We start from the raw sequence: 230,686 nt of genomic DNA on the forward strand, positions 1-230,686 counted from the left end.
CAAGCCCGGAGATAGCTGGTTCTCCCCGAAAGCTATTTAGGTAGCGCCTCGTGAATGATTACTGGGGGTAGAGCACTGTTTCGGCTAGGGGGCTGTCATGGCTTACCAAACCGATGCAAACTCCGAATACCGGCTAATTGAATCACGGGAGACACACGGCGGGTGCTAACGTCCGTCGTGGAGAGGGAAACAACCCAGACCGCCAGCTAAGGTCCCCAAGTACTAGTTAAGTGGGAAACGATGTGGGAAGGCATAGACAGCCAGGAGGTTGGCTTAGAAGCAGCCACCCTTTAAAGAAAGCGTAATAGCTCACTGGTCGAGTCGGCCTGCGCGGAAGATGTAACGGGGCTAAAACTAGTCACCGAAGCTGCGGATGTGCGCGAAGGCGCACGTGGTAGGGGAGCGTTCTGTAGGCTGATGAAGGTGCATTGAGAAGTGTGCTGGAGGTATCAGAAGTGCGAATGCTGACATGAGTAACGATAATGTGGGTGAAAAGCCCACACGCCGGAAGTCCCAGGTTTCCTGCACGACGTTAATCGGAGCAGGGTGAGTCGGCCCCTAAGGCGAGGCTGAAGAGCGTAGTCGATGGGAACCAGGTTAATATTCCTGGACTTTTTATAAGTGGTGAAGTGGGGACGAAGAAGGCTAGGTGAGCCAGGCGTTGGTTGTCCTGGTACTTGCATGTAGGGGGGAAGACTTGGCAAATCCGGTTTTCCATAACTCTGAGGTGCGAAGTGGTTCTGACCTTTTGGTACAGAGAAGTCATTGATGCCCGGCTTCCAGGAAAAGCTGCTAGCCATAACTTATAGAGAACCGTACCGCAAACCGACACAGGTGGACAGGTAGAGAATACTAAGGCGCTTGAGAGAACTCGGGTGAAGGAACTAGGCAAAATGGTACCGTAACTTCGGGAGAAGGTACGCCCTTTCTGGTGATGGGATTTACTTTCAGAGCTGGAGAGGGCCGCAGAGACCAGGTGGCTGCGACTGTTTATTAAAAACACAGCACTCTGCAAATTCGTAAGAAGACGTATAGGGTGTGACGCCTGCCCGGTGCCGGAAGGTTAATTGATGGGGTTATCTTCGGAGAAGCTCTTGATCGAAGCCCCGGTAAACGGCGGCCGTAACTATAACGGTCCTAAGGTAGCGAAATTCCTTGTCGGGTAAGTTCCGACCTGCACGAATGGCGTAACGATGGCCACACTGTCTCCACCCGAGACTCAGTGAAATTGAAATCGCTGTGAAGATGCAGTGTACCCGCGGCTAGACGGAAAGACCCCGTGAACCTTTACTATAGTTTTGCACTGGACTTTGATGATGACTGTGTAGGATAGGTGGGAGGCTGTGAAGTGAGGACGCTAGTTCTCATGGAGCCGCCCTTGAAATACCACCCTGTTGTTATTGAGGTTCTAACTTGGTCCAGTAATCCTGGATGAGGACAGTGTATGATGGGTAGTTTGACTGGGGCGGTCTCCTCCCAAAGAGTAACGGAGGAGCACAAAGGTACCCTCGGTACGGTCGGACATCGTACCAAGAGTGTAAAGGCAAAAGGGTGCTTGACTGCGAGAGTGACGGCTCGAGCAGGAACGAAAGTTGGTCTTAGTGATCCGGTGGTTCTGAATGGAAGGGCCATCGCTCAACGGATAAAAGGTACTCCGGGGATAACAGGCTGATACCGCCCAAGAGTTCATATCGACGGCGGTGTTTGGCACCTCGATGTCGGCTCATCACATCCTGGGGCTGAAGCAGGTCCCAAGGGTATGGCTGTTCGCCATTTAAAGTGGTACGCGAGCTGGGTTTAGAACGTCGTGAGACAGTTCGGTCCCTATCTGCCGTGGGCGTAGGAAAATTGAGAGGAGCTGCTCCTAGTACGAGAGGACCGGAGTGGACGAACCTCTGGTGCACCGGTTGTCACGCCAGTGGCATGGCCGGGTAGCTAAGTTCGGACGGGATAACCGCTGAAAGCATCTAAGCGGGAAGCCTCCCTCAAGATGAGTTTTCCCATGAAGCCCGTTGAAGACTACGACGTTGATAGGCAAGGTGTGGAAGCGCAGTAATGCGTGAAGCTAACTTGTACTAATTGGCTGATTGTCTTGACCATATAATCTGAGTAACTTCAGAATATGATATTGATTTGTATACCTGATAAGTATCGTGTAAACTCTGACTCTTTACCAAACCTGTGGCTTAATAAAGCAATCAAAGCCTCAGGTAAACCAGTTTTCCTGGCGACTATAGCGATTTGGAACCACCTGATACCATCTCGAACTCAGAAGTGAAACATTTCCGCGCCAATGATAGTGTGAGGCTTCCTCATGCGAAAGTAGGTCATCGCCAGGGTTTTATTTTATAGTGTGGCATGTAAAGCCGACTAAATTAAAATAGGTTAGTTGTATACGCATAATATAAATTAAATAAGCGCTAACCTATCATATGTAAAGAATATGCTGGCGTAGCTCAGTTGGTAGAGCAACTGACTTGTAATCAGTAGGTCCCGGGTTCGATTCCTGGTGCCAGCACCATCTAAATAGGGCTAAACGTTGACTAAAAATGTTGACAATCCATTCATCTTAAAAGACAATAGCGTTCTTTTTGGAGGGGTTCCCGAGCGGTCAAAGGGATCAGACTGTAAATCTGACGGCTCAGCCTTCGAAGGTTCGAATCCTTCCCCCTCCACCAGTTAAGAGAGAAGTTAGAAAGCGGGTGTAGTTCAATGGTAGAACTTCAGCCTTCCAAGCTGATAGCGTGGGTTCGATTCCCATCACCCGCTCCAAAGTAGTGAATAGTATTTGCTTGTTGGTGTGAGTTAGCAAGCTGATATGAAAGCCCACATAGCTCAGGCGGTAGAGCACTTCCTTGGTAAGGAAGAGGTCGTTGGTTCGAGTCCAGTTGTGGGCACCATGTAATATAAATTAGCAAACGGGGAGACTTTCCGATGGCGAAGGAAAAATTTGAACGTAAGAAGCCGCACGTAAACGTGGGCACGATTGGTCACGTAGACCATGGTAAGACGACATTGACAGCAGCTATTACAACGATTATGGCGAAGAAATATGGTGGTACAGCGAAGGCGTACGATCAAATTGATGCTGCGCCAGAAGAAAGAGAGCGTGGGATTACTATTTCTACAGCACATGTTGAATACGAATCAGCGAGCAGACATTATGCACACGTAGACTGCCCGGGACATGCTGACTATGTTAAGAACATGATTACTGGTGCTGCGCAAATGGACGGAGCGATACTGGTTGTATCAGCAGCTGATGGTCCTATGCCACAAACGAGGGAACACATTCTATTGTCTCGCCAGGTAGGTGTTCCATATATTGTTGTGTTCATGAACAAAGCGGATATGGTTGATGACCCTGAGTTATTAGAGTTAGTGGAAATGGAAGTGCGAGATTTATTAAGCAGTTACGATTTCCCAGGGGATGACATACCTATTGTTGTTGGTTCAGCTTTGAAAGCATTGGAAGGTGAAGACAGTGATATAGGCGTTAAGGCTATTGAGAAATTGGTTGAAACAATGGATTCATACATTCCTGAGCCAGTTAGAAACATAGACAAGCCATTTTTGTTGCCGATTGAAGACGTATTTTCAATTTCTGGACGCGGAACAGTGGTAACTGGTCGTGTAGAGAGTGGAATTGTTAAAGTTGGTGAGGAAGTTGAAATTGTTGGAATAAGAGACACCCAAAAGACGACTTGTACGGGTGTTGAGATGTTCCGTAAATTACTTGATGAAGGTCGAGCTGGTGATAACGTTGGTGTGTTATTACGAGGTACGAAGCGAGATGAAGTGGAGCGTGGACAGGTATTGGCGAAGCCAGGAACCATCAAGCCACACACCAAGTTTGAAGCAGAAGTGTATGTATTATCCAAGGAAGAAGGCGGACGTCACACTCCATTCTTTAATGGATACCGTCCACAATTCTATTTCAGAACCACTGACGTGACAGGTACTTGTGACTTGCCATCAGGAGTTGAAATGGTAATGCCTGGAGATAATGTGCAATTAGTTGTTAGCTTGCATGCTCCGATTGCGATGGATGAAGGTTTAAGATTCGCAATTAGAGAGGGTGGCCGAACTGTTGGCGCCGGTGTAGTCGCTAAAATAATCGAGTAATAGAAAAAAGTACAAAAGTGGCATGAGCCTTATATACATGGCTCATGTCAATAAAATTTAGGCCAGTAGCTCAATTGGCAGAGTGGCGGTCTCCAAAACCGCAGGTTGGGGGTTCGATTCCCTCCTGGCCTGCCAACTACAAGTAAATATGAAAAGTTCAAACGAAAATCAAGGTAAGATGAAAGATATAATGTCCTGGCTAGCTATCATATTAGCTACGGCAGGAGCTTTTGTATGTACTTACTATTATACGTTCACAGGACCAATTCAATCGATAATATGGCTTGCTTGGCTTATTTTGATCCTTTTCTTGGGTTACTTAACAACAACAGGTAAAAGAGTCTTTGTGTTTGCGCAAGAAGCAAAAGTTGAATTATTAAAAGTGGTTTGGCCTACACGGCAAGAAACAATACAAACAACTACTATAGTAATGGTGATGGTTGGATTGACAGGATTTATACTCTGGGGAGTAGATTCAATCATGATGTGGGCAATTGCTAAGTTAACACATTTAGGGTGAATATGGTTGAGGAAAACAAAGCAAAACAGTGGTACGTTGTACATGCCTATTCAGGATATGAAAATTTTGTCATGCGCGAAATAACATCTCGTGCAAAACACCACAATTTACAAGATAAAATAGGCGAGGTAGTTGTACCTTCAGAAGAAGTTGTTGAAATGCGTTCAGGCCAAAAGCGTAAAAGTACCCGCAAATTTTTCCCAGGCTATGTACTCGTTCATATGGTAATGGATGATCAAACATGGCACATGGTTAGAGGCATACCCAGAGTTCTAGGCTTTATTGGAGGAACCAGCCAAACCCCGACTCCGATTTCTGATAAAGAAGCTCAGGCCATTATGCAACGAGTTGAAGATGGCGTAACTAAGCCAAGGCCAAAGATACTATTTGAGCCTGGAGAAGTAATCAGAGTGAAAGAAGGTCCATTTGTTGACTTTAATGGAGTTGTTGAAGAGGTCAATTATGAGAAAAACAGACTAAGAGTCGCCGTTCTTATTTTTGGACGCTCAACTCCAGTAGAACTTGAGTTCAGTCAAGTAGAAAAAACATAAATGATTTAGATAAGAATTTAAATTTAAAGGTTTTACAAAACCGGGGAGCTAGAACTTAATTGAAAATGCTAATTCAATAAAAGCTAGCGCATGACCCATAAGGAGTAATAATGGCAAAAAAAGTAGAAGCATATATTAAATTACAGATTCCTGCAGGAAAAGCAAATCCTAGCCCTCCAGTTGGACCTGCTTTAGGTCAACGTGGGGTAAATATTATGGAATTCTGTAAAGCATTCAATGCTGCGACACAGCAAATGGAACAAGGTCTGCCTATTCCAGTTGTTATCACTGTATATAGTGATCGTAGTTTTACCTTTATAACCAAGACCCCTCCAGCTTCAGTTCTTCTGAAAAAGGCTGCTGGTATTCAAAGCGGAAGTGGCACACCAAATACTAAAAAAGTAGCCAAACTGAATGTTAGTCAACTTGAAGAAATTGCTAAGGTCAAGAAACCTGATCTGACAGCGGCTGATCTAGCAGCGGCAGTAAGAAGTATTGCAGGTACAGCACGCAGCATGGGTATTGAAGTTGAAGGTTTGGAATAAGGGGTTACTATGTCAAAATTAACTAAGAAACAAAAGAAAATAGCGGAAGTTATTAAGCCAAATCAACTCTATACAGTTGCTGATGCTGTAGCTATTCTAAAGCAATTTGCATCAAAAAAATTTCGTGAGAGCCTTGATATCAGTATTAATTTAGGAGTTGATCCTCGTAAGTCGGATCAAGTAGTACGATCTTCCACCAATCTGCCAAAAGGTACAGGAAAAACAGTACGAGTTGCCGTTTTTGCCCAAGGTGATAATGCTGCTAAAGCAACTGCTGCAGGTGCCGATATAGTCGGGTTTGAAGATCTGGCTGATAAAATCAAAGCAGGCGAAATGAATTTTGATGTTGTTATTGCAACTCCAGATGCTATGAGAATCGTAGGTCAGCTCGGACAGATTTTGGGACCGAGGGGACTTATGCCCAATCCTAAGGTTGGAACAGTAACAACTAACGTGGAAGCAGCGGTTAATGATGCTAAATCAGGACAAGTAAGATATAGAACTGATAAAAATGGAATCATTCATTGTACTGTTGGAAAGGCAGATTTTGCTCCTGAAGATGTTCTTGAAAACGTAGTTGCGTTAATCAATGATCTGAAGAAGGCAAAGCCAGCATCCTCTAAAGGGCAATATCTGAAGAAAATATCTTTATCTACAACAATGGGACCTGGGTTACCTATTGATATTTCATCAATACCTGTGTAACATATCATCCCATTTTTAAGAATTCACGGCATAGATTAGGTTCCATGCCGTCGAAGACCGCAGGTGCCTAGGCTTAATTTCCTGCGCAGACGGTGAACCGGCTCCTTAATAAAGAGACGGCCACCATAACTGTCAAGTCCATGAGATTTGTACATATTAGGAGGTCAGTAACGTGACATTAAATTTAGCTGCAAAAAAAGCCGTTGTTGAAGAAGTGACTGCAGTCGCGTCAAAGGCTATTTCAGCAGTGGTTGCTGATTATCGTGGGTTAACTGTAAATCAAATGACGCAATTGCGTAGTGAAGCACGGAAATCCGGTGTTTATCTTCGTGTGGTGCGAAATACACTAACAAGAAGAGCGTTTAAAAACACTGAATTTGAATGCTTGAATGACTTACTTGTAGGTCCAGTATTTATTGCATTGTCACTGGAAGCACCAAGTGATGCTGCAAGGCTACTGAAAGATTACGCAAAAACATTTGAAAAACTTGAGATTAGAGCATTATCAGTTGGCGGGAAGGTATACAACGCAAATCAAATTGATGCCGTTGCGAGCTTGCCAACACGCGATGAGGCAATATCCAAGTTAATGTATGTGATGAAAGCGCCAATTGAGAAATTTGTTCGCACACTTGCAGAGCCACATGCCAAGTTGGCTAGAACTCTTGCTGCTGTAAAGGACAAGAAAGCAGGCAATCCCGCTTAATCATTATTTAATTTTAATTAGGAGCTAGTAATGGCTGTATCAAAAAACGAAATTTTAGAAACAATTTCTAACATGACAGTGATGGAAGTTGTTGAATTAATCGAGGCAATGGAAGAAAAATTTAATGTTTCTGCTGCCGCTGCTGCCGTAGCTGTTGCAGCACCCGCTGCAGGTGCTGGTGCCGCTGCTGCTGAAGAACAAACTGAGTTTACTGTTGTAATGACCAGCTTTGGTTCTAACAAGGTAAACGTAATCAAGGCAATTCGTGGTATAACTGGTCTGGGCTTGAAAGAAGCTAAAGACTTAGTAGAAGGTGCACCATCAACTGTTAAAGAAGGTGTATCAAAAGATGAAGCTGCCAGTATCAAGAAAGAGCTTGAAGAAGCTGGTGCTACAGTAGAAGTTAAATAATTAAAATATAGCAGTATTTAAGAACCCAGCCATGTTCACATGGCTGGGTTTACTCGTTTGAAAATCATCAATAATTTACAGAGGAACCACCATGGCAGTTGCAGAAGCTAAACCTCAATATTCGCATGCTGAGAAAAAACGATTTCGCAAAAGCTTTGGTAAGCAGACAGATATAATGCCAATACCGAATCTGCTTGAAATTCAACTTAAATCCTACAGGGATTTTCTTCAAACTGATACTAAATTAAGCGAACAACTGAATACGGGATTGCATGCTGCATTTTCTTCTGTATTTCCTATCGAAAGCTTTTCTGGCAATGCAAGACTTGAATACGTCGGATACAAGCTTGGAGAGCCTGCATTTGATGTTCGCGAATGCAAACTACGAGGGCTAACTTACTCAGCTCCTCTAAGAGTCAAGATCAGACTCGTTGTGCTTGATAAAGATGCAAGCGATGATCCTAAGCCTATAAAGGATATTAGAGAGCAAGATGTTTTTATGGGGGAAATTCCCCTAATGACCGACGTTGGTACGTTTGTGGTCAATGGAACTGAACGTGTTGTTGTTTCACAATTACATCGTTCGCCTGGAGTTATATTTGAACATGACAAGGGAAAAACTCACTCTTCAGGTAAATTGCTCTATTCCGCACGAATAATACCTTATCGTGGTTCATGGTTAGATTTTGAATTCGATCCTAAAGATTGCGTTTATGTACGTATTGACAGACGTCGAAAACTGCCAGTGACCATTTTGCTCAGAGCATTGGGCTACGAAGCAGAAGATATATTAAGCGAATTTTTTGAAACAACTCATTGTCATCTAAAAAATGGCGAATACCATATCGATTTAATTCCACAGCGTTTGCGTGGTGAAATCGCCTCATTCGACATTCATGTTCCTGAGACAGGAGAGCTTATCGTAGAGCAAGGTCGTCGAATTACTGCAAGACATATAAAGCAAATGGAAAAAAGCCAAATGCAGGATCTTGTGGTGCCAAGAGACTATTTAATTGGAAAAACATTAGCAAAAAATATTATTGATACCTCAACCGGTGAATTTCTGGCTCAAGCGAATGATGAGATAACGGAAGAGCTTTTAGATGCTATGGCTAACCATGGTATTTTACAAATTGATATGATCTATACTAATGATTTGGATCATGGTTCTTACATATCGGATACATTAAAAATTGATCCCACAGGGTCACAACTAGAAGCGCTCGTTGAAATTTACCGCATGATGCGCCCTGGAGAGCCTCCTACAAAAGAAGCTGCTGAGGCACTATTCAAAAATCTATTCTTTGTTGAAGAAAGATATGATCTATCTGCTGTTGGCAGAATGAAATTTAATCGTCGCGTAGGAATTAAGAGTGACGAAGGCCCAGGCACTTTAACGAAAGAAGATATTTTATCTGTCATTAAAACACTGATAGATATTCGAAACGGTATAGGGATGGTTGATGATATCGATCATCTAGGAAATCGTAGGGTAAGAAGTGTTGGCGAAATGACCGAAAATCAGTTTAGAGTAGGTCTTGTTCGAGTTGAACGTGCTGTTAAAGAGCGCTTAAGTTTGGTTGAATCTGAAAATCTGATGCCACAGGACTTAATTAACGCAAAACCAGTATCCGCCGCAATTAAAGAGTTTTTTGGATCCAGTCAGTTATCACAGTTTATGGATCAAGTGAATCCATTATCTGGTGTTACGCATAAAAGACGTGTATCAGCTCTTGGGCCAGGTGGTTTAACACGTGAGCGGGCTGGATTTGAAGTCCGTGACGTACATACAACACACTATGGTCGTGTGTGTCCAATTGAAACGCCTGAAGGACCAAATATTGGTCTAATCAATTCACTGTCAGTTTATGCAAGAACTAACGAATATGGATTTATTGAAACTCCTTGTCGAAAGGTCGTTAATGGGCGTGTGACAGATGAAGTTGAATACCTATCGGCTATTGAGGAAGTTGATCAATACATTGCACAATCCAATGTTGAGTTAGACGCACAAGGAAATATTCTTGCTGACTTAGTTCCTTGCAGACATCAAAATGAATTTTCACTGACTACTCCGGATAAAATTAACTACATGGATGTCTCGCCCAAGCAAATTGTGTCAGTTGCTGCTTCATTGATTCCGTTTTTAGAACACGATGACGCAAACAGAGCATTAATGGGTTCAAACATGCAACGACAGGCTGTACCAACCTTGCGTTCAGAAAAGCCCTTGGTTGGGACCGGTATGGAAAGAATCGTTGCATCTGATTCAGGAGTCTCAGTTGTTGCGAAGAGAGGTGGAGTTATTGATCTAGTTGATGCTTCTCGTATTGTTGTTCGAGTGAATGACGATGAAACAACAGCAGGGGAAACAGGGGTAGATATTTATAACTTAACCAAGTATTTCCGTTCTAACCAAGATACTTGTATCAATCAAAGACCGATAGTATCAACAGGTGATCGAATTCAACGAGGTGATGTCCTGGCTGATGGTCCATGTACAGATATGGGTGAATTGGCTCTTGGACAGAATCTACTGGTAGCGTTTATGCCTTGGAATGGTTATAACTTTGAGGATTCCATTCTTATATCTGAACGAATCGTTCATGACGACAGATTCACTACTATTCACATCGAAGAGTTAACATGTATAGCTCGAGATACCAAATTAGGTACAGAAGAAATTACAGCAGATATTCCCAATGTAGGCGAGTCTGCACTCTCCAATTTGGATGAATCTGGAGTTGTTTACATAGGTGCAGAAGTTAAAGCAGGTGATATTCTTGTGGGGAAAGTAACTCCTAAAGGAGAAACCCAACTAACTCCAGAAGAAAAACTGTTAAGAGCTATCTTTGGTGAAAAAGCTTCAGATGTTAAAGATTCATCTTTGAGAGTTCCATCAGGTATGAATGGAACAGTGATCGATGTACAAGTCTTTACCCGTGATGGACTTGAAAAGGATGCCCGTGCTAAAAGCATTGAAGAAGAGCATCTAGCTCGAGTTCGCAAGGATTTAATAGACGAACGGCGTATTCGTGAAGAAGATATCTATCATAGAGTTTCTCATTTGCTGTTGGATAAGGTGGCAACAGGCGGTCCTGGAAGCCTAAAGCCTGGATCTAAAATCACCCAGGATTACCTAGACAAAGTTGAAAGAGAAAAGTGGTTTGATATTCGTATAGAAGATGACGCAATTAGTCAGCAACTTGAACAATTATCCAAGCAACTGGAACTTTTAACAAAAGAAATGGAAAAGCGCTTTAATGACAGTAGAAAGAAAATTATCCAGGGAGACGATTTAGCTCCTGGTGTATTAAAAATTGTTAAAGTGTATTTGGCTGTTAAAAGAAGAATTCAGCCTGGAGATAAAATGGCAGGTCGTCATGGAAACAAGGGTGTGATCTCCATTGTTGTTCCAGTTGAAGATATGCCACATATGGAAGATGGAACGGCTGTAGATATCGTTCTTAATCCATTGGGCGTACCATCGCGAATGAATATTGGCCAGGTTCTTGAAACGCATCTGGGACTAGCTGCCAAAGGATTAGGAAGAAAGATTGCACAGATGCTTGATGAAAAGCAAACACCTGAAGCAATAAAAGCATACCTTGAGAAAATTTATAATCATGACGGAGTGCAGCGTGTTAATTTGAAATGCCTCAATGATGATGAATTAATGACACTGGCGGATAACCTGAGAGCTGGTGTGCCGATGGCAACCCCCGTCTTTGATGGTGCTACTGAGCAAGAAATCAAAAGTATGTTGCAGTTAGCAGATTTGCCAGCAGATGGTAAGACCGTGTTGATAGATGGCCGAACAGGTAATAAATTTGATAATCCGGTTACTGTAGGCTACATGTATATGTTGAAGTTAAACCATTTGGTTGATGACAAGATGCATGCTCGTTCAACTGGATCATACAGTTTGGTCACTCAACAGCCACTTGGCGGTAAAGCACAGTTTGGTGGTCAGCGTTTTGGTGAGATGGAAGTATGGGCATTAGAAGCATATGGTGCAGCATACACTTTACAAGAAATGTTAACCGTAAAATCAGATGACGTCGGAGGTCGAACAAAGATCTATAAAAATATAGTCGATGGAGATCATCGTATGGACCCAGGAATGCCTGAATCCTTCAATGTATTATTGAAGGAAATTAGAGCACTGGGAATTGATATCGAGTTGGAGCATGACTAACTCATCAGCGATACATACTGACTAACCATTTTTTGGAGGCATAGACTTGGCTACCCTAAGCAACGACCCAATGAAAAAAGCACCAGTAATGAGTGACTTACTTGGTATTCTTAAGCAACAAGGTCAAAGTGAAGAATTTGATGCAATAAAAATTGCACTGGCGTCACCTGAATTAATTCGATCATGGTCCTACGGCGAAGTTAAAAAACCTGAAACAATCAACTACAGGACATTTAAGCCTGAAAGAGATGGTTTGTTTTGTGCTAAAACTTTTGGTCCAGTTAAAGATTATGAGTGTTTGTGTGGAAAGTACAAGCGACTAAAGCATCGTGGTGTTATTTGCGAGAAGTGTGGGGTTGAATTGGCTCTTGCCAAAGTGAGACGAGAAAGAATGGGGCATATCGAACTCGCTAGCCCAGTCGCTCACATATGGTTCTTAAAATCCTTACCATCAAGAATTGGTTTGCTCCTCGATATGACACTAAGAGATATCGAAAGAGTACTCTATTTTGAAGCTTTTGTCGTTGTTGATCCTGGAATGACAGAACTTGAAAGAGGGCAACTACTTAACGACGAAGCCTATCTTGATGCGATGGAACAGTATGGTGATGAGTTTGACGCGCGTATGGGCGCAGAAGCAATTCGTGATTTATTGCGCCAAATTGATCTGGAAGATGAAATTAGAAATTTACGTGAAGAGCTTCCAACAACTAACTCTGAGACGAAGATTAAAAAAATCACCAAAAGACTCAAGTTATTAGAAGCTTTTTACGAGTCAGGAAATAAACCAGAATGGATGATCATGGATGTACTTCCAGTGCTTCCACCCGATTTGAGGCCATTGGTTCCGCTAGATGGTGGACGTTTTGCTACTTCAGACTTGAATGATTTATACAGGCGCGTCATTAATAGGAACAACCGACTAAAACGCCTGCTGGATCTAAATGCGCCAGACATTATCGTTCGTAACGAAAAACGAATGCTGCAAGAATCCGTAGATGCTTTACTTGATAACGGCAGAAGAGGTCGTGCCATCACTGGTACAAATAAGAGACCTCTTAAATCACTGGCAGATATGATTAAAGGTAAACAGGGTCGTTTCAGGCAAAACCTCTTAGGTAAGCGTGTCGACTACTCTGGACGTTCAGTTATTGTAGTTGGACCAACTTTAAAATTGCACCAATGCGGATTGCCTAAAAAAATGGCGTTGGAGTTATTCAAGCCATTTATATTTTCCAAATTGGAATTTAGAGGTTTGGCAACTACTATCAAAGCGGCCAAGAAAATGGTCGAAAGAGAAGAATCGGTGGTTTGGGATATATTAGATGATGTTATTAGAGAACATCCTATCCTTTTAAACCGTGCTCCTACCTTGCATAGATTAGGTATTCAAGCATTTGAGCCTGTTTTAATTGAAGGTAAAGCGATCCAGCTCCATCCTTTGGTATGTACAGCATACAACGCTGACTTCGATGGAGACCAAATGGCTGTGCACGTGCCCTTGACACTGGAAGCGCAGCTGGAAGCTCGTTCATTGATGATGTCTACAAACAATATATTATCTCCAGCCAGTGGTGAGCCAATTATTGTTCCCAGTCAGGACGTCGTCCTTGGGCTATACTATTTAACACGAGAAAAGGTTAATGCATTAGGCGAAGGAAAAATATATTCAAGTGCTCAGGAAGCGCAAAATTTCTATGAAGCAGGTCATTTGGATATCCATGCAAAAATTAAAATTCGTATGCCTAAAGAAGATGGTGAAACTGGATATCATTTGGTTGAGACAACAGTCGGACGCGCTATTTTAGCTGAGATTTTGCCTAAAGGAATGCCATTTGACTATATAAACCGTACAATGACAAAAAAGGTTATCTCAAAAGTAATAGACAGCTGTTACCGTAAATTCGGCTTGAAAGAAACAGTCATTTTTGCTGATCAGTTAATGTATACCGGGTTTAAATACGCCACACGATCTGGAGCATCCATAGGTATTGAAGACATGGAAATACCAGATGATAAGGCCAGTATTATTGAACACGCCGATAATGAAGTAAGAGAAATCGAGTCTCAATTCAGATCAGGTCTGGTAACGAATGGTGAACGATACAACAAGGTAATTGATATTTGGTCAAGAACTAATGAATTAGTTGCCAAATCAATGATGTCTAAAATTGCAACAGAAGAAGTCACTGATGCAAAAGGCAACAAAGTAAGACAAGAATCATTTAACCCAATTTTCATGATGGCTGATTCTGGAGCTAGAGGTTCTGCTGCTCAGATACGACAGCTTGCCGGGATGCGAGGTTTGATGGCAGCTCCAGATGGCTCAATCATTGAAACGCCTATCACTGCAAACTTCCGCGAAGGTTTGAATGTATTCCAGTACTTTATTTCTACACACGGAGCTCGTAAGGGTTTGGCAGATACGGCGTTAAAGACAGCAAACTCAGGGTATCTGACACGACGCTTGGTAGATGTTGCGCAGGATGTTGTTATTACCGAAGATGATTGTGGTACTGATACAGGTATTCTAATGCAACCACTGATTGAAGGTGGTGATATTGTTGAGCCTTTGCATGAACGCGTCCTTGGGCGGGTGGTTGCTTCAGATGTCTATATTCCTACTCAAACTGAACCAGTAGTCAAGGCTGGAACTTTACTGGATGAAGAATGGGTTGAAAAATTAGAGAAGCATGGGGTAGACCAGGTTATGGTCAGGTCACCAATCACTTGTCAAACAAGATTTGGTCTTTGCGCAAAATGCTATGGTAGAGATCTTGCTCGTGGGCATCTTGTCAACACAGGTGAAGCAGTTGGTATTATCGCAGCACAATCAATCGGTGAGCCAGGAACACAGTTAACCATGCGTACCTTCCACATTGGAGGTGCTGCATCAAGGGCAACAGCTGCGAATAATATTCAAATTAAAACGAAAGGGGTTATTCGGTTACATAATATAAAGACCGTAACTCATGAGAATAAAAACCTGGTGGCAGTTTCTCGCTCAGGTGAGGTAACTATTGTTGATGAGTTCGGACGAGAAAGAGAGCGATATAAAGTTCCTTATGGTGCAGTAATTTCAGCACAGGATAATTCTCCTGTTGAAGCTGGTCAGGTTATTGCAACGTGGGATCCCCATACGCATCCTGTTATTTCCGAAGTGTCAGGGCGTTTAAAGTTTGTTGATCTCATTGATGGCATTACAATGAATAGACAAACTGATGAATTAACTGGATTAAGCAATATTGTAATAATTGATGCCAAGCAACGGAGTGCAGCAGGTCGAGATTTGCGCCCAATGGTAAAATTAGTTACAGATGAAGGGGATGACATATATCTTGCTGGAACCAATGTCCCGGCACAATATTATCTACCTGTCGATGCCATTGTGAACTTTGAAGATGGAAGTCTGGTGGGAATAGGAGACGTTATTGCCCGTATTCCGCAGGAACGTTCTAAAACCCGAGATATTACCGGAGGTTTGCCCAGAGTAGCGGACTTATTTGAAGCCAGAAAACCAAAGGATTCTGCAGTAATGGCAGAAGTATCAGGATTGGTTAATTTTGGTAAAGAAACCAAAGGTAAGCGACGCTTGATTATCAATGTATCGGAAGATCAATGTCATGAAGAGCTTATTCCTAAATGGCGTCATATTTCAGTGTTTGAAGGCGAGCACGTAGAGCGTGGTGAAATCATCGCAGAGGGTGCACTTAACCCTCATGATATATTGCGCTTGTTAGGTGTTGGAGCGCTGGCTAATTACATTGTAAATGAGGTCCAGGACGTCTATCGTTTACAAGGTGTGAAAATTAATGATAAACACATTGAAGTAATTGTCAGACAAATGCTACGTAAGAGAGTTATTACTTTCGCTGGTGACTCAAAATTCCTCGTAGGAGAGCAAGTAGAAGAGAGTGCTATGCTTCAGGAAAATGATAAACTTCTGGCTGAAGGAAAGCAGATTGCGCGAGGTACTCCTATTTTACTAGGTATCACAAAAGCTTCATTAGCTACAGAATCGTTTATATCAGCCGCTTCATTCCAAGAGACAACCAGAGTCTTGACTGAAGCAGCAGTAAGCGGAAAAGTTGATGAATTGCGTGGTTTAAAAGAAAACGTGATGGTAGGTCGCCTAATTCCAGCAGGAACAGGTTATACTTATCATCAAAGCCGAAAGGCAAAAAGAGCAAGGGTTGCAGCAGGCGGAGACAGTTCAGCAACACACACAGTTACTGCAAGTGATGTTGAACACGCGTTGAGTGAAGCATTAAACGCGGATAATCATGAACATTAATCAGGATTCAAAAATGGCAGATTTAAGCTTGACAAATCTGCCGTACCTATATAGAATCCGGCCTCCTTATGCATTCAAAATATTCACAAGTGACAGATCGGAGTTAAGTACAAATGGCTACTATTAATCAGTTAGTAAGAAAGCCTCGTGTGGACGTAAAGAAGAAAAGCAACGTGCCAGCACTTGAGTCATGTCCACAAAGACGCGGTGTATGTACTCGTGTATACACTACTACACCAAAAAAACCTAACTCAGCTATGCGTAAGGTTGCACGTGTGCGCTTGACCAATGGATTTGAAGTAACATCCTATATTGGTGGTGAGGGTCATAATTTACAAGAGCACTCTGTTGTTTTAATTAGAGGTGGTCGTGTTAAGGATTTACCTGGTGTGCGCTATCATACAGTTCGAGGTAGCTTAGATACTTCAGGAGTGAACGACCGAAAACAAGGGCGTTCCAAGTATGGTACAAAAAAGCCAAAAGATAAAAAATAACCGATTGTAGGAAAATTGAGATGCCAAGAAGACGAGAAGTACCCAAACGAGAAATTTTACCTGATCCAAAACATCATAGTGAACTGCTTGCTAAGTTCATCAACGTTTTAATGGTTAGTGGTAAAAAATCAATTGCTGAAAAAATTACTTATGGTGCGCTGTCTGTTATGGAAGAGCGTGTCAAAAAAATTAAGAAAAATGAGGAAGATGGAAGTGAAACTGGCAGCAGCGGAAGTGCCGGTGCCGTACTTCGTTATTTTGAAGAGGCTTTAGATAACGTTCGCCCAAGTGTGGAAGTACGTTCACGCCGAGTTGGTGGCGCAACATACCAAGTTCCAGTAGAAGTTCGACATGATAGAAGCATAGCGCTTGGAATGCGGTGGATAGTTCAAGCTGCTCGCACACGTGGTGAAAAAGGTATGATGCTGCGTTTGGCAGGGGAACTGATGGACGCTTATGAAAATAAAGGGTCTGCAGTAAAGAAACGTGAAGATACACATAAAATGGCAAAAGCTAACCAAGCCTTTGCTCATTTTAGATGGAATTAAGAGAGAGATAAGCCGTGGCAACTCCATTAAAACTATATAGAAACATAGGCATTGCAGCCCACGTTGATGCTGGAAAAACAACAACTACAGAACGAGTATTGTACTATACCGGAATGTCTCATAAGATTGGTGAGGTACATGATGGTGCTGCAACTATGGACTGGATGGTCCAGGAGCAGGAACGTGGTATTACCATTACTTCTGCTGCAACAACTTGTTATTGGTCTGGTATGGACAAACAATTTGAATCCCATCGGATCAATATAATTGATACACCAGGACACGTAGACTTTATGATTGAAGTCGAACGCTCTTTACGTGTACTAGATGGAGCAGTTGTTGTATTTGATTCAGTTGCCGGCGTTGAACCTCAATCTGAAACAGTATGGCGTCAAGCCAATAAATATGGTGTTCCTCGTATCGTTTTTGTAAATAAAATGGATAGGATGGGTGCCAATTTCCTAAGAGTTGTTAGCCAGATTAAGCAACGATTAGGCTCTACTCCTGTTGTGTTACAATTACCAATTGGCGCAGAAGAAGAGTTCAAAGGTGTGATTGATCTCATTAAAATGAAGGCAATTCACTGGGATGAAGAAAATAAAGGTATGACATTTAAATATGTTGATATTCCTGCTGATTTAAAGTCAACCTGTGAAGAATACCGTGCACACATCATTGAAGCAGCAGCAGAATACTCTGAAGAGTTAATGGAAAAATATTTGGAAGGCGAAGAATTCACAGAGGCGGAAATTAAAAAGGCTCTTCGTCATCTGACAATCACAAATAAAGTTGTTCCTGTATTCTGTGGATCAGCCTTTAAGAATAAGGGTGTCCAAGCAGTACTCGATGGAGTAATAGAATATTTACCATCACCCACTGACATTCCTGATATTCAGGGAGTTGATGAGCATGGTGATGTAATCCATAGAAAAACCAGTTATGATGAACCATTCTCAGCGTTAGCGTTCAAAATTGCAACTGACCCATTTGTGGGTACGCTAACATATTTTAGAGCTTATTCTGGTATTCTTAAGAGTGGGGATACTGTCTACAACTCAGTTAAGGGTAAAAAAGAACGTATTGGCCGTTTGTTGCAGATGCACGCCAATTCACGTGAAGAAATTAAAGAAGTGCGAGCAGGGGACATAGCTGCTGCTGTTGGACTTAAAACAGTAACTACTGGTGACACCCTCTGTGATCAAGATAAAGTTGTAATATTAGAGAGAATGGATTTCCCAGATCCAGTTATTGCAGTTGCTGTTGAACCAAAAACTAAAGCGGATCAGGAAAAAATGGGAATTGCTTTAGGCAAGTTAGCCCAGGAAGACCCTTCTTTCAGAGTACATACTGATGAAGAGTCAGGCCAGACAATCATTCAAGGTATGGGTGAATTACACCTTGAAATTATTGTTGACCGCATGAAGAGAGAGTTCAATGTAGAAGCTAATGTTGGTAAACCTCAGGTTGCATACCGAGAGACACTCAAGCAAGCTGTTGAACAAGAGGGTAAGTTCGTAAGACAATCAGGTGGACGTGGTCAATATGGACATGTATGGTTGAAAATTGAACCACAAGAACCAGGAAAAGGTTATGAATTTATCAATGCTATCGTTGGTGGCGTCATTCCAAAAGAATATATCCCTGCAGTAGATAAAGGGATTCAAGAGCAAATGCAAAATGGTGTAATTGCTGGATATCCAGTGGTTGATGTTAAAGTTACACTGTTTGATGGTTCATTCCATGAAGTTGATTCAAGCGAAATGGCATTTAAAATTGCTGGGTCTCAATGCTTCAAGCAAGGTGCACTAAAGGCGAAACCGGTGCTTCTTGAGCCAATTATGAGTGTCGAAGTTGTTACACCCGAAGATTACATGGGCGATGTTATGGGTGATCTGAACAGACGCCGTGGTTTAGTTCAAGGTATGGAAGACTCGCCAGCAGGCAAAATAGTTAGAGCAGAGGTGCCACTTGCAGAGATGTTTGGTTATTCAACTGACTTACGTTCTGCTACACAAGGAAGAGCAACCTACACTATGGAGTTTTGTAAGTACGCAGAAGCACCAACAAATATTGCTGAAGCAATTATCAAGAAACAATAAAAGTTAACGAGGTTATTGAAATGGCGAAGGAAAAATTTGAACGTAAGAAGCCGCACGTAAACGTGGGCACGATTGGTCACGTAGACCATGGTAAGACGACATTGACAGCAGCTATTACAACGATTATGGCGAAGAAATATGGTGGTACAGCGAAGGCGTACGATCAAATTGATGCTGCGCCAGAAGAAAGAGAGCGTGGGATTACTATTTCTACAGCACATGTTGAATACGAATCAGCGAGCAGACATTATGCACACGTAGACTGCCCGGGACATGCTGACTATGTTAAGAACATGATTACTGGTGCTGCGCAAATGGACGGAGCGATACTGGTTGTATCAGCAGCTGATGGTCCTATGCCACAAACGAGGGAACACATTCTATTGTCTCGCCAGGTAGGTGTTCCATATATTGTTGTGTTCATGAACAAAGCGGATATGGTTGATGACCCTGAGTTATTAGAGTTAGTGGAAATGGAAGTGCGAGATTTATTAAGCAGTTACGATTTCCCAGGGGATGACATACCTATTGTTGTTGGTTCAGCTTTGAAAGCATTGGAAGGTGAAGACAGTGATATAGGTGTTAAGGCTATTGAGAAATTGGTTGAAACAATGGATTCATACATTCCTGAGCCAGTTAGAAACATAGACAAGCCATTTTTGTTGCCGATTGAAGACGTATTTTCAATTTCTGGACGCGGAACAGTGGTAACTGGTCGTGTAGAGAGTGGAATTGTTAAAGTTGGTGAGGAAGTTGAAATTGTTGGAATAAGAGACACCCAAAAGACGACTTGTACGGGTGTTGAGATGTTCCGTAAATTACTTGATGAAGGTCGAGCTGGTGATAACGTTGGTGTGTTATTACGAGGTACGAAGCGAGATGAAGTGGAGCGTGGACAGGTATTGGCGAAGCCAGGAACCATCAAGCCACACACCAAGTTTGAAGCAGAAGTGTATGTATTATCCAAGGAAGAAGGCGGACGTCACACTCCATTCTTTAATGGATACCGTCCACAATTCTATTTCAGAACCACTGACGTGACAGGTACTTGTGACTTGCCATCAGGAGTTGAAATGGTAATGCCTGGAGATAATGTGCAATTAGTTGTTAGCTTGCATGCTCCGATTGCGATGGATGAAGGTTTAAGATTCGCAATTAGAGAGGGTGGCCGAACTGTTGGCGCCGGTGTAGTCGCTAAAATAATCGAGTAAAAAAAATGAGTAGCAATCAAAATATTAAAATAAGATTAAAATCCTTTGATCATCGGTTGATTGATCTATCAACACGAGAAATCGTTGATACTGCGAAAAGAACTGGCGCACAAATACGTGGACCAATTCCTTTGCCTATCAGAAAAGAAAAATTTACTGTATTGACCTCACCGCATGTAAATAAAGATGCAAGAGATCAATATGAATTACGTACTCATAAACGCCTGGTCGTTATTGTTCATCCAACTGAAAAAACTGTAGATGCTTTAATGAAATTGGATTTGGCTGCCGGGGTTGATGTTCAGATAAGCCTTGATGACTAAATATAAAGGCAAAGGATATTAAAGAGGTGTTACAATGATGATCGGTTTATTAGGCCGTAAGATCGGTATGACGCGTGTCTTCACACCAGAAGGAGTTTCTGTTCCTGTTTCTGTTGTTGAGGTTCAGCCGAATCGCGTTTCTCAGGTAAAAACAGCAGCGAATGATGGTTATTCAGCTGTACAATTAACTGGTGGTACAAAGAAATCTAGCAAAGTGAGTAAGCCAGTGGCTGGGCATTTTGCTAAAGCACAAATCGATGCTGGTGATATGCAAGTAGAATTTCGTATAGATTCAGAAGATGCATTTACCCCGGGTCAAGTCATATCTGTTGCTGATGTATTCACTGCCGGACAATATGTTGATGTATCGGGTCTAACTAAAGGTAAAGGTTTCGCAGGAACTGTAAAACGACATAACTTTAGAACTCAAGATGCATCGCATGGTAACTCAAGATCACATAGAGTACCTGGTTCTATAGGACAAAACCAAACCCCTGGTCGTGTTTTTAAAGGGAAAAAAATGGCCGGTCACATGGGTAATGCTCGATGTACAATTCAAAGTCTGGAATTGGTAAAAGTTGACTCTGAAAGAAATTTATTGCTCATTAAAGGTGCAATTCCTGGTGCTCCAGGTTCTAGAGTAGAAATTAAGCCTGCAGTCAAAAAGCAAGCACGAGGTGAGTGATGGAAATTACTACAATAGATACAAAGTCAAAATTAAAGCTAAATAAAGAGATATTTGCTTATACATACAACGAAGGCTTGGTTCATCAAGCAGTAGTTACTTTCATGAACAATGCTCGAAGCGGTAATAGCGCTCAGAAAACTCGTTCTGAAGTTAGTGGTGGTGGTAAAAAGCCCTGGAACCAAAAAGGAACAGGTCGTGCGCGAGCAGGAACCATTCGCAGCCCATTATGGAGAAGTGGTGGAGTAACATTTGCATCTAAAAAAAGAGATTATTCACAAAAGCTTAATAAAAAAATGTACAAACGTGCATTACGTAGTATAATCTCCGAACTTTGCCGCACTGGGAACTTGGTGGTTGTTAGTGATTTCCAGTGTGATAATCACAAAACCAAGGATTTCCTCAAAAAAATGAATCAGATGGAAATAAGTAATGCTCTGATTATAATGAGTGAAGTTGGTGAAAATGAATACCTTGGTTCAAGAAACCTGATTGATTATGATATCTGTGATGTTACAACTATAGATCCTGTTTCCTTACTACGATTTGAAAAAGTTGTTGTTACAGAAGCTGCAATTAAAAAAATTGAGGAACAGTTACAATGAACGCTGAGAGATTGATGATGGTTCTTAGAGAACCACATACTTCTGAAAAGGCAACTGTCATGGCCGATAAGTTTAAACAGTTCACTTTCAAAGTACTGAAAAATGCGACTAAGACTGAAATTAAATTAGCAGTTGAACATATATTTAATGTAAAAGTTAAAAGTGTATCTGTTGTCAATGTGAAGGGTAAATCTAAACGCTTCAAACAAACCAGTGGGAAGCGAAGTGACTGGAAGAAGGCATTTGTCTCTCTTCATGCAGACCAAGATATTGACTTTACAGTTACTGAATAAGGCAGATAAAGATGGCACTATTAAAATCTAAACCGACTTCACCCGGAAAACGAGGTGAAATACGTGTTGTACATCACGATATCTATAAAGGTAAGCCACATGCTGCATTAGTTGAAAAACTAAAAAAAACAGGTGGAAGAAACAACCAAGGTCGTATAACTGTTAGACATATTGGTGGTGGACAACGTCAAAAATATCGAATTATAGACTTTAAACGCAATAAGGATGGTATATTAGGTCGTGTTGAGAGATTAGAATATGATCCAAATAGAACTGCCCTAATTGCACTGATATCCTACAAAGATGGTGAAAAGCGCTATATTATAGCACCATCAAATCTGGAAGTTGGAGCTACTATTCAAAGTGGAGCTGATTCACCAATTAGTGTAGGAAACTGTCTGCCACTAAAAAATATACCTGTAGGTACAACAATACATTGTGTTGAAATGAAGCCTGGTAAAGGTGCGCAAATGCTCAGAAGTGCTGGTTGCAGTGGCCAACTTGTTGCAAAAGAAGGTGTTTATGCAACTTTAAGATTACGTTCAGGAGAGATGCGCAAGATACATGTTTTATGCCGAGCTGTAATTGGTGAAGTAAGTAATAGCGAACACAACCTAAGAGCATTGGGTAAAGCTGGTGCCAAACGATGGAGAGGGATACGTCCCACTGTTCGTGGGGTCGCCATGAACCCAGTTGATCATCCACATGGTGGTGGTGAAGGACGAACATCAGGTGGACGTCATCCTGTATCTCCATGGGGATTGCCAACAAAAGGTTATAAAACTAGAAGCAATAAGCGTACTGACACATTTATTGTCAGAGGACGTAAGAAGAAATAATTAATATGAGGATATCAAGTGGCTCGTTCAATTAGAAAAGGTCCATTTATTGACCATCATTTGATCAGCAAGGTAGAAGCTGCAATCGAATCAAAATCAAAAAAGCCAATTAAAACTTGGTCTAGACGTTCTACAATCGTTCCTGAAATGATTGATTTAACAATTGCTGTGCATAACGGCAAAGACCACGTTCCTGTATTTATTACAGACAATATGGTTGGTCATAAATTAGGTGAGTTTGCCATGACTCGTACATTCAAGGGCCACTCTGGGGACAGAAAGGCTAAAGGTAAGTAAGAGGATATGATGGAAGTAACAGCTAAATTAAAAGGCGCTCCTTTATCCGCACAAAAGGGTAGATTAGTAGCCGATATGATACGTAATATGAATGTGTCTGGTGCGCTTGATGTCCTCAAGTTTACACCAAAAAAGGGTGCTAAATTAATGCTCAAATTATTAGAGTCAGCTATAGCAAATGCTGAAAATAATAATGGAGCTGATATTGATGATCTGAAAGTAGGCATGGTATGCGTTGATGAAGCAACAACTTTAAAACGTATTAGTCCCAGAGCTAAGGGTAGAGCAAATCGAATTTGCAAACGTACCTGCCATATAACTATTAAAGTGTCTGACGAGGAATAGCAATGGGACAAAAAGTAAACCCAATAGGTATACGCCTTGGAATAATTAAAGATTGGAACTCAAAATGGTTTGCAGGAAAGCGATATGCTGAGTTTTTAATTCAGGATATAAAACTACGTAACGATCTTAAAAAGAAATTGATGGCTGCAGCTGTTAGCAAGATACTTATTGAGCGACCAGCTAATAACGCTGTTGTAACTATCCTAACAGCAAGACCAGGTGTTATTATCGGCAAAAAGGGCGGAGGAATTGAAACACTTCGTAAAGAGATTTCCGATAACTTGGGTGTGCCAGTTCATTTGAATATTGAAGAAGTGAAAAAGCCTGAGTTGGATGCTACTTTGGTGGCTGAAGGTATTGCTCAGCAGTTAGAGCAACGTGTCATGTTCAGACGAGCTATGAAACGTGCTGTTACCTCTGCTCTGAAAGCTGGAGCAAAGGGTATTAAAATTTGTGTAAGTGGCCGATTGGGTGGTGCTGAAATTGCAAGAAGTGAATGGTACAGAGAGGGACGAGTGCCTTTACATACTTTTAGAGCTGATATTGATTATGGTACCGCTGAATCCAAGACTACCTACGGAATTATTGGCGTAAAAGTCTGGATCTTTAAGGGTGAAATTCTCCCGCAAAAGAAAAGATCAACTGAAAGCGCCCAGTGAGTGAGGATTAGAAATTATGTTACAACCAAAGCGTACTAAGTACCGAAAACAAATGAAGGGTCGCAATAGAGGTTTGGCTCTTCGTGGTAGTAAAATTAGTTTCGGTGAGTTTGGTCTAAAGGCTGTAGAGCGTGGACGTTTAACTGCTAGACAAATCGAAGCAGCGCGAAGGGCTATGACACGACATATTAAGCGTGGTGGTAAAATTTGGATTAGAGTATTTCCAGATAAACCAATCACACAAAAACCACTTGAAGTAAGACAAGGTAAGGGTAAGGGAAGTGTTGAGTATTGGGTAGCCCAGATACAACCAGGTAAGGTTTTATTTGAAATGGAAGGCGTTAGCAAAGAGCTTGCAATGGAAGCATTTGACCTTGCAAAAGCAAAACTTCCTTTCAAAGTGATGTTTGAAGAGCGGACGGTAATGTAATGAAAAAAATAGATGAATTGCGCAATATGTCAGTTGAGGAATTGCAAAATGAATTGCTTTCATTACGTAAAGATCAATTTAATTTACGAATGAAAAAAGCAAGTGGCTCACTAGATAAAACACATCTGATCACTATGGTGCGTAAGTCAGTGGCAAAAGTTAAAACAATCTTGACTGAAAAGGCAGGTAAGTGAAATGTCTACTAATAGTGAATCAAATGCCAGAACAATGATTGGAAAAGTAGTTAGCGACAAAATGGATAAAACTATTGTAGTTATGATTGAACGTACTGTGAAACATCCAAAGTATGGGAAAATCATGAAGCGAAGAACTAAACTACACGCACATGATGAAAATCAAGTTTGCCGAGTTGGTAATACCGTAAAAATCCGTGAGTCACGACCACTCTCTAAAACGAAAAGCTGGGTATTAGTCGAAGTAATTTCATAAGTAACTTAATTGTTTTACTTTTAAAACCCTAAAAGGCCTGATATAATCAGCAGCCTTTTTCTGGTCGAAATTAGATCTGGAGAGAAAAATGATCCAAATGCAGACAGTGCTTGAAGTAGCTGATAACAGCGGAGCACGTAAAGTAATGTGTATTAAAGTACTTGGTGGATCACACAGACGGTATGCCCGTGTAGGTGATGTAATTAAAGTAAGCGTAAAAGATGCTATACCAAGAAGTAAGGTAAAAAAGGGTGCTGTAATGAGAGCGGTAGTCGTTAGAACTGCTCAAGGTGTTCGAAGAGATGATGGTTCATTGATTCGATTTGATGATAATGCAGCAGTTCTTTTAAACAACCAAAACGAGCCAATAGGAACACGTATATTTGGCCCGGTTACACGCGAGTTAAGAGAAAGATTTATGAAGATAATTTCTCTTGCCGCAGAGGTATTGTAAGAAGGATTAGATATGAAACGTATTAAATCAGGCGATGAAGTAATTGTAATTGCCGGTAAAAGTAAAGGTCATATAGGTAAGGTTTTAAGGGTAATTGATGATGCCGTTGTAGTAGAAGGCGGAAATCTAATTAAAAAGCATATCAAGCCTAATCCACAAAAGCCTGAAAATAAGGGTGGTATTATAGCGCGTGAAGCTCCATTACACGTTTCAAATGTTGCTCACTATAATCCTGTTACAAAAAAGGCTGATAAGGTCGGCTTTAAATATCTTGAGAGTAATGGTGTTAGCAAAAAGGTTAGATATTATAAGTCTAACAATGAAATAATTGACCGTATATAGAGTTAGGTGATTGAAATGGCGAGACTTAAAGAATTTTATAAGAAAGACGTCGTCACTATGATGATGAAACGGTTCAACTATTCAAGTGTGATGGAAGTACCCAGGATTCTCAAAATAACTCTGAATATGGGAGTTGGAGAAGCTGTTGGTGACAAAAAAGTCATGAATCATGCGATTGAAGACATGACGCTGATTTCTGGTCAGAAACCCGTCGTTACAAAAGCTAGAAAATCAATAGCTGGTTTTAAAATAAGAGAGGGATGGCCAATTGGTTGTAAGGTAACGCTCAGACGTGAACGTATGTATGAGTTTCTAGATAGATTAATATCTATTACTTTACCTCGTGTAAGAGATTTTCGTGGTTTGAATCCAAAATCTTTTGATGGAACAGGAAACTACAGCATGGGAATACATGAGCAAATCGTGTTTCCAGAGATTGATTATGATAAAACAGACGGAATACGCGGTTTAGATATTTGTATTACAACAAGTGCTAAAACAAATGAAGAAGCTAAAGCTTTGTTAGAAGCATTTAATCTTCCACTGAAAGACAAAGATAGAAAATAAAAGGGTGAAATTGTGGCTAAAAAATCAATGCTGATGCGAGAGTCAAAGCGTGCGAAGCTGGTAGAAAAGTACAGACAACGCCGAAACGAGTTAAAACAATTGATTAAATCATCTGATGATTTCCAGGTAATAATGGAAAGTCAGGCAAAACTAGCAAAATTACCAGTTAATTCAAATCCTGTTCGCTATGTTACTCGATGCAAGCAATGTGGAAGACCACACGCAGTTTATCGCAAGTTTAATCTTTGCAGAATTTGTTTAAGACAACAGCTTATGGTGGGCAATATCCCTGGCGGTAGAAAATCAAGCTGGTAAACTATTTTATTGGAGAATAATTGTGAGTATGCATGATCCAATTGCTGATATGCTGACTAGAATTAGAAATGGTCAACAAGCTAAACATCAGCAAGTAACATTGGTTTCTTCTAAATTAAAAGAAGAAATAGCTCGAGTTTTAAAGGAAGAAGGATATATACAAGACTTTTTTATTGAAACATTACCAAATGGTCTGAAGTCAATTACTTTAAAGCTAAAGTACTATCATGGAAGACCGGTAATTGAATTTATTAAGCGCATTAGTCGTCCAGGTTTGAGAGTATATAAATCATATAAGGATTTGCATTCAATCCCTGGATTTGGTGTGGCTATTCTTTCTACGTCTAAAGGTATAATGACCCATGTATCAGCAAAAGTAAAAGGTGTTGGTGGCGAAGTCATTTGTGAAGTGGCTTAATACTTGCGAGGAATGATATGTCTAGAGTAGCAAAGGCCCCAGTAATTCATTCAGCAAATGTCGAAGTAACATTTGTTGATGGAGTAATAACTGTAAAAGGCCCCAAAGGAATATTAACTCAAAAAATTAATAAATTGGTTAATATTCAACATAGTAAGGAATCAAACAAATTAGAATTTTCACCTGCTTCTAATGATCCAATGGGATGGGCACAAGCTGGTACAGCTAGAGCCTTAGTTAGAAACATGGTTCAAGGAGTTACTGAGGGATATACAGTTACACTAGAATTGGTTGGTGTAGGATATAGAGCGCAATCTAAAGACAAGTCAATTAGTTTGTCATTAGGATACTCACATTCTATAGAGTATGATTTACCAAAAGGTGTAACCGTAGAGACTCCTAATAACACAACCATTTTGCTGAAGGGCGTTGATAAGCAAGTTCTTGGACAAATAGCTTCTGAAATTAGAGCATTTCGACCACCAGAGCCTTATAAAGGGAAAGGTGTGAAATATGCTGGAGAGCAGATTGTTCGTAAAGAAGCTAAGAAGAAATAAGGTGTTAACTATGAATAAGCAAAACGCACGACATAGACGTGGATTAAAAGCCAAAGCCTTAATACGCAAAACAGGCCGCTCAAGATTAGTTGTGTATCGAAGTGGTGTGCATATTTATTCTCAAATTGTCAAGTCAGATCAGCTTGGTGATAAGGTGTTGGTAGCTTCATCTACTATAGATAAAGAATTGAGATCCAGTTTGACTGGAAAAAGTAAAGTTGAACAAGCCAGTTTAGTTGGTCAACTATTGGGTAAGCGTGCTAAGGCTGCAGGCATTACACAGGTTGCATTTGACAGAGCAGGTTATAAATATCATGGCAGAGTTAAAGCACTTGCTGAAGGTGCACGCGAAGCCGGATTAGATTTTTAAGGAACGATTATGTCATTCGATGAATTACCCAAGTCAGATGGATACCAAGAAAAATTGGTATCGGTAACTCGTACGGCTAAAGTTGTAAAGGGTGGACGAGTTTTTGGTTTTGCTGTTTTAGTAGTTGTAGGTGACGGAAAGGGTAAAGTAGGTTTTGGACGAGGTAAGGCAAGAGAGGTTCCAATAGCAATTCAAAAAGCTATGGACCAAGCCAAGAAAAATATGGTTTACATTCCTCTTTCAGGTACTACAATATTCCACGAAATCACATGGAACTATGGAGCTTCCAAGGTGTTTATGAAGCCAGCAAGTGAAGGTACTGGAATTATTGCTGGAGGTGCTATGCGTGCCGTTTTGGAAGTATTGGGTGTGCAAAATATTCTTGCAAAAAGCATTGGTTCTACCAATCCAAGTAACATTGTTCGTGCCACTATTGGTGCATTGACACACATTGGTACGCCGGACTATGTAGCAGCCAAACGTGGAAAAACAGTTGAAGAAGTAATGGCAGGCTAATTATGGGAAAAAAAATTAAAATAACCTTGGTTAAAAGCACGATAGGTAGAAAACCAAAGCATGTTGCTATAGCCAAACAGCTGGGTTTAGGTAAAACAAATTCAAGTGTGGTTCATAGTGATACTCCTGCAATTCGTGGACTTGTAAATGAAATTAATTACCTGTTGTTGGTTGAGGAGAGTGCATAATGAATTTAAATACATTATCGCCAGATCCAGGTTCCAGACCCTCAAGAAGACGAGTGGGGAGAGGTATTGGTTCTGGATTAGGCAAAACTTGTGGCAAAGGTCATAAAGGTCAAAAATCAAGAGCAGGTGGTTACCACAAAATTAATTTTGAAGGTGGTCAAATGCCTATACAAAGACGATTACCCAAAATGGGTTTCAAGTCTAGAGTAGGTCGAACCATTGATGAGGTGAGTTTGGGTGAGCTTGCAAAATTGAATGATGAAGTAATTGATTTAGTTGCTTTACGTAAAGCAGGTTTAATTAATAACTCAATCAAAGATGTTAAAGTAATTTTATCTGGCGAGCTGACTGCAGCAATTAAGCTTAAGGGTTTAAGAGTCACTAAAGGAGCTCGTTCTGCTATTGAGAGTTTAGGCGGTAGTATAGAAGAGTGACTATGAAAAACCAAAAGCATAACGGTAGTAAGCCTCGTGGTGGATTAGCCGAACTAAAGTCAAGACTGATGTTTGTTGTTCTAGGCATATTAGTTTACCGATTAGGTGCTCATATACCTGTTCCAGGATTAGATCCTGCAAAATTAGCTAATTTTTTTAGTGAACAGCAAAACACTATATTTGGCTTGTTTAATATGTTTTCTGGTGGAGCCCTGTCTCGTGTAACAGTGTTTGCGATTGGTATTATGCCTTATATTTCTGCATCAATTATTATTCAACTGTTTTCTGTAGTTTCTCCCAAGCTGGAGCAACTAAAGAAAGAGGGTGAATCAGGTCGTAGAAAAATAAATCAATATACCAGATATTTAACATTGCTCTTGTCAATATTTCAGTCTATGGGTATGGCGAGATGGTTGGCTAGTCAGCAAATTGCTATGCAACCAGATTTCTCATTCTATTTTACTGCTGTTGTAACTTTAGTTACAGGCACTATGTTTTTAATGTGGTTGGGTGAGCAAATTACAGAAAAAGGTGTTGGTAATGGAATTTCCTTAATTATCTTTTCTGGAATTGTCTCTAGCATGCCAAATGCTATAGGATCTGTCCTCCAGCAAGTTAAGGAAGGTCAGATGCAAGCTCTTACACTAGTTATAATTGCAGCAGTAGTAATTGTAGTAACTGGTTTTGTTGTATTTATGGAGCGTGCTCAACGACGAATTCGTGTTAATTATGCACAGAGAACGCAAGGTAGAAAGGTATATGCAGCCCAAACGAGTCATTTACCATTAAAAATAAATATGTCAGGTGTGATTCCACCAATATTTGCATCTAGCATTATTTTATTACCAGCAACTTTAGCTCAATTTTTTTCACAAACTAAAGGGCTGGGATGGTTATCTGATGTTGGAATGGCACTATCACCAGGTCAACCCTTATATTTGATAGTGTATGCAGCAGCTATTTTGTTCTTTGCATTCTTTTATGCTGCCTTAGTGTTTAACCCTAAGGATACAGCAGATAACCTGAAAAAATCAGGAGCATATATTCCTGGAATTCGTCCAGGAGAGCAAACAACTAAATATATCGATTCAGTGATGACTCGTTTGACTTTAGTTGGAGCCATTTACTTGGTTTTAGTATGTTTGTTACCACAAATTTTAATGTATACCTGGCATGTTCCATTTTATTTTGGTGGTACTTCGTTGCTGATTATAGTTGTTGTTATTATGGATTTTGTAGCACAGGTACAAGCTCATTTAATGACTCAGCAATATGATTCTTTATTAAAAAAGGCGAATTTTAGAGGTACTAAGTTACCTGGTCTGCTATGATTTATCGGAGTTAGGAATGAAAGTAAGAGCATCAGTAAAGCGAATATGTCGCAATTGTAAAATAATAAAAAGAAGTGGCACTATACGAGTAATTTGTAAGGATGCCCGTCATAAACAAAAGCAAGGGTAATATCTGCTTGATTTTATTTTATTAAAATAGTATCCTTCTGTCCCTTTCGACAGAACAAATAACGTTCGGAGAAACTAATGGCTCGTATTGCAGGAGTTAATATACCTGATCATAAACATGTGGTAATCGCTTTAACAGCAATTTATGGTATTGGTAAAACAACATCATTGAAATTATGTAAAACAGTTGATATAGATCCTTCAGTTAAAGTTTCTCAATTATCAGATGCTCAGTTGGAATCTTTGAGAACTGAAATTGCGAAAATTACTGTAGAGGGTGATCTTCGACGTGTTGTAACAATGAACATAAAAAGACTAATGGATCTTGGTTGTTATAGAGGATTAAGACACAGGAGAGGATTGCCGTTGCGCGGACAGCGTACGAAAACTAATGCTCGTACCAGAAAAGGCCGTAGAAAAGGCACTAGTAGTTGATTTTTCATGTAGGAAAATAAAAGATGGCAATAACAAAGTCAAAGCAGCAAAAAACACGAAAAAAGGTAAAACGCGTAGTGTCTGATGGCATAGTACACATTCATGCATCTTTCAACAATACTATAGTTACCTTTACAGATAGACAAGGTAATGCATTATGCTGGGCAACATCTGGTGGATCTGGCTTCAGAGGTTCTAGAAAGAGTACTCCTTATGCTGCGCAAGTTGCAACTGAGCGAGCTGCTGCTGTTGCTAAAGAATATGGTATGAAATCTGTTGCAGTTTTTGTGCATGGTCCTGGTCCTGGTCGTGAATCTACTATTCGTGAATTAATAACCCAGGATTTTAAAATTGTTGAAATTACCGATGTAACTGGCATACCACATAATGGTTGTAAGCCACCTAAAAAACGTCGTGTATAAGACTCAGGAGTAATTAATGGCTAGATATCTTGGTCCTAAATGTAAATTATCACGACGCGAAGGTTGTGATTTATTACTTAAAAGTGGGGTTCGTGATCATAAATCCAAGTGTAAATCTGAAAAGTTACCTGGACAGCATGGTGATAAAAAACCTCGTTTAAATAGTTATGGAATTCAGCTTAGAGAGAAACAAAAGATTAGAAGGCTTTATGGGATTCTTGAAAAGCAATTCCGTAATTATTACAAAAAAGCGGCTAGACAAAAGGGCTCTACAGGTGAAAATTTAATGGCCCTATTGGAAAGACGTTTAGATAATGTTGTTTACCGTATGGGTTTTGCCAGTACACGTGCTGAAGCTAGACAACTAGTTGCACATAAGGCAATACTTGTAAATGATAAAGTAGTTAACGTACCTTCTTTTCTGGTTAATCCTGGGGATACTGTATCAGTTCGACAAAAGGCTAAAAACCAAGGACGTATCCAAGCTGCTTTAGCTTTATCTGAACAAAGAGCACCCTGTGATTGGATTACTGTAGATACTGGTTCTTTTAAAGGTACATTTTCTACAGCACCGACGTTAATGGATTTATCTTCAGACTACAACGTAAACCTTGTTGTAGAACTTTACTCTAAGTAAGCTCGGAGAGATAGCTGAATGTATACTGAAATCAATGAAATGTTGACGCCTAAGGTTCTCAAAGTACAGGCCGAGTCGCCCTATAAAGCTAGAATAGTTTTAGAACCTTTGGAGCGAGGTTTTGGTCACACCCTCGGCAATGCTTTGAGAAGAATCTTATTGTCATCCATGCCAGGAAGTGCCATTACTGAAGCTTCTATCGATGGTGTTTTGCATGAATATAGTACTATTGAAGGTGTTCAGGAAGATGTGGTTGATTTGTTGCTTAACCTAAAATCAGTTGCTATCAAATTGACTGTAGGAAACGAAGCGCAGATTACCTTAAATAAAGAAGGACCATGTCAAGTTACAGCTGGTGATATTCAGTTGACTCATGGTCAAGAAATTATTAATCCAGAACTTGTCATAGCCAATCTCAATGAAAAGGGTAAATTAAATATGACTCTTAAAGTTGAAAGAGGTATTGGCTTTCATAATACTGATGCATTTGTTCGCTATCATGATGATGAAATTGAGAAAAAGACGGTTGGAAAGTTAAAAATTGACAACAGTTTTTCTCCAGTGAAGAAAGTAGCTTATTTCGTCGACAGTGCACGTGTAGAAAACAGAACAGATTTAGATAAGCTTACTATTGAATTAGAAACTAACGGTACTATCGATGCTGAAGAGGCAATAAGAATATCTGCTAGTATACTACAAAGACAGCTTCATGCGTTTGTTGACATGAAATTTGAAGAATCACGTGCTGACAATAAAGAGCGTAATGATTTTGATCCTGTATTATTACGTTCAGTGGATGATTTGGAGTTGACTGTTCGATCAGCTAATTGTTTAAAAGCTGAAAACATTCATTATATAGGCGATTTGGTTCAAAGAACAGAAAGTGAATTATTGAAGACACCTAATCTTGGTAAGAAATCACTAACTGAAATTAAAGACGTTTTAGCGTCTCGATCATTATCGCTGGGTATGAAACTTGAGAATTGGCCGCCAGCAAGCCTTGGCGAGTAATATTTAGGAGTCTTTGTTATGCGTCACCGTAATTCCGGACGTAGTTTTAGCCGTACCAGTAGCCACCGTAAGGCTATGTTTTCTAATATGTGTTGTTCTTTGATTGAGCACGAGTTAATTAGAACCACTTTGCCAAAGGCAAAAGATTTACGTCGATATATCGAACCTTTGATTACTGTTAGTAAATCTGATTCAGTAGCATCACGTAGACGTGCTTTTGATATTTTGCGATCTAAATCAGCTGTAGGTAAATTATTTACTGATTTAGGACCACGTTTCGCAAAACGACCAGGTGGGTACATACGTATTATTAAATGCGGGTATAGGGATGGTGATAATGCACCTATGGCTATAGTTGAATTAATGGATAGACCTGTAAGCAGTGATGATACGGAAGAGTAAATTTTAGATTAATAACTATTAATGTATATTTTGAGCCCGCATTAACGCGGGCTTTTATTTGAATCATTTAAAACGGTATGTCATCATCTAATTCATCAAAAGCATCTTGTGCAGTAGATGTTGGAGTTGCTTGATTTTTTGTTGAAGCTTGTTGAGGGGTAGAGGTTCCCTGAAATGAAGGCATGTCGTCGTAATTAGTGGCACTACTTCCTTTGCTATCGAGCATTTGAATGTCAGACGCAACAATTTCAGTTGTATATCTATCTTGGCCCTGTTGATCTTGCCATTTTCTTGTTCTTAAGCTCCCTTCGACATATAGCTTGGAACCTTTGCGAATGTATTCTCCGGCTATTTCACCCAGACGATTAAAACAGACTACTCTGTGCCATTCAGTTCTATCTTGTTTTTCACCTGTCGTTTTGTCTTTCCATGTTTCACTGGTAGCAACTGAAAGTGTAGTAACAGCATTTCCGTTAGGCAAATACCTTACATCAGGATCTGCCCCTACATTACCAACAAGTATTACTTTATTTATTCCTCTTGCCATTGAAATCATCTCCTGTATGCGAAAGTTAGTTAGGTATTATACATAATTTGGCGGTTATTTCGTAGCAGCCCAAAGAGAAGGTGTTATTGGTAAATTGTAGACTGATGAAGAATTTTTTCAGCGCTTCCTGTGGAGTATTCCTCATTATCTACTCGAACATACAAGGTATTTTCATCTTTGGACAAAATAACTTCTTTAATGCCGGCTACCTTTAAAAGCTGATTGACTACCAATTTTGATTCTTCATTATTTGCTGTAAAAGGCAAAATAAGAGTAGAAAAATAAACATTAGATTTCATGCTTAGCGAAATGATGAACCATAGACAGCTCAGAATCATGTTAATTAGAAAAATAGCTTGGTTATCGTACCACTGATAAAGAATACCAGCTAAAGACCCACCAAAAAAAATTCCTAAAAATTGACTCGTTGAATAAATACCCATTGCTGTGCCTTTGCTCCCTGGACTTGCCAGCTTTGACACTAATGAAGGTAATGTTGCTTCAAGAACATTGAAGGAAACGAAATACACAAACATTAAAATACAAAACCAATACCAATTTTGTGATGCGAGTACCAGCAGACCTTGAGTAAAGGTAGTCAGCAGTACAGATATAACAAATACTGTTTTTAATCGTTTTTTTCTTTCTGAAATAATGATAAAGGGTACCATTAAAATAAATGAGAATAACATGAGTGGCAAATAGAAGTGCCATTGCTGATGTAAATGACCATTCTCAATTTGATATTTCAATAGCATGGGTATAGCAAAAAAAGTGGCTGTAAGAATAAAATGCTGACAAAAAATTCCAAAATTGAGGCGTTGTAAATGTTGATCTGTTACCACTGGTTTTATGAGAGATAAGCTGGGTTCACTATCTGCATGAAACTGCTCCTTTGAGGGATTGGGAATGATGAGATAAAGTATCATAATCCCTAGAACAGCTAAAGCTGCAGTGAGATAGAACACTCCTGATAATCCATAGTAGTGGGTAAGAGCAGGGCTAATTATCATTGCGAGGCTAAATGATGTTCCAATAGTTATCCCTACTATGGCCATTGCCTTTGTACGTTGTTCATCCAGGGTTAAATCAGCAAGCAAAGCAATTAACACGCTACCTATAGCTCCAGCACCCTGTAGTATTCTGGCAGTTATCATTCCAGCAATAGAATGAGTTACTGCTCCTAACAAGCTTCCTCCAGCGAATAGCAATAGACCTATGGCGATCATAGGTTTTCTGCCTAGTTTATCTGAAAGCATACCAAAAGGGATTTGTAGTAATCCTTGTGCCAATCCATAGCTTCCCAAAGCCAAGCCAATTAATGTTGGAGTAGCACCTTTAAGGTTAGTGGCATAAAGAGTGAATACAGGGATAAGTAAAAATAATCCCAGGAGACGAAAAGAGAATATTGCTGCTATAGGAAAAACAGTTTTGTTCCAAGAATACTTCATTCATTATAGGTCTAAATTATATCATGTGGAGATGGTACAAATTAAGTGCTTTGGAAACAAGATAAATTATGAAATTCCGCTTGATAGAGTCCCGATATTTCCATTGACAGCACAGCAGATTAGCGGTAGTTTGGTGGGATTTTATACTATAGGGTTATCGTATGAGTTCATTAGTTTTTTCAGGAAAGGTAGGATTGATAACGGGTGGTGCACGAGGAATTGGTAAAGCGACCGCATTAAAGTTAGCACAGTCAGGCTGCGATATTGCTATCGTGTATTATAATAGCTCTGATGAGGCTCAAAGTCTGGTCAATGAAATAACCGGCATGGGTAGAAAAGCAGTTGCCTTACAAGCCGATGTAGCAGATTGTCAATCTGTCAAAGAAATGTTCTCTCAATTTAGAGAACACTTTAAGCACTTAAATTTTCTAGTGAGCAATGCAGCGAGTGGAGTATTGAAACCTGCTTTGAAAATGTCGACCAAGCATTGGCGCTGGTGTTTGGAAACCAATGCTTTGGCTTTGAACCACTTGGTTACGGAAGGTCTTGCTCTAATGCCTAAAAACAGTCGAGTTATTGCACTATCCAGCTTAGGTGCATCAAGGGCGATTCCAAATTATGCTTTTATTGGTGCCTCTAAAGCAGCTCTGGAAGCATTGGTTCGTTCGCTAAGTTTGGAGCTGGCTAGTTATGGTATTACTGTGAATACTGTTTCTGCAGGTGTTGTTGATACGGATGCTTTAAAGCATTTTCCAAACAGAGAACAGTTACTGGATGAATATCAAGCTCATGCTTTGGCAGATAGAGCGTTAACACCTGAAGATGTGGCTAATGCTATCTATTTGCTTTGTTTGCCTGAAGCGGCCATGATTAATGCCCATACATTATATGTTGACGCAGGCTATAGTCAGGTTGGCTAGTAGATGATAAAAGTAAATTTTATGATATAATTTCAAGCTTTGCGAGCTTTGTTGGTTCAGAGGATAAAATATGAATGTAGCTGAAGTTTACCCTAAGGTTAGGGAAATTATTGCTGATGTATTAGTAATTGATGAAGAAGAAATTTCTTTAAACAGTAGTTTAATTGAGGATTTGGGTGCTGAGTCCATCGATTTTCTTGATTTGGTTTTTCAATTGGAAAAAGAATTCAAGATTAAAATCCCGAGAGGCCAGTTGGAAAAGAATGCTCGTGGTGATCTGGCTGAAGATGAGTTTGAGAAAGGTGGTATTTTAACAACCTCAGGATTACAGGCTTTAAAGAATTATTTGAGCGAAGTCCCTGCTGATCGATTTAAAGAGAATATGAAAGTTAACGAAATTCCTGTGTTGTTTACCGTAGAAACTTTTTGCAAGCTGGTTATTTCAGCTATAGCCCAGCAGCAAGCAACGGAAACTGTAGCCTGATGAGGTTCTTATTTGTTGATCGCATTGTACAATTATCCCCAGGAGAATGGATTAAAGGGATAAAGCATGTCACAAGAGATGATGCTTATTTAACCACTGATGATCATGGAAGGCTTTGCTTTATGCCTTCTTTGATTGGTGAAACATTGGGGCAATTGGCAGCGTGGAATGTGATGCAACATAATCATTTTACTGCAAGACCAGTCGCTGGCGTAGTATCAAGTGCCCGATTGTATCGACCTGCTTACGTCGGTGAAACGATATTGCTTGAATCAAATATTGATTCACTGGATGAAAAGGCAGTTCAATACCATAGCATTGCCAAAGTAGGTAATGATATTATTTTTACTATAGATGGAGCATTAGGCCCCATGCTGCCTATGACTGAATTTATTAGTACAGAGGTCATTAGACAGCAGTTTGCAGAAATATACCGGCCAGGTGACTGGTCTTCTGTGTTAGCTTTGAGTTCGCCTGTTTTAATAGAGGAAAACTGCTCTGATTGTGGAATGATAAATTCTTCCATGCAATTTGACAGAATCCTCGCCAGTCAACCAGGTATAAGCTTGATTGCTGAAAAAAGGATAACTCGTTCAGCATCTTATTTCCCGGATCATTTTCCTAAAAGACCTGTACTACCGATGACGGTACTTCTTGAATGTAAATTGAATTTGGCGAAAGAGTTTATAGCTAGAGCAAAATATGATAGAGCTTATCGAATCAGCGAATTACGTAAAATTAAAATGAATGAATTTGTTCATCCCGGAGATGTCGTAGTTTGCCAGGTCAAAGTGAAACAGCAAATGGATGATGAATTAATACTGTCTTATAGGTGTGAGGTTGATGGCAAGCGGGTATGTGTTGTCGACATAGTGCTTATCCCAAAAGGTAAATGAGGTTATGAAACGACGAGTTGCTATTACAGGTCTAGGGGTTGTTTCGCCTCTAGGAAATGATGTATCCACCACTTGGATGAATTTGATCGCTGGTCATTCTGGCATAGATAGTATCAAGCAGTTTGACGCCAGTGCTTTTCCTACCACTATTGCGGCTGAAGTAAAGAACTTTTCACCTGATACGTCTATTTCGGGAAAGCATACTCGATTTATCATGTCTTTTACTCATTTTGCTTTGGAAGCTGCACGCCAGGCATTTGAAGATGCTTCTATATTTCCTACCAAGCAAACATCTGATCGGTGGGGAATAGTAACAGGCAGTGGGATGATGACGGCCGAGTTTGAGTATTTAACGCGGTTTCAACAAGCTTGTGCCGCAGGCGGTGAAATTGATTGGGGAAAGCTGCAATCTAATAGCAGGGATTTCTATAATTTGGTTGATTTTGGTAAAACCACTTCAAACTCTGGTCTTTCCTTATTAATACAACAATATGGGATTACTGGTTATGCCTCTTCTGTCCATACGGCCTGCGCTTCAGGAGGCCAAGCCTTGGGATTGGCAATGCAGGTGATCCGTCGTGGCGAGGCAGATTTTATGTTGGCAGGTGGATTTGATTCCATGATTAATCCTTTGGGTTTGTCGAGCTTTTGTCTTTTGGGTGCCTTATCAACGTATAATGAGACTCCGCAAACGGCAAGTCGCCCCTTTGATGCGACACGCAATGGTTTTGTCCTGGGTGAAGGGGCTGCCTTTTTGATCCTTGAAGAATGGAGTAAGGCAAAAGCCCGTGGGGCAAAAATCTATGCTGAACTGGCCGGTGAGGGGAATTCTTTGAGCTCCTACCGAATAACTGATTCACATCCCAACGGTGATGGTGCTATTCAAGCGATTAAACGTGCGTTGGAGGATGCGGGTGTTCAACCACGGGATGTCGATTATATTAATGCGCATGGTACATCCACTAAAATGAATGATTTAAGTGAAACCAATGCAATCAAAGTTGTCTTTGGGGACAGGATCGCCAATTTACCAGTGAGCTCTACCAAAAGTCAAACGGGGCATTTAATCGCAGCTGCGGGAGCGCTTGAAGCGGTATTGTCAGTTAAATCCATAGAACAGGCGCAAGTCCCCAAAACAGCGAATTTAAAAACACCTGATCCGGAGTGTGATTTGGATTATGTTGTTGATGGTCCACGTGAAAAATCTTTAGGGGTAGTATTATCTAATTCGTTTGGTTTTGGAGGTTCTAATAGCTGCTTGTTATTTAAACATCCAGAATTCGAGGAGACAAAATAAATGAGTCAAGCGAATAGAGTATTTATTACTGGTCGCAGCGCTCTAACTGCCTCTGGTGCAACTGCTGATGAAACTTGGAATGCAATCATTTCAGGCCAGTGTGGAATAGATGAAATTAATTTTTGGGAATTATCTGAATGGTCGCATCGTTTGGGCGGAGAAATAAAAGATTTCCAACCTTCCAAGATGCTTCCTGATAGAAAATTAATAAAAGTTATTTCCCGTCAAGATATAATGGGAATCAATGCGGCAGTGCAAGCTGTTGAGCATAGTAAAATGATTGCTTACAGAGATAGCCTGGCAGATGCTGATTTATTTAATGAACAAACCGCTATTTATGTTGGTTCTCCAGGGAATAAATATTTTCAACAATATGACTTTATACCTTTGTTGGCTAAAACCCATGGAGATATGCGTAGCTTTGCAAATCAGTTGTTTGATGAAGTGCATCCTATGTGGTTATTGAGGATTTTACCTAATAATGTGCTTGCCTATACAGGTATTACCTATGGCTTTAAAGGTCCAAATCACAATGTAACAAATCATGCGGTAGGTGGTACACAAGCCATTTTGGAAGCGTATCATGCCATACGTAGCGGGCAGGCAGAACGTGCGGTTGTGGTTGCCTATGATATAGGCACAGAACCTCAAGGCTTATTTTATTATGAAAAATTGGGTGTGGTAAGTAATCGTCATTTAAAACCTTTTGATAAAGAGCATGACGGCACCATTCTTGCTGAAGGTGCCGCAGCCCTTGTATTGGAAAGTGAAGCCAGTGTGAAGTCCAGGGCTGCGACTTGTTATGGTGAGATAGTTGGTGGCTTATCCGCTTCTGAAGCAACAGGATTATTTTCTATTGAAGCAGATGGGCAACATTTGGCTTCATTGATGGGGCAGACATTAAGCACATCAGGAATAAACTCTGAGGAAATTGGACTAATAGTAACCCATGGAAATGGAAACAGTAAATCAGACGACAGTGAGGCTCTGGCTATCAAATCAGTATTCAAACAAGAAGAAGTTCCTGCGACTGCTTTTAAATGGTCCATGGGACATACTTTATGCGCCTCTGGAGTATTGGATGCGGTATTAACTACATATGCCCTTGAAACCAAATGCGTGCCGGGGATCGCTAATTTTCAACAAATTGCCCCGACGTGTGAAGGCTTATCAGTAAGTCGTGAGCATAGAGAGATAATATCTAATTCCTATGCCATGATGATCAACCGAGGGTTTGCCAGCATGAATGTATGTTTGGTGATCAAAGCTTGTGAATAATTTAGCTCAACAAATAGAAGCATTACCCATTACACTGGCGGGACGTTTTATTTATCGGTTTTTGCCATACAGGCGCCGGTTGATTTTTTCCAATATTAGCCAGGTTTATAATGATCAACTGAATGAATCTCAAAAAAAGCGCTTGGCAAAAGCGTATTACTCACATCTTGCAAAATCTTTAAAAGAAGCGCTGCAATTAAGATTCATGAGTGAAAAAAAATTACGAGCTCAGGTTGAAGTAATCGGCCATGAAAAAATGTTAGCTGTTGTGGCACAGAAAAAAGGAGTGTTAGTCGTTACCGGTCACTTTGGAAATTGGGAGTTTGCGCCCTTGGGAGGGGTATTAAACTTCAAGGAATTCAAAGGCCAATTTCATTTCATCAGGCGTACCTTGCGATTTAAGTTCATAGAACGCATTATGTTCAAAAATTACTATCAAGCTGGCCTAAATGTTATTCCTAAAAAAAATTCTCTGGAGCAGGTTTGTGTTGCGTTAGAACAAAATCATGCCGTAATCTTCGTATTGGATCAGCATGCATCCCTGGTGAACAGAGATGGGATAGCGGTAGAGTTTTTTGGAAAAAAAGCTGGCACCTACAGAAGCCTGGCGACGATATCTCGCCATACAGGAATTCCAGTTATACCTGCAGCCAGTTACAGATTACCTAATGGAAAGCATGTTTTGGAGTTTCATGACCCCATTCCCTGGAAAGATTATGACACTACACAAGAATCTTTATACCGAAATACCTTGGCCTATAATCAGGCTTTGGAAAAGATTATTCTGGCACATCCTGAGCAGTGGAATTGGATGCACAAACGCTGGAAACTTTCTTAAATGAATGGATTGTCTTCGGTTTCTTATTTATTCTTTGTCACAGAATGTTTTCTCCAGGCTCCTACTTAATCACAAATGACTTTTTATGGGGGCAAGTTATGTCAAATTTTTATGTTTTATTTTTTCGTTCGTCTCTTAATCGTTTGAGTACCAGAAATAACTTATTCGTTTCATCTTCTTTTGTGAAATGAAGGACAATGTTGTTGTCTTCAGCTCGAATCACTTCATAGCAAAGTTCCATAATGAAGTTATGGATTTGTAGTTTAAGCACTCCCTCTTTAGGAATATCAGTTTTCTGCTTAACTACTACAGCACCATTGGAAGAGATTTCAACAATTTCAATTGAATTATTGTCTAAGCTGGCATTTATTTCGCCATGGTTTTTTAGCCGAAAATATTTTCGCCTTTCGTCCATTGTTTAACCATAAGTTAAGTATGCTTTTTAATTTTAGGTCTATTATTCCTGATAGGTCAACCGGATGAGCGTGATATCTGCTAATTAAATAGGAAGGATCCAAATTTTAGAACGGTTGTTTGTTTCAGGTTATTATAAATCAATCCGGCTGTAGATGCGCAGCCGGAAGATTAATCAAGGTGAAATCATTGTTGATGTCGATTGGGGAGTGGATTTATTATTTGGATAAATAGCTGACATGATGTTGTTGCTAAAAAATACTCCCAAGTTGCCTAATGTGCTTTTTAGGCTAGTAGCTAACTCAGTTGCTGAATCCAGGATAGTTGCGCCTGGAGTTTGATTTGAAGAAACAGATTCACACTTATACGGATTTTGTTCGGGTAAAGAATGAGTAAATTCTTTGCTGATAGGGCTGAAATGAGCAGAGTCTTCATCGAATTCCTTGAGTAAAGATTCAACCTCATTGCGAGCTCCTTTCATTAGTTGCATTTCTAGCAAACGAAAACGATTCGCGATTAAAAGTTGCTGATTTTTTATAAGCCAGGCATCCAATGTTAAGTCATTTTTGCTTTCTAGTAACAGATAGTGAAATAAGCGATGGAGTTTTTGACGAATTTTAAGCTCGTTTTTTGGATTGGATTGCAATGAAAATATACTCAATGCTTCGATTAATTCATTAAGTTTTTGTTGGGTGTAACCTGATTTTATGTCATCGAGGATAATCGACAGATTTGTTTCAAGTTTGGTAGTGAAATATTTTCTTTGTTGAAGAAGAGGGGAGGTTTTTTTTTCGCTTGGCTTTATTGGCGAGTCAATTGCTGCAACAAAGGTAGGTGGGTTGGGGGAAAAAAAACCAGTCCAGCCATAATACCAACATCGTTTCAATCGTGAAATCAGTTGAGCGATAAATCCGGTATTTTCACCAAAACTTAACTCGATTTTTGCTTCAGTTAAAGCTTGAGTCGCTATACTGATAATTTCCTTGTGTTTATTTGGATTTAATTTTTTTAGAGCTCCCTCGCATAAATCAATAACTCTGGCATAGCTGTCTTCGCTAGCTTGTGCCCCAAAATGCCGGATAGTTCTTTTCGCATCATAGACAAATAAAGAAAAATTAATTTGCTCATCATGTAATTCAGGATAGTTTAGAAACGCTGTGAATATAGCCTCTCTAACAGAAGCTGATATATCGCTTAAAGACATGAGAACAATTAAATGATATATCGAACGCCGATGTATTTCAGTGCATCCTTCTTGAACATAGTAACTTAAATAATCATTGATGATTTTGGAAAGTACTTGCTTATCGCCTTTATAATGCATTAAAAAATAATCTATCGATTTCACTGTTCTCTTGTTTTTTATTAATTTATTAATTAAAGGATGTTCAGGAATATCATTGGTCGGTGTCATTACAGAGCTTTCGCTAATTTTGATGCCGCAGAAGATGCTGCTTAAAAGACTTTTTTCTTTTGATTTAGTTGGAATTTTTGGGGCTAGCTGGACCAGTTGTGTCATGCTCGTGATGTTTATGCGTGAATCATTATAAAATAAGCTCGAATCACCGGATTGTGCTGATGCTCGCAAGTAGTAATTGGTCAGATAGGCGATTTTATTATTTAACTCTTTAAACTCTTCCAGATTATTTAAACAAATCAGGAGTTGCATCGCTTGAGGTGAGAATTGGTAATTACGGTTTAATAATTTATAAACCAATAACTTGATGTAAGTTACATACGCGTCATGATGTTGGCCATAGAGATAGCGTTGAATAGCGGTAATTAGTCGTTTTTCTTCATTTTGGTTGATCAAAAGAGGATGAGTCGGATCAAATAATTCGAGATGTTCTACCATATTCATAATAATGGTTTCCTTTTTTGTGGAATCCATTTTATTAAGTTCGTCAACAACATGAACATCTACCAGGTTCATCAAATGGGCTAAAATAAAATGCGCATTTGGCCTGGATGAGTAATGATTTAGCCAATAGGCAATCATGTCAGGCTTTGGATATTTAAGTAGTATTTTTTCAACCTGTTTTTCTGACAACTGATGAAAATGAGGGATTGAACAGAGTAAAGTAACACATGCTTCAGGTTGTAGAAGTTCTATTTGTGCCACAGTCAAACAGCTCAGGTTTAATTGGTGGATTAGTGGATTAAGCCGAGGTGGTGAGTGAAATTCACTTTGATTTAAATGGGCTAGAAATGATTTTTCTTTTAAATTGTCCAGGTACTCCTTTTTGCTTAATAGACAGGTAATTAATAATGATTTAATCTGGCTATCCTGCGCTAAAGCAATTAATTCAAGTATTTGTTGGTAGTTAAATTTATTAGCGTTTAACGCATAGATAAAATCGAGCTGACTTTCTTTACTATTGTTGATGCTGGCTAAATAATCCTTATTTAAGATGGCTATTTTTAACAAATCAAAATTTAATAGTTCATTTCTTTTCATATGATTCTCCAGCCAGCTCCATGAGCCGAGTTTAATAATATCAGGTAAAGTCGTTTGATCAGGTGCAACTATAAGACAATGATTGCAAAGCCAATTGATTTGTGAGGTGGTGAAGTTTTCACGCTGAATCAATATTTTTTTGAGGGTGTAGGGGAGCAGCTTTTGCTCGACAATGTGTTTCAAAAGGAGGACTATCTCTGGGGACGATTGAAGTTGATCAGGATTTAATTGACTGAGCCATTTTATAAATATTTCCGTTTTAATCAGCGGATCATTAAGCGATAAAAATGATTTTAGAGCTTGCTCCCAGGAAAGAGTTTGATTTAGAGATGGTCTATTTAAATCTGCGATAAGTAATAAGCTGGCAAGAATATCATTTTTTGAGACAGGTTTATCAAAATCAACCACTTGATCCTCCTTGACCGAAATGTCAAAACTACTCTATCAACTTTAATACCCATTTCGTTCATGTTAAGCCACGGAATATAATATTCACAAATTCTCTCGATGGAATCTTTACAGGACTTAAGCAACCCCGAATCTTTGCGTAAAAACCAGTTTTTAATTCGGTCATTTAGTTTATCTAAACTCCCTCATTAAAAATATTTTTTGCCTTGACCTTAGCGTTTTTCCTAAGTCCTGTTTTATATTTGTGGATTAATTCAGAATAACTGTTTGAAAAAAAAATTCAATACTTGTTTTAATTTTGTGAATTTTGTTATGAAAGTAATGTACCCTCATACACAAAAGCAGCAGGTCCAGTTAATATAATGGGAGCAGTGGGACAAGGCCATTGGATGCACAAATCTCCTCCTGGCAAATGAACGGTGATTTTGTCTGACAGGTTGTAAAATAAACGTGCTATTGCTGCCGCAGCAACCGCACCACTACCACAAGCAATCGTTTCACCACAACCCCTTTCGTAGACACGTAAGTTGATTTTTTCATGATTAATAATTTGCATAAATCCAACGTTGACTTGCTCTGGGAATTGCGGGTGGAAACTAATCTGTTGTCCCAAACTGTTTACAGGGGCTGTATCTATATTTTCAACCAACAATACAGCATGAGGATTGCCTACACTTATCGCATGAAGATTCACTGTATTGCCGTTATTTAATTCAAGTGAATATTCTGGGGATTGGCGATCAGCAAGTAAAGGAATTTCACCTGGGGCTAGTCTGGGAACGCCCATATTGACACTCACGCTGTTATCCTCATTGATGATTAAATCCATGAGCGTAGTTTTAGTTGCTACTGTCAATTTATTTTTTGCTGTTAAACCATAATATCTGGCAAAAAGAGCTATGCATCGCGCCCCATTACCGCATTGACCTACTTCTTGCCCATCGGCGTTGAAGATTCGATAATTAAAATCAATTCCTTCGGTTTGACTGGATTCTATTAGTAAACATTGGTCAAACCCTATACCGGTATGGCGATTGGCTAGTTTTTGTATTTGCTCAACAGTGAGTTGAATAGATTGGTTGACTCCATCCAATACAATGAAGTCATTGCCTAAACCATGCATTTTGGTAAATTTTATTCCCATAGGATGTCTCTATTGATTGGTTGTTGTTTTCTTTTCTTGTTCAGGCAAATACAAAGGTCCTTTTTGCCCACAAGCTGACAAACACAAAGAAGTCAGGGTGACAACGATGAGTAATAATGCGAAATAAATGTGTCTCATAGGGTATTATTATAGAGTTAAATTTTAATTATATGAGATTTGCTTTGAAACTCAATGATTCATTCTTCTTGTTATTTTATATGTGAATATTTTGAGCTTGAGTAAGACAGGCAGATAGCTTATTCCGTATTTTGTGTCTTTCTTTAGTGAAGTAGTGCTTAGGTATGGCGTGTCTGAAAAGAGAGAAATCTATTATTGGATGCCTCGAGTATCTCTTCCAAAGAGTGTTGATTATCCATGAGCAATTGATGCAACACTTCAAGTTCCTTTTTAGGTAGTCTATTTGAACATTCAATAAAATAACTGTTTTTTCCATCTCTGTACCAGTATATGAAAATCGTATTTTGTGAAATGACACCTTTGCCAGGACTTCCATATAACCTGTTTGTATTGGAACCATGCAGATCAGTTCGGGGGGAATAAAAGCGATAATTTATTTGGTTGCGATTATGGCTTTGCTGGATTTGCTCAATGAACCCGCAGTCAGAAGCCAGTTTTCTTGCTAAAAACAAAATACTCATAAAACAGGACAACATACAAAATAAACATAATGATAAAGATTTATACAATAAAGTCAATAGGTATTAGAATTACCAGCGTCAATATGCCTATAAATTGTTCAATATATTTTTAAATGTTAAACTTGCGCTGCTCTATTGCATTGGCGATAATTTACGTTTTTGCGTGGAGAATTTGTTTTGAGCGTTTATATGAAGGAACCTTTAGAGAAAGCACAAGCTTGTGTCATATGGATGCATGGGTTGGGGGCTGATGCCTCTGATATGATGGGTTTAGCTGATCAGCTAACAATAGAAGATACCGCTTTAAGGCATGTATTTCTTGATGCTCCTCGAAGACCAGTGACTCTGAATGGAGGAATGGTTATGCCTGCGTGGTATGATATTTATGGATTAGGCTTTGTCGATGAAGAAGATAAGTTTGGCATTGAGCAATCTGAATTGTTAATACGCAAGGTGGTTGACGCTCAATATAATTGTGGCTTTAAACCGCATCAAATCTTTTTAGCTGGCTTTTCTCAAGGGGGAGCTATGGCATTGCACACGGCTCTTCATATGACCGAGCGATTATGCGGCGTTATTGCATTGTCCGCTTATTTGCCCTTGGCTAAGCATAATAAGCCGCAACTTGATAAGAATACTCCCATCTTTATGGGAGCAGGACAATTTGATCCTTTAGTTCTGCCAAAATGGACTCTACAGAGTAAGGATTGGCTCTTGGCTAATGGGTATAATGAAGTCTCTTTTCATCAATACCCTATGGAACATTCCATATGTTTTGAAGAAATTAAAGATCTTAGCCTTTGGCTTAATAAGCAGGTTCAAGGAGTTTTACAATGACAATAGTAAAAAGGTCAAGAACAGTACCTTATTCTTGTGAGCAAATGTATGGACTGGTTAATGATGTTGAACATTATTCCGAGTTTCTACCTTATTGTGCGGAAAGCAAAATACTTCATCGTGACAATGATGAAGTCCAGGCGACTTTAGTGATAGCAGCTGCTGGAATGAGTAAGTCATTCACTACTCGTAATCGATTGCAAACTAACAAAATGATTGAAATTCGTCTGGTTGATGGTCCTTTTAGTCATTTAGAGGGATTTTGGCGTTTTGATCAGGAAGAAAAAGGGTGCAGAATTTCTTTTGATTTGGAGTTTGAGTTTGCCGGGAAAATATTTTCCATGCTTCTTGGTCCTATATTTGATCAGATAACCGATAAAATGGTTGACGCATTTTGCGAAAGAGCCGAGGTCATTTATGGTAAAAGTTGAATTAGTCTATATAGCGAATTCTAAAAATTGCCTGCATTACAAAATGGATTTAAAACAGGGAGCTACAGTTGAAGAGGCACTCATTGAATCAAATATTTATTCAACTTGTCCTGAAACGAGAGAATTACCCGTAGGAGTATACGGGAAGCGGGTTTCTGTGGACCAGGTATTGAAAGAAGGAGATCGAATTGAGATTTATAGGCCATTGATACTCGACCCCAAAGAAAAACGCCGTAAATTAGCACAGTTTAAAAAATAGAGGCAAATTAGGCATTTTAATCTACACTGAACTCTTAAAAAACAATTTTCCCCTTGTCTAATCACTTAGGCAAGGGGGAGATATTAAATTACGGCTTATGTTCTATTTTTACTAAAGAACCTCTGGAAAAATATAACACAACATTACGAATTTCCAGGTTACCTTTGCCTCGTCGCCAGGTATAAGCATAATCCCACCTATCATTGTTGAATGTTGGACTCATTATGCTGGTACCCATTAAGATTGCAACGTCATTCTTACTCATGCCTGTTTTTAACCGGGCAATTTTGGATTGAGGCAACAAATTACCTTGCTGAGTAATGCGTCTTGAGAAGTCATATGATGCACATTGGGTTAAGGTTAATGTTAAAATGAAACAAATAAAAAAAGTCATTATTCGCATTTTTTTGCCTACCATGAAAAATTTCGCCATAATAACATGTCATTTATTGAAAGGCACCTGTCATCATGTGGAATTTGGTATTTGCCATTATTCGGCCAGACTAAGTTTTAAGGCCGCTAATGGTTTTTAGAGCATGAAAATTATTTTAGGCCTTGATGCTAATTATTAATCCAATTTTGCTGGAATAATGATCAAAGCTCGAAATTCGTTACAGTTAAGGAGCACAAGTGGAAGAGAGTCAACAGTTAAAAGACGCTGGATTAAAAATCACATTACCTCGTATCAAGGTATTGCAAATATTGGAGCAATCAAGAAACCATCATTTGAGTGCAGAAGCAGTCTATAAAGCCTTATTGGAATCGGGTGAGGATGTTGGTTTAGCTACTGTGTATAGAGTTCTTACTCAATTTGAAGCAGCGGGATTAGTATCGAGACATAATTTTGAAGGAGGACACTCGGTGTTTGAGTTGTCTCAGGGCGAACATCATGACCATCTTGTTTGTGTTAAGTGTGGGCGGGTAGAGGAATTTGTAGATGAAATAATAGAACAAAGACAAAAAGCAATTGCCGAACGTGCTCATTTTAAAATGACAGATCATGCGCTAAACATATATGGTATATGTCCGCAGTGTCAATGACTTTGATATTTTAACTGGATTGGCCTGTCACCTCACGGAATATTATAAGCGTATTTACTATATTCTTTTGCAGTGCTTTATCATTACAATAATCAGAGTGTTTTGGTAAAACGTTATTTTCTTTAAGGATTCATCACATGGAGTTTGATTATATTATTGTTAGTGATGGTAGCCCAGGATAGGCTTTTGCTTCCAGGTTAAGTGCCGATCCCATCAATAAATTATTGTTGCTGGAAGCGGAAGATAGCCTATTTCTGGAAATGCCAATCCGCTTGCAATGAGAATCGCAGAACAATTATCACACTATATTCTAATTCTTCGTGAGAGCCTCCTATTCTAAATGGAATTTGGGCGGTAAAGAGTAACACTGTAAACTAGTCTATACTTGAAATTATAATGAAGTTGCTTGGGTTTTGAATTAATTATGCATCAAAAGAAGCGGTCTTCATTGGAACTTGAAGACTTGTTGTAGTTATTTGAGGGATCCTTAAGAACTATTCCATTCAATATCCTGGCGGTGATGTGCTTGCTTTGGGTTTTATCTATACGAACGAGATTCCAATCAAACTGGTTATTATCTGGTTTTTCTCATTTTAATTTTAAGTGTGATTCGGTGGGTAACTAGTCGAATTATAATCAGTAAAGAGTTTTACATCACAAAAGGAAAGCAGTCTTTAATTGGTTTTTTACTGCTGGATTTTTTTATGGGATTGGCTTGGAGTTTGAGCTACTTTATTTTTTCCCCTTATTTAAATGACACCAGTGAGTTTATTTTTGTATTCATTTCTTAATCAATTTATCTTCCCGCCTATTATGCTTACGTATTGCCAATGAATTTCCCAATTATTGCCTACAATTTGTATTTATTTCAGTTTGATAAAATAATTTTTGCTGTCATGTATTCGCTTTTTTTGATCATAGTATTGTTGACAGTAAGATTAAACTCAAAATTACTTTCCAAAGTGAGGGCATTATCTATAACCGATTCATTGACTGGATTATTTAACCGTCGTCATTTTGATATGGTGTTCAGCAATGAACTAAGCAGAGCGAAACGTAATAAATATCCTATCAGCCTGGTTTTCATTGATATAGATAATTTCAAGTATATTAATGATACTTTTGGTCATTCTGCAGGTGACAGGTTTTTAATTCATGTGTCAAATATCCTGAAACAAACGTTACGGCGCTCAAGCGATAGCATGTTTCGGATTGGTGGCGATGAATATGCTGCCATTCTTATTAATATGCCACCAAATGAAGTAACAACAGTTTGTGTTTCAATGCAAGAGCAGTTTAATAAAAAAAATCAATATAAAAATGTGTCGTTAAGTATGGGGGTCATAAGCATCGACTCTATGAGGGTAGTTGATCAACAAAGTGCCATTACTGCAGCGGATAAAACTCTTTATCAAGCAAAAAAAGCAGGGAAAAATCAAATTAAATCTAAATCGTTAGGCTAGCAAGAATTGAGAGTCAATTAAAATTGTTGGATTTGATTACAGCAAGTATAAGATAAGAGAATACAATTTTATTTCTCTTATGTCAGAGATGGCCTCTGGATTAATTACTTTTAACGTGAGTTATGGATAAGATGCTCGTTATCTTGGATTGTTTGAGCCGAGGGGGCATTTATGATGCCTCGCGAAGCCTTGTATGAAATTTAATGATTCTTGCCGGGGCTTCGAGAAGATGCTCATGTATCTTCTCAGCCCAAACGGTCCCTGGATATCGATTGCTTTTTATATAATCGCTATCCATAACTCACGTTACTTTTATTCAATGTTGATAGAATAGGAGTAACTTCCAAAGCCATCATAGGTGGTATTGATGTAACGAAGACCATTGCAGGAAGCACTGACAACAGGATGATTCATAAATGGACCGTCATTAATATCAAGTACGCACCAATTGGCATTGTCATAAGCTACAGTGACATGAGCATAGCCTGCTCGACAATCAAAACCATCTCTGATTACAAAGCTACGTGGTCCAACGATTTGTAATACGACATCTGAGTCATTATAACCACTGACCACATAAATTCCAGGGTGAGTTTTGTCACCTAAATGAAAAAAATCCTTGTACCCACAGAATGATTCATTGGCGTAGGCGTTGACCATTAAAAGGCTACTTGCTGCCAGTACTGTCCATTTTTTCATACGAAAATACCTTCTTATTGTTATTCAGGAAATCGAATTATAGGGAATCGATGGCTATTAAACAATCATCTTGTTCTTTTGTTTTTGAAAAACCTGTTCTGCAAGTGATTTCTGGAAAGGGTAGGAAATATTTCCTGTTAAAGAGATGTTCAGTTACCTTGTTTCGATTGATCTAATCGGATACGCTGACCTGTAGAGATTGAGAATCTCCACAATATTTTGAAGGGATAGAAACATTAAGTATCAGGAGGAAAAATGTATTCATCATTATTTCTAAAGAAGGACTTGGGGCATTTGCCTGAAAAAGTTATTTTTCTTGATTTTGACGGCACCGTTGCTCTTCCTGCAAGGAAGGAAAATGGAGAATATGATGTTCAGCCTGATGGGTCAATTGGAGCTACCCACCTAAATAAAGAAAAATTTAGACGTTTAGTACAGTTTTCTATTCACACTGATATTCCTTTGTACTTTTTGAGCGGACGTCCTGATCTTCAATCTTGTGTCGATTTAATGACTGATTTTATTGCAAGCGTTGATGGCTTCCATTCTGGTATTGGCGGGTTTAAAAAGGATTCTCTGTTTTTTATCAGTAAAATGATAATTGAAGAGGGGAAACTTATTCGAAAGGAAATAACGACAAAGGCTCAGGTGATTCAATCCGTGCATCATGAAAAATACAGTTATTTACCTAAGGAATCGATTTTACTGGTCGATGACATTCAAGAATACCTCGACCCAGTGCGGGAACTGGGTTATAACACTTTGTTGGCAAATCCGGAGAGTTTGGAGCATTTTAATGAAGTAGAGGAATTTATTGGGGTAACATTACAAAAAACTATCGCATTCAACACCTAGACAAGGTTATGGTAAATTAAAAGATTAAATCAAATATTTTTATGCGGATGGCGCTAATTGGTTTAACTCAATTGTTCCATTATTTTCAACAGAAGAAACTGGGGTAATTGCCCTGGATTCACTAGAGATAGCTGACTCATTGCCAGCAAATAATCCAAATCGTTTGGTCAATTCATTGATTTTAGGCTGGGTTTTTACAGAGCTTTCCAAATTATTAAATAGTTTTCTTCTCTCCGGAGTGTACAGGCAAAGCGCTTCCAATAAGGATAAGATGCATTGTTTTAAATAGGTAAAGCTAAAATAGCTTTCCTGTTTGTAATCCATGATGATTCTTTCAAAATTAGGATTTTTAACATGGAATGATATTTGGTCTACACGCTCTTTTGGCGTAAGGGTTCCATCTTCACTGATATCAACCAGTTTATTAATGAGCTCTGTCTTTTTCGCCAGTGTCTCTTCGCTTTCAAATGTCGAATTATTTTGCTCGATGGCAGCGGTAGAAAGACTAAAGTAGTTTTTAAATTGAGCTAAAGCGACTCTTACTGCATCAAGATGATAATATTTCTCAAAATTATCTCTTTCAAAATTTTTAATTTTTTCCTTTAGCAAATTTTTTATAGTTAAATTAATATCTTCTGCGGATTTTGAGCGTTGAATAATACTTTCTTTGAAAGTCAGTAAATATTCTCTAAGTTTTGTGCGATATTCCTTGTCAGTGTATTGTAAACCTATATGACGGTTGCAGAAAGCATCTAATTGTTTATTAAATGATTCTGTAGTGTATTCTTCTATATAAAGGAGATCTTCTTGTTCCTGAGTCGATCGTAACTCTTTAAGATAAGTCAACTTTTCTCTGGCAGTATTTGCTTTCATAAGATAAGTGGCTTTTAAGCCTTCATAATGATGGTAGCTTGAGATAATGAGAGGCTTAATGAGCGTTAATTTAGGTTCATACTCTTTCAGCTCTGAATTTAAAAGAGTGTCTAATTCATAATCTTTAGGATCAGGATCTGTATTCTGGGGTAATCTCTTTTGTAGTTTTACCAATTTGTACAGAGCTTTTTTATAAGTTTCGATTAATTCATCATCAGTGGTTTTGCCACCTTTTGTTTTGATAATTTCATATAGCTTGATGATATGTTTATAATTTTTTTCTATTTTATCCAAATGTTGTGTTGCATTTTCGAGTTTTTTATTCGTTGTTTTTATTCTTTGATCTATTGGTGTTTTATCACATATCATTCGAATATGTGCTTTGGAATGCAGCGCTAAAGGATGTAACAGGCCTTTATAATATTCATCCGTTATTGTTTTTAATGGTCCTGAGATAGTGCCTGGTACCAATCCTAATTTATCTTCCCATGCGTCCGCTTCCATCAGCATGGGTGTAAAAATCTTGGAGCGGAATTGATCCAGATTATTCATTACGGCGTCATGTGATGTGCTAATAAACTCATTCAGTTTGTTCGTCATTTCTCTATAGAGAGAATACATGGCAGGCGTTTGTAAGAATAATTTGAAATAGGAGTTTGAACTTTTAATGATATTTTCTACAGTAACGGTTGCTTTTTTTGCCTTTAAGTGTAAGTCGTTGAGTTCTTCTGTCGTGAGATAGTTGGTATTTCTTAAACTTCTAATGTGTTTTGGCGAAATATAAAAAGCATTGAGTGTATACCAGAGAGCATTGTATTTAATATCCTGGTTATAAGGTACTTCTAAGGGGGATACCTGATACGCATCACTGTGTTCTTGTATTGTTGCAATAAGAGTTTGCGCTTTTTCCAGTAACTCGCTTGCTATGAGCTTAAAATGAGGATCAACAGCGAGTTTTAGCGCTAATTTCTTAATTTCATTAATGTGATCATATGCTTGTATTAAATGATAGACATAAATGCTTTCGTAACTTCTGGTGTCGAGTTTTTCCAGTTCAACAACAATCTTTTCAACATGATAGAGGCTATTGAATATGCGTTTTATCGCAACAACCTGTTCACTCTGGGCAAGTTCTTTGTTGTGATCTTGCAATTCAGGGTAAGGTATTCCATTGGGTTGTTGTTTTAATTGTGCCCTCATCGCATTATTAAAAAACGAAATGACTTGATTAAGCTCCGTTCTGAACTCATGTATGCATTTAGAGAAATTGGTATGTTTAATTAAATGATGGGCTCTGCTTTCCAGTTTTTCATCATGTTCAAGTTCGGTTGAGTTATTTTCACTGGCAAATTTTTCCTGGGCCCATTTTAAATATTGATTACTCTTTTTACCCCATTGTAAATCAATTTCTGTAAAATAAATTTGAAAATGTTCATCCAGTTTTTCAAACAGGTCAACTGCCGGAGCATCATAGGTGGATGACTCATTAGAAAAGGAATGGACCAAAAATTTGTCAAAACTTATTGCGGAAGCTCTGAGTTCAGGAGGTATCCCATCGATAAAATAAGGTTGAAATATATTATATAAATTACGGCAGCGAGTTTTGGTCTCTTTATCAAGATTATTTAAATGGAGAATCCTGCCTTCCGTTTCAGCGATTGTCTTGGTTTGCTTTTTTAATAAGGTAATAAATTCGTTATATGCTTTGCTGGCAACTCTGAATTTTTCACGTTTGTTTCTATACCATTGATAGAGGTCAAGAGCCTGTTCAGATGTTAAATCCTCAGGATTAACCAGTATATTATGTCCTTTCTCTGGCCTGAATTTTAGTTTGTCCGTAGCGCCATTAGCAGGGTTTAGTGCTTTTGTCTCATCTAGAAGAAAGACATTCGTTTTTTCACTATAAGGAAATAAAACCAGATTTGTTTGTTTGTGAACAGATTCGATAAGGTCTCTATTCAATTCGATATGAAATTGTTGAGTGGCTTTCTTTTTGCTAATTAAAGTTTGTAATGCTTCCTTTTGCGCTAAAACAAAACTGGCGTGATCGGCAGGAAGAGTGCCTCTTAACCAACGCCACGGCTTCTTTAAATAAGAAGACCAGGATTCCGGGCCCTGAAAACTATCGATCAACAAAATATTGAGATCAGGATCCACATCCATCATATAAGGACTGATTATTTTGTAATATGTAATCAGTTGGTTTTTAATTTCTTTCGGTAATTGATGTATGGGTTGCTTATTATAGGGGGGGGTGTCCAATATTTTGTAAAAATTATCCAGAGCTTCTTGCGCTTTTTGAATTTTAAAAAGGGCTTTGTTAGCTTCATCAATTCGTTGATATGTTCTTTCCAGTCTTAAAGCGAGAAAACGGGAGTCCTCTATACTGAGTAACTCTTCTCCTTTTTCTTTGAAATTGACGGGTTTGGATGCGTAATAAATTAAAAGTTGGTATAGAGGTTTGATTTTTTCCATTAACGGAATGGACAGTGTGCCAGGCTTCAGCATGGCATTGTCTTCAATTTTATCTACTAATCCAAATAAAGTAGGTAATACAACGTATTTTAATTGAGCCAAATTATCACGAATGACATCCTGGGATGAATCGCTGAAATGTCCCATTTGTTCAACAGAGCTTGTCGCCAATGTGATGATATTACGGATAATGTGAATGTATTTTAAAACTTTAAGGGATATAAAAAAGTCATTCCCTTTCAGATGTTCCAGGTCATTTAGTAATTTTAATGATGCGTTTTGTAATTCTTCCAGCTTTTCATTATTTAGGGTAGGCTCTTTTTCTTTGATTTGCGAAGAGTATTGTTGAATGTATTGAGTTAATTTTTCTATATAACCAGGTAATACGGCACTGAATTGAGTGAGGAATTGGTAATCCCAATCTCCTGTTCTCGGTTGCATTTGCTCTAAGGCAATGCCTGTAACTTCTCCTGCTTTATAGCTTATAGGAAAATCCTTCCAAGACTCTGCCAAACGCTTGGTGCATTCCTGGTGTTCACCAGCAAAAGCTTGTAATTTTCCAATGACAGGGAGAATAAGATCAATCTCTTCCTTGAACATTTCCTGCAAATCAACATCGAGGTTAGTGATTAGATAACCGGCTTGATAGGCCTGGTGAATCGTGTTGCTATAAAGTAATTTGAGATCGGGGATAGTTCGTTTGATGTTCCCTATGTCAATATTCTCTAAATCCAGAAAAGCTAAACGGGCATGGTAAAGGGCGTTAATGAGTTTCTTGATTTGAGAAATATTTTCCGGATCAAGATCAAAATTGGTGAATGGAACCCCGTCTTTATTCATTTTTTCCAAGTAGGGGGCCAGTCTGGGGTTGAAATGTCCACTTTTTAAAGTCGCAAGGATTTTTGAATTAATTTTTTCAATTAATTTAGAGAATTGGTTTTGCTTAAAGGATTCTAAAAGCTTGATCTTTTCTGAAATCATTTCAATATTAAAAAAATTAACTTGTGATATTATAAAGAAAAATACTTAAGCAAATATTAACACATGATCAGTGCTTGTAAAAACTCAATCTTTTTTGTAAAAAAATTTTTTAATTCAGCCACTTGGTTTTTTTAAATTGCAACTTGAAAAAAATGTTGTCGCTTACCTCTCTGATTTTTGATAAGCCTTAATCGTGTTTGATACGCTCAATGGCAGTGTATTTTTGAGTGCGTCCAGGCTGTGGTTGTGAAAGACAAGTTTTTGATTGACCTCCAGTTCAATGCCTATGTATTCATGATGACTGTATTTTTTACGCAAGGATGTAGTAAAGCCATCACTGATTCCTTTATAAGGATAATTCATACGTACTTTTAATTGGGGGTGGAGTATTTTGATTTCTTTTTGCCATTGTCTGGCCAAGATTTTTTCTGAATTACTCCGAGGGTCATATAGAAGGCCAATGTCAGTCATGCGAATGATGTTGTTCATTACAGGAGTAAAACTGTGTGTGGACAGATGCCAAACTTGCAGTCCTTGGCTAATCAGTTGGTGAATGTGGTCCATGACGCGATTGCGAAACGGCAAATAGAATTCATCCAGTATTTTTTTCTTTTTGTCCGATGATAAATTTTTTGTAATCTCAGAAAAACAATGGGGATGATTGATACTCCTATTGCAATCAACCAAGAGCCTTGTACAGGTGGCTTGAAACAAACTGCAAGGGTTGTTTTTATGAATCGATTGTGCAATTTCTAGCGCACCAAAATCAATGCCTCTATGAGATTCTAATATGTCTTTATGAGGTTCAAACAGGGTTTGATATTCATAGGGAACTGTATTGACAGCATGTTCACAACTGATTAGAAGGGCTATATTTTTCATTATATCAGGGGGTAAATTGTTCATTACGAAGCAAACAATGGGCTAATTGCGTATACACTTGTTTTAAAGAATCATGATTGACACAGGAGCTACAAGCCTTGAGGATTCTTTCACTCAAATTTCCCTGTTTTAAAATAAGTTCAAGAGCCAGTTGCTGTTTCCTATCCAGTTCATGACTAATTCTTTCGATCAATAGTGACCAGATGGTATTGACTGACATCCCTTGAAGGGGTAATTGCCATTGCTCCAGTAATCGTTTGTTATCGATATGACAACTTAATCCGTTTTTTATGGTTTCATCAAAAACGTATTTTAAACTCTTGGTGTCGCATGGATTATCAAGATAAAAATTCGAGGTGCTTTGCCAGTATTTTAAAATGGCATTGATTGCTTTTGCTATGGCAATGTCTGCTTCTACACATTCCTGGCTGTCAAGAATGCGAATTTCAATAGCCTTCATGTCAAACTTGGGAATTGCAGCACGAGAATTTAGCCATTGATATTGTAATATACCTTCGGGATCATAAGGGCTAATGTCTCGATACATGGGTTCGAGAATTTGTTCCTGGTATTCCCTTTCTGTTCTAATAAACTCAGGAATAATATCGCCGCTGATGGAGGGAATGCGTTGCTGATTGCGACTATAAAAGTACAAGCGAGAATCCAGTAATCCTGTAGCTTGGCCATCAAGGAATGGAGTACTTGCCGCAATGGCGGGTAATAAAGGTAAAATCAAGCGTGTGGCGTTATGCAATTGACAAAATTCTTCTTCATTGGAATAAGGCAGGTTGACATGCATACTTTGCAAGTTTGCCCAGCCATGTCCCTGGCAATTGAAAATTGAATTAAATTGATTATAGATATCATGGTTACCATGAGGCCAGCGAATTGTTTCAGTATTTGGGTCCATCCAGGGATGAGCGCCAGTAGGTAATAGCAATAAATTGTGTTGAGCAAGAAGGGGCTGGAGCTCTCTAATGGTTTTCTGGAAATGTTCAGCTACTGGAACATGTAGTGGTTTGGGACCATTATTTTTTAACTCAAGGACATGCAATACTAATTCATTGCTTATCGCAATGTCTCCTAATTCTATTTCATTAACCTGATGACCTGCCAAAGCCCTTAGAATAAGATCGCTTTTAGGTTGGACATTTAAACTCTCTTTATCCACCAGCATATATTCTATTTCAATCCCCAAGACAGAAAAAATAGGAAAATCAGACATAACCATGTTTCCTGCGAATTCGTTGTAAGAAGACACTCATGATCTGCTCATACAGATTTTGGCCTAGTATTTTATCTTCAAGGCCATGATCAATATTGGGATTATCGTTCACTTCTATAACGTAGTATTTATTGCCATGACTTTTTATATCGACACCATATAATCCGTCACCAATCAAACGTGTACTTTTCAGAGCTATTTTAATAATCTGCTCTGGCACTTCATGAAGGGGTAGTGTTTCACTATCCCCCTCTTTATTTTCTTCCTGGCAATGCCAATCATAGATTTGCCAGTGACCTTTTGCCATAAAATAGCGGCAGGCAAAAAGTGCTTTATTATCAAGGATGCCGATGCGCCAATCAAATTCAGTCGGTATAAACGGTTGAACCACTACCAAATCAGAATTTTTAAAAAACTGGTTAAGAGATTTTTGTAAAGATTTTTCATCATCTATTTTAACCACGCCATGAGAAAAGGCGCTGTCAGGTTTTTTTAAAACACAGGGGAATTCAATCTTGGGTAATTCCTTATCATATTTGCTGATGAATAAGGTGTCTGGCGTCATGATTTGATGACTGCTTAAGAGCTCTGCAAGATAAACTTTGTTGGAGCATTTAATTATAGATTGTGGGTCATCAATAACGACCAAATTCTCCTGGGCTGCGCGTCGTGACACGCGATAAGTATAATGATTAACGGAAGTAGTTGCTCTGATAAAAAGAGCGTCGTATTCAGCGATTGCTTTTGCTTCATTTTTATCTATGATGTCAACGTTTAATCCCAGTTCCTCACCACAAGAAACAAAAAGTTCAAGGGCTTTTTTATTGGATGGGGCATTGGGTTCGGAGGGGTCGACAAGAATGGCCAAATCATGAAATCGTTGTTTTTTACGCCATTGATGAACTCTCTTTTTTGATAAATAATTTTCAGCTGATTGGCGCATAAACTCCAGATGATGCTCTGGTACATCCGACAAAGACAAAGGAACTACCGTTTTAATTCGCCATTGCTTTTTCTTTTCCAGATAAAAGCGAATGAGTGGTAAAGGAAAAAGACCATGGAGTTGTTTTGCCAATGTTGCATATCGCTTTGCCAGATTTTGGCCAAAATAGAGGCTTAAAACAAATTCATTGCCTTTGATATCGTGGAGACTGTGTTGTATTTCTTCATGAGTATCCTGAGAGATCAGTTTGGATAAACTGACGTTTAAAACATCCTGAATACTGTGTACAGAGGGTAATGCTTTGTGATCACGGGCTTGTGCAAGTAAAGATACATAATAGCCAATCGATTGGTAATTATAAGATCGGCATAAGTTAATGACCCGAAATGATTTATTTTGATGATACTCATCCCCACTAAGATATTCCAAGGCATGTACTATCGGGGCAAGCTCACTTAAAAAAGACCAGCTATCCAGATCATCAGTAACAATAACTGTTTGCATTTATCACTCTTTAGGTTCAATTATGAGTAGATTCGCATCATAAGTTAGTACACCAAGCATTATAGAGTTAATCAAGCGATTGATACTTACTTTATAATAATTGTTATGAGACAGTGGGTTTTCTGCATGAGGGTCAGCAATAATTACAAGGCGTTTTTTTACGTCATAACCGCACAGTACAACAAAATGCCCACAAGGCTCACCACGAATATCATCGTAAACTGATTTGCCTTCCGGAGTAAAGTATTCTCTTGCACTGCGATAGAGATAAGTAGCACTTAAGCCAGTTAAAATGGGGATTTTCTTATTAAAATAATTTTTTAACAAGTCCACGTTCAGTGATTTGGAGCGAATTGTTCCTCCCAGTTTTAAGTAGTCTAAATAGGCCAGAGAAGCTTTGGTGATATAAGGGTCATTTTTGTATTTCATTTGAGCTTCAAGTTTATCCATCAAAAAGGAGTTATTGACTTCACCATTATGAAACCAGGTGAGGTCAAATATATTCAGGTTATAGATGTAAACAGTTGTTCTAAATCCATGAAGAAGGGCATGTTTTCCCAACATAGGTGTTAAGGTGCCTCCTGAAAGAGATTTGTCCACTCCTTGAATGATTTCGTTTAATGGCAAATCCAAACCGTAGTATAAATAAATGGCGTGTAAGCTGGTTGGTCCGCAAGTTTCGTCATCAGGTTGAGTTTGTATTATTAGGTCAATCATAGGCAAATCCTTGCGGTAAAAATAGCGCCATCATGATTTAAAATTAGACATGAGTGGCTTCTTTGTCAAATGGTGTAATCAATTCAATAATAAGTGATTTTAGAAGACTGATAATCATGTGATATTTAAGAAAATGAGATTGAAAAAACAATTTTCATTTGTAGGCTTAATATTTGTATAATAATCGAACGCTGTTATTTTATAACTTTTAAAGAGAGTTCAAGGATAAAATCAGCAATTTCTTCTGGATGGGTCAAATAATTGATATAAGCTTTGATATGAATTGGTTTATTAATTCGTTCACCGGATTTTTTTGATTCTTCTATCATTTTTTTAACTACATCCCCTTCTGTGCATATAAAATAAACATCGGATTCAGGTCTACGCAGAAACTGGGCTTGAAAAGATTTAAATGCCAGGGATACTTTACATTTCGCTTGTTTAGCATGATAAAAACCATGTAATCCTCCAGCTATATCCGCACCAACTGCCAAGGCACCAAAATACATGGAATGCAGATGATTGCGGCTGCGTCTTGTCAATGGCAGTCGCACAACAATTTCATTATCGGTAAGCTGAATTAACTTAGGCTTTAAATAACCAATCAAGGCTACTTTAAAGTGGCTAAAAAACCATAAAAAGAATTTAAATTGGGTTAATGGACTCATGTATTTTCCTGAATTTCCAAATTGGTAACGATTTTTTTGACGCCAGGTATCTCATTTACGCGTTTAATGATGGCAGCAATGGAGCGCGCACTTTTTACATGCCCAGACAAGGTGACCTCGCCATTCGTTGTGCTGGCATTGATTCCAACCAATGGTATTGATTCATCATCCAGAATTTTGGCTTTTAGAACAGCAGTTTCAACTTCTGCCGTGATGAAGGCATCTGTGAAAGCGGTATTGACTTTCTTTATGTGGAGCTCTTTGGCATGAACCGCCTTGACACCTTTCGTGTTTTTGGCGATCTGCAAGGCATCTATGAAAGCCTGTTTATCAGGAGCATAGCCACTTAGAGTCACGATTCCCTTTTCTGTGTCAATTGAAATTTTTAATGGATTCAAGTGCCTGCTTTCGGCAAACTTTGCAGTAATTTTGGCAGTAATCACTGAATCACTTACTTCTTGTTCTATTTCCCGTAGATTGCTGGCATAAAATGTACTTGTAACAAAAATTAATGCAGTAGCCAAAATAAAATGCATACACTTAGGCATGGTTGTGTCCTCCAGTTGTTGCTTTTATCAGGACTTACGAAAAACCCCAATCTCTTTGTTAAAAAATGTTTTTAATTAGGTCATTTAGTGTATCTAAACTCTCTCATTAAAAAAATTTTTTGCCTCGACCTTGGGGTTTTTCGTAAGTCCTGTTTATATTGAAGCAGAATTTAAAGCGAGAGTATACCTTTCATGTTGATGATTCCATGTGGTCATGGAGACAATCCATATTTCAGGTGATTCCTGTTTAATTTGTAATTATAATGCATTGAGCAATATACTTAAGCTTTGAACTATGTATGGAGAGCCTGCAGCCCCAGATCGTCCCAGGATGGTTAAGGTAAAAGTCAGTTTGGTATTCAGTTCATCAATGGCTACGGATTGTCTGATAATCCAATAACTCATACCCGAATAAAGACCTGTTGAGAGAATTTGGGTGTCGGGCAGTAAAACCGGATGAAGTGTTAGTTGTTTTTCGCGTATGCTTTGCATATTACCCCCTAAAAATCCGGTTATTCCACTCCAGGCATTAAGTGAGTAATTTTTGCGAACAGCGACAAAATCTTGTGGCTTTGAAGTATAGCTGACAGATAAAGTATCCATAAGGGTTTGTTGAGCCCATTGAATCACTCGGGTATTACCATTGATAGCATAGAGAGCAGATGAGTTGATTGAAAATACCACAATGAAAAGCAAGTTTTTTATTAGTGATTTCATATTAAAATCCCTATTTCGCATCATAGTGTGCAATTTGTTTTATTATTATAGCAGAGATATACTCATGTATTTTTTAAGTCAAATTAGCGAATTTTATGCATACCATCACCATTCGTGGCGCAAGAACCCATAATCTCAAGAACTTGGACCTGGAGCTTCCTCGAGATAAATTAATCGTAATAACCGGATTGTCTGGTTCTGGGAAGTCGTCTTTAGCCTTTGATACTCTCTATGCCGAAGGCCAGCGCCGTTACGTGGAATCTTTGTCTGCTTATGCTCGACAATTTTTGTCCATGATGGAAAAACCTGATGTTGATTCGATAGAGGGGCTCTCCCCGGCGATTTCTATAGAACAAAAGGCTACCTCTCATAATCCCCGATCCACGGTAGGCACCATTACCGAAATTTATGACTATTTGCGCTTGCTTTATGCCCGAGTCGGAGAGCCAAGGTGTCCTACCCACCACACCAGCTTGCATGCTCAGACCATTAGTCAAATGGTTGATCAGGTATTGGCTTTACCAGAAGACAGTAAAGTGATGATTCTGGCGCCTGTTATTCGTGAACGGAAGGGAGAGCATGTCCAGTTTTTGCAACAATTGCAAGCGCAAGGGTACGTACGTGCACGTATTGATGGAGAGCTTTATGAACTGGATTCTCCCCCTAAATTAGGATTGCGTACCAAGCACACTATTGAAGTAGTTATTGATCGCTTTAAAGTACGCCCTGATTTGGCTCAACGTTTGAGTGAATCTTTTGAAAATGCGCTCAATCTGGCAGATGGTCTTGTCATCGTTTCTTCAATGGATGGTCATTTCAATGAACTTTTATTTTCTTCAAGGTTTGCATGCTCTGAATGCGGTTACAGTTTAAGTGAACTTGAGCCAAGGCTTTTTTCATTTAACAATCCTGTCGGTGCATGTTCCTCATGTGATGGGCTTGGAGTGGATCAGTTTTTTGATCCGTCAAGAGTAGTCCACGATGCAACCGCCAGTTTGGCAGAAGGGGCAATCAGGGGATGGGATAGGAAAACCACGTATTATTTCAGCATGCTTGAGTCGCTTGCGAGGCACTATGGTTTTGATACCAGTACGCCTTTTTGTGATTTAAGTGAAGCAATGCAACAAATCGTTTTGTATGGTAGTGGTCGTGAAATAATCGAGTTTCAGTATCATAGGCCGCATGGAGGATACATGGTTAAGCGGCATAGTTTTGAGGGAATAATTCCTAACATGCAACGCCGCTATCGTGAATCAGATTCTGGTATGATAAGGGAGGAACTTGCCAAATACCTATCCTCACGCCCTTGCCAATCTTGCCAGGGAGCGAGATTGCGTGAAGAAGCTCGACATGTATTTATTGATAATAAAAATCTACCAGAAATCACCAGCTATTCTATTGAGCAAGCCTATCAGTTTTTTAAAGAGCTGAAGTTATCGGGGTATAGGGGTGAAATTGCAGCAAAAATCAATAAGGAAATTGTTGAGCGGCTGGGGTTTCTGGTGAATGTCGGGCTAGATTATTTGTCTTTGGCTCGAAGCGCGGAGACTCTATCTGGCGGAGAAGCTCAACGTATTCGCCTGGCTAGTCAAATAGGTTCAGGGCTTGTAGGGGTGATGTATATTTTGGATGAGCCTTCAATAGGGCTGCACCAACGTGACAATGACCGATTATTGAGTACTTTAATGCATTTACGCAACCAGGGAAACACTGTAATCGTTGTCGAACATGATGAAGATGCTATCCGAAGCGCTGATTTTGTTCTTGATATAGGGCCTGGGGCTGGAGTGCATGGTGGGGAAGTAGTTGCCAGCGGTTCTCCTGAAGAGGTAATGAACAATCCCGCATCTCTCACCGGCCAATATTTGTCTGGGAAAAAGGAAATAGAAATTCCCAAGGATCGAATTCCGGTTAACCATGATCGGATGATTCATTTAAAAGGCGTGTCTTGCAATAATTTACAAAATGTTGATGTCAGTATTCCTTTAGGTTTGTTGACTTGTATTACAGGTGTTTCTGGTTCAGGTAAATCCAGTTTGATTAATGATACTTTATATCCTATTGCTGCCAATGCACTAAACAGAGCCAGCTTAATGACTATAGGTGAGGTTAAGGACATTTCTGGACTGCATCTTTGTGACAAGGTTATTGACATCGACCAGAGTCCAATTGGCAGAACTCCGCGTTCCAATCCGGCAACTTATACTGGTTTATTTACTCATATCAGAGATTTATTCTCAGGGACTCCGGAATCAAGAGCACGAGGGTATCAACCTGGGCGCTTTAGTTTCAATGTAAAAGGTGGCCGGTGCGAAGCTTGTCAAGGTGATGGTCTTATCAAGGTTGAAATGCATTTTTTACCTGATATATACGTTTCTTGCGATGTATGCCAAGGCAAAAGATACAATAGGGAAACTTTGGAAATTCACTACAAAGGCAAAAATATTCATGAAGTGTTGGACATGACTGTCGAAGATGCGTGCGCTTTTTTTGCTGCCATTCCTGTTATTGCCAGAAAATGCCTAACATTAATGGATGTCGGTTTGTCTTATATAAAGCTTGGACAAAGTGCAACTACTCTCTCTGGAGGAGAAGCTCAAAGGATCAAGTTGGCCAGAGAATTATCAAAAAGGGATACCGGAAATACACTATATATTCTCGATGAGCCCACAACAGGATTACACTTTCATGACACGAAACAGTTATTAACTGTGTTGACTCGCTTGCGAGAGCAAGGAAATACCATTGTCATTATTGAACATAATTTGGATGTGATAAAAACGGCTGATTGGATCGTTGATCTTGGTCCTGAAGGAGGCAGTAAAGGGGGAAAGATTATTGCAACAGGAACACCCGAAATGGTTGCTGAAAACCCTCAATCTTTTACAGGTCAGTTTTTAAGACAAATTTTATCAAAATCAAATGAGCTTCTATTACAGAAATGCAAATAGTTCATTAATTATCAATTTGTCTTTATACTTGATGTGCTATCCAGGTTGTTTTTCAGGCAACCTGAATCTCTTTTTGTGACAAAAAACACGTTATCCAGTTGTTTCTTTTTTCTTATCTTAGCTGTTATTTTCTGAAATTTCGAGCTATAAATTAGGGAAGGAACCTTTCACAGGATAGGAAGATGAAAACATTTTTTATCGCAATTTTAATTATTATCGCACTCGCATTCGTTTGGGCAATTAGCATCTATAACACTCTAATCGGTTTGATAGAGGCAATTAATAACAACAAAAAACAAATAGATATTCAATTGGATAGGCGATTTAAAGTTTTTGAATCTCTGATCGAAGCAGTTAAAAAATACATGGATTACGAAAAAACAACATTAAAGGATGTCGTTGCTTTACGTAATCAGGCCCAGGCTGCTAAAGATGCGGGAGATGAGCAAGGTCGAATTGCTGCAGAAAATGGAATTTCAAAAATTGCATCCAATTTGAATTTGGTTTTTGAACAGTATCCTGATTTGAAAGCTAGCCAAAATGTCATGCAGTTACAAGAGGAAATTGTTAACACAGAAAACAAGTTAGCTTATGCGAAACAAGCTTATAATGATGGGATAGAACGTTATAACGCCAAGAAAAAATCATTTTTTGAATCCATGGTTGTGGCAATGTTTTCTTCTGCTTTGGATAAAGAATTTATCTATTGGGGGCTTCCAGAAGAGCAAATTCAAGCAAAAGAAAATTACACTGTGAAACTTTGAGCAATATACCATGGGGATTGCAGATTATCATGCCACAGCAGGAGATTGGCGTGCTCAATTGAGGCGAAATGAGAAAAAGACCCGAAGGGTGATTGCAGTCTTTTTTTTAGTTTATATCTTTGTGGGATTGATAGTCGATGCGTTTGTTTTACAAAGCATGTATCCTCATGCCTCGTTAGAAAATATTATCCATGCTTTAATCACTTTTAAAGTGGTGCCTTTTGCTACTTTATTAATGATCGCATTTGCAGGCATTTCCTTGTTAATTACTTATGCTCTTTATGACCGCATTATGTTATTGGGGACGGAGTATTATCAAATAACGCCAGAAACGGCTCGTAGCTTACAAGAAAAACAATTGTACAATGTTGTTGAAGAGATGAAAGTCGCATCAGGATTGCAATACATGCCTAAAGTTTACATTATCGAAGCCAATTACATGAATGCTTTTGCCAGTGGTTACAGTGAGAAATCGGCGATGGTCGCGATTACTCGTGGATTGATGGAAAAACTGGACAGGGCTGAAATGCAGGCTGTAATGGCTCATGAGTTAAGCCATATCAGACATCATGATATTAAATTGACTCTCATGGTTGCCGTGCTCAGTAATATTTTATTAATTGTCATTGATATCCTGTTTTATTCCGTAATTTACAAGCGAGACAGAAGAGGAGATAACCGCTTGTTAATGGTTATTATCATCTTAAGATATGTCTTACCTATTATTACTGTTTTACTAGCTCTCTTTTTAAGCCGAACCAGAGAATACATGGCTGACGCCGGTTGTGTCGAATTAATGAGAGATAATGAGCCTATGGCCAGGGCTTTGCTTAAAATTAATCAAGACCATGTTCAGAATGCGGAGCAATATGCAAAAGCTTATGGAGATACCCCTCATGAACAGGTAAGGCAAGCTTCCTATCTTTTTGATCCTTCTCACATTGACCCTGTAAAATCGCTAAATAATGCCTTTTCAACTCACCCTAGTATTGAACAGCGCCTGGAAGCATTGGGTTTTAAACGCAAATAGATCCGTTTTGCAGGGAATCCTGTTTTTTATTCGCGAAATCCCACCCCTTTTTTTAAAAGAATCATATTCCCTACTGTCAAAGCAATTAACATCAGGAAAATAATAATCATAGCCAGAGTAATACTAACTTCTTCCTGATCGATCATGGTGTGTCTTAAAGCGTTTACCATGTATAAAATTGGATTGAAAAGAGAGATTTTTTGCCAAAAGGGGGGCAGCATATTAATACTGTAAAAGACTCCTCCCAAGTAAGTAAGAGGGGTCAGGATAAAGGTGGGTATCAGCATGATGTCATCAAAATTTCGAGCGACCATGGCATTGGTAAATCCAGCCAGTGAGAATATGGCTGCAACAAGCACGACAACTAGAAGGGTCATTGGTAAATGATCTAATTCAACAGGCAGAAAAAAGGTAGAGATAACAAAAACCAGAATTGCGACGATCAATCCTCTCAGCACGCCTCCTATCACATAACCTAACAATAAAAGTCCATTATGCATGGGACTAATCAGCATTTCCTCTATACTTTTTTGAAATCTTACGCTGAATAGTGAATTAGAGACGTTTCCATAGGAATTAATAATAACGGACATCATAATTAATCCGGGTGCTATGAATTGTGAATAATCCACGCCCTCAATATCTCCAATACGAGGTCCAATTAAACTTCCAAAAATTAGAAAATATAACGTTGTGGTGATTACTGGCGGCAAAAATACTTGACTCGAAATGCGAAACATACGAACCACTTCACGTCTTACCAGGGTATAAAGGGCAATAAGTTGATATTTAAATCCCATTTTTAATCAGATCCATAAAAAGTTCTTCTAATCGGTTGGTTTTATTGCGCATGCTGTGAATCTTTATTCCCTGTTTTGTTAATACAGAGAATACTTCATTTAAACTGAAGTTATTGTCAACACGCAATTCAAAAGTAGTTGGATCAATCGGAGTCACATTGAACGGGTGTATATCCGGCAAATAATCAATAGGGTTTTCTGTGTTAAAGATAAAGGTTTGATGGCGTAAGGTTTGTAATAAGGCTTTCATTGAGGTATTTTTAATAATTTGACCTTTATCGATTATTGCGATGTTTTTACATAATTGTTCTGCTTCTTCCAGGTAATGAGTCGTCAGGATAATCGTTGTTCCTTCTGCATTAGTTCTCGCTAGAAAATCCCACATGCTGTGTCTTATTTCTATATCAACACCGGCGGTGGGTTCATCCAGAATCAGTAATTTGGGTTGATGAATCAGTGCTCTGGCAATCATAAGTCTTCTCTTCATTCCACCTGATAAATGCCGTACTATAGAACGTCTCTTGTCCCAAAGTCCTAGTTGTTCTAGCAAGGCTTCCGCTCTGGGGAAAGCCTTTTTTCTTGAAATGCCATAATAGCCAGCTTGATTCAGTAAAATTTGCTCGCAGTTTTCAAAAATATTCAGATTGACTTCTTGAGGGACAAGTCCCAGACAAGATTTGGCTTTTTCGGGATAAGCATCCAGGTCGAAGCCGTAAATTTTGATGTTTCCTGAAGTTTTATTGACTAAAGATGTGATTAAACCAATGGTAGTCGATTTGCCAGCGCCATTTGCTCCTAACAGGGCAAAAAAATCGCCGGTATTCACTGTTAAATCAATGCCTTTTAACGCTTCAACTCCATTCGAGTAGGTTTTTGAAAGTTGTTTAATTTCTAAGGCATGCATGATTTATTACTTAAGTAAAAAAGCTATTATACACCATAATTTTTATTCTACAGTAGACTATGGATTTTAATTCATCCCTCACTTCCAACGGGTTAATTCTGGGGATGAAGGAGGAGTTGACTCTGGCGATGAATCATCGGTATGAGGATATTTTCCTGTTACTGCATTTCTAATTTCCTCCATTTTAGCTAAGAGTGCCCTATATTCAGGAGGAACAGAAGTTAGCTTAACTAGAGATTTTTTTTTTCGACGGGAGTGGTATGTGGCTCATCTTTTGGGCGTTCCTTTCTTTCTTTAATTTTTGCATTTAACTCTTTTAAAAAACCATCGCCTGAAAAGAAACCTGAATTTTTTGCAGCAGGCTGGGTTGAATTTGGTTTGGGCATGGACGGTATTGTAACTTTTATAGACACATCTTCTTTAGGGGGTATATTGGGGGATAATGCTTGACCATCCGTATCATTGGGGGGGGGTGGAACTGGTCTTTTTTTCGGCTCTTGACTGATTGCAGGAGTAACTTCCTTGGATACAGAAGCGACAGAGCATGAATTTTCCTTTAGAAGTTCAGATTTATTTTCTGTAACAACTGGAATGGATAAGGAAGATACAGTTTCTATTTTGGGTTTGGCATTTGTGATTTCGCTTAGAGTTTGTATTAATTCTGTTAAAGCACTGAGTTGCTGCCGGGCATTGTTAATCTGTGGGTTAAGGTCTGCAAATGTTTTCTCTGCCCTGACTTGATCCTTTAGAAACTGATTTTGTGTGACTAAGCGCTCGTTTTCTTGCTTTGTTTGCTCAAGTTGTCTTTTTAAAGAATCAACTTCCGTAGCATTGGCCTTTTGAGCTAAAATAAACGCTTGTTGCGTCATGACCAGACTTTCTTTGAGCTCCCTTATTATCCGTTCGGATGGCGTGCCTTCTGGCCCGACTTTAATGTGCATCGAAGCCCCTATTGGGGTAAAACTGTTGGTTTCAGCATTGTATTTAGTAATAAATGAAATCCAACAATCGAGTAAGTAGGGATTGGTCTTTGCTGATAATAGTACTGTAGCATTAAGGTGCTCTATGATACTGACATCATGAAATGTTTCTGTGTTTGATTTAATAATTTCCAAAAGCTCATGGAAAAATTTGTTAATGACTTCATGGTTTTGTTCCTTTGCCCAATGATAAAATGAAGGGGTGCCATTGCGCGCATAATTATCAACAAATTCACTGAATAACTTAAGAAAGGCATTACTGATAGGCATGGTAATTAACTCCTGATCCATGGAATCATAGTGTTTCATTTAATATCAACTTAAATTAAAGTTCAATAGCTGTTGTGAAGTTAAAAAATAATTATTCATTTTTTTATAGAACAGCGTATAAAGTGCTACTGGGTTATTTTGGTCAGTTTATTGTCGGCCAGTACGGAGGTTGAGCGTGTTTTCATCCAGCCTGTCATACTGAAGCGCGTTCGCTGAGTTGGGTAGACTTCGTGCGGTAATTGACTATCAAAACAGACGAACCGATTCCCCAATGGAGAAATGTTTTGAATGAGCTCATCTTCAATATTGTAGAGTAACAATTCGCCACCAAATTCTTTTTGCCAAGTGTCATTCAAATAATAGACAAATGATATTTTCCTGGTTTTTGTACTTTCAAATTGATCAATGTGCTTTCTATAAAAGGTTCCAGGGAGATAAATTGCAAAATGAGTTTCAAATTCTGCTAAACCAAGATACATGGTTTGATTCAGAATATTGCCCAAAGAGATAAGTTTTTTTAAGTAAGCTTGAATGGGCGGATAAGGGGAGTCTGCATCTATCCAGAAAATTTGATCGCTTCTAATCTTGTCATTTTGCTGTGCTTGTAAGTTCTGGCCAATTTTGGCATTTCTGAATAAATTTTGCTGTTTTAATTCATAAGCCATGTTTCGTAAAGAGCAGTAGTGTGCCTCTTCCAGAAATTCATCAATGATATGAAAGCCTTGAGTACAAATATTATGGGCGATTAAGTCCGGATTAAACAACCTGTCTACACCAATCAGGCAAAGTGATAATGCATTGTACGCCAAGAATTATTTTTTGGAAATAATGAGGTAATGAATTCGATGATTACCTTGCAAATGTACTGGCATTAGGTGTGCCTTCCAGTATCCTTTGATATTCTTGCCATTTGGGCATGAATTGTGTCATGAGTGCATAAAATCGTTTGTTATGACTGGCTTCCAAAATATGCACCATTTCATGAACAAGAACGTATTCAAGGCACTCCAAAGGTTTTTTGATTAAATTAAGATTGAGCCAGATTCTTTGTGCGCGAGGATTACACGAACCCCAGCGGGTTTTCATTTTTTTTATACCCCATTGATTAATTTTGACTTTCATGATGGCTTCCCATTGTTGAATAAGCCTGGGAATGACAAGATTCATTTCTTTTCTATACCAGCGATCCAGAATGTTCTGCTTTTGCTGTGGAGTTAAATCGGGTTTTGTATAGCAATAAATTAATTCATTTTTGATCAGGATTTGAGAAGGGCCATAATGTTCTTCAACAATTAATAAATAACTTTTACCTTTGAATGGGATGGTTGCACCTGTTTGAAGCGATGGTTCACGATAAAAAGATCGTGCGCGAATTTGCTCGCATTGGGCACGAATCCATTTACTTTTTTCCTGCAGCTGTTGTTTTATTAGCTGTTCGCTGTATTTTAAAGGGACGCTCACTTTCACTAACCCATCGGGTGGATAAATTCTCAAATTTAAATTTTTAATGGGTTTTCTCAGTATTTCTATAGGAATGCCATCAATTTGAATGTGCATAGCAAAATATGCTTATTGATTTGTTTTAGATTATACAGAAGAAGTAATATTTATGATATTAATAGTTGAGTGCATTGAATAGCCACAAGCAGAAACTTCTGATTTTGAATAAGAAATTTGCTGGAAATAATAATATTCCTTTTCTTTTTCTCATTGTTTATTTTAAGTCATTGCTGCAATAATTTTAACGCTCGGCTCCTATACACGGGCTATCAATGTATTCACCATTGATATCCAAAACCATATTGACACTGGCGCGTTGATAGCGAGCCAGAATATCATATTGCTGCTTTGTGATATAGCCGTAAGAGCTTCCACAATACACTAGAGAGGAAGCGCCTGGACTGGGCTTAACCTGTACAGGAAGATCACAATCCCATCGAAACTTGGTTAAATCACAATTAGCCATGGCTGCAGCTGTTGGTAACAGGAATAATAATATACTCACTGCTAATTTATTTTTCATGGAATCCCCCGCCTGATTTGTCGTTTTACTTTAAGTATAGGATAACAATTGATGTGCGTATGTTGTTTAACATGAAATAATTTTTCACAAGATTTTTAGTATTGTTAATGTTATAAATTGAATAATCAGATTTTGGTAATGGATAACTATGCTTTCATCAACAAAGGAATATCTTCAAGCTTTACGTGATGGAAAATACCTTCTATTTCTGCAGTGGCCAAAATTTATTGCAGAATATTATGGTAAAAGCGACAAAAATCAAGAAGCTGATGAAATGGTGAGCTTGCTCATATTTGAATGGTTAAATAATGGCTTTTGTTTGGATGATATTAAAAAATTTGCTATTTTGTATGCCGTTCATGAAATGGAGTCCAGGCCTTTAAGAGAGGGATTATCCTATGCACTCACTACAATTTCTATCGCTCTTTTTCCCTGTATGGTGTATTTAACAAATAATCTGCAAGAGCATTATATTACTTCAAAAAAATTATCAAGTAAGGAAGTGCTCCAATTAATGACTATGAACAATGCTTATCTTGAGAAGCAACGGTTTGTCGAATTTTTAGGGCAAGAGCAAGATAAATTTTTTACTTGGGTTAAGGAAGCAGACTCTTCAGCGGTTTCTAAAGCGTTTGATCAAATTTATTCTGTAACCTATTTGAAATATTTAATTGAAGATTATCTTAGTTTATTAGAGTCTGCACACTTGCCAACTGATCAATTAAAATCTTCTCGCATCAGCTTGGTTGTTCGATTAGCCAAGTATCTCCATGAGCAAACCGAATTAACTCAAGATGTCCATGATGAAATAGCCGTGTATGTAAAAAAGCTATGGGAAATGCAGCCTGCTGAGTTCGAAGAGGAATTTTTAAAAAAAATTTCGCCGCTGCCGTTTATCGATAATACTGTACGAATATTAACGGGATTAAGCGCCAGATTTTTCAGTATATTACAACCTCCTTCCCCACCTTTGAATATCAATTCTGATACGGATAAGAATCCCAAAGTTTAATCTCACACGACTTGCTAATCTCTTCGTTAAGAATATTTTTTGCCTTGGTGCTTTTGTAAGTTCTGATCTATGTAATATCGATTTTTATAAACTTAATTCATCAGATGATTTTTGCTTCATGAGCGAGCAGATTTTTTTTATAAGAAATGGCGTTTGGATTTCCCATGTATCCTCCAAGATCATGCTTCCCTACTACTCTATGACAAGGAACAAATAAAGCCAGTGGGTTGCATTTACAGGCTTGTCCAACTGCTCTTGGACTACTTTGCAGTTTTGTAGCGAGTTCTCCATAGGTAACTGTTCTGCCAACGGGAATGACTAACAACGTATTCCAAACCTTTTGCTGGAAGAGGCTTCCCTGAGGTTTCAGAGGGAGCTGAAAACGGTGATGGGGATTGTCGAAGTAAGCCTTCAATTCACTGGCAATTAAATGGGCCAATTGGTTTTGGGCTGGAGCGCCAGATTTGTCTGTGAAGGACGCATTGAAAATAAAATGCTCATCATGGGCTACTTCCAAGTTACCCACAGGTGTATTAAAAATAGACATGAGGAGCATTTTACCATTCAAGAATTAATCGCCTTTCTTCCCAGATAATTTTTCTTTAATACGAGCAGCGCGACCGGCAAGATTTCTTAAGTAATATAATTTGGCACGACGAACGTCACCACGTCTTTTCACCGTAATACTATCAACAATAGGACTGTAGGTTTGGAAAACGCGCTCTACACCGACGTTATGGGAAATTTTACGTACAGTGAAAGCGGAGTTAAGTCCACGGTTACGCTTGGCAATCACAACGCCTTCAAATGCCTGTAAACGCTCACGGTTACCTTCAATAACTTTTACTTGGACCAGAACAGTATCGCCTGGGTTGAAATCAGGAATTTCTTTGCCTTGCATTTGTTCGGCATTAATTTGGTCAATAATATTAGTCATGGACTACTCCTCAAATTGGCTCATCCTCAGCAGGAATCGCCGTGTTCGCATTTAAACTCAGCAAGCAATTGCTTGTCTGTTTCACTTAATTGTACTTTCTCAAGTAAATCCGGGCGTTTGAGCCAGGTTTTACCCAGGGATTGTTTCCTACGCCAGCGTTCTATTTCTTTATGGTTTCCTCCTAATAAAACATCAGGTACATCCAGTCCATTTATAGTTGCTGGCCGAGTATAATGTGGGCAGTCCAGTAATCCATTCATAAATGAATCTTGTTCTGCTGAACCCAAATGCCCAAGGCTTCCAGGTATCAAGCGAATTATCGCATCAATAAATACCATTGCGGCCAATTCACCGCCACTTAATACAAAATCCCCTAGCGACCATTCTTCATCTACGTGGTGACTAATGATTCGCTCATCAATTCCTTCATATCTCCCTGCAACAAATAGCAAGGATTGTTTTTGGGCTGCTATTTGTTTTAAATCGTTCTGTCTAACTACCTTGCCTTGAGGGCTTAAGTAAATTGTTTTGCAGTTTTCCTTCATTTCACTGCGCGCATGCTTTATTGCAGCATGCAATGGCTCATACATCATGACCATTCCTGGTCCACCACCATAGGGCTTGTCATCCACTTGCTTATAAGGTCTTGATGACCAATCTCTAGGATTCCAGCAATCAATTTTAACCAAGCCTTGTTCAATAGCTCGGCCGGTTACCCCATAATGGATGCCTTGTATTATTTCAGGCAACAGGGTGATGACTCCAAGATGTAATGCCACTAAAAATTCATATCCCAATCAACAGTGATTACTTGCTGGCTTTCATCAACATTGATTACAAATTGTCCTGGAAGATAGGGAATTAAATGTCTTTTTTCACCTTCCACAACAAGTACATCATTCGAGCCAGTAGGCATGATTTCAACAACTTTTCCAAAAAGATCGCCTTTGGAGTTTATGACACTCATGCCAATCAGTTGATACCAGTAATACTCACCTGGTGCCAAAGCTGCAAGCTGTGATTCTTGCACACCAATATCTAAATTGGTTAATGCAGAGACTAATTCACGCTTCGGGTACCCTTCAATTTGAGCAATAATCGCTTTACTTCTTACTTCTATTGTCAATAACTTAAGGGGCTGCCACTGTTTATTTAAAAAAACGTGCCAGTCATTGTACCGCAAGATATTATCAGCAGGGTCTGTGAAGGAATGTACCGTGACAAAGCCTTTAATACCATGGGGTCGGCCAAAACGGCCGATGATAACCCAATTTGTCTTGTTATTCACTTTGGTTAAGCAGCTGTCTCTGATTTTTTGCTATGTTCTTTTAACAAGGCACTGACTCGATCAGATAACTGGGCCCCAACTTTTTGCCAGTGGGTCATTTTATCCATATCAATGTGAAGCTTTACTTCTTGTCCACGTGCTACAGGGTTAAAATAACCAATACGCTCAATGTAGTTTCCATCGCGACGTTTGCGGCTGTCAGTAACAACCATGTGATAAAAAGGACGCTTTTTAGCGCCAGCTCGTGATAAACGTATAACGACCATTATTTTCCTCTACTGTTAGAGTGGTTACATAAAAATGCCGTGTATTGTACGAAAATTACATCGACATGTGAAGTAATTCTTACGAATTATTTTAAATCATCTGGAAACATGCCTTTCAATCCGGCCATGCCACCAATTCCTCTCATCATTTTCTGCATTCCGCCTGGTTTGGTAAATTTTTTCATCATCTTTTGCATCTGTTCAAATTGTTTTAATAGTCTGTTGACATCCTGAATTTGAGTTCCAGAGCCTAAAGCTATGCGTTTTTTACGTGAGCCTACAATAATTTTGGGTATACGGCGTTCTTTGGGAGTCATAGAGTTAATGATTGCAATGGTTTGAGCCATCGCCTTGTCATTCACTTGCTGCATGGCTTGCTTTGGCAATTGCCCCACTCCGGGTAATTTGCTCATCATCCCGGAGATACCCCCCATATTGTTCATTTGCAATAATTGTTGTTTGAAATCCTCCAAGTCAAACCCTTTCCCTTTTTTTAATTTTTTGGCCAGTTTTTCGCTGGCTTGTTTGTCGGCTTTGCGCTCTACCTCTTCAATGAGAGTTAAAATATCTCCCATCCCCAATATTCTTGATGCAATCCGTTCAGGGTGAAAGGGTTCCAAGGCTTCTATTTTTTCACCACTCCCTATAAATTTTATAGGTTTCCCTGTGATTTGTTTGACAGATAGCGCCGCTCCTCCTCGAGCATCGCCGTCCGTTTTGGTCAAAATCACACCAGTCAGAGGGAGGGCTTCATGAAATGCTTTTGCAGTATTGGCAGCGTCTTGTCCTGTCATGCTGTCAACGACAAAAAGGGTTTCGATTGGATTGACTGCTTTATGCAAAGACTTGATTTCAGACATCATGTCTTCATCAACGTGCAGGCGCCCTGCTGTATCGAGAATGAGAACGTCAACATACTGTTTTCTGGCGCTTTCCAATGCCTTTTGAGCTATTTTTATTGGTTGCTCATTAGGGTCTGAATCAAAGAAGGCGACGTCAATTTGTTCGGCTAATACTTTCAGTTGGTGTATGGCGGCTGGTCTGTATACGTCAACGCTTGCCATCATGACTTTTTTATTTTCGGTTTCTTTCAAATAACGGGCGAGTTTTGCTGTACTCGTTGTTTTACCAGAACCTTGTAAGCCGGCCATTAAAAAGACAGCAGGCGGTTGGGTTTTGTAATCAAGTTCAACCCGCTCATTGCCCATGACGTGAATGAGTTCATCATGCACGATTTTAATGAATGCCTGATCGGGATTTAAACTGGTTAAGACTTCCTGCCCAAGAGACTTTTGCTTTACTTGCTCAATAAACTCTTTGATAACAGGCAAAGCCACGTCTGCTTCAATAAGAGACAGTCTTACTTCACGCAAGGCATGTTGGATATTGTCTTCCGTCAGGCGGCCTTGGCCTCGCAAATTTTTAAAGGTTCGGGTTAAGCGTTCGGTTAAATTATCAAACATAGTGAGTAGTACCCAAAAAATGACTACTATAACATAGAGAGTTAAAAGTATACCACAGAGAAGAGCGCATTAATGATTAGCTCTAATCGATAGCAGTGAATCAATCAGGGTTATCTTTATGATTTTGTAATTAGAGGCTGTAGAGTAATTTATTAGTTACTCTACAGTTTTTCAGGTTTTGGATAAATCACCATAAATTGTTAAGTAAACCAATAGAACGATCTTCACTATGGCTTATCAAACTATATCAATTAATGGAACCCATGCCCATCCATTCCGGTTTTCTTCTCATCATCGTGAGATCTGGATAAAGGTTTTGTTGTTGTTTTTGTTGAAGTAAGGAAAAATCCTACTCTTAGCCCTGCGAAAGTGGTTGGAGTATCTACTTCTTTTTCTTTCACAACAGGTTGCTTTTTAGTTGTGTGAACTGAAGGAGAGGATACAGGCAAAGGACTGGACAGAGTTGTTTCCAGTTTTGGCATATCTTCGGGGAGAGTATTGGCTTTATGGTAGGCTTCGATAAAGCTTACGTGTTCTTCAGACGAAATAAGAGAATGCTTTTCTAGTATTCCCAGAATATTTTCCAATTTAATCTCGTCAATAATCTTGTCAAATTGTGCATGATAATGGTTATCGTCCATGCTAAATTCATCTTGATGATACAAATCATGATCAGTGTCGTCACGATGTATAAAGCGATAGACACCAAGTTCATTCGAACGCATCATAAAAAATTTATCAACCTGTGCACTATTGCAATCCATTTGAGAAAACAACAGAACCATAAGAAGATCAAGCTCACTACGTATTTGAATAGGTTTTGGTAGCACAGATGATTTAGGGTAGACAGTCAATGTATCGTTATATAAACTGAGATTGACTTTTTTACACAAATGGGTAAATGCTTTAGGCATAAGGGACTCCAATGATTTTTTTTAAAAAAAAGTAATTGTCTATATTTTGGACCTGTAGTTTAAAACATCAACATTAAGGTTTTCTTAAGAAGAAATAAGAAGTGCTATCAACAAATTGCCATAACTAATCTGTTGCTTCGAGGATATTGGATTTTCTGTACAGCCAAGATATCGATTTGTATTGAATCGCCCCGTTTCCATACTGATACTTTCTGATGAGATAACAGTAATGCACAACCAACACGAAAATTAAAAAAATATAGAATAAGCCATTGATTTTAAAATTTTTCATAAACTCTCATAAAAACACTTCGATTAAAAATACATTATCTCTATTTTTCAATGTTTATTTTCAACAAGCATTTATCTCATCTTTTTATTTGCTAATAAAAAAACAATTTGCTTATTTTTCTTAATATTTTCTTAATGATTTTTAGTTATTATTTTGCACAGTTTGTATCTAGGTGTGGTGAAAGTTATGGCTAAAATAATCTTGGTGTATGCTAATTGTGTTAATTCAACTGCTAAAGGCGATTTTGCTCTGGCTGGGCAGATTGCCAAAGATTTAGTTAGAGAAAAAACTTCTGATGATATCGATGTGGTTTTAACCTCTACTTTGGATGGAATTGCAAGATTTGAAAGCCTTTATGGCAAAGCAGTTGATGGCCGTGTAATAATTGAAGGGACCAGCGTAGGCTTATGTGCCTTGGAATTATTTGAGTCGGTAGATAATGAAGTGGTGGCTTTCATTGAAGCAAACCGATGCAAATACGCACCAAGTGATATTCTAAAGCGAGTTCTCTCTCCTGACAGCAAATTTTTATTTATTGGAGCTGCTAACCAAAAGGCAATAGCAACAGGGGATAAATTTACTAAATCCTGGTTGTACATAAGCCATAAAGGTGATCAGCCTAATGTTTATGAGCATTTTGACGAAGACGATTCTCTAATACAAAGTGTAGGTTTAGGTGATGATCGATTAGGATTACCATCCTTGCCAAAAGTCGATGAATTACCGGAGATGAACTCCACACAATCACAAAAAATACCAAGCGGCGAGTATGGATTTATGTATCTTGCCGCTGTACATGGGATAGATGACGTTTATTTGATGAATCAATACATGTCTTTAACTGAGATGGGGCAATATGTTTTGGTGGGTGAATATGCCAAACAATCAAAAGAAGTTCAAATGGTTCTGCACAGTCTACAGTATAAAGGTAGTTCGGTATCACTAACGATGCCTCAGATTTTCTTCCATGATTCGGTCGATAATTGTTTAATGCGAAACATGGTTTCAAAGTCTTCTGGTCCTTTGGTTGTTTCCACAGGGGTTATGAGTTCTATTGAGGCGATGCAAGATGGTAAATTAACGTATTATCAGACAATGTCTAATAACACGCAATTCGTGGCTTCTTATTTGATTGCTGTGAAATCCATTTGCTCCAGTGATACAACGTTATTTGGGTCTATGCCGAAATTAATTATCGATTTGTCTAATTTGCTTTTCGCAGAAAAACCGTTGAAAGAAAGTCAAATGAAAGAAATTAAATCTCTCTTAGGTATGTCGTCAGTTACTAGTCGCTTGGGAGAAATGAATAAAAGAATCATTGCAAAAGCAAACGGGACTGTTGCTGGTGAGCTTTTAAGCTTTATTGGAAAACCTAAAACGACGCAATCACATAAACAATGCATCAGCGTTTGCATGTCTCTTCGCAAGAGTGGTGAAACTACGTCGCCTATTTTTGATCAAGCATTACGCAGAGCAGCAGCTTGGGGTCGCTTGTTTGAATTGAAGGTGTTGATTGCATCAATGTCAACTTCTGATTTAAATAAAAAAGATAAAACAGGTAATCAATACACAGCACTTCATTGGGCTGTGATGCAGGGGCATTTAGATTGTGCAAGATTATTAGTTAAATCTGGCGCCTCTGTCGATATTCAAGACAAGTCTGGTAAATCGCCTTTACACTATGCGATTAAAAGAGGAGATAAAGAAACCATTAAATTATTGGTTCAAGCAGGAGCTTCTTTGGAAATTATGGATGATTCAGGAGCAAAACCTTGTGATGGATCAGAGTCTTGGGTTCCTGAGTATATTAAATCCTGTTATGAGAAAAGTGGCCACAAATCTAGTAGCTTATTTTAAATTAATCTTAATGGCAGATTTATAGCCCTGAATTACCCGGAGATGAAATCCATGATCCGGGTAATTTTTTATTATTTATAAAGCGTGGATGATTTTATTTGCTTTTCTGGTATTACCCTGTTTTTTGAAGAAAATTTAACCTCGAACCCCCTCGACTTATTTTATGGGTTAATTTTATACTGAATTCATTATGGATAGCATCAGGTTCAAGGGATATGATTTATGTTTTAATTTGTATTATGCTAGTTTGCGGTTTGGTCGTGTATCAACTCATGCCCAAGCTCCTGTCGTATTCTACTTCTTTGATCTCCAAAAAACAGGACACCAGTGAATTAACACATGATGGTATTACGAATGTCTTAACACAATTAGGTCATCCCAAGTTTGAAGGAGTCTGTTATGGCTTCACTCTCAATTGGGCATTGGCGGTGGCTCAGGGTAAGGAATCTTTTTTTTACCGCCAATTGCACCATTTACGAACCCACCAGTTTGGTTTGCCTGAAACATTACAACAAATTAAAGAAAAGAAAGAAAGGAACCAATCATTAAGCAAAGATGAGAAGATCATTGAAACTTTGCCTCAGTTAGGAAAGAAAATTTGTATTGCTCAAGATCCCTTACAATATAAAGAGAAATACAAAAAGCTGGTATGGCAGCCTGATATTAATTCCATTTTGAAAGCCATAAATGCCGACTCTTCGGTTGCAAAGCACATTTTTTATAAGACGCATAGTTTTTTAAATCAGGATGAAGCAACAGAATATCTTGAATTATTAAAAAGAACAGGCATCAGAGAGGATGTTGCAGTAATTATCAGTACCGCGGATCACGCCATGGGATTTAAACTGGCTGGTAATGTCTGGCGGTTTATTAACATCAATGACTTATACCAACAAGACAAAAATAAACCTTACTTTGAGTTCTCGTCCCGAAACCTGGTTAAAGAGTTGTATCGTGTTTGTGCCGAAAACCTTCAGGGAAGTCGATTGACCGTGAATACCGATTTTGTTTCAGTTAATCCTGAAGAAAAACTGTCAAGAGCACTGCAGAATTTATTCCCTGTGTTTCCAGTCAGAACCAAAACTTCTTATCCTGAACGATTGGCTTTTTTTTCCATGGCAGCAACTCAGGGTGATATGAATTCTGTAAAAAAGTGTATTCATTCTGGATGGTCAATTTTTTCTCGACAACGACTTAGTGATGATTCACCTATCCTTACAGCCATCTATTTAGGAAGAAGAGACGTAGTACGTGCCATGCTGAGCACTTCTCGACATAGAGTTAACCAAAAGCGTAAAAGCGACTCTTCTACTTTGCTCCATATTGCCTGTCGGTATGGTGGTAGTGGTATAGTCGAAGATCTGTTGAACATACGTGGAATTAAAATCGATCCCCGAGACAGCAAGGGGAGAACGCCGCTCATGTACGCCTGTAAAAAATCTGTAGTGACGGAGGATAGAAAATTATTTAATTTGTTGTTTGCAAAAGGCGCTTCTCTTTCTATTAAAGATAATGACGGTTTGACCGCACTTGATCATGCTCTTAAAAATGAGCATACCCTTGCAATCCAAATGATCGAGGAGAGATTGGAAAAAGAAGCTTGTGCGCAGGAGAACTCAACCTCTCGTCGATTTAAATTTTCTGAGACAAAAGGTACTTTGTTCCAGAGAGGAGTGAAAACTATTTCTTATCAATCACAGCAACCTCGTTTTGGTATGAAATAGGAGAATAAAATTTGTCTTTTTAGCACTTCAAGCTTTTTGTCTCGATTTTGGGGTTTTGCTCCCTATTAGTAAACAAACCACTTAATGTGCATTAGAAAGATTCTTGTTATTAATTTTATATACAGAATACTGGTTTTTAATGACATAACATCATATGATGTTTTCGCATCGGACCTGTACTGAAATGAAAATTCTCAATGCCTGTTGGGTCAATTTTGTAGGTCAGTATACTAAGGGGTATATTTGGTTATTTTTTATTCGATTATTAAGGTTTCCTTAAGCTTATTTCTTTATAATAAACTTTTGATTCCAAATAGTCCTCACTGAAGGAATACAATGAGCAATAAAAAACATTCTCTCACTATATTTAGCTTGACTATGATTACCGTTGGCTCTGTAGACAGTATCCGTAACTTGCCAGCTACTGCATTATTTGGGAGTCAATTGATTTTTTATTTTATCCTGGGTGCCTTGTTCTTCCTTATCCCAACCGCATTGGTCTCGGCAGAGTTAGCTTCTGGGTGGGCCAGGCAGGGTGGCGTTTATATCTGGGTTAAGGAAGCTTTTGGGAAAAAATCAGGGTTTTTAGCCATTTGGTTGCAATGGATAGAAAATGTGATTTGGTATCCCACGATTCTATCGTTTGTTGCGGGAACAATAGGTTATCTTATTAACCCCTCTTTAACTACCAATCCTTATTTTCTTTGGGCAGTCATTGTCAGTTGCTTTTGGGGAGCAACCATTGTGAATTTGCGCGGTATGAAATCATCGGCCATGTTCAGTAATATTTGTTCTTTGGCAGGATTATTATTACCCATGTCTTTGATCATTGGTTTGGGTGCTGTTTGGATAGCTCAAGGTAACCCCTTGCAAATCAGTTTTGACATGCCCAGTATTGTTCCCCATTTATCGGATAAGGGCATGTGGGTTTCATTAACCGCCATCATATTGTCGTTTTGCGGGATAGAGATTGCTACGGTTCATGCTAATGATGTGAAGGATCCCCAGCATGCTTTCCCCAAAGCCCTGGTTTATTCTGTAGGGATCATTCTGAGTACTTTGATTTTAGGTTCATTAGCGATTGCGGTAGTACTCCCACAAAAGGATATCAATCTGGTTGCCGGAATTATGCAAGCCTTTTCTGCCTTTTTCCTTAAATATCACATGGATTGGATGATGCCTGTGGTAGCTGTGATGTTGGTTCTCGGAGGGCTTGGTGGTGTGAGTAATTGGATTATTGCCCCTACCAAAGGTTTATTAGTTGCCGCAGAAGAAGGGAATTTACCAGAGGTATTTCAACGGACTAATGGAAAAGGTGCTCCGGCCATGATGCTATACACCCAGGCAACCATAGTCACAGTATTATCGGCGCTATTCTTATTTATGCCCAGTGTCAATGGATCCTATTGGCTCTTAACAGCATTGGCGGCTCAATTATACATGCTGATGTATTTGATCATGTTTGTCGCAGCAATTAAATTGCGCATAAGCCAACCTTACCATCCCAGACCTTTTAAAATTCCAGGAGGTATGGCAGGAATGTTGTTTGTTGCAGGCATAGGCATCATTGGAGTGGTTACCACTTTAGCGGTTAGCTTTATTCCTCCAGAGGGGATTAATGTCGGCAGTGCAACACGCTATGAATTGACCTTGATTATTGGCTTGCTGCTCATGTGTGCTCCTCCTTTTATAGCCAGTTGGTTGCAAGCCAAAGAGGCGGATTTGGAACCTGCTGTATAATTTAACAAGACAGGTTAAGTTTAATAACCCCAGTTGTTTATGTAACTTTCAAAAGATGGGCTATATTGACGAATTGTTGGAAGAACTATCTGCACGATTGCCAGAGCTGGAATGGAAGATCAATGGATTGAGTTCTTCTATTTCAATTCATAATTTGCCCAAAGGCATATTTTCTTCCGTTATAGAATTTAATGGACCTGCCTGTATCAAGGAAATCCAGGATGATATTCACGCTTTACAGAAACATAAGGATGAGTCAATTGCATGTTTTTTGGCAGAGCGTATTCAGAAAAAAATTAATGTCCTGGTCGTATTATGCCAAATGGACAAAAAGAATAATAAACCTGAATCAAAAATTTCTTTTGATTTGACAACTCTTAGTACAAGACAACAATGGATTAAAACCATGGAAGAGAAGATCTGTGCCCTGGAGGAACAATATCAAGCCATGAGAAAAACTTTAGAGCAAATGAAGTCCTGCTCTAATCCTGCAACTATTTTGCATTTACAAACCGAATTAGGGAATGTTGAAAAAAGACTTACTCTGGCTAAGGAAACGCTCAATCGAGCAATATCCTGAAATCGCTACTTCTTAAATTAACGTTATCGATAGGGATTGTATAAGAATCAGGCGATATCCTCAGCATGGATGATTCAAGATAACGACCTGTCTTATACATTACTCACGTTAAATTAGGGAATATATCTTTTGCATCCCAATATTATGCTGTAAATTAGAGACGCTTGAAAAAATATAATAAGGAAAGGAGTAGAGCCTCATGTCAGACAAATTTTCACACATTACAAAAGATATCACTACGCAATTAGCCAAGTTTCGCAAAGAGATGCCAGAGTTAATGACTGGATTTTCTTCTTTGGCACAAGCTGCGACGAAAGATGGTGCACTGGATAAAAAAACCAAGGAATTAATCGCTATGGCGTTGGCCGTGGCTAAGCAATGCCCCGGATGCATAGGGTTTCATTCACAAACTTTAGTGAAACTGCAAGCGACAAGAGAGGAGTTACTGGAAACATTGGGTATGGCGGTTTATATGGGAGGCGGCCCTTCTCTAATGTATGCTGCAGAAGCATTGGAAGCTTTTGAGGAATTTAGCAAGTAATTATCAAGACGCTAAAGTTGCGCTTAATAAATACTAAAATCAATAAAAAACGAGCAAGGCAGAGTTTTTGCAAGCATTGACAAGGGAATTCACAGTGCTTGACGCTCTGCCCACTTTGCTTTGCCATGCTCACCCTAACAATTTTCAGAACATGTCGTCTGGCTTAAAGAAACGGATGTAGAAAAAATTCCGGGACTTTGTTGCTGTGGGGGCTATTGCGGCGATAACAGGGAAGCCACATGTTGAATTTGTTTCTCCTGAGGACTGGGTTCACAAGGGTATTTTTTGCTAAGCCCTAATAATGCCACTTGAGAAACGGTCATTTTATCTTTGTCGCTTTGTTGACTGGATATTTCTTTATAGGTTTGTTGAATGAGCTCGTTCATTACAAAAGAATTAAGTTGCACACCTTGTGGTAAGCAAAAGATAGGTTTCCCTTGTGTTTTCGCAGCTTCATTCGCCTGGATTAAAGTTTCAGCAATACTTTCACTGGTGATGGTAAGTACATGACGCGCCGATCTGGCCCATGCTTGAGCTTGAGGGTCTGCTTTCATTTCCATTTGCGGAATATTGTTAGCAATATTCATATAATTATTTATTGTATCGGCCTGTAAATATCCGCTGGCAAGAATTAAACTGATAAACAAAAGACGCATTTTAAATCCTCAAGATCCTTAATTATTATTTAGTAAATAATATTTGCTCGGGTTATCTGGACATTCGTGCGGTCCACATTCCAAGAATGTACTGATTCCATTGGCAAGAATCAAGATAAAAAATACCCATATCATTACTTTTGCCGACTTGCTTCGTACTTTATAATCGGGCATGAAGCCCTTATCAAGGATTAGAGCCCCAGCAATTAATAAGATAATGACTAAAAATATGATTGCTGACCAAGTATAAAGATGCAAACCAAAAATGAGGCCGCCATAACCAGGATCACCTGGTGTTAAATGAATATACATTTGCCGAACTGAGATAGACAGCCCTAAAAGAGTTGCCAAAAGCATCAGCCCGTAATGTGAAGCTCTAATACCCAGCATTAAATTCATAACAAAACAGAGACCTACTGCAATAAAGCAAATTCTTTGCAAAATGCATATTGGGCAGGGTAGTTCATAAAAGATGAATTGATCCAGGAAGGCCAAGATCAAAAGGCAACAAATTATCAATAACCCCGAAGTATTGCCGAAAAGATGCCATTGCATTTGTTTATTCATAGGTTCACCAGATGGCTGTGATAATTGAAGCTGATTAGTATAAGAAGCAAACTGAAAAGAAATTGGAGTATTATCGTTTTATTGGGTTTAAATATAATTTGTAATCCTATTATGAAATAAAATAAAAACAGAACTATCATCATGATGATCACCATCCCTTTTGAGGGCTACAACAAAAGTATAGATAGTATATTGAGCAATTTCGAAATTTTATTGTAAGAGAGTAGCCCCTCCTGCCTGGAACGGTGGTATTGGTTTACGGTCAATTGATGCTCGCTGGGAGATTTTTTCTCGTTGTTTGTCGTCTCGTGGATTAGGGGGAATTTCCTGTAGGTGGCTGAAATGACTATTTAAAAATATCTCATTATCTCAGCCATTACCCTATCTCTTGAGGTGAATTTATTAAAAGCCAAAAGCTAAATTCCATGTGGCTGAATCAATCCCAATTTGAAGGCAATAAATAAAAACACAAATAAAGATAATGAAATTGCAATGCGCACGGTGAGCGCTTTGACTGTGCGCTTTGATTTATCAGTGTCCTTGACCAGGTAAAAGAGCCCGCTCGCTAATGAGGCCACAATAAGAATCATGACAAAGATGATGAAGATTTTAGTGAACATTTGTTATACTCCTGACATTGCTAGCTTCAGGGGAATGTTAGCTAACCAAATGAGTAGTTGATAAAAGATGCCTAGTTTAACCTGTTTTAATTTTCGTTTCACCTCAAATTGGCCAATGCTTATTCTTACGGCCGTTTGCTTTTTTTTATTCATTAGCCTTGGATTTTGGCAAATACACAGAGCCGATGAAAAAACTGCAATGATAACTGCACAACAAGCGCTGGCAAAGCAGGAGCCCATAATTTGGCAGCCAGGGCAAAAATTGCCAGAGCAATATCAACGAATCAGCATTGAAGGAGCTTTTCTGCCAAAGTTATTTTTGCTTGACAATCAACATTACCAACATCAATTTGGTTATGACGTTGTTTCTCCTATGCTTCTTGATGATGACTCCATCGTTATGGTGGATAGAGGTTGGGTTTCTGGAGACATTACTCGACGCACTTTTCCTAATGTTCAGACTCCCAACGGCAAATTTAAACTATTTGGCATGGTTTATTTTCCAAGTAAAAAACAATGGGTATTAGGGCCAAGTTTTGAAGAAAAAGAGAATAAGGTGACTCTTCTTGAACTCATTGATGAAGAAATACTGAAACAACTTTTGCAAAAAAAGGTCTATCCGTTTATTATTCGCCTCGACAAGAATGAGCTTTTTGGTTTTGTACGTGAATGGGAGATAGTATCCATGCCCCCGCAAAGGCACTTTGCTTATGCAATACAGTGGTTTGCCATGGCATTGGTTATTCTGATTATATTCGTGATTTTTAATTTGAAGAAAAATGAAAAAACCATATAAATACATGACATTATTACTCTTGGTAGTGATTTTTGCTGCACCAGGAATAACCGCTTATTTGTTCTATAAACATCCTTCCTGGCTTGGAACCTCTAAAGTAAATAAAGGAATTTTACTTTCTCCACCGATCGCTCTCAAACCGTTAGATAGCAGTGCAAAATGGCGCATTATCTATTGGAATCCTAATGGTTGTGACAAGACTTGTCTTAAGCAGCTTAATATGTTGGGAAGAGTCCGCCTTTCTTTTGGGAGAAAATTATATCAGGTGGATGAATGGTTGCTTCTAAGCAACAAAGATTCATTGATCGCAGAGGAATTAAAACCCATTTTAAAAGAGCAAGATATCCATGTTGCTGCCTTATCATTAACTGAAATGTCTAAATTGTCGACTTTATATCCTGAAGCTAAAATTTTTATAGCAAACCCGGATAATTACCTCATACTGAGCTATCAACCAGGATGTAACCCAGGTGATATATATAAAGATTTGAAACTTTTACTCAATACAACTGAAATTAAGAGCGGATAAATTGATGTCTAATAGTTCAATACGATTAGCAGCGACTCTCGCTGTTTTTTTGGCTTTTTTTGTCGTTATGTTAGGAGCTTATACTCGTTTAACTGATGCGGGCTTAGGCTGCCCGGATTGGCCAGGTTGTTATGGCCGCATGGTTCTTCCAGGAGCAGATAAAGGTTTGCAAGAAGCTCAATCACAATATCCGGACCTTCCTATTGAATCCAAGAAAGCCTGGACCGAAATGGCTCATCGCTATGCGGCAGGAACGTTAGCCCTGTTGATTTTTTTCATTGCTTTCCAGGTATGGTTCAAGCGTTGTCAGGATCAAGATTTGCCTTGGCATCTTCCCTTGGCTTTATTTATGCTGGTGGTATTTCAGGCGGCATTGGGAATGTGGACTGTTACTTTAAAATTACTGCCTGTAGTTGTCATGGGACATTTGCTGGGAGGTATGTTAATCGTAGCCTGTTTATGCCGTTTTCGTTTGCAGATAGCCCAGCTAAAGGGTCAAAATTTACCTGAATGGCGACCTTGGTTGCGTTTGGGAATTGTTATCATTTTATTGCAAATTGCTTTGGGTGGTTGGGTAAGTGCCAATTATGCAGGTATTTCGTGTATTGGTTTTCCATTATGTAACGGAGTCTGGTTTCCTGAATTGCATTTTACAAAAGGATTTAATTTATTTTCTACGATAGGCGCCAATTACCAAGGCGGTGTTCTTGAGAGTGAAGTTAGGGCCAGCATTCAATTTATTCATAGAATAGGGGCTATATTGACTGCCACTTATCTACTGGCTCTGTCATTAATAATCGTATTCAAAACGCATTCAATTTATTTAAGAGCAACTGCTATTATCATGGCTATGTTAGTATTGCTTCAATTCACTTTAGGGATAATGAATGTGATTCATCTGTTACCACTCAAGGTTGCGGTCGCTCATAATGGTGTAGCCGCATTATTATTAGCGGTGGCATTTTGTTCTTTGCATTTTACACAAGATAGGGAGGTTAGCCATGCGTACTGAATACGCAGCTCGACTTCCTGTAGATTGGCGTGATTACGTGGAATTGTGTAAGCCACGCGTCGTGTTGCTCATGCTACTCACTGTCATTGTAGGAATGTATTTAGCAGCTCCTGGCTGGGTAAGCTTGCGCTTAATCGCTTTTACTTTACTTGGCATAGGACTGTGCGCTGGCAGCGCTGCTGCAATCAACCATTTGGTAGACAGGCATATTGATTCGATTATGGCCAGAACAAAAAAGAGACCGGTCGCTTATGGGCGCGTGTCAGTAAAGCAAGCCTTATGGTTCGCGGTCATTATCGGGCTAATGGGATTAAGTCTTCTTATCCTGTTTGTGAACCAATTAACAGCATTACTTACCTTTGTAACACTCATTGGTTATGCTGGTGTTTACACAGGGTATTTAAAACGAGCTACTTCGCAGAATATTGTTATCGGGGGCCTAGCCGGAGCTGCGCCTCCCTTATTGGGGTGGACTGCGGTTACTGACCAATTGGATCCTCAGGCCTTGTTATTAGTATTGATTATATTCACATGGACACCTCCTCATTTTTGGGCTTTGGCAATTTATCGATATAAAGAATATCAAGATGCTGAAATTCCTATGTTACCTGTGACACACGGTATTCAATTCACTAAATTAAATATTTATCTCTATACGGTTTTATTGCTGGTAGTCAGTCTTTTGCCTTTTGTTGTAAGTATGAGCGGCTGGATTTATTTGCTAGGTGCTTTGGTTTTGGGCATCAGGTTTTTGGTTTGGGCACATAAATTGTATTTTACTGATAAACCAGTCGTTGCTATGCAAACATTCCGATTTTCTATTCTGTACCTAATGCTGTTGTTTGTCTTTTTATTAGTAGATCACTATTTTTAAGGGGTTAGAATGAACATAAAGATAAAAGGGGGCGCTGTAACAATCACTGTATTGGCCTTGGTCAGTTTATTGGCTGGTATTTATATCTCTCAGAATTTTCATTTTAAAAAGAAGATCAATGTGGCGGATTTTCACGGGACTTATCTTGAAAATCCAAGAACAGTCAATAATTTTAGCTTAACAGGCACAGATCAGAAAGTTTTTGATAACTCAAGTCTGCAAGGTCGATGGACTTTAGTATTTTTTGGATTTACCAATTGTGGTTATCTATGCCCGACTACCATGGCAGAACTTGGAAAAATGTATCGAATTCTGGAAAAGAAAGGGGTGAAAAATTTACCTCAAGTTGTGATGATATCTATTGATCCCCAAAGAGACAGTCTTGATAAATTGGGTAGTTATGTCACTTCTTTCCATAAATCATTTTATGGTGCAAGAGGAGAAGAGGATTCAATTAAATCAATGACCCATGAAATGGGCATTGCTTACGCAAAAATAAACAGTAAAGAGAGTTCGGAGCCTGAAAATTATGATATACAACATAGTGGGGCCGTAATGCTATTTAATCCTCAAGGTGAGTTAAATGCATTTTTTACAACACCACATCATGCGGATCTCTTAGCTAAGGATTATGTCTTATTGGTATCTTAACCTGTAATTCGATATTTTACCTCTACAGGAGCAATAGCTAAGCAGACTTGTTTTATTTATGTCAAAGAAATCTATCTAGGATGCATTAGTTAATTAATTGACTGTTGCATGAATTCAAAAATTACTCTCCTGTTGGGTATGGCAGGGAGGATAATTTGTGATTTTTAATCTAGGCTTTAAGTAAGGATTGTTGACATTTCATTTATCTTGGCTTAAAACCCGCGATTTTCTATCGCTCGGCTGCTTTTGTCATTTCAGAGCAGCTCTGTTGTGATGCTTAAAACTTGCGTTATTTAATAGAAAATTAGGGAAAATGGTTTGGATTGTTCAGATTGAAGTATGAAATTACTGAGGAAAGTTTAATTCATGAAAATTGCGATATTGGCAACTAACCCCCATTTGTATTCTCATAAGCGTTTAAAGGCGGAGGCTGAGGCTGCGGGGCATGAGGTTAAAATTATTAACCCTTTATATTGTTATATGAACGTGGCTGCTTCTAATCCTAAGGTACATTATCGAGGTGGGGCACCTTTACCGCATTTTGATGCCGTTATTCCTAGAATTGGCGCATCCATTACCTATTATGGTACGGCAGTATTGCGTCATATGGAAACAATGGGCATGTACACTCTTAATGAATCTATAGCTATATCACGATCCAGGGATAAATTTCGCTCTTTGCAATTGCTGGCACGTAAAGGAATTCCTATGCCGTTAACCAGTTTTGCCCAGTCTCCTGATGATACTGAAGATTTGATTCATATGGTTGGTGGGGCTCCTCTGGTCATAAAATTATTAGAAGGAACACAAGGCAAAGGAGTCATTCTTGCTGACAGTCATCAATCAGCTGTGAGTATTATCAATGCTTTTAAAGAAATGCATGCCAATATTTTGGTCCAGGAATTCATTGAAGAATCCCGAGGTACGGATATACGTTGTTTTGTCATAGGAGAAAAAGTAGTTGCCGCAGTTAAACGGCAGGCCAAGGATGGGGAGTTTCGCGCAAATGTTCATCAAGGAGGAAAAGCAGTAAAAGTCAAACTTTCCCCGCAAGAACGGGCAATTGCTGTTAGTGCCGCAAAAACAATGGGATTAAGAGTTGCCGGAGTGGATCTGATTCGCTCAAATCATGGCCCATTAGTGCTAGAAATTAACTCTTCTCCAGGTCTTGAAGGTATAGAAAAAGCAACTAATATTAATTTGGCAGGAAAAATCATTGAATACATTGAGAAAAAAGCGAAGCCAATTAGTTCCAATCATAGATTTCATGGATAATTTCTAATGGGCTCCTGATTTGGAGTCACTTTTGCCAATTAGCCAATCCGCATTGACTTCCAGTTCCTGAGCTAATGTTTTTAATACGGCTTCATCAGGGCTTGTAATTCCATTAAGCAAAGCTTCTGCTTTAAATTTTGGAATTTTGATGAGTTTGGAAAGTATCTCAATTCGCTCTGCTGTGGCCTCAGGGACTCCAATATTATCCAGTTCTTTATTCAGTCGTTCTGAAAATCTCTTGTTAAGCATGAGTGGCTCCTAATCAAAGGGATTTTTTACTAACGTGTACTTATTTCATATAGCATAAAAATGAAGTTTTGCAATTTTTAGACAAAAATCGCTAATTTTGATAATGTTGCAGTTCATAAAGCGGATTTCCAAGTGCTTTTTTTAATCCTTTTTTATCCTCTACCGCTTTTAATTCACTTCAATTGATTTGAATGATTAAACAGGTGATGTACCTGATAGAATGAGCGAAAAAAATCAATTTTGATTGACGCTTGATTCCAGTGATGTAAAATCGATGCAATTTCAGGGACATAGTTATTGTAATTTTGGGATGATATATGCTCTTAAAAGCAGAATCGAAGTATCCTTGTGATTTAATTTTGTTTGGTACGCTGGGTGACTTGTCTTGTCGAAAATTGTTGCCCGCATTATATCAACTAGAACTGGCTAATTTACTTCACGAAAAAACAAGAATTATTGGGTGTGCCCGAGAAGAGCTTGATTTTTCTGCTTATGTTGACTTGATTAAAAATAAAATTCAGCAATTTTTATTTGATGAAATTGATGAAGCAGTCTGGTTACGTTTTATAAAGAAACTGGCTTATTGCAAGCTTGATCTGAATCAATCAGATGATTATCAAAAATTAACGGACTATGTTAACCCTTCTGAGCGAGTGGTTATTTCTTACTTGGCAATTCCTCCAAGCCTTTATTCTCAAACTTGCCGCAGTCTTGCTCGCCTTAATCTAACACAGAAACCATCGCGAGTTGTTTTGGAAAAACCTATTGGCCATGATTTGCCTTCTTCTGTAGCAACCAACGAACAAGTGGCTTGTTTTTTTGCTGAAGATCAGATTTATCGAATTGATCATTACCTGGGTAAAGAAACCGTCTTGAATTTATTAGTGCTTCGCTTTGCTAATTCCATATTTTCAACCAATTGGGATAATCGCGTTATTGATCGAGTTGAAATTTCTGTTGCCGAAGAAATCGGTGTTGAAGGCCGTTGGGAATATTATGATAAGTCGGGCCAAGTCAGGGACATGCTGCAAAATCATTTGTTACAAATATTATCTTTAGTTGCGATGGAACCCCCCTTAAGCCTTTCAGCAGAAAGCATCAGAAGCGAAAAATTAAAAGTACTGAAATCTTTGCGTTTTATTAACAAGTCCAATGTTCATGATCATACAGTACGAGCCCAATATGTGGCCAATACTTTAGCAAATGGTAAAAAAATACCTGGTTATTTGGAAGAGGTGGGTGCTAATCAGGCATCTACAACAGAAACTTTTGTTGCTATCAAAGCCTATGTTGACAATTGGCGATGGTCTGGTGTTCCATTCTATATGCTTACTGGCAAAAGATTACCCAAAAAGCAAAGCGAAGTGGTTATTTATTTTAAACCACAGCCTTATAATATCTTTCATCCCTTAAATGAAGAATTGTACCCTAATCAGTTAATTATTCGCTTACAACCCGATGAAGGGGTGGAGGTGAGGATAATGAATAAAATTCCGGGTCTTGGTGAGCGTATGATGTTGCATGATTCCAAGTTGGATTTAAATTTCCATCATAGTTTTAAAACGCAAAGGATTGCTGATGCCTATGAGAGATTATTGCTAGAGGTCATGTTAGGTAATCAGTATCTTTTTGTAAGCCGAGAAGAAATTGAACAGGCTTGGCAATGGATTGACAGTATTGTATCGGCATGGGAAGAAGATAATATTCCGCTGTATACCTATCCAGCTTGTACATGGGGGCCAAAGGAAGTCATACGCTTATTTAATGGGCAAGCACATGTTTGGGGTGATCACAATGCAGTTTCATAATTTTAGGGATGCCAAACAGTTGATTCATGACATGGTGGAAAAATTAAGAACTATTCTATCAGATGCAATCAAACGAAGAGGGCAAGCCTTTTTGGTGGTTTCTGGCGGTAGAACCCCTATCGATTTGTTCAAGGAATTGGCTTTAGCCGACTTGCCTTGGGAAAAAGTAGTGATCACTTTGACCGATGAACGTTGTGTCAACCTTTTTGATCCACATCGTAACGAGCTGCTGGTACGTGAATTTTTACTGCAAGAGAAGGCAAAAAAAGCCAAATTTATCAGCTTGTTTGATGAAAAAGAGGATCCATTAGGTCATTTGAATGAGGTGAATAGCCAAATTGATTCTCTACCAATGTTTGATGCAGTAGTTTTAGGAATGGGGGAAGACGGCCATACTGCTTCTTTATTTCCATGCAGTGATGAGTTAAGTGCAGGATTAGATGATAAAGCAAATGCGGTGCTTATTGTGAAGCCTAGAACAGCTTCATTCCAGAGGGTTAGCTTATCGAAAAGGCGATTATTAAACAGCAGTACTATTTTTTTACATTTAGTAGGTCAAAGAAAACGGGTTGTTCTGGAGCAGGCAATGGCAACTAACAACCCGGAGATCCTGCCAATCTGCGCTATTTTAAATGCCCCAGATGCCAATGTTCAGGTGATGTATGCTCCAAGCGATGAGGAAAAAGAATGCATCCTGTAATAAATCAAGTGACAGAAAATATCCAAAATCGTAGCGCTGCTAGAAGAGCGGCTTATCTGAATCAAATCGATAAGGCTCGTACTAAAGGCCCACAACGAAGTATTCTGCATTGTGGGAATTTGGCACATGGCTTCGCTGCTTGTGCCAAACAGGACAAGGCTATTTTGAGAGGTAATGCAAAAGCCAATATTGCCATTGTTTCTGCTTATAACGATATGTTATCGGCGCATCAACCGTATGCTGTTTTCCCTGATTTGATTAAGGAAGCGATCTCTGCTGCAGGAGGAGTTGCGCAATTTGCCGGGGGCGTCCCAGCCATGTGCGATGGGATTACTCAGGGACAACCGGGGATGGAATTAAGTTTACTCAGCCGGGATGTGATCGCTTTATCGACTGCTGTTGCTTTGTCACATAACATGTTTGATGGAGGGCTCCTCTTAGGTATTTGCGATAAAATAGTCCCTGGATTATTAATGGCTGCGCTGGCATTTGGCCATCTGCCTTTTATTTTTGTACCCGCGGGGCCCATGCCTTCTGGTATCTCCAATCAGGAAAAAGCAAGAATTCGTCAATTGTACGCAGCAGGTCAAGTCGACAAAAATGCCTTATTGGATGTGGAAGCAGCCTCCTATCATACGGCTGGAACATGCACATTTTATGGTACGGCCAATTCAAATCAATTAGTTATTGAACTGATGGGGTTGCAGCTCCCAGGCTCTTCCTTCGTGAATCCTAATACCCCGTTGCGCAATGAATTAACCAAAGCAGCAGCATATCAGATTTTGTCATTAACAGATTTAAATTCTGATTATATGCCAATAGGGCAGATGCTTGATGTGAAAAATATTGTAAACGGTATTATCGGATTATTGGCTTCAGGGGGATCGACCAATCATACCATGCACCTTGTCGCGATAGCGGCTATGGCAGGGTATTGGGTAAATTGGGATGATTTTGCACAATTGTCGGCAATTATTCCATTAATTGCTCGAATTTATCCTAATGGTCAAGCAGACATCAATCATTTTCAAAGAGCTGGAGGCATGGCTTATTTTGTTAAAACCTTGCTAGAGGCTGATTTACTTCATCCTGATGTCAACACAGTCGTGGGTTTTGGACTGGATAAATATACGCAGCAGCCGCAATTGATTGACAATCGAGTGGTTTGGGTTAATGGTCCTGACAGCTCAAGCAATAATGAAGTATTAACCTCTGCTACCGATCCATTTAAACCTCAGGGTGGTTTGCAGGTTTTAAGTGGCAATCTTGGCAGAGCAATTATTAAGACATCCAGTCTTTATGATGAGCATTATGTGATAGAAGCTCCCGCAGTCGTTTGCTCAAGCCAAGAGGAATTTGAACATCTATTCAATCAAGGTTTGCTTAATAAAAATTGTGTGGTGGTAGTTCGTTTTCAAGGCCCAAAAGCATGTGGAATGCCAGAATTACATCAATTAACGCCAAAACTTGGTGTGCTAATGGATAAAGGGTTTCATGTGGCATTGGTTACTGATGGTCGAATGTCTGGCGCATCGGGCAAGGTTCCCGCTGCAATTCACGTTACCCCGGAAGCGGTTGATGGGGGCGGGATTGCTAAAATTGAAACGGGCGATATGATTTTGATCGATTGTGAAAGAGGAATACTTCAATTATTAGTTTCTGATGAAGAGTTAGCAGGCCGTTCTCCAGTAGCTATCGAAGGGTATTCCTCTGTTCTAGGCATGGGACGAGAGTTGTTTGGTAATTTAAGATTACATTTTACTGGTGCAGAACAGGGGGCATGTAGTCTATTTAAAGGAAATGAATTTTTTTATGATGCCTCATGATTTAGCGCAGTATGCGATTGTTGCGGACATAGGCGGTACTTTTGCTCGTTTCAGTAGAGTTAATCTTGTCAATTTGCAGATGGATAAAATTGAAATTTCTCCTTGTGCCGAGTTTATTAGTCTTGAGTCCGCGCTATTAACTTATAAAAACCGGCATTCTTTGCAAGAAATAAAACATATTGCGATAGCGATTGCGTGTCCAGTCATCGATGATTTGGTTTCTATGACGAATTGTCATTGGCAATTTTCAATAACAGAGTTAAAACAGAGACTTGGTCTTGAAGTTCTGGAAGTCATGAATGATTTTACTGCGATTGCGATGAGTTTACCTGTATTATCGACTCAGGATCTGGTGCAGATTGGTAATGGTTACCTGGATGCCAGTAAAGTGAGAGTGGTGTTAGGCGCAGGAACCGGTTTGGGTGTTGCTTATTTAATTCCTCATCAACATCACTATAGTGCTTTTGCAGGGGAAGGGGGGCATGCTGATTGGGGAGCAAAAACTGAGCAGGAGTGGTTTATCTATCGTTATTTGAAAAGTAAATACTCCCATGTATCTTATGAGCGATTGCTGTCTGGACAAGGACTGGAAAATTTATATCAAGCTTTAGCCGCGTATCATAGTAAAAAAGTTGAATTTTTGTCAGCAGCACAAATTATATCTTTGGCATTAAATCAGGAATGTTTCATAGCTCATAAGGCAGTAGCCCAATTTTTTTCAAGTTTGGGATCGTTTGCTGGTGATTTAGCATTAACTTATGGAGCTTTTGGTGGTGTTTATATTGCAGGAGGGATTATGCCGCGTTTACTCTCTTTGGTACACCAAAGCGACTTTAGAATCCAATTTGAAGACAAAGGACGATTTAGTGATTTTAATGCCTTAATTCCTACTTATGTCATTGCAGCCGCTCAACCAGGTATTTTAGGCGCGAGCGTCAGTTTAAAACAAATATTGACAGGAGCTTCTCATGTCCTTTTCTGAATGGAAAACACAACCAGGCGCGGTATTTGCTGCATCTCCGGTTATTCCAGTCATTGTAATCAAAGAGTTAGAGGATGCGTTACCTTTGGCCGAGGCTTTATTTGCCGGAGGAATTCATGTTCTTGAAGTGACATTAAGAACACCAGTGGCAATAAAAGCACTGGAATTATTGATCAATACGTTTCCAGATGAATTAATCGGTGCCGGAACTGTGATTACCCCTGGCCAGTTTCATGATGTGGTAGCAGCAGGAGCTCGATTTGCCATTAGCCCTGGCCAAACAAGGGAATTATTAATAGCAGGACAGAAAAGTGAAATTCCTCTCATTCCAGGTGTAGCAAGTGTCTCTGAATTAATGGAAGGTTTGGGGATGGGATATAACCATTTTAAATTTTTTCCTGCGGCAGCGGCTGGAGGTATCCCTATGTTGAAAGCGATATCGGGCGTATTCCCCCAAGTTAAATTTTGTCCAACAGGCGGAATTAATTCCAAAAATTATGAGGAGTATCTTTGCTTGCCAAATGTAGCTTGCGTTGGAGGGTCCTGGATTGTACCGGAAGAGGCTATCAAGAATCATAACTGGTCTTTAATTACAGAGTTATGTATGGCGGTGAGTTCTCAGAAGCGAGAACTTTGCTCGCAGAATTAATCTATTCGGGTTGAAAAAGCGTTTTTATGTGATGTAAGGGATAGTGCCAGCTAAAACAGTTCATTGTGTAGAGTAGAGACAGAGGAAAAGAATTTAAATCAAGGAGTGAAAAATGGCTTGGATTGTCGCAATAATTGGGTCAATTGCCGGTTTTTTATTTGGTTACGATGAGGGAATAATAGCAGGTTCTCTTGGACTGGTAAAAAATCATTTTAATCTGAATGCAACCCACATTGGCGTTATGGCTTCTGCTTTACCTTTTGGGGCATTGTTTGGTTCGCTGTTGATTGGTGCATTCATGGCATCAAAGTGCGTAAAACGTTTCGGCAGACGTTCTTTATTATCCTTTGCCGGTTTTTTGTTCTTTGTTGGAGCCCTGGGTGCCGGTTTTGCTGAAACCGTTTCAGTGTTGATTTTATCTCGGTTAATTTTAGGTTTGGCCATTGGAATGGCTTCAGTTTTAACTCCATTATACCTGGCTGAAACAGCAGCCGTGCAATCACGTGGCGCAGTGGTTGCAATTTATCAACTTGCATTGACTGTGGGTATTGTTTGTTCTTATTCGGTCAATTATTTATTGATAGAGCAGCAAGCGTGGCGTGCAATGTTTGCTTCAAGTGCTATCCCTGCCTTGTTATTGACCCTGGGGATTTTGTTTATGCCAGAGTCTCCCAGGTGGTTATGCAGCGTTGGACGTCATGGTGCAGCAGCAAACTCCTTAAGAAAATTGAGAGGCAAACAATCAGTTGAGCAAGAGTTAAAAGATATTGAAGCCACACTGGCGAACGAACCAAAACAAGGCAACTGGCTACTTCTATTCCAAAAGCCCTTGTTGCCTGTGTTGATGTTAGGAACAATATTATTTTGTTTACAACAATTAAGCGGTATCAATGTGGTAATTTATTTTGCACCAGAAATATTCAAGAATTTAGGCTTGGGCAGCACGACTGGACAAATATTAGCGACAATGGGGATTGGGTTAGTTAATTTACTGGTTACTATTATTGCCATTTTGTATGTCGATAAGCTAGGGCGACGCAAATTACTGTTACTGGGTTTTGCAGGAACCAGTTTGAGCTTGTTTGCATTATCGCTATTTTCATTAAATCATGTTGCCTGGCTATCTTATTTATCCGTTATTTGCTTAATGGTTTATATTTTTTCTTTTGCAATCAGCGTGGGCCCTATCCCCCACATTGCTATGGCAGAAATTTTTCCTCTTCATGTCCGTGGTGCCGGTATGGGGATGTCATCCATGAGTAATTGGTTGTTTAATACGATAGTTATTTTTAGTTTTCCTGTTCTGCATCAAATGTTTGGTATAGAAATGACTTTCGTTCTGTACGCGGTAATCTGTTTCTTGGGGTTCATTTATGCTTATATTTATATGCCTGAAACCAGGAATATTAGTTTAGAGCAAATAGAAACTTATATAATGAGTGGCAAGCCATTACGGTTTTTAGGTAGAGAGGATGAAGAGGTTAATGCTGTGTCAACTAAATCAGAATCTTCTTTGCTGGCTTCAACAAATTGATATAAATTTTCCTCTGATGCCCGTGTTATCTTTGACTGACACGGGCCACAAATTCTATTCTTTATCGCATTACCCTATCGTATAAAATCCTAATAGGTATTCCAGCCCGTAGTTTTTATTCTATTTTCCAATTGTTCTCTTAAATGAATAGCTCGCAAGACGGAAACGTAACTCCAGGTCAAGGATGTCGCTCCTTGCTGAACTCCGGTATTCAAATTAATTTGTTCACTTAAATTCAGATCAGGGCCATATTGTTTTATCAGCCTTAGGTAATTGTCCCCTTTCTTTAGATAGTTCTGTATATGAAGTTTATTAATGCTGTTCGGGGACAGATTATGAGCCATGGTAAAATAATATTCAGCCATCGTAGCGGTTAAGATAAACCAGGGGTTCCCTATGCTGTTTGTTTGGTAGCCATCATAAGTATCGCCGGGATAACGACCAAACAATATTGCTCCAGAACGGTTTTTATTAATAGGAAACATCAAATTAAATTGCTCATGCAAAGCCTTTGCAGTATTTTGCACAAAGGTGTGATGTGGGGCAAAAACACCTTCTTTTTGTGGGTTAATTAAAATACCCAACATGACGGACGAATCAAGCTCTAGTGTTTTTTGAGGACCGGGGTGAGGTAATAATGTGGCTTGAATTATTTTATTCTGATGGTCCAAATGCTGTTTCAGTCGACTGTTAATTAAGTTGGCTTGCATTTCATAAAAAACAGCAGCTTGTCTGTCATGAAGTTGGTGAGCTAAAATGGCGCCATCGGTCAGCGCTTTTTGTTGTGCCATAGCCGTGAAAAAATGATGGCCATAAACCTCTTCCCACAGGTCAAAATTTGCATCTTGCCAATGATGTGCGATGTATTCCAAATCCATCTTGATAGTGCCCATGGATTGTGGGTCCATGGTGTTGTTATAAAGATGTGATTTAACATAATCTATTTCATTATGATCGAGAAGCTGTTGCGCAAAACGAATTAAAACAGATGCTCTGAGTGCCGGACCATCATTTTGTGGCCGTCCCCATTCCCCATCAAAAGGATTGCCATTGATATAAAATTTGGGTTCACCCAATATATCCTGGCCAGCAATGGGATCCGCTTGATGCTGTATTTTTTCTGTCCATGAAACGTATTCTAATAAAAGTTTTTTATATCGAGCAGATTGGCTGGCTTCATACCATGTTTCAACCAATCCCATGGCAATGGCTGAGTCTCGAATCCAGTCATAATAATAATTGGGGTTGTATTGCGAGGGTGAGGCTACGATGGCTCCATTGGTTTGAAAGTTATTTAAAAAATGTTTTTTTAATATTTGAACCTCTTCATGGGTAAATACTGAAGCCATAGTTTGAGAGACAAAAAAAATCATTAAGAAAAAGATCCTTTTCAACATAATCTCCTGATAGTAGTTAGTTTTAAAAAAGAAGGTCGCCATAGTACAGGAAATGAGTTTTTCAGACCATAGTCTTTAGGGCGGGTTATTGTAAAATGTGTTTAACATCAATTACTTTTTGCCTTGACCCTGGTTTTTTGCAAGTCCTTACTCAAAGCTTTCTCAGATTAAGCCCTGTCTTTGATAAGGTGATTGTCTTCAATGGATTGATACTCAAGAAGATCTCCGGGTTGACAATGCAAGTAAGCACAAATAGCTTCAAGGGTTGCAAAACGTATTGCTTTGGCTTTACCATTTTTTAAAATGGATAAGTTAGCTTCAGTAATGCCTATAGCTTCAGCTAAATCTCTAAGTCGACACTTTCTTTTTGCCATCATCACGTCCAAATTAACAATAATTGACATCGATTGAAACTCCTTAAACAAGCGGGATATAAACTGATTGAGACTGCGTAAGAAAATCTCTTGATGTCCTTACGCTGAAGTTCACATTAAATGGTTAACAAGGCATCCGTTTTTAATTTATGTGCTTCCTTAATAATCCAAGAGGCAATCAAAATGATAAAAGCGGTAATTAACGTGGACAGGTTCGCTGTTCCCAAGGTGATGCTTGCGATACGTTGACCAGATGGATTGGTAAAAGTCAGAGCTGCGGTTATCAAAGGTTGATAAAGCAATTGTATAAGTTCACCTGAGATCAGGTAAATACTGATATTCTTAATCAGTCGAATGTTTTCTTCTTCAAATAAATAGCCATGTTCATACAAGCGAAACAGCTTTGCCAATTGATGACAAATTAGAACATTAATGGATAAGGGTAATGCTTCAATCAATAAAATAATGAAACGATGCAACAAGGAAAAATGAGAAGGGTCTTTCACTGGGGTTGATAACAGGGAGTGCCATCCTCCCCAATTCAGCATGCTCTCGAAATGAAATAGAATGAAATAAGTCGTTACAAGGGGAAGGCCATATGCTAATGTTTTGAATAATAGAAAAAGCAAATGACTCACAGATTTTATTTTTTTCATTATATAATTGTCCTTCTAAGATGAGATCATGCGTATTTTATTAAATATTTATTGTTTTGCAATAAATATTTAATGTGAAACATAATTTTATTGCGACTGCCGATGGTTAAATCAGTAAGACGGCAGGTTAAAATTGCTCGTTAACAATACTTTGAATTGCTTTGATCCACTCAGGATGATCGTTCATGCAAGGAGTTAATATAAATTGCTCACCGCCAAGTTTTTCCCACTGTTCTTTTGCACGAATTCCTATTTCCTCAAGAGTTTCCAGGCAATCTGCGACAAAAGATGGGCAGGAGACCACAATGTTTTTAATTCCTTTGCTTATTAGTTCGGCAAAAATTTCATCGGTATAAGGTTTTATCCATGGAGTTTTCCCAAGTCTGGATTGGAAGGCGGTTGTGTATTGGTGAGTGCCTAATTGCAATTCTTTTGCCAGTAATAGACTGGTCTGATAGCATTGAGCCCTATAACATGCTTGATTTTTATCGTATATGGGTGTGCATGTTTGGGGGCAAAGCGTATCGCACCCGCTTTTGTGAATATGCCGTTCGGGAATTCCGTGGTAGCTAAAAAGAAGGTGGAAATTGTCTTTAATATAAGGCTTCATAATTTTAGCTTGCGCCTGGATGTATTCTGGTCTTTGGTAGAAATCTCGAATGATTTTAATTGATGGAATAATTTCCTGGTTTGCCAAATGGGATAAGGTTTTTTCAATGGCTGAACCTGTAGCAGCAGAAGAATATTGAGGAAATAAGGGTAAAATGGTAAGGGAATGGCAATCTTTTAATTCTGCAAGTGCTGTTGTAATTGATGGAGTTCCATAGCGCATTCCCAAAGCAATTTTGTACTCATCCTTGAGTGCGGACTGTAATTTTGTCACTAGATTTTGGCTGTGATACAAAAGCGGAGAGCCTTTTTCAGTCCATATTGATTGGTAAGCCTGGGCTGATTTTGGCGATCTAAAGGGTAAGATCAAACAATATACCAGGATATAGCGCGGGATAGTTGGTAAGTCTATTACTCTTTTGTCAGTAAGAAATTCACGCAAATATAACTTTACCGCCCTGATATCTGCATTATTGGGAGTGCCAAGATTTAACAGTAATAAACCACGTCTCATCAGCTAAAGTCCAGTTATAAAATGAAGGACATAATACCTCAAGTTGATGGACGCAGCAGCATAAATATTAGTTATACTGCCGCGCTTAATAGTTTATCACATCAATCTGGTTAAGCTATTTCTTCTTGTTCGGCGTTTTCACTAAGAGCAACGACATTAGAGGCATGTAAACCTCTTTCACCATTAACGACATCATAGGTGACTGCCTGCCCTGGAACCAGCGTTTTGTATCCCGTGCCGTGAATTGAGGAGAAGTGAACAAAAATATCTTCACCACCACCTTCCGGGATAATAAAACCCCAACCCTTGGCGTTATTAAACCACTTGACTTCGCCTCTAGCCATGAATCCTCCTTATGCTAAAGCTTATCAATCGTCGACTGACATAAGCGGTCAGCTGAGCAATTGCATTCTTCCTTAAATGACAATTGTTAATAGCCTATTTTACAATAGGTCATTTCAACATAACGCAAAAAGGGATCATTACTCAATAGGTTTATTAAAATTTATCTGTAATTCTTATAATTTTGAGATCATGTTTTTGTTACAATGATAGAGAGCTTATTGATAGAGAGAGTATTTTGTTTTGCATTGATGATCGGATTAAGTCGTCTTCTTTTATCATTGGAGAGTGGCCTTTATCTACAGTTTTATTAAAAAATGACGCCTCATATCCCTGGTTTATTTTGGTTCCAAGAAGAATGGATATTCAAGAAATTCATCAGCTTGAAAAGAGTGATCGATTTTTATTAATTGAGGAAATCAATCAACTGTCTCTTCTGGCTAGTGATTATTTTAAACCAGACAAGCTTAATATAGGCGCTCTTGGCAATATTGTTCCGCAATTACATATCCATATTGTTATCCGCAGAAAAAGTGATCCTTTGTGGCCTCAAGGTATTTGGCAAGCTTCCATGCCTTCTATTCCTTACCCTGAAAGTGAATTAAAGAGTCTGCTGCCTACCTTGGGTGATTTAGTCGGGGCTTACGATAAACCCCAATCTCTTTGTTAAAAAATGTTTTTAACTTGGTCATTTAGTTTATCTAAACTACCTCATTAAAAACATTTTTTGCCTCGACCTTGAGGTTCATCGTAAGTCCTGTTAGTAAACAAGGCATACTAAGGAACATTATTATTTTGTATTTTTGGAAATATTGATGTCTCTCATAACACCAATACGTGTGAGGCTCTCTTTAGGGATTCTCACACGTATTGGCAGCAACAATCATGTTAATTGATGCAAAGTGAACGCATTTCCCTCTGAATCCACAGCAATCGCCATTCTGCAAACAGGTGAAGCGAATAGGTCAATTTTGAACTGAACTCCTTTGGACTTTAGTTGGAATACCAGATCGTCAAGATTATCTACCTCAAAAGCAACGCTTCCTCCGGAATGAGCGCTAGGGATTACTCCTTGAGCCAATGTAGTAATTGCAAAACAACCCCCTTGAGGTAAATCATATTCTACCCATGCTCCCTCAGCGGAAATTTTACCCACTTCAAGTCCAAGTGTTTTTTCATAAAATTGCCTTGCTCTATCCATATTTTGAACTGGATACATGGTAAATGCTATTTTTTTGATCATGAGGGCTCCTTGTTGAAATTTAAATATACTTTCACCATTAGATGAATTATAAATTACAATGATAAACATTCACTTTGAAATAAACGATGATGTGCATGCTTAAAAAATTAATGTTCTTATTATTGTTGGGAGCAGGTTTGTTAAGCTGTGGTCAAAGCACGGATCAGCAAATTTCCAATATTATAACACCGAAGCAATTCCCCTCCAGTCCCATGGATTATCGACCAGTTCAGGAATTGCCTTATTTGGCCTGGTGGAAGCAATTTCAGGATCCAGAATTGGATCGTTTAATTGATACTGGATTGAAGACCAATATGGATATTCATATTGCAATGGCTAATTTACAGCAAGCTCAAGGAGAGTTACAGCAAGTGAAGTTGAGTTGGATACCTAATGTTCAAATATTGGGAGGGTATTCAACTAATCCTGCTCTTGGTGTGCCAGGAGGGTTTTATGGAATATGGCCAAGTTATATTTTGAATATTATGCAACTTTATACTCAGCAAAAGCGCGCTCAATATCAGGTCCAATATCATCAGGCAGCAATCGATGGTTTGCGTTTGACCTTGATTGGTCAGGTGGCAGCGGCTTATTTCACTTTGATCGCACAGTTAGAGCAACTTAAATTATTGTATAAACTGGATAGGGATTTAAAGTCGTTAATTGCTTTGAGCAGGAAAGAAATCAACATAGGATTAAAAAATGATATTGATTTGGCTCAGTTGCAATCCAACGAGCGCTTGATTGCAGCACAAATAAAACCCATTAAACACAACATTGTCGTTAGTCAGAATGCGTTGCGTTATTTAATAAATGAGAATCCTGGTTTAATCAAAAGCAAAAATAATTTTGCTCAATTGGATTTTACCCGCTTTAAACCCGGAAGTTTACCCGCTACTGTATTAGGTAATCGCCCTGATATGAAGATGGCGGAGTATTCCCTAAAAGCGGCTCGTGCAGGTATTTTTGTTGCTTATAGTGATTTTTTTCCTGTTATGCAGCTGGATGATTTTATTGGAGAGGCACATTTGCCTGATAGCACGTTTGAACAAGCGACCGATGCGTACGTAAACTGGACAATTAATCCCAATACTCTGGGTAAAATTTCAGTTAGCAAGGGAGTTTATAATGCAAAATTGGCCGAATACGTTAAGACAGTCCGATTAATTTTAAAAGAAGTTGATAATGCTTTTTCAGCTAATAAACGCATGAGAGAGCAATTTTTATCTTATCGGCACGCACAAGAAGATTATCAGCATAAATACAAATTACAAAATGGTTTATTAAAATCAGGGTTAATGTCCTATAAAGAGTTATTGGAGAGTAAGGTTTATCTGGATACCCTGGCACTCTCAACAAATCAGGCTAAGCTGGAATTGGCCATGTCACTGGTTATGTTGTATCAAGATTTGGCTGGTGGGTATGCCTGTAGTGACTAAATCAGTTTGCTTTGTAAGACATTGATTTTAAAAGTCGCCAGGCGGGCTAAAATTGCAATTCTCGTCTCTTGAGCTGGTCGATGAGATAAGTTAATTTCGCATTATTGTTATATACCAAGGGAAACTGGTTGGCTATTTTATGAAAAAATTGATGGAATATGGTGGAAAAATAAAAGAGTACTTGCTTCGTTTAAAACCAAAACGCTGGTTTACTCTTACTAATGTCATTATTTTTATCGGTTTTCTTACTGCAATTATCTATGTTTTTTCCTATTTGATCCCTTTTACTGATAATGCGTTTGTAGTAAACAATGTACGTCCGGTTGCGGCATTAACAAGCGGATATATAACTGAGCTTTATGTAAAAAATGGTGATGCAGTGCGTAAGGGACAAAAACTATTTACCGTATTCAAAAAGCCGTATGAATACACAGTTGAACAGCTCAGTGCTGATTTAGCTGGAGCACAGGCAAAGTTGGCAGTATTAAAAGCTACGTACGAACGGGATTTGAAGCTTAGCGGGAATGAGCAAAAAATATATAAAAAGTTGGCGCAAGATGATCAAAAATACCTTAAAGGGTATGCTATAAAATCTGTTTCTCTGATTACCCTGCAAAACTCCCAGCAAGAAACAAAAGCAGCTAAAGATAAATGGCAGGCTTCATTAAAACAACTTGAAATAGATCAGCATCAAATAACAGTTCAGGAGAATGAAATAAAATCCATTCAGGCCCGGTTAAAAAATGCCAAAGTCAATTTGGATTTAACGGATGTTTATGCTCAGGGTAATGGAGTTATTCAAAATTTGTTTTTTACCATAGGAACTCCAGTCAATATCAATCAGCCATTATTCTCATTGGTTGATCAGGATAATATTTATATTCAGGCCAATTTTAACGAGACGGATTTGCGTGATGTGCGCAAGGGCTCAAAGGTATTGATATTTCCAAGAATGTATTTAGGAAGAAAAATATTTCATGGTGTTATTGATTCGGATTATTGGTCCGCGAATAGGCAATTGGTAGATGATCGCACTCAGCTGCAAAATGTTATCAATGAAAATCAATGGATTTTATTGCCCCAGCGCCTTCCTGTTATTATCAAGGTTACTGACCCTGACCCTAAATATCCGCTTCGTGTAGGAGCTAGTGCTTATGTCTATGTCGAAGTTTATTGAATGGATTGATGAGGTTGATCCTTATGCTGTTCAACGAATAGCGCTCTATAAATCACTTTTTATTGCCACCGTTATGGCCTATGTTTATTGGGTATTTCGTCCCACGAATTTTACGGCATTTTTTTCACCATTTTTGCTCGTAAGATTTTATGAATCACCCAGTCTTACCAGCTTTAAAGAGAAAGAACACTTTTTGATTTTTATTGGAGTGGTAGTGGTATTGTTGAGTACCTCATTTTATCTTGTTTACCCATTTCGGGTTGTATTTTTCTTTTTCTCAATTATTGCGTTAGCAAGCGTTTATTTTTATGTGCTAAAAAATTATCTTCCATTGAGGAATGTGACTATGCTCATTATTGCTTCTGGAGCGACAATTTTAAGTACAGAACCTCCTGCAAATTGGCAAATTGTCTACGACATCGTTGGGTCAAGCGCTTTATCTATGATCGCCATATTCATTTGTTTAAGATTCTTCCCCAATCAATATCTCAGTGTATGGAAAAGGGCTTTGGCAAAATTTATTCAATCCCTTGAGCTGGATATTGAAGGTTCTTTTACTCACCGTGGTCCCAAATTCATGCAGGAAGAAATGACTCATTTGGGTATGCTTAGGCAATATCGTAGACTTATCCCCAAAAAATACATGATTTATACTCAGCGAATTTCAATCAACATACGCAACATTCAATTTTCTTTGGATAATCTTTATTATGAAGCCAAAAATGAGGCTTTCTGGCATGGAGTGAAAGAGAATCTTTATACTCTTAGATGTGCGATTAAAACCAACACATCTTGTGGCACTCCTAAAATGTCCATCATGCCTGAGTCAAAATTACAACAATATGTTATGAGATGTTTGCAACAAGCATTTAGCCAATGGAATCAATTATGCATGATACTTCAGCATTGAAGAAAAAACTTGATTATGCTCGATTTATTCATCTAGTCATCATGTTCATGGTTGCCATGCTCATTTTTTTGTTTTCGACTTTTCCCGAAAAGTGGTGGGTATTGATCACCGTCTTGTCAGTAAGTGCGGGTATTGAACCAGGATTGATTATCAGAAGAGCTAAACACAGGATAGGAGGGACACTGTTGGCTCTCATCATTTTGATTCCCTTACTCTATTTATTGCAATTGAACTATCGATTGATATCAATCTTATTTGTTCTGGCGATAGTTGGTTTGAGTGTTGCTACCTTAAACACAAGACGTTACGACATTAGTGTATTTTTTATTACTTTAGTTGTCTTTTTTTTGATGGCACAAACTGAAGAGGCGACATCGCCTCGTGGTCCTTTTGAGATGGTTCTTAATCGAGGCATATGTACACTGTTTGGTGTTTTTATTGTGTTGGCAGGCGATTATTTTTTATTTCAGGCATACCGTTATTCTCATAGGCTTTATTTTTTTCATCAGGTGATAGTTTATGATTTTTTAAATGATATTGTGCGAAAAATAGACGAATCCAATACAGAAAAAATTAATACATTGCTCTTTGTAGAGAAATTACGTGGCCAATTCACCGAGCATTATCTCCCGATATCCATCAGCTCCGAAAATTTGAAACTGGATTTTAAAACAAGTGAACACACTAAAAAAAGAATTGATATTTTTCAAGAAACGATTTGGGAAATACGACGCTTGGTTTTTGCATTATGTATTTCAGAGTTTGTTTTACATTCCTCAACGGCATCTGAACAGCATTTGCAACGATTTAAGTTACTGATGAATAAAGCTCGAACCCATTTTATTCAGTTTGAAGGTCGTTATTAATTAGAAATAGGGAGTACAAATATGTCTCATCCTCATTATAGTGTTTATAACGAGAAGTGCCCATCACAAAATGTACTTGAAGGTATAAGTGATAAATGGTCTATATTGGTCATTAGCCTTTTATCCCAAAAAATATACCGTTTTGGAGAGTTAAAACGTGAAATCGGTGGAATATCACCTAAAATGTTGACGCAAACATTACTGAAATTGGAGCGATATGGCTTTGTCCAAAGACAATCTTATCCTGTTTTACCTATGAAGGTTGAGTATTCATTAACCAGATTGGGTAAGGAATTAAGTGCCATATTGGTTTTACTTACTCGTTGGACTGAAACCAATATGGATAAAATAATCAATGCGGAAAAAACATTTTGCGAACAGAGGCTTGGTTGTCATGCTTGATTTATTGAAACCATTTGATTAAAGTTTCCGAACCTAAATGGTCATGGATATAGGTTAAATAGCGGGTCAACTCCAGAGTATAATCCTCTTCAGAAACAGGGGTATTTTCCCCAATTAAAGGGTCATGATGAAAAAAAATTCCGTTGAGACGGGTATCACAAAACTCATGATAATCTCTGGTGAATAAAAGAAAAGTATGCCACATCTTGTCAATATCAGCCATTTCAGCATGAATGACACAAGAGAAATCCAGATTTTTATCATCAGGATAAAGTAATTTATCTGTTTTATGTTTATGGCAGAGCCAAATAAATTTCATTAATTCATGTAATGCCTCTTCAGCTTGCATGGCTGCAGTTGGGTAATCCATATTATATCTGGTAATAATTTTATGATTTCTGTAATCAAGTAAGTCTTTTAAGTCAGGATGCATGATTATGGGGCTTTGATTAGTATAAGTGTAACGGCACGTTTTTTGGTAACGTGCCATCATTGCAGTTATATCATCCAATACAAGTTCCTGGGCCACACCATCCTCTATTCCTTTTTAGCAGTTTTTTCTGGACAATTTTCTTAATGAGTTTTTCTTTCATAATTCACTCCTTTATTTTATAAAATGAACGGGTTCGAGACTAAAATATTTAATAAAATCAGTCAATTAGTTACCTTTTGGTAACTAGAGGGGATACAGTAAATGAATAAAAGAAATTGGACGGCTTATTATAATTCTACGAAACAAAACACTCTCCCCAGAAAGTCTTTGCTTAAAGCAATTGCAAATTTTGATAAGGAAAAGATCAATCTATCTAAATCGGCAATCGATTTGGGATGTGGTGCTGGTATCGATGTTATGGAACTTTTGCGATGCGGTTGGTCTGTGATTGCCATTGATTCACAATTATCTGCTATAGACAGTTTGCTTTCTTCAGCTCAAGAATTAACATGCGCAAACAAATTAAAAACAATAATTTCTTCATTTGAGGCTTTGGATTCACTCCCTAAAGTAAACTTGATTAACGCCAGCTTTAGCCTTCCATTTCTCAAGCCAGTTTACTTTTATAAATTCTGGAGCGTTATTTTAAAAGGGCTTAAGCCAGGTGGTCGATTTTCTGGTTCGTTTTTTGGTTTTAATGACTTCTGGAACACCAGAACGGATATGACTTTTTTAAATCGGGAAATGATTTGCCATTTGTTTTCCCAATTCAAAATTGAATATTTTCAAGAAGAAGAAAAGGATGAAATGGATGCTTTGGGTTATTATAAGCATTGGCATAAATTTTTTATTGTAGCCAAAAAAATCGCATAAATGGGTAATCATAAAATTGTATGTATTGGCTTAGAAGGCACAATCAAGTTCTTATGAGTTGAGAGTTATATATGAGAGTTATATAAAGGAGAGAGGCGGGGGTGCCAAGAAACGCCAAATAGTAAATTTGGTGCTTCTTGACGACTTAATAGATAGGATAAAAAATTTAAAGTGCGTTTTTAGGGGTATCTATGCCAGCTTCTTCAAAACGACTCTCTGGAACTTTTCTTGAAGGAGGTATTTCTCCACCGGTCATAAAGAAAAGACTAATGGAATCTTTTAAATTTTGTTGATCGTATGTTTCTTTTGAGCTGAACTGCCCCCTAATTTTATTGAGCAGATTGGTAAGTACTTCAGTAGAGCCATGGATGGTTGGAGCATCTACTTCTCTATCAACAATTGGATAAACTGATTGCAGCAATTGCATGTAATCGTACTTTACTATACCACCGAAGCGATTGATTAATTGTGATTTCCTTGCTTGTTCTCCAAAGCGATTACCTTCAGCATCACATTTAGAAGAAACAGCTTCCAAACCACCCATTAATTTAATAATTTCACAGGTGTTTTTAATTTTATCTTCAGTCAGGTATTTGATATTGGTGCTATTCACCAGCAGGAAATGTGGTGCTTGTTCTGAAATGGGGGCATTGTGTTGGACTAAGTACTTGAATAATTGAAGATCCTGATTTTTACAAGCCAATTCAATTGGTGTCTCTTTGTGATAGTTGATAGGATAATCAAAATCAACATGGTGCTTAACCAAAATATCAAGCATTTTGTAGTCAATGTGTTTTTTATTTAATACTCTAGCCAGGGGTGAATCATAAGTGGGGGGGGCGTACTGATTTACAAGCTCAGGATCTTTATCCAGTATAGTATTGACAGTTTCATAATGACCTTCAGATACTGCCTTCATCAATTCACGCAATTCAGCTGATGCTATTTTCATTTCACTTCTACCCATTTTAATCACCTATTTTAAACTATCGCCATAGTATTCTAAAAATCAAACTGGCTGAATCTTAGCATGAAGACTGTATAAATGACAATATTTTTGTTCATTTATTTTACTTATTAATAATTATTTAGATCAATTCAGGTGGTAATTTAAATAAACAACACTTTTTTTTAATTTTGAACAATAAGTTTAATATTTTCTTAATCTTTGTGTTTTATCATACCCCCTGTGAAATATAAGTTGTCAAACATGACAATGCTAAGAGGTAGAGGGTTATATGCAAAACTTAGATGAGATTCTAAAGAAACTGAGAAAAGATCTGAAAAAGACTTCGAAGGAAACGACTGAGAAGCTCAGTGTTTTATCAAAGAAAGTTGCTGAAGATGTGGTTAAGGTATCCAATCAAACGGTTCAAAAAATTAACGAAGTAACCAAAAAATTCACCGTAGATACTACAGTCAGCACTATTGACACCCAAAAAATTTTAGATGATTTTATGAAAAATATACGTTTTTCTCGATTTAAGCAGATTTGGCAAGCAATTGAGAAAACACCGAAATCCAAGCATATATTGTTAAAATCTCTCTTCTTAAAAGGGCTATTGACTCATAATAAACCTCTACTTGAAGAAATTATACGACAAATTGAATTAATACCTTACTCAAGTGATCTGGAGATGCTCGGTGCTTTTAGTCAGGACAAAGCACATCCGCTCTCACCTGAGCTTCTGGAGTTTGTGCAAGAGATGCTTGCCAATGAAAGTGAGAAAGTATTACTCACTATTCTGATGAATGCTTTTCAGTCTATTCCTGAATTGTCTCTTGATAGCAAGACAGGGACTTTAAGCATGAAAACTAAAAAAGCCTTACTGCCTCTTTTAATTGAAAAAGTGGATACTTCGATTGCAAAATCAATCATGTCACAATTAACTGATATCTCATTTGATTCTGTATTACCCGCATTTCGTCCATCGATTGGTGATCCCAGCTATCAGAAAACGAACATAAACTTGAACAAATACTTGTCTCTAGTTGGTAACAAAACAGATATTTCAGAATTTTTAATATTAACGATTGGTCTTTTTACTTCCTTAAAAATTGGAGATAAGGGGTTTTTGCAAGAATTATCGGCTGATTATTTATTTGTTCGATATGATGACTGCTTGCATAAAATAATAGAAAAACTAAAGGAAAAAGAAGTAATAGAACAATTAGGAGAAAAAGAAGTTCAAAAAATTCTGGAAGCTTCTGGAAACCTTAAGCGGTTTAAACCGACAAGTAATAACCCAAGACGATTTTTTGAAACTCGCCTTGCTCAGTACATTAACGGCCTTTCCCACTCAGAAAAGACCATTGAAATTGATTCGATAGGAGAAGATAAAGAGCCTGAAGATGAGGAATTGAGAGATAACACATTGAAGGCATGTAATAAAATTCTGCAATTCTTTTTGGGTGATTGTGGAAGAGTTGATACTCCACGAGAGATGGAACAAAAAATTTGTATCTTTGCCAATGGTTATAAGGATACCTCTAAATTTACCAAGAAAGAAGTCGAATTTATTACCGGTGTATTACATCATGCTGGAGCGCATAAAGGGCGCGATAGGGTTGAGCGGGATAAATTGACGGGCATTAAAGAAAGAAAATTTGAGACTGACTCAGAAAAAGTAGGTTCAGATGTATGGAATTGTGGCGGTGGAGTCATGAAAGGCTGTTCGCCTGTCTTTTATGATGCCCAACGCGACCCCATGCGTAATATGCTAGTGGATTCATCGACTGTTGCGCCTGATAACAAAGAGGGAAAACAATGGTTTTGGAATAATAACCGCCAGTATTCGTCTTACGTAGGATCGATTTCCGGGCATACTTGTAATATTGTAGGTATGTTAGCCAAGTATATGACAGAATATAAAGAAGATCTCGATCTGCAAAACGACATCAATCTTTTTCTTATTCAGGTAATCGGTGTTTATGCCAAGCGTGGTTTTCATGCCATGCTTGAGGTCATTGATGTTCTTCATGATCCTTATGTACAAGACATATTCAAAGGATATGGTGTTCAAGTTAACCTTTATAGCTATTTTAAAGAAAACCCTGAGCTTGCTGGATTCCTGCAGCATGCGATGAATGATGCAACCACTTATACTCAGGCTCTTGTTAATAAGAAGCATGTTAAGGAAGCACTCAAATCAAATTCATTCTTCAGTAAGAAAGACGAAGAGAGTGGAGATAAGAAAAACGACCATACGCCAAAAGATGGAACTGTTTATGGGTGCTAAAGGATAATTTGGGTTCCCATTCCCTAATAGCCTCGGCTTGTCCGAGGCATCAAATTCAGGGAAATTTTGCATTAAGAATATATCTTTTCGAATAAATCACCCCTGGACAAGATTGATTTTTGCTCTATTGTCTAGCTCGTTTTTAAATTTTTTTAAAGACAAGCAACTTCTCTTCTCTATAGGTTTCGTGGCTTTCATAATAGACCTATAGCTTGTACTTCGTTGTATGTGTTGATGCACTCTTTTGCCGAGACGAATAGACTGCTTTGCATAACCTGTTATTTTTATTTTACTGCCGCGTTGCGAACTTTTCTGTGGTGCTTATTTAAAGACGTTTGCCCCTTGTCCTGAAACAAAATAAACAGGTTATGCCAGAGGCTTAATGCTAATAAATGCCACTCTGGTAGGGTGTATACAAGTGCTTTAAACATATTCATCAGTTTTTTGATGACCATCAATTGAGCTGTTGATAAATTGAATTCGAACAGATAAAAAATCTGCAGATATGTGTTTCATAGTATTATCCACTATCAAGTTGGTAGTAGCAACAGGTAGACAAGTGGGTACGCATGGTTAATAGTCGCTGGCTGAAAACATTTTTATCCGGAAATTTTGACACTTTTCCTGGCTGAAATTCGAGTACAATAAAGAGACGATACCATTTATGTGCTCTGTCGATTATGCGAAGGGATTTATTTTATCATCTTCCAGGGCTAAGGTTTTTTCCAAAGTTGTTATACCATCTGATGCAGATTTCATTTTATGGAAAAACCCAAAACTACTTTCCTTCGCTTCACCAAGATCTTTTTTGTCGTGAATAGTCACTTTTAGGGTATCACCAAATTCTTCAGTAAACTCTGGTGAATTAACGTATTCAGCCAGTTTAAGTTTGAACATGGCAAGACAGGCTTTGAGTTCCTCTTCATTCCATTTTATGGCATGTTGGTTAATAGGGTGAGTTTTATTCTTTGCAATTAAATCAAACATCAAACCAGGTTCGGGCCCTCTAAGAGGAACACCGGCGATATATTCCATGTCAGGATCACCCCTGCCCCACATATGCAAATGAAGCATACTGGGTTCTTCTTCACTTCCAATGAGAGTTACTCCTGTCCCTTTGTCGAAAGACTGGGAGTTATTGCCAAGTTGAGAAAACTGCACAATAAGCCCTAATTTTTCATAGACTTGGGTCATCAAACTTGCAACGTCATTCAATCCGCGTTGTTCAGATACAGTATAAGGGCGGTTAAAAGCAGATGAAAGGGTTGAATCACCCTCATTCAGATATCGAATAATGATACGATAACCTCTACAATCAGTAGGGTTAAGAATCACAGAGTAATGATATTTATTTCGGACAGTGATAACTGCGATTGAGGTGCCTGCCCGAGTATAATCAATTGACCAATGGCCAGGGGAGTATTCATGTTTTAAAAATTCTTTTTTTCCTCTCATTACAACCTCATTGTGATTTACACTTTTTTTTGCCCAACATGTGCCTGATGTCAGCGGGATATAAAACAAAATTAAAATAAAGACACTTATAGAAAAATTAAAACAACTATATCCCAGAATGGGTTTTAATAGCAAAGTGTTACTGGTTTTACAGTTTGTCATTAATATGGCAACTTTTAATTTGATAATAGCTTTCAAGATGATATTGTATTGTAAAATACTTAACTTAATATTAAGAAACATAAATTTTATAAAGGGGGAATGATCGGCCAGTGCCGAATTTTTTTGATTTTTTTCAAACTCTTAATAATTCCTTAATTTGTATGTGATATCTTAATTAAGAGTTGTTAAAAGGGGATTTCAGATGGATATCCACAGTACCTACAAAATGTTAGCTAAAATGCAAGGGAACAAAGAGCTAAGCAGTCATAAAATTGCTGAAACTGAGCAAGCTGAAGCGGATACTGTTCCACAGTTAAAACTTCAAGCTGAACCAGAAGCAAAACCTGATATGCAAAATATTTTATCTAATATGTTAGGGATATCATCTAATAAAAAGCATTCTCCAATGGATTAAGTCCGGGGTATTAACACTTAGGATATCTATTTTTGGTTAACCCCTTCGTGTTTGCAATATTCAATTGCATAAAAATTAATCTTAGTTTAAGTTTCTTAAAAGTATCAACGTGCACAAGCTGTTTTTTAAGTATATACTTTTTTTAAAGGATGATTTTTTGAGGTTTAAAAATGGCAGGTGGATTTTCAGCAACGAGCCACTGGCGTGACTCAGCGAGAAGCGCGCGGTTTTTTGTAGTTGATGCGAGGGCCGCATTCCCAATATTTTTATTTCTAATGCATATAAGAGTATGGACAGGTGTTTTGGTCTTAGTTTCTGCAATTTTTTTTGGGATAATTGAACATTATGGTTTCACTGTCCCGGTTTTTTTACGCTGGCTCAGAAGTTTTTTAGCTGGTTCAGTTAGATCTGCTAGACCTTGGTGGAGATAAATGGAGCGAGATATTAGCAAGTGTATGGCAAAGATTGCAGCAAGCATGAATGCGAAATTTTACCTGAACGATAGATTTGTAAGTTTTGATGAAGTTTTTTCAGAAACGGGTTTGCTACCGGCCATTGCCAAGAGAGCGGATCAATTGTGTTCCTTGTGTTTGGGTTATGGTTTGGGAGCAACTTATGACGAGTCTGAAGGGGCGTTACTAGGTATTAGAGTGGTTTTTGATGAAGTGACGCCGAATGTATTACGTTTGTTATGTATGACGGATGTTATGAATGAGCTTATTCAAGGGGGCCCAAGCCGTGATTATACTCCCCTGGATGAGTTAATGTATGATTAGTTGTTTGTAAAGAATTAGAAAGTTTTATTGGACCAAGATATATTGAAAGATATATTTTGATATATGTAAAGTAAGAGATTTAGCTCAGGAGTGGTAATAATGGGTAATAATACTGATGACAGTGCACGAAATCCATTTGGTTTTTATACGCCACCTCGTGTTAAAGAGATAGGTGAACCTGATGTAACTGATGCTACTCTAGGCAGTGTCTATAGTGAAATTATTTCACCGGTAAAGGATTGCATTTTGACTGTTGCAAAGGCTGTTAGCTTTAATCCCGGAGGGAAAGATAACACGGATGCAGTTGAGGTGTTAACAGAGCTCAATACAAAAGTAGAGAGAGCCGCCTTAAATCAACCGATTTTAACAACAAAGACAGAAAGAATGTTTGGTGCTGCTGAATCTGAAAAATCGTCTGAGCCACCAAGCCATGATGAACGTGGTTTCAAATTATCATCTTGAAAGATTAATTTCATTTCAGTGATTTTTATAAATGCTGTTATACTTTCTTTATATTTCCCCTAATTCTTGGTTCCCATAAGTATTGAAGTTATGAAAGATCAACTCTCGGATGAACAAAAAGAAACCATTCTAAAGGCCTTAAACGATGCTATTGAAAAAGGTCCATGGGATAAATCCAATTTCTTAAGGGTAATTGGTAAAAAGTTAATTGCAATTCGAGATCGTTTTTTAAAACGGATAGGTGCCGCTAGTCAGGCCAAGTTAAAAGCAGAGTCTCATCTTGCAAATCGAATTGCCTTAAGGAGTGGTCAGCAGGAAATATATGTTTCATTATATTCCTCAGATGGAAGCAATCTTCAGTCCTGGGAGAAAATAGTGGGGAGTTTGCCCCGACAAATGATTTCACGACCTATTTACGCAGATGAAGAAGACATAAAAGCGATATTAAAAACAAAAGAAAATAAACAAAATGAAGCGTATGTGGCAATTTACATCAGTCAATCAGATATCTTGCATTTATCCGCTGATAAGGCTCCGGTAGATAAATTAGGTAAACCGTTATTAACGCTTAAAGATAAATCCATCAGTCTGGAAAACATCAGCCGCTTTGTTCATGTGAGTGGCGTATATCGATACTCCAATGGCCGTCTAATTAAAAATGCATAGGCCGTTTCGGTTTTCCTTATAATGATTTCGAGCGTGTTAAAAATTTATTTCTACTCTAACTGTCTTTACGCTTTATTTAATCATCCTTGTATTCATATTTTGATATAGTACACGAAAATCTCGCAAAAATAGCTCTGAGCAGTATATACTTGATATATAGAATCTATTAACTAATTGTATATAGAGATGGCACAACAACAGCAGCAATCAGGTTCAGATAATTCCATGGCGCCAGTATGGATCGTCATACTGTTATTTATTACTGCTTATTTTGTTTGGGCACTGGCTCATCAGTACATTGTTAGTTTTGTATTTACTATCAATATCTGGCAAGCAAGATTAGTTAATTTGTTTTTAAATAATCAACTCTTGGCCAATCAAATTTATCTGATGCAAACACTTGATCCTAACACTGTCAATTGGGATCAAATGGTGACTGTAATGCGTGCGGTCGGTGATTATATGCGTTACCCGGTTATTTGTATCCTGGTAGTGTTAGCCTTTGTTCTTTATAACTCAAATGTGACTTTAAAATATCGCAAAACCTATGATATGAAAAGTTTGCGGGCTCAGGAACAATTTAATTGGCCAGCCATCATGCCTATAGTTAAGGAGGATTTGGTTAGTCAAGACGTCAATAAAGGGCCTTGGGCAATGGCTTTAACACCCATGGAATTTGCGCGAAAATATAATTTATTGAGAAAGGACGACGCGTTATTGGATAATCCTGTGCCTGGCGAAGAGATGACAGCGGGGATTCGGCGTGGCGATGCCAAACGAGTATTTACCATGCAATTGGGTCCTTATTGGGATGGTTTTGAACGTTGCTCTCCTCAGGCTTACGCATTGTCTGCCGTATTTATGGCAAGAATGAATAGAGATAGAGACGCAGCAAATAATATCCTTAAAGTTTTAGATAAAACATTTGTGGATGGGAAACCTGATTTTTCTGTTGCAAGGCCAGTAATGAAAAAATACCAAAACTCAGAGTTGGTTCAGGAAGTAGTAGCCAAACATGCTTATGTGCTCACAGTGATTGCTTCTTTGCTTGAAGCAGCACGAGAAGATGGTGTGGTTCCCAGCTCAGAGTTTTTATGGCTCAAACCAGTCGACAGACGTTTATGGTATATGTTGAATTGTGTAGGCAGGCAAACTCCATACTCTGAAGTTGCAGGTCCTTTCGCACATTGGAAAGCTGAAAAGGAAATGGGAAGACGCTCTTTGGTGCCAATGATAGATGAAGCGATTAGAGCTCTGGAAATTGCAGTAAAAGAGGTGAGATTAACACCACGTCAAATGGAGGAATTAGAGCCATGATGCGGGGTATTGATTCTCGTCATGAATTAGATCCAACCCTTTTACTTAGGGATACACGTACTTTTACGCAGCGGTTGGCAGATTTTTTTGCAGATCCGACCAATATTTCTATTGTTCTTATTTCATTAGCAGCTGTTTCATATTATTTCTCTGAAGCGGCAACATTTTTGTTGATTATGGGGGGCATATTTTTTCTTTATAGCTATACCCGAAAGCAAAAGTTGCCATTTCGATTGCCCCAAATTTCGCGCGCGAAGGATTACAACGATTTGAAACCGGGTATTAATAAACCGAATATAGCTCGAGGTATTACCTTTTTTGGTAATGACAGAAAGACCGGTGAGGAACTTTGGTTTGCTAACGATGATATGCGTACCCATGCGTTAATTTTCGGTTCAACAGGTAGTGGTAAAACAGAAACTTTGGTTTCTCTGTCATATAATGCCCTGGTACAGGGGAGCGGGTTTATCTACGTTGATGGTAAAGGAGATAACTCTCTGTATGCTAAAGTCTTTTCTATGGTAAGGAGCATGGGGCGTGAAGATGATTTGCTCTTAATCAACTTCATGACTGGAGCGCGCGATATTGTCGGTCCGCAGGAAAAAAGACTTTCCAATACACTAAACCCATTCTGCCAAGGCTCTTCCAGTATGCTAACTCAGTTGGTAGTCAGTTTGATGGGATCTTCAGGCCAATCATCTGATGGTGATATGTGGAAGGGACGGGCTATAGCTTTCGTAGAAGCATTAATGCGTTTATTGGTGTATATGCGTGATGAAGGGGCAATTCTTCTTGATGCGAATACTATTCGAAATTATTTTGATTTGCAAAGACTGGAATCTATTGTAATTGATAAAGTTTTTCCCAGAGATGATCAAGAAAGCGTCAATATTGAAACCATTCCAAAACTAGTAACGGATCCTTTAAGAAACTATTTAAATACCTTGCCTGGGTATAATAAAGAGAAAAAGGGGAAACAGGTATCCCAAGTTTTGGAGCAACATGGTTTTATTACCATGCAGCTGGTAAGAAGTTTCTCATCTCTGGCAGATACTTATGGTCATATTATTCGTACCAATTTAGCAGAAGTCGATTTTAAAGATGTGGTACTCAACAGACGTATATTAGTGGTTTTATTACCCGCTCTGGAAAAATCACCGGATGAATTATCTAACCTTGGCAAGATTATTGTTTCATCATTAAAAGCTATGATGGCGGCAGGTTTAGGTGAAGAAGTAGAGGGTGATTATCGTGATGTTATTCTAAGAAAACCCACGAATGCCCCAACTCCTTATATGTGCATTCTTGATGAGTACGGTTATTACGCAGTACAAGGATTTGCGGTAGTGCCTGCGCAAGCTCGTTCTCTAGGATTTTCTGCTATTTTTGCTGGACAAGACTTACCTGCATTCCAAAAAGCATCCAAAGAAGAGGCAGCTTCCATTGGTGCAAACACAAACATTAAAATATGTATGAAACTGGAAGATCCTACCGAAACCTGGGATTTCTTCACTAAAACAGCTGGCGAAGCTTATGTTACAAAAGTGGATTCGTTTCAAACCAAAGAAACCAGCATAGCAAACAGCTATATGGATACTAAAAGCTCTTCTTTTGAAAAGAGAGCTCGGGTAGATCTCCTTGATTTAAAAGAGCAAACCGAAGGTGAGGCGCATATATTTTTCAAATCGAAAATTGTTCGTGCTCGTATGTTTTATGCCAATCCAAAACCGGTTAAGCAATTGAAAATTAACCAATTTTTAAAAGTAGAGCCGCCGCCAGATGATTATTTAATGAAGCTACAGAAACAATTGGCTTCTTTCCAGAGCATTCTTGAAAGTGGTGACTTGAGTATCAATAAGGCAGTCGAGAACGAAGAAATCACTCTCATTAGTAAGGCATTAAAAGAATCTACTATCGTAGAGCCAATTGAACGAGGCGTTGCTGCTTTAATTGCATTTCATGGTCAAAATGAACCCGAGCCTGTGGAAGATATTGTAGAGGAAGAAGTTGAGGGGGCATTAACTATTTTCAGCAAACTACGAATTGACCCTAATGCTCCTCCAATATTAGTCGCTGACAAAGAAGTTTTCTCTGAGCCATTATTACCAATTAATGAAACACGAAATCAAATGATAACGATTGAGCGTTTGGCAGGGGCTAAAGACAAATACGCTGGTACAGTAGCTAATGAATTAATCAAAGATTTTCAAATAGCGACTAGCTATCCTCCTGAAGAAAGGGATGTGATTGATGTCCAAGAACTTACTGGTATCATAAGAGATTTATCAGCTAAAATTTCCGCAGAACGTGAGAAAGCCAATAAAAAGGCTGCAGAGGAATTAACATAAAGACTCAGTCGGCAATTGGAGGTAGAAGTGTTCCTGTGCTATTGGGCATGAAGAGAGCTCCATATGTAAGTTACTCTGAGTTTTTTATAATCCGGGCAGTGACGTTGTTTCTTTAAACTTTGATCTATCAGGTTGATATTCTGTGTGGTTCCTCTTTGGGAGAACTTTTTGTATTCTGAATTAACAGGGTAATTATCAGTTTACTCATAGATTAATTTGGCATATGTTGATTTGCCTTAATTAGTCAACCCCATCTGAAATAAATAAATTATTTAAAAAAATGGCAATTTTATTAAATTCATTGTAACGTAATGATTTGTATGTTTTTATTATCAAATGGAATGTTTGAGATAGTTAGACATAGATAACACAATTAGTCTATTTTCAAAGATGGGGATAACAGGTGAGATCACTTCGTACTAACTACATCTATGTATTGTTTAAAACAACTGGATTATTATTCTTATTGTTGCTGAGTGCTTGTAATCGTTCTGGTTATATCCCTGAGAATGAAGTGCCCAAATTACCATGCCGTGTTGATGGTGCATGCGATGCAACAATAATAAAAATGATGACTGATTTAAATAAAAAAGGGATTAAAGTTGCATCAGTAGGCCAAAATTATTTAATTAGTATTCCTGCTAGCGCTCTGTTTGCTGATCAATCTCCTCGGTTAAATTGGGCTTCCTATAGCCTTTTAAATGAGATCGCGGCGTTTCTTAAACAATTTCGTAAAATTGCTATAACGGTAACCAGTTACAGTAGTAAATATGTGTCGGTAAAAAGAGAACGAGCATTGACATTGGCGAGATCAAGAGTAGTAAGTGAATACCTATGGTCTCAGGGGGTTGATAGCAGAATCATCTTTACACAAGGCTTAGGTAGTGATAAACCTATAACTAGTTATACTCTTGGTGGTGATAGATCACCTAATGCCAGGGTGGAGATCACATTTAGGCGGGCTGTGGCATAATTGAGGTAAAAATGAGTCGAGAAACATGGGCTTTAATAAAACGAAATAAGAATTTTAATGTCCATATTTACAGACGTGGCTTAACACTGCTAATTCTTTCTCTTGGATTGAGTTGTGGTTTGTCTGGGTTGATTTATTATGTTCATATGCATGAACCTGAGCGAGATTTTTATGCAACCAGCGGCATAACTCCTCCTATCCAGCTTAAGCCTATGTCGACTCCTAACATGTCATCTGAAGCATTGCTTCCGCCGGATCCACCAGATGAAGATTCACAAAGGATTATACCGCAATAATTTTTAGAGGATATTATGGCTGAAGATGCCTTAACTGTAGTTGCATTAAGAAATAAGTTTTATAAAGACAGTCAACGCAAAGTCATTTTGGCGTTATTGATTGCTATTGTGGTAAATGTGGTCTTGGCATCGCTTGTTGTCTATATGATTACTCATCCACCTGCTCCAAAGTACTTTGCAACAAGTATTAACGGTCGTATTACCCCTTTATTTCCTTTGGATGAACCAAACCAATCGGACTCCGCTGTACTACAATGGGCTAATCAGGCAGCAATTGCCGCATTTACCTATAATTTCGTAAATTATCGCGATGAGCTACAGGCTTCTTCCGGCTTTTTTACTGCGGAAGGCTGGGACCAATTTTTAGGTGCATTAGAGCAATCCAATAACCTTGATGCGGTTAAAGCGAAAAAATTAGTTGTGTCAGCAGTAGCAACCCGAGCCCCAATCATTTTGCAAAAAGGTGTGCTCAATGGTAGGTATTCCTGGAGGGTACAAATGCCAATATTAGTCACCTATCAAAGTGCCAGTGAATTTACACAACAAAATAACGTAGTAACAATGTTAATAACTAGAGTTTCAACGTTGAATTCGCCTAGAGGGATAGGTATTTCACAATTTGTTGTTGGACCTGCCAGCGGTGGGGTATCCTAGTGATGAAGAAATATGATCAATTATGTAAATATTGTTTGGTGATAGGCTTGACATTCAGTATGTCATGCAGTATCTATGCGGCTGATCAATCAGATGATGCTCAGCAAGCGTTGCAGCAACTGCGAATGCTACAACAAAAATTATCACAAAACCCTTCCCCTGATGCACAGTCAGGAGCCGGTGATGGCGGTGATAATGCAGCTTCTGATTCAACACAACAACCTAATCAATCCGGTCAGGCCAATGCTCCGGCTGCAAATCAAACAGCAACTGCGGGCGGTGATGGGCAGATAATTAGTCAAGATGATGCCGAAGTTATTGATAAGAAAGCATTTAAGGATATGACACGCAACTTATATCCCTTAAATCCTGAGCAAGTAGTCAAATTAAAACAAATCTATGAAACTTCTGAGTATGCCAAAGCTGCAACGCCAGGCACTCCACCTAAGCCTACAGCGACATCACAATTTGTTAATTTGTCTCCAGGATCAACACCACCAGTAATAAGATTATCACAAGGTTTTGTGTCTTCTTTAGTATTCCTGGACTCAACAGGAGCTCCTTGGCCTATTGCTGCATATGATTTGGGCGACCCCTCTTCATTTAATATTCAATGGGATAAAACCAGTAATACTTTAATGATTCAAGCTACGAAGCTATATAACTATGGCAATCTAGCAGTAAGGTTAAGAGGATTAAATACTCCTGTAATGCTTACCCTTATTCCCGGGCAGAAAGCCGTGGATTATCGAGTGGATTTGCGAGTTCAAGGTTATGGCCCTAACGCTAAAAGTATGCCAACCGAAGAAGGCATTCCTCCATCAGCCAATGATTTGCTTCTTCATGTGTTAGAAGGAGTTCCTCCACCTGGAAGTAGGCGTCTGGTGGTTAGTGGAGGAGATGCTCGAGCTTGGTTATCTAATGAAAAAATGTATGTTAGAACGAATCTCACTATATTGTCGCCGGGCTGGTTAGCCAGCATGACTAGCGCAGATGGAACGCATGCTTACGAAATGCAAAAGTCTCCGGTTTTATTAGTGTCTTGGCATGGAAAAGTCATGCAACTCAAGGTAGAAGGGTTATAAGCAAATGGCGAGCAAAAAAGAAAATCTAAAGTCACTGTTTTCCAATACTCGGACTCGAGTAATTATCATTTTTACAGCAGCTTTATTAATCATTGCAGTAGTAATAGGTTTTTTTAAAATAAGGGGTGCTACTACCGGTTCGATTGCTGCAGCTGAAGTTTCTACAGTGCCGGGAGGAATTCAATCTATTCCAGGAGTTTTAGATCCAACCGCTCAATATGCCAAATTGCAAGAAGAACAAAATATAACCCAGGCACAAGTCGCTGAAAAAACAGGTGGGAGTGCTATTCCAACGATTATCCGTACTCAAGCATTGGGGGAAGGAGTTGGTGTTATTGGCTCTCAAAGTGGAGTAGGTTTCGCTGCTTTAGCACAAGAAGAGTTAGGTGGTCCTCAACGAAGTTTATGGATACAAGAATTACAAGATGGCAGTTGTAGCAAATCTGTGATTACAAAAGTTGTGAATCAGGGAGCCCAATTAACTGATTTGAAAGCTGCTTGTAGCTGTGTCCAGTTAAAAGATAGTGGGTACGGTTTGCAGGAACTAGAGCAAGTCTGTGAGTGTAAAGAATTAAAATCTGCTGGTTATAATGCAAGGCAGTTGAAGGAGGCAGGTTATAGTGCCGGTCGACTAAGAAATTGTGGATTTGATGCTTGTGAATTACGTAATGCAGGCTTTACAGCACAAGAAATGAAGGATGGAGGTTTTTCTGATGGAGAATTAAAAGGAGCCGGGTTCTCTGATGCTGAAATTGCAAAAGCAAGTGGTTTACCAGATGGTATAACTGCAGATGATGTGCGCAAAGCAGGATGTGGAGCTGCTGCATTGGCCAAATTGCGTCAGGCAGGGGTTAGCGCGTCTGCGATTAGAAAAATAAGCGGTTGTACCGCTGAGCAGTTAAAAGCAGCAGGTTATACCGCTAAAGAATTAAAAGATGCAGGTTTCAGCGCTGCGGACTTAAGACGAGCGGGCTTTTCTGCTGCAGAATTAAAAGATGCTGGATTTACTGCAAGAGATTTGTTAAACGCTGGATTTACACCGGCTGATCTTGCAAAAGCAGGATTTTCTGATGCTCAAATCAAAGCTGCTCAGGCAGAGCTTCCGCCTGGGATTACTCCGCAAGATGTGAAAAATGCTGGTTGTGATGTGGAGGCGCTGAAAAAGGAAAGGGAAGCAGGAGTTAGTGCCGCTTTAATTAGACAATATGCAGGATGTAGCGCACAGGCTCTCAAAGCTGCCGGATTCACTGATGCGGATTTAGCAAACGCAGGATTTACTCCAGCTCAAATCAGTGCAGCAACTCCTTTGAGTGATGCGGAAATAAAGGCGGCTGGCTGTGATCCAGATAAACTGAAAAAATTATTTTCAGCAGGCGTATCTGCGAAACGTATCAAAGAACTCAATGGTTGTAGTGCAGAAGCTTTAAAAGCTGCGGGTTATGACGCACAGTCCTTACTTGCTGCAGGATTTACCCCTCAAGAATTGCTTGCGGCAGGATTTACTCCAAAGCAGTTGGAAGATGCTGGATTAAATCCTGTATCCATTATTGCAGACGGGCGTGTTGCAGATTGCAGCGTAGAGTCATTAAAAAAAGCGAGAGCAGCTGGTGTTAGCGCTTTGACAATAAAGCAAACATTAGGATGTTCCGCTGCAGCATTGAAAGCAGCTGGTTATACTGCAAAAGAACTGAAAGACGCTGGGTTTACTGCAGCTGAATTAAAGGCAGCGGGTTTTAGTGCGAAAGAATTAAAAGATGCCGGTTTTACAGCAAAGGAATTGCGTGATGCAGGTTTCTCAGCCCAGGAATTGAAAGATGTGGGTTTTAGTGCAAAAGATCTAAAAGACGCCGGTTTTTCTGCTGCTGAATTAAAAGCGGCTGGATTCACTGCTGCTCAGTTAAAGGCTGCTGGGTTTTCTGCAAAAGATCTAAAAGATGCTGGTTTTTCTGCAGCGGAATTAAAAGCAGCCGGATTTAGCGCAAAAGAATTGAAAGATGCTGGTTTTAGCGCCTCGGATTTGAAAAATGCCGGATTTAGCGCAAAAGAATTGAAAGATGCTGGTTTTAGCGCCTCAGATTTGAAAAGCGCAGGATTTAGTGCATCAGAATTAAAGAATGCTGGATATTCGGCTGATGAGCTAAAAAAAGCCGGATATACCTCAGCTGAGCTGAGAAATGCTGGATTTTCTCCACAAGAATCAGCCGTTGCAGGGTTACAAGGGCCTGATTTGCAACAACTCGACTCAAGTATCACAGGAATTCCCTCAATTCCTGGCGCTACTCCAAGACCAACAACCAGTGATGCTGCCTCAAGTGCTGAGCAACTTCAGGCTATTTTACAAAAGCAAAATGAGCAATTGGCTGAGCAAAAATATCAGCAAGAAATTCAGCAAAGAACTTCTGACATGCTCACGGCAGCGACTCAGCTGGTTCAAGATTGGAAGCAAGTTGAAACCCAGGTGTATACAGAAGGTACAGAGGAAACTAAAACATCTGGTGGTGAAAGTGCTGTTCCAGGCACAGGTACAGGCACAGGCTCTAATAATCAACCAGTAGATCAAGGCGCAGTTAGTGCTCAGAATCAGGCTATTATCAAAACGGGTGATATTATGTTTGCGGTTCTGGATACTTCTGTGAATAGTGATGAACCTGGTCCAATATTGGCGACTATTGTTACTGGTAAGCTAAAAGGCTCAAAATTAATAGGAAGCTTCAACTTACCGTCCAATGCGGACAAGATGGTGATTACCTTTAATACAATGTCAATTCCAGGAGCAGAAAAAACTATATCCATCTCAGCTTATGCAATTGATCCAAACACGGCAAGAACAGCCCTAGCCAGTAGAACTAATCATCACTATTTAATGCGATATGGTTCCCTGTTTGCTTCTTCTTTCTTACAAGGATTTGGAAATGCATTCCAGTCGGCAAATACAACAATCACCATTGGGGGTACTGGCGGTGGTAATAATATTACTGTAGCTAATGGTGTTGGTCGCTCAACTTTGGAAAATGCGGTTATAGGATTGGCTACCGTTGGAAAGGCATGGAGTCAACAGGCGCAACAATTGTTTAATACACCAACAACTGTGGAAGTTTATTCTGGTACAGGTTTGGGTATTTTATTTACCCAGGATGTTACAACAATTTAATTTGATGGCGGATAATGATGGCAGAGCACGATCAAAATAATGATGAATATAAATTTGCAGAACTTGACTCATACGATATGGATCAGGCTGGTGAATCGGATCTCGATTCAGAAGCCTCGTATCAATCTGGGAAAGAGGGATTAACAAAGAAAAAAGATATTAAGCGAAATGCTCTTATTGCTATTGGGGCAGTTGTATTTATAATGGTGATGTATAAAATAATTGGTTGGATGTTTTTCTCAGACAAATCCAGCCAAGTAACCTCAAAGCCCGCTATTCCTCCGGTGACACAGGTAGCAACACCACAACCTGTACAGACAATACCAACCACCACTCCCATACAACAAGTTCAGCCTACGACTATTATTGAAGATGACCCCGATCTAAAGAAGAAAGTTTCAGCAATAGAAATGACACAGCAGAGTCTTCGTTCTGAAGTCAATGCCCTTAGTGAGCAAATTAATGCAGTAAATAATAATATCAAAAATTTAAATGCTCAAATTGTAAATCTGAATCAAATTATTGGTAATATGTCAAATCAAATTGCTAGACAATCAGAAGTGATTAATGTCTTAATGGCACGTACAACACCTAAGAAAGTTGTAAAAGTGTCTCGGCCAATAGTTCAAGCAAGAATTATTTATTACATACAAGCAGTAATTCCAGGTCGGGCTTGGCTAATTGGCTCAAATGGTTCTACACTTACAGTTAGAGAGGGATCAAAAATTCCAGGATATGGAATGGTTAAATTAATTGATTCTTTGCAAGGTCGTATTTTAACAAGTTCTGGACAAGTGATTAAGTTTAGTCAAGAAGATAGTTGAGGCGTATATGGCTGATCCGACTTGTACTGGCGGCACAGTAGCATGCTGGATAGTGAGTCAAGCTAACATATTAGCTAATATTGCTAATCAGTTGGAGCCTGTTCAAAGGCTGATTACTGGAGGCGCTTATTTGATTGGGTGCGCTTTTATATTTAAGGCAATTTATAGCTTAAAGGTTTATGGAGAAGCCAGGACAATGATGTCGAGTAATACGAGTATCAAAGAGCCGGTGATGTATTTGATGGTAGGTGCATTACTTATCTATTTCCCGTCATTGGTTTCCTCCGTACTGCAAACGACTTTTGGTTATAGCAATCCATTAGCCTACTCAGGAGGTGTGAGTAGTGGAAGCGATACTATTTCAGCCTTATTTGGTAGTGGCAGTCTAGTAGGCAGACCTTTGGTGATGATTATCCGGGTTATTGGTCTAATTGCATTTGTAAGAGGGTGGGTATTAATTGCGCGTTCCGCGTCGCAGGGGCAACCTCCAGGAGGTACAGGTAAAGGTTTGATTCATGTATTTGGGGGAATATTGGCAATCAATATTGTTGGTACAGTTGATATGATTAACAATACTTTATATGGTACTTAAGCTAATTTAAAAACAGGAGAGAATTGTGAACATTAAGGTTATCCATAAATCAGGTTATAAACACTGGCTAGTAAGCGCAGCTTGTTTGGCTTTATTGACTCTAATTTGTCAGGATGCTGCAGCAGGTGTATCGTTAGGTAAAATGGCATCACAAATTACGGGTTCATTTACAAGTCTTACTAAATTGATTACAGCGGGCTCTTACTTGGCTGGATTGGGTTTTTCTATTGGTGCTATTATGAAATTTAAGCAGCACAAGGATAACCCTACTCAAATTCCAATTGGAACACCAATAGCTTTGATATTTATCGCTGCGGCATTATTATTCCTTCCTTCTATTTTAGGAGTGGCCGGAGTAACTATGTTCGGTGGTAGTGGCGGTAAAACTGCTGGACCTACTGGAACAATATATAAGACTAATTAATAGAGAGATTATTTATATTATTTGGGTAAAGAGAATACCGCTTTACCCAATTTAATTTATAGGCTTTTTATTGTGTTAAATAGTAAATTTAAATGATTGTCTCTATTAATATGGTCAAATATCTTTAAGCTGGCTTAGTCAGTAGTTAAGGATAGAACACATAATTTTTTGAAAATTGACTGAATGTGAACCAAACTATGGCGGATAATCAACAACGATGTGAGCTAAAACTAATTGCTTCACCAGGTTCCTGGCGTTTATATTCTGCCAGAAAAATTGATGAGCGATTCAAATCCTATGAGCAAAAAATCTTTCAGCGAGATAGGTATACTTGTCAATTTTGCGGGTTTCAAGCCCGATTATACCAAGACATCGTGAATCTGGATGGTGATTATACAAACAATAGGTTATCAAATTTAGTTACAGCTTGTTGTTTTTGTGCGCAATGCTTTTTTGTTGAGTCAGTTGGAGTTGGTGGTTATGGTGGAGGTACTTTGATCTACCTGCCAGAATTAACCCAAGCTGAACTAAATAGCTTATGCCATGTTCTTTTTTGTGCTATTACCAATGATACCGGATACAAATCCAGTGCACAGAATATTTATAGAAGCTTTAAATTTCGCTCGCAAATTGTTGAAGAAAAATTTGGTGAGGGCACAAGTGACCCTGCAATATTTGGGCAATTAATGATTGATTCTGGTGTGAATAGTGAAGAAATAAGAGAGAAACTTTTTAAAAATATAAGGCTATTACCCTCTAGGGCAAAATTCAGGAAGCAAATAGAGAAATGGGCTGCCAGTGCTTTAGAAGAAATTGCAGATTAAACAGTAAAAGTACTATTAATAATTGAGGACAAAGGATGGCAAATTGGTCAGAATCGTTTTTTGAAGGCGTCGATACTTTCTTTGCCTGGTTAAGTACTTCCTTGAAGCAAACTACAGAGTCTTATATAGATTTGGAAACGGCGGATAGCCCTACCGTATTAGTTAATCATGATGGATCATTACTGTCGGTATTAAAAATTGAAGGGATTACTGGATTGGCAGGCCCTGAAGAGTTTGAACGACTCGTTGAAGGTTTAGCCAACTCATTTCAAGCTGCTATGGGTAGACCTGGTCATGCGCTACAAGTTTATTTTAGCCATGATAAGCAAAACATAGTAAAAATGATCAAGGATATTTATGACCCTGCGGAAGCAACAGCAAGTCGTCTTGAACTTAATTTAAGAGATTTATTTGAGGAGCGGGTCAATTATTTATCACAATATTGTGCAGAGGAGCGTGTTTATTTTGTTTTGTATACAAGACCATTTAACTTGGCGAGCGATCAGTTAAAAGCTGCGAACAAAGCAAAAATGAAGATGATCAAGGATACAAAAGCTCCTCCATTTAAAAACACACAAACGATTTTTGCGGCTGTTCCGGAAATAAGAGATACACATGATGCTTATGTGCGTGCAATTCTAAATGATTTGGATGCCCTTAATGTGATAGCTAAGTTGCTTGAGGTGCACGATGCAGTACATGCCATTCGCATGACAGGTGATCCTGATTATACTGCAGATGATTGGCGCGCAACTTTACCTGGAGATAAAATACCTGTTCGCGAGCTGAATAATTTTGAGGGGGATCCTTCTGATTTATTATGGCCGCCGTTGTCCAGGCAGGTTTTGCCAAGAGATGCAGAGATTATTGATTTACGCACTGTCCGAGTGGGCGATAAAATTTATGCTTCAACCTATATTGATTTGTTTCCAAAGGATGTAAGACCATTTATTAGTTTATTTTCTCGTATTCTTCCTTCACATGTGCCCTGGAAAATTTCTTTTTTGCTAGAAAGCGAAGGATTAAGCACAATTAAATTGAAGGGGCTCTTGGCAGCGATATTGAGCTTTAGCTCTGCACAGAATCGTTTAATTAGTGATTCGGTTAATCTGCTGAAATATATACAACTCAATACTGATGAGGCGATTGTAAGACTACGCGTCGTTGCAACAACCTGGGCTCCTGAAGGCAATATTCCCTTGTTGCGGCGGAGAAGTTCTGAGTTAGTAAAGGCTATTGAAGGTTGGGGTTCTACTGATGTATCAGAGATTTGTGGGGATCCGTTTGCAGGCTTTGTGTCAAGTATGCTAGCTACTACTTTGAACAGCTCAGCAGTAGCATCAGTAGCTCCTTTGTCAGACGTTATCTCAATGCTGCCTATTACAAGACCAGCATCTCCCTGGAAAACAGGAGCCTTGCTTTTTAGAACACCAGATGGTAAACCGTGGCCGTTTCAACCAGGCTCAACTGAACAAACTACTTGGATTGATCTGGTTTACGCTCGTCCTGGTTCTGGTAAATCTGTGTTGTCAAATGCACTGAATTTAGCTCTTTGTCTTTCAGGTGGTTTAATGCGTTTGCCGCGCATAGCAATTATTGATATAGGCCCCTCAAGTAGCGGTTTGATTTCATTGTTAAAAGAGGCTCTCCCTGCATCTAAGCGTCATTTGGTTGCTTATCATAGATTAAGGATGACCCCAGATTATTCGATTAATCCCTTTGATACCCAATTGGGATGTCGTTATCCAACTGCTTTGGAACGATCATTCTTAGTCAACTTCATGACCTTGCTAACTACGCCATTAGGTGCTGCAAAGCCATATGACGGTATGGCAGATTTGGCGGGTATGGTGGTAGATGAATTATATAAAAGCATGGCTGATGAATTCAATCCGACACCCTATGCTCCAGGAATAGAGGAATTTATCGATGGCATCCTGGAGGAAATAGGCTTTGTCCGAGATGCCAAATCAACCTGGTGGGAAGTGACGGACGCGCTCTATTCAGCAGGTTTTGTTCATGAGGCGATGTTAGCGCAAAGATATGCAATGCCGTTATTAGCGGATGCTGCTTCTATCTGTAGAACACCATCAATTGAGGATTTATATGAAAAGATTACGGCGCCAACTGGTGAATCACTAATTAATGCTTTTTCAAGAATGATTTCATCAGCTGTTCGCGAATATCCTATTTTATCACGGGTCACTAGTTTTGATATTGGTGACGCAAGAGTAGTGTCTCTTGATTTGGATGAAGTAGCGAAAAGTGGTGGTGATGCGGCAGATAGACAAACAGCGGTTATGTATATGCTAGCCAGATATGTATTGGCAAGGCACTATTATTTAACAGAAGAAAGTTTGAATAATGTACCGGAACAATATAAAGAGTATCACAAACAGAGAGTATTAGAGATTCGAGAAGATCATAAGCGTATTGTTTATGATGAATTCCATCGCACGGCAAAATCGTCTGCTGTTCGTGAGCAAGTTATTATTGATATGCGTGAAGGCCGAAAATGGAAAGTGCAAATTTCCTTATTATCACAAGCAGTAGATGACTTTGATCCGGTAATGATTGATTTTGCTACCGCTATTTATGTTATGGATGCAGGACCATCTCAAGCTGTCGAGAAGACCAGTCAAATTTTTGGACTTTCTGAAACAGCCAAGATTGCGTTACGTACTCGAGTTCATGGTCCTAGACAAGGTGGCGCTACTTTCCTTGCTCAGTTTGCTACTAAAACAGGTATCAACGTACAATTATTAACCTTAACATTGGGCCCGGTCGAATTATGGGCATTTAGTACTACTGCAGAAGATGCCACAGTACGAAATCTTTTGTATAGGCATCTGGGACCAAGTGAAGCTCGACGGCTTTTAGCTGCACTGTTCCCAAATGGTACAGTGACTAAAGAATTGGAGGCTCGATTAGCAAGCATGAAGCAAAAAGTTGGGTTAATTGAAGACGATGAGAGAGAGGGAATGATTAACCAATTGGTGAATGATATTCTTGATGCTTATTCAAAAGATCCCAACGTGAAAAGCTTGCCTGCAAAAGTAGGTTGAAGCAGGTAAGATTTTTATTAGTATGGCTCAATGCACTTATTTTCTGGCTATTAATGCTGGGTTTTTTCTACTAAAAAACTGATTTAAATCTATTGTTGTTTATTCAATCGATAGAAATTATGTCGGTTCATCTCAATCTAATGCCTTAAGTAAGCTCTTTTTGATAGCTTTCACGAATGGAAATAGTTATTGGTATCACGATAAGGGTCCATAGGAAAAGGTACCAAGCCGGAGCCATTTTATTGCTGCTTAATTCAATCAGGCTAAACGCAACCAAAGGCATGGTACCGCCAAATAAAGCCTGGCCAATGTTATAGGATATGGAAATCCCACTCGCCCGTACACTGGTTGGAAACATTTCTGCAATAATAGTGGGTACTGTCGCATTGATTGGGGCTAAAGCTATCGCTAGTAATAATTCGCTGCATAATGCTTTCCACCAACTACCACTTAATAAGAGCCAAAAAAATGGGAAGATTAGTAGGCAAAGAGCAAATAAACCGATTAAGAAAATAGGCTTACGTCCCACAACATCAGAAAGAAATCCCATCAGCGGTATTAAAACTGTCAAAAGAGCAAGGGCAATTAAATTGATTAATAACGCATCTTTCAAGAGAAAATACTCTGATTTGACTAAAAAAGTTGTGACATAGGCGATAAGTACATAATTAGACATGGCAAGAATGCTAGTAATTATCACAGATAAAAACAGTTGCTGTTTAAATCGCGTGAATACCACTTTTGCAGGAAGTTCAGCAGTATGCTTATCCTTTAGAAATGTGGGTGATTCAAAGCTTTTAATACGCAAATAAATGCCCAAAATTCCTAAAATACCTCCTAACAGATACGCATACCTCCACCCCCAATTTAATAGAGCATCACCTGTAAATAATGTGCTGAATATTGAGGCGGTAAGCGCTCCAATAAAAATACCTAAAAAAGCGCTACTTAACACGAGGCTGCCAGCGAGCCCCCGGCTTTGTTGAAACATATGCTCAATCAAATAGGTGGTCGAGCCGGGCAGTTCGCCTCCCACTGCAAGCCCCTGAATGAGCCGTAAAACAGAAAATAAAAGTGGGGCGATAATTCCCCATGAATTAAAATCAGGTAATACTGCAATTAATGCGGTAGAAATGGTCATTACTGACATAGATAGTATTAATGCTTTCCGCCGTCCTACATGATCAGCATAGTGCCCGAGCAAAAGCCCACCAATTGGACGCATAATGAATCCTATAGCAAATAAGCTAAATGTTGCTATAAGAGAAACAAAATGGATTTTTGAAGGGAAAAAAATTTCAGCAAAGACAGGAGCAAAACTGGCATAGAGCAAGAAATCATACCACTCCAAAGCATTTCCGTATAATCCAGCAATAATGCTGTGTTTGGTATTTTGTTTCATAATTATGCAATATGGTCGTTTAAAGTAAACCCATTTAGAATTCCTGGAGTAAAAGGATTAATTTGGTTGTTTGTTTTTAATAAATAGCGGCCGGAGTTGCTATTCACTTCAAAAAGTATTTGGAGGCTTGAACTATCTTGTTCATCCACAAGCACATTGACTTTTTCAAGTAATTTAAATATTGCCCAGGTTCCATATTCTGCGAGCTCGTAATGATTCCCTTCAATAGAATCAAGAGCCAATTTAGCGTTGTTTTGAGGCCAGGTGAAGCGAATTAGTGAATCGCTTGTTTGATTATCCATCAATTTAGTGCCGCCAATTTCAAGGACTAGATTAGAAACTACAGGATCCAGAGAGATCTTTTGCAAGCTAAAATCAATTTTGCTTTCATCACTGTGATCAGGAAAGAACATATTAGTAATGATATTGGCGCGAATTAACTCATCAATTACTTCATTTGAAATAGGCAAGATGAAATCATTCACAGCTTTAGGCTTCCATTCTGGAGATGAAGTGTCAAGAAATGGCTTAATGTATTGTTCAGAGTAGGTGTTCAATAAGCCATGTGTTGAGAAAAAGCGATTAAAATCTGCAATATCTATTTCTGCAGTTTGTGACGAGTCAAAAGGATAGCGCTGGGCAATAGAGTTTTGGAACTCTCTATAGACGGTTTTTTGCCACTGATTATTAATGTATTGACGACTATCTCTAATCAGTATAACCCAAATGTCACCAGCTATTTGCTTTGTCCACGAACTCAATGGTTCAGGTAATTGTCGTGCCTGGCTGTAGAGCAAACTCACAGGGTCAGAGGAATTTTCATTGAGAAAACGCGAGCGTGTAATGGTAAACGCTGTTTTACCTCCATCATTTACAACAGATAAAGTTGCAATAAATCGTTCTAATTCAGAAATTCTAAAATCTAATTCCTTAATGCTGGATAAAGTTGTTAAATTTAAATCAGTAAATTGATTGGCAATGAATTGATTAAAGGTGGATATGCCTTCGGTTAAATCCGGTTTGGTTTCCTGCTGAATAAGATTAGCGAATTTATAAAACGAATTGGATTGTTGTATTAATTTTGTTAATTGACGACCTTGCTGATAATCCTGATAACGTAATGGTTGGGATTTCTTCATGAACGTTTGCCACCAAGTGACGTAATCAAAACAATAAGCCTGAATCAGCATATTGTGTAATTGAGACAAATCCTGTCTCGCAAGTACCCAGTTTTCTGATTGAAGTGTACTGGTAATTTTAGGTAATTCGTTAATAATTTTTGTAAATCCGGTTTTAGTAAAATAGGTTGGCACTTCATCCGTAGGTATAGAAAAACCTTCAATCACAATCTTTTGTTTTTCCTGAGGGAAATATTCTTTCGCAATAGAGTAATATAAATAGCTTGTTGGAAGTGCATTAAGATAATTCCTCGCATCACTGATTATTTGTGATTTGATGGGTATATTTTGAGGAGGATTGCTAAGAGTTTGTTTTAAAAGAGCCAACTGTTTTTGCGTAGTGCCTGGTGCACGTCCCTGCCATTGTTGTTGAAACCAATCCAGAATGGGTTGGGATGAAAAATATTTTGAGTTTCCTAACATTAAATAAATTTTTAAAGCCTTATAACGAGTGATAGGGGTGTTGCCAGGACTTGTGATGACTTGTTCTAACTCATTAGCTAAGGAGGGAAGAAATTCTCCTTGTAAACGATTTTGAGCATTGTTGTGAAGGTTTAATTTTAATTGGTGCACAGTAGGCAGCGATATGGAGTTTGATGTAATGTGATTCATTTTATTTGCAGCCTGCGATAAGTGATATAGCGCTTGTGCACCACTAGTGCCCTGATTATTCAGTGCTTCATAGGCAAGCAATTCTTTACTAGCCTCATCAAGAATATGAGAGGTTTTGTAGTGGTTATAGACCAGCGTTAATAAACTGAGCCCGGCCAAACTTACTGCAACAGCAATGAATGGTTTTTGAGAAAATTTTGTAGTCTGTGGTACCTGGATGCATTGTTCCTGGATTGTTTGCAGTGCACCTTCTACAAAATAGGATCTGAAATTGGTCGCTTGAGGGAAAGTATCCTGAACAACCAGAGCGTATTCATGCTGAATTTTTTTGTTTAGCCTATCTACACTGACTCCACCTTGCTCGGCACTCGTGAAAAAAATAGAGTGAACATGGAATAATTTTGGCGAAATCCCCTGAATTAACGACTGAATTGGGGCTCTCAAGCTGGCTAATTGCAAAGGAAATTCGCGTATCAAACTGCGCTTAATAGTAGAACGTGCCGGGTGCATTTTATTGATAACTTGCTGTCCTAAAGCTTCAATTAATTGATTGAATTGAAGGGAAAACGTTTCAATTTTTTTACTTAATTGGTTGACACAATCAAGGGAAAAGCCAAGAGGTTTAGATAGATCATTGACATGATCCATTTGATAAAACTCAGAAAAGCCAGCCAAGGTATCCATTTTGGTGAATATTAAAGCTAATTCAGCCTGATATCCCAGGTTAACACCTAAACGTTGAATAAGTTGCAAATGAGATTTTTTTTGTTCAGTGAATTGTGCTGGTTCGGCGATCAGTAAATCATTGACATCCACACATAAAATCAAGCCTGTAATTTTGAGATGGCGATTGCATTTATTTAATTGTTTAAGTGTTGTGAGCAATAATGTTTTGCTATTGGTAAGCCAATTTTCACCAAGCTCTACTATGATTCCCTTTTGATTAAAATACAGTTTGGCATGCTCTTCGCTGAATACGGGCATTTCTTCCATATTACTTTGCTTTAACAGTGCCGATTTGCCTTGGGCGTTTTTTCCGGTGATGACAACAAAAGATAATTGATTAGTTTGTGGTTTTAATTGAGAGAGAATTTTTTTTATAGCATCACATAATGCGCGTAATGAATTGTCCATTAGTTTTCCAGCATAGCAAGTTGGGTATGTCCAAATAAAACAGTTTTAGCTTTGTTTTCTAATAAAACATGGCTAGTAACAAAAGCTAGAATTACAATACCTACAGCAGCAATAGTTGTTATCCACGTTGCTTTATAATTTTTTTTAATAGTTTTGGGAAGAGGATTCTCATTAAACAAGCGATGTGGTTTATTAAAACGGTATTTTTGTATGATTTGATATAAATCTTCAATAGTATTATCAAGACATTGTCGCCCGTCTGCTTTCAGATGGTACTCACCCTCAAATCCGGCAATGAGGCAAAAGTAGGCCAATTCAATTAAATCGAGAAATTGATTTGGCCTCTCTTTAATGTAGTTCAATATTTCAAAAAAACGCTGCTGGGGTTGTGCCCCATCACTTGATAAGGGAGTAAATGATTTGAACTCTGTCGTCAGGTTATAGACCCTTAGATAACTTTTACCTAATATTTCATCAATGGTAGCTGATAATAAATATTGAGCAATGCTAATAATATCCAACGGATATTTAGAAGCGTCTAATTTACTGTGAAAGGCGCGTAATTCATGCTGTATATTTTCTCTTATATCCTCTACTGGAGGTAAAGAAGGACTTAAACAAAGTCTTTCCAATAAAGACAGTATTGGTCCGGCCGCTGCAACTAAAACATTTGTAGAAAATGGGGCAATAAATAATTTCGAACGATAATATCCACTTGGAACCAACGCAGGCTCTGTGATTGCAAGACGATTGACAAGTGAGGACGGGTATTGCTCAGTTGTCATTATATTACTCCATGGGTTTCAGTGATGCATTAGACTTTCAGTAGCATTTTTGTCTTTTGCGTGATTGCTAGTTGATTAGTAAGTATTCCTATAATTCTTATTTATTCTATAGGTAAAATCTGCTTCTAGAAATACTTGCTCCTTGTTCTAATATCAAGTCCATCAGTCCTACAAGAAAAGGTCCATTTATGCTAATCAAAAAGCCTCAATTAAAAAGAAGATGATACGTTATATACGACTCTTTGTTCAAGTTAGTCAAGCTTAGAATTAATACATGCTTGACATTAATGTTTAAAATGTCGCACTCCTGTAAAAATCATCGCTATGTTGTGTTGGTCGGCGCAAGAAATGATTTTTTCATCTCTGATAGAGCCCCCTGGTTGAATAATTGCGGATATACCAGCCTTCGCTGCTATTTCAATGGTATCAGGGAAAGGGATAAATGCGTCTGAGGCCATAACAGCGCCTTTGGGATCAAACCCCATTTGCTCTGCTTGCCACAAACCAATACGAGCACTCATTACTCGACTGGTTTGTCCTCCGCCAATCCCTATAGTGGTCAAATCATTAGCGTATACAATGGCATTAGATTTGACATGCTTGGCTGCTAACCAAGCGAACATTAAATTTTGTAGTTGTTCATCAGTGGGTTTTATCTGGGTAACGGTTTGTAGCTCACATGATTCCAGAGAAAGAGAATCGTGTTCTTGTACTAATAGACCACCATCAACTTTCTTCATACTTAATCTAAAATTATTACCTTGTTGCCAAAAACCGGTTAGAAGAACACGAGTGTTTTCTTTGGTTGCCAGAATTTTTTTTGCTTCTTCATTGGCATCAGGTGCAATAATCACTTCAACAAATTGTTTTTCTAATATTGCTTTTGCCGTATCGCTATCCAGAGTTCCATTGAAAGCAATAATTCCACCATAAGCGGATATCGGATCACTTTGAAAGGCTTTTAAGTAAGCATCAAGTGATGTGTCGGATAGCGCAATGCCACAGGGGTTGGTATGTTTTACAATGACGCAAACCGACTTTTCATTGGAAAATGATTTCACACAATCGAGAGCTGCATCGGCATCAAGAATATTATTATAGGATAATTGTTTTCCCTGTAATAAGGTTGCTGTACTTAGAGAGCCTGGATGTGAATTTTTATCAGCATAAAAAATAGCTTGCTGATGGGGGTTTTCACCATAACGAAGATCAGTAATTTTATTAAATTGGCAGGTTAGTATGTCGGGAAATCCAGTTGGGACATAATCATTATCCAAAGTAGTTAAATAATTTGCAATTGCGGCATCGTAGGCTGCAGTATGGGCAAATGCTTTTTTAGCTAACGCAAAATTCCAATGGGAAGGTGCTTTCTGATCTTGTAAATAATGAATTAATTTTGAGTAATCATTTGGATCAACTATGACATAAGTATGGGCATGATTTTTAGCTGCCGCTCGCACCATTGCTGGTCCACCAATGTCAATGTTTTCAATGGCCTTATTAAAATCGCAGTCCGGGTGGTTAATGACTTGTTCAAAGGGGTATAAATTGACAATCAGTAAATCAATAGGTTTTATTCCATGTTGTCTTAAAACTGGGCTGTCTTCTTCTCCGCGGGCTAATAAACCAGCATGAATGGCTGGATGAAGGGTTTTGACTCTTCCATCCATTATTTCGGGAAATCCTGTGCACTCACTGACATCGGTAACGGGTAATTTATGTTCTCTTAATATGGCAGCTGTGTTTCCAGTGGCTATCAATTCCACTCCTTGGTCATGTAAGACTTGACCGAGTTCTCTTATTCCTCTTTTATCGGAAACACTCAGTAGTGCTCGTCGTGGCTTGAAAGAAGAGTAAATTTGTTTTTTCGCCATTTACATATACCTTAGTGATATAGTTATTATTTGCTTGTAAAAACCAGCAACGACCATCCCTCACAATATTCAGTTGCAATATGGGTGAATGCGGAATCATAAGCATCAATCAGCAAAGGGGCCTGTTCTTCCAGAATTCCTGATGTTACCAAATGCGCGCCTGACGGGAGCAGTTGATGAAAACGTTCCTTTAAACTGATTAATGGAGCCAACAAAATATTTGCGATAACTAAATGCACAGGATTTTGCAATGCTTCCGGGAAGCTGATAGAGAGTTGGCTCTCAGTGATATGGTTGGCATGCGCATTACTTTGTGTGGCTTGTAAGGCTTGATTATCTATGTCAACAGCATAGACATGTTTAGCTCCTAGCTTGATTGCCGCGAGTGAGAGTATTCCTGAACCACAACCATAATCTATTATTGATTTATTTTTTAAATCAGCCTGCTCCAGCCAAGTTAGGCATAGGGAGGTTGTCGCATGTGTGCCTGTACCAAATGCTAACCCAGGATCTAATATTAAATTAACCGCATCAGGTTCCGGGGGAGGGAGCCAAGTAGGACAGACCCATAAGCGGTTACCAAAACGTTGAGGTCGAAAATCATCCATCCAGGCTCTTTCCCAATTTTTATCAGCGAGCAGTTCCAAACTGCAATGCAGAGATGGTCTTTTAGCAACCAATTGTTCTCTTGCGTATTGCGCCTCTTCTGCTTGGGCAAATAGGGCATGAATGATTACTTCAGGCCATAAAGGCGTTGTCCCTGGCTCTGGTTCAAGAACGGGGTTGTCATTTTTGTCTGTGAGTGTGATGGACAAGGCACCGCATTCTTCGAGTTCCTCGGTTATTTCTTCAATCTTGTCATTAGGACAATGTTCTATTTTTAGTTGAAACCACACGCTATGAATCCTTGAGCATTTTTTCTAGATAGTGAATGTTTGTGCCACCTTCCATAAAAGATTTGTCATGAAGAATACGTTGGTGTAATTCAATATTTGTCTTTATGCCATCAATGATAATTTCATCAAGGGCATTACGCATCCTGGCAATCGCTTCTGCTCTTGTTGCCCCATAACTTATTAATTTTCCTATCATGGAATCGTAATTAGGTGGAACAACATAGCTGCTGTAGATGTGAGAATCAAAACGAATGCCTGGGCCTCCTGGTTGATGAAGTAATTTTATGGTTCCAGGAGAGGGCATAAAATTCCTTGGATCTTCCGCATTGATTCGGCATTCAATAGCATGGCCGCGTAATTTAATATCTTTTTGGGTTAATGTCAGAGGAATATCGCTGGCAATTTTGATTTGTTCCTTAATTAAATCAATCCCAGTGATCATTTCAGTTACTGGATGCTCAACCTGAATGCGCGTATTCATTTCGATGAAATAAAAACAACCATCTTGAAATAAAAATTCAAAGGTTCCAGCACCTCGGTATTGTAACTCTTTGCAAGCTTTAATCACTGACGCGCCAATTTCTTCTCTTAATTCAGGAGTGATTCCTGGAGCCGGAGCTTCTTCTACGACTTTTTGATGTCGTCTTTGCATCGAGCAATCACGCTCACCCAAATGTATAGCATGCCCTTTCCCATCACCAAGGACTTGGAATTCAACATGGCGAGGATTTTCCAGAAATTTTTCCATGTAAACTATCGGGTTATTGAAAGCGGCTTTTGCTTCGCTTCGGGTTAACGCAATAGCACTAAGTAAATTGGATTCGCTATGAACGACTCTCATGCCACGTCCACCACCGCCGCCGGCTGCTTTGATAATGATTGGATAACCAATTTTTCGCGCCAACTCGAGATTTTTGTTGTCGTCATCTCCTAAAGGACCGTCTGAACCGGGAACACAGGGTACTCCTGCCGCTTTCATGGCAGCAATCGCGGAAACTTTATCCCCCATAAGACGAATGGAGTCGCCGCGTGGGCCAATAAAACGGAAACCGCTTTGCTCAACAATATCTGCAAAATCGGCATTTTCTGATAAAAATCCATAACCTGGATGTATCGCTACTGCATCAGTAATTTCTGCCGCAGATATAATTGCAGGAATATTGAGATAGCTTTTTTGGGCAGGTGCAGGGCCTATGCATACGGTTTCATCAGCCAGGCGAACGTGCAATAAATCTTTGTCTACATCAGAGTGAACAGCAACAGTCTGAATGCCAAGTTCTTTACAAGCACGCAGTATACGAAGCGCAATTTCGCCTCGATTAGCAATAACTATTTTACTGAGCATAAACAGGCCTCTCTATTCTATAATAAACAAGGCCTGGTCATATTCAACAGGATCCCCGTTTTTTACCAAGATTTCAACAATTTTCCCAGCACGATCGGCTTCAATTTCATTGAACATTTTCATTGCTTCAATAATGCATAGAGTATCTCCTGCTTTAACAGATTGTCCCACTGTTACAAAAGGTGGGCTTTCTGGAGATGGCGCTGTGTACATTGTTCCAACCATTGGTGAACGAATTTTATGACCTGAGGAGGCTGAAGTAACTTGTTTATTTTCAATAACATGAGACTCGGTGGTAGAAGTATTGGAGGAAGGAGCAGAGGCCGTTTGCTTCACAGCAGAAGGAGCCACATAATGAATTTGTGGAGCTGTTTCTGCTACTATATTACTATGCCGACTTAGTCTTAACGACTCTTCTCCTTCTTTGATTTCAATCTCTGAAATACCAGTTTCTTCCAGGAGTTCAATAAGTTTTCTGATTTTTCTGATATCCATTTGTTTTTTCTCTCTACTTTAATTCTTTGATAATCGCTTGTAAGGCCAGTAAATACCCTTTCGTCCCCAAACCGCTAATGACACCAACGGCAATATCTGAGAAATAGGAATGGTGACGAAAAGTTTCACGGGAAAAAATGTTACTTAAATGAACCTCAATAAATGGGATGGCAACCGCACTTAAAGCATCTCTAAGAGCAATGCTTGTGTGAGTAAATGCCGCAGGATTTATGATAATGTAATTGATTTTATCAATTCCAGCCTGATGGACAGCTTGAATTAACTCTGCTTCAGCATTGCTTTGAAAGCAGCTGAGTCGAATCCCTGCATTGTCTGCTTCCTGGATTAAATCACCATTGATTTGAGTTAACGAAGCATGTCCATAAATGGACGGTTCTCGGGAGCCTAAAAGGTTTAGATTAGGACCATGTAATACTAGAATTTTTTTCATTACACATCAGTATAGTCTGAGATTTGCAGATTTTGCCTGAACTTTATGAACATGTCTATATATCTGCGAGGATATCGGCAAGATCTCCGCAAGTTTAGCAAGAAATTTTATATTTAGTAAAAAGCAATGGATTGTACTTAAAGAGTGTACCGATTTTAGGTTTATGATATTTTTATTTATTTCTTGAGCCAGGAAGAGCTTATGTCTAAAACGTTTATAACAGATGTCACCTTGCGTGATGCCCATCAATGCTTAATCGCTACAAGAATGCGTACTGAAGATATGTTGCCAATCTGTAATAAAATGGATGATGTAGGATTTTGGGCTATGGAAGTCTGGGGAGGCGCTACTTTTGATGCCTGTTTGCGATTTTTAAAGGAAGATCCCTGGTCAAGATTGCGTCAACTTCGCCAAATGTTACCGAATACTCAACTCTCTATGCTGTTAAGAGGTCAAAATTTGTTAGGCTATAGGAATTATGCAGATGATGTAGTCCGAGCGTTTGTTAAATTGGCCGTGAATAATGGAGTGGATGTATTTCGTGTGTTTGATGCTTTAAATGACGCGCGAAACCTTAAAGTAGCCATAGACGCGATTAAATCACATAAAAAACATGCCCAGGGAGCAATTTGTTACACAACCAGCCCGGTTCATACTTTGGACAATTTTTTGGAGCTAGGGAAAAAATTGGCTGAAATGGGATGTGATAGTATCGCCATAAAAGATATGGCAGGTTTGCTAACCCCAACGGTGACTGTCGAATTGTATGCCGGTTTAAAACAAGCGACTGGCTTACCTGTACATTTGCATAGTCATTCTACTTCCGGTTTGGCAAGTATATGCCATTATGAGGCCGTTTTAGCGGGTTGTAATCACATTGATACAGCGATTTCATCTTTTTCTGGCGGTGCATCTCATCCACCTACGGAAGCATTGGTTGCCGCATTGACTGACACTCCGTATGACACGGAATTGGATTTAAATATTTTATTGGAAATAGACGATTATTTTAAAGCTGTCCGCAAGAAGTATTCTCAATTTGAAAGTGAGGCACAGAATATTGACCCTCGTGTTCAATTGTATCAAGTGCCAGGTGGCATGATCTCAAATCTGTATAATCAGTTAAGGGAGCAGAATGCATTAGACAAGATGGATGCTGTTCACAAGGAAATCCCCCGCGTTCGTAAGGACTTGGGTTATCCGCCTTTGGTTACGCCAACATCTCAAGTCGTTGGAACTCAGGCAGTTATTAATGTTCTAACGGGAGAACGGTATAAAACAATAACCAATGAAGTGAAACTCTACTGTCAGGGAAAATATGGCACTCCTCCTGGCAAAATTAGTTCTGCTTTACGGAAAAAAGCGATCGGACGAACAGAAGTGATTGAAGTCAGGCCTGGCGATTTGTTACCTAATGAATTAGATCAATTGCAAAATGAAATAAGTGATTTGGCACTAAGTGATGAGGATGTTCTTCTTTATGCGATGTTTCCCGAAATTGGGCGCCAATTCTTAGAGCAGCGTAAAAATAATCAATTAATTCCTGAGCCATTATTGACTCAATCAAGTGCACCAGATAATTCCGTTATGTCTGAGTTTGATATTATTCTTCATGGTGAGAGTTATCATGTAAAAGTAGCTGGTTATGGAATGATTGAGCATGGTCAACAATCCTGTTTTTTGTGGGTTGATGGTGTTCCTGAAGAAGTTGTTGTGCAACATTCTGAACTTCATGACAAAATAGAGCGTTCATCTGTTAATAACAAGATAGGACCTGGAGATATTACTGTAGCTATCCCCGGTTCTATTATTGCAATTCATGTTTCTGTTGGTGATGAAGTCAAGGCCGGGCAGGCTGTACTGGTTATTGAGGCAATGAAAATGGAGACAGAAATAAAAGCACCTGCAAATGGGGTGGTTGCAGAAATATTATGTCAAAAGGGAGACAAAGTGACTCCAGGGCAAGTATTAATCAGAGTGGAGGTGAGTTAACGGGTAGTTAAGTGTATTATTTTCACTACTTGTTTTTACCTATTCCAAAATTATGTAAGAATTTTGATGTTATTAAAAATAACAACAAGGTTAATTAGCAACCTGTTAGGTTTAAAAAGCAATTGCTTTATTATTTAATTAGGTTAAAATTGCACCACTTAGGTCAATTTTTTTTGGAAATTATTTAGAGAGCCCAAGTCCATCAGTCTGTGGCTTTTCAAAATGTCGGATAAACTCAAGTTTTGCATCTGAGCAAAATTAGTATTTTCAAAAATAATAAATTTGTGCTAGTTTGGAAAAGTTTGGAAAAGAGTTCTTGCATTTTGAAAATGGTAGTTGGTTATATGCCTAGAAATATTAGGATACTATCCAAATAGTTGAATTAAAAAAGGAAAATACTTTTTTATTATCTTAAGTATTGTCCTGATTTGGATCATCCTTAATTTTGCAGTTGAGCATTAGTCTACGCTAAAAAATTAACTGAAAAATTATAGGGGAATATAACAAACCTGGGCACTCCAGGAAGAGTTGCTGTATGAGAATTTAGTTTAAGGAGTTAGAATCAATGCACCCAAATTATTATTTGTCACCTTTAGCTGTAGCTATAGCATTAGGGATTGCTTCACCTGTGAAGGCAGCCGACCCGATCCCTTTACAAAAGTCATCTTTTTCTGAAGTCACACAAAAATTTCAATTGACTTTGCCTGGTGTTATGAAAGGTGCTGTAGTTTCAACGAATAGTTTGCAGTTTATAAGACAGCATACTGATGGGAATAAAGTGACGCATGTTCGTATGCAGCAACAATATGCCGGGTTTCCAGTTTTTGGTGGTTACGCTATTCTGCACAGTAAGAATGCCACTCCTAGTTTAGCGACGGCAAAATCTGATGTGAAAATGAATGGTGTGATTTATGATGGGTTGCAAGCAGAATTAGGCCAGCCTAAACCTTCATTTGTGAAAAATGCTTCTTTGGCATTACAACAATTTAAGGATAAATACGCGAATAAACAAATTAGTGAAGATCAAGTAACCCCAATGATTTATATTGATGAAAAACATCAAGCTCATTGGGCTTACAAAGTCAGCGTTTTAGTTATCCATGACGATAGAATTCCTGAGCGACCAACAGCAATTATTGATGCAGAAACCAATAAGCCTTTTGTTCAATGGGATGATGTAAAAACGGAAAAAGTTCAAGCAAAAGGGATGGGCTTTGGTGGAAATCGTAAAATTGGTGAATATCAATTTGGCAAGGACTTGCCATTATTAGAAATCACACGTGATTCAAGTGTTGAAATGTGCTTTATGGAAAATACCGATGTTAAAGTAGTCGACATGGGACATAAGTACTATTCAAATAACAAACCTATGCAATTTACTTGTAAAGAGACTCCCGACACTCAATCGACTAAAACTTATTATACCGGATATTCGGCTGATGGTTATGATAGAGATAATGGAGCCGCTTCTCCTACCAATGACGCATTGTATGCAGGTTATGTCATTAAACACATGTACCATGATTGGTATGGGGTGGAGGCATTGACTAAATCAGATGGATCGCCAATGCAATTAGTTATGAGAGTGCATTATGGTCAAGGCTATGAAAACGCCTACTGGGACGGCAAACAAATGACCTTTGGTGATGGTGACACCATGATGTATCCTTTGGTTTCTCTAGGTGTAGGTGGCCATGAAATCAGTCACGGGTTCACCGAACAACATTCTGGACTTGAATATTTCGGTCAGTCTGGTGGCATGAATGAGTCGTTTTCAGATATGGCTGCCCAAGCTGCTGAATATTATTCGGTTGGAAAAAACAGCTGGCAAATCGGCCCGGAAATAATGAAAGAAGACAGTGGTTATGACGCATTGCGTTACATGGATAAACCAAGCCGTGATGGTATGTCTATTGATGTAGCTGATGATTATTATGGTGGGTTAGATGTTCATTACTCCAGTGGAGTGTATAACCATTTATTCTACATATTAGCCAATCAACCTAATTGGAATCTTCGAATGGCTTTTGATGTCATGGTGAAAGCCAATATGGATTATTGGACACCTTATTCAACATTTGATGAGGGTGGTTGCGGTATGTTGAGTGCTGCCAAAGACCTGGGTTACAATCTGGATGATGTTAAGAAGTCATTGAGTGAAGTGACTATAAATTATCAATCTTGTTATGTCGATTAATTCATTTTATTGATTGATAAAATTTAGCCAGAAGTCGACTGATGACTTCTGGCTTTTCCATATGAATATGGTGTCCACCATCTAACCTCTCAATTTTAATATTTTTTACTGCTTGAATCCTTGCTTTCATCTTATCCGAATCAAATGAAAATCCTTTGCTGGCCCAAATAAGGTAAGTTTGAGCTTTTATTTCTGTAAGGCAGGAAAGAACTTGTGCTTCAGTCATTTGTAATGGAGATGGGGCTAATAGCCTGCGATCGTGTCTCCAATAATATAGACCATTTTCTTGTTGAATTCCGCGTTCGCAAAGTGACTTGGCAATATCCAGAGAAACATATCCTTTAACGGATCGGGCAAGAGCAGCATGTTCAAACTTATTGTAGCCTTTTGCCTTTTTTGATTGTTTTTGTGATAGATAGTCCAGGTATTTTGACAGTTGCTGGCATGCTGTTTCTGCCGGGTGAGAAAAAGGGCCTAAACCTTCGATTAAGCTTAATGAAAGAAAACGATCCGGCGCAACCCCAGCTACAAGACTTCCCAAGCAGGCTCCCATAGAGTGCCCTAGCAAGTGAAGCTTATTTAGTCCCAAGGCATTAATAATTTCAACAACAGTAAATATTCCATCAGTAAAATGATATATACATCCTGGGGGTAAGTGTGAAGAATGACCATGTCCAGGTAGATCTACGGCTATAAAATAGTAATCATTCTGTAAATGTTCAGCAATATTATCAAAACTATTAGCATTATCTAACCAACCGTGCAAGGCAAGAATAGGCGGATTATCAGGATTTCCCCATACTTTGCATGCTATAGATAGTCCCGGGATACTTAAAATCTTTGTTTTCATCAATTTTCTTTGGTTTGTAGGTAATAGTTATAGCTTATTACTTTATACGCAGGGATGTAAATTCAGTTTTTAAAATAGTCAGGACTTGCGAAAAAAATAATCTCTTCGCTAAAAAATGCTTTTAATCCAGTCATTTAGTTTATTTAATCTTCCTCATCAAAATCAATTTTTGCCTTGGTCTTGGTTTTTTTCGCAAGTCTTGATAGTAATTGAAATAGACAAAAAGCAATAAAGTAAGTCGATTATTGGGTTGACTTGTAACAAACTATAAAAGATCACAAAATAAATGGCTTTACTGGTTTTTGGGGAAGGGCCAATATTATGATAAATAAAAATAATTCAGAGTCCGAGTTAATCATGTTTAATGACAAATTCTTTTCAAAATGTGGGTTATAATTATAGAGCAATACATTAATCCTATTACCATTATACTGATTATAGAAACCTAAATGAGAGATAGAGTATCTATGCAACCTGAGGTGCGCAGCGTATCGCTGATAACATATAATATTCATAAAGGTTTTGGGGTAGGTGCAGTAAGGTTTTTGCTTCCAGAAATGCGAGATGCTATCGCTGGATTAAATCCGGACTTTGTTTTTTTACAAGAAGTGCAAGGTAAACATAGAAAACGCGAAAAAAGAATTGTCAGTTGGCCTGATTCCCCTCAATGTGAGTACATTGCTGAGAATATATGGCCACATTACGTTTATGCAAAGAATGCAGTATATCAATCTGGCCACCACGGAAATGCTATTTTAAGCAAATACCCGTTCGAGAGTTTTGAAAGTATTAATCTTTCAAACATGAACAGAGCATCAAGAGGTATACTTCATACCCAATTAAAATTGGATAATAATATTATTCATCTTTTGTGTGTTCATTTAGGCCTATTCAAGGCAGAGCGTACTGAGCAATGTAAGGCATTGATACAGCGTATTAAAGATGTTGTGCCTAAAAATGAGCCTTTGATAATGGCAGGAGATTTTAATGATTGGCGTCATGTTATTTCTAAAATCCTTGCTGAAAACTTAGGGATTGAAGAAGCTTTTGTCGCGCTTGAAGGACAACATGCCCGTTCATTTCCTGCAATAAAACCTGCTTTGTGTGTCGACAGGGTGTATTTTCGCGGGATGAAAGTTCAAGAGGTTGCTTGTTTACAGGGCAAACCTTGGCGGATGTTATCTGATCATTTACCCTTGTATGCACGTTTTGAATTATTATGACAGGGTTACCTCCAGTCTCTTTGTTGAAAAAGATTTTTAATGCGGTCATTTGGTTTATTCCAACTCCCTCATTTAAAATTTTTTGCCTTGACCATGGGGTTTTTAGCAAGCCTTGTATGATTAAAATTAAAGCGACAGCCTTCCTGGTCGAGAGAAGGTTCTGTCGCTATTGCAACTTTACTCCATGTCGTTTTGGTATTCACCCAAACAAGCCATACTGTTTAAGCGGGCTCTCTTAATTAAAGCCTCTTGCGCTTTGGCAATATTTGCTTTGTTTCCACACCATTCCTTTAAGCAATCCTCTTGTAATGCTCTTCCAAATGAAAAACTTAATAACCAGGGTTGGTGGCCAATTTGATTGATTGCATTCAAGTTAGCGGTAGCCTGTTGGGGTGTTTGGCCACCGGAGAGGAAATTAATGGTGGGTACTGACGCTGGAACATTATTACGAAATACACTAATGGTGTAGTCAGCCACTTCTTCAGGATCGCTAAACGGGGCCACTTCTTTACCACAGGTAACCATACTCGGTTTAAGTATAATATGCTCCAACTCCACTTGATGGATAAACAAGGTATGAAACAGCTCATGGAGAACCATTTCACAGACTTCTGCACAATGTTCTATGCTATGGTTGCCATCCATTAATACTTCAGGCTCAACAATTGGGACGATGCCGACTGATTGACAAGCAGCAGCGTAACGGCCCAAATTTTCAGCTCCTGTTTTGATTGCAGTTAGGCTGGGAGTGTATTCGGAAATTGAATAAACGTTTCTCCATTTTGCGAATTTTGCACCTAATTTTTTAAAATGAAGTAGACGCTCAGTTAAACCATCTAATCCCTGGGTAACTTTTTCATGTTCTGTATTGGCTAAATCAACAAGCCCTTTGTCTACTTTAATTCCAGGAATAATGCCTTTATTAGCAAAAAGCTCAGGAATTGGTGTTCCATGCTCATCAGTTTGAGTAAAAGTTTCCTCAAATAAAATGACGCCGTTGATATACTGTTCTAAATCAGGAGTGGTCGCTAGTAACAAGCGATAATCTCTTCGATTTTCCTCGGTATTTTCTGTATTGATTGACGCAAAGCGTTTGCCAATTGTACTGTTGCTTTCATCTGCAGCTAAAATACCTTTTCCTTCATGCAGCATTTGCTCCATGGTATTTGATAATTCTTCATAACTCATAGCGTCTTTATCTCCTCATTATCGGGTGTCGACCTTTCGAAGTGGTTTGGCACCTATTAAATTTAAATAACGATTAGTCATCTTTTGTCAAATCCGGGTTATTTACCGAAAGGATGACATTGATTAACAATGGTTTTTGATGCGGTATTTCAGCGTGAAATATATTTTTCACGTACAATATGTTGCATGGAAAAACCATGTTCTTTTAAATAATTAAATGCCTCGTCGATCATACCTGGATTTCCACATAAATAAACCATATCGCGAGTTGGATTTAAATTAAGCTCTGGAAATGCATGTTGTACATAACCACTGTATTCATTGTCTTTCAAGTCTTGTTTTTGCACACGGCTTAAATAGGGACGAAAACTTGCTTGAGGATATTTTTTTGCAAAGGCTTGAAAATCATCTGGATAGAGAATCTCTTCGCTGCGTTGCACTCCTTGAAGGATGACTACCTGCAAATCAGGATGTTTTTCTATTCTTTGACCAAGCTCATTAAGCATGGCTCTATAAGGTGTGGTACCAGTACTAGTCGCTACCAATATGTATCTTCCTGGAGTTTCATCTCTAAAAATCAAACGACCGAAAGGTCCATTAATGTGGATCACATCACCTGGCTTTAAATTGTAGAGTAGTTCTGTGCCTGGTCCTCCTTCGAAATACCCGGCAGCAAATTCAATGCGATTATCCTTTTTGGGTTCATTGGCAATACTGTAACTACGCTTTAAGTTTTTTCCATCATGTTCAAAATGAATAGTGATAAATTGTCCTGGTAAATATTCAAAAGGGGGTGATAATTCACAATTGAATATAAAGTGCTTTACCTTGGGAGAAATCATGAAAGACTCTTCTAGAGTGATGGGGAAAGTATTTATTTGCATAAGGAATATCAACTTTTATTCTAAAATGATTAATATAGGGGAAAAATTATGCATTGCAAGAGCTAAACGCATATAATTAACATATGAACACGATAGATTTAATCACTATATTAGGTAATATTAGCCAATCCCTTTATCCTGTGCAAAAACTTATCACAGGAGGAGCTTATATATTGGGTGTCTTATTTTTTTTAACGGCAATTGGCAAGTTAAAAAAAATCGGGGATCATCGGGCTCAATCCTCCTCACAGGAAAAAATGTTTACTCCAATGATGTATTTATTAGTTGGGGCACTTTTAATCTACTTGCCTTCGGGTATGGATCTTATGGCAAACACCGCTTTTGGTGTCGGTAATGTATTAACTTATTCCAATTATAATCCTGCCAATATCTACAGTTCAATGGGGTTTTTAATTCGCACGGCGGGTGTTCTGTGGTTTATACGTGGATGTGTACTTGTCGCTCATTCCAGCCAGCCAGGTACTCAACAAGGATTAAAAGGATTGGTATTTCTTATTGCAGGCGTTTTTGCAATGAATTTTGATAATACGATTGCCATGATTAATTCTGCTTTAGATTATTTTGTCAAAGCAACTTTATCAGTAAAAGCCGCAGCGGGATTCTAGTTTTTCTGATTGATTTGTCTGCACTTTAAAGAAACAGGACTTAGGAAAACCCCCAAGATCGAGGCAAAAATGTTTTTAACCAAGAAATTGGGGGTTTTCCTAAGTCCTGAGAAAATAAAACTGGAGGGCAATCCTTTGGAATGTTATAAGTCTTCTTCACCACAGATTTTCAAGTTGTTAGCTTTAGCAAAATCCATAATTGCCTGATAAACTTGTGGGCTTGATTCCTTGAGTTTGGGATCAAGTAAAACGCATTTATAACCCTCACTATTAACGCTTGGTTGCAAGAGCGGAGAATAATAAATTCTACTATTTTTAAAAACAGCTAAAGAACCGCTCATACGCTCGGCCCAGTCACTTGGGCGAAATGTTTTGCCTTGTGAAGTAACACCCTCAATGACAATAGTTTTATTTTTTCGATTAGACATAACTCTATGCATATTAAATACAGTATGATAATTATATCATCATCATGCTGGGCCTGCAGGGAAAATTAATTATTTTATTGCAATAAATGGTTGTTTCGCTTTAGTCATTGCCAATTATTAGTCACAATTGCATGCTGTCTTTATGACTAAGCATAAGTTTCCATAGTAGATTTAGTTCTACTTATGATAGCATGTCCTTGATTTAAAAATGAATGAGGTATGATTGCGAATGAATAAAGAAAATCATTCTGGGATTTATTTGTTACCAAATTTATTAACGACTGTCAGTTTATTTGCAGCATTTTATTCAATAGTGGCTTCCACAAAAGGACAATATGAGGCTGCTATAGTCGCTATGTTTATAGGAATGATCGCTGACAGTCTTGATGGACGGATTGCCCGGCTAACCAATACACAAACTGAGTTTGGTGCTCAATACGATAGTTTGTCTGATATGGTTACTTTTGGAGTAGCGCCATCCTTGCTGTTATATAATTTAACTCTGCATCAATTAGGAAAATTTGGTTGGTTGGTCGCATTTATTTATACAGCGGCTGTTGCGTTGCGTCTCGCTCGGTTTAATACTCAGATTGGAAAATCAGATAAGCGTTATTTCCAGGGCCTCCCATGTCCACCGGCTGCAGCAGTAATGGCTTCTTTTGCTTGGATCTGTTTTCAAAATGAATGGGAAAATTTGATTGTATCTTTATTTACAGCTGTCCTGGCCTTGATTGTTTCCGTATTGATGGTGAGTAATTTACGCTATTACAGTTTTAAGGAAGTGGATTATAAGGGTAAGGTTCCATTTTTATATGTTTTAGTGATGATTCTTTTGTTTGTTGCAATTGCTGCAAATCCTGCAATAGTGCTTTTTGCAAGTTCAGGTATTTATGCTTTATCAGGCCCTATGTTGACGGTGATTTCATTACATAAAATGAGGAAACAAAGAAGAAATATGAGCAAATGACATGGATTGTGTATTTCTTGATGAATTATTATGTAAATCTGTTACCCAGACCTGTGAACAGTAGATTTCTTCAGATTAGTATCAATTAAGGTGTATTGAGATCTTAGGTCAGTTTATTGACTCACAGGTTGATCATAATAAAGATGTTACAAGAACGCGAGGAACATTGATAGAGAACAGGAACCTCTGTGTGTTGCAAAAAGATATGGAGCAGAGGTAAACAGCGTTGGTTAGTATTCTTTATTCGCTTTCCCCAAATCGATTATTGATTAATTCGACTAAAGCTTCATTCATGCGTTCTTCATCTGGACCGTCAATTTCCAACGTCAACTCACTACCTTTGTTAGCAGCAAGCATCATCACACCCATAATGCTTTTGCCATTAACGGTCTGAGTATCTTTGGTTACATCAATATGGCTTTGAAATTTTGCTGCTGTTGAGACAAATTTCGCTGAGGCACGAGCATGTAAACCGAGTCTGTTGATTATCTTTATTTTGGTCTTGATCATAGCACATACAATGTATCATGACTCTGGCATCAGGTACAGTGATTAAATAAGTGATTTTAGTAATCAACCCTCTTTCTCAGTGCTATGACCTCATCTAAAAAACGGTTATTTGTTTTATGTCAGTTTACATAAGCACTGAGAAGGTGTTGATATTAAATTAAAGTAAAAGGGTTTGTATTTAAAATAACATTTAATCCCTGTCTCTATGGGCTAAAAGTTTTTCTTTATGTTTAATCAGTTGTCGATTTAATTTGTCTACCAAAGTATCAATAGCAGCATACATGTCTTCTGATTCTGAACTGGCATGCAACTCGCCTTTGGTAACCAATACGGTCGCTTCTGCTATTTGTCTTACTTTTTCGACATCAAATACTACATTAATTGCTCTGATGTGATCAAAATGACGCTCAAGCTTATCAAATTTTTCTTCAGTGAATGCTCTTAGTGCAGGAGTGACATCCATACCATGTCCAGTAATGTTGATTTGCATAAAACCTCCTTTCGTTGACCGATTAATTAACTACTAATAACCTTTCTTTCATTGGATGGGGGAATCCCCATTGCTTCGCGATATTTGGCAACAGTACGTCTTGCTACTTTAATGCCTTGCTCACCTATTAGTTGGGCAATTTTACTATCACTCAAAGGTTTTTTTCTATTCTCTGCTGAAATTAATTTTTTTATTACCGCTCGGATTGCGGTGGAAGAGCATTCTCCTCCGCTATCAGTATTGACATGGCTGGAGAAGAAGTACTTTAACTCAAAAACACCTCGAGGAGTGTTAATAAATTTTTGAGTTGTAACTCTTGATACCGTTGATTCATGCATATCCAAGGCAGAAGCTACATCATTCAATATTAATGGTTCCATCGCTTCTTCACCAAATTCCAGAAATCCATGTTGGTATTCCATGATACAGGTTGCTACTTTTAGAAGTGTTTCCTGACGGCTTTGAATGCTTTTTAAAAACCAACGTGCTTCTTGCAAATTATGCTTTAAGAATTGATTATCCAGACTATTGTTTGCGCGTTGGATTAAAGCGGCATATTGGCTATTGATACTCAGCCTGGGAAGAATATCTTGATTCAAAAAAACTTTCCATTGATTATCTATCTTTTTAACAGTCAAGTCGGGAATAACATATTCAATATTATCTTGATGGATCAAACTTCCTGGTTTTGGATTTAATTTATGAATGACTTGTAATATTTCATGAATTGTTTTTTCACTTATTTGATGATTTTTCATGAGTTGTCTGTAGTTATGTTGCCCTAGCAACTCAATGTCTTCAAGAATGACTTTCTTGGCAGTAGCCAAAAGCTTGGGTTCCAGTGGAAGTTGTTCCAATTGCAAAACGAGTGTTTCTGCTAAATTAACAGATGCGCATCCTACGGGGTCAAATAATTGAAGCCTGTGTCTCACTGCTTCTATTTCTTCTATATCCAGAGGGAAATCATCGCTATTTAAGCTGGCGTGAATTTCAGCAACGGGTATAGTTAAAAAGCCGTCATCGTTTATCGCATCAATAATTGTTGTAGCAATGACTCGGTCAATATCGCTCATAGGCGTCAGGTCAAGTTGCCAGTTAAGATGATCTTGTAAATTGGTGGTAGTGCAGTGTAAATTATCGAAATTGTAATCGTTTTCTTCAAAATTATTGCGCTTGTTTAAGTTATTATACAGTTGCGACCATTGAAAATCTGAATATTCATCATGGTTCTGATTAGTATTTATTTGGGCGTCTTCTTTTTCTTCAACAGGAGTGGCTTCAAGCAAAGGATTTGATTCAACAACGAGTTGAATTTCTTGTTGTAAATCAAAGGTGGATAATTGCAGCAGTCTTATGGCTTGTTGCAGTTGTGGGGTTAACGTGAGATGTTGACCAATACCAATCTGCAATGTCGGTTTCATTCAAATCCTCTTTTTTTTTCACTGTCTTTAACTATCAGTTTAAACGATCCACAAGGATTATCCAGTGCTTACGGGCGTTAATTTGAATTTAAAAGTAATGGAATTACCTATATTTTTAATAAAATGATAGGCTTGTTTTGAAATATAACAAATTGGTTTTAAAGTGGATGATGATAGGGCGTAAGCCCCAAAGAAAGGGGCCTATCAATTTATTTTACTTTTTTCTCTTTGAAAAGCACGTGCTTTCGTACTTTAGGGTCGTACATCATTAATTCCATCTTTTCAGGATGGTTACGTGGATTTTTGGTAGTGGTTTTATAGTATCCAGTTCCTGCTGTGGATTCCATTTTCACTTTAATTGTAACAGCTGCCATGGCTTATCCCCTTGTTATATCTTCTCGCCTTTAGCTCTGATTTTATCCAGAACTGCCTTTATGCCTAACTTGTCAATAATTCTCATACCTTTGGTACTTAACCGCAAGGTGACAAATCGATTTTCTTCTTCAACCCAGAATTTATGATTCTGAATGTTAGGCAGGAAGCGTCTTTTGGTTTTGTTATTAGCGTGCGACACTTTATGACCAACCATGGGTCGCTTGCCAGTTACCTGACATACTCTAGACATTGTGTTACTCCAAGATAAAAAAAATTTTAACAGCCCTTACCAATGCACTACAGTGGTGTTTATTTTGGGGGGCTTTCGTTGTAAAAAATAACCAGATATGAAATACAAGAGCGGTTTTATAACAAAAAAACCCAAATATTGCAATATTTTTACTTTGTTTTCATTAAAAACTGATTTTTCAGGGCTATTATCCAAACAGGTGTCTGGTAAAAGTAGAATATTTAATCAAAATCAGTATAATCCTGAAATTTTATATTGAGTTATTGTGATGCAACGTAAGATTAAAAGTTACGTGTTGCGCGCTGGGCGAATCAGTAACAGACAGCAACAAGGATTAGATCTTTGGCTTGAAGACTATGAATTAAAATTTGATAGTCCCACTCCCTGGAATTTTGCAAAAGAATTTGGCCGTCATGATGCAGATACTATTGTAGAGATTGGTTTTGGTATGGGTACCTCATTGTTTGCCATGGCAATGAATAACCCTCAATGTAATTATCTGGGCATAGAAGTACATAAAGCAGGCGTTGGTAGTCTGGTAGCGGACTTGCATGAGTACCAGATATCTAATGTACGGGTAGTAGTGCATGATGCAGTAGAAGTATTACAAACTAAAATACCAGAAAACTCGCTTGCCGGGGTTCAAATTTTCTTTCCCGACCCGTGGCATAAAAAGCGTCATCATAAGCGACGACTGATTCAATCCGAATTTATTCAAATGTTAGTAAAAAAAATCAGGCCATCGGGATTTATTCACTGTGCTACTGATTGGGAAGATTATGCAGAGCACATTTTAAATGTTTTATCTTCAGAATCCGCCTTGTTTAACCAACAAAAAGAGGGCGGATACTCACCACGCCCGGACTCAAGGCCGTTAACAAAATTTGAGCTGCGTGGTGAGCGTCTAGGCCATGGAGTATGGGATCTGGTTTTTATAAAAAAATAAGGAAGTTATCTATGATAAAGCATGCAATTCTTGTTAGCGGATTGATTGTTTCCTTTTTAGCTTCAGCAGCTGAAATGTCATTTTTGGCCCAATTGACGGAGGTACCTGGTGCCTCTGGGCACGAAAAAAATGTTCGTCATTTGGTGCAAAAACAGTGGCAACCCTATATGGAGGAGCTAAAGATCGATGGTATGGGTAATTTGATCGGCCAGCGTAGAGATAATCAGAAAGGACCGAAATTACTCTTCATGGCACACCTTGATGAAACGGGGTTTATGGTGGAATCCATAACACCTGATGGTTTTTTGAAAGTTATCCCTTTAGGCGGGATCGCAAACTCAGTCATCTATGCTCAACGCTGGACAGTTTCAACACCTAAAGGATCTGTATTAGCTTATTCTGGTATGGATTCTCCGCATTTATTGGGTGATAAGAAAATGTTAGGGTCCCCTGATATCAATGCCCTGTTTTTAGATATCGGAGCAGAGAATAAAGAACAAGCTCAGAAAGAATTTGCAATCCAACCTGGTCTTGAAGTCACACCAGTAAGTGAATTTAGCCAATTAAGCAAGAACAGATTTTTAGGCAAGGCCTTGGATGATCGCCTAGGATTAGCTGTCATTAGTGACGCTCTGAGAGCAGTGAAACAACAACCCAATCAATTATATCTTGCTGCCACAGTGCAAGAGGAAGTTGGTATGCGGGGTGCCAGTACAGTATACAAAGCGACTCATCCAGATATTGCAATTAATGTTGAAGTCGGAATCGCAGATGATTATCCAATGCTGCTGGCTGATAGAAAAGGTCGAATTGGTTTGGGTAAGGGACCATCCTTATTTGTTTATGACAAATCAATGATTCCCAATCAGGAGTTAATTAACTGGATAATGGAACTTGCTAATAAAAATAATATCCCGCTACAACTTGAGGTGGAGCCAGGATATGGTGAAGATGGCTCCAAGGTTCAGGCATCAGGCATGGGCGTTCCTGTCGTCAACATTGGTATCCCTATTCGATATGCACACCAACATGCCGGGATATTTGATAAAAGAGATTACGATAATACAGTTAAATTGTTGAGCTTGATTGCTGAGAGTTTGAATCAGGAAGTGGTTGACAAGATTAAAAAGAGTTAACAATATTTTGATCTCCCATTGTCCATTGTGTAATATTGGTGTCCTATAAATAGTTTATAAATAAAGGAAGTATTATTATGGATTTTGTAAGTGAAATGAATAAGATTCTACAAATGGAATTAGAGCAATTTAAAGAATTTATTCAAAAGAAGCTGGAAGAAGATAAAAATTATTTAGAAAAGTTATTTTGGTTGCCGAATGGTTCTCAAATGACCGTTTTAAATTATTTGATCGAACAATACTCTGAGCCTAAGCTTGGTATAGACGATGCAAATAGGGATTTGCTTGCCAAAATAGATTTTGTCCTTCACGAGGCTAAAGATGTGAATGTTGGTGAGCCCTTGCACCAGGCAATTGTTGCTGGAAAAATTTCCTTGGCGCTCCATCTGCTGGGAGTGGATGAAAATAATTTCACACCCGGGGAGAGTGAAAAAACGGATGTTTTGAGTATTTTGTCTAAAGTAAGGAAAAAAATCGAAGAGTCTTTTAATCACGTAAAAAGATGTTTTTTTGATGTGGATAAACGGGATGGTTATGGGCGCACTTTGTTGTCTTTGGCATTAGATGCCAAACGCCAGGAACTGTTAATTGCCATTTTAGCCAGAAATCCCATTGTACACGCGACAACGTTAAGATCCTCAGCCTATGTTCCTTTCCAGCCTATTCATCAGGCTGTTGTTTTAGATTATGCAGAGGGCATTACCTTATTAGCCAGCATGGGGGCGCAATTGACAAATCCCCTGGGTAGCATGAGAGACACTCCGGTCATTTTGGCCGCTCGTTTGGGCAAAATAAATGCACTGGCGGCTTTACTGGAGTTACCAACTCAAAGTTTGTCTCTTGAATCCGAAAACAATCATTTATTCGAAGACAAACAAACTGGCCATACAGCAGTGGAAGAGTTATGTGAACGCATGGCCAATGAGAATGATAAAGCAGACGCTCTTCGTGGGATTGCCATGCTAATATGCCGTGGCGCTGAACCACCCCGTAATGAAAAAATGCGAAATTTGTTAAGCAGCAACCGGGTTGCTTTCTTAAAAGCGGTCAGTACCTATTTGGCAGATAAGCCTCAATTGGTCGATGCTTTTGTGGAGCGTTGTCATCTAAGAGAAAGTGCTTTGCATAATATAGTTTATGCCGATCATTCATGGGGGAGTTCTATTCGTCATTTACTCGGTGTTCCCAGTGAGGCGGCCCTTATTGTTGAAGAATTAGTGACGAGAAAATACAGTGATCCTTCCTTTGCCAGCGAAAATGTTTCGTCATTATCAACTACTGCCACGGAAAACCTACGTTCAGAGAGGAACCCACTGAAACTCTATGCCGAATTTGTCAGGCGATACACGCAAGCATATGATAGCCAAATGATTACCAATCGTTGGAGTACCATGCGCTGGATGATCGCCGAAGGAAATTGTGATTGGGATACAGTAGTTCGATATTCGAAAAATCATCCAACGAGCCGTACCAGGATTGTGTTGAATGAAATGTTTAACCCGATACCGAGGGTACATGAGGATATTGAGTCTCAACAGAGTTCTCCACGAGTTGTCCTAAAATAATTTATGTCAATATTTTGATCTTGAACCTTCGACAGACACCATGGCGGTCTGCGAAGGTTTAAAAACATCTTGAGTATTTCCAGATGATTGCCAAGTACAGATAGTCATTTGCTTCATTTCAATATACAAGTCCTGAAGTATCTACTTGCTTAAACTTCATATACCCCATAAAATCCTAAATTCATTTGAAATTGCTAGGAGTAGTACATGGGGTGGAATGAGCCAGAGAAGGGCAAAGATCCATGGTCGGGTAAAAATCAACCTCCGGATTTGGATGAAGCTCTTAAACGTATCCAGGATAAATTGAAGAAAACATTTTTTGGAGGCACGGGCAAATCAAATAATAATTCGTCAGGTGGTTCCAGTGGCGGATTGCTTGCTGTAACAGTTTTATTAATAGCTTTTATTCTTTGGGCTCTTTCTGGTATTTTTATTGTGGATCCTGCAGAGCAAGCTGTGATACTCCGCTTTGGTAAATATGTAGAAACAGTTGGCCCTGGTCCTCATTGGATTCCTCGTTTTATCTCATCAAAGATTGTTATGAATGTGGATAGGGTGCTAGATTACTCCTACTCCGCTCAAATGCTTACCAGTGATGAAAATTTAGTATCGGTCTCTTTGGCTGTCCAGTACCGCATTAATGATTTGAGTGAGTATTTGTTTAATGTCGCAAATCCTGAGGAAAGCTTACAACAGGCAACTTCCAGCGCTTTAAGACAAGTTGTAGGTACGACAACCCTGGATCAGATAATAACTGAAGGTCGAGAAGTTTGGGGAGGTAGAGTACAAGAAACTCTGACGAAAACTTTAGAAAGCTATAAGACCGGAATTTTAATCGTTAATGTGTCACCCCAACCTGCCAGAGCTCCAGAAAGTGTTCAGGATGCTTTTGATGACGCGATTAAAGCTCAAGAGGATGAAAAACGTTTCAAGGAACAGGCTTATGCTTATGCAGCAAAAGTGGTGCCCATTGCAGAAGGTAAAGCGAGTCGTATTCAACAGGAAGCAGAAGCTTATTCGAAGCAAGTCGTCTTAAGGGCACAGGGAGAAGTAGCGGAATTTTTAGCCTTACTTCCTCAATACAATGCAGCTCCTCAAGTTACGGCTAAACGGATGTATCTTGAAGCTATGCAAAAAGTAATGAATAAGAGCAGTACTATTATTGTTGACAGTAAAGCAGGAAATTTATTGTATCTACCTTTAGATAAACTACTTGGTAATCAATACGTTCCGCAATCTGAAAATCTAAAAGCCATAAAAAATGGTACGAATGTCAGTAATGAGGAGGACAACTTGATTCTTTCTGGAAGAGATCTCACAAGACCAACTTATAGTCAAGGGAGAGATTGAGAATGAATGCATTTAAAACGACATTGGGTGTCTTAATCTTTTTGGTACTAGTGCTTTTGTTTACCAGTATGTTTACTGTTACACAAGGACAGCAGGGTATTATTTTACGTTTAGGACGTTTGGTAAAAGACCCTCAAACTGACGCAGTGAAAGTATTAAATCCTGGGCTCCACTTTAAAACCCCTTTTATCGAAAGTGTGCGAATTTTCGATACACGCATCCAAACCATGGACATCAAATCGACCCGTATTGTGACCAAAGAGAAAAAAGATGTCATGGTCGACTATTATGTGAAATGGCGAATTTCAGATTTAGCCCAGTATTTTAAATCAACAGGTGGAAATGAATTTAAAGCTGAAACGTTGCTAGAACAACAGTTAAATACCTTGCTCAGAGCCCAATTTGGTAAGCGTACTATATCCGATGCTGTTTCAGGAGGGCGTGATGATGTTATGGAAATACTGCGTAATGCTGCTGAGAAGCAAGCTGGTGAATTAGGTATTAAAGTGGTTGATGTTCGTATTAAAGGTATTGAGTTGCCTTCAAATACCAGTAATGCTATCTATCAACGCATGAGAGCCGACATGCAAAAAATTGCAAACAGACATAGAGCTGACGGACAAGCTGCCGCAGAACAGATCCAAGCGAAAGCTGATGCTGATGTCACGGTTTTATTGGCTAAAACTAAAAGTAATGCTCAGCGAATTAGAGCAGTTGGTGAAGCGGAAGCAGCAGCTATCTATTCCAAAGCATACACTCAAAATCCTGATTTTTTTGCTTTATACAAAAGCTTGTTAGCCTATGAAGCCAGTTTTCATAGTAAAAAAGATATTTTAATATTGGATCAAAGCAGTTCATTTTTTGATTATTTCAAACAAGCTATGCCAAAAAATGATGGTACAGCGGCTAAAAAGTAATTATAATGTGAAATTTTGCTGTAATCAGGTTCGATATTTATTAGCATCATCCATCTAATATAAATGCAGTTGGGTTTCTCGTAAAATGCAACTGCATTTTTAATTTTTACAGGTATGCAAACAAAGAGTAAATCATGGGTAAGAATGTTGTTGTTTTGGGTACACAATGGGGAGATGAAGGCAAAGGCAAAATTGTTGATTTGCTGACACAAGATGCTCAAGTGGTTGTCCGTTATCAAGGGGGCCATAATGCAGGCCATACATTAAAAATCAATGGAGTAAAAACAGTACTTCGTTTAATTCCATCCGGGATGCTTCGCCCTAACGTAACCTGCTATATTGCAAATGGTGTGGTTTTATCACCTCAGGCATTACTTAGTGAAATTAAGGAGCTTGAGGGTAATGGCATCAATGTGAGGGAGCGATTACGCATTAGCCTGGCTTGCCCCCTGATTCTCCCTTACCACATTGCTTTGGATAAGGCTCGTGAGACACATATGGGCAAGTCTGCAATTGGAACAACAGGTCGTGGTATAGGTCCTGCTTATGAGGATAAAGTGGCTCGGCGCGCTTTAAGAGTAGGTGATTTATTTCATAGAGACCGATTTGCCAATAAATTAACAGAATTATTGGATTATCATAATTTTGTATTAACACAATATTTCAAACAACCAGCTGTTGATTTGGAATCCCTATTGGGTGAGTCATTACAATGGGCTGAAGAATTAAGACCAATGGTTTGCGATGTTTCTGCATGTTTGCATGAACATAGAAAACAAGGTGAAAATATTTTATTCGAAGGGGCGCAAGGTGTTTATTTAGATATTGATCATGGAACATACCCCTACGTAACTTCTTCAAATACCTGTGTGGGATCTGTAATTAATGGTGCGGGATTTGGTCCTCGCTATATTGATTACGTGTTAGGCATTACAAAAGCTTACACAACTCGAGTTGGCGGTGGCCCATTCCCCACTGAATTACTTGATGACGTTGGAAAACGCATTGCGGAACGAGGACAGGAATTCGGCGCAGTAACTGGTAGACCCAGACGTTGTGGGTGGTTTGACGCTGTTTTATTAAAACGCTCGATTGAGTTAAATAGTATTTCAGGACTCTGTGTTACCAAATTGGATGTTCTCGATGGCTTAGAGGTATTACGGATTGCTGTGGCTTATAAAGACAGGGATGGCAATATATTATCTCGACCTCCTCTGGCAGCTGATGATTTCAACGATTTGTTACCAGTCTATGAGGAGCTTCCTGGTTGGCAGGAATCTACTGCTGATGTGACTGTGATGAGTGACTTACCCGCCAATGCAAGGGCTTATCTAAAGCGAATTGAAGAGATATTAGGGATTCCTATTGATATGCTATCAACAGGACCTGAAAGGGATTCAACAATTACTTTACGAGGTCCTTTTCTTTGATACAAAGTTAAGTTTTGTAACCACTATGAGTGTCATGCAAGGATTTCTTGATATGACACTTTCCGCCTTTTAAGTATTATTGTTCTGTGTTTTAGCAAGCTATTTCCTTGGGGGCCGCAAGCAATTCTTGCATTGCTAAATTCCATTTCATGCTAAAGTTAATGTACATAAAAGATAAATTATCTCTTATCTGAATGTTTACTCAATAAAATGGTAAATTATGGAATATCTAACTCCCAAAGGATTGATTCCTTTTATAACCGAACTCAAAGCGCTTAATATTCTGCAACAAGATGATAATACTAATATTGCTCTCGTATCAGAAATTTTAGCACGCTGGGTTGTAGATAAAGACTGGCTGGAGAAAAAATTTTACTATGTCAATCCAGAGGTTGGCTTTAACTCCTGGTTAATTCATGAAGAAAAAGATCATACTTTAGCAGTTAATATCGTTGCCTGGCAGTCAGGACGAGAAATTACTCCGCATGATCACCAGACTTGGGGTGTTGTGGGTAGTATAATAGGCGTTGAAAAAAATTATTTTTGGAAAAGAATGGATGATGGTTCAAAGCCAGGGTATGCCGAGATCATAAGAGAAAAAATGGCTGTTATACGTCCCGCTGGTGGGGTAATTGGTTTTTTGCCTAATGACATTCACAGTGTTATGAATGAATCAGATGATGTAGCAATTTCACTACATGTTTATGGAAAAAATTTGAATTATACAGGTCGCCATCAGTACGACCCGGTTAACAATTTAATGCAACCATTTATAGTAAATTATAGGGCGTGTTGACAATTGGCTCCCAACGCCTACGTGCCGCGACTTGTTCGCGGCATCCAGGAGATGGTCAACTTGAAATCGGTCCTTCGAATAAGTGTGTAATTGATTGATAAATAAGAGTAAACTCGTATTATAACGGTTCTAACCCCAAGTACAAAACGAGCTTGCAATGCTTAGACTTATGCTCAATGAAAACAATTGAAACCATTGGTAAATCGATCGCTGGCAATACAACAAAGATCCATATGGCTGTGGATGCCTTTGGTTTTCCAATTTCATTTCAGTTGATTTGCGGTGAAGTACATGATGCTAAAGCTGCACCGGACTTAATCAGCTCTTTACCGATAGCAACTTATACTATTGCGGACAAAGGTTATGACAGCGAAGAAATTCGAGAACAAATTAAGCAAAAATCTTCCATTCCAATTATCCCCAGAAAGAAAAACTCTAAAACAGGTAATGCTGAAGTTGATCGGGGTTTATATAAATATCGTCACCTAGTTGAAAATATATTTGCCAGACTTAAACAGTTTCGTGCTATTGCAACAAGATACGATAAGTTAAAACGGAATTATGCTTCAACGCTAGCAATGGCATGCTCATATATTTGGCTTCCTATGTAACCCACATAATTTGAATGATATTATCGAACCGAGTCCAAAACTCGATAACAAGGAAGAAAGATGAAATCATTTTATGCCTATATTATGGCAAGTAAGCGCAATGGCACCCTATATGTTGGCTCAACATCTGATTTAATTAAGCGGGTCTGGGAGCACAAAAATAAAGTGATTCCAGGGTTTTCAGCACGGTATAATGTACATATCTTGGTCTATTATGAAGTGCATGAAACGTACATAGAAGCTGCTCGTCGTGAGAAACGTTTCAAAAATTGGTGCAGACAGTGGAAGTTAAATTTAATTGAAGAGTTAAATCCAGAATGGCGCGATCTTTATGAAGAAATCTGCAGCTGATTAGATCTCATGGATGCCGCGAACAAGTCGCGGCCCGTAGGCTTTGGGAGCCAATTGTCAACACACCCTAGTTAGGTTGATATTTATCATTGTCACTATGCTTTCAGTCCTACCAAATTGCTATTTATTGAAACAGGACTTATAAATTGATATGAAACTCTTTGTTAAAACATATTTTTAATTCTGTCATTTAGTTTATCTAAATTCCCTCATTAAAAACATGATTTACTTCGAGCTTGGGTTTTTCATAAGCCCTGTAAAATTAAAATTGTAGCTACGAAGCAAATAAATATGGAAATTCCTTCATTAAAATATCAAGAACTTTTTGTTGATCAGATTTACTTTTAATAATGAGCAAGACCGTGTCGTCTCCGGCAATAGTTCCTAAAATCCCTGAATTTGCAGAGTCTTTTATGCTGAAGGAAACGTATTTACGGTCTATATAATAAGCAAGACTGTTTGCATTACCAGGATGAGTTTGCAGGATGATTAGCCCAAAATCAGAGACCTGGACATTTAGAACCAGAGGTAAGCCAGGCTGATTGTAATCAATGATTTTGTAATAACCGGATACTTTTGCAATTTTCATTTTTTTTAAGCGACGAGAAAGGGTTGCTTGAGGAATCTCATACCCTCTTTTTTTTAAGCTGTTCTGCAAATCACTTTGTTCCGCAATACTTTCAGTTTGCACTATCGATAAAATCAAATCATCCAAAAAGGCATCATGAGTCAATTGCTTTCTCCCTGTTATCAATTAAATTGAATATAAATTACTAAAATTGAAATTATATCCATTTTTTCTTGACAGTACAAATCCTGATCCTGTATATTCACAAAACGAATAAATATCGGATACATATTCATGAAAAAGATTTGTCTTTTGTTATTAATCAGTTCTTTTATACTTATATCCAGTTGTAATGAGCAAAAAAATCAAAATACACTGCGTTTTTCCACTTCAGCAGAATATCCACCTTTTGAATATATTGAAAATGGAGAAATAAAAGGATTTGATATTGATTTGGCAAAATTGATTGCCAAAGAGTTGGGTAAAGAAGCCGTTTTTGACAACATGCAGTTTAGTACGGTTTTGCCTGCATTGAATTCAGGCCAGGATGACGTTGCGATTGCCACAATTACTATTACCGAGGAACGTAAGAAAAATTTTGATTTTTCCATACCTTATTATTTTGAAGGAATGGCTGCCGTTTTTGATATTTCACAACCAGTGAAAGAGATCTCGCAATTAACAGGAAAAAAAATAGCAGTCCAGCTGGGTACTGTCATGGAAATTTGGCTTCATCAAAACTTTCCTAATGCTGAAATTACGGCTTTGGATAATAACAACCAAGCGATAGAAGCTTTAATCGCAGGTCATGTTGATGTGGTCCTTATGGATGGGGCACAAGGGGGTGTTTATAGCAAGAAATATCCAGGGCTGTCTTATTCCATCCTGGCGAAAGCAAATGAAGGTTATGGATTGGTCTTAAAAAAAGGTTCTCCTCTAAGGGATGAAATCAATTCCGCATTGGAAAATCTTAAAGCGAAGGGTGAAATTCAAAAATTGGAATCCATTTGGATAAAGGGGTCAATATGATGGAGGTGGTGCAAAATCTGTTTTTCATTGGCAAAGGAATAGTTCTGACTATGCAATTATTAACAGGAGGTATGCTGATTGGAGTATTGCTTGGATCTCTCTTGTCAATTTGCAGACATCAAGGAATCGCTTGCTTTGTTATAAACCGATTCATATCCATATTGAGAGGCACACCACTCATTTTACAATTAAGTTTTATTTATTTCGCAGTGCCTGTTTTATTAGGTATGCGACCAAGTATTTTAGTGGCTGGAATTGTTGCTTTTGGTTTGAATAGTTCGGCTTATTTCGCTGAAATTTTAAGAGCCGGAATTGAGAGTTTACCCAAAGGGCAGTTTGAAGCAGCCCTTACTCTGCAAATTCCTAGCTTTTACTTATGGAAAGATATTATTTTACCTCAAGTGGTAAGAAATATTTTTCCCGCAATGATCAATGAAATGATCGCCTTGTTAAAAGAAACGGCCTTGATTTCTACTATTGGAGGCATGGATTTAATGCGCCAGGCTCAAACATTGGCAGCACAACAATTTACTTACTTTATGCCTTTATGTATCACGGGTTTCTATTACTACAGTTTGGTCTTACTCCTTGAAGCGCTAGGTAAAAAAATCGAAAAAAGGGGACATTATGCTGCAAGTCATTAACGCATCGAAAAAAATCGGCAATGCCCAAGTACTTAATGAGATTAATTTAAGTATTCAAGCAAACAGTATTGTTGGTTTAGTAGGTCCTTCTGGTAGTGGAAAAACAACTTTACTGAGATGCATACAACAATTGGAGTCAATCGATTCAGGCTCTATCCAGTGCGAAGGAAAAAGCGGATTTATGTTTCAGGATTTTCAATTATTTCCGCACATGACAGTACTCAATAACCTAATTTATGCGCCAAGTCTTCACGATAAAACTGCTGATCATATAGCAAACGCGTGGGCTTTACTTGCTATGTTAGGTTTGTCAGACAAAGCTCATTCTTACCCACAAGGATTGTCTGGTGGACAAAAACAACGCGTGGCCTTGGCTAGAAGCTTAATGATGAAACCGGATTTATTGCTTTGTGATGAACCGACTTCTGGTCTTGATATGGCGACCACTAATGATGTCATTGCTTTGTTGAATACAGTGAAGACTCTAAAAATCACTATGCTTATCGCTTCTCATGATTTGTTTTTTTTATCCAATATTGCGGAGCGATTGTTGGTTGTAAAGCAAGGGCAACTAATTGCTGACTTTAAAACCCAAGAGGTGCCTGATCCTATTTTATATCTACAGCAGTTTTACCAGGGGGAAATATTATGAAAAAGGTTATTAAAAAAATCGCATTAGCTTATTCAGGTGGCTTGGATACCTCCATCATGATCCCTTGGCTTAAAGAGCATTATGAGCATGCTGAAGTAATCGCTGTGATTTGTGATTTAGGGCAACAGGAAGATCTCGATGCCATAAAAAATAAAGCGCTAAAAAGCGGTGCTTCCAAAGCGTATGTAGTCGATGTGAAGAATGAGTTTGCCACTCAATATCTTTGGCCTTTGGTAAAATCAGGTGCTTTATATGAAGATCAATACATTCTGGGCACTATTTCAAGGCCACTAATTGCTCAAAAGCTTGTTGAAATTGCTTTGACGGAGCAAGTAAATGCCGTTGCACATGGAGCCACCGGTAAAGGGAATGATCAAGTGCGTTTTGAATATTCGATTAAGGCACTTGCACCTCAGCTTGAAATTATTGCTCCCTGGAGAACTTGGGATATTAAATCAAGACAGGAAGCAATTGTGTATGCTAAAGCGCATGGCATTGAGGTACCAGTGACTCCCAAAGCGCCTTATTCTAGAGATCATAACATTTGGTATATTTCTCATGAAGGTGGTGTGCTCGAAGATCCTTCTCAGGAAATGCCGAATGACGTGTTATTAATGACTGCTCCTGTATCACAGACTCCTGATGAAGAGGAAGTGGTTGTTCTTGATTTCAAAAAGGGGGTTCCAGTCGCCTTAAATGGACAAGAACTTTCTCCAGTGGATCTCTTAAATTCATTAAATCAAAAAGCAGGGCAGCATGGTATTGGAGTGGCGGACATTGTTGAAAATCGATTAGTTGGAATGAAAATTCGAGGGATTTATGAAGCACCTGCTGCTGCCGTGCTTTATAAGGCACATAAACTACTGGAGAGTTTATGTCTCACTCGTTCTACGTTACATCTGAAGCAATCTTTACAGCAAACTTATGCCAATTTGGTTTATGAAGGAAGATGGTTTTCTCAAACCAAACAGGCTTTGGATGCATTCATTGATGTGACGCAGCAGCATGTCACAGGCTGTGTTAAGTTAAAGTTATTCAAAGGAAACATTATCCCTGCCGGTATGCATTCTCCCTATAGCTTGCATCATCCCGAATTGGCTACTTTTGAAGAGGATAATGTATACAACCAAAAAGATGCGGAAGGATTCATTAACCTCTTTTCTTTATCCGCTAAAATTTATAGCCAGGTACATCAGGGGGGGAATTATGACTAATAAAACATGGGGAGGGCGATTTAAGAAATCTTTGGATAGCAGTGTCAACCAGTTTAATGCGTCATTGTCTTTTGATCATGTGCTTTTTGACCAGGACATTAATGGCAGTCAGGTTCATGTAAAACAATTAGCTAAACAGAAGATTTTAACAGAAGCTGAATGCCAGGAGATTTATTCTGCTCTTGAAGAAATCAGAACAGAGATAAAACAAGGCCAATATTCATTTAATGAACGTGATGAAGAAGACATACATATGTTTATTGAGCAATTGCTGATTCAAAAAATAGGTGATTTGGGTAAGAAATTACACACCGGCCGTAGTCGTAATGATCAAGTGGCTTTGGATCTTCGTTTATATACCAGAGATAAAGGCTGTCTGATTAATGAACTTTTGACAAGGCTTATCGATTGTCTAGATGATCTAACCAGTAAACATCAACAGGATTTAATGCCAGGCTATACTCATTTACAGCAAGCCCAACCTGTTACGTTAGGGGCTTATTTTAACGCGTATCAATGCATGTTTAGCCGAGACAAAAGCAGATTAGAGGATTGGTTTAAACGCATGAATTATTCTCCATTGGGCGCCGGGGCACTGGCAGGAAGTACCTTACCTCTTGATAGAGAATGGGTAGCTGAATCCTTGGGATTTGCAGGGATCATTCCTAATACTCTTGATGCAGTCAGTGACAGGGACTTTGTCATTGAATTATGCAGTGTTGCTGCAATGATTATGATGCATCTCTCCAGATTGTGTGAAGATTTGATTCTATGGTCTACCCAGGAGTTTAATTTTGTTACATTGGATGATGCGTTTGCTACAGGCTCTTCATTGATGCCTAACAAAAAAAATCCCGATGTTCCTGAATTGATTCGTGGCAAATCAGGACGAGTTTATGGTCATCTAATGGCCATTTTAACGGTAATGAAGGGGTTGCCCCTGGCTTATAACAAAGACATGCAGGAGGATAAAGAAGGATTATTTGATACGATTAATACGATAATCGTTTGCCTGCAAATGATAACTCCTTTTTTGCAAAGTCTGACTTTTAATACCCCGTTAATGAGAACCAAAGCTCAAAGTGGTTACCTTGATGCAACTGCCATTCTGGAGTCATTAGTGATGAAGGGTATGCCTTTTCGTGATGCGCACCATCAAGTTGGGGCATGGATTGCAGAAGCGATAGAAAAACAATGTTCACTGAATGAATTATTAAAAGGAGGCTAAGAATGTCTTTTTCCACCTCAACCAATTTGACTCCTATTGAAATGCAAGACGATGGCCTTGAAAAAATTCAATCTCAGAATAACCCATGTGCAATTAATGAAGTGAAGACCAATACTTTTGTCATTAATTTACAACAAGCTATTTTTGGCCTGGAGACGGGTAGTGAGGCCGTTGATTTTGTTTCTCATAAAGATACAGGCTTTCCATTTCCTGCCGGTGAATACAAACCAAGACATTTTCTTACTGGCACAGAGTTAGCAAGGGAGGAAATTCAGTTTATCTTAAGCCAGGCTCGCTCTCTAAAACAAAACCCGGGATTATATAATCAGGCACTTGCCAATAAAAGTTTGGTAATGATTTTTGAAAAACCTTCCTTTAGAACCCGTTTGAGTTTTGCTTTAGCGATTCAGAGTATGGGGGGGATCGTTGTTGAAAGCATCGCTAACTCAAGAAAGCAGGAGACTCCAGCTGATATGGCTAGAGTTTTAAATGGCTATGCTGATTTTGTAATGGTCAGAACACATGAGGACAGTTTTTTGCAAGAAATGGCCGAATATTCCAAAATCCCTATTATTAATGGCCTCTCCGCATTGCATCACCCTTGTCAAATTCTTGCTGACTTGCTAAGTCTTGAAGAACAGTTCGGTGCTTTGAAAGGATTAACCCTCACTTACATAGGGGATGGCAATAATATTTTGCATAGTTTGATGCTTTTAGCACCGCAGTTAGGTGTCACTGTGCATTATTGTTGCCCAAAATCAAATCAGCCTAATGAGGCTATTGTTAAGGAGGCCCAAAGCAAGGCAGGGAAACAAATGATTTATTATTTTGATAAACCAGAGGAGGCCGTGAAGCAAGCGGATGCCGTTTATACTGATGTGTGGACAAGTATGGGATTTGATAATCCTGAAGCGGGGAAGATTTTTAAAGGGTTTCAGGTTAATGAAACATTAATGTCCCATGCAAAACCCGATTCAGTGTTTATGCATTGCATGCCTATGGAAAGGGGAAAAGAGGTTTCTGCCACTTTACCCGACAGCGCGTCATCCATCATTTTTACTCAGAGTGAGAATAGGATGCATGTACAAAAGGCCTTGATGTTATTTTTGGATCAATAGAACCTTGGATTATGAGGCCCATATTAGTGCATAATGAAATGCTATTTTGCATTTCTCCTAATATGGACTCATTGTTTTGCAAATTAATTTAGTAACTCTTCTCAAAGGCAATTAATTGTTGTTCCAGATTCCATTGCAATTTTGCTTTTTCGTTGTGCGCAATAAATTTTTGACAACTTTTGCTCCCAAGGTCATGACAATCAGGAACCAATTCGGCTTTATCCGCATTAGCCCATATGCTTTTCCCAGGTAAGAAGGAATAAGTTAATGTGTTTCTATTAATTTGTTTTAATTGTTGATAACTAAGGCCATGTTCTTTAGCCGCCTCTACATATTGTTGGGTTAAGTCCGTTCTTAGCACTCCTTCGTCATCAGTGGATAAAACGACAGGTACATTATGGGAAAGATAATAATTAAGAGGATGATTGGAGCCAGATATATCCAGAATTTTTAAATTACTAATCAAATTGATTTCAACGGGTATGTGATGGTTAGCCATGTATTTTAAGGTATCTTCTGCATTGTTTTCATAACCGATATCCACACCGTGGCCAATTCTTTGGGCGTGCCCAATCAGCAGTGCATCGCGAATATGATGACTTAGATTTTCTGGTGTTACTGCCTGAGGAGATAATTCTCCGGCATGTAAGGTGATCGGAACATTCGGGTATATTCGATGCAGGTATTCAAAGATGGACATGTGCTTTTGGTAATCACGCAAAGAAATAATTCCATCTTCCGGCTGCACGAGGTTTACCCCGATTAAATTCCCCTTGGATTTCGATACAGCCTCAAAAGCGTTCAATGCTTGGGCAAAGACGTTATCAACAGGCTGCTCTCTGAGCACATAATAGAGGAATTTAATTTTTACATGGCAGGAGTCGGAAGCAGGGTTCTCGTTGCAGCGTAACTCTTGAGATGCTTTGGTAAGAATTCGGTCACTTTCCAAAACGGTATTTTGTATGTTGCTTTGAAAATCTTTATTCGCTAATAACAAGCGTCTTTTTTGGTCATACGATGGAATATCCTTGATTAAATCCCCATAAGTTAATGACTGGGCATTGTCTGGGATTGTCATAATTTCCAAGTATTGTGCTTTTTGCTGTGCGGCACGTTGAACAATATCAGCAAGCAATTGCGGTTGATAATCAAAAACTATAGGCATGTATTTGATAAATCCATTGAAAAAATGATCGTGGCCAGATTCTTTACCCGGTATAAAATCTTTCATAGACCAGTCTTTAATGATGTTGGAATAGAGTTCAGGGTTGTTAAAGACTTCTTTAACATTAACTCCCTCACAATGAGAAGAATCTTTACTGACGGCAAAGGTGTGTTTATCCAGGCAGTAGTTGCCATTTGCGGCGAGCGCCAGCATGGTCTCAGGATAGGCTCCTCCAGCCAAATGATAATGTAACTCGCCACCCTTGGGCATTGTTTTAAAAAAGGCATAAAGGGCACTGGAATCCTTTTTTATATGACTAAAATAGGAATCAACACTGGCGTATGTTGGACACAAAAAAAAGGAACTGGTAAAAAATGCGAGTAATCTGGTAATGTTCATAATTTCAATGTGATCATTAATTGGTCAGATATTATCTCATAATCTTGCACGATTCCCAACAGAATATCTGTTTTATCATGCAATCTCTTATTATTTTTTACGAAATGATAATGATTGTATTTTTTTATTATTCATTGCAGAATGTTTTTAAGGTTTAACACATGGAAGAAAAAAATGCCCTATTTCTATACAAGATTGGCGCCTTTGTTTTTTGTATTCGTTATCGCACTTATTTTTATAAATTTTTCCTATGCCCATGAATTTCAAACTGATTCAAAAAATAAACATAAAGTGGATGTTCACATAGGTATCTATGCTCCGTTTTCCAGTCATTCAGCTTTTATTGGAAGAAATATTCTGGCTGCAATGGAAATGGGCAGCGAACGGTTACAGTCCTCCGATATTCATTATTCATTTTATACTCTGGATCAACTTCCTAAAAATAAGAATGCTGGTCTTGTGCTGCAAAAATTTATTGATACTCATCATATCAATGTGTTGGTGACTGGAGGTAAAGAAACGGGGTTAATAGCAGCTCCCATAGCAAAGAAAAACAATTTGATTCATTTTAGTCTGACCAACAATACTGAAGTTGCAGACGGCAGAAATAATTTTATCGTCTGGAGTCCAGCTTATGACCAAGCCAAGGTTTTGGTTAACGAACTAAAACGTCAGCAGGTCCATCACTTGGGAATTATTACGGCAAATCAACCGTCCTCAACCGCTTTGACGCATAGTGTTATAAAACAATTACAGTCTGATTCTCATATTGATGTGGCTGCCTCCGAGTATTTTGAACCTGGAAATAAGGATTTTTCAAGATTAACTAACAGAATTAAAAGAAAAAATGCAGATATGTATTTGGTAATGGCATCACCTGAGGATATTAAATTAATACAAGAGCAAATGGAGGCAGATAAACAGCATGTGCCCATTACCAGTATAGTTGAGCGCGCTACTCCAGAAGTGGTAAAGGTATTTGAAGGTCAATGGTATGTTGATTCTCATGAGATGCAGCCTGATTTTATTAATGAATTTAAACAAAATTATTTAAATTATCCTGTAACTGAAGCAGGTTACGCGTTTGATTTATTTCAGCTTTTGAACAAAAGCATAGTAATGGCGATAAGAACACAAGGTTCTCCTACTACAAGCCAGGAAGTCGTTCATCAACTCCATGACATTGCCAATGGAACAGGCGTAATGGGAACCATGGTATTGGACAGTAAGGGTTCTTTATTTACCAAATCTGAAGTGAAAACTGTGAAAAATGGCGAGATTCATACTGTCTAGGTAGAAAATAAAACCTGAAATCATCAGTTCATTGTGAATCGATGATTTCAGGCGGGAGTGACTAATTGGTCATTATCTGTTAGCTAACGCCATTCCTTCCAATACGGTGAGTGCCGCATATAACTGATAATCCTCGTGTATTAAATCTCCGGTTTGAATTTGGTTGTTTTTGGATTCAGTGTTTTCTGAATTGTCTTTGTTAATCAAGTGCCCATTAAGGTCCGCTTCAGTAAAACCAGCGAGAGTGTCTTTTTTGACTGCATTTTTAGGAACGTCTACTTCTTCTACAATGATGTCAGGAATTATTCCTTTGGCTTGAATGGAGACTCCTGATGGAGTGTAATAAAGTGCTGTGGTTAGTTTTATTCCGGTTTTGCCATCAAGAGGTAATACGGTTTGAACGGATCCTTTTCCAAAACTCTTTGTACCAAGGATTATAGCTCTTTTATTATCTTTTAATGCCCCAGCGACAATTTCTGAAGCAGAGGCAGAACCATTATTAATTAAGACAACGATAGGCGCATTGTCTAACACATCCCCTGGATTGGCCAGGGCGGTGAATTTAGAACCAGGTAGTCTGCCTTCCGTATAGACTATCATTTCTTGCTTACCTGCCTTGTCATTGCCAAGAAAAGCATCGGATACCTGGATAGCTGAATCAAGTAAACCCCCGGGGTTATTTCTTAAATCCAATACTAACCCTTTCAATTTCCCGCCTGCTTGTTGTTTTAATTGTTCGATTGCTTTAATCATGTCTTTTCCAGTTAAAGCCTGAAATTGAGTCAATCGAATGTAACCATAACCTTCGCTTAGCATTTTGCTTTTTACACTTTTTATTTGAATAACTTCTCGAATTAAGTCAAAAGTTAAAGGTTTGTTTACACCTTTTCTCAAGATAGTTAATTCTATGGTAGTACCTGGTTTGCCGCGCATTAAATTAACAGCGTCTTTAAGAGAAAGACCTTGAACGGACTCTTTACCCAGTTTAATAATATAATCGCCAGATTTGATTCCCGCTTTAAATGCTGGAGTGTCTACAAGAGGAGTGATTACTTTAACAACACCTTCTTCCATGGTCACTTCGATACCTAAACCACCAAATTCACCGCTGGTTGATGTTTGCAACTCCTTAAATTCCTCTTCATTGAGATAACTGGAATGCGGATCAAGGCCGGTTAGCATCCCGCGAATTGCGTTATCAAATAATTCTTTATCATCAACTGGTTTGACATAGTATTTCTTTATTTCACCGATGGCATTGGAAAACCGTTGCACATCTTCCAACGGAATTCGTTTTGTATTAGAATAATTTGAATTGGTTTCTTCAGCCGAAAACGCGGTCAAAGGCAGCATCAGAGTTAGGGCATAAACCAATGCCAAAGTACTGGAAAAAAGTTTCTTAATAACCATAGCGATCTCCTCAGATGCAAGGCCATGAAATTAGCCACCTGCGTATTTTTTTATGCAATTTAAATGCCAGCGGCTAAGCTTTAAGACAACCAGTCTAACGGATTGACCGCTTTTCCTCTTTGTCTTATTTCAAAGTATAGACCGTTTTGCTTAATTCCACCGGTATGGCCTACACTTGCGATTTGCTCGTTTTGTTGGACGATTTGTCCTTTGCGTTTGAAGAGAGATTGATTGTGTGCGTATAAAGTCATAAACCCTTGGCCATGGTCAATAATCAGAAGCAAACCATAACCTTTTAGCCAATCACTAAACACAACTTTCCCTGGGTAAACGGCAGTAACTATGGAGCCTTCATCGGCAAAAAATGTCACTCCTTGATTCATCCTGCGTAAAGATCTATGGGTGGTTTGGACAGGTAACGGCAATTTTTTGCGCATTCCCGTGAACGGTTTGCCGCTTTGAATTACACTTTGTTGAGATAATGACTTCATGAGATGAGATAAGTTGTCTCTATCTTTTTGAAAATCTTTTAATGATTGTTGATTATTTTGAATGTCATTATCAATGGATTGAATCAGTGTGCTATGGTATCTTTTATTTTGCTCTAGCTGTTTTTGATTTTGTGACAACTTAAATTGTAGCTGCTTGTTTTCTGCAAGTTCATTTCCAAGCTTGGTTTTACTGTCGTTAAGATTTTGTCGGGTTCGAGCAATTTCATCAATCAACTGCTGACGTGATCTTATTATATACTGATAATAAGTTAAAATTCGGTTGATCTTAAAAGGCTCATCTTGGTTAATCAACCATTTCAAAGGTTGATACTCCCCCATCTGATAACGTGCCCTGACATGATTTGCCAGCATTTCCTGCTGAGCTTGCAATCGTTTATTTAAGTGATTTATTTTACCTTGCAATTCGGCAATACTTTTTTCTTTTGCGGACATATTTGCTTGTATGATTCTTAGCTTACGTATTCCTTCTCCAATTTGTTTTTCAGTGCTGCCCAGCTCTTGGTTTAGCACAGTCCGTTTATCCTGTGCATTGGCTAAAACTTGCTTTAGTTTGTTAATCTTGGCATCTAACTGTTTTAGTTTGGTTTGTGCTTGAGTTATAGAATTTGGAGCAGCTTTTGCCTCAAGGCCATTACAAAAAAATAGAATGACCATAAGTGCCAAACCAAGAGAAGCACCGGATAAAGATTTGGATAGGCTAGGGATGCGCATGGTTTTTTTCCAGAAGGATACGACCAGTCATTTCCGGAGGCGGGGTTATCCCTAGTAATGCAAGCAAAGAAGGTGCTATATCGATTAAACTTCCTTCGGAATGAGTGAAGTGCCACCCTCCACCTACATAAAGAAAAGGAACCGGTTCACTAGTATGTGCTGTATGAGCTTGATTTGTCGCTTCGCTAAACATTTCCTCAGCATTTCCATGATCAGCAGTGATCAATAATTTACCCCCATTGTTTTTAAGGGCTTGCCAAACCTGCTGCATGCACTGATCAAGGCACTCAATAGCTTGAACAGTAGCTTCAAAATTTCCCGTATGTCCCACCATATCAGCATTGGCGTAATTACAAATAATGACATGATAATCTTGGCTATTGATGGCGGCTATTAGAGTTTTAGTTAATTCATGCGCACTCATTTCTGGTTGCAGATCATAAGTTGCCACTTGGGGAGAGGGTACCATGATACGTTCTTCATTTGTAAAAACACTTTCACATCCGCCATTAAAGAAAAAAGTAACGTGAGCATATTTTTCAGTTTCAGCAATGCGTAATTGGCTGAGACCATGAGAAGACAAGACCTCACCCAGGGTATTATTTAAAGGAACAGGTGGAAATGCTGTCGTGGTCAATAAATTTTTATCATATTGGGTCATGGAGACAAAATAGGACAGCTTTGGCAGTGTTTTTCTTTCAAATCCTTTAAACGAAGGATCAAGGAATGTAGAGGTTAATTGCCTTGCTCTGTCAGCACGAAAATTGAAAAACAGGACAGCATCACCATCTTGTATAGAATGCTCTTTCCCTATAAGAGTGGGTGGAACAAACTCATCAGAAATTTTATTTTTGTAATAAAAATGTATTGCAGTTTCTGCATCAGGAAATTGGCGCTCACTTTTGCCTTGTGTTAACAAATTATAAACAGGCTCTACTCTCTCCCAACGTTTGTCTCTATCCATCGCATAATATCGGCCGCAAATTGAATTAATGGTTGCAACAGGGTGTTTAGCCAGTTCTTCATTCAGGCATTTCAAGCTATCAAGAGCACTTTGTGGTGGGGTATCTCGGCCATCAAGAAACAAATGCAGATGGACGGATCTGAATTTTTTTTGATTACAAAGGGCAAGTAAAGCAAACAAATGTTGTTCGTGACTGTGCACTCCGCCGGGAGAGAGTAACCCCATGATGTGAAGAGATTTTTCTGTTTTCTTTAATTGGTCAATTACTTCATGGAAAACAGCATTTTTAGCGAATTTTCCGTTATTTATCGCCTCATTAATGCGAGTAAAATCTTGCTGTATCACTCGGCCCGCGCCAATGTGCATATGCCCAACTTCTGAATTACCCATTTGCTCATCAGGTAAACCAACAGGCAAGCCGGAGGCTTTCAAAAGAATATGAGGGCAGGTTTGCCACCATTCATCCCACTGAGGGGTATTGGCTTTTGCAATAGCATTGTATCTATCATTTTCGTTATAGCCCCAGCCATCAAGAATCATGAGTACCAGGGGAGCATTATGCGACATGACCTAAATCCTAAATTGTACAATGAAAGGGCTAAAATGATAATTATACCTTCGCGGCAGTAAGAGGTATATAGTTTCAGTAAGAGTTCGCTGTTATTAAATTTAGTAGCAATCTTCTTTTTGTTCGCAGTGACCATAAGCATCGCATGACTGGATCGGTCGACACCCAGGGTAATAAATAATGGGTACAGGAGTTGTAATAATTAAAGGAGGAGTAGTTGATTTATCACAGGACTTACAATGATTAAAAGTAGCTCTTACATCATTGTCTTTGGGTAGATTTTTTGGATTTGGTCCTATCCCTAATAGATTCATCGCCATGGCATGGTTAACAAGAGCAGTTAAGCTGACAAATAAAATAATTGCTTTGAGGATCAGGTTCTTAGTATCCCTACTCATGATGTGAACTCCTTTTTAATTTTATGCCCCGTATTATACGATAATAAGAGTATAGTTGCTTGTTATGGTTCTGCTACTATACCAAAGGATTATCTTGCAATTCTTCCGGTACATATTGAGACAAATATTTGCTTAAACTCAATTGCACAGTCGAGGTTATGCCATATTGTGTTTTTAACAATAATAAAGTACTCCAGCCCCACCAACTGTTTGTCCAATGCCTGTCGTAAGGATTTGCCAAATTGGTTCTTCTTAACAACTGTTTGTTTTCTTTATCCCAATAGAACATAGGAGCAATATCCATGTTATTTTCATCATTTAATTTTGTGATGTGTGGAATCATGTCCTCTATTTGATTTTTTTCTGGTAGAACGCCTGAGTAATAAGCTTCAAATATTTCATCAGCGGAAGCTTGCAAGGCCTTTAAGAGCATCTGCTGGTTGGTTTGATTAAAAGGATTAAAATAAGAATAGTCACCATAAACCATCCATTGTTCTCCCAGATTATTCGTCACATGAATTCCATACTTATTTTCTTCATTATGCATATAATTGGATAACAACGCACCAAGGACTGTTGGTGTGATAATGGCTGATAATTCTTCTCTAGGGGTGCGCAAATGGCCGGCAGCGAAGTGATCTGATAAATAGTGGCAGGCAAAAGCATCCATCGCATAGGCGACTTCCAAATCAGAGCGTTTTCCTGTTCGTTTTGCTTTTAATGCTTGTTGCAGTGCGACATGGTGCCCGCTTTTATAAGCTATTAGATTATTCGGTGTAAAGTGATCATAGTTTTCCATGGCTAATTTTAGATATCTGCCAGGATTTAACCACCAGGTCAGGCTATTACAACCACCCCCGGTGATGCAGTTGATTTGACGACCCACTTCATTCCCAATTCTTTTATAAATGGCTTCAGCAGTTTCTCCTTTTGCAATCCCTGATTCGACTTCGCGCATTTCTGCTCTAATAACGGAATTAAGATCTTCTACCTCACTAACTGCAATGGCATTCCTGGCAAAACTGTTGAAAACCTCTTTAAAACGAGTTTGTTTTTCCAGTTTTGTTAAGCCATGGCTAATTGGTTTTCCTACAATTCCATACAGATCACCAAGACTTATGATATCGCCGGCTGTTAGTGCCAATCCATTTTTTAAATGTAATACAACACCTGATTGGGGAACCTCATTTATGTCAAATCGTAGTTTGATTTGTTGCCCCATGGACCAATGCTCGGACAAAGCAAAACTGCCGTTCGATTCACCATAAGTTATAGAGGAAAAAGCCAACAAGCTAATGCTCATTGCAAATAACCGGGGCTTTACTAATCGATGGATAGATTTTTTCATTATGTCCTCATCAACAGGGATTGATCATTGGTTTTAGTGAGAAATAGCGTATTGTATAACGTTTGAGATGAAATGTTGATGCATTGGTTCGTCCCGAGATAATGCATAGGTGTGAATGGAGTCTGTACAAATAACCGTAACCAAAAACGACTTAGAGCGCTATAGGTCATTGGAATTATCTCCTTTCTGGATATTCATAATGAAAAGTGACAACTCGTTACGAAGATTTATTCAGGTTTAATAATGAGGTGTTTCATAAACAAGGTCAATTGATTTCTTAAGTAGTACTTAAATTTTTATCTCAAAGAGGTTAGACTATGCTTCATTTTTATTAGTCGGATAAGTTGTTTTGAATCATAAATTACCTCAACACATTGCCGTTGTCATGGATGGAAACGGGCGTTGGGCTGAAAGCCGCGGTTTGCCCCGTGTAGAGGGACACAAAGCGGGCCTTGACTCAGTTAAAAAGATTATCAATTGTTGCTTGGAAAAAAAAATTTCCTGCTTAAGCCTGTTTGCATTTAGTTCTGAAAATTGGTCAAGACCAGTGACAGAAGTCAATTTTCTTATGGAGTTGTTTTTGGAGGCTTTGCGAAAAGAGATAGACGATTTAAACCAGCATGGAATACGGTTAAAGTTTACTGGCGATAGAGAACCTTTGTCTCAAATATTACAAAAGCAAATGTGTGATGCGGAAGCTCTTACCAAGAATAATCAACAATTAATTCTCAATGTTGTTGTGAATTATGGTGGTAAATGGGATATAGTGACGGCGGCTAGAAAATTAATACGCACGGTTTTGGATGGGAAGTTGGCATATGATGAAATCAATGAAGCAGTATTCGCTCAATTTCTTGATACGAATGGCATGCCGGAACCTGATCTGTTTATTCGAACTAGTGGTGAATTAAGGATAAGTAATTTTTTTCTTTGGCAGTTAGCTTATACTGAGCTGTATTTTACTGATGTTCATTGGCCTGATTTTAATGAGCATGAGTTTGAATTGGCATTGATTTCTTTTGCCAAGCGGGCAAGAAGGTTTGGACAAATTTCACAATCTGAATAAAGGTAAAACCATGTTTATGCAACGATTGATCACGACATTAATATTAGTGCCCCTGGTTTTGCTAGCTATTTTTTATGCTCCTTCCTGGATTTTATGGGGTGTTGTTCTTGTTATACTCCTGCTTGCAGGAATGGAATGTTTCAAATTGATTCCTGTGGACAATTTAACTGTACAGGCTTGTTTTTTGATATTTTTGTTGATGTGCTTTTGGGCCTGTGGCTATTTCTATTCCTATTGGTTGAGCGTGGGCTTATTGGTTTGGTTATTAAATGGGTTAGCAATTCTTACTTATCCGCGCTCACAAAATTATTGGGGTTATCCAATCGTTGTTGCCATAGCTTCTTTGATATTACTACCGTTATTTACTCAAAGTCTTATGCAAATTTCTTTTTTACAGCAAGGAAAGGAATTACTTGTCTATTTGCTTTTTTTAATTTGGGCTTCTGATATTGGTGCTTATCTCACTGGAAAACAATGGGGAAAACATAAATTAATCCCTAAAGTTAGTCCGGGTAAATCTTGGGAAGGTGTTACAGGCGGAGTTATTTTAGCTATGATAGTCGCGACTTTGGGCTATTATTATTTTATACCTTACTCAATTTATATATGGTTTGGTTTAGCATTATCTACTGTAGTTATTTCAATTTTTGGTGATTTGTTCATCAGTATATTAAAACGGCGTTGTCAATTAAAAGATACTGGAAATATTATTCCAGGTCATGGCGGTATATTAGATCGATTGGATAGTCTAATTGCCGCGTTACCATGGTTTTACTTTGGATTAACCTACATACCACTGGGAATTTAATTTTCTGGTCGTATCAATCTTTGGATAACGATATGCTTTCAACGTTGCTGTACTTTTTATTAGCATTGGTATTGTTAGTCACCATACATGAATACGGCCACTTTCAAGTAGCGCGATGGTGTGGTGTGAAAGTGTTAAGGTTTTCATTTGGCTTTGGAAAGATTCTTGCGCGTTTTTATGATAAGAAAGGAACAGAGTATGCCTGGTCTTTGTTTCCTTTGGGTGGCTATGTCAAAATGCTTGATGAAACAGAAGGAGAAGTTTCTGAAAAAGAAAAGCCTTTCGCATTCAATAATCAATCTGTTCTTGTCAGGATAGCTATTGTAGTAGCAGGACCTTTATTCAATTTTATTTTTGCGTTTGTAGCATTGTGGTTGGTTTTGGTTATCGGTATGCACTCTTTGGCTCCGATGATTGAGTCAGTAAAACCAAATAGTATTGCTGCACGAGCTGGCCTAGTCCCCAAACAGGAAATCCTTGCTCTTAATGGAGTTAAAATTAATAGTTGGCGAGATTTTCAATATGAAATAATGCCTCTTATCGGCTCCCAGGAAACAGTGAGCTTGACTGTAAAGTCAATGATAAATGGTGAAGAAAGCACGTTGTATTTGCCTTTGGATAAGTGGCAGTTGGATGATAAAAAGCCTGATCCTATTAAAAGCTTGGGCATCGTTCCTTTTATACCCACTATTCCACCCATAGTCGGTGAAGTAGTTCCCGATTCTCCCGCTGAAAAAGCAGGCTTAAAAATAGGGGATGAAATTATTAGTGTCAATGGTCAGCATTTCAATGATTGGTTGTATTTAGTCAGCTATGTAAGGGAAAGGCCCAATTCTCAAATCAATTTGGATATTAAACGCCAAGGTAAATTGATGGATATAACGGTACACACTGGAAGTCAGGATAATAATGGAAAATTAGAGGGGTTAATAGGAGTTAGATCTCAGAAAGTAGATTGGCCTGCTCATTGGCTACGGCTGGAACAACAGCCGCCAATTTCGGCACTCGGTACGGCTTTTAAGCAAACAGTACAACTCACAGGCACAACTTTTATCTTAATGGGAAGATTAGTGACTGGAAAATTGGGATTAAACAGTATTAGCGGCCCCGTCGGTATAGCCCAGGGGGCCGGCGACTCCGGCCGTGGAGGATTGGTATCCTATCTATTTTTTCTGGCTTTAGTAAGCATTAGCCTGGGAGCGCTTAATTTATTACCAATCCCTATGCTGGATGGCGGTCATCTTTTGTATTATGTCTTGGAAATCATAAGAAGAAAGCCATTATCGGACGGAGTGAAATCTGTCGGGATCTATTTTGGATTATTACTATTGGTTGCTTTAATGTTTGTTGCTCTTAGTAATGATATATCAAGATTAACCAGTTAGGATTTGGCGAGAGTAATTCTAATTTCTGTATGATTAATGAATGAAATGATGTTTTAGCGACAAAGAAACTTGACAGTAGTTTCTAGTTCCTATAAAAGGGTTTCAATTTTTTGTACAATTGAATGGTTTTTAACTTCATAAGTGCGCGTAGTGCTGGACGTAAAATAATAATGAAAAAAGTCAGTAATAAATTAATATTAGGTGTTTGTTGTTCTACTCTTTTAGCTTGGTCATCCCAATCCTTTTCTTCTGATACCTTTATTGTCAAAGGGATTAGAGTTAACGGATTACAAAGGGTTTCGACAGGTACGGTATTAAACTATATGCCTGTGCAAGTGGGTGAGGAAATCAGTTCCAGCTCAACAGCTCAAATTATCCGCGCTCTCTATGAGACAGGATTTTTCCAGTCCGTTTCGCTTGAACGCCAAGGGAATGTGTTAGTGGTCAATGTGGTAGAGCGAGCAACTATTGGCTCTATTACCGTTGTAGGAAATAAGGAAATACCTTCTGATAAAATGAAGGCTTTTCTTAAAGAAATGGGGCTGGTCAAAGGCAGAGTATTTCAAAGATCTTCCTTGGAGCGTTTGGAGAAGGAGCTGAAACAGGCCTACACAGCCAGAGGGAAGTATAATTCTCGTATTGAAACTAAAGTAACTCCTCTTACTGAAAATAGAGTAGCCATTAGTATTACTGTATCAGAAGGTCGAGTTTCACGGATTAAAGAAATAAAAATAATTGGTAACCATGATTTTAAAGCAAATGAGTTATTGCCTGAATTGACGTTAAGTACAAGCAATCTGTTTACTTATTTTACTAAAAAAGATCAATATTCCAAAGCAGGAATGGATGCTTCTTTAGAAGCATTACGTTCATTTTATTTAGATAGGGGATATTTGAAATTTAATGTTGTCTCTTCGCAAGTTTTGCTATCGCCTGATAAAAAAGACGTCTACATCAATATTCATATAGAAGAAGGACCTCAATATCATTTCTCAGGTTATGATGTGGTTGGAAAAACGATATTACCTAAAGAAAAAATTGATTCACTGATCCAGGTTAAGAAAGGCGATATTTTTTCTCGTAAGAAGGTTACTGAATCCATCTCTGCAATAGGGTTAGCTTTAGGGGATGTAGGATATGGTTTTCCCGCGATTAATGCTGAACCTAGAATAGATGAAAATAATAAAACAGTATTTATTACTTTTGTAGTGCAGCCGGGCCGTCATGTTTATGTGAGACGTATTAATTTTCATGGTAATACGAAGACAGGAGATTATGTTCTGCGTAATGTGATTCGTCAGGATGAAGGTGGTTTACTGTCTTTACATAACATCAAGGAATCTGAGCGTCAGTTACGAATGCTGGGCTATCTAAAAAATATTGATGTCAAAACGACGCCTGTTCCAGGAACCAATAATCAGGTCGATTTGGATGTTAATGTGGAAGAAGCTCCTTCAGCAGAAGCAAGCGCATCCATGGGATATGGTACAAACGGTTATCAATTTAATGCATCCGTTAACCAACGCAATTTTATGGGAAGTGGACGTTCCATGGGGGCTGCTTTCAATGCAAGTCAATGGGGGCAAGACTACTCTTTTAACTATTATAATCCGTTCTATACCGATACTGGGGTAGGCCGGGGAGGAAGCTTATATTATTCAAGGATTGATCCTAAAAATTTAAATGTTAGTACATACAGTTCTAATCGCTATGGTGGCGACATCAGCTATAACTTCCCGTTAGGTGAGAAAAGCAGTTTTCAATTGGGATATGGTTATCAAGATATCAATATTAAGTCAGTAGGTTACGTACTCCCCATAATCAACTTTGTTGCTTTAAACGGCAATCATTTTCAGGAAATAAGGTTGACATCCGGTTGGAGTAGAAACAGCTATGATCAAATGCCTTATCCTAACCAGGGATTTAATCAACAAGCTATTGCTATGGTCGCGTTGCCAGCAACATCGCAATCTCTATCTTACTATAAGAGCTCTTATCAGGCGCATTTATATTATCCTCTAACCCGCGGCTGGATTTTTTCTGTCCTGGGTAATGTGGGGTACGGAAATACTTTTGATAATTTCGGATTACCCTTTTTTGAAAACTACTATGCGGGTGGTCCAGTTCAACCAGGCCAGGTTCGAGGATACGATAGTTATTCTTTAGGCCCGCAAGATAATTTTGGAAATGCAATGGGTGCGAATTTCCTTGTGAATGGAAGTGTAGGTCTGATACTACCATACCCATTGAGTCGAGATAATGTAAGAACGACTATTTTTGCTGATGCGGGTAATGTATTTGCTTCCGGGACACCTCCTGCTTTACGTGGAACTCCGGCAGGTCCGATGCGTTATTCAGCTGGTGTGTCATTAGAATGGCGCTCACCTTTTGGTCCATTGTCTTTTAGCTTGGCTAAGGCATTGAATCCACAGCCTTTGGATCAGACTCAACTCTTCCAATTTGCTCTTTCCTCGGGTTTTTAGAGGTATTATGGATTAGAGTAAGCGGATTTTAGTATTTTAAAAACTAGTGCTGTACATATCGCAACCTTTTTCGAATTGTGCTAGCATTTCAAACTTTAAATTAGGAGATCATTATGAAACGTCTGGGTGCGGTGTTAGTCGCATTATTTTTGGGTTTGTTCGGCACGACTGTGTTTGCTGATTGGGCAAAGATAGGCGTAGTTGATTTACAAAAAATCATGCAAACCTCAAATCAAATGAAGGAAATCCAACAGAAGTTGGAAAAAGAATTTAAGCCTCGTCGAGACAAGCTTGTCGCAATGGAAGCAAGCTTGAAAAGCGACATGGAAAAATTCAAGCGTGATAGTGCTATAATGAGCGCGAGCCAAAAGAAAGAATTGGAAAAGAAAATTGTTGCGTCACAACAACAGTTTGAACGTGATGGACAACAATATCAGCAAGAATTGAGCACGGCTCACAATGAAGCTATGGAAGGTTTGTATAATAAGGTTCGTACTGCCATTACCAAAATTGCCAAGGATGAGAAGTACGATATTATTGTTCAGAAAGATGCAGCGCCCTTCAGCAGCGAATCTCTTGATGTAACAGATAAAGTTATTAAAGCAATTAATTAATTCGGCGGATGCGTTGCTAACCATAGAGGAACTGGCAAAACATTTAAATGGCGTTTGGCATGGTCATGCCAATCACGCCATTTTTAGCGTATCCTCATTGGCTCGTGCTTCATCTAAGGATCTTGTGTATTTTGATAATCCTTTATTGCGGCCTGTCTTAAACTCTACCAGAGCGGGTGCCGTTTTATTAAAATCTGAGCACAAAGATTGGTGTCCTGTAAACTGTGTTGTAGTCTCCAATCCGTCAGAAGCAATGTTTAAAGCAGCAAAAATCTTGCCTCAACCTGGTGTCATTGTCTCTGGAATTCATCCGACAGCTCAAATTCACAAATCTGCTCAATTAGGTCAAAACGTATCAGTTGGTGCTAACAGCATGATTGGTGAAGGCGTACAAATAGATGATAACGTAACCGTTGGTCCTAATACGACAATTGAATCTTCCGTACTGATTGGTAGAGGAAGTCAGCTAGGTGCTGGAGCAATAATTCATTCTGGTACAGTTTTAGGCCAATCTGTGATTATTGGTTCTGGGGGTATTGTTGGTGCGGCCCCATTTAATTGCTACAAAGAACATGGTGTATGGCAACAAGGGCCAATCTTTGGTGGAGTTGTAATTGGTCAAAGAACTCAAATCGGTGCAAATACAGTAATCCATAGAGGTTCCATTGGTGATACTTATCTAGGCGAGGGAGTTTGTATAGACAGTCTAGTGCTCATCGCACATGATGTTTATGTAGGGAATAATACTGCTATTGCAGGTTCTGCTGCAATTGGTGCTCTAGTGCAAATAGGAATGGATTGTATTATAGGTGGAGCAAGTTGCCTTGCAGCGAATATTCGTCTGACCAATGATGTAGTGATAACCGGGATGTCTACTGTGACAAAATCCATCATGCGTTCGGGAATTTATTCTTCGGGAACGACGGTTCACGATCATCGCAAGTGGCGTCGTAACACGGCACGGTTCAGGCATTTGGATGACTATATTACCAAGCTGATAACAATAGAAAAAAAATTGAATAATAACAACTAAGTATGTTTTAACAATCTGAAGTAACATTATTTTTGAAATTTTTAATTGATTAGAATGAGCTAAACCAAGATAATGAGCCATTTTGTAATGCAATAGGCGATTAATGAGAACTAGGGTATGAACGAATCGATAGATATAAATCAAATTTTTACTTTGTTACCACACCGCTATCCATTTATTCTGGTTGATAGAGTGATAGATTACAAAGTCATGGAATATTTGATTGCAATTAAGAATGTGACTATTAATGAGAACTTCTTTACCGGACATTTTCCAGGAAATCCTATTATGCCTGGAGTATTAATGCTTGAGGCTTTAGCTCAGGCTTGTGCCATTTTAGCCAGTTTATCTCGTCAACCCAAAGAAGGACATGAGTTTTTGCATTATTTTGCCGGTATTGACAATGCTCGGTTCAAGCAAGTAGTGACTCCTGGGGACCAATTGCGATTAGAGGTGAGATTGGCCGGACAAAAAAGAGATTTTTGGCGTATGCACGGAGAAGCTTATATTGGTGATAAATTGGCTTGTTCCGCAGACTTATTAAGCGCAGCAAAGGAAATTAAAAAGTGATAGATGAAAGAGCAATGATTCACCCATCGGCGAAGCTGGCAAGTGGAGTGTCAATAGGCCCTGGAACAGTGATAGGCGCTGATGTTGAGATTGGTGAAAATACCTGGATAGGGCCGCATGTAGTAATTGAAGGACCTACTGTAATTGGTAAAAACAATAAGATCTTTCAATTTGCCTCCGTAGGAGATGAGCCACAAGATATCACTTACAAGGGCGAGCCAACTCGTCTTGAAATCGGCGATAATAATGTAATCAGAGAATATTGCATGATTAGCCGAGGTACTGTCAAAGGTGGAGGTGTCACTCGCATTGGCGATAGCAATTATTTAATGGCCTATTCACATATTGGCCATGATTGTATGGTAGGCAATCATATCATTATGGTGAATTATGCAGCCTTATCAGGTCATGTCACAATTAATGATTACGCAATTATCGGCCCGTATGCTGCAGTTCACCAATTTTGTCAGGTAGGAGCCTACGCATTCATAGCCCGAGCTACCTATGTCACTAAAGACGTATTACCCTATGTTATGATTGCAGGTCATACCACTTCTGCTTGTGGAATCAACACGGTTGGTTTAAGAAGGAGAGGTTTTTCTTCTGCTGCGATTGATTGTTTGCGACGTGCATATAAAATTATCTTTCGTAAAGGGTTAACCGTTCAACAGGCAGTTTCAGAATTAGAGTTGATTCAAAATGAATGTCCTGAAATTATCCCTATGATTGATGCTTTGAATCAATCCACAAGAGGCATTGTGAGGTAACGAATGGTTGTTGCTCCCTATTTGGCTGTAGCTATCGGAGGCTCTTTAGGTGCAATGTCACGTTATTTGGTTACAATAATGGCGCAAAATGCTTGGGGGATTAAATTTCCTTATGGTACTCTTTTAGTGAACACACTAGGTTCTTTTCTAGCTGGTTTTTTTCTTATTGTATTAGTAGGTCGTTTTAGCGCCGAGGAGTCGTTTCGTTTATTCCTTTTTACAGGATTTTTAGGAGCTTTTACTACCTTTTCGAGTTTTGCTGCAGAATCTTTATTTATGTTTGAGCAAGGATATTGGTTTAAATTAATGACCAATATACTGGTTAATAATGTTGGCTCATTGTCCATGGTCTTCATTGGAACATTAGTTGCTAAATATGTATTATTAGGACATCAGGGCTCCAATTAATAATTTTTAGAGTGTTGGCTTATGTTAGATAATCAATTACTTCGAGAGAATCCTCAATATGTAGCAACCCAATTGCTGAAACGAGGATTTCAATTTGATGCGGTCACTTTCAGTCAGTTGGAAGAAAAGCGTAAGGCTTTGCAAGTAAGTACGCAATCATTACAGAACGAACGAAATTTGCGTTCGAAAGCCATCGGTGAAGCTAAATCTCGAGGTGAAAACATAGGGCCTATGCGCGAAGAAGTGAATAAACTTGGCGCTATACTGGAGCAGCAAAAGACTGAACTGGACGAGGTTCTTAAACAAATTGAGGTAATTAGCCTATCATTACCTAATATTCCTCATGAATCAGTACCTGTTGGTAAAGATGAATTGGATAATCAGGAAATCAGAAAATGGGGCGACGTACCTGCTTTTTCTTTCCCTGTAAAGTCACATGATGAATTGGGTGAAGCGCTAGGGCAAATGGATTTTGCGCTTGCAGCTAAAATTACGGGCAGCCGTTTTGTCGTCATGAAAGGGCATCTGGCCCGATTACATAGGGCTTTAATTCAATTTATGCTGGATATACATATTCAGCAACATGGTTACCAGGAAATATATGTACCTTATATTGTTAATGCGGATAGCTTACTAGGGACTGGGCAGTTACCAAAGTTTGAGGCTGATTTATTTAAATTAACAGGAGATAATGGGTACTACTTGACGTCTACTTCAGAAATTCCAGTGACCAATACAGTAAGGGAAATGATATTGTCTGCTGAGCAATTACCTATTCGTTATGTTTGCCATTCCCCATGTTTTCGTAGTGAGGCGGGTTCTTATGGTAAAGACACAAAGGGAATGATTAGACAGCATCAATTTGAGAAAGTTGAACTGGTCTGGATTACCAAACCGGAAGATTCTTATAATGCTTTAGAGCAACTTACTCAGCATGCTGAAATTATTTTACAGCGTTTGAACTTGCCTTACCGAGTGGTTGCTTTGTGTACCGGGGATATAGGTGCCGGTTCAGCCAAAACCTATGATCTTGAGGTTTGGTTGCCTAGCCAGAATACTTATCGAGAAATATCCTCTTGTTCCAATATGGAGGCATTTCAGGCACGCCGAATGAAAGCGCGTTTCCGCAATCCGGATACTAATGAGATTCAATTAGTCCACACTCTAAATGGATCAGGTTTAGCTGTTGGAAGAACTTTAGTTGCCATTATGGAGAATTATCAAGATGAGCATGGAAACATTCATATACCGGATGCTTTGAAGCCTTATTTAGGTGGTATTGATATCATCTCTGTGAAATAGGTTTGCTCATAATTACGGATATTTTTTCTTAAAAGTTAACCTTCAACAGGAAAGAGCGATAGATAGGCTATATTGAGCCAAATCAATTGCTCTTAAGTATTTTTAAGAAAAAAATCCGATGACTCTAAACTAATCCAAATGAAACATTTTGATTTTTCCTTAAGAATCTGGCCAATTAGTTTATGGTTCGTGAAACATTCTGGAGTCAAGAATCCAATGAACGAGGTAATTATTCGTGAGATAACATCTGAAGATAAAGAGATGTTTCTTTGTGCTATGCAAAGTAGTCAAGCATTACATCATCCTTGGGTTAAGGCACCGATAATACCTGAAGAGTTTGATGAGTATTTTTCTCGCTATCAAAAACCAAACCAAAAAAGCTATCTGCTTCTTTCTGACAATAACTTAGCGGGTGTCTTTAATATCAGTGAAATAGTACGTGGTTACTTTCAGAATGCGTATTTGGGCTTTTATGTTGTTGCAGCTTATGCGGGTAAAGGATATATGAGTACTGGTTTGAAATTAATATTAACCAAAGTTTTTAAGGACATGGGGTTGCATCGCTTAGAAGCGAATATACAACCTGAGAATACCCGTTCAATCTGGCTTGTGAAGAAAAATGGTTTTCGCTATGAAGGATTTTCCCCACGATATTTGAGAGTGAATGACGTGTGGCAAGGTCATGAGCATTGGGCCATGACTTATGAAGATTTTATCAAGGATAATAATGAGGTACTTGAAAAAGATCATATCGATATTGTTGCATACAATACAGAGTGGCCGCTTCTAGCCAAGGCAGAAATGGTGAAGTTACGCGCCTCATTTCCCGCAAATAGTGTTATTGATATCCAGCATGTAGGCAGTACAGCAATACCTGGCATGGCATCAAAACCCATTATTGATATTCAGATTGCAGTGAGGTCATTAGAAGAAATGAAGATTATTGCTGTGCCGATATTACAGAAATTAGATTATGAATATTGGGAAGATAATCCAGATCCTGAACGAATGTTTTTTGTAAAAGGCATGCCCCCCTATGGTAATGGACGAACGCACCATGTTCATATCGTCGAAGCATCATCCAGGCATTGGAAAGGAAAAACATTTTTCAGAGACTATTTACTCTCTCATCCAGAAGCAGCTGAAAAATATCAGCAACTAAAAATCAAACTGGCTCAGGAACACAAATATGATAGGGAGCAATACACTGATGCAAAAAGTGAATTTATCAACCAAATTTTAAAGTTAGCTCAAAATTAATAAATTATCATGGGCAGACAAGGATAAATGGGTGTAACGAATTTGGATTTTTTGGCTCAGATTAGATCTAAATGGTGCATCAACGTATTTAGAAGTCCTAATCTTAATGTTGTGATCTACAAACATTGTGATCTATAATTGTACTAAATCACTCTAGTTGAGAAACGCAATGGCAGATCAACCCCCAAAATCCAAATGGCATGAAATTAAACGTCTATCAGAAGGTGATAATAAAGTAGATAACAATCAAGCACCAGTGTCAACGGCGGATAGAATTAAAAAGCTTTATCTGGACACACAGGTAGGCAGTCCAATTGATACTGTTGAAGAAGCGGATGCCCAGCGAAATAATTTAGGGCCTAAAGATACTAAAATAGAAAATTCATCTCCTGAGAATGATGAGCCAAACCCTGATATACCAACCCCCGGATGATATCAGAAATTAAATACATTGTTTAAATAAAATGTTTTTTGCTGTTTAACCATACCATTCTGGTTCGGCAAACGCATGTCTTGGTTTTGTGTTGACACCCATAATAAATACTTGTAAATTTTCCTACAAGAAAATCCTTAGTGTTCAGTATTCTTTTAGTCATCCTGATTGAACACGCGATTAGGTTTTTGGTGATGGCTTCTTTATTTTTTATTAAAGAGGTCATAACCGTGTCAGATAAACCAGATTCCCCATATATATTAAGCCTGCAAGCAGACGGTAATTTATTTCCTGGCATTTTACAATCAAATTTAGCCATGACATTGGTTTGGAGTTGTTATGGACAATTTATTGAATGAAAAAAAATTAACAATTTTTACATCTAATGAAATCCAAGATAATTTGAACCGGGTTCTGAAAGACTATGAACAAAATGGCATTATTGGACTTAATGGATATCTCAATCAGGCAAACCGAATAAGCTTGCTTAATGAACTTGAGATAATGCAAAAGGATGCTGAGCAGGATATTGCCAGGTATTGGAATAATAAAATCATTCATTTTTATTCCAAAGATCCTTTGAAACCTGAGTCAGTGGATAGAGAATATGTCACAGAACCTTATTTTCAAGCCTCAAGTAATAAGGCACATGTATTTTATGAAGTGATTGATAATATGCGGGTAGTCAATCGAATTGGCCATGGTATGCATCTCATCAATAGGTATCCGATGATGCAGCGAGCAGTTTATGATAGCCCTGTACTTCTGGATTTGCTAAAAGGGATTGGATTTAAGAAGCCAATCTGCCATCTCAGTGTCTATATTCCCAAATATCCTAATGGAATAGGCAGTGAGGTAAGACCTCATCAGGAGTCAACATTTGCCTTTACTGAACCACAAAGTGTCGTTGTTCTGTGGGTTGCCCTGGAAGACGCGTTAATTGAGAATGCCTGTATGTATGGGGTTTTAGGAAGTAATCATTGGCCGTTGAAATGGGTATCAAAAGTGGACCGAGAGACAAAAACGCGTCACTTTGAGCAAGTTCATCAGTTACATATTCCTGATTTTATGACAGAGCGCGAATTTTATACTGCCTTGGAAGTGAAAGCCGGAGATGCTTTGTTATTTCACGGTAATTTTGTGCACTGCAGCCCAATGAATACGTCTAAAAACTCAAGAAAAGCATTGTCGTTTCAGTTTATTGAAACGTATGAAGTCGATTATCCGGAAACTAATTGGTTATACCCTCCTAACAAAGTGTATTTATATTAAAAATTAAATTTGATAAGCGATTGAGGAATCACTACATGTCTATGTATGATATGCGCCAGTTTTTTAAAACCTATTTTTCTAGTGCAAGCGAGAAGTCAATCCTGGTAAAGCTGTTGGATAAACGATTTCATCCTCCCTCTCATACTGCGAACATATTGGATTTGGGTTGCCATGATGGCGCATTGATGAAAAATATAGTGAATGCTTACGCAAAGCGTTTACCGGAAAAGTTAGTTATTACCGGAGTGGATCCTAGTTTGCAAGCAATTAAAGAATATGCAAAAGCAGATTTTCCAATTCCAGTCCAAACGAATACTTTTGCTGGAACTGCAGAAGATTATTTTGATGTGTGCACAGACCATTTTGATTGGATTTTTGCATCGCAGTGTTTGTATTGGTCCCCTGATTTGCCAAAAATAATTAAGCAGATTCATGAAACAGGAGACTCTGCTTTAATTGTTATCAGAGGATGTCATGGAATTTATGAAATTCAATCGCAATTCAGACATTATATTGGGAATCATTTAGAGAAATTTTATACTGATAAAGAAGTTGAGATGGCCTTAAGGACCCAAAAAATTTTATTTCAGAAAGAATCTCTAAGCACTTCTATCCGGTTGCCTGATAAAGACAGCATTGAATTGAAATGGCTCATTTTGTTTTTTTTGCAAATGGAAGAGGAATCGTTGGGTGATAAAATATTTTGCGAAGTGCGGGATTGGATTACCTCTCGAACGTCAGGAAGCATTCATCATGAAGTTCATTTTTTTTGGTTAGGGAATGCCATTTTACAGGGGATTACAATATGAATTTCCCAGTCAAATCGAAAAAAAATTTTATGGGATAAAGGCAATGTTTTCAATGAAATTGATTTCATCATCAGTCAGCCTGAATTGATGGATGGCAAGATCTTCTTTCATATGATCCAAATTTGTCGTGCCAGTTAAAGGCAACATTCCTATCTGTTGTGAAAATCTAAAAATGATTTGCTCAATCGATTTCTCGTGCTTTTTGCTGAGATTCTCAAGTTTCGGATGCCTTAACTCATATTGATTAGCCGTTAACAGAGAAAACCCCTGATAAATAATTCCATGAGCCTGGCAATAGTTACGAATTTGTTTATCCCATAATAGCCTGGCAAAGCATCTATTTTGAACAAACTTGGGTTTTACCGAAGCAAATGAAATGAGTTCGACTAGCTGTTCATAACTCACATTCGATATGCCCAGGTGTTTTACTTTCCCATCTTTATGCAGAGATTCCATTTTGTTCCAGACTTCTTTATCTTCATCAGAAAAATGATATTGATAATAAGGGCCATGCAAAATATAGGAATTTAAATAATCAGTATTTAAATGTTCAAGGCTGCTTGCAAAAGATTGCTGGACTTGAATAGTCAGACTTGCTGTATCATCGTAAGGTTTGCGATGATCCTGGCCATGAGTATAGGTGAACTTGGATTGTAAAAAAATATCATCACGCAAGATACCTGATTTTTTATAGTATTGTTGCAAGGCATATCCAACACCTTCTTCATAATAGTGTTTTCTTTGGTTTGCAGTATCTATACCCTGAAATCCGGTAGTTAATGCAAGCTCGACCAGTTCGCTTGTACGCTTTTCTTTCCAGGCGGTTCCATATATAAAAGTTGGAAAGCCAAGGTCCATCGTTCAATCTCCTTCTCGATTTATTATCTGCAAACAGACTCTATTTTGACTCAAAAAACAGAGCAAACCATAGCTGACTGTGTGTCTTGCATAGGGTTTTTCCTGAGATTTCTTGTCTTACCATTTGTTTTCATTTTCAATAGTTACAAATCCTTGCCTAAAAGACAACAGGCGGGATTAATTCGAAAGGTTATTCGAAGAACGTACTAATTTTATGGAATTATACAAGGAAATCAGTCCTTAATCACAAAGAGCTTGGTATTTTTTAATGAGCTACAGTCGCAAGCGACTGTAGCAGGCAGGTAAGAATTAGTTGAATTGATAAGCGGTTGTATTCTCATGCTCAGTCTCAGTCACTTCTGGTTTGAGGCAAGCAGAAACCCAGGTAGTACCAAGACGTGTCATAAAGGCAATTCCTTCGACCAGAGCATTAATTGGTGTCATCACAGCCAAAGAGACAGCCAAACCGAAATGTACTTGTAAGTTATGGAAATTCTCTTTTGCATGTAAAGGCTTACAGATAGCCAAATTGACAATGCATTCTATCGCAGACTCAACTCCATACAATGCTTCGACTAATGAATGAAATCCGCCTTTAGCCAAGGAGGTCATTGGGGATGCCATTTGTTCTAAACAATCCCAGGCATTGTTATAAGAAGAAAAGAACCTGGCTTTATTCAAGTAATTGGATGAAGGCAACTCATTAACCATTTGATATCCACTTACTCTGTTTGCCCACTTTGCCATAAGCCCGGTTTCTAATAAATCATGGCGAGGTTCTTGACCAACAAACCATGATGATATAACTCTGGTAAGAATTTCAACGGCATGTGTCAGAGCATGAATTGGAGCCATAAGCAGTAAACAGGTAGAGAGAGTTAAATGGCAACCCACATCTTTGAGCGCGTCCAATGCCAAGCCCGGTTTTAAAATTAATAAATTACCTACAGTTCGCAAGGTGGCCCATACTGTCCTTGAGGCATAGTAGCAAGCATATAGCCCATTGATAATAGGGGTAATTCCTACTAATGCCAAACCAGCCCAAAATTCATTTGTATTGGCATAATGATTAATAAATCGCTTGGCTGAAACATATTCTCTATCTGGCAATAATCCATTATGAATGAGCGATTCAATTTCTGTTCTAAGGTCTGTCATTATGGTCTCTCTCTATGTTAATTAAACAAGCGGGGAGAGTATAACCAAAAAAAACATAAATGACTAATATTGGCCCATGTTGTATTTGATGTTTGCATCTGTTTTCTTTTGCCTTCTGGACAAAAATTAAATCCCGTCTCTATCCTTATTTATGAACACATGAGTTTCAGGTACTGCCTGACCAATTGTCTTATGGAAATCATAATATTGAACACAACTGTTATTGCACCCAACTATATTTGTATACATCTTGTCAAAATTTATTAACAGGGATAAAAGAAAGGTTAAATAAAGTCCAGATTCAAAATAAATCTTAAAAAAGCCAAAAGAATGTGAAGTCGACTAGTTGTAGCACCTTTTAGTAGCCTCGTGTATGGCGATTATTGCTAACTTGGGGAGTTTGTAAAAAGGTTTGTCATCAAAAAAATCTTATTGCATCCTCCCAAAAAGTTGAACAGAAATAAAGAAGCAGTGAAATAAATAATCATTTCACTGCCAAGGATTAAATTTAGCCTAAAAGGGAACTAAGACCAATATAAGCAGCTCCCAGAAGTACTGCAGTGATCTTACCTTGATTCTCTCTTATTGTTTGAAAAAAAGAAGGTCCTGTGTTTTTGGAGACCAAAACATCATTGGTCTCCGAAACTTGCTGTGGCTTTTGTTCCTTAGACTGTTTGGCTAAAAAAGGACAACGATTATAAACACGAGTCGACATACGATCGCGTACTTTTTCCTTATCAATCGCAGGTATATCTGCTTTAATTATTGATTGAGTTTGTATATTTAACTTAACCGCTAAATGTGGATTAACATGAGCAATTAAAGGGGCAAGTCCTGCATTTATTCCTCGAGAATACTCTGGAGCTGCAGTCGTTAAGGGCAATTCTTGCAAGATATCTCCAATTTTGAATAATCTTTCTAATACCTTAGTTAATTGCTCAAGTTCCCTTGAGTCAAGATTCTCCAAAACTTCTTGTGTGCTTAATCCAGGTTTGGATAATTTACACAAAAGAATATTCATAGAGTCTAAACCTAAACCGTTTTGCAATTTTTGCACTAATTTTTTGCAATACGCAAATTGAGCTCCTACAATTAATTTGTTATCTATTGTAGGTAGTTTTGCTGTTTCATCCATTAACTCAGTGAAGAGCTTGTCAGCTTCTTCCTTACCTAGAATATCTACCAGGAGAATGAATAATGCACTATCCTCGGGATTTTTTTTAGCAAAAGCATCTGGTATTAGTTGCTCTAAAATCATCTGCTCAGCAATCAGTTCTGCTGTTGAAACAATTGCTGCTACATGAGCAGCTGTATTGAAAGATGGTGTGACTAATGTGCCACTTATTTGAGAATCAATCATATTCTCGCTTTTGAATAAACCAGCATTGTCATCAAATCCTCTAAATATAGGTTGTTCTGATTTATCTTTAATTCCAAAAGCATAAGCAATAGTCTTTAGATTATTAATTGTTACAGGAAAGCTATTGGTAAAGCGAATCGGTAAGACACTGCGAATACTTTTAGGCTGACTCACTCTCAAATGTTGCACCATTTCATCTTGCAAAGCTCCAACAAGAAAGTCATCAATTAAAGAAGGATCTTTTTCTAGAGTCGATTGTAATCGGTTGTATGCAATCTGTAAGGAATTGTCTAACAAAGGACGTGGATCAAAGTTGTATCTTTGTAAATAATCAAAAATTACATACATTGCGTTAAAAGCCTGATTTTGAGTGAATAACCCTAAACCACTTGAATTCATTAAATTACCAGATTGAAGGATTTTTTGCTGGGTAGGGCGTTTTTCATAAAACCCACCTTCGGCTATGGCAGAAACACGAATAATATCTTCTGTAACTTCTTGCGGTAAAACTTCACCTGTTTTTTTATGGATTATCCAGCCCATAGGAGCATATTTTTTATCCTCTTTATTGTTAGCAATTGCAAGCCCATTAGGTTCTTTAGTAAATTCTTGTTTATCATCTAAATAAATATCTAATTTACTGATATCCGATTCTATTGCTTCAACGCCCATCTCTTCACAAACCAGTGCAGGAGGTTTTCCCGAGGTGCGTAATTGCCGATCTAATATTTCTTTTTCTTTTGGATTAAGTTGAGCTGGACAATTTATATAAATAAAGCCTTGTTTATTTAATTCATACTTCATTGCGCGACCAACATTCCAAACAGGGGCGTGTATAATGTCCCATATTCCCTGTTCTCCGTAGGTGCTTTTTTGATTCACATGAACCAAGGGTTGTGCTCGTTCATTTAATACTTTTGAGCGCCCTAAAGTTAGATGGCTGGCAAACTCAAGTACATCACCATTAATTCTACCGGAATTAGTACTTTCTTCTTTGAAAAATAAGGTTTCCTCATCCCCACCTTGAGCTGGACGCTCAACTGGATTTTCGGAATAATTGAATTTAGATACTTGCTGTAATAATCCTGCACGTTGCCCTTGACCCAGATGAAAACGAATTACCAGTGCACCAATGTTCTTAAAACGCTCAGTAAATGCTTGTAAGGGACTTAGTTCAGGGTTATCGGCACTGTATTTGTTATTCTGAAAAGAAGAAGGCAAATATTGTGCACCGGAATAGGATAAGGTAACGCCTTTGTAGCTTCCTTTGTCCTTTTGAATTTGTTCGTAAATGGTTTTCTGGGTTTGCATAATTGTTCCTGCACCGAATGCATTTTTTATTGACGAAGAGTATATTATCACTCCAAAATTAAGGGAAAATTAAGCTTATTGAGTAATTAATGTTCTATGGAGGGCGATCAAGGTGAAGATTATTGGGCTTAGGATATGCTTCTGAGGTTTTGAAAGTGCTTCTTGGTTGGAGGCAATCAAATATCAAGACAAATTTTATTATTGCGTAGGCTCGAATCGAGTATGATGCGGCACATCGTGTGATGTAAAAATGCGCTATGGAATAATACTACAAAGATGGAGTTGGGCATGGAGTAAAAGGTAAATCCTATCGAATTAAAAACAATAAATAGACTTTGGGTAGCAAATTTTCACTAAGAGCCTGAGTTAATTGCAGGTTCACCAAAATTATCCCCAGCAATGGTGACATACCCATAGAGTTTATTTATTTCTTTAGATAAGCTATTTAGGGTATTAAGAACATTATTTTCGGCATTCATAAACAATTGTCTCATCTTGGTCATCTGGAGTTGCGGCACTATCAAATGCTTTAATCAAACGGACATTTTTAAAACCACAACTTTTAAGAATTCCTGTTAACTCCTGCGGGTCGTAAATTCTTACCCTCAACTCTTCAACCTCCGTATGAATTATACTATTGTTGTGAACGAGTTCATATTTACCGATAGAATGACAAACTTGATCCTTCAGGGTCGCTAATTGACTGAGCATAATCATCTGGCCATTGGGCTTATGCCAAACTGAACCTCTCCAGACATCGAGTTGTGGCACTGCTTTGAGTGTTTCGCCCTCAAACAATAAAATACCCTCATCGCTTAGGTGATTATAAAATGTTTGAAGTGCTAGTCTTATTGTTGCAGGATCGATAAGCAAGCAAAAGGAACCGCTTGGTATAAAAATCAAATTGTATTTTTCTGGCCTCGTTAAATTTTCAACAAAACCTCTCCATACTGTTGGTTTGAGATTTTTAGCTTTGGCTTTAATATTGAGGGCTTCAAGCATATATTCGCTTGCATCAAAGCCATGTATTTCGAATCCTTCTTCAAGTAATGGAAGTAAAAAACGACCGGTACCACACATTGGCTCTAAAATAGGGTCTTTCACATTCATTACATAACTGCGATAAAATGCATAAGCCTCTTCAGGAGGATTGGGTTTGCTTAAGTCATAGACCTCAGTGCACAAGCTAAGATAAGTATCCAGGTTTCTTAATTTTGTCATCTTGTTCACCAATTAAAAAATTTTTGATTATTTGAATTTGCACTTCGGTACTTAGGAGACCGTCAATGGCTATAGTGGCATTTTGTTTCAGTTCATCATCAAAAAACAAAGGTCTTGAATGGTTTAAATAAAAACTGATTTCTTCAAGAAGATTTTCTTTAGTTTGTAATTTATCTTTAAAATCCCTCAAAATGCGACGGCAGAATGAAATATCAAGTGGCACCTCAATATGAACACAGGTATCAATATATTCACCTGTTTGTACATGAAGTTTCCCTAATGGAGCATCAAAAATTATGTATTCCGCAGGGTTGAGCAAAGTGCGTAAGACTGGATGAATAATTTCTCTTTTTGCTTTAAGCTCTGCCAAAACCTTTGCAAGGTCTTCCCTTTGAAATTCACTGTAATTACAACCCTTATGATACCACTCGATATAATCTTCGGGTTCTAAAGAAATGTCATCAAAGTCATCCCATGAAATAAGAGTTGCTTTTAAATCCAGGGACAATGCTTTTGCCAAAGTGGATTTTCCAGCGCCTGTTATACCGCTAATGCCAATAATATGAGGAGTCATAATAATATCTCCATTACAGTGACTGGATGTCCTTTAAATTTATCCATGCTGATTATGGCCCAACCAAGGCGGGAGTAATAATTAGGAATGGTTGGGTCAAAGGCAAAAAGATGCAGTTTATTAAAACCTAAATCTCTGGCTTTATTTTTTGTGGCTTCAATTAGCCTGTTTCCAATACCTTGTCTCTGATAGGCAGGGTCAACCACAAGCGAGCCAAGCCATGGGCTTATTTCTGGCCTGATACCATCATTTTCACGCAAAGAGCACATCCCAACGGGTTTCCCTGTATCAAGTGCTATAAACGTAATGGGTAGTTTGTCAGCATTTAGGTGCTCACTGAACCGTTGAATAACTTGTTCAACCGGGATCTCGGGAACCCAGATTTTTCCAAGTACTTCATGCCAAATTGTTGCACACCTTGCTATGCTTTGTGGATGATTTTTGAGAAGGTCGATGGTGATCATGCTTTACCTGCATTGACGAGTTCAGGTATTAAACTTTTGAGGCGTAGAATAGTAGTTGGTAACATTTGTTTGAGCACAAGGATCTTAGCATAAAAAGCAAAAGACTTATTGAGGTTTTTAATTGCTAAAGTAATGTGATTTATTCCGGTAATCATTTGATTAAACCAATGCGTTTAATCAATAAATGATGAAGTTTTCCCGCGCCAGAGACGTCACCTGACATCAAAAAATCAGCAACATACTCAAAACCTGCTTTTATATAAACATGCTTGGCTCTGGGATTGTCACTTGCGGGATCAATTAAAAACGTATCGGCTTTCGGATCGACTTCTTTTATAAAAAAATCAATAAATTCTATCAAGGTTCTAGCTCCATAACCTATGCCAAAATAGTTTTTATCACCAATCATGTAATCGATACCATAAGAATGTCCAGTCTTGGAAAGGTTAATCAATTTAATGTCGTCGATCTCATCTTCGCTTGTTTCTTGGATTGTCATCAGCATTGCGAAAGGATGCCCATTACCGCTTGCTATCCAATAAACATATTTACCGTCCGCATAGGATGAGGGTTCTGTGCGACCATTAATAAAGTTTAAGATGTCATCTTTATGGGCTTGCGTGTTGTCCCAGAACTCTTGAATAAAGGGCTCTTTAAGCCAACTAAAGATAATGTTGATATGATTGGAATTGGCTTTTTCAAAATTTATGCGCATTATGTTAACCTGGGTCTCCGATATAATTTGTAACCGATGTCTTCGGAATAGACCCTGCTCTTAATTGGTCGGAGTGACAGGAATTGAACCTGCGACCCCTGCCTCCCGAAGGCAGTGCTCTACCAGTCTGAGCTACACTCCGCTTTTGTTTGAAGTTACATTCAATTAATCTGATATTTTAGAAAGTATACGAGTTATTTTACTTGAAGTGAATTTATCCGTCGATTTATTGTTGATTTGAGTACTTAAATTTGCCTCAAAATAACCCTTAATTTATCCATATAAAACGATATAAAGACAAATTATTATGAAAAAGCGGGTATCTATTTTATGCTATACATTGATTTTACGGCTTTTTTACCTTTTCTTAAGCTCTGTTTAATGTTCTATTGTCAATTTTGGGCTAATATAACAATAATATCCTTACTACCCGGGTAAATATAAATGGCAGACGGCGATATCGAAATCAAAGCAGGTTTCGTAGATACTGATCTAGACGATCGCAAACTGACAATGATAGATGATTTGAATAATCCATTAGCCATAGTGGAGCGAGTCTATCTAATATGGTGGCATTGGGCAGATTTTCATCTTCATGTTATTTCTCCACATATTGATACTATTACTCCTGCGATAGTCATTGAACCCGAACTGATACCTGGTTCTAATGATCATGAATTTGTTTATTCTATTCATGATAGTGGCTCTAAATTATCTACATCCAAAAGCCAGGATATGTTTAGTGCGGGTATGTCCATGTGCAAACTTTTCTATACTATTGAAAAAATGGTCTATATACTGGTAGAGCGCTTAAAATCTGGTGGTGTCAGTATGGAGGCAGAGGTTCAGATAGCTTTTGCTGGCCATGAAATAGCGCAGAGAAAGGCTTTTGAGTCGATTATTAATTTACCTTATAACGTTGTTGTGACTAATTTTGATCCTGGAATATGGGGTGAAAAATATTTACAAAATGTGAAGCGACTGGCGGATAAAGGGTATGGTTATCCTCCTGAATCCCCAAGAAAAATTTATATGCATCCAGTATCTTCTGGAACTACTGCACGAAAATAAATAATTAGCGAGAATGGCTCAACAGTGTTTTAAACTTTTTTAAAACCAGTTTGGGTCCATTGATGCAAAAGCTTATAATTCCCTTTTAAGCAAAAAGGGGCTATTAAAGTGGCAGGAATAAAATAAAAAAATCGGGCGATAATTTGTTGTCTTGATAGTTTTTTACCAGAGTCAGTTGTCAGTTTAAATCTCCAGGCTTTCATACCTATAGTTTGTCCACCAAATCGAATAGAACCATAATAATAAACAAAAATGATACTGAATAATGAAAATTGATACCAACGGGTAGCAGGAGGAATGGCTTGTCCATGAGTGAATAAGAGCAGGGCAGAGGTGTATGCAAAAAATAAAATGGATAGGATGATTAAATCATAAATCATTGCGCCAGTATATTTGATGAAAAACATAATGAATACATATCCTGCATTGATTTCAATTATTAATTTTTGGAATATTATAATCATTTAGGAAAACACATTCTAAATTTTTTGTTACTTAAATAGAAGCTTGCGTCAGGTATAGAAAAATAAAAAGAATATTGTTTAAATTGTTGCGCAATCAGTTACTCATGATTTTTGTACCCTGGCTTACCAAGGCTAAACTGTCAATATATAATTGACTTAAATCAATTCCATTGATGTTAAGTTGAGTTACTTCTTCCCAATGCCCTTCTTCATAAGCGATTACCAAAGACAATAGATCTCCTAGTGGTCCTGATTTATTTGTCAGAGCATCTTTTATCTCCTCAGCCAGAGTAATTTGTTCTACCAATGCTGGCATGGGTTTGTTTAATAAACAGTCTAATATGGATAATAATCCTGCAGTGTAGGCACTTTGACTGAAAATATTCGAGCTTTTTTTAGCGAGTTCTTCCGCCATATGGGCTCTGATTAAACCTGACTCCAATACTTCTATAGGTTTATCAGAGATATTTTTCATGGAAAACAGCATAACCCATTTTTTCAGGTTGATGATGCCAAGCCTTGCAACGGCTTGATCGATGGATTCTATGCTTGGTCCGCTGGAAAATCCAACTGAATTGACCAGTTTTAGAAGTTGATAGCTTAGTAATGGATCAGCTTGGATAATATGAGTGATCTCGTTTAAATCGCAATCTTCTTTTTGTAATTCCTGGATGAGTTGAAGTACATTTAATTTGTTTGCCGCTATTTCTGTGCCTTCCTCTGCAATGGAGTTAAGCAGGAAATCACCACAGTAATAATCCATGGTCATCGCTTTACATTTTTCAAAATTAACGTGTTGATTTAGATCATAAGCAATGATTTTACGATTTTTTGCCTTACTGTATTGTACTACTTTAGTTACATCCGATTTACTCATTAACTGCTCAGTCAGTCCTATGTATTCGGCAAAATTTAGCCAAGCCAATTGTTGAGGGGTATTAATTAGCAAAGCAATAGAAAATAGAGAATCTTGTAGTTCAGTTAGTGAATAAACTGATTCGATTTCATCTGCGGATAATTTTAAAATAATGGGGTTATTGATTGGTGTTTCAAATTGCTCAAGCAATTTTTTTAGGGAAAAAGGAACAAATAAAGGTAATTGGGTGTCTGTGTGGTAAATGAGATCATAAAGTTGCCTTGTTAATTCTTCATTAAGCATTACATTGCGGCAGGATAATATTTCAAAGGCGACACATTTTAATTGTTGATTATATATAGGTCTTTTTGTGATCATAAAGACTTCCATTTACTCACATTATGTAATCATAGTACGGGTTTTTGTAATTGGCCAATGGACTATTCATTTTCCTTATAAACTGAACTTTGCGTGATAAAAACAGAGTGCTATACTTCCCATGCATGAATTGAAATTTAGTAATTCTAAATAGTTTTTAAGACCCAATTTTTTTATTTTTCAAAGCCATTTGTTGCGCAGTATACTTAATGAATTATGTTTCTCAATAAGTCTAAAGGGTGAATGTGAAATAATTGAATGGGATTCAATATTTAGAAGAAAGTATATTGATGACATTTTCTTATGAGGAAGAAATTAATAGTGAACAAGAAAAGACCGATCAATCTTGATTTAAGCAGTCTGAAATTTCCGCCTATGGCTATCGCATCGATATTACATAGGATTTCAGGAGTTCTGATATTTTTATTATTTCCCTTCGTATTATTTATTCTTGGTTGTTCCTTGCAGTCAGAGGAATCTTTTGTACAGGCTAAAACAATGTTAGCCAATCCTTTCTATAAACTTATGCTATGGGCTTTTGGAGCCTCTATGATTTATCATGTCATCGCAGGTATAAGACACCTGATAATGGATATGGGATTTGGTGAGAGTCTTCGTGCTGGCCGTATGTCAGCCGTTTCAATTATAGTTCTTGCAGTTATTTTGGCAATTTTTCTAGGAATCTGGATATGGTAAACAATGTCACCAGTTTAACAGGAAATGGGTTAAAGGATTGGTTAATTCAACGAGTTACCGCTGTCTATTTTGCAGCCTATTTAATTTTTTTGTTTGGATTTATATTGGCAAATCCTGATTTAAGTTTTTCTCAATGGCATCTTTTGTTTACTAACAAGGCATTTCAAATTGCAACAACAATTGGATTGATGGCTTTGACATTGCATGCCTGGATAGGTATTTGGACAGTAACTACAGATTATATGAAATGTACTGTTATACGTTTATCAGTGCAGTTATTAGTTGTTTTGTGGCTCCTTACTCAATTTATCTGGGGCCTTATGATCATTTGGGGACAATAGCATGACAGTGGCACGTAACAGATTTGATGCGGTAATTATAGGAGCTGGTGGTGCAGGAATGCGTGCTGCACTCCAGATGACAAATTCTGGTTTAAAAGTAGCGTTGTTATCAAAAGTATTTCCAACCCGCTCACATACTGTGTCGGCTCAAGGCGGTATTACAGCGGCTTTGGGCAATGCTGATGAAGACGATTGGCGTTGGCACATGTATGATACCGTGAAAGGCGCTGATTACATTGGTGATCAGGATTGTATAGAGTATTTGTGTAAAACTGGCCCTGAAGCAGTTTATGAACTGGAGCATATGGGGCTACCTTTTTCACGAATGGATAATGGAAAAATTTACCAACGTCAGTTTGGTGGCCAGTCAAAACATTTCGGTGGAGAACAAGCGGCCCGTACCTGTGCTGCGGCAGATAGAACCGGGCATGCCTTGCTGCATACCCTTTATCAACAGAATTTAAAAGCTAAAACTCATGTATTTAGTGAATGGTATGCTCTCGATCTGGTAAAAAACTCACAAGGAAGAATTGCAGGTGTTACTGCCATGTGTATGGAGACTGGCGAGATTGTATTTTTTCAGACTCGAGTTTGTATTTTGGCGACTGGGGGAGCCGGTAGAATTTTTCAATCGACAACGAATGCTTTTATCAATACTGGCGATGGCTTTGGAATGGCACTAAGAGCTGGTATACCTCTTCAAGACATGGAAATGTGGCAATTTCATCCAACTGGCATAGCGGGTGCTGGTGTTCTGGTCACGGAGGGTTGCCGAGGTGAAGGCGGCTATTTAATAAACAAAGATGGTGAACGCTTTATGGAGCGTTATGCTCCCAGAGTAAAGGACTTGGCTTCCCGGGATGTGGTCGCTCGCGCTATGGCTTTGGAAATTCGGGCAGGGAAGGGATTTGATCCAAAAGGCGTCGATCATGTTAAATTAAAGCTTGATCATCTAGGCGCTGATTTGATCATGTCTCGCTTGCCTGGTATTCGCGAGTTATCAATGAAGTTTGCCGGTGTAGATCCAATTGTTGAGCCGATTCCAGTTGTTCCAACTTGCCACTACAGTATGGGAGGAATACCCACCAACATGCATGGCCAGGTTATAACTAAAACTGATGGCAAAGAGCATGTGGTGGAGGGATTGTATGCGGTAGGCGAATGTGCCTGCGTTTCGGTGCATGGCGCCAATCGATTAGGCGGTAATTCCTTATTGGATTTGGTTGTGTTTGGTCGTGCAGCCGGGATACATGTTGAAGAATTATGGCAATCAAATCAATTGCCTGATATGTCTTATGTGAGTGAAGACGATGTAGCGGCTTCCCTGGTGCGTTATGAGCGCTGGGAAAACTCAAAGGATGGTGAAAGCCATGCGGTAATACGAGATGAAATGCAAAGAGTAATGCAGGAAGATTTTGGAGTATTCCGTACAGGTGAGGTAATGGCTTCAGGATTGAAACGTTTACAAGCTCTGCGCGATCGATTAGCACATGCTAAACTTGATGATAAAAGTCAAATTTTTAATACAGAACGCGTTGAAGCTATGGAATTGGATAATTTAATGGCAACAGCTTATGCAACGGCTTTATCTGCAATTGCGCGAACTGAAAGCAGAGGAGCGCACAGCAGGGAAGATTATCCAAAACGAGATGATGCAAACTGGATTAAACACACATTGTATTTTGAGGAAGGTGAGGTGATAGATTATCGTCCGGTTAATACCTCACCCAAGTATGTCGAGCCTTTTGAGCCGAAAGAACGCGTTTACTAATGAGGATATTTTATGGCTGATAGTAGAAATTTAATCCTGTCGATTTATCGCTATAATCCTGAGGTGGATGCCAAGCCTTACATGAAAGATTATGAGATAGAAATCCCGGCTAAAAGCGATCCCATGTTACTTACTTTGCTTGAGCGCTTGAAAGCTGAGCAAGATCCTTCTATTACTTACAGGCGGTCATGTCGAGAAGGAGTATGTGGCTCTGACGGGATGAATATCAATGGGACTAATGGATTAGCTTGCATTACACATATTTCACAATTAAAAACAGATAAAATTGTCATACGTCCTTTACCAGGTTTTCCAGTCATTCGTGATTTGGCAGTTGATATGACACAATTTTATCAGCAATATGAGCGCATTGAGCCTTATTTACAGAATGATGAAGTAGCGCCTGCTCGAGAGAGGTTACAATCTCCTGAAGAGCGAGCACAATTGGATGGCTTGTATGAGTGCATTTTATGCGCTTGTTGTACCAGTTCATGTCCTTCTTACTGGTGGAATCCTGATAAATTTGTAGGCCCTGCTGGACTTTTACAAGCAAGGCGTTTTTTAGCAGACAGTCGTGATAAAGCAACGCAACATCGTTTGGATTTATTACAAGATCCTTTCAGTGTATTTCGTTGTCGTACTATTATGAATTGCACGAATGTATGCCCGAAGGGACTCAATCCGACGCAAGCGATTGCAAAAATTCGCACGCAAATGTTGACGCAGGAAACGTAATAAATCAGTCCTTGTTACTCAGAAAGTTTCTGGGTGAACCCTTTGGAGAGAATGATAATGAGCAGTTCTGATCTGCAAAAAGAATGGGCTTCTTCCTATTTGTCTGGAGGAAGTATGGCTTATGTTGATAGTCTTTATGAGGATTACCTCGCAGACCCTGATTCAGTGTCAGAGGATTGGAGAGCGGTATTTAGCGCTTTACCCAAAGTAAATGGTGCTACCAAAGAAGTATCTCATAGGGACATTCGCGAATATTTTTTGCAGCATGCTGATAAGAAGCTTAATAAAATAATTCAAATTGCAGACAGTCAGCAGTACCAGGTTGCCAGTCTGATTAATGATTTTAGATCATTAGGACATCTTGCCGCAAAGCTAGATCCATTGGAAATGACGGAGCGTATGCCAGTGCCACGGCTGGAGCTTGCTTATCATAATCTTGCCGATGTAGATGTAAATCGTACCTTTTTTGCTGGCACCAGTTTTAATGGGCCAGAGATGACCTTGGGGGAAATATACAACGCCCTTCGCGAAACATACTGCCGCAGTATAGGCATAGAATATATGCATATCTCTGATACGGAAGTCACTGAATGGTTACAAAACAAAATGGAATCAGTACGCGGATGTCCTGAATTCAGTCCACAGGAAAAATTGAATATCCTTAAAGACTTGATAGCGGCAGACGGTTTGGAGCGTTATCTCGGAACCCGATATGTTGGTCAAAAGCGATTTTCTCTTGAGGGGGGAGATTCTTTAATTCCAATGATGAAAGAACTCATTAGAAGATCGGGTATAAACAATGTGAAAGAGCTTGTCATTGGAATGGCACACAGAGGGCGCCTAAATGTATTGGTGAATGTCCTTGGTAAAGAGCCAGGACTATTATTTCAAGAATTTGAAGGAAAAATTAAATACGAGCGAACTGGTGATGTGAAGTATCATCTGGGTTTTTCCTCTGACATAAAAACAGAATCAGGCGCTATTGTGCACTTGGCTTTGGCATTTAACCCTTCCCACTTGGAAATTATAGGGCCAGTAGTTGAAGGATCTGTACGTTCACGTTTGGGAAGACGCAACGATTTGGCTAAAAAGGATAAAGTAGTTCCCATTGTCATTCATGGCGATGCCGCTTTTGCAGGTCAGGGTGTGGTTATGGAAACCTTTAATTTCTCCCAGGCGCGTGGATATTGTACTGGTGGAACAATCCATATTGTTATCAACAATCAGATAGGATTTACAACGAGCAATCCTTTGGATGCCCGTTCAACTCTCTATTGTACAGATGTTGCCAAAATGGTTCAGGCACCAGTCATTCATGTCAATGGAGATGATCCTGAGGCAGTAGTTTTTGCTACCCAGGTTGCTTTTGATTTCCGAATGAAGTTTAAGCGAGACATAGTAATTGACTTGGTCTGTTACAGACGTCATGGCCATAATGAAGCGGATGAACCTTCTGTGACTCAGCCAAAGATGTATAAAAAAATCAAATCCATGCCCACATTACGTGAAAAATATGGGGAACAATTGGTCAGCGCTAATTTATTAACCAAATCAGAAGTAGACAAGTTAGTTGATTCCTACAGAGAAACATTGGATAAGGGTAAAGCGGTTGTCGATTTGGTTCATGAAGATTATGAAGGAAAGCAATCTTTAGATTGGACTCCTTATATAAATGCCAAGTGGACGGATAAAGTAGACACAACCATTAGCAAGGAAGAATTGGAAAAAATTTCATCCCAATTAAACAAATTGCCTGATGGAATGAAACTGCATCCCGTTGTGGAGCGTTTGTTAGCTGAACGAAATAAAATGACCGCTGGTGAAATCCCTATGAATTGGGGCTATGCCGAGATCATGGCTTATGCCAGTTTGTTACATGAAGGCTACGGAGTAAGAATTTCTGGGCAAGATAGTGGTCGAGGAACTTTTGCCCATAGACATGCCGTACTCCACGATATTGAAACAGGCGATACTTTTATTCCTTTGGAACATATCTCAACCAGTCCCAAACGTTATTTTACTGTAATAGATTCAGTGCTTTCTGAAGAAGCGGTATTAGCTTTTGAATATGGCTTTGCTTCGTCTGAGCCATCTTTCCTGGTTATTTGGGAAGCTCAATTTGGTGATTTTGCAAATGGAGCACAAGTTGTTATCGATCAATTTATAAGTTCCGGTGAGCAAAAGTGGGGGCGGCTGTGCGGATTGGTGATGCTTTTACCCCATGGCTATGAAGGACAAGGCCCTGAGCACTCTTCTGCCCGATTGGAGCGTTATATGCAGCTTTGTGCACAGCACAATATTCAAGTATGCACTCCAACAACTCCAGCACAAATATTTCATTTGTTAAGAAGACAAGTTATTCGTAATTTCAGGAAGCCTTTAATTGTCATGACTCCCAAAAGTCTTTTACGACATAAATTGGCTGTTTCACCTTTGGAAGCTTTGTTTAAAGGAAAATTTCACACAGTGATTCCGGAAATCGATGCCTTGGACGCACAAAAAGTAACAAAGGTGGTGTTATGCTGTGGTAAGGTTTATTATGATTTATTGCAAATGCGCCGCGATAAAAACTTAAACCACGTAGCGATTGTCCGTATAGAGCAATTGTATCCATTTCCCAAAAAAGCATTAATGGCTGAATTGGAGAAATATCAAAAGGCTAATGAAGTTGTCTGGTGTCAGGAAGAGCCACAAAACCAAGGAGTCTGGTTCTCTTCTCAGCATAATATGCGTGATTGCTTGCGTTCTGACCAAACCTTGCAATATGCTGGCAGAGAGTTTGCTGCTGCACCTGCAGTTGGTAGTCCCGGGTTGCATGCGGAGCAACAAGTTGCTTTGGTTGAGCAAGCATTACTTGGTAAAAAATAAATCTAAACAATATAATATTAAGAGAAGGTATAACCATGTCTATTGAAGTCAAAGTACCTGTTCTACCCGAGTCAGTAGCTGATGCAACAGTGGCTGCGTGGCATAAGAAAGTGGGTGATAAAGTATCTCGCGATGAGAACCTAGTGGATCTGGAAACAGATAAAGTTGTGCTTGAAGTTCCATCACCTGTGGATGGGGTATTGTCTGACATTCTGTTTAATACCGGAGATACGGTTGGTTCAGGAGACTTACTGGCAAAAATTTCTCAAAGTGTTTCTGTAGAATCTCAAAAAACTGAGAAAGAAGAGAAACCTGTCAAAAAAGAAGAAATAAAAATTTCCGAAAGTGAATCAGTTAGCACAAAAGAAGATAAATCAACCAGTCCGGTAGTAAGACGGATGATGGCTGAAAATGATTTGAAAGCCGGGCAGATTCAAGGTACCGGTAAAGATGGCAGGATAACCAAAGAAGACGTTTTATCTTATATAGAATCTAATAGAGAAAAAGCAAACCAAACCGCTGAAGTTCAAAAAGAACCTTCTATGAGAGCACTTTCCTTTGGCGGCAGGGAAGAAAAACGTGTCCCTATGACGAGACTAAGAGCCAAGATTGCGGAACGTTTACTACAAGCACAACACAACGCTGCCATGTTAACCACTTTTAACGAAGTGAATTTGAAGGCAGTTATGGACATGCGTTCTCAGTATAAGGATAGTTTTGAAAAAAAACATGGTGTAAAACTTGGATTTATGTCTTTTTTCACAAAAGCAGTAGTAGAGTCGCTGAAACGATTCCCGGCCGTGAATGCTTCCATTGATGGGCAAGATATTGTTTATCATGGTTTTTATGATATAGGAATTGCTGTTTCTACTGAAAGAGGTTTAGTTGTTCCGGTAATTAGAGACGCTGATCAATTAAGCATGGCAGAAATTGAATTAGCCATTAATGATGCGGCATCAAAAGCCAGAACCGGTAAGCTGTCTATGGAAGAGATGCAAGGGGGAACATTTACCATAACCAACGGTGGAGTATTCGGTTCATTATTAGCTACTCCCATTATCAACCCACCGCAAACAGGTATCTTGGGGATGCATAAAATTGAGGAAAGACCTATTGTAGAGAAAGGGCAAATAGTAATCCGTCCTATGATGTATGTTGCTTTGTCTTATGATCATCGTTTAATTGATGGAAAAGATTCTGTACAATTTTTAGTAAGTGTTAAAGAGTTGTTGGAAGATCCGTCTCGACTTTTACTTAATGTTTAATGAGTCATGTTTAACTGCAAGGCCCGTCTTGACGGGTCTTGCTTTTTTAAAAAGGTAATTAGAATGAATTTACATGAATATCAAGCCAAGCAATTATTCGCGAGCTATGATTTACCAGTTCCTCGTGGTGAGGTCGCTTATAATGTTGAGGATGCCTTGCTCGTTGCTTCTCAATTATCAACCTCTCGCTGGGTTGTGAAAGCACAAGTCCATGCTGGTGGTAGAGGTAAAGCTGGTGGGGTGAAACTGGTTTCTAGCAAGGATGAATTGGCTGCAGTTGCGAAATCCATGTTAGGTACACGCTTGGTTACCTATCAAACTGATGCCAGAGGCCAACCGGTTAATGCTATTTTGGTTGAAGAAACCTGCGAAATAGACAAGGAATTATATCTCGGTGCTGTTGTTGATAGATCCACCAGACGAGTTGTTATTATGGCCTCTACAGAAGGTGGTGTTGAAATTGAAAAGGTTGCTCATGAAACACCTGAAAAAATTTTCAAGGTGGTTGTTGACCCATTAGTTGGTGTTATGCCCTTTCAATGTCGTGAAACAGCTTTTAAACTTGGATTAAAAGACGATCAAATCAAACAGTTCACTCATTTGATGATGGGATTAGGGAAAATGTTTGTTGAGTGTGATTTAAGTCTATTAGAGATAAATCCGCTTGTCATAACAAAATCAGGGCAACTAATTTGTCTGGATGGAAAAATTAATATCGATGGAAATGCTTTATTCCGACAGCCTAAACTGAAAAATATGCGAGATGTTTCTCAGGAAGATGATCGAGAAAATCGTGCCAGTGATTGGGAGCTTAATTATATTCCTTTGGATGGGACAATAGGTTGCATGGTAAATGGTGCTGGTTTGGCTATGGCTACCATGGACGTGATAAAATTACATGGTGGTGAGCCGGCTAATTTCCTGGATGTTGGGGGAGGCGCCACAAAAGAAAGAGTCAGTGAAGCTTTGAAGATTATTGTGTCAGATGAAAAAGTCAAAGGAATTCTAGTTAATATTTTTGGTGGTATCGTTCGTTGTGACCTTATTGCTGATGGAATTCTTGCTGCTGTAAAAGAAGTGGATGTAAAAATTCCTGTTGTTGTCAGACTGGAAGGTAATAATGCCCAGTTAGGTGCTGAGATATTGAATAAAAGCAATTTGAATGTGATTGCTGCAACGAGTTTGACAGACGCAGCCAAGAAAATTGTAGCAGCAGTTTCCGAATAAAGAATAAATTAATTTTGGCATTATTGGTAAGGTAGTTTTTAAAGCAGATATGCCATTAGATTACGAGGTTAACAATGAGTGTATTAGTTGATAAACATACAAAAGTGCTATGTCAGGGCTTTACTGGAAAGCAAGGTACTTATCATACAGAGCAAGCACTGGCTTATGGAACCAAGATGGTGGGGGGGGTTACTCCAGGCAAAGGTGGTCAAATGCATTTAGGACTGCCTGTATTTAATACCATGCGTGAAGCCGTCGAGGAAACCAAGGCAGATGCCAGTGTGATCTATGTTCCTGCACCATTTTGTAAAGATTCAATTATTGAAGCAGCAGAAGCAGGTATTAAACTGATTGTTTGTATTACAGAGGGTGTGCCTGTATTGGATATGCTGCAAGTAAAAGTGTATATAGAAAACAATACACAGGCTCGATTAATTGGTCCAAATTGTCCAGGAATAATTACACCAGGTGAATGCAAGATAGGTATTATGCCTGGCTATATCCATTTACCCGGAAAAGTTGGAATCGTTTCACGTTCTGGAACTTTAACTTACGAAGCAGTAAAACAAACTACTGATAAAGGGTTTGGTCAAAGTACCTGCATAGGAATAGGTGGCGATCCTATTCCAGGAACCAGCTTTATTGACGCTTTGTCTTTATTTGAAAAAGATCCTAAAACAGAAGCTATCATCATGGTAGGAGAAATTGGTGGTTCAGCAGAGGAAGAGGCAGCTGAATTCATTAAGTCTCATGTAAAAAAACCTGTAGTATCTTACATCGCTGGAGTCACAGCACCTGCTGGAAAGCGTATGGGCCATGCTGGAGCAATTATCTCTGGTGGGAAGGGGACCGCAGCAGAAAAATACGCTGCACTGGAAGCGGCTGGTGTGAAAACAGTTCGATCTCCTGCTGACCTGGGAGATGCAATAGCTGAGGTAACTGGTTGGTAAGAAAATACTTTTTCTTACTTAACAGCTCTTGCATTATAGAAATAGGAACTGATTAAGATAAATTGGTGATTTTTCCTCGAATCATGTTGGTGCTGTGTATCAAGCGCAGCCCAACAGACATCATGATAATATTGTTACTTGGTTAAATAAGATTAGATCCATTTCATAACCTGCCCTAAAACAAAATCAGGTCTTAGGACCCCCAATCTCGTTGTTAAAAATTTTTTTAATTTAGTTTATTGCCATATTCCCTCATTAAAAGTACTTTTGCCTTGGCCATGGGGTTTCTCATAAGTCCTGAAAATAATCAGTTTATGCAAGAAGTCGATTGAAAAATTTTAACTGTAAAATGTATCGCAAATTATAAATTTTAGAGAGTATAATTATTTACATTTTTTTAGTGAAGGTTTGCTATGAGCAAATTTAGAAGTCTTGCGGATATTAGACGAGATTATGGTGAGTTGCAGCTCAGTGAAGAATCCGCTGAAAATGATCCCATTTCTCAATTCAAACTATGGTTTGATGATGTATTACTAAATGAAAAAAATGATCCCACTGCAATGGTTCTGTCTACAGTAGATGAAAAGGGCTATCCAGATTCCAGAGTTGTCTTATTAAAAGGATTAGAGAACGGTAATTTTATCTTTTATACCAATTATCAAAGTGCCAAGGCAATGCAAATCCAAAAGAATCCTTATGCAGCACTTAATTTTTATTGGCCACAAATGGCAAGACAAGTACGTGTTCGTGGTCGAGTAAAAAAAATCAGTAGCGAGCAATCCGATGCTTATTTCTCCTCCAGACCTTTAAAAAGTCAGTTTAGTGCGATTGTTTCTCCCCAAAGCCAAGAAATTCTGGATAGGATTTCTTTAGAAGATGCTTTAAATCAGTTGATTGAAGAATATGGCCAAAAACCCGTAGTCAGACCGGAAAACTGGGGTGGATATATGATAATCCCGGATGAGATTGAGTTTTGGCAGGGTAGAGATAACAGATTACATGATCGAATTCATTATTACCGGCATGGTCATGAATGGACGCACCGTAGATTGGCACCTTGACCGGCAGTTTTTGTCATCATTCCTGCCGGCATCATTTTACTATTGAGATATAGAAGGATGAGTTTTCATGGAAGGTTGGTTAATGGTTGAATTCTTTTGAATAAGCACATGGGATTCGCAAATTTTCCCAGATTTATAAACCAGGACTCGCGAAAAATTCCAATCTCTTTGTTAAAAACATGTTGAGCTTTGACCTTAGAATAATGTGTCCGTTATATCAATATTCTGTTGGGGATAGATGGGTTAGAGCGGGATAATTTATCGTTCTTGACGGTTGTTATTTTAAGCAATATAGACATTTATTAAGCATAAAAGTCCATGAAAAAATAAGATAAAAAAATTGGCCTAATACTTGCTTCTCTATTAATAAAATCAATAAGTTAATGAAGTATCGTGTTAAAGAACCAAAAGTAAAAAGATTTTTGTCAAGATAATGTAAATATTTGATCTTCGAAGGCAGGGGGCAAATTAAAGTCGTAAAATTGATTTAAGTGTGGGAGTTACATGCACTAAAAAGCGGTTCTGCACCAATTGCGTTAATAATTATAGACTTAGGAGTAAATGAGTTGAAAAGCGGAAATATATTCAGGATACATAAAAGAGGCTATCATCATGAACGATACAACATCATTATTATCACATCTTAGATTACGATTTAACATTGAACACCCAAGCTATGAAGAATGTTATATTTTTGGGTATGAATGTGCATTGGCAGAAGTTCCAGAAGAAGATAATCCTTTCCGCGAAGGTTCTCAAGAAGCAGAACAATGGCTCGAAGGATGGTGGGCTGGTATATATGGAGAAAAACCATTATTTGATTTGAACAATATCGAGGAAGATATTCTTTTAGATAAAACCACAGCTGCAAATGATCAGCAATATCATCATAAAAACAGCTTCCTATCTTTAGTCTTTGAAATTGGTGGTGCGATAGCCGCTTCCGCAATAGTAGGCTACCAATTACTTGAGCTCGTAGCATGATCATCGCGTTCAATTGAAGAGTATAATGTAATGCCTCTTCAATTGAATGGGAGTGTTTCTTGTATTGAGTTCAGTTTTTAAATAATTTTAAAACCATCGACCTCATTCGTTCAATTTCAGATGGATTGAATTCTTTATAAAGCTCACTGCCAATATCAAGGCAAACTGTAACTTTCTCACCTAAACCTTTCAGCAGGTCAACCCCTGATAATTTAAGTAATTTGATATGTTGGCTAATTTCACTTGCCCAAGCATCGAGGTATTTCATATCAGTGAATACCGGCAAAAAAACATGGTTATTTTCTTCCAAAAATAATACTCTGGGTTCACTATCATCAGAATTGGATTCAATAGGAATTATAAAATTTGCCTTGATAAATTCAAGGTAAACTTTATTCGCTTCTTTTGAGCTTCCGGAAGATTCAAAAGCTTCTTTAATGGCTATATTTAGTTTGTTCATCAGGGGTAGATCTCATGTCTGTATAGTATCTTGAAAATTTGCCTTTTAAACTTGTTCAGAGTAACCAACTTCCATTCATGAAAATATATGAGGATTCAATTTTAACAGGACAAGGGCATACCAATTTCGGTCAATTATGAGCCCTGGTACTTTATAAATTTGAATCTATTTTTGTCATCCGCACAGGCGGAACGACTCGAATGTTTCACTATATAATCAAAATATGATTTTGCCTTACTCTCTTTAAAACTTCTTGGTGAACCCTCGGGGATTATTCATTTTTGTTTTGAGTTCATCCACTGGATATCCGAAAACTCCAATCTCTTGGTTAAAAAATGTTTTTAATTCAGTCATTTAGTTTGTCTAAATTCTCTCATTTAAAACATTTTTTTCCTCGACCTTGGCTTTTTTCGTAGGTCCTGGTCTTTTAATCATTCAACTCAATCCAGAGGATTTTTGTTTTGCTGGATGACGATGAGTCATTAAAAATTAGGATTATATCCTAAATCCTCAATACATTACTAATGAGGCAAAGGTAAAAATAAACTATATGTTGAAATAAGTTACAACAGCAGTATAATGATAAGTTATCATTGTTAATTTATTGATCATTTTTTAAATAAATACAGCATGTGGTGGTTATACCAAAATGGGAATATCTAAAGTGGAAATTTATAAACGTAAAAATTACCTGGGTTTTGCGTGGTTAGTTTGGGGGTTGGCAGCTGCTTTTTATTTTTCTGATTATTTAGCTAGAGTAGCGCCTGGTGTAATGCACCGATATCTACAAATGGACTTTGGCATTAATGAGGCTGGCTTCGGCATATTAACTGCATCATTCTATGTTCCATATATCTTAATGCAAATTCCTGTAGGATTGACAGTTGATCGATTAAGCATACGATGGTTATTGACTATTATGTCATTAGTTACTGCTTTTGGTTGCTGTGTATTTGGCCTTGCGGATGGTCTGCTGACTGCATCAATTGGAAGAATGTTGATTGGTTTCAGTGCTGCTTTTGCATTCATTTGCTCACTTCGCCTTGCCACTTCATGGTTCCCCCCAACTATGCTTGGATTATTATCTGGATTAACTCAAGCGTTGGGAATGCTTGGTGCTGCCGCAGGGGAGGCCCCTGTTTCATTTTTAGTGAGTAATGTTGGCTGGCGCCATAGCATGCTGATTATCGCCTTCTTATTTATTGCCTTATCAGGATTATTGTATCAATTTGTGCAAGATAAACCCGGTGAGCATCGCAATGAAATTCGTTCTGTTAATCGAATCAGTATTTTGGATAGCTTAAAGATCATTTTATCAAATAAACAAACTTGGCTTAATGCGATGTATGCTGGATTTTTATTTGGCCCCACCGCTGTAATTGGAGAGGCAATAGGTCCGGCATATTTACAGTTCGGCCGTGGTTTAGGGGCGCACGCAGCTGCATTTGCAACAGGATTGATCTTTATAGGCTGGGGAATTAGTGGCCCATTATCAGGTTGGATTTCTGATAAAATGGGACGTCGTAAGCCATTGATGATTATTTCCGCAGTATGTGGTGTGATCTTGAGCAGTTTATTTGTTTTTATTCCTGAAATGAGTCAAACAACGGCTTACATACTATTTTTTGTTTTTGGTCTTACAAACACTGGGGTTGCGATTTCATACGCTGTTTCTACAGAAATACATGACAGGAGTGTTGTTGGTACATCTATCGCATTTACCAATATGACTTCAATTTTTGTCGGGGCCTTATTCCAGCCTTTAGTAGGACGTATCATAGACATGGTGTCTGGGCCCAGAGCCTATAATGTTGAAACGTTATTATTATCGGATTTCCAAGCCGGTCTAAAATTACTCCCCTTATGTTCCTTGGTGGCCTTAATCCTTGCGTTTACTGTTAAAGAGACTTATTGCAAACCCATAAGGCATTAAGAGATAGCAAAAATCAAACATTGAGCATTGCATGATAAATATGCCACCATTGTTTGATTTTTGCTGTAAATACATCAAATTTATGAAATTTAATGAAAATATTTTTCATTAAGTTTTAATCTTCTTGCATTAGACTGTCGCACTTTTAGGTTATTTGCTGTTATACTTTTCGCAGCACTTTGCTGCGCTCGAGTAATGCTATTTGCAAATTAATAACATGGAGATAATAATGAAAAAACTTACAGGATTAGTAATTATCCTGGCTGTTTTAATCCTAGGTGGATATTATGGCATGGGAATTCTAACCGAAAGAACGGTTAAAAAAACTGTCGAGGTAATTAATCAATCCAATGGGCTTTTCGCTGACATTCAGCAATATAAGAGAGGTTGGTTTTGCTCTGATGCATTAGTTAAATGGCGTTTACACGTACCTGAGCGAGTAGTAAAAGACGATGACGGAAAATTGCAAACTACTCCTGCTCAAGATTATCAAATGGAAATGCCGATTAAGATTTATCATGGCCCCATTATATACGCGAATAAGCAGTTACGTTTTGGAATGGGCTTTGCACAAACCGTATTTCCATTTCCAGAAAAATATAATCAGCAATTCAATGAGCTTTTTTCTCAAGATTCAGAAAAGCCTCAGCTGGATTTAAGCATTTTTGTAAATTATTTGAATAAAAGTACAGTTGAGTTGTCCATTCCTTCTTTCAAATTAACTGCTAAAGATGGAAATGGTAAATTTAATTGGATGGGTATGGACAGTACTACATCAATGTCTTCCAATTTGGATAAAGTGGAAGGGGAAATTGAATTTGATGGCGCAGAGTTTTCTAAAGATGATACCAAGCTCTCTTTGGGTAAGGTAAACAGCGAGTATGACTTACATAAAACGACTACAGGGTTATACCTGGGTCAAGCCAGTTTTTCATTGCCATCACTTGCTGTAGTTGTTAAAGATCAAAAGATGTTTGAAATTAGTGAATTGACATTAAGCTCAAGCAGCGATATAGACGATAATCTCTTCAGCACGCATTTTAGTGCTGCTTTAAAATCACTATTCGCCAATGGGCAAAATTACGGTCCAGGTGAAGTGGAGATGTCCTTAAGAAACCTTGATGCTGAAGTATTGGCTAAAATCAATGAGCAAGCTAATGCGATGCAAAGGGGCACAGATCAAGAGCGTCAACAAGCATTGATGGCAATGCTGCCAGAATTGCCAAAGTTATTTAGTAAAGGTGCAGAGTTTGAAATTTCCAAATTAAGTCTCAAACTTCCACAAGGCATGATTGATGGTAATTTGTTAATTACTTTACCCAAAGGAGATAGTTCTAATCCCTTTGAATTGATTCAAAAAACTCAAGGTAATGCCAAGTTAAAAATGCCAATCGAGGTAGTGAAGCAACTGATGCAGCAATCGATTATGCAACAAATGGCAAAACAGCCAGAAATGCAACAAGCGTTAATTCAACAGCTGCAAAACAGTCAAGGTCAATCAAACCAAGCAGAACCTACTCCTGAGCAAATCGCTGCAATGCAAGTAGATAAGCAAATTAATGAGTTGGAGCAATCTGGTTTAATCACTGTCGATGGCAAAGACTATGTCATTGAGATGAGTTTGAGTGAAGGAAAATTCACAGTTAATGGGAAACCATTTGATCCATCTATGATGAAATTTCAGTAGTTCGTTAGATATAGGATAAGCTGTTGAGCGCGGCTTATCCTCTTTTCAATCCACTATGGTGAGAAACGTGGCAATGATTCAAGAGCAAACAGTATATATTGAATTTTAATGCAGTTTTTTCTGTTCTGCCCTTGTCTCGTATTGCTCAATTCGGTAATATACCGCTTTTAAAAGGAGGAGCTAATAATAATGACAACAATCAGTAATGATGCAGGAGATACCACTGCTTCACTAGCCGAAAGCGTGACTCAATCCGTACAAAAATATTTTTCAGAGCTTAAGGGAACTGATCCTGTTGACTTATACCAGTTTGTACTTGAAGAAATTGAGACCCCTCTATTTCGTGCAGTAATGGAACATTGCAAGTATAATCAGTCCCGCGCTGCAATCATGCTGGGAATTAGTCGTGGAACTTTAAGAACTAAATTAAGACGTTATTTTGATGATAAATACGTTGGTACAAGGGATTAAGAAAGATTGATAATAAAAAGGGAGCCTTAGCTCCCTTTTTATTATCAAAGAATATTTCATTTTATTCAGCAAACATGGAGCTTACTGACTCCTCAACATTTACTCGTTTGATTGCTTGAGCTAACATATCAGCAAGACTGACCACTCTGATTTTTTCACAGTTTTGTGCTTCGGCTGATAAAGGAATGGTATCAGTTACTACCACCTCATCAAGACCTGAATGTTTAATATTGTTAACTGCGGGGCCTGACAACACAGGATGTGTAATGTAGGCTCTGACGCTTTTTGCTCCGTTTTTCTTTAATTCATGAGCAGCCGTACAAAGTGTTCCAGCAGTATCTACTATGTCGTCTACAATAATACAGTTTTTATTGGCGGGCTCACCAATAATGTGCATTACTTCTGATTTATTTGGCCCACTACGGCGTTTATCAATAATCGACAGCTCAGCGTCATTCAGTCTTTTAGCAACTGCTCTGGCACGTACAACCCCACCGACATCTGGCGATACGATCATGATATTGTTTAATTTTTGTTTGGTTATATCTTCCAGCAATACCGGAGTTGAGTATACGTTATCAACCGGCATATAAAAGAAACCCTGTATTTGATCCGCGTGCAAATCAACAGTAAGGACCCGACAAATTCCAACTGAAGCCATCATGTCTGCTACCACTTTAGCTGTGATAGGAACACGGGCGGAGCGCACTCGCCTATCTTGGCGTGCGTAGCCAAAATAAGGAACTACAGCTGTAATACGACCAGCAGATGATCTTCTCAGGGCATCCGCCATAATCAGCAATTCCATTAAATTATTATTTGCAGGCGCACAAGTTGATTGGAGGACAAAAACATCTTTACCTCGGACATTTTCTAAAATTTCAACCATAGTCTCTCCATCGCTGAAGGTACCAACGGTGGCTTTGCCAATAGGTATTTGCAAATGTGAGGAAATTTTTAGTGCTAATTCAGGGTTAGCATTCCCTGTAAAAATCATCATCGTGGACATGTGTCAAAAGCCTTAGATTTAGGTTAATCACATAACTTAAACACATAGCAGAAGACAGCCAAAAAGATATTATTATTATTTGAGCGATACGAAGTACGCATCCTTCCAGGTTATCTTCTGCCGTCTGTTTACTTGTACCTAGATTCAACTTCATATTCTAGGTTGAATCAACAAGAAAATGGCAGGGGTGCTAGGATTCGAACCTAGGTATGCAGGGATCAAAACCCTGTGCCTTACCGCTTGGCGACACCCCTATAATTGTAGATTCTTCAATCATCCATGAGTTTATAAATAGTATTCATCCCTGCAATGTGCTGCGTATTTTGCAGTGCTTTTTTATCGATGTCAACTTCAGAAAGCAAATAAATTACAAGAATTAAATTATACAACCCAATTCTTTATCACTACCTTTACCATGACGCCATTTCCTTCAAGGCGAATCATACTTGGTAAATCTATTCCCTTGACCGAAGTATACTTAGTAAAATCAATGGTATAGCCATTTTGCTTTAATTGTATCAGGTGATTGAATTGGTCATGTTTTTCTGATTGGATTCCACCTGGTGCGGGTAAACCTCTTACCCAGTAATACAAATTATTTACTGGAAGTCGAATGCCAGTTTGTTTTAGTAATAACTCATCGGCATTGGTCGAAGTAGTTATTTTGGCGCCATCTTGAAATGTAATAGTATTCCCCTTTTTGCTGATTAGAACGGCTCCACCACCTAATGGCCCCATTAAACGAATTTGGTATGAGTTGGCCCCTTGTTGGACCCAATTCATAGTAGCAGACCATCCTTTCGCTTTGGTTTTTGCAGCCAGAGCCCCTTTAATTTCCCATGAGGAAACAGTGGCTGTTTCGGCTTTACGTTCTTCAAGAGGAATTTCACGGTTTGCAGGCGGCTCTTCAGAGGGTCTTGGGGGAGCGCATGCTGTTAAAAAGCAAATTAAAATGATTGTCAAACGTTTTATCGCATTCATTGCTTACCTCAATTCCATTTTTTTATAGTTTTTCAATTTACAATACGCTAGACTGCTTCTATATGCAAATGGTAATTAACGAGATGAAACAAAAAGCAATCTACCCTGGAACATTTGACCCTGTAACCAATGGCCATATTGATATTATTACTCGGGCCAGCACTATTTTTCCTGAATTGATAGTTGCTGTAGCGAGTAATAAAAACAAGCGGCCTTATTTATCTTGGGAAAGCAGAATTAGTTTACTGGAAGAGTCCGTTGGACATTTAACTGGCGTGAGAGTTGTGGGTTTTGATAATTTGCTAATTGATTTTGTATTAGAACAAAACGCAGGCATTATTTTACGTGGATTGAGAGCTGTTTCTGATTTTGAATATGAATTTCAACTGGCTGGAATGAACAGAAAACTATCTAAAAAGGTAGAGACATTATTTTTAACCCCCGCAGAGCATTTAATGTATATCTCATCCACTTTAGTTCGTGAAATTGCAGCCTTAAATGGTGATATTTCTCAATTTGTTCCACCCAATGTAGTTAGAGAATTAAAAAAGAGACAAAATGAAAGATCATTATAAATGGCTGAGTTGTTTATTTTTTTTTATTTGTAATATTTATCAGGTTAATGCAAAAACATTTCCGCAACACCCGCCTGGATATGCTGTAGCAAGTGCCCACCCCTTGGCAACTCATGCCGGTTTAGAGATTTTGGCAGCAGGAGGAAATGCTTTTGATGCTGCAGTTGCGGTAGCTGCTGCCTTGGCAGTAGTTGAGCCATATCATTCGGGACTTGGAGGAGGAGGTTTTTGGCTACTTCATCAGGAAAAGGAACATTTAAACCTCTTTATTGATGGCAGGGAGGTAGCTCCTCTGGCCGCAAGTAAGGATATGTATTTGGCTCCTGACGGCCAAGTGATCCCCGGCCTTTCTCTAAATGGTGGTTTATCTGCGGCCATACCTGGACAGCCAGCTGCCCTGGTTTATATAGCCAAGAACTATGGACGTCTTCCGCTTAGCAAGACATTAGCTCCGGCTATTAAGCTTGCGGAAGAGGGTTTTCCTGTAGATCCTCAATTTCGTTATTTCTCCACTCTGGATGATAGATTGGAAAACTTGAAGAAATATCCCGATACCGCCGCTATTTTTTTAAAGAATGGTCAGCCTTTTGAAATTGGAGAAAAACTTGTTCAAAAAGATTTGGCAAAAACACTCAGGTTGATAGCCAAGTACGGAAATGCTGGATTTTATTCAGGAGAAACGGCTTCTTTGCTAGTTCAAGGTGTCAATGCGGCAGGTGGAACTTGGTCTCTTGATGATCTGGCTCAATATAAAATTAAAGTGAGGCCACCTTTAATTAGTGCTTATCATAATATGTTAATTATCACAGCTCCTCTGCCTTCGGCCGGTGGAGTGGCATTGGTAACCATGCTCAATATATTATCCAAATTTCCTTTGTCTTCATTTCCCAAATTAAAATGGGTTCATTACGTCGTTGAATCGATGAGATTGGCTTATTGGCAAAGAGATCAATTTCTGGGTGATCCTGATTTTATTAAGGTTCCACTTGATAAATTGATTTCCTCAGATAATGCGAAACAATTAAGCCGCTTGATTTCACCAAATAAAGCGATTGATAGTAAAGTCTTGCAAGGCTCAGTTCCAACGGGAAAACACTCAAATACCTCACATATTTCGATTATTGATACGGAAGGAAATCGTGTTGCTGCAACAATGACAATTAATTACATTTTTGGCTCCAGTGTAGTTGCGAAGGGAACAGGGGTATTATTAAATGATGAAATGGACGATTTTTCTACTAAAGTGGGTGAGCAAAATGTCTTTGGTTTAGTGGGAAGTGAGCGCAATGCCATTGAACCAAGAAAAAGGCCGCTATCCAGCATGGCTCCAACCTTCCTGGAGATGCCAGGGCGTGTAGCTATCCTGGGGACTCCTGGGGGAAGCCGTATTCCTACTATGGTTTTACTTGCCTCACTATTATTTTATGATGGGTATGGAGCTATCAGTATGGTTTCAGCCATGCGATTTCATCATCAATATTTACCAGATGTTTTGCAATTTGAGCCTGATACTTTCCCAAGTTCAATTCAACAGGGTTTACAAGCTATGGGATACCATTTAATGCCATTGAAACAATATTATGGAGATATGCAAGCCATTACATGGGACAAAGAAAGTAATGTCTTAACGGCTGCTTCTGATCCAAGACATATTGGTTTAGCTGCTGCGATATCTAATATGGCATATGGGTATGGGGTTAATTACTAGAATACATTTTTAAAATGAATTGGCCAACTACACTTGGCGCGTAAATTGTTAGTGCTGAATAAAGCAATCAAAATCAATATTTGTTTTATGATTTTTGTTAAGTGTATTTCAATCGCTTATTGAGTTTGTGTAACGCATCGATGACTCCCTGGTTTAAGAGGCGGAGTAATTTAATTCCAAGAGCCTGTTGCTGAATAAAAAGCGATTTACATGGTTCTACCATGATTTCTAACATGGAACAGTTTTCTGTAGCTTGGCAAGTGGCCATACGTTTATTCTCAAGAAATAATGCCATTTGACCAAATACTGACCCGGCCTCCAGTTCTGCAACCATTGAAGTAAAGCCTTCAGCATGCTCATAATAAAGATTGATTTTTCCTTGAATCAGAATAAAACAAGAATGTCCCGCATCACCTTGTTTAAAAAGAATTTCTCCCTTACTTAAGCAAACAGGCGAGGTATAGCGAATTAACATTTCTAATTCCTGATAGGCAAAAGTTCTAAAGATTGCTAATTGATGCATTACTCTTAGTGGGTCAAGATTGCAATTCTTCTCTTGGTGCCCATGCGGTAATAAAGAAATTGTAGAATAAGGTTGATACATGGACTGATATGAAAGGGACTCAGCCAGAAGTTGATTGAGATTATTAAGTGTTGTACAAAGTGTTTTTCCAATCCGCCATAAACTGTCACTATCTTCCCAAAATAGTGGCTTGTCTGACAGGAGGCGTTTAGGAGAAAATACGTCTGCGGGTAACCATGGGGGATTTTTTCCAGTTAATGCAATTTCAGCTGCGGCAAGTCCTGCTGCTGTGGTATAGCTTCCTCCATATCCATTACAGCACATCACAATAATTATTCCTGGAGACAGGTAACCAATAGCGGGTAATTGATCAGGTGTAAAAGCTAAGGCGCCAACCCATTCGGTTGAAAATGGTCTCCCTTTAAGGTTCGGGAAATACTTATCTCTTTGCTGCACAATAAGATCATGAACTTTTTTTGAACGCTTACGATAATAAGGGTTTTTCATTGGTCGGTCGTCACCGGCACCAATAAGCAATGGCACCAACCCATTCTTTGATCTGACTCTGGGTTGATTGAGATAGAGCGGTCCATCTTCACTAGTTATTAATCGACCCTTACAGTAATCTGGTGTTGAATCGGTAATTGCAATTTGACTTTGGTGAGGCTTAATCGCTCTCAATTCCGGGAGCAACTCGCTAGTAAATGCGTTTGTTGCAACAATCACTTGCCTAGCCTTAAGCAAACCCATATTGGTTTTCAATTGATGGTATTCTGTATCTATGCTCTTAATTTGTTGAACTTTCACAAACGTATAGAGCTTGATACCACTTTTGATTGCCGCCTTAATCAGACAGCACGTATATTTAAAGGGATTGTAGGTGCCGTCATCTGGAATAAATCGACCTATGAACTTGGAGTTGATGCCGAATTGTTCTCTAATTTTTTTTCGAGACCAAATGTAGATGCGCTCGCCATGTTGGGCAGCCAGAGTGACTTCATCACAAATTGCTTGTTCTTCCTCTTCAGTATGAGCAATGTAGAGCCACCCTTTTGCTGCCAGATCACAATAAATACGTTCTTTTCTGGCAATTTCCTTAAAGCGATTGCGATTTTTTAAAGCAAATTGAAAAACCAGTGAGGCATGGTATTCGCTTTCAATTTGTAATATTGACGGATGAACATGGGGGTAGCATCGTTTTAAAAAACGAAACCGCTCTGAGACTAAACCACTATAGATTCCCACAGAGTTTTCAGGTAATAATTCAAAATTACCTCCATTGCGACCACTGGCTTCAGTGGCTGGATTTCCCTTATCTAACAATACAACAGTAAGGTGTCTTTTCTTGACTGCATCGATCAGATGATATGCGGTAGAAGCGCCAGTTAGACCTGCTCCTATGATTACGATATCTACTTTTTCAGGTAGTTGATCGGTAGATCGATAATGATCGAATGGATGTGGTTCATTTTGCCAAAAGGGTTTATTTGAAAGTGGGATTAAGATTGGGTTAATTGATTTGCCATCAAGTTTATTTAGAAAAAACTGTAGATATCTTGTTGCTTGTTTGACCAAAGTAAAGCGAGATTCAACAAGATTTATTATTAGTTGACAATCAATTAATGTTAATTGATTTTTCTGCAAATCTTTACTTAACTTGTTTATCAGGATGCGAACATCTTTAACTGTTAATGGCCCGGCTTTATCCATTCGGTGTACCAAGTACATTTTGGCTTTCATTTCCAGATCAGAAGAGATATCCCTGTCTTCTTCTATTTTATTAATGCTCATGGCACGGTCATATTGATTTTCTTTTTAAAGTCTAGGTGAAGTTTTAGGAAATTTCAAAACAGTTAGTACCGATATTAAAAGACGGGTAGCCTGGATTGTTTATTCTATTGTAGGAATCAATTTTATTTTTTGTATAACGTGGTCTTTTTTTTATTAGTTATTGTAGGTATTTTTAGTCATCTTTTTCAGCAAACCGGGATGTGAGTTTTTTCAATTCTCCCCAACCAGCTTTTTTATTGATTGATGGGTTTTTTCGATTAATTCCTCTTTATTTTCAATTGAATATTGAGCTGCATCAATAGGCTCGCCAATATGAATTTCTGCTTTTTGATTCAAATGTATATTAAAGGTGCGGGCAGGGAGAATATCAAAAGCTCCGCGAATTCCTATGGGAATTATAGTAGCCTTGGCTTGAATAGCAGTGATAAAACCACCTTTTTTAAATGGGGCTAGTTTGCCATCTTTTGAGCGAGTTCCTTCTGGTGCAATCCATAGAATAATGCCACTCTCCATCAGTTGCTGGGCAAATTCCAAATCCTTTATGGCTTGAAATCTGTTTTTTCTGTCAATAAAAGGGAATTCTGCTGCAGCCATTCCCTTCCCTAAAAGTGGAATTTTGGAGAGTTCTCGTTTGGCAAGCATGCGAATAGAGTTATTAGGGAATGCTTTGAAGCCTAAAGGAATATCATAAGCACTGGAATGATTGCACATAAGGATCGTTGCCTTGCCAGGCTGAGGCTGGACATTATGTGGATTGATTACTTTATATTCTACTTTCACAGCATTTAAGAGTTGATCAACCCAATGGTGGATGACTTTATCAACCCATGGCCTCGTAGGGGTGCTAAAAAGATACTTAAATATGGAGCGAGTGCAAGCAACACCTGTGTAATAAAATAGGCGGGTAATTATCCAAAAAGTTTTTAATCGACTTATTTTCATCGTTAGAGCGCATGGGATTATGAGAGGGCCATCATACAACAAGTTGAGGAATACTGGAACGATTCAAATCAAGCCGTGTATTTTAAACCAAAGATAGATATCAGCATTAATACAAGGTATAGCAATCGGAAGACAGATAGATGTTCCTGAAACAGCAGTATTCCCATGATTGCAGTCCCCAGTGAACCTATCCCTACCCATACCGCATAGGCAGTGCCGATAGGTAATGTTTGGGCAGCCTTGGCTAATAAAAACATACTAATAATCAGTGTGGTGGCTGTAAACAGGCTTGGCTGCCATTTCGAAAAACCATCGGTATATTTTAAACCGACAGCCCAACAGATTTCCAAGAGCCCCGCGATAATTAAATAA

Annotated in this window: 232 protein-coding genes, 7 tRNA genes, 2 rRNA genes and 1 pseudogene (2 of these 242 cut by a window edge); 157 read left to right on the forward strand and 85 right to left on the reverse strand. The window is 38.6% G+C overall.

What is annotated here, in order from left to right; translation table 11 throughout:
• From LPG_RS01540 to rplQ, 48 genes are all read left to right on the forward strand, one after another.
• Nucleotides 1–2,100, forward strand: a 23S ribosomal RNA gene (locus LPG_RS01540); it begins 793 nt to the left of the window's first position.
• A 123-nt stretch (nucleotides 2,101–2,223) separates the two neighbouring features.
• A 5S ribosomal RNA gene (gene rrf / locus LPG_RS01545) occupies nucleotides 2,224–2,339 on the forward strand.
• 106 nt (nucleotides 2,340–2,445) lie between these two features.
• A tRNA-Thr gene (locus LPG_RS01550) sits at nucleotides 2,446–2,521 on the forward strand.
• Between the two features lie 72 nt (nucleotides 2,522–2,593).
• Nucleotides 2,594–2,678: transfer RNA gene (locus tag LPG_RS01555), tRNA-Tyr, on the forward strand.
• Nucleotides 2,679–2,698: 20 nt separating this feature from the next.
• Nucleotides 2,699–2,772: transfer RNA gene (locus LPG_RS01560), tRNA-Gly, on the forward strand.
• Nucleotides 2,773–2,824: 52 nt separating this feature from the next.
• Nucleotides 2,825–2,900 (forward strand) — tRNA-Thr (locus LPG_RS01565).
• A gap of 34 nt (nucleotides 2,901–2,934) precedes the next feature.
• Nucleotides 2,935–4,125 (forward strand): elongation factor Tu, encoded by a 1,191-nt coding sequence (gene tuf / locus LPG_RS01570; RefSeq protein WP_010946066.1) that lies wholly within the window; start codon nucleotides 2,935–2,937, stop codon nucleotides 4,123–4,125.
• Between the two features lie 59 nt (nucleotides 4,126–4,184).
• Nucleotides 4,185–4,260, forward strand: a tRNA-Trp gene (locus tag LPG_RS01575).
• 13 nt (nucleotides 4,261–4,273) lie between these two features.
• Nucleotides 4,274–4,645, forward strand: coding sequence for a preprotein translocase subunit SecE (gene secE / locus LPG_RS01580; protein WP_010946067.1), 372 nt, complete (start codon nucleotides 4,274–4,276; stop codon nucleotides 4,643–4,645).
• A 2-nt stretch (nucleotides 4,646–4,647) separates the two neighbouring features.
• Nucleotides 4,648–5,196, forward strand: a complete 549-nt coding sequence (nusG, locus tag LPG_RS01585; protein WP_014840953.1) for a transcription termination/antitermination protein NusG — start codon at nucleotides 4,648–4,650, stop codon at nucleotides 5,194–5,196.
• A 110-nt stretch (nucleotides 5,197–5,306) separates the two neighbouring features.
• Nucleotides 5,307–5,741 carry a 50S ribosomal protein L11 gene (gene rplK / locus LPG_RS01590; protein WP_010946069.1) on the forward strand — a complete coding sequence of 145 codons (435 nt, stop codon included), beginning with the start codon at nucleotides 5,307–5,309 and terminating at the stop codon, nucleotides 5,739–5,741.
• A gap of 9 nt (nucleotides 5,742–5,750) precedes the next feature.
• Nucleotides 5,751–6,446, forward strand: coding sequence for a 50S ribosomal protein L1 (rplA, locus tag LPG_RS01595; RefSeq protein WP_010946070.1), 696 nt, complete (start codon nucleotides 5,751–5,753; stop codon nucleotides 6,444–6,446).
• A gap of 172 nt (nucleotides 6,447–6,618) precedes the next feature.
• A complete protein-coding gene (rplJ, locus tag LPG_RS01600) occupies nucleotides 6,619–7,152 on the forward strand; it encodes a 50S ribosomal protein L10 (RefSeq protein ID WP_010946071.1) in 534 nt (177 codons plus the stop codon).
• 30 nt (nucleotides 7,153–7,182) lie between these two features.
• On the forward strand, nucleotides 7,183–7,563 hold the full coding sequence (gene rplL / locus LPG_RS01605) for a 50S ribosomal protein L7/L12 (protein WP_010946072.1): 381 nt from the start codon (nucleotides 7,183–7,185) through the stop codon (nucleotides 7,561–7,563).
• A gap of 91 nt (nucleotides 7,564–7,654) precedes the next feature.
• Nucleotides 7,655–11,761, forward strand: a complete 4,107-nt coding sequence (gene rpoB, locus LPG_RS01610; protein ID WP_010946073.1) for a DNA-directed RNA polymerase subunit beta — start codon at nucleotides 7,655–7,657, stop codon at nucleotides 11,759–11,761.
• Between the two features lie 88 nt (nucleotides 11,762–11,849).
• Nucleotides 11,850–16,055 carry a DNA-directed RNA polymerase subunit beta' gene (gene rpoC / locus LPG_RS01615; RefSeq protein ID WP_032802289.1) on the forward strand — a complete coding sequence of 1,402 codons (4,206 nt, stop codon included), beginning with the start codon at nucleotides 11,850–11,852 and terminating at the stop codon, nucleotides 16,053–16,055.
• A gap of 113 nt (nucleotides 16,056–16,168) precedes the next feature.
• Nucleotides 16,169–16,549 carry a 30S ribosomal protein S12 gene (rpsL, locus tag LPG_RS01620; protein WP_004450478.1) on the forward strand — a complete coding sequence of 127 codons (381 nt, stop codon included), beginning with the start codon at nucleotides 16,169–16,171 and terminating at the stop codon, nucleotides 16,547–16,549.
• A 20-nt stretch (nucleotides 16,550–16,569) separates the two neighbouring features.
• On the forward strand, nucleotides 16,570–17,097 hold the full coding sequence (gene rpsG / locus LPG_RS01625; protein ID WP_010946075.1) for a 30S ribosomal protein S7: 528 nt from the start codon (nucleotides 16,570–16,572) through the stop codon (nucleotides 17,095–17,097).
• 14 nt (nucleotides 17,098–17,111) lie between these two features.
• Nucleotides 17,112–19,196 (forward strand): elongation factor G, encoded by a 2,085-nt coding sequence (fusA, locus tag LPG_RS01630; RefSeq protein WP_010946076.1) that lies wholly within the window; start codon nucleotides 17,112–17,114, stop codon nucleotides 19,194–19,196.
• A 20-nt stretch (nucleotides 19,197–19,216) separates the two neighbouring features.
• Nucleotides 19,217–20,407, forward strand: a complete 1,191-nt coding sequence (gene tuf, locus LPG_RS01635; RefSeq protein WP_010946066.1) for an elongation factor Tu — start codon at nucleotides 19,217–19,219, stop codon at nucleotides 20,405–20,407.
• A gap of 5 nt (nucleotides 20,408–20,412) precedes the next feature.
• Entirely contained in the window at nucleotides 20,413–20,730 is a 318-nt protein-coding gene (gene rpsJ / locus LPG_RS01640; protein WP_010946077.1) for a 30S ribosomal protein S10, read from the forward strand.
• Nucleotides 20,731–20,764: 34 nt separating this feature from the next.
• Nucleotides 20,765–21,415, forward strand: a complete 651-nt coding sequence (gene rplC / locus LPG_RS01645; RefSeq protein WP_011213007.1) for a 50S ribosomal protein L3 — start codon at nucleotides 20,765–20,767, stop codon at nucleotides 21,413–21,415.
• The gene (gene rplD, locus LPG_RS01650) at nucleotides 21,415–22,020 is read left to right on the forward strand and encodes a 50S ribosomal protein L4 (RefSeq protein WP_011945546.1); all 606 of its coding nucleotides are present in this window, start codon (nucleotides 21,415–21,417) and stop codon (nucleotides 22,018–22,020) included. Before rplC ends, rplD begins: the two co-directional genes overlap by 1 nt.
• The gene (gene rplW, locus LPG_RS01655; protein WP_011213009.1) at nucleotides 22,017–22,313 is read left to right on the forward strand and encodes a 50S ribosomal protein L23; all 297 of its coding nucleotides are present in this window, start codon (nucleotides 22,017–22,019) and stop codon (nucleotides 22,311–22,313) included. Before rplD ends, rplW begins: the two co-directional genes overlap by 4 nt.
• An 11-nt stretch (nucleotides 22,314–22,324) precedes the next feature.
• On the forward strand, nucleotides 22,325–23,152 hold the full coding sequence (gene rplB, locus LPG_RS01660; RefSeq protein ID WP_010946081.1) for a 50S ribosomal protein L2: 828 nt from the start codon (nucleotides 22,325–22,327) through the stop codon (nucleotides 23,150–23,152).
• 18 nt (nucleotides 23,153–23,170) lie between these two features.
• Entirely contained in the window at nucleotides 23,171–23,449 is a 279-nt protein-coding gene (gene rpsS / locus LPG_RS01665) for a 30S ribosomal protein S19 (protein WP_010946728.1), read from the forward strand.
• Between the two features lie 9 nt (nucleotides 23,450–23,458).
• A complete protein-coding gene (gene rplV / locus LPG_RS01670; RefSeq protein ID WP_010946083.1) occupies nucleotides 23,459–23,794 on the forward strand; it encodes a 50S ribosomal protein L22 in 336 nt (111 codons plus the stop codon).
• Between the two features lie 2 nt (nucleotides 23,795–23,796).
• Nucleotides 23,797–24,453, forward strand: coding sequence for a 30S ribosomal protein S3 (gene rpsC / locus LPG_RS01675; protein WP_010946084.1), 657 nt, complete (start codon nucleotides 23,797–23,799; stop codon nucleotides 24,451–24,453).
• Nucleotides 24,454–24,469: 16 nt separating this feature from the next.
• Nucleotides 24,470–24,883, forward strand: a complete 414-nt coding sequence (gene rplP / locus LPG_RS01680; protein WP_010946085.1) for a 50S ribosomal protein L16 — start codon at nucleotides 24,470–24,472, stop codon at nucleotides 24,881–24,883.
• Nucleotides 24,883–25,077, forward strand: a complete 195-nt coding sequence (rpmC, locus tag LPG_RS01685) for a 50S ribosomal protein L29 (protein ID WP_010946086.1) — start codon at nucleotides 24,883–24,885, stop codon at nucleotides 25,075–25,077. The genes rplP and rpmC overlap by 1 nt, the downstream gene beginning before the upstream one ends.
• A gap of 1 nt (nucleotide 25,078) precedes the next feature.
• The gene (rpsQ, locus tag LPG_RS01690; protein WP_010946087.1) at nucleotides 25,079–25,333 is read left to right on the forward strand and encodes a 30S ribosomal protein S17; all 255 of its coding nucleotides are present in this window, start codon (nucleotides 25,079–25,081) and stop codon (nucleotides 25,331–25,333) included.
• 88 nt (nucleotides 25,334–25,421) lie between these two features.
• On the forward strand, nucleotides 25,422–25,787 hold the full coding sequence (gene rplN, locus LPG_RS01695) for a 50S ribosomal protein L14 (protein WP_010946088.1): 366 nt from the start codon (nucleotides 25,422–25,424) through the stop codon (nucleotides 25,785–25,787).
• 12 nt (nucleotides 25,788–25,799) lie between these two features.
• Nucleotides 25,800–26,129 carry a 50S ribosomal protein L24 gene (gene rplX, locus LPG_RS01700; RefSeq protein ID WP_010946089.1) on the forward strand — a complete coding sequence of 110 codons (330 nt, stop codon included), beginning with the start codon at nucleotides 25,800–25,802 and terminating at the stop codon, nucleotides 26,127–26,129.
• A 15-nt stretch (nucleotides 26,130–26,144) separates the two neighbouring features.
• Complete coding sequence (rplE, locus tag LPG_RS01705; RefSeq protein ID WP_010946090.1) at nucleotides 26,145–26,696, forward strand: 50S ribosomal protein L5; 552 nt, start codon at nucleotides 26,145–26,147, stop codon at nucleotides 26,694–26,696.
• A gap of 12 nt (nucleotides 26,697–26,708) precedes the next feature.
• Complete coding sequence (gene rpsN, locus LPG_RS01710; RefSeq protein WP_010946091.1) at nucleotides 26,709–27,011, forward strand: 30S ribosomal protein S14; 303 nt, start codon at nucleotides 26,709–26,711, stop codon at nucleotides 27,009–27,011.
• 28 nt (nucleotides 27,012–27,039) lie between these two features.
• A complete protein-coding gene (gene rpsH / locus LPG_RS01715) occupies nucleotides 27,040–27,429 on the forward strand; it encodes a 30S ribosomal protein S8 (RefSeq protein ID WP_014326634.1) in 390 nt (129 codons plus the stop codon).
• A 17-nt stretch (nucleotides 27,430–27,446) separates the two neighbouring features.
• Nucleotides 27,447–27,986 (forward strand): 50S ribosomal protein L6, encoded by a 540-nt coding sequence (gene rplF, locus LPG_RS01720; protein WP_010946093.1) that lies wholly within the window; start codon nucleotides 27,447–27,449, stop codon nucleotides 27,984–27,986.
• Between the two features lie 10 nt (nucleotides 27,987–27,996).
• Entirely contained in the window at nucleotides 27,997–28,356 is a 360-nt protein-coding gene (gene rplR / locus LPG_RS01725) for a 50S ribosomal protein L18 (RefSeq protein ID WP_010946094.1), read from the forward strand.
• 9 nt (nucleotides 28,357–28,365) lie between these two features.
• A complete protein-coding gene (rpsE, locus tag LPG_RS01730) occupies nucleotides 28,366–28,872 on the forward strand; it encodes a 30S ribosomal protein S5 (protein ID WP_010946095.1) in 507 nt (168 codons plus the stop codon).
• A 2-nt stretch (nucleotides 28,873–28,874) separates the two neighbouring features.
• The gene (gene rpmD, locus LPG_RS01735; protein ID WP_010946096.1) at nucleotides 28,875–29,060 is read left to right on the forward strand and encodes a 50S ribosomal protein L30; all 186 of its coding nucleotides are present in this window, start codon (nucleotides 28,875–28,877) and stop codon (nucleotides 29,058–29,060) included.
• A complete protein-coding gene (gene rplO, locus LPG_RS01740; protein WP_010946097.1) occupies nucleotides 29,060–29,494 on the forward strand; it encodes a 50S ribosomal protein L15 in 435 nt (144 codons plus the stop codon). Before rpmD ends, rplO begins: the two co-directional genes overlap by 1 nt.
• Before the next feature lie 2 nt (nucleotides 29,495–29,496).
• The gene (secY, locus tag LPG_RS01745) at nucleotides 29,497–30,825 is read left to right on the forward strand and encodes a preprotein translocase subunit SecY (protein WP_014840959.1); all 1,329 of its coding nucleotides are present in this window, start codon (nucleotides 29,497–29,499) and stop codon (nucleotides 30,823–30,825) included.
• A gap of 16 nt (nucleotides 30,826–30,841) precedes the next feature.
• On the forward strand, nucleotides 30,842–30,955 hold the full coding sequence (gene rpmJ, locus LPG_RS01750) for a 50S ribosomal protein L36 (RefSeq protein WP_010946099.1): 114 nt from the start codon (nucleotides 30,842–30,844) through the stop codon (nucleotides 30,953–30,955).
• A gap of 77 nt (nucleotides 30,956–31,032) precedes the next feature.
• Nucleotides 31,033–31,389: a 30S ribosomal protein S13 gene (rpsM, locus tag LPG_RS01755; RefSeq protein ID WP_010946100.1), complete on the forward strand. Its 357-nt coding sequence runs from the start codon at nucleotides 31,033–31,035 to the stop codon at nucleotides 31,387–31,389.
• 23 nt (nucleotides 31,390–31,412) lie between these two features.
• Nucleotides 31,413–31,811, forward strand: coding sequence for a 30S ribosomal protein S11 (gene rpsK, locus LPG_RS01760; RefSeq protein WP_010946101.1), 399 nt, complete (start codon nucleotides 31,413–31,415; stop codon nucleotides 31,809–31,811).
• Between the two features lie 16 nt (nucleotides 31,812–31,827).
• Nucleotides 31,828–32,448: a 30S ribosomal protein S4 gene (rpsD, locus tag LPG_RS01765; protein ID WP_010946102.1), complete on the forward strand. Its 621-nt coding sequence runs from the start codon at nucleotides 31,828–31,830 to the stop codon at nucleotides 32,446–32,448.
• Between the two features lie 18 nt (nucleotides 32,449–32,466).
• Nucleotides 32,467–33,459 (forward strand): DNA-directed RNA polymerase subunit alpha, encoded by a 993-nt coding sequence (locus LPG_RS01770; protein ID WP_010946103.1) that lies wholly within the window; start codon nucleotides 32,467–32,469, stop codon nucleotides 33,457–33,459.
• Nucleotides 33,460–33,477: 18 nt separating this feature from the next.
• Nucleotides 33,478–33,861 (forward strand): 50S ribosomal protein L17, encoded by a 384-nt coding sequence (rplQ, locus tag LPG_RS01775; protein WP_010946104.1) that lies wholly within the window; start codon nucleotides 33,478–33,480, stop codon nucleotides 33,859–33,861.
• Between the two features lie 67 nt (nucleotides 33,862–33,928).
• Here rplQ and ssb read toward each other — a convergent pair whose 3' ends face one another.
• Together ssb and LPG_RS01785 are read right to left on the reverse strand one after the other, a co-directional pair.
• Complete coding sequence (gene ssb, locus LPG_RS01780; RefSeq protein WP_015444870.1) at nucleotides 33,929–34,408, reverse strand: single-stranded DNA-binding protein; 480 nt, start codon at nucleotides 34,406–34,408, stop codon at nucleotides 33,929–33,931.
• Nucleotides 34,409–34,491: 83 nt separating this feature from the next.
• A complete protein-coding gene (locus tag LPG_RS01785; protein ID WP_010946106.1) occupies nucleotides 34,492–35,859 on the reverse strand; it encodes an MFS transporter in 1,368 nt (455 codons plus the stop codon).
• Nucleotides 35,860–36,020: 161 nt separating this feature from the next.
• On the opposite strand from LPG_RS01785, the gene fabL reads away from it, so the two are divergent.
• From fabL to LPG_RS01815, 6 genes are all read left to right on the forward strand, one after another.
• Complete coding sequence (gene fabL / locus LPG_RS01790; protein ID WP_010946107.1) at nucleotides 36,021–36,779, forward strand: enoyl-[acyl-carrier-protein] reductase FabL; 759 nt, start codon at nucleotides 36,021–36,023, stop codon at nucleotides 36,777–36,779.
• 70 nt (nucleotides 36,780–36,849) lie between these two features.
• Nucleotides 36,850–37,263: an acyl carrier protein gene (locus LPG_RS01795; protein WP_010946108.1), complete on the forward strand. Its 414-nt coding sequence runs from the start codon at nucleotides 36,850–36,852 to the stop codon at nucleotides 37,261–37,263.
• Nucleotides 37,263–38,159 carry a hypothetical protein gene (locus LPG_RS01800; protein ID WP_015444869.1) on the forward strand — a complete coding sequence of 299 codons (897 nt, stop codon included), beginning with the start codon at nucleotides 37,263–37,265 and terminating at the stop codon, nucleotides 38,157–38,159. Before LPG_RS01795 ends, LPG_RS01800 begins: the two co-directional genes overlap by 1 nt.
• A 4-nt stretch (nucleotides 38,160–38,163) precedes the next feature.
• A complete protein-coding gene (locus LPG_RS01805; RefSeq protein ID WP_010946110.1) occupies nucleotides 38,164–39,456 on the forward strand; it encodes a beta-ketoacyl-[acyl-carrier-protein] synthase family protein in 1,293 nt (430 codons plus the stop codon).
• Complete coding sequence (locus LPG_RS01810; RefSeq protein ID WP_010946111.1) at nucleotides 39,457–40,734, forward strand: beta-ketoacyl-[acyl-carrier-protein] synthase family protein; 1,278 nt, start codon at nucleotides 39,457–39,459, stop codon at nucleotides 40,732–40,734.
• Nucleotides 40,727–41,572 (forward strand): lysophospholipid acyltransferase family protein, encoded by an 846-nt coding sequence (locus tag LPG_RS01815; RefSeq protein ID WP_010946112.1) that lies wholly within the window; start codon nucleotides 40,727–40,729, stop codon nucleotides 41,570–41,572. The genes LPG_RS01810 and LPG_RS01815 overlap by 8 nt, the downstream gene beginning before the upstream one ends.
• A 109-nt stretch (nucleotides 41,573–41,681) precedes the next feature.
• Here the strand turns inward: LPG_RS01815 and LPG_RS01820 are convergent, their stop codons facing one another.
• From LPG_RS01820 to LPG_RS01840, 5 genes are all read right to left on the reverse strand, one after another.
• Entirely contained in the window at nucleotides 41,682–41,987 is a 306-nt protein-coding gene (locus LPG_RS01820) for an Lpg0364 family Dot/Icm type IV secretion system effector (RefSeq protein WP_010946113.1), read from the reverse strand.
• A 174-nt stretch (nucleotides 41,988–42,161) separates the two neighbouring features.
• Complete coding sequence (locus tag LPG_RS01825) at nucleotides 42,162–44,852, reverse strand: lpg0365 family Dot/Icm T4SS effector (RefSeq protein WP_010946114.1); 2,691 nt, start codon at nucleotides 44,850–44,852, stop codon at nucleotides 42,162–42,164.
• Between the two features lie 310 nt (nucleotides 44,853–45,162).
• Nucleotides 45,163–45,996, reverse strand: a complete 834-nt coding sequence (gene dapF, locus LPG_RS01830; RefSeq protein WP_010946115.1) for a diaminopimelate epimerase — start codon at nucleotides 45,994–45,996, stop codon at nucleotides 45,163–45,165.
• Between the two features lie 9 nt (nucleotides 45,997–46,005).
• Nucleotides 46,006–46,134: an LPS translocon maturation chaperone LptM gene (gene lptM, locus LPG_RS01835; protein ID WP_015444868.1), complete on the reverse strand. Its 129-nt coding sequence runs from the start codon at nucleotides 46,132–46,134 to the stop codon at nucleotides 46,006–46,008.
• Nucleotides 46,135–46,292: 158 nt separating this feature from the next.
• Nucleotides 46,293–46,655 carry a hypothetical protein gene (locus LPG_RS01840; protein WP_015444867.1) on the reverse strand — a complete coding sequence of 121 codons (363 nt, stop codon included), beginning with the start codon at nucleotides 46,653–46,655 and terminating at the stop codon, nucleotides 46,293–46,295.
• Nucleotides 46,656–46,844: 189 nt separating this feature from the next.
• Between LPG_RS01840 and LPG_RS01845 the strand changes: the two genes are divergently transcribed.
• Genes LPG_RS01845 through LPG_RS01855 form a run of 3 tightly spaced genes read left to right on the forward strand, consistent with a single transcriptional unit; the run spans nucleotide 46,845 to nucleotide 48,182 of the window.
• Entirely contained in the window at nucleotides 46,845–47,492 is a 648-nt protein-coding gene (locus tag LPG_RS01845) for an alpha/beta hydrolase (protein ID WP_015444865.1), read from the forward strand.
• Nucleotides 47,489–47,923, forward strand: coding sequence for a type II toxin-antitoxin system RatA family toxin (locus LPG_RS01850; RefSeq protein ID WP_010946119.1), 435 nt, complete (start codon nucleotides 47,489–47,491; stop codon nucleotides 47,921–47,923). The genes LPG_RS01845 and LPG_RS01850 overlap by 4 nt, the downstream gene beginning before the upstream one ends.
• Complete coding sequence (locus tag LPG_RS01855; protein ID WP_010946120.1) at nucleotides 47,910–48,182, forward strand: RnfH family protein; 273 nt, start codon at nucleotides 47,910–47,912, stop codon at nucleotides 48,180–48,182. The genes LPG_RS01850 and LPG_RS01855 overlap by 14 nt, the downstream gene beginning before the upstream one ends.
• An 88-nt stretch (nucleotides 48,183–48,270) precedes the next feature.
• Here LPG_RS01855 and LPG_RS01860 read toward each other — a convergent pair whose 3' ends face one another.
• Nucleotides 48,271–48,615, reverse strand: a complete 345-nt coding sequence (locus LPG_RS01860; RefSeq protein ID WP_010946121.1) for an outer membrane protein assembly factor BamE — start codon at nucleotides 48,613–48,615, stop codon at nucleotides 48,271–48,273.
• Nucleotides 48,616–48,812: 197 nt separating this feature from the next.
• Here LPG_RS01860 and fur point away from each other — a divergent pair, with 197 nt between their 5' ends.
• Both fur and LPG_RS01870 read left to right on the forward strand, forming a co-directional pair.
• Nucleotides 48,813–49,223 (forward strand): ferric iron uptake transcriptional regulator, encoded by a 411-nt coding sequence (gene fur, locus LPG_RS01865; RefSeq protein WP_011213031.1) that lies wholly within the window; start codon nucleotides 48,813–48,815, stop codon nucleotides 49,221–49,223.
• Between the two features lie 830 nt (nucleotides 49,224–50,053).
• Nucleotides 50,054–50,686 carry a GGDEF domain-containing protein gene (locus LPG_RS01870; RefSeq protein ID WP_015444862.1) on the forward strand — a complete coding sequence of 211 codons (633 nt, stop codon included), beginning with the start codon at nucleotides 50,054–50,056 and terminating at the stop codon, nucleotides 50,684–50,686.
• A 312-nt stretch (nucleotides 50,687–50,998) separates the two neighbouring features.
• Here the strand turns inward: LPG_RS01870 and LPG_RS01875 are convergent, their stop codons facing one another.
• Nucleotides 50,999–51,385 (reverse strand): hypothetical protein, encoded by a 387-nt coding sequence (locus tag LPG_RS01875; protein WP_010946123.1) that lies wholly within the window; start codon nucleotides 51,383–51,385, stop codon nucleotides 50,999–51,001.
• Between the two features lie 255 nt (nucleotides 51,386–51,640).
• Between LPG_RS01875 and LPG_RS01880 the strand changes: the two genes are divergently transcribed.
• Entirely contained in the window at nucleotides 51,641–52,240 is a 600-nt protein-coding gene (locus LPG_RS01880) for a lpg0375 family Dot/Icm T4SS effector (RefSeq protein ID WP_010946124.1), read from the forward strand.
• A 39-nt stretch (nucleotides 52,241–52,279) separates the two neighbouring features.
• On the opposite strand, the gene sdhA (LPG_RS01885) is transcribed toward LPG_RS01880, so the two are convergent.
• The 8 genes from sdhA (LPG_RS01885) to LPG_RS01920 all read right to left on the reverse strand — a co-directional run bounded on the left by sdhA (LPG_RS01885) (nucleotide 52,280) and on the right by LPG_RS01920 (nucleotide 62,773).
• A complete protein-coding gene (gene sdhA / locus LPG_RS01885; RefSeq protein WP_010946125.1) occupies nucleotides 52,280–56,569 on the reverse strand; it encodes a Dot/Icm T4SS effector SdhA in 4,290 nt (1,429 codons plus the stop codon).
• A 162-nt stretch (nucleotides 56,570–56,731) separates the two neighbouring features.
• Nucleotides 56,732–57,475 carry an N-formylglutamate amidohydrolase gene (locus LPG_RS01890; protein ID WP_010946126.1) on the reverse strand — a complete coding sequence of 248 codons (744 nt, stop codon included), beginning with the start codon at nucleotides 57,473–57,475 and terminating at the stop codon, nucleotides 56,732–56,734.
• Nucleotides 57,456–58,676, reverse strand: a complete 1,221-nt coding sequence (locus tag LPG_RS01895; RefSeq protein WP_015444859.1) for a carboxylate-amine ligase — start codon at nucleotides 58,674–58,676, stop codon at nucleotides 57,456–57,458. Before LPG_RS01895 ends, LPG_RS01890 begins: the two co-directional genes overlap by 20 nt.
• Complete coding sequence (locus LPG_RS01900; RefSeq protein ID WP_010946128.1) at nucleotides 58,669–60,123, reverse strand: RimK family protein; 1,455 nt, start codon at nucleotides 60,121–60,123, stop codon at nucleotides 58,669–58,671. Before LPG_RS01900 ends, LPG_RS01895 begins: the two co-directional genes overlap by 8 nt.
• Before the next feature lie 3 nt (nucleotides 60,124–60,126).
• Entirely contained in the window at nucleotides 60,127–60,840 is a 714-nt protein-coding gene (locus tag LPG_RS01905; protein WP_015444858.1) for a C39 family peptidase, read from the reverse strand.
• Between the two features lie 194 nt (nucleotides 60,841–61,034).
• Nucleotides 61,035–61,508 (reverse strand): PaaI family thioesterase, encoded by a 474-nt coding sequence (locus LPG_RS01910; RefSeq protein ID WP_010946130.1) that lies wholly within the window; start codon nucleotides 61,506–61,508, stop codon nucleotides 61,035–61,037.
• Nucleotides 61,505–62,056, reverse strand: coding sequence for a BON domain-containing protein (locus LPG_RS01915; RefSeq protein WP_015444857.1), 552 nt, complete (start codon nucleotides 62,054–62,056; stop codon nucleotides 61,505–61,507). The genes LPG_RS01910 and LPG_RS01915 overlap by 4 nt, the downstream gene beginning before the upstream one ends.
• Nucleotides 62,057–62,314: 258 nt before the next feature.
• On the reverse strand, nucleotides 62,315–62,773 hold the full coding sequence (locus LPG_RS01920) for a hypothetical protein (RefSeq protein WP_015444856.1): 459 nt from the start codon (nucleotides 62,771–62,773) through the stop codon (nucleotides 62,315–62,317).
• Between the two features lie 95 nt (nucleotides 62,774–62,868).
• Between LPG_RS01920 and uvrA the strand changes: the two genes are divergently transcribed.
• From uvrA to htpX, 3 genes are all read left to right on the forward strand, one after another.
• The gene (uvrA, locus tag LPG_RS01925; RefSeq protein WP_010946133.1) at nucleotides 62,869–65,724 is read left to right on the forward strand and encodes an excinuclease ABC subunit UvrA; all 2,856 of its coding nucleotides are present in this window, start codon (nucleotides 62,869–62,871) and stop codon (nucleotides 65,722–65,724) included.
• Nucleotides 65,725–65,906: 182 nt separating this feature from the next.
• Nucleotides 65,907–66,488 (forward strand): LemA family protein, encoded by a 582-nt coding sequence (locus LPG_RS01930; protein ID WP_010946134.1) that lies wholly within the window; start codon nucleotides 65,907–65,909, stop codon nucleotides 66,486–66,488.
• A gap of 10 nt (nucleotides 66,489–66,498) precedes the next feature.
• A complete protein-coding gene (gene htpX, locus LPG_RS01935; protein ID WP_010946135.1) occupies nucleotides 66,499–67,518 on the forward strand; it encodes a zinc metalloprotease HtpX in 1,020 nt (339 codons plus the stop codon).
• A gap of 26 nt (nucleotides 67,519–67,544) precedes the next feature.
• Here the strand turns inward: htpX and LPG_RS01940 are convergent, their stop codons facing one another.
• The 6 genes from LPG_RS01940 to LPG_RS01965 form a co-directional block, all read right to left on the reverse strand.
• Nucleotides 67,545–68,318 (reverse strand): ABC transporter permease, encoded by a 774-nt coding sequence (locus tag LPG_RS01940; RefSeq protein WP_010946136.1) that lies wholly within the window; start codon nucleotides 68,316–68,318, stop codon nucleotides 67,545–67,547.
• Nucleotides 68,308–69,222, reverse strand: coding sequence for an ABC transporter ATP-binding protein (locus tag LPG_RS01945; RefSeq protein ID WP_010946137.1), 915 nt, complete (start codon nucleotides 69,220–69,222; stop codon nucleotides 68,308–68,310). Before LPG_RS01945 ends, LPG_RS01940 begins: the two co-directional genes overlap by 11 nt.
• 230 nt (nucleotides 69,223–69,452) lie before the next feature.
• Nucleotides 69,453–70,511 carry a Dot/Icm T4SS effector VipA gene (gene vipA / locus LPG_RS01950; protein WP_010946139.1) on the reverse strand — a complete coding sequence of 353 codons (1,059 nt, stop codon included), beginning with the start codon at nucleotides 70,509–70,511 and terminating at the stop codon, nucleotides 69,453–69,455.
• 86 nt (nucleotides 70,512–70,597) lie between these two features.
• Nucleotides 70,598–71,236, reverse strand: coding sequence for a 2OG-Fe(II) oxygenase (locus LPG_RS01955; protein WP_015444855.1), 639 nt, complete (start codon nucleotides 71,234–71,236; stop codon nucleotides 70,598–70,600).
• An 85-nt stretch (nucleotides 71,237–71,321) separates the two neighbouring features.
• Nucleotides 71,322–72,029, reverse strand: coding sequence for a M48 family metallopeptidase (locus LPG_RS01960; protein WP_010946141.1), 708 nt, complete (start codon nucleotides 72,027–72,029; stop codon nucleotides 71,322–71,324).
• A gap of 184 nt (nucleotides 72,030–72,213) precedes the next feature.
• A complete protein-coding gene (locus tag LPG_RS01965) occupies nucleotides 72,214–72,495 on the reverse strand; it encodes a hypothetical protein (protein ID WP_014326637.1) in 282 nt (93 codons plus the stop codon).
• Between the two features lie 148 nt (nucleotides 72,496–72,643).
• Here LPG_RS01965 and LPG_RS01970 point away from each other — a divergent pair, with 148 nt between their 5' ends.
• The gene (locus tag LPG_RS01970) at nucleotides 72,644–73,507 is read left to right on the forward strand and encodes an Lpg0393 family guanine-nucleotide exchange effector (protein ID WP_010946142.1); all 864 of its coding nucleotides are present in this window, start codon (nucleotides 72,644–72,646) and stop codon (nucleotides 73,505–73,507) included.
• 100 nt (nucleotides 73,508–73,607) lie between these two features.
• Here LPG_RS01970 and LPG_RS01975 read toward each other — a convergent pair whose 3' ends face one another.
• From LPG_RS01975 to legA7, 7 genes are all read right to left on the reverse strand, one after another.
• Nucleotides 73,608–74,063, reverse strand: coding sequence for a methylated-DNA--[protein]-cysteine S-methyltransferase (locus LPG_RS01975; protein WP_010946143.1), 456 nt, complete (start codon nucleotides 74,061–74,063; stop codon nucleotides 73,608–73,610).
• A gap of 15 nt (nucleotides 74,064–74,078) precedes the next feature.
• On the reverse strand, nucleotides 74,079–74,444 hold the full coding sequence (gene rplS / locus LPG_RS01980; protein ID WP_010946144.1) for a 50S ribosomal protein L19: 366 nt from the start codon (nucleotides 74,442–74,444) through the stop codon (nucleotides 74,079–74,081).
• A gap of 26 nt (nucleotides 74,445–74,470) precedes the next feature.
• The gene (gene trmD, locus LPG_RS01985; RefSeq protein ID WP_015444853.1) at nucleotides 74,471–75,223 is read right to left on the reverse strand and encodes a tRNA (guanosine(37)-N1)-methyltransferase TrmD; all 753 of its coding nucleotides are present in this window, start codon (nucleotides 75,221–75,223) and stop codon (nucleotides 74,471–74,473) included.
• Complete coding sequence (gene rimM, locus LPG_RS01990; protein WP_010946146.1) at nucleotides 75,223–75,732, reverse strand: ribosome maturation factor RimM; 510 nt, start codon at nucleotides 75,730–75,732, stop codon at nucleotides 75,223–75,225. Before rimM ends, trmD begins: the two co-directional genes overlap by 1 nt.
• Before the next feature lie 5 nt (nucleotides 75,733–75,737).
• The gene (gene rpsP / locus LPG_RS01995) at nucleotides 75,738–75,998 is read right to left on the reverse strand and encodes a 30S ribosomal protein S16 (protein ID WP_010946148.1); all 261 of its coding nucleotides are present in this window, start codon (nucleotides 75,996–75,998) and stop codon (nucleotides 75,738–75,740) included.
• A gap of 86 nt (nucleotides 75,999–76,084) precedes the next feature.
• Complete coding sequence (gene ffh, locus LPG_RS02000; protein ID WP_010946149.1) at nucleotides 76,085–77,461, reverse strand: signal recognition particle protein; 1,377 nt, start codon at nucleotides 77,459–77,461, stop codon at nucleotides 76,085–76,087.
• 251 nt (nucleotides 77,462–77,712) lie between these two features.
• Nucleotides 77,713–78,387 (reverse strand): Dot/Icm T4SS effector LegA7, encoded by a 675-nt coding sequence (gene legA7 / locus LPG_RS02005; protein ID WP_010946150.1) that lies wholly within the window; start codon nucleotides 78,385–78,387, stop codon nucleotides 77,713–77,715.
• Nucleotides 78,388–78,820: 433 nt separating this feature from the next.
• On the opposite strand from legA7, the gene ankY reads away from it, so the two are divergent.
• The 5 genes from ankY (at nucleotide 78,821) to LPG_RS02030 (ending at nucleotide 85,109) form a co-directional block, all read left to right on the forward strand.
• On the forward strand, nucleotides 78,821–80,524 hold the full coding sequence (gene ankY, locus LPG_RS02010; RefSeq protein ID WP_010946151.1) for a Dot/Icm T4SS effector AnkY/LegA9: 1,704 nt from the start codon (nucleotides 78,821–78,823) through the stop codon (nucleotides 80,522–80,524).
• Between the two features lie 179 nt (nucleotides 80,525–80,703).
• Nucleotides 80,704–82,248 carry a Dot/Icm T4SS effector AnkG/AnkZ/LegA7 gene (gene ankG, locus LPG_RS02015; protein WP_010946152.1) on the forward strand — a complete coding sequence of 515 codons (1,545 nt, stop codon included), beginning with the start codon at nucleotides 80,704–80,706 and terminating at the stop codon, nucleotides 82,246–82,248.
• 336 nt (nucleotides 82,249–82,584) lie between these two features.
• On the forward strand, nucleotides 82,585–83,988 hold the full coding sequence (locus LPG_RS02020; RefSeq protein WP_010946153.1) for an amino acid permease: 1,404 nt from the start codon (nucleotides 82,585–82,587) through the stop codon (nucleotides 83,986–83,988).
• On the forward strand, nucleotides 83,978–84,568 hold the full coding sequence (locus tag LPG_RS02025; protein ID WP_010946154.1) for a lpg0405 family Dot/Icm T4SS effector: 591 nt from the start codon (nucleotides 83,978–83,980) through the stop codon (nucleotides 84,566–84,568). Before LPG_RS02020 ends, LPG_RS02025 begins: the two co-directional genes overlap by 11 nt.
• Before the next feature lie 199 nt (nucleotides 84,569–84,767).
• Complete coding sequence (locus LPG_RS02030; protein ID WP_010946155.1) at nucleotides 84,768–85,109, forward strand: carboxymuconolactone decarboxylase family protein; 342 nt, start codon at nucleotides 84,768–84,770, stop codon at nucleotides 85,107–85,109.
• A gap of 212 nt (nucleotides 85,110–85,321) precedes the next feature.
• On the opposite strand, the gene LPG_RS02035 is transcribed toward LPG_RS02030, so the two are convergent.
• The 4 genes from LPG_RS02035 to LPG_RS02045 form a co-directional block, all read right to left on the reverse strand.
• Nucleotides 85,322–85,765 carry a hypothetical protein gene (locus LPG_RS02035; protein ID WP_010946156.1) on the reverse strand — a complete coding sequence of 148 codons (444 nt, stop codon included), beginning with the start codon at nucleotides 85,763–85,765 and terminating at the stop codon, nucleotides 85,322–85,324.
• A gap of 18 nt (nucleotides 85,766–85,783) precedes the next feature.
• Nucleotides 85,784–86,332, reverse strand: coding sequence for a disulfide bond formation protein B (locus LPG_RS02040; RefSeq protein WP_010946157.1), 549 nt, complete (start codon nucleotides 86,330–86,332; stop codon nucleotides 85,784–85,786).
• On the reverse strand, nucleotides 86,329–86,487 hold the full coding sequence (locus LPG_RS15470) for a DUF5993 family protein (RefSeq protein ID WP_370447296.1): 159 nt from the start codon (nucleotides 86,485–86,487) through the stop codon (nucleotides 86,329–86,331). The genes LPG_RS02040 and LPG_RS15470 overlap by 4 nt, the downstream gene beginning before the upstream one ends.
• A 261-nt stretch (nucleotides 86,488–86,748) precedes the next feature.
• The gene (locus LPG_RS02045) at nucleotides 86,749–86,952 is read right to left on the reverse strand and encodes a twin transmembrane helix small protein (RefSeq protein WP_011213058.1); all 204 of its coding nucleotides are present in this window, start codon (nucleotides 86,950–86,952) and stop codon (nucleotides 86,749–86,751) included.
• A 67-nt stretch (nucleotides 86,953–87,019) separates the two neighbouring features.
• On the opposite strand from LPG_RS02045, the gene LPG_RS02050 reads away from it, so the two are divergent.
• The 6 genes from LPG_RS02050 (at nucleotide 87,020) to rimK (ending at nucleotide 92,089) form a co-directional block, all read left to right on the forward strand.
• A complete protein-coding gene (locus LPG_RS02050; RefSeq protein ID WP_010946158.1) occupies nucleotides 87,020–87,748 on the forward strand; it encodes an SURF1 family protein in 729 nt (242 codons plus the stop codon).
• Nucleotides 87,732–88,277: a hypothetical protein gene (locus LPG_RS02055; protein ID WP_010946159.1), complete on the forward strand. Its 546-nt coding sequence runs from the start codon at nucleotides 87,732–87,734 to the stop codon at nucleotides 88,275–88,277. The genes LPG_RS02050 and LPG_RS02055 overlap by 17 nt, the downstream gene beginning before the upstream one ends.
• A gap of 4 nt (nucleotides 88,278–88,281) precedes the next feature.
• Nucleotides 88,282–89,289 carry a COX15/CtaA family protein gene (locus tag LPG_RS02060; RefSeq protein ID WP_015444842.1) on the forward strand — a complete coding sequence of 336 codons (1,008 nt, stop codon included), beginning with the start codon at nucleotides 88,282–88,284 and terminating at the stop codon, nucleotides 89,287–89,289.
• The gene (gene cyoE, locus LPG_RS02065; RefSeq protein WP_010946161.1) at nucleotides 89,279–90,163 is read left to right on the forward strand and encodes a heme o synthase; all 885 of its coding nucleotides are present in this window, start codon (nucleotides 89,279–89,281) and stop codon (nucleotides 90,161–90,163) included. Before LPG_RS02060 ends, cyoE begins: the two co-directional genes overlap by 11 nt.
• 9 nt (nucleotides 90,164–90,172) lie before the next feature.
• Nucleotides 90,173–90,814, forward strand: a complete 642-nt coding sequence (locus LPG_RS02070) for an SCO family protein (protein ID WP_010946162.1) — start codon at nucleotides 90,173–90,175, stop codon at nucleotides 90,812–90,814.
• Between the two features lie 366 nt (nucleotides 90,815–91,180).
• Nucleotides 91,181–92,089, forward strand: a complete 909-nt coding sequence (gene rimK / locus LPG_RS02075) for a 30S ribosomal protein S6--L-glutamate ligase (protein WP_010946163.1) — start codon at nucleotides 91,181–91,183, stop codon at nucleotides 92,087–92,089.
• Between the two features lie 3 nt (nucleotides 92,090–92,092).
• On the opposite strand, the gene LPG_RS02080 is transcribed toward rimK, so the two are convergent.
• A complete protein-coding gene (locus LPG_RS02080; protein WP_010946164.1) occupies nucleotides 92,093–92,338 on the reverse strand; it encodes a hypothetical protein in 246 nt (81 codons plus the stop codon).
• Between the two features lie 317 nt (nucleotides 92,339–92,655).
• Here LPG_RS02080 and zwf point away from each other — a divergent pair, with 317 nt between their 5' ends.
• From zwf to LPG_RS02110, 6 genes are all read left to right on the forward strand, one after another.
• Nucleotides 92,656–94,146, forward strand: a complete 1,491-nt coding sequence (gene zwf, locus LPG_RS02085; RefSeq protein ID WP_010946165.1) for a glucose-6-phosphate dehydrogenase — start codon at nucleotides 92,656–92,658, stop codon at nucleotides 94,144–94,146.
• Nucleotides 94,133–94,846, forward strand: coding sequence for a 6-phosphogluconolactonase (gene pgl / locus LPG_RS02090; RefSeq protein ID WP_015444840.1), 714 nt, complete (start codon nucleotides 94,133–94,135; stop codon nucleotides 94,844–94,846). Before zwf ends, pgl begins: the two co-directional genes overlap by 14 nt.
• Complete coding sequence (edd, locus tag LPG_RS02095) at nucleotides 94,834–96,672, forward strand: phosphogluconate dehydratase (RefSeq protein WP_010946167.1); 1,839 nt, start codon at nucleotides 94,834–94,836, stop codon at nucleotides 96,670–96,672. The genes pgl and edd overlap by 13 nt, the downstream gene beginning before the upstream one ends.
• Nucleotides 96,659–97,654 carry a glucokinase gene (gene glk / locus LPG_RS02100; RefSeq protein WP_011945597.1) on the forward strand — a complete coding sequence of 332 codons (996 nt, stop codon included), beginning with the start codon at nucleotides 96,659–96,661 and terminating at the stop codon, nucleotides 97,652–97,654. Before edd ends, glk begins: the two co-directional genes overlap by 14 nt.
• Nucleotides 97,641–98,303 (forward strand): bifunctional 4-hydroxy-2-oxoglutarate aldolase/2-dehydro-3-deoxy-phosphogluconate aldolase, encoded by a 663-nt coding sequence (locus tag LPG_RS02105; RefSeq protein ID WP_010946169.1) that lies wholly within the window; start codon nucleotides 97,641–97,643, stop codon nucleotides 98,301–98,303. The genes glk and LPG_RS02105 overlap by 14 nt, the downstream gene beginning before the upstream one ends.
• 112 nt (nucleotides 98,304–98,415) lie before the next feature.
• On the forward strand, nucleotides 98,416–99,837 hold the full coding sequence (locus LPG_RS02110; RefSeq protein ID WP_010946170.1) for a sugar porter family MFS transporter: 1,422 nt from the start codon (nucleotides 98,416–98,418) through the stop codon (nucleotides 99,835–99,837).
• Nucleotides 99,838–99,926: 89 nt separating this feature from the next.
• Here LPG_RS02110 and legY read toward each other — a convergent pair whose 3' ends face one another.
• The 5 genes from legY to LPG_RS02135 all read right to left on the reverse strand — a co-directional run bounded on the left by legY (nucleotide 99,927) and on the right by LPG_RS02135 (nucleotide 103,731).
• Complete coding sequence (gene legY, locus LPG_RS02115; protein WP_010946171.1) at nucleotides 99,927–101,276, reverse strand: Dot/Icm T4SS effector LegY; 1,350 nt, start codon at nucleotides 101,274–101,276, stop codon at nucleotides 99,927–99,929.
• 125 nt (nucleotides 101,277–101,401) lie between these two features.
• Nucleotides 101,402–101,638, reverse strand: a complete 237-nt coding sequence (locus LPG_RS02120) for a helix-turn-helix domain-containing protein (RefSeq protein WP_010946172.1) — start codon at nucleotides 101,636–101,638, stop codon at nucleotides 101,402–101,404.
• A gap of 86 nt (nucleotides 101,639–101,724) precedes the next feature.
• On the reverse strand, nucleotides 101,725–102,264 hold the full coding sequence (locus tag LPG_RS02125) for a DUF2975 domain-containing protein (RefSeq protein WP_010946173.1): 540 nt from the start codon (nucleotides 102,262–102,264) through the stop codon (nucleotides 101,725–101,727).
• 127 nt (nucleotides 102,265–102,391) lie between these two features.
• Entirely contained in the window at nucleotides 102,392–103,387 is a 996-nt protein-coding gene (gene hemH, locus LPG_RS02130) for a ferrochelatase (RefSeq protein ID WP_015444837.1), read from the reverse strand.
• 110 nt (nucleotides 103,388–103,497) lie between these two features.
• Nucleotides 103,498–103,731 carry a cold-shock protein gene (locus tag LPG_RS02135; protein WP_010946175.1) on the reverse strand — a complete coding sequence of 78 codons (234 nt, stop codon included), beginning with the start codon at nucleotides 103,729–103,731 and terminating at the stop codon, nucleotides 103,498–103,500.
• A gap of 236 nt (nucleotides 103,732–103,967) precedes the next feature.
• Between LPG_RS02135 and LPG_RS02140 the strand changes: the two genes are divergently transcribed.
• Nucleotides 103,968–104,399 (forward strand): HIT domain-containing protein, encoded by a 432-nt coding sequence (locus LPG_RS02140; RefSeq protein ID WP_015444836.1) that lies wholly within the window; start codon nucleotides 103,968–103,970, stop codon nucleotides 104,397–104,399.
• 213 nt (nucleotides 104,400–104,612) lie between these two features.
• Here LPG_RS02140 and LPG_RS02145 read toward each other — a convergent pair whose 3' ends face one another.
• Entirely contained in the window at nucleotides 104,613–104,972 is a 360-nt protein-coding gene (locus LPG_RS02145) for a VOC family protein (protein ID WP_015444835.1), read from the reverse strand.
• An 86-nt stretch (nucleotides 104,973–105,058) separates the two neighbouring features.
• Between LPG_RS02145 and LPG_RS02150 the strand changes: the two genes are divergently transcribed.
• From LPG_RS02150 to LPG_RS02170, 5 genes are all read left to right on the forward strand, one after another.
• Nucleotides 105,059–106,411 (forward strand): TolC family protein, encoded by a 1,353-nt coding sequence (locus tag LPG_RS02150; RefSeq protein ID WP_010946178.1) that lies wholly within the window; start codon nucleotides 105,059–105,061, stop codon nucleotides 106,409–106,411.
• A 139-nt stretch (nucleotides 106,412–106,550) separates the two neighbouring features.
• Nucleotides 106,551–107,588 (forward strand): HlyD family secretion protein, encoded by a 1,038-nt coding sequence (locus LPG_RS02155; protein WP_015444833.1) that lies wholly within the window; start codon nucleotides 106,551–106,553, stop codon nucleotides 107,586–107,588.
• Entirely contained in the window at nucleotides 107,566–108,498 is a 933-nt protein-coding gene (locus LPG_RS02160) for a hypothetical protein (RefSeq protein WP_015444832.1), read from the forward strand. Before LPG_RS02155 ends, LPG_RS02160 begins: the two co-directional genes overlap by 23 nt.
• Entirely contained in the window at nucleotides 108,477–109,364 is an 888-nt protein-coding gene (locus LPG_RS02165; RefSeq protein WP_015444831.1) for an FUSC family protein, read from the forward strand. The genes LPG_RS02160 and LPG_RS02165 overlap by 22 nt, the downstream gene beginning before the upstream one ends.
• Nucleotides 109,365–109,385: 21 nt before the next feature.
• A complete protein-coding gene (locus tag LPG_RS02170; RefSeq protein WP_010946182.1) occupies nucleotides 109,386–109,766 on the forward strand; it encodes a winged helix-turn-helix transcriptional regulator in 381 nt (126 codons plus the stop codon).
• A gap of 1 nt (nucleotide 109,767) precedes the next feature.
• Here LPG_RS02170 and LPG_RS02175 read toward each other — a convergent pair whose 3' ends face one another.
• Nucleotides 109,768–110,199: a glycine-rich domain-containing protein gene (locus tag LPG_RS02175; RefSeq protein ID WP_025862435.1), complete on the reverse strand. Its 432-nt coding sequence runs from the start codon at nucleotides 110,197–110,199 to the stop codon at nucleotides 109,768–109,770.
• Between the two features lie 261 nt (nucleotides 110,200–110,460).
• Here LPG_RS02175 and LPG_RS02180 point away from each other — a divergent pair, with 261 nt between their 5' ends.
• Complete coding sequence (locus tag LPG_RS02180; RefSeq protein WP_010946184.1) at nucleotides 110,461–111,072, forward strand: class I SAM-dependent methyltransferase; 612 nt, start codon at nucleotides 110,461–110,463, stop codon at nucleotides 111,070–111,072.
• Nucleotides 111,073–111,238: 166 nt separating this feature from the next.
• Here the strand turns inward: LPG_RS02180 and ankJ are convergent, their stop codons facing one another.
• The gene (ankJ, locus tag LPG_RS02185; protein WP_010946185.1) at nucleotides 111,239–112,048 is read right to left on the reverse strand and encodes a Dot/Icm T4SS effector AnkJ/LegA11; all 810 of its coding nucleotides are present in this window, start codon (nucleotides 112,046–112,048) and stop codon (nucleotides 111,239–111,241) included.
• A gap of 262 nt (nucleotides 112,049–112,310) precedes the next feature.
• On the opposite strand from ankJ, the gene ceg14 reads away from it, so the two are divergent.
• Entirely contained in the window at nucleotides 112,311–114,311 is a 2,001-nt protein-coding gene (gene ceg14 / locus LPG_RS02190) for a Dot/Icm T4SS effector Ceg14/sidL (RefSeq protein WP_010946186.1), read from the forward strand.
• A 678-nt stretch (nucleotides 114,312–114,989) separates the two neighbouring features.
• On the opposite strand, the gene ceg15 is transcribed toward ceg14, so the two are convergent.
• A complete protein-coding gene (gene ceg15, locus LPG_RS02195; RefSeq protein WP_010946188.1) occupies nucleotides 114,990–116,039 on the reverse strand; it encodes a Dot/Icm T4SS effector Ceg15 in 1,050 nt (349 codons plus the stop codon).
• 91 nt (nucleotides 116,040–116,130) lie between these two features.
• On the opposite strand from ceg15, the gene LPG_RS02200 reads away from it, so the two are divergent.
• From LPG_RS02200 to icmB, 17 genes are all read left to right on the forward strand, one after another.
• The gene (locus LPG_RS02200) at nucleotides 116,131–116,343 is read left to right on the forward strand and encodes a hypothetical protein (protein ID WP_010946189.1); all 213 of its coding nucleotides are present in this window, start codon (nucleotides 116,131–116,133) and stop codon (nucleotides 116,341–116,343) included.
• Nucleotides 116,344–116,513: 170 nt separating this feature from the next.
• Entirely contained in the window at nucleotides 116,514–116,774 is a 261-nt protein-coding gene (gene icmT / locus LPG_RS02205) for a type IVB secretion system protein IcmT (RefSeq protein ID WP_010946190.1), read from the forward strand.
• Nucleotides 116,775–117,119, forward strand: coding sequence for a type IVB secretion system protein IcmS (icmS, locus tag LPG_RS02210; RefSeq protein ID WP_010946191.1), 345 nt, complete (start codon nucleotides 116,775–116,777; stop codon nucleotides 117,117–117,119).
• Between the two features lie 99 nt (nucleotides 117,120–117,218).
• A complete protein-coding gene (gene icmR / locus LPG_RS02215; RefSeq protein WP_010946192.1) occupies nucleotides 117,219–117,581 on the forward strand; it encodes a type IVB secretion system protein IcmR in 363 nt (120 codons plus the stop codon).
• 90 nt (nucleotides 117,582–117,671) lie between these two features.
• The gene (gene icmQ / locus LPG_RS02220; protein ID WP_011214698.1) at nucleotides 117,672–118,247 is read left to right on the forward strand and encodes a Dot/Icm secretion system protein IcmQ; all 576 of its coding nucleotides are present in this window, start codon (nucleotides 117,672–117,674) and stop codon (nucleotides 118,245–118,247) included.
• 186 nt (nucleotides 118,248–118,433) lie between these two features.
• Complete coding sequence (gene icmP, locus LPG_RS02225) at nucleotides 118,434–119,564, forward strand: type IVB secretion system coupling complex protein DotM/IcmP (RefSeq protein ID WP_011214699.1); 1,131 nt, start codon at nucleotides 118,434–118,436, stop codon at nucleotides 119,562–119,564.
• Nucleotides 119,561–121,912: a type IVB secretion system protein IcmO/DotL gene (gene icmO, locus LPG_RS02230; protein WP_010946195.1), complete on the forward strand. Its 2,352-nt coding sequence runs from the start codon at nucleotides 119,561–119,563 to the stop codon at nucleotides 121,910–121,912. The genes icmP and icmO overlap by 4 nt, the downstream gene beginning before the upstream one ends.
• 403 nt (nucleotides 121,913–122,315) lie before the next feature.
• Nucleotides 122,316–122,885, forward strand: coding sequence for a type IVB secretion system protein IcmN/DotK (icmN, locus tag LPG_RS02235; protein WP_010946196.1), 570 nt, complete (start codon nucleotides 122,316–122,318; stop codon nucleotides 122,883–122,885).
• Nucleotides 122,886–122,896: 11 nt separating this feature from the next.
• Entirely contained in the window at nucleotides 122,897–123,181 is a 285-nt protein-coding gene (gene icmM / locus LPG_RS02240; RefSeq protein ID WP_010946197.1) for a type IVB secretion system protein IcmM/DotJ, read from the forward strand.
• 15 nt (nucleotides 123,182–123,196) lie between these two features.
• Nucleotides 123,197–123,835 carry a type IVB secretion system apparatus protein IcmL/DotI gene (locus LPG_RS02245; protein ID WP_010946198.1) on the forward strand — a complete coding sequence of 213 codons (639 nt, stop codon included), beginning with the start codon at nucleotides 123,197–123,199 and terminating at the stop codon, nucleotides 123,833–123,835.
• Nucleotides 123,836–123,837: 2 nt separating this feature from the next.
• Complete coding sequence (gene icmK, locus LPG_RS02250) at nucleotides 123,838–124,920, forward strand: type IVB secretion system protein IcmK/DotH (RefSeq protein ID WP_015444826.1); 1,083 nt, start codon at nucleotides 123,838–123,840, stop codon at nucleotides 124,918–124,920.
• A gap of 4 nt (nucleotides 124,921–124,924) precedes the next feature.
• Nucleotides 124,925–128,071, forward strand: a complete 3,147-nt coding sequence (gene dotG, locus LPG_RS02255; RefSeq protein WP_010946200.1) for a type IVB secretion system protein DotG/IcmE — start codon at nucleotides 124,925–124,927, stop codon at nucleotides 128,069–128,071.
• A gap of 14 nt (nucleotides 128,072–128,085) precedes the next feature.
• Entirely contained in the window at nucleotides 128,086–128,895 is an 810-nt protein-coding gene (icmG, locus tag LPG_RS02260) for a type IVB secretion system protein IcmG/DotF (RefSeq protein ID WP_010946201.1), read from the forward strand.
• A gap of 7 nt (nucleotides 128,896–128,902) precedes the next feature.
• On the forward strand, nucleotides 128,903–129,487 hold the full coding sequence (gene icmC / locus LPG_RS02265; RefSeq protein ID WP_010946202.1) for a type IVB secretion system protein IcmC/DotE: 585 nt from the start codon (nucleotides 128,903–128,905) through the stop codon (nucleotides 129,485–129,487).
• A 25-nt stretch (nucleotides 129,488–129,512) separates the two neighbouring features.
• Entirely contained in the window at nucleotides 129,513–129,911 is a 399-nt protein-coding gene (gene icmD / locus LPG_RS02270) for a type IVB secretion system protein IcmD/DotP (RefSeq protein ID WP_011214707.1), read from the forward strand.
• 197 nt (nucleotides 129,912–130,108) lie between these two features.
• Nucleotides 130,109–130,735 carry a type IVB secretion system protein IcmJDotN gene (gene icmJ / locus LPG_RS02275; protein WP_011214708.1) on the forward strand — a complete coding sequence of 209 codons (627 nt, stop codon included), beginning with the start codon at nucleotides 130,109–130,111 and terminating at the stop codon, nucleotides 130,733–130,735.
• Nucleotides 130,736–130,770: 35 nt separating this feature from the next.
• Complete coding sequence (gene icmB, locus LPG_RS02280) at nucleotides 130,771–133,800, forward strand: type IVB secretion system protein IcmB/DotO (protein ID WP_010946205.1); 3,030 nt, start codon at nucleotides 130,771–130,773, stop codon at nucleotides 133,798–133,800.
• Between the two features lie 145 nt (nucleotides 133,801–133,945).
• On the opposite strand, the gene LPG_RS02285 is transcribed toward icmB, so the two are convergent.
• From LPG_RS02285 to aroQ, 8 genes are all read right to left on the reverse strand, one after another.
• Nucleotides 133,946–135,202, reverse strand: a complete 1,257-nt coding sequence (locus LPG_RS02285) for an MFS transporter (RefSeq protein WP_010946206.1) — start codon at nucleotides 135,200–135,202, stop codon at nucleotides 133,946–133,948.
• A 2-nt stretch (nucleotides 135,203–135,204) separates the two neighbouring features.
• A complete protein-coding gene (icmF, locus tag LPG_RS02290) occupies nucleotides 135,205–138,126 on the reverse strand; it encodes a type IVB secretion system protein IcmF (RefSeq protein ID WP_010946207.1) in 2,922 nt (973 codons plus the stop codon).
• Nucleotides 138,126–138,911 (reverse strand): type IVB secretion system protein IcmH/DotU, encoded by a 786-nt coding sequence (gene icmH / locus LPG_RS02295; protein WP_010946208.1) that lies wholly within the window; start codon nucleotides 138,909–138,911, stop codon nucleotides 138,126–138,128. Before icmH ends, icmF begins: the two co-directional genes overlap by 1 nt.
• Nucleotides 138,912–139,195: 284 nt before the next feature.
• A complete protein-coding gene (purH, locus tag LPG_RS02300) occupies nucleotides 139,196–140,785 on the reverse strand; it encodes a bifunctional phosphoribosylaminoimidazolecarboxamide formyltransferase/IMP cyclohydrolase (RefSeq protein WP_010946209.1) in 1,590 nt (529 codons plus the stop codon).
• A 26-nt stretch (nucleotides 140,786–140,811) separates the two neighbouring features.
• The gene (gene prmA / locus LPG_RS02305) at nucleotides 140,812–141,681 is read right to left on the reverse strand and encodes a 50S ribosomal protein L11 methyltransferase (protein ID WP_010946210.1); all 870 of its coding nucleotides are present in this window, start codon (nucleotides 141,679–141,681) and stop codon (nucleotides 140,812–140,814) included.
• 1 nt (nucleotide 141,682) lies between these two features.
• A complete protein-coding gene (gene accC / locus LPG_RS02310) occupies nucleotides 141,683–143,026 on the reverse strand; it encodes an acetyl-CoA carboxylase biotin carboxylase subunit (protein WP_011213101.1) in 1,344 nt (447 codons plus the stop codon).
• A 12-nt stretch (nucleotides 143,027–143,038) separates the two neighbouring features.
• Nucleotides 143,039–143,521, reverse strand: coding sequence for an acetyl-CoA carboxylase biotin carboxyl carrier protein (accB, locus tag LPG_RS02315; RefSeq protein WP_010946212.1), 483 nt, complete (start codon nucleotides 143,519–143,521; stop codon nucleotides 143,039–143,041).
• A 13-nt stretch (nucleotides 143,522–143,534) separates the two neighbouring features.
• Nucleotides 143,535–143,972, reverse strand: coding sequence for a type II 3-dehydroquinate dehydratase (aroQ, locus tag LPG_RS02320; protein WP_010946213.1), 438 nt, complete (start codon nucleotides 143,970–143,972; stop codon nucleotides 143,535–143,537).
• A 201-nt stretch (nucleotides 143,973–144,173) separates the two neighbouring features.
• Between aroQ and oadA the strand changes: the two genes are divergently transcribed.
• Complete coding sequence (oadA, locus tag LPG_RS02325; RefSeq protein ID WP_015444824.1) at nucleotides 144,174–145,964, forward strand: sodium-extruding oxaloacetate decarboxylase subunit alpha; 1,791 nt, start codon at nucleotides 144,174–144,176, stop codon at nucleotides 145,962–145,964.
• A 565-nt stretch (nucleotides 145,965–146,529) separates the two neighbouring features.
• Nucleotides 146,530–148,161 carry a zinc metalloprotease ProA gene (gene proA, locus LPG_RS02330; protein WP_010946216.1) on the forward strand — a complete coding sequence of 544 codons (1,632 nt, stop codon included), beginning with the start codon at nucleotides 146,530–146,532 and terminating at the stop codon, nucleotides 148,159–148,161.
• Between the two features lies 1 nt (nucleotide 148,162).
• Here proA and LPG_RS02335 read toward each other — a convergent pair whose 3' ends face one another.
• Nucleotides 148,163–149,011 carry an alpha/beta fold hydrolase gene (locus LPG_RS02335; protein WP_015444823.1) on the reverse strand — a complete coding sequence of 283 codons (849 nt, stop codon included), beginning with the start codon at nucleotides 149,009–149,011 and terminating at the stop codon, nucleotides 148,163–148,165.
• Nucleotides 149,012–149,478: 467 nt separating this feature from the next.
• Between LPG_RS02335 and LPG_RS02340 the strand changes: the two genes are divergently transcribed.
• Nucleotides 149,479–150,234: an endonuclease/exonuclease/phosphatase family protein gene (locus LPG_RS02340; protein ID WP_011945636.1), complete on the forward strand. Its 756-nt coding sequence runs from the start codon at nucleotides 149,479–149,481 to the stop codon at nucleotides 150,232–150,234.
• A 177-nt stretch (nucleotides 150,235–150,411) separates the two neighbouring features.
• On the opposite strand, the gene LPG_RS02345 is transcribed toward LPG_RS02340, so the two are convergent.
• Together LPG_RS02345 and LPG_RS02350 are read right to left on the reverse strand one after the other, a co-directional pair.
• Nucleotides 150,412–151,422: a class I fructose-bisphosphate aldolase gene (locus tag LPG_RS02345; RefSeq protein ID WP_010946219.1), complete on the reverse strand. Its 1,011-nt coding sequence runs from the start codon at nucleotides 151,420–151,422 to the stop codon at nucleotides 150,412–150,414.
• A gap of 149 nt (nucleotides 151,423–151,571) precedes the next feature.
• Nucleotides 151,572–152,306 carry a ferredoxin--NADP reductase gene (locus LPG_RS02350; protein WP_016356729.1) on the reverse strand — a complete coding sequence of 245 codons (735 nt, stop codon included), beginning with the start codon at nucleotides 152,304–152,306 and terminating at the stop codon, nucleotides 151,572–151,574.
• Nucleotides 152,307–152,389: 83 nt separating this feature from the next.
• On the opposite strand from LPG_RS02350, the gene dotV reads away from it, so the two are divergent.
• Nucleotides 152,390–152,932, forward strand: coding sequence for a type IV secretion system protein DotV (gene dotV, locus LPG_RS02355; RefSeq protein ID WP_010946221.1), 543 nt, complete (start codon nucleotides 152,390–152,392; stop codon nucleotides 152,930–152,932).
• A 143-nt stretch (nucleotides 152,933–153,075) separates the two neighbouring features.
• Here the strand turns inward: dotV and LPG_RS02360 are convergent, their stop codons facing one another.
• Entirely contained in the window at nucleotides 153,076–153,360 is a 285-nt protein-coding gene (locus LPG_RS02360; RefSeq protein WP_011945638.1) for a DUF3579 domain-containing protein, read from the reverse strand.
• 229 nt (nucleotides 153,361–153,589) lie between these two features.
• Between LPG_RS02360 and pssA the strand changes: the two genes are divergently transcribed.
• On the forward strand, nucleotides 153,590–154,327 hold the full coding sequence (gene pssA, locus LPG_RS02365) for a CDP-diacylglycerol--serine O-phosphatidyltransferase (protein ID WP_015444818.1): 738 nt from the start codon (nucleotides 153,590–153,592) through the stop codon (nucleotides 154,325–154,327).
• A gap of 240 nt (nucleotides 154,328–154,567) precedes the next feature.
• Here pssA and LPG_RS02370 read toward each other — a convergent pair whose 3' ends face one another.
• From LPG_RS02370 to rpmB, 5 genes are all read right to left on the reverse strand, one after another.
• Entirely contained in the window at nucleotides 154,568–154,837 is a 270-nt protein-coding gene (locus LPG_RS02370; protein WP_010946224.1) for an HPr family phosphocarrier protein, read from the reverse strand.
• A gap of 190 nt (nucleotides 154,838–155,027) precedes the next feature.
• Complete coding sequence (hpf, locus tag LPG_RS02375) at nucleotides 155,028–155,327, reverse strand: ribosome hibernation promoting factor (RefSeq protein ID WP_010946225.1); 300 nt, start codon at nucleotides 155,325–155,327, stop codon at nucleotides 155,028–155,030.
• A gap of 26 nt (nucleotides 155,328–155,353) precedes the next feature.
• Nucleotides 155,354–156,748, reverse strand: a complete 1,395-nt coding sequence (locus tag LPG_RS02380; protein ID WP_010946226.1) for an RNA polymerase factor sigma-54 — start codon at nucleotides 156,746–156,748, stop codon at nucleotides 155,354–155,356.
• A gap of 209 nt (nucleotides 156,749–156,957) precedes the next feature.
• Nucleotides 156,958–157,122: a 50S ribosomal protein L33 gene (gene rpmG, locus LPG_RS02385; RefSeq protein ID WP_003635328.1), complete on the reverse strand. Its 165-nt coding sequence runs from the start codon at nucleotides 157,120–157,122 to the stop codon at nucleotides 156,958–156,960.
• Nucleotides 157,123–157,136: 14 nt separating this feature from the next.
• Nucleotides 157,137–157,373 (reverse strand): 50S ribosomal protein L28, encoded by a 237-nt coding sequence (gene rpmB, locus LPG_RS02390; RefSeq protein WP_010946227.1) that lies wholly within the window; start codon nucleotides 157,371–157,373, stop codon nucleotides 157,137–157,139.
• Nucleotides 157,374–157,641: 268 nt separating this feature from the next.
• Here rpmB and trmB point away from each other — a divergent pair, with 268 nt between their 5' ends.
• From trmB to LPG_RS02435, 9 genes and pseudogenes are all read left to right on the forward strand, one after another.
• Nucleotides 157,642–158,319: a tRNA (guanosine(46)-N7)-methyltransferase TrmB gene (gene trmB / locus LPG_RS02395; RefSeq protein WP_015444815.1), complete on the forward strand. Its 678-nt coding sequence runs from the start codon at nucleotides 157,642–157,644 to the stop codon at nucleotides 158,317–158,319.
• Nucleotides 158,320–158,330: 11 nt separating this feature from the next.
• Nucleotides 158,331–159,455 carry a M42 family metallopeptidase gene (locus tag LPG_RS02400; RefSeq protein WP_015444814.1) on the forward strand — a complete coding sequence of 375 codons (1,125 nt, stop codon included), beginning with the start codon at nucleotides 158,331–158,333 and terminating at the stop codon, nucleotides 159,453–159,455.
• 77 nt (nucleotides 159,456–159,532) lie between these two features.
• Nucleotides 159,533–161,020, forward strand: a complete 1,488-nt coding sequence (ankC, locus tag LPG_RS02405; protein ID WP_010946231.1) for a Dot/Icm T4SS effector AnkC/LegA12 — start codon at nucleotides 159,533–159,535, stop codon at nucleotides 161,018–161,020.
• A 207-nt stretch (nucleotides 161,021–161,227) separates the two neighbouring features.
• Nucleotides 161,228–162,370 carry an FtsH protease activity modulator HflK gene (gene hflK, locus LPG_RS02410; RefSeq protein WP_010946232.1) on the forward strand — a complete coding sequence of 381 codons (1,143 nt, stop codon included), beginning with the start codon at nucleotides 161,228–161,230 and terminating at the stop codon, nucleotides 162,368–162,370.
• A gap of 2 nt (nucleotides 162,371–162,372) precedes the next feature.
• Complete coding sequence (hflC, locus tag LPG_RS02415) at nucleotides 162,373–163,287, forward strand: protease modulator HflC (protein WP_014843370.1); 915 nt, start codon at nucleotides 162,373–162,375, stop codon at nucleotides 163,285–163,287.
• A gap of 134 nt (nucleotides 163,288–163,421) precedes the next feature.
• Nucleotides 163,422–164,717 carry an adenylosuccinate synthase gene (locus LPG_RS02420; protein ID WP_010946234.1) on the forward strand — a complete coding sequence of 432 codons (1,296 nt, stop codon included), beginning with the start codon at nucleotides 163,422–163,424 and terminating at the stop codon, nucleotides 164,715–164,717.
• A 220-nt stretch (nucleotides 164,718–164,937) separates the two neighbouring features.
• On the forward strand, nucleotides 164,938–165,513 hold the full coding sequence (locus LPG_RS02425) for a cupin (RefSeq protein WP_010946235.1): 576 nt from the start codon (nucleotides 164,938–164,940) through the stop codon (nucleotides 165,511–165,513).
• Nucleotides 165,514–165,701: 188 nt separating this feature from the next.
• Nucleotides 165,702–166,124, forward strand: a pseudogene (locus LPG_RS02430) (IS5 family transposase); the annotation flags it as partial.
• 60 nt (nucleotides 166,125–166,184) lie between these two features.
• Nucleotides 166,185–166,475: a GIY-YIG nuclease family protein gene (locus LPG_RS02435; protein ID WP_010946237.1), complete on the forward strand. Its 291-nt coding sequence runs from the start codon at nucleotides 166,185–166,187 to the stop codon at nucleotides 166,473–166,475.
• 274 nt (nucleotides 166,476–166,749) lie between these two features.
• On the opposite strand, the gene LPG_RS02440 is transcribed toward LPG_RS02435, so the two are convergent.
• Nucleotides 166,750–167,208, reverse strand: coding sequence for an arginine repressor (locus tag LPG_RS02440; RefSeq protein ID WP_015444813.1), 459 nt, complete (start codon nucleotides 167,206–167,208; stop codon nucleotides 166,750–166,752).
• A 129-nt stretch (nucleotides 167,209–167,337) separates the two neighbouring features.
• Here LPG_RS02440 and LPG_RS02445 point away from each other — a divergent pair, with 129 nt between their 5' ends.
• From LPG_RS02445 to argF, 6 genes are read left to right on the forward strand one after another with little or no spacing between them, the layout of a single operon-like run.
• Complete coding sequence (locus LPG_RS02445; RefSeq protein WP_010946239.1) at nucleotides 167,338–168,072, forward strand: ABC transporter substrate-binding protein; 735 nt, start codon at nucleotides 167,338–167,340, stop codon at nucleotides 168,070–168,072.
• The gene (locus tag LPG_RS02450; RefSeq protein WP_016356730.1) at nucleotides 168,069–168,716 is read left to right on the forward strand and encodes an amino acid ABC transporter permease; all 648 of its coding nucleotides are present in this window, start codon (nucleotides 168,069–168,071) and stop codon (nucleotides 168,714–168,716) included. Before LPG_RS02445 ends, LPG_RS02450 begins: the two co-directional genes overlap by 4 nt.
• Nucleotides 168,700–169,368: an amino acid ABC transporter ATP-binding protein gene (locus tag LPG_RS02455; RefSeq protein WP_010946241.1), complete on the forward strand. Its 669-nt coding sequence runs from the start codon at nucleotides 168,700–168,702 to the stop codon at nucleotides 169,366–169,368. Before LPG_RS02450 ends, LPG_RS02455 begins: the two co-directional genes overlap by 17 nt.
• Nucleotides 169,365–170,582, forward strand: coding sequence for an argininosuccinate synthase (locus LPG_RS02460; protein WP_010946242.1), 1,218 nt, complete (start codon nucleotides 169,365–169,367; stop codon nucleotides 170,580–170,582). Before LPG_RS02455 ends, LPG_RS02460 begins: the two co-directional genes overlap by 4 nt.
• Nucleotides 170,575–171,810, forward strand: a complete 1,236-nt coding sequence (argH, locus tag LPG_RS02465; RefSeq protein ID WP_015444810.1) for an argininosuccinate lyase — start codon at nucleotides 170,575–170,577, stop codon at nucleotides 171,808–171,810. The genes LPG_RS02460 and argH overlap by 8 nt, the downstream gene beginning before the upstream one ends.
• Before the next feature lie 2 nt (nucleotides 171,811–171,812).
• Nucleotides 171,813–172,928, forward strand: coding sequence for an ornithine carbamoyltransferase (gene argF, locus LPG_RS02470; RefSeq protein WP_010946244.1), 1,116 nt, complete (start codon nucleotides 171,813–171,815; stop codon nucleotides 172,926–172,928).
• An 88-nt stretch (nucleotides 172,929–173,016) separates the two neighbouring features.
• Here argF and LPG_RS02475 read toward each other — a convergent pair whose 3' ends face one another.
• Entirely contained in the window at nucleotides 173,017–174,492 is a 1,476-nt protein-coding gene (locus tag LPG_RS02475) for an adenosine deaminase family protein (protein ID WP_010946245.1), read from the reverse strand.
• A 174-nt stretch (nucleotides 174,493–174,666) separates the two neighbouring features.
• On the opposite strand from LPG_RS02475, the gene LPG_RS02480 reads away from it, so the two are divergent.
• Complete coding sequence (locus LPG_RS02480; RefSeq protein WP_015444809.1) at nucleotides 174,667–175,785, forward strand: ABC transporter substrate-binding protein; 1,119 nt, start codon at nucleotides 174,667–174,669, stop codon at nucleotides 175,783–175,785.
• Between the two features lie 72 nt (nucleotides 175,786–175,857).
• Here the strand turns inward: LPG_RS02480 and LPG_RS02485 are convergent, their stop codons facing one another.
• From LPG_RS02485 to LPG_RS02505, 5 genes are all read right to left on the reverse strand, one after another.
• Nucleotides 175,858–177,195 carry a S41 family peptidase gene (locus LPG_RS02485; RefSeq protein ID WP_010946247.1) on the reverse strand — a complete coding sequence of 446 codons (1,338 nt, stop codon included), beginning with the start codon at nucleotides 177,193–177,195 and terminating at the stop codon, nucleotides 175,858–175,860.
• Nucleotides 177,196–177,275: 80 nt separating this feature from the next.
• Nucleotides 177,276–178,418, reverse strand: a complete 1,143-nt coding sequence (locus LPG_RS02490; RefSeq protein WP_015444808.1) for a murein hydrolase activator EnvC family protein — start codon at nucleotides 178,416–178,418, stop codon at nucleotides 177,276–177,278.
• Nucleotides 178,405–179,949: a 2,3-bisphosphoglycerate-independent phosphoglycerate mutase gene (gpmI, locus tag LPG_RS02495; RefSeq protein WP_010946249.1), complete on the reverse strand. Its 1,545-nt coding sequence runs from the start codon at nucleotides 179,947–179,949 to the stop codon at nucleotides 178,405–178,407. Before gpmI ends, LPG_RS02490 begins: the two co-directional genes overlap by 14 nt.
• Before the next feature lie 102 nt (nucleotides 179,950–180,051).
• Nucleotides 180,052–180,348, reverse strand: coding sequence for a hypothetical protein (locus tag LPG_RS02500; RefSeq protein WP_011214742.1), 297 nt, complete (start codon nucleotides 180,346–180,348; stop codon nucleotides 180,052–180,054).
• 76 nt (nucleotides 180,349–180,424) lie between these two features.
• Nucleotides 180,425–181,696 (reverse strand): phosphatidylcholine hydrolyzing phospholipase, encoded by a 1,272-nt coding sequence (locus LPG_RS02505; protein WP_010946250.1) that lies wholly within the window; start codon nucleotides 181,694–181,696, stop codon nucleotides 180,425–180,427.
• Between the two features lie 349 nt (nucleotides 181,697–182,045).
• Between LPG_RS02505 and uppS the strand changes: the two genes are divergently transcribed.
• The 14 genes from uppS (at nucleotide 182,046) to LPG_RS02575 (ending at nucleotide 195,906) form a co-directional block, all read left to right on the forward strand.
• A complete protein-coding gene (uppS, locus tag LPG_RS02510; protein WP_010946251.1) occupies nucleotides 182,046–182,762 on the forward strand; it encodes a polyprenyl diphosphate synthase in 717 nt (238 codons plus the stop codon).
• Nucleotides 182,763–182,772: 10 nt separating this feature from the next.
• A complete protein-coding gene (locus tag LPG_RS02515; protein WP_015444807.1) occupies nucleotides 182,773–183,570 on the forward strand; it encodes a phosphatidate cytidylyltransferase in 798 nt (265 codons plus the stop codon).
• Between the two features lie 32 nt (nucleotides 183,571–183,602).
• On the forward strand, nucleotides 183,603–184,955 hold the full coding sequence (gene rseP, locus LPG_RS02520) for an RIP metalloprotease RseP (RefSeq protein ID WP_015444806.1): 1,353 nt from the start codon (nucleotides 183,603–183,605) through the stop codon (nucleotides 184,953–184,955).
• A gap of 170 nt (nucleotides 184,956–185,125) precedes the next feature.
• On the forward strand, nucleotides 185,126–187,438 hold the full coding sequence (bamA, locus tag LPG_RS02525; RefSeq protein WP_015444805.1) for an outer membrane protein assembly factor BamA: 2,313 nt from the start codon (nucleotides 185,126–185,128) through the stop codon (nucleotides 187,436–187,438).
• Between the two features lie 113 nt (nucleotides 187,439–187,551).
• Nucleotides 187,552–188,052 (forward strand): OmpH family outer membrane protein, encoded by a 501-nt coding sequence (locus tag LPG_RS02530; protein WP_010946255.1) that lies wholly within the window; start codon nucleotides 187,552–187,554, stop codon nucleotides 188,050–188,052.
• A gap of 13 nt (nucleotides 188,053–188,065) precedes the next feature.
• The gene (locus tag LPG_RS02535; protein WP_010946256.1) at nucleotides 188,066–189,085 is read left to right on the forward strand and encodes a UDP-3-O-(3-hydroxymyristoyl)glucosamine N-acyltransferase; all 1,020 of its coding nucleotides are present in this window, start codon (nucleotides 188,066–188,068) and stop codon (nucleotides 189,083–189,085) included.
• A 117-nt stretch (nucleotides 189,086–189,202) separates the two neighbouring features.
• Nucleotides 189,203–189,655 (forward strand): 3-hydroxyacyl-ACP dehydratase FabZ, encoded by a 453-nt coding sequence (gene fabZ / locus LPG_RS02540; RefSeq protein ID WP_010946258.1) that lies wholly within the window; start codon nucleotides 189,203–189,205, stop codon nucleotides 189,653–189,655.
• Nucleotides 189,652–190,422: an acyl-ACP--UDP-N-acetylglucosamine O-acyltransferase gene (gene lpxA / locus LPG_RS02545; protein WP_010946259.1), complete on the forward strand. Its 771-nt coding sequence runs from the start codon at nucleotides 189,652–189,654 to the stop codon at nucleotides 190,420–190,422. Before fabZ ends, lpxA begins: the two co-directional genes overlap by 4 nt.
• Nucleotides 190,423–190,425: 3 nt before the next feature.
• On the forward strand, nucleotides 190,426–190,830 hold the full coding sequence (crcB, locus tag LPG_RS02550) for a fluoride efflux transporter CrcB (RefSeq protein WP_010946260.1): 405 nt from the start codon (nucleotides 190,426–190,428) through the stop codon (nucleotides 190,828–190,830).
• A gap of 21 nt (nucleotides 190,831–190,851) precedes the next feature.
• The gene (gene serS, locus LPG_RS02555; protein WP_010946261.1) at nucleotides 190,852–192,132 is read left to right on the forward strand and encodes a serine--tRNA ligase; all 1,281 of its coding nucleotides are present in this window, start codon (nucleotides 190,852–190,854) and stop codon (nucleotides 192,130–192,132) included.
• A gap of 216 nt (nucleotides 192,133–192,348) precedes the next feature.
• Nucleotides 192,349–193,392, forward strand: a complete 1,044-nt coding sequence (locus LPG_RS02560) for a GNAT family N-acetyltransferase (protein WP_015444804.1) — start codon at nucleotides 192,349–192,351, stop codon at nucleotides 193,390–193,392.
• 169 nt (nucleotides 193,393–193,561) lie between these two features.
• Nucleotides 193,562–193,825 carry a hypothetical protein gene (locus LPG_RS02565; RefSeq protein ID WP_011213142.1) on the forward strand — a complete coding sequence of 88 codons (264 nt, stop codon included), beginning with the start codon at nucleotides 193,562–193,564 and terminating at the stop codon, nucleotides 193,823–193,825.
• 339 nt (nucleotides 193,826–194,164) lie between these two features.
• Nucleotides 194,165–195,097 carry a Dot/Icm T4SS effector LegD2 gene (legD2, locus tag LPG_RS02570; RefSeq protein WP_010946263.1) on the forward strand — a complete coding sequence of 311 codons (933 nt, stop codon included), beginning with the start codon at nucleotides 194,165–194,167 and terminating at the stop codon, nucleotides 195,095–195,097.
• A 35-nt stretch (nucleotides 195,098–195,132) separates the two neighbouring features.
• On the forward strand, nucleotides 195,133–195,906 hold the full coding sequence (locus tag LPG_RS02575) for a class I SAM-dependent methyltransferase (protein WP_015444802.1): 774 nt from the start codon (nucleotides 195,133–195,135) through the stop codon (nucleotides 195,904–195,906).
• Between the two features lie 27 nt (nucleotides 195,907–195,933).
• On the opposite strand, the gene LPG_RS02580 is transcribed toward LPG_RS02575, so the two are convergent.
• The 8 genes from LPG_RS02580 to LPG_RS02615 form a co-directional block, all read right to left on the reverse strand.
• A complete protein-coding gene (locus LPG_RS02580) occupies nucleotides 195,934–196,764 on the reverse strand; it encodes an aldo/keto reductase family protein (RefSeq protein WP_010946265.1) in 831 nt (276 codons plus the stop codon).
• Nucleotides 196,765–197,073: 309 nt separating this feature from the next.
• A complete protein-coding gene (locus tag LPG_RS02585; protein ID WP_010946266.1) occupies nucleotides 197,074–197,922 on the reverse strand; it encodes a lpg0518 family Dot/Icm T4SS effector in 849 nt (282 codons plus the stop codon).
• Nucleotides 197,923–198,430: 508 nt separating this feature from the next.
• Nucleotides 198,431–200,644, reverse strand: a complete 2,214-nt coding sequence (gene ceg17 / locus LPG_RS02590) for a Dot/Icm T4SS effector Ceg17 (RefSeq protein ID WP_010946267.1) — start codon at nucleotides 200,642–200,644, stop codon at nucleotides 198,431–198,433.
• A gap of 411 nt (nucleotides 200,645–201,055) precedes the next feature.
• Nucleotides 201,056–201,814, reverse strand: a complete 759-nt coding sequence (locus tag LPG_RS02595) for a class I SAM-dependent DNA methyltransferase (RefSeq protein WP_015444799.1) — start codon at nucleotides 201,812–201,814, stop codon at nucleotides 201,056–201,058.
• The gene (locus tag LPG_RS02600) at nucleotides 201,780–202,388 is read right to left on the reverse strand and encodes an AAA family ATPase (RefSeq protein WP_010946269.1); all 609 of its coding nucleotides are present in this window, start codon (nucleotides 202,386–202,388) and stop codon (nucleotides 201,780–201,782) included. Before LPG_RS02600 ends, LPG_RS02595 begins: the two co-directional genes overlap by 35 nt.
• On the reverse strand, nucleotides 202,385–202,852 hold the full coding sequence (locus tag LPG_RS02605) for a GNAT family N-acetyltransferase (RefSeq protein ID WP_010946270.1): 468 nt from the start codon (nucleotides 202,850–202,852) through the stop codon (nucleotides 202,385–202,387). Before LPG_RS02605 ends, LPG_RS02600 begins: the two co-directional genes overlap by 4 nt.
• A gap of 151 nt (nucleotides 202,853–203,003) precedes the next feature.
• Entirely contained in the window at nucleotides 203,004–203,567 is a 564-nt protein-coding gene (locus LPG_RS02610) for a GNAT family N-acetyltransferase (protein WP_010946271.1), read from the reverse strand.
• A 65-nt stretch (nucleotides 203,568–203,632) separates the two neighbouring features.
• Nucleotides 203,633–203,709: transfer RNA gene (locus LPG_RS02615), tRNA-Pro, on the reverse strand.
• Nucleotides 203,710–204,011: 302 nt separating this feature from the next.
• Here LPG_RS02615 and lvgA point away from each other — a divergent pair.
• Nucleotides 204,012–204,638, forward strand: a complete 627-nt coding sequence (gene lvgA / locus LPG_RS02620) for a Dot/Icm type IV secretion system effector LvgA (protein WP_010946272.1) — start codon at nucleotides 204,012–204,014, stop codon at nucleotides 204,636–204,638.
• Nucleotides 204,639–204,667: 29 nt separating this feature from the next.
• Here the strand turns inward: lvgA and LPG_RS02625 are convergent, their stop codons facing one another.
• Together LPG_RS02625 and LPG_RS02630 are read right to left on the reverse strand one after the other, a co-directional pair.
• Entirely contained in the window at nucleotides 204,668–205,045 is a 378-nt protein-coding gene (locus LPG_RS02625) for an RDD family protein (protein ID WP_016356734.1), read from the reverse strand.
• A 151-nt stretch (nucleotides 205,046–205,196) separates the two neighbouring features.
• Nucleotides 205,197–206,336: an EAL and HDOD domain-containing protein gene (locus tag LPG_RS02630; protein ID WP_015444797.1), complete on the reverse strand. Its 1,140-nt coding sequence runs from the start codon at nucleotides 206,334–206,336 to the stop codon at nucleotides 205,197–205,199.
• A 321-nt stretch (nucleotides 206,337–206,657) separates the two neighbouring features.
• On the opposite strand from LPG_RS02630, the gene sdhC reads away from it, so the two are divergent.
• The 10 genes from sdhC to LPG_RS02680 all read left to right on the forward strand — a co-directional run bounded on the left by sdhC (nucleotide 206,658) and on the right by LPG_RS02680 (nucleotide 218,234).
• Nucleotides 206,658–207,032: a succinate dehydrogenase, cytochrome b556 subunit gene (gene sdhC, locus LPG_RS02635; RefSeq protein WP_015444796.1), complete on the forward strand. Its 375-nt coding sequence runs from the start codon at nucleotides 206,658–206,660 to the stop codon at nucleotides 207,030–207,032.
• On the forward strand, nucleotides 207,026–207,373 hold the full coding sequence (sdhD, locus tag LPG_RS02640; protein WP_010946276.1) for a succinate dehydrogenase, hydrophobic membrane anchor protein: 348 nt from the start codon (nucleotides 207,026–207,028) through the stop codon (nucleotides 207,371–207,373). Before sdhC ends, sdhD begins: the two co-directional genes overlap by 7 nt.
• A 1-nt stretch (nucleotide 207,374) precedes the next feature.
• Nucleotides 207,375–209,144 (forward strand): succinate dehydrogenase flavoprotein subunit, encoded by a 1,770-nt coding sequence (gene sdhA / locus LPG_RS02645; RefSeq protein ID WP_010946277.1) that lies wholly within the window; start codon nucleotides 207,375–207,377, stop codon nucleotides 209,142–209,144.
• 12 nt (nucleotides 209,145–209,156) lie between these two features.
• Nucleotides 209,157–209,879 (forward strand): succinate dehydrogenase iron-sulfur subunit, encoded by a 723-nt coding sequence (locus LPG_RS02650; protein ID WP_010946278.1) that lies wholly within the window; start codon nucleotides 209,157–209,159, stop codon nucleotides 209,877–209,879.
• A gap of 57 nt (nucleotides 209,880–209,936) precedes the next feature.
• Nucleotides 209,937–212,747, forward strand: a complete 2,811-nt coding sequence (locus LPG_RS02655) for a 2-oxoglutarate dehydrogenase E1 component (RefSeq protein WP_015444795.1) — start codon at nucleotides 209,937–209,939, stop codon at nucleotides 212,745–212,747.
• Between the two features lie 35 nt (nucleotides 212,748–212,782).
• Nucleotides 212,783–214,012, forward strand: a complete 1,230-nt coding sequence (gene odhB / locus LPG_RS02660; protein ID WP_010946280.1) for a 2-oxoglutarate dehydrogenase complex dihydrolipoyllysine-residue succinyltransferase — start codon at nucleotides 212,783–212,785, stop codon at nucleotides 214,010–214,012.
• Nucleotides 214,013–214,075: 63 nt separating this feature from the next.
• The gene (sucC, locus tag LPG_RS02665) at nucleotides 214,076–215,239 is read left to right on the forward strand and encodes an ADP-forming succinate--CoA ligase subunit beta (RefSeq protein ID WP_015444794.1); all 1,164 of its coding nucleotides are present in this window, start codon (nucleotides 214,076–214,078) and stop codon (nucleotides 215,237–215,239) included.
• 74 nt (nucleotides 215,240–215,313) lie between these two features.
• On the forward strand, nucleotides 215,314–216,189 hold the full coding sequence (gene sucD, locus LPG_RS02670; RefSeq protein WP_010946282.1) for a succinate--CoA ligase subunit alpha: 876 nt from the start codon (nucleotides 215,314–215,316) through the stop codon (nucleotides 216,187–216,189).
• A 413-nt stretch (nucleotides 216,190–216,602) separates the two neighbouring features.
• The gene (gene pdxH, locus LPG_RS02675; protein ID WP_010946283.1) at nucleotides 216,603–217,250 is read left to right on the forward strand and encodes a pyridoxamine 5'-phosphate oxidase; all 648 of its coding nucleotides are present in this window, start codon (nucleotides 216,603–216,605) and stop codon (nucleotides 217,248–217,250) included.
• A gap of 612 nt (nucleotides 217,251–217,862) precedes the next feature.
• Nucleotides 217,863–218,234: a transmission trait enhancer LetE gene (locus LPG_RS02680; RefSeq protein ID WP_010946284.1), complete on the forward strand. Its 372-nt coding sequence runs from the start codon at nucleotides 217,863–217,865 to the stop codon at nucleotides 218,232–218,234.
• Nucleotides 218,235–218,304: 70 nt separating this feature from the next.
• Here the strand turns inward: LPG_RS02680 and LPG_RS02685 are convergent, their stop codons facing one another.
• Nucleotides 218,305–218,694 carry an SseB family protein gene (locus LPG_RS02685; protein ID WP_010946286.1) on the reverse strand — a complete coding sequence of 130 codons (390 nt, stop codon included), beginning with the start codon at nucleotides 218,692–218,694 and terminating at the stop codon, nucleotides 218,305–218,307.
• Between the two features lie 649 nt (nucleotides 218,695–219,343).
• On the opposite strand from LPG_RS02685, the gene LPG_RS02690 reads away from it, so the two are divergent.
• The 3 genes from LPG_RS02690 to LPG_RS02700 all read left to right on the forward strand — a co-directional run bounded on the left by LPG_RS02690 (nucleotide 219,344) and on the right by LPG_RS02700 (nucleotide 222,785).
• Nucleotides 219,344–220,627 carry an MFS transporter gene (locus tag LPG_RS02690; RefSeq protein WP_010946287.1) on the forward strand — a complete coding sequence of 428 codons (1,284 nt, stop codon included), beginning with the start codon at nucleotides 219,344–219,346 and terminating at the stop codon, nucleotides 220,625–220,627.
• A gap of 229 nt (nucleotides 220,628–220,856) precedes the next feature.
• Nucleotides 220,857–222,314: a YdgA family protein gene (locus LPG_RS02695; protein WP_015444793.1), complete on the forward strand. Its 1,458-nt coding sequence runs from the start codon at nucleotides 220,857–220,859 to the stop codon at nucleotides 222,312–222,314.
• 189 nt (nucleotides 222,315–222,503) lie between these two features.
• The gene (locus LPG_RS02700) at nucleotides 222,504–222,785 is read left to right on the forward strand and encodes a helix-turn-helix domain-containing protein (RefSeq protein WP_010946289.1); all 282 of its coding nucleotides are present in this window, start codon (nucleotides 222,504–222,506) and stop codon (nucleotides 222,783–222,785) included.
• Nucleotides 222,786–222,846: 61 nt separating this feature from the next.
• Here LPG_RS02700 and LPG_RS02705 read toward each other — a convergent pair whose 3' ends face one another.
• The 3 genes from LPG_RS02705 to lolB form a co-directional block, all read right to left on the reverse strand.
• Entirely contained in the window at nucleotides 222,847–223,794 is a 948-nt protein-coding gene (locus tag LPG_RS02705) for a ribose-phosphate pyrophosphokinase (protein WP_010946290.1), read from the reverse strand.
• 179 nt (nucleotides 223,795–223,973) lie between these two features.
• A tRNA-Gln gene (locus LPG_RS02710) sits at nucleotides 223,974–224,048 on the reverse strand.
• A 127-nt stretch (nucleotides 224,049–224,175) separates the two neighbouring features.
• The gene (gene lolB / locus LPG_RS02715) at nucleotides 224,176–224,775 is read right to left on the reverse strand and encodes a lipoprotein insertase outer membrane protein LolB (protein ID WP_010946293.1); all 600 of its coding nucleotides are present in this window, start codon (nucleotides 224,773–224,775) and stop codon (nucleotides 224,176–224,178) included.
• A gap of 62 nt (nucleotides 224,776–224,837) precedes the next feature.
• Between lolB and coaD the strand changes: the two genes are divergently transcribed.
• Both coaD and ggt read left to right on the forward strand, forming a co-directional pair.
• Nucleotides 224,838–225,350 carry a pantetheine-phosphate adenylyltransferase gene (gene coaD, locus LPG_RS02720; RefSeq protein WP_011214781.1) on the forward strand — a complete coding sequence of 171 codons (513 nt, stop codon included), beginning with the start codon at nucleotides 224,838–224,840 and terminating at the stop codon, nucleotides 225,348–225,350.
• Nucleotides 225,334–227,058, forward strand: coding sequence for a gamma-glutamyltransferase (ggt, locus tag LPG_RS02725; protein WP_010946295.1), 1,725 nt, complete (start codon nucleotides 225,334–225,336; stop codon nucleotides 227,056–227,058). The genes coaD and ggt overlap by 17 nt, the downstream gene beginning before the upstream one ends.
• Before the next feature lie 97 nt (nucleotides 227,059–227,155).
• Here ggt and LPG_RS02730 read toward each other — a convergent pair whose 3' ends face one another.
• From LPG_RS02730 to LPG_RS02740, 3 genes are all read right to left on the reverse strand, one after another.
• The gene (locus LPG_RS02730; RefSeq protein ID WP_010946296.1) at nucleotides 227,156–229,372 is read right to left on the reverse strand and encodes an FAD-dependent oxidoreductase; all 2,217 of its coding nucleotides are present in this window, start codon (nucleotides 229,370–229,372) and stop codon (nucleotides 227,156–227,158) included.
• A gap of 210 nt (nucleotides 229,373–229,582) precedes the next feature.
• The gene (locus LPG_RS02735) at nucleotides 229,583–230,314 is read right to left on the reverse strand and encodes a lysophospholipid acyltransferase family protein (RefSeq protein ID WP_015444791.1); all 732 of its coding nucleotides are present in this window, start codon (nucleotides 230,312–230,314) and stop codon (nucleotides 229,583–229,585) included.
• 68 nt (nucleotides 230,315–230,382) lie between these two features.
• Nucleotides 230,383–230,686, reverse strand: partial view of a DMT family transporter gene (locus tag LPG_RS02740; protein ID WP_010946298.1) — the 3' portion only. Its footprint extends 17 nt past the window's final position; 304 of the gene's 321 nt are visible here — the last part of the coding sequence; its start codon lies off the right edge, out of view; the stop codon is at nucleotides 230,383–230,385.

Origin of the sequence: Legionella pneumophila subsp. pneumophila str. Philadelphia 1 (assembly GCF_000008485.1) — a bacterium.
GTDB classification, from domain to species: Bacteria; Pseudomonadota; Gammaproteobacteria; order Legionellales; family Legionellaceae; genus Legionella; species Legionella pneumophila.

Excerpts from the sequence above, each read along its gene's own strand:
- rpoB (WP_010946073.1), top strand. The coding sequence starts at position 7,655 with ATGGCAGTTGCAGAAGCTAAACCTCAATATTCGCATGCTGAGAAAAAA.
- rplK (WP_010946069.1), top strand. The coding sequence starts at position 5,307 with ATGGCAAAAAAAGTAGAAGCATATATTAAATTACAGATTCCTGCAGGA.
- rpmD (WP_010946096.1), top strand. The coding sequence starts at position 28,875 with ATGGGAAAAAAAATTAAAATAACCTTGGTTAAAAGCACGATAGGTAGA.
- LPG_RS15470 (WP_370447296.1), bottom strand. The coding sequence starts at position 86,487 with ATGGTGATCATCATGATGATAGTTCTGTTTTTATTTTATTTCATAATA.
- LPG_RS02370 (WP_010946224.1), bottom strand. The coding sequence starts at position 154,837 with ATGATCAAGACCAAAATAAAGATAATCAACAGACTCGGTTTACATGCT.
- pssA (WP_015444818.1), top strand. The coding sequence starts at position 153,590 with ATGAATAAAGAAAATCATTCTGGGATTTATTTGTTACCAAATTTATTA.
- odhB (WP_010946280.1), top strand. The coding sequence starts at position 212,783 with ATGTCTATTGAAGTCAAAGTACCTGTTCTACCCGAGTCAGTAGCTGAT.
- sucD (WP_010946282.1), top strand. The coding sequence starts at position 215,314 with ATGAGTGTATTAGTTGATAAACATACAAAAGTGCTATGTCAGGGCTTT.
- LPG_RS02475 (WP_010946245.1), bottom strand. The coding sequence starts at position 174,492 with ATGAACATTACCAGATTACTCGCATTTTTTACCAGTTCCTTTTTTTTG.
- LPG_RS02450 (WP_016356730.1), top strand. The coding sequence starts at position 168,069 with ATGATGGAGGTGGTGCAAAATCTGTTTTTCATTGGCAAAGGAATAGTT.
- LPG_RS02580 (WP_010946265.1), bottom strand. The coding sequence starts at position 196,764 with ATGGACCTTGGCTTTCCAACTTTTATATATGGAACCGCCTGGAAAGAA.
- rpsC (WP_010946084.1), top strand. The coding sequence starts at position 23,797 with ATGGGACAAAAAGTAAACCCAATAGGTATACGCCTTGGAATAATTAAA.
- LPG_RS02030 (WP_010946155.1), top strand. The coding sequence starts at position 84,768 with ATGTCAGACAAATTTTCACACATTACAAAAGATATCACTACGCAATTA.
- hemH (WP_015444837.1), bottom strand. The coding sequence starts at position 103,387 with ATGAGACGTGGTTTATTACTGTTAAATCTTGGCACTCCCAATAATGCA.
- accC (WP_011213101.1), bottom strand. The coding sequence starts at position 143,026 with ATGCTCAGTAAAATAGTTATTGCTAATCGAGGCGAAATTGCGCTTCGT.
- htpX (WP_010946135.1), top strand. The coding sequence starts at position 66,499 with ATGGGGATTGCAGATTATCATGCCACAGCAGGAGATTGGCGTGCTCAA.
- legD2 (WP_010946263.1), top strand. The coding sequence starts at position 194,165 with ATGGACAATTTATTGAATGAAAAAAAATTAACAATTTTTACATCTAAT.
- LPG_RS02595 (WP_015444799.1), bottom strand. The coding sequence starts at position 201,814 with ATGACAAAATTAAGAAACCTGGATACTTATCTTAGCTTGTGCACTGAG.
- LPG_RS02350 (WP_016356729.1), bottom strand. The coding sequence starts at position 152,306 with ATGCAAATAAATACTTTCCCCATCACTCTAGAAGAGTCTTTCATGATT.
- tuf (WP_010946066.1), top strand. The coding sequence starts at position 2,935 with ATGGCGAAGGAAAAATTTGAACGTAAGAAGCCGCACGTAAACGTGGGC.
- icmK (WP_015444826.1), top strand. The coding sequence starts at position 123,838 with ATGAAGAAATATGATCAATTATGTAAATATTGTTTGGTGATAGGCTTG.
- ffh (WP_010946149.1), bottom strand. The coding sequence starts at position 77,461 with ATGTTTGATAATTTAACCGAACGCTTAACCCGAACCTTTAAAAATTTG.
- pdxH (WP_010946283.1), top strand. The coding sequence starts at position 216,603 with ATGAGCAAATTTAGAAGTCTTGCGGATATTAGACGAGATTATGGTGAG.
- LPG_RS02110 (WP_010946170.1), top strand. The coding sequence starts at position 98,416 with ATGGCTTGGATTGTCGCAATAATTGGGTCAATTGCCGGTTTTTTATTT.
- rpsM (WP_010946100.1), top strand. The coding sequence starts at position 31,033 with ATGGCTCGTATTGCAGGAGTTAATATACCTGATCATAAACATGTGGTA.
- rpsD (WP_010946102.1), top strand. The coding sequence starts at position 31,828 with ATGGCTAGATATCTTGGTCCTAAATGTAAATTATCACGACGCGAAGGT.
- rplQ (WP_010946104.1), top strand. The coding sequence starts at position 33,478 with ATGCGTCACCGTAATTCCGGACGTAGTTTTAGCCGTACCAGTAGCCAC.
- lolB (WP_010946293.1), bottom strand. The coding sequence starts at position 224,775 with ATGAATGCGATAAAACGTTTGACAATCATTTTAATTTGCTTTTTAACA.
- aroQ (WP_010946213.1), bottom strand. The coding sequence starts at position 143,972 with ATGAAAAAAATTCTAGTATTACATGGTCCTAATCTAAACCTTTTAGGC.
- LPG_RS01915 (WP_015444857.1), bottom strand. The coding sequence starts at position 62,056 with ATGCCTAAGTGTATGCATTTTATTTTGGCTACTGCATTAATTTTTGTT.
- rpmG (WP_003635328.1), bottom strand. The coding sequence starts at position 157,122 with ATGGCAGCTGTTACAATTAAAGTGAAAATGGAATCCACAGCAGGAACT.
- crcB (WP_010946260.1), top strand. The coding sequence starts at position 190,426 with ATGGTTGTTGCTCCCTATTTGGCTGTAGCTATCGGAGGCTCTTTAGGT.
- ggt (WP_010946295.1), top strand. The coding sequence starts at position 225,334 with ATGAAAGATCATTATAAATGGCTGAGTTGTTTATTTTTTTTTATTTGT.
- proA (WP_010946216.1), top strand. The coding sequence starts at position 146,530 with ATGCACCCAAATTATTATTTGTCACCTTTAGCTGTAGCTATAGCATTA.
- LPG_RS02565 (WP_011213142.1), top strand. The coding sequence starts at position 193,562 with ATGGCAGATCAACCCCCAAAATCCAAATGGCATGAAATTAAACGTCTA.
- LPG_RS02490 (WP_015444808.1), bottom strand. The coding sequence starts at position 178,418 with ATGCGCATCCCTAGCCTATCCAAATCTTTATCCGGTGCTTCTCTTGGT.
- LPG_RS02460 (WP_010946242.1), top strand. The coding sequence starts at position 169,365 with ATGAAAAAGGTTATTAAAAAAATCGCATTAGCTTATTCAGGTGGCTTG.
- secY (WP_014840959.1), top strand. The coding sequence starts at position 29,497 with ATGAAAAACCAAAAGCATAACGGTAGTAAGCCTCGTGGTGGATTAGCC.
- LPG_RS02730 (WP_010946296.1), bottom strand. The coding sequence starts at position 229,372 with ATGAGCATTAATAAAATAGAAGAAGACAGGGATATCTCTTCTGATCTG.
- gpmI (WP_010946249.1), bottom strand. The coding sequence starts at position 179,949 with ATGTCGCATAATGCTCCCCTGGTACTCATGATTCTTGATGGCTGGGGC.
- rplO (WP_010946097.1), top strand. The coding sequence starts at position 29,060 with ATGAATTTAAATACATTATCGCCAGATCCAGGTTCCAGACCCTCAAGA.
- LPG_RS02145 (WP_015444835.1), bottom strand. The coding sequence starts at position 104,972 with ATGATCAAAAAAATAGCATTTACCATGTATCCAGTTCAAAATATGGAT.
- LPG_RS02625 (WP_016356734.1), bottom strand. The coding sequence starts at position 205,045 with ATGTTTTTCATCAAATATACTGGCGCAATGATTTATGATTTAATCATC.
- rpsE (WP_010946095.1), top strand. The coding sequence starts at position 28,366 with ATGTCATTCGATGAATTACCCAAGTCAGATGGATACCAAGAAAAATTG.
- rplF (WP_010946093.1), top strand. The coding sequence starts at position 27,447 with ATGTCTAGAGTAGCAAAGGCCCCAGTAATTCATTCAGCAAATGTCGAA.
- icmH (WP_010946208.1), bottom strand. The coding sequence starts at position 138,911 with ATGACAACTGAGCAATACCCGTCCTCACTTGTCAATCGTCTTGCAATC.
- rplX (WP_010946089.1), top strand. The coding sequence starts at position 25,800 with ATGAAACGTATTAAATCAGGCGATGAAGTAATTGTAATTGCCGGTAAA.
- secE (WP_010946067.1), top strand. The coding sequence starts at position 4,274 with ATGAAAAGTTCAAACGAAAATCAAGGTAAGATGAAAGATATAATGTCC.
- ceg14 (WP_010946186.1), top strand. The coding sequence starts at position 112,311 with ATGCAAAACTTAGATGAGATTCTAAAGAAACTGAGAAAAGATCTGAAA.
- rplD (WP_011945546.1), top strand. The coding sequence starts at position 21,415 with ATGGAAATTACTACAATAGATACAAAGTCAAAATTAAAGCTAAATAAA.
- LPG_RS02050 (WP_010946158.1), top strand. The coding sequence starts at position 87,020 with ATGCCTAGTTTAACCTGTTTTAATTTTCGTTTCACCTCAAATTGGCCA.
- LPG_RS01910 (WP_010946130.1), bottom strand. The coding sequence starts at position 61,508 with ATGAGTCCATTAACCCAATTTAAATTCTTTTTATGGTTTTTTAGCCAC.
- rpsP (WP_010946148.1), bottom strand. The coding sequence starts at position 75,998 with ATGGTCGTTATACGTTTATCACGAGCTGGCGCTAAAAAGCGTCCTTTT.
- dotG (WP_010946200.1), top strand. The coding sequence starts at position 124,925 with ATGGCGAGCAAAAAAGAAAATCTAAAGTCACTGTTTTCCAATACTCGG.
- LPG_RS02200 (WP_010946189.1), top strand. The coding sequence starts at position 116,131 with ATGGATATCCACAGTACCTACAAAATGTTAGCTAAAATGCAAGGGAAC.
- rplV (WP_010946083.1), top strand. The coding sequence starts at position 23,459 with ATGGAAGTAACAGCTAAATTAAAAGGCGCTCCTTTATCCGCACAAAAG.
- rplE (WP_010946090.1), top strand. The coding sequence starts at position 26,145 with ATGGCGAGACTTAAAGAATTTTATAAGAAAGACGTCGTCACTATGATG.
- LPG_RS02485 (WP_010946247.1), bottom strand. The coding sequence starts at position 177,195 with ATGGTTATTAAGAAACTTTTTTCCAGTACTTTGGCATTGGTTTATGCC.
- LPG_RS02560 (WP_015444804.1), top strand. The coding sequence starts at position 192,349 with ATGAACGAGGTAATTATTCGTGAGATAACATCTGAAGATAAAGAGATG.
- LPG_RS01800 (WP_015444869.1), top strand. The coding sequence starts at position 37,263 with ATGAGGTTCTTATTTGTTGATCGCATTGTACAATTATCCCCAGGAGAA.
- LPG_RS02605 (WP_010946270.1), bottom strand. The coding sequence starts at position 202,852 with ATGATCACCATCGACCTTCTCAAAAATCATCCACAAAGCATAGCAAGG.
- LPG_RS02515 (WP_015444807.1), top strand. The coding sequence starts at position 182,773 with ATGTTTATGCAACGATTGATCACGACATTAATATTAGTGCCCCTGGTT.
- LPG_RS02500 (WP_011214742.1), bottom strand. The coding sequence starts at position 180,348 with ATGAGTAGGGATACTAAGAACCTGATCCTCAAAGCAATTATTTTATTT.
- LPG_RS01770 (WP_010946103.1), top strand. The coding sequence starts at position 32,467 with ATGTATACTGAAATCAATGAAATGTTGACGCCTAAGGTTCTCAAAGTA.
- oadA (WP_015444824.1), top strand. The coding sequence starts at position 144,174 with ATGTCTAAAACGTTTATAACAGATGTCACCTTGCGTGATGCCCATCAA.
- LPG_RS01875 (WP_010946123.1), bottom strand. The coding sequence starts at position 51,385 with ATGAAAAAATGGACAGTACTGGCAGCAAGTAGCCTTTTAATGGTCAAC.
- hpf (WP_010946225.1), bottom strand. The coding sequence starts at position 155,327 with ATGCAAATCAACATTACTGGACATGGTATGGATGTCACTCCTGCACTA.
- LPG_RS01850 (WP_010946119.1), top strand. The coding sequence starts at position 47,489 with ATGACAATAGTAAAAAGGTCAAGAACAGTACCTTATTCTTGTGAGCAA.
- sdhD (WP_010946276.1), top strand. The coding sequence starts at position 207,026 with ATGGTAAACAATGTCACCAGTTTAACAGGAAATGGGTTAAAGGATTGG.
- LPG_RS02420 (WP_010946234.1), top strand. The coding sequence starts at position 163,422 with ATGGGTAAGAATGTTGTTGTTTTGGGTACACAATGGGGAGATGAAGGC.
- glk (WP_011945597.1), top strand. The coding sequence starts at position 96,659 with ATGATGCCTCATGATTTAGCGCAGTATGCGATTGTTGCGGACATAGGC.
- cyoE (WP_010946161.1), top strand. The coding sequence starts at position 89,279 with ATGCGTACTGAATACGCAGCTCGACTTCCTGTAGATTGGCGTGATTAC.
- LPG_RS02425 (WP_010946235.1), top strand. The coding sequence starts at position 164,938 with ATGGAATATCTAACTCCCAAAGGATTGATTCCTTTTATAACCGAACTC.
- LPG_RS02505 (WP_010946250.1), bottom strand. The coding sequence starts at position 181,696 with ATGAAAAAATCTATCCATCGATTAGTAAAGCCCCGGTTATTTGCAATG.
- serS (WP_010946261.1), top strand. The coding sequence starts at position 190,852 with ATGTTAGATAATCAATTACTTCGAGAGAATCCTCAATATGTAGCAACC.
- LPG_RS02020 (WP_010946153.1), top strand. The coding sequence starts at position 82,585 with ATGAGCAATAAAAAACATTCTCTCACTATATTTAGCTTGACTATGATT.
- LPG_RS01945 (WP_010946137.1), bottom strand. The coding sequence starts at position 69,222 with ATGCATGCCTTAGAAATTAAACAACTTTCAAAAACCTACTCGAATGGA.
- sdhA (WP_010946277.1), top strand. The coding sequence starts at position 207,375 with ATGACAGTGGCACGTAACAGATTTGATGCGGTAATTATAGGAGCTGGT.
- rpsJ (WP_010946077.1), top strand. The coding sequence starts at position 20,413 with ATGAGTAGCAATCAAAATATTAAAATAAGATTAAAATCCTTTGATCAT.
- rplA (WP_010946070.1), top strand. The coding sequence starts at position 5,751 with ATGTCAAAATTAACTAAGAAACAAAAGAAAATAGCGGAAGTTATTAAG.
- LPG_RS01855 (WP_010946120.1), top strand. The coding sequence starts at position 47,910 with ATGGTAAAAGTTGAATTAGTCTATATAGCGAATTCTAAAAATTGCCTG.
- LPG_RS01920 (WP_015444856.1), bottom strand. The coding sequence starts at position 62,773 with ATGAAATCACTAATAAAAAACTTGCTTTTCATTGTGGTATTTTCAATC.
- LPG_RS02105 (WP_010946169.1), top strand. The coding sequence starts at position 97,641 with ATGTCCTTTTCTGAATGGAAAACACAACCAGGCGCGGTATTTGCTGCA.
- rpsK (WP_010946101.1), top strand. The coding sequence starts at position 31,413 with ATGGCAATAACAAAGTCAAAGCAGCAAAAAACACGAAAAAAGGTAAAA.
- rimK (WP_010946163.1), top strand. The coding sequence starts at position 91,181 with ATGAAAATTGCGATATTGGCAACTAACCCCCATTTGTATTCTCATAAG.
- icmS (WP_010946191.1), top strand. The coding sequence starts at position 116,775 with ATGGAGCGAGATATTAGCAAGTGTATGGCAAAGATTGCAGCAAGCATG.
- LPG_RS02360 (WP_011945638.1), bottom strand. The coding sequence starts at position 153,360 with ATGTCTAATCGAAAAAATAAAACTATTGTCATTGAGGGTGTTACTTCA.
- LPG_RS02735 (WP_015444791.1), bottom strand. The coding sequence starts at position 230,314 with ATGAAAATAAGTCGATTAAAAACTTTTTGGATAATTACCCGCCTATTT.
- fabL (WP_010946107.1), top strand. The coding sequence starts at position 36,021 with ATGAGTTCATTAGTTTTTTCAGGAAAGGTAGGATTGATAACGGGTGGT.
- icmM (WP_010946197.1), top strand. The coding sequence starts at position 122,897 with ATGAGTCGAGAAACATGGGCTTTAATAAAACGAAATAAGAATTTTAAT.
- LPG_RS02040 (WP_010946157.1), bottom strand. The coding sequence starts at position 86,332 with ATGAATAAACAAATGCAATGGCATCTTTTCGGCAATACTTCGGGGTTA.
- sdhA (WP_010946125.1), bottom strand. The coding sequence starts at position 56,569 with ATGATTTCAGAAAAGATCAAGCTTTTAGAATCCTTTAAGCAAAACCAA.
- icmP (WP_011214699.1), top strand. The coding sequence starts at position 118,434 with ATGGCACAACAACAGCAGCAATCAGGTTCAGATAATTCCATGGCGCCA.
- rplR (WP_010946094.1), top strand. The coding sequence starts at position 27,997 with ATGAATAAGCAAAACGCACGACATAGACGTGGATTAAAAGCCAAAGCC.
- LPG_RS01795 (WP_010946108.1), top strand. The coding sequence starts at position 36,850 with ATGAATGTAGCTGAAGTTTACCCTAAGGTTAGGGAAATTATTGCTGAT.
- icmR (WP_010946192.1), top strand. The coding sequence starts at position 117,219 with ATGGGTAATAATACTGATGACAGTGCACGAAATCCATTTGGTTTTTAT.
- LPG_RS02600 (WP_010946269.1), bottom strand. The coding sequence starts at position 202,388 with ATGACTCCTCATATTATTGGCATTAGCGGTATAACAGGCGCTGGAAAA.
- tuf (WP_010946066.1), top strand. The coding sequence starts at position 19,217 with ATGGCGAAGGAAAAATTTGAACGTAAGAAGCCGCACGTAAACGTGGGC.
- LPG_RS02285 (WP_010946206.1), bottom strand. The coding sequence starts at position 135,202 with ATGAAACAAAATACCAAACACAGCATTATTGCTGGATTATACGGAAAT.
- LPG_RS02445 (WP_010946239.1), top strand. The coding sequence starts at position 167,338 with ATGAAAAAGATTTGTCTTTTGTTATTAATCAGTTCTTTTATACTTATA.
- rpsG (WP_010946075.1), top strand. The coding sequence starts at position 16,570 with ATGCCAAGAAGACGAGAAGTACCCAAACGAGAAATTTTACCTGATCCA.
- LPG_RS01975 (WP_010946143.1), bottom strand. The coding sequence starts at position 74,063 with ATGCTCCTCATGTCTATTTTTAATACACCTGTGGGTAACTTGGAAGTA.
- rpmC (WP_010946086.1), top strand. The coding sequence starts at position 24,883 with ATGAAAAAAATAGATGAATTGCGCAATATGTCAGTTGAGGAATTGCAA.
- LPG_RS01930 (WP_010946134.1), top strand. The coding sequence starts at position 65,907 with ATGAAAACATTTTTTATCGCAATTTTAATTATTATCGCACTCGCATTC.
- LPG_RS02125 (WP_010946173.1), bottom strand. The coding sequence starts at position 102,264 with ATGAAAAAAATAAAATCTGTGAGTCATTTGCTTTTTCTATTATTCAAA.
- LPG_RS01820 (WP_010946113.1), bottom strand. The coding sequence starts at position 41,987 with ATGGACGAAAGGCGAAAATATTTTCGGCTAAAAAACCATGGCGAAATA.
- LPG_RS02380 (WP_010946226.1), bottom strand. The coding sequence starts at position 156,748 with ATGAAACCGACATTGCAGATTGGTATTGGTCAACATCTCACGTTAACC.
- LPG_RS01805 (WP_010946110.1), top strand. The coding sequence starts at position 38,164 with ATGAAACGACGAGTTGCTATTACAGGTCTAGGGGTTGTTTCGCCTCTA.
- LPG_RS02455 (WP_010946241.1), top strand. The coding sequence starts at position 168,700 with ATGCTGCAAGTCATTAACGCATCGAAAAAAATCGGCAATGCCCAAGTA.
- icmC (WP_010946202.1), top strand. The coding sequence starts at position 128,903 with ATGGCTGATCCGACTTGTACTGGCGGCACAGTAGCATGCTGGATAGTG.
- rplB (WP_010946081.1), top strand. The coding sequence starts at position 22,325 with ATGGCACTATTAAAATCTAAACCGACTTCACCCGGAAAACGAGGTGAA.
- icmO (WP_010946195.1), top strand. The coding sequence starts at position 119,561 with ATGATGCGGGGTATTGATTCTCGTCATGAATTAGATCCAACCCTTTTA.
- LPG_RS01890 (WP_010946126.1), bottom strand. The coding sequence starts at position 57,475 with ATGAACAATTTACCCCCTGATATAATGAAAAATATAGCCCTTCTAATC.
- icmF (WP_010946207.1), bottom strand. The coding sequence starts at position 138,126 with ATGGACAATTCATTACGCGCATTATGTGATGCTATAAAAAAAATTCTC.
- LPG_RS01960 (WP_010946141.1), bottom strand. The coding sequence starts at position 72,029 with ATGCACATTCAAATTGATGGCATTCCTATAGAAATACTGAGAAAACCC.
- LPG_RS02035 (WP_010946156.1), bottom strand. The coding sequence starts at position 85,765 with ATGCGTCTTTTGTTTATCAGTTTAATTCTTGCCAGCGGATATTTACAG.
- trmB (WP_015444815.1), top strand. The coding sequence starts at position 157,642 with ATGCAACGTAAGATTAAAAGTTACGTGTTGCGCGCTGGGCGAATCAGT.
- LPG_RS01895 (WP_015444859.1), bottom strand. The coding sequence starts at position 58,676 with ATGTCTGATTTTCCTATTTTTTCTGTCTTGGGGATTGAAATAGAATAT.
- dotV (WP_010946221.1), top strand. The coding sequence starts at position 152,390 with ATGAACACGATAGATTTAATCACTATATTAGGTAATATTAGCCAATCC.
- hflC (WP_014843370.1), top strand. The coding sequence starts at position 162,373 with ATGAATGCATTTAAAACGACATTGGGTGTCTTAATCTTTTTGGTACTA.
- LPG_RS01845 (WP_015444865.1), top strand. The coding sequence starts at position 46,845 with ATGAAGGAACCTTTAGAGAAAGCACAAGCTTGTGTCATATGGATGCAT.
- LPG_RS02175 (WP_025862435.1), bottom strand. The coding sequence starts at position 110,199 with ATGCATCCTGACTTAAAAGACTTACTTGATTACAGAAATCATAAAATT.
- rpsL (WP_004450478.1), top strand. The coding sequence starts at position 16,169 with ATGGCTACTATTAATCAGTTAGTAAGAAAGCCTCGTGTGGACGTAAAG.
- LPG_RS01905 (WP_015444858.1), bottom strand. The coding sequence starts at position 60,840 with ATGATTGACCTAATAATACAAACTCAACCTGATGACGAAACTTGCGGA.
- LPG_RS02685 (WP_010946286.1), bottom strand. The coding sequence starts at position 218,694 with ATGAACAAACTAAATATAGCCATTAAAGAAGCTTTTGAATCTTCCGGA.
- LPG_RS01840 (WP_015444867.1), bottom strand. The coding sequence starts at position 46,655 with ATGAGTATTTTGTTTTTAGCAAGAAAACTGGCTTCTGACTGCGGGTTC.
- legY (WP_010946171.1), bottom strand. The coding sequence starts at position 101,276 with ATGGCGACCTTCTTTTTTAAAACTAACTACTATCAGGAGATTATGTTG.
- rpoC (WP_032802289.1), top strand. The coding sequence starts at position 11,850 with ATGAGTGACTTACTTGGTATTCTTAAGCAACAAGGTCAAAGTGAAGAA.
- rplN (WP_010946088.1), top strand. The coding sequence starts at position 25,422 with ATGATCCAAATGCAGACAGTGCTTGAAGTAGCTGATAACAGCGGAGCA.
- LPG_RS02335 (WP_015444823.1), bottom strand. The coding sequence starts at position 149,011 with ATGAAAACAAAGATTTTAAGTATCCCGGGACTATCTATAGCATGCAAA.
- icmB (WP_010946205.1), top strand. The coding sequence starts at position 130,771 with ATGGCAAATTGGTCAGAATCGTTTTTTGAAGGCGTCGATACTTTCTTT.
- LPG_RS02155 (WP_015444833.1), top strand. The coding sequence starts at position 106,551 with ATGAAAAAATTGATGGAATATGGTGGAAAAATAAAAGAGTACTTGCTT.
- rpmB (WP_010946227.1), bottom strand. The coding sequence starts at position 157,373 with ATGTCTAGAGTATGTCAGGTAACTGGCAAGCGACCCATGGTTGGTCAT.
- LPG_RS02070 (WP_010946162.1), top strand. The coding sequence starts at position 90,173 with ATGAACATAAAGATAAAAGGGGGCGCTGTAACAATCACTGTATTGGCC.
- zwf (WP_010946165.1), top strand. The coding sequence starts at position 92,656 with ATGCTCTTAAAAGCAGAATCGAAGTATCCTTGTGATTTAATTTTGTTT.
- rpsQ (WP_010946087.1), top strand. The coding sequence starts at position 25,079 with ATGTCTACTAATAGTGAATCAAATGCCAGAACAATGATTGGAAAAGTA.
- ankC (WP_010946231.1), top strand. The coding sequence starts at position 159,533 with ATGGATTTTGTAAGTGAAATGAATAAGATTCTACAAATGGAATTAGAG.
- pgl (WP_015444840.1), top strand. The coding sequence starts at position 94,133 with ATGCAGTTTCATAATTTTAGGGATGCCAAACAGTTGATTCATGACATG.
- LPG_RS02575 (WP_015444802.1), top strand. The coding sequence starts at position 195,133 with ATGTCTATGTATGATATGCGCCAGTTTTTTAAAACCTATTTTTCTAGT.
- LPG_RS02345 (WP_010946219.1), bottom strand. The coding sequence starts at position 151,422 with ATGAGTTATGAAGAATTATCAAATACCATGGAGCAAATGCTGCATGAA.
- LPG_RS01870 (WP_015444862.1), top strand. The coding sequence starts at position 50,054 with ATGAATTTCCCAATTATTGCCTACAATTTGTATTTATTTCAGTTTGAT.
- LPG_RS02480 (WP_015444809.1), top strand. The coding sequence starts at position 174,667 with ATGCCCTATTTCTATACAAGATTGGCGCCTTTGTTTTTTGTATTCGTT.
- LPG_RS02150 (WP_010946178.1), top strand. The coding sequence starts at position 105,059 with ATGATGTGCATGCTTAAAAAATTAATGTTCTTATTATTGTTGGGAGCA.
- lptM (WP_015444868.1), bottom strand. The coding sequence starts at position 46,134 with ATGAGACACATTTATTTCGCATTATTACTCATCGTTGTCACCCTGACT.
- fabZ (WP_010946258.1), top strand. The coding sequence starts at position 189,203 with ATGAACGAATCGATAGATATAAATCAAATTTTTACTTTGTTACCACAC.
- icmJ (WP_011214708.1), top strand. The coding sequence starts at position 130,109 with ATGGCGGATAATCAACAACGATGTGAGCTAAAACTAATTGCTTCACCA.
- rplP (WP_010946085.1), top strand. The coding sequence starts at position 24,470 with ATGTTACAACCAAAGCGTACTAAGTACCGAAAACAAATGAAGGGTCGC.
- LPG_RS02055 (WP_010946159.1), top strand. The coding sequence starts at position 87,732 with ATGAAAAAACCATATAAATACATGACATTATTACTCTTGGTAGTGATT.
- LPG_RS01940 (WP_010946136.1), bottom strand. The coding sequence starts at position 68,318 with ATGGGATTTAAATATCAACTTATTGCCCTTTATACCCTGGTAAGACGT.
- LPG_RS02340 (WP_011945636.1), top strand. The coding sequence starts at position 149,479 with ATGCAACCTGAGGTGCGCAGCGTATCGCTGATAACATATAATATTCAT.
- LPG_RS02135 (WP_010946175.1), bottom strand. The coding sequence starts at position 103,731 with ATGGCTAGAGGCGAAGTCAAGTGGTTTAATAACGCCAAGGGTTGGGGT.
- purH (WP_010946209.1), bottom strand. The coding sequence starts at position 140,785 with ATGGCGAAAAAACAAATTTACTCTTCTTTCAAGCCACGACGAGCACTA.
- bamA (WP_015444805.1), top strand. The coding sequence starts at position 185,126 with ATGAAAAAAGTCAGTAATAAATTAATATTAGGTGTTTGTTGTTCTACT.
- LPG_RS02705 (WP_010946290.1), bottom strand. The coding sequence starts at position 223,794 with ATGTCCACGATGATGATTTTTACAGGGAATGCTAACCCTGAATTAGCA.
- accB (WP_010946212.1), bottom strand. The coding sequence starts at position 143,521 with ATGGATATCAGAAAAATCAGAAAACTTATTGAACTCCTGGAAGAAACT.
- edd (WP_010946167.1), top strand. The coding sequence starts at position 94,834 with ATGCATCCTGTAATAAATCAAGTGACAGAAAATATCCAAAATCGTAGC.
- LPG_RS02060 (WP_015444842.1), top strand. The coding sequence starts at position 88,282 with ATGTCTAATAGTTCAATACGATTAGCAGCGACTCTCGCTGTTTTTTTG.
- LPG_RS02045 (WP_011213058.1), bottom strand. The coding sequence starts at position 86,952 with ATGTTCACTAAAATCTTCATCATCTTTGTCATGATTCTTATTGTGGCC.
- LPG_RS02695 (WP_015444793.1), top strand. The coding sequence starts at position 220,857 with ATGAAAAAACTTACAGGATTAGTAATTATCCTGGCTGTTTTAATCCTA.
- LPG_RS01785 (WP_010946106.1), bottom strand. The coding sequence starts at position 35,859 with ATGAAGTATTCTTGGAACAAAACTGTTTTTCCTATAGCAGCAATATTC.
- dapF (WP_010946115.1), bottom strand. The coding sequence starts at position 45,996 with ATGGGAATAAAATTTACCAAAATGCATGGTTTAGGCAATGACTTCATT.
- sucC (WP_015444794.1), top strand. The coding sequence starts at position 214,076 with ATGAATTTACATGAATATCAAGCCAAGCAATTATTCGCGAGCTATGAT.
- lvgA (WP_010946272.1), top strand. The coding sequence starts at position 204,012 with ATGGCAGACGGCGATATCGAAATCAAAGCAGGTTTCGTAGATACTGAT.
- LPG_RS02435 (WP_010946237.1), top strand. The coding sequence starts at position 166,185 with ATGAAATCATTTTATGCCTATATTATGGCAAGTAAGCGCAATGGCACC.
- LPG_RS02080 (WP_010946164.1), bottom strand. The coding sequence starts at position 92,338 with ATGCTTAACAAGAGATTTTCAGAACGACTGAATAAAGAACTGGATAAT.
- LPG_RS02160 (WP_015444832.1), top strand. The coding sequence starts at position 107,566 with ATGTCTATGTCGAAGTTTATTGAATGGATTGATGAGGTTGATCCTTAT.
- LPG_RS01965 (WP_014326637.1), bottom strand. The coding sequence starts at position 72,495 with ATGAAAAATAAATTAGCAGTGAGTATATTATTATTCCTGTTACCAACA.
- LPG_RS02245 (WP_010946198.1), top strand. The coding sequence starts at position 123,197 with ATGGCTGAAGATGCCTTAACTGTAGTTGCATTAAGAAATAAGTTTTAT.
- rplS (WP_010946144.1), bottom strand. The coding sequence starts at position 74,444 with ATGACTAATATTATTGACCAAATTAATGCCGAACAAATGCAAGGCAAA.
- LPG_RS02165 (WP_015444831.1), top strand. The coding sequence starts at position 108,477 with ATGCATGATACTTCAGCATTGAAGAAAAAACTTGATTATGCTCGATTT.
- LPG_RS02630 (WP_015444797.1), bottom strand. The coding sequence starts at position 206,336 with ATGATCACAAAAAGACCTATATATAATCAACAATTAAAATGTGTCGCC.
- nusG (WP_014840953.1), top strand. The coding sequence starts at position 4,648 with ATGGTTGAGGAAAACAAAGCAAAACAGTGGTACGTTGTACATGCCTAT.
- LPG_RS01810 (WP_010946111.1), top strand. The coding sequence starts at position 39,457 with ATGAGTCAAGCGAATAGAGTATTTATTACTGGTCGCAGCGCTCTAACT.
- rplW (WP_011213009.1), top strand. The coding sequence starts at position 22,017 with ATGAACGCTGAGAGATTGATGATGGTTCTTAGAGAACCACATACTTCT.
- LPG_RS02400 (WP_015444814.1), top strand. The coding sequence starts at position 158,331 with ATGATAAAGCATGCAATTCTTGTTAGCGGATTGATTGTTTCCTTTTTA.
- icmT (WP_010946190.1), top strand. The coding sequence starts at position 116,514 with ATGGCAGGTGGATTTTCAGCAACGAGCCACTGGCGTGACTCAGCGAGA.
- rpsH (WP_014326634.1), top strand. The coding sequence starts at position 27,040 with ATGCATGATCCAATTGCTGATATGCTGACTAGAATTAGAAATGGTCAA.
- LPG_RS02530 (WP_010946255.1), top strand. The coding sequence starts at position 187,552 with ATGAAACGTCTGGGTGCGGTGTTAGTCGCATTATTTTTGGGTTTGTTC.
- icmG (WP_010946201.1), top strand. The coding sequence starts at position 128,086 with ATGATGGCAGAGCACGATCAAAATAATGATGAATATAAATTTGCAGAA.
- LPG_RS02170 (WP_010946182.1), top strand. The coding sequence starts at position 109,386 with ATGTCTCATCCTCATTATAGTGTTTATAACGAGAAGTGCCCATCACAA.
- LPG_RS02655 (WP_015444795.1), top strand. The coding sequence starts at position 209,937 with ATGAGCAGTTCTGATCTGCAAAAAGAATGGGCTTCTTCCTATTTGTCT.
- LPG_RS02610 (WP_010946271.1), bottom strand. The coding sequence starts at position 203,567 with ATGCGCATAAATTTTGAAAAAGCCAATTCCAATCATATCAACATTATC.
- vipA (WP_010946139.1), bottom strand. The coding sequence starts at position 70,511 with ATGAAACACTATGATTCCATGGATCAGGAGTTAATTACCATGCCTATC.
- LPG_RS01860 (WP_010946121.1), bottom strand. The coding sequence starts at position 48,615 with ATGGCGAAATTTTTCATGGTAGGCAAAAAAATGCGAATAATGACTTTT.
- LPG_RS02180 (WP_010946184.1), top strand. The coding sequence starts at position 110,461 with ATGAATAAAAGAAATTGGACGGCTTATTATAATTCTACGAAACAAAAC.
- uvrA (WP_010946133.1), top strand. The coding sequence starts at position 62,869 with ATGCATACCATCACCATTCGTGGCGCAAGAACCCATAATCTCAAGAAC.
- LPG_RS02650 (WP_010946278.1), top strand. The coding sequence starts at position 209,157 with ATGGCTGATAGTAGAAATTTAATCCTGTCGATTTATCGCTATAATCCT.
- LPG_RS02690 (WP_010946287.1), top strand. The coding sequence starts at position 219,344 with ATGGGAATATCTAAAGTGGAAATTTATAAACGTAAAAATTACCTGGGT.
- icmQ (WP_011214698.1), top strand. The coding sequence starts at position 117,672 with ATGAAAGATCAACTCTCGGATGAACAAAAAGAAACCATTCTAAAGGCC.
- argH (WP_015444810.1), top strand. The coding sequence starts at position 170,575 with ATGACTAATAAAACATGGGGAGGGCGATTTAAGAAATCTTTGGATAGC.
- rpmJ (WP_010946099.1), top strand. The coding sequence starts at position 30,842 with ATGAAAGTAAGAGCATCAGTAAAGCGAATATGTCGCAATTGTAAAATA.
- LPG_RS01880 (WP_010946124.1), top strand. The coding sequence starts at position 51,641 with ATGTATTCATCATTATTTCTAAAGAAGGACTTGGGGCATTTGCCTGAA.
- rseP (WP_015444806.1), top strand. The coding sequence starts at position 183,603 with ATGCTTTCAACGTTGCTGTACTTTTTATTAGCATTGGTATTGTTAGTC.
- LPG_RS01900 (WP_010946128.1), bottom strand. The coding sequence starts at position 60,123 with ATGCAAACAGTTATTGTTACTGATGATCTGGATAGCTGGTCTTTTTTA.
- LPG_RS02700 (WP_010946289.1), top strand. The coding sequence starts at position 222,504 with ATGACAACAATCAGTAATGATGCAGGAGATACCACTGCTTCACTAGCC.
- rplC (WP_011213007.1), top strand. The coding sequence starts at position 20,765 with ATGATGATCGGTTTATTAGGCCGTAAGATCGGTATGACGCGTGTCTTC.
- LPG_RS02120 (WP_010946172.1), bottom strand. The coding sequence starts at position 101,638 with ATGTCAATTATTGTTAATTTGGACGTGATGATGGCAAAAAGAAAGTGT.
- ssb (WP_015444870.1), bottom strand. The coding sequence starts at position 34,408 with ATGGCAAGAGGAATAAATAAAGTAATACTTGTTGGTAATGTAGGGGCA.
- hflK (WP_010946232.1), top strand. The coding sequence starts at position 161,228 with ATGGGGTGGAATGAGCCAGAGAAGGGCAAAGATCCATGGTCGGGTAAA.
- coaD (WP_011214781.1), top strand. The coding sequence starts at position 224,838 with ATGCAAATGGTAATTAACGAGATGAAACAAAAAGCAATCTACCCTGGA.
- rplL (WP_010946072.1), top strand. The coding sequence starts at position 7,183 with ATGGCTGTATCAAAAAACGAAATTTTAGAAACAATTTCTAACATGACA.
- LPG_RS02585 (WP_010946266.1), bottom strand. The coding sequence starts at position 197,922 with ATGACAGACCTTAGAACAGAAATTGAATCGCTCATTCATAATGGATTA.
- LPG_RS01970 (WP_010946142.1), top strand. The coding sequence starts at position 72,644 with ATGCTTTCATCAACAAAGGAATATCTTCAAGCTTTACGTGATGGAAAA.
- LPG_RS02680 (WP_010946284.1), top strand. The coding sequence starts at position 217,863 with ATGAACGATACAACATCATTATTATCACATCTTAGATTACGATTTAAC.
- argF (WP_010946244.1), top strand. The coding sequence starts at position 171,813 with ATGTCTTTTTCCACCTCAACCAATTTGACTCCTATTGAAATGCAAGAC.